The sequence below is a fragment of the Chelativorans sp. YIM 93263 genome, from assembly GCF_028767125.1.
Lineage (GTDB): Bacteria > Pseudomonadota > Alphaproteobacteria > Rhizobiales > Rhizobiaceae > Chelativorans.
Map to the genome: position 1 here is coordinate 55566 of NZ_JAKCWP010000008.1, position 169888 is coordinate 225453.

The 169888-nt window shown below is 60.3% G+C and carries 181 protein-coding genes, 1 tRNA gene and 1 pseudogene (1 of these 183 running past the window's edge); 100 read left to right on the forward strand and 83 right to left on the reverse strand.

What is annotated here, in order from left to right; all coding sequences use genetic code 11:
- Nucleotides 1-34, reverse strand: the 5' portion of a protein-coding gene (locus LY631_RS15755; RefSeq protein ID WP_274426542.1) for a hypothetical protein. It extends 227 nt beyond the left edge of the window; 34 of the gene's 261 nt are visible here — the first part of the coding sequence; it begins with the start codon at nucleotides 32-34; its stop codon lies beyond the left edge, outside the window.
- 103 nt (nucleotides 35-137) lie between these two features.
- On the opposite strand from LY631_RS15755, the gene hemF reads away from it, so the two are divergent.
- The gene (gene hemF, locus LY631_RS15760) at nucleotides 138-1052 is read left to right on the forward strand and encodes an oxygen-dependent coproporphyrinogen oxidase (protein WP_274426543.1); all 915 of its coding nucleotides are present in this window, start codon (nucleotides 138-140) and stop codon (nucleotides 1050-1052) included.
- A 31-nt stretch (nucleotides 1053-1083) separates the two neighbouring features.
- Here hemF and LY631_RS15765 read toward each other — a convergent pair whose 3' ends face one another.
- On the reverse strand, nucleotides 1084-1716 hold the full coding sequence (locus tag LY631_RS15765) for a LysE family translocator (protein ID WP_274426544.1): 633 nt from the start codon (nucleotides 1714-1716) through the stop codon (nucleotides 1084-1086).
- 107 nt (nucleotides 1717-1823) lie between these two features.
- Between LY631_RS15765 and LY631_RS15770 the strand changes: the two genes are divergently transcribed.
- The 5 genes from LY631_RS15770 (at nucleotide 1824) to LY631_RS15790 (ending at nucleotide 5945) form a co-directional block, all read left to right on the forward strand.
- Nucleotides 1824-2144 carry a DUF6665 family protein gene (locus tag LY631_RS15770; protein ID WP_274426545.1) on the forward strand — a complete coding sequence of 107 codons (321 nt, stop codon included), beginning with the start codon at nucleotides 1824-1826 and terminating at the stop codon, nucleotides 2142-2144.
- A 425-nt stretch (nucleotides 2145-2569) separates the two neighbouring features.
- Nucleotides 2570-3142 (forward strand): ubiquinol-cytochrome c reductase iron-sulfur subunit, encoded by a 573-nt coding sequence (gene petA, locus LY631_RS15775; RefSeq protein WP_445082900.1) that lies wholly within the window; start codon nucleotides 2570-2572, stop codon nucleotides 3140-3142.
- Nucleotides 3143-3163: 21 nt separating this feature from the next.
- A complete protein-coding gene (locus LY631_RS15780) occupies nucleotides 3164-4450 on the forward strand; it encodes a cytochrome b (protein ID WP_274426546.1) in 1287 nt (428 codons plus the stop codon).
- A 24-nt stretch (nucleotides 4451-4474) separates the two neighbouring features.
- A complete protein-coding gene (locus LY631_RS15785; protein WP_274426547.1) occupies nucleotides 4475-5299 on the forward strand; it encodes a cytochrome c1 in 825 nt (274 codons plus the stop codon).
- A gap of 100 nt (nucleotides 5300-5399) precedes the next feature.
- A complete protein-coding gene (locus LY631_RS15790) occupies nucleotides 5400-5945 on the forward strand; it encodes an adenine phosphoribosyltransferase (RefSeq protein ID WP_274426548.1) in 546 nt (181 codons plus the stop codon).
- A 5-nt stretch (nucleotides 5946-5950) separates the two neighbouring features.
- Here the strand turns inward: LY631_RS15790 and LY631_RS15795 are convergent, their stop codons facing one another.
- The 12 genes from LY631_RS15795 to lgt form a co-directional block, all read right to left on the reverse strand.
- Nucleotides 5951-6421, reverse strand: coding sequence for a MaoC family dehydratase (locus LY631_RS15795; RefSeq protein WP_274426549.1), 471 nt, complete (start codon nucleotides 6419-6421; stop codon nucleotides 5951-5953).
- Nucleotides 6418-6885, reverse strand: a complete 468-nt coding sequence (locus LY631_RS15800; protein WP_274426550.1) for a MaoC family dehydratase — start codon at nucleotides 6883-6885, stop codon at nucleotides 6418-6420. The genes LY631_RS15795 and LY631_RS15800 overlap by 4 nt, the downstream gene beginning before the upstream one ends.
- A gap of 123 nt (nucleotides 6886-7008) precedes the next feature.
- On the reverse strand, nucleotides 7009-8112 hold the full coding sequence (gene ychF, locus LY631_RS15805) for a redox-regulated ATPase YchF (RefSeq protein WP_274426551.1): 1104 nt from the start codon (nucleotides 8110-8112) through the stop codon (nucleotides 7009-7011).
- Between the two features lie 235 nt (nucleotides 8113-8347).
- Nucleotides 8348-8935, reverse strand: a complete 588-nt coding sequence (locus tag LY631_RS15810) for an exopolysaccharide biosynthesis protein (protein WP_274426552.1) — start codon at nucleotides 8933-8935, stop codon at nucleotides 8348-8350.
- A 139-nt stretch (nucleotides 8936-9074) separates the two neighbouring features.
- Entirely contained in the window at nucleotides 9075-9791 is a 717-nt protein-coding gene (gene pth / locus LY631_RS15815) for an aminoacyl-tRNA hydrolase (protein WP_274426553.1), read from the reverse strand.
- 27 nt (nucleotides 9792-9818) lie between these two features.
- Nucleotides 9819-10475: a 50S ribosomal protein L25/general stress protein Ctc gene (locus tag LY631_RS15820; RefSeq protein ID WP_274426554.1), complete on the reverse strand. Its 657-nt coding sequence runs from the start codon at nucleotides 10473-10475 to the stop codon at nucleotides 9819-9821.
- A 197-nt stretch (nucleotides 10476-10672) separates the two neighbouring features.
- Nucleotides 10673-11605 carry a ribose-phosphate pyrophosphokinase gene (locus LY631_RS15825; protein WP_274426555.1) on the reverse strand — a complete coding sequence of 311 codons (933 nt, stop codon included), beginning with the start codon at nucleotides 11603-11605 and terminating at the stop codon, nucleotides 10673-10675.
- 151 nt (nucleotides 11606-11756) lie between these two features.
- Nucleotides 11757-12257, reverse strand: a complete 501-nt coding sequence (locus LY631_RS15830) for a hypothetical protein (protein WP_274426556.1) — start codon at nucleotides 12255-12257, stop codon at nucleotides 11757-11759.
- A 49-nt stretch (nucleotides 12258-12306) separates the two neighbouring features.
- Nucleotides 12307-13458: a M24 family metallopeptidase gene (locus LY631_RS15835; protein ID WP_274426557.1), complete on the reverse strand. Its 1152-nt coding sequence runs from the start codon at nucleotides 13456-13458 to the stop codon at nucleotides 12307-12309.
- The gene (pgeF, locus tag LY631_RS15840) at nucleotides 13458-14252 is read right to left on the reverse strand and encodes a peptidoglycan editing factor PgeF (protein ID WP_274426558.1); all 795 of its coding nucleotides are present in this window, start codon (nucleotides 14250-14252) and stop codon (nucleotides 13458-13460) included. The genes LY631_RS15835 and pgeF overlap by 1 nt, the downstream gene beginning before the upstream one ends.
- Before the next feature lie 58 nt (nucleotides 14253-14310).
- Nucleotides 14311-15396 (reverse strand): class I SAM-dependent methyltransferase, encoded by a 1086-nt coding sequence (locus tag LY631_RS15845; protein WP_274426559.1) that lies wholly within the window; start codon nucleotides 15394-15396, stop codon nucleotides 14311-14313.
- The gene (gene lgt, locus LY631_RS15850; protein ID WP_274426560.1) at nucleotides 15393-16247 is read right to left on the reverse strand and encodes a prolipoprotein diacylglyceryl transferase; all 855 of its coding nucleotides are present in this window, start codon (nucleotides 16245-16247) and stop codon (nucleotides 15393-15395) included. The genes LY631_RS15845 and lgt overlap by 4 nt, the downstream gene beginning before the upstream one ends.
- Nucleotides 16248-16380: 133 nt before the next feature.
- Between lgt and LY631_RS15855 the strand changes: the two genes are divergently transcribed.
- The 3 genes from LY631_RS15855 (at nucleotide 16381) to LY631_RS15865 (ending at nucleotide 17872) form a co-directional block, all read left to right on the forward strand.
- Nucleotides 16381-16689, forward strand: coding sequence for an accessory factor UbiK family protein (locus tag LY631_RS15855; RefSeq protein ID WP_274426561.1), 309 nt, complete (start codon nucleotides 16381-16383; stop codon nucleotides 16687-16689).
- Nucleotides 16690-17009: 320 nt separating this feature from the next.
- On the forward strand, nucleotides 17010-17510 hold the full coding sequence (locus tag LY631_RS15860; protein ID WP_274426562.1) for a YbjN domain-containing protein: 501 nt from the start codon (nucleotides 17010-17012) through the stop codon (nucleotides 17508-17510).
- Between the two features lie 8 nt (nucleotides 17511-17518).
- Nucleotides 17519-17872: a tRNA-binding protein gene (locus LY631_RS15865; RefSeq protein WP_274426563.1), complete on the forward strand. Its 354-nt coding sequence runs from the start codon at nucleotides 17519-17521 to the stop codon at nucleotides 17870-17872.
- A gap of 10 nt (nucleotides 17873-17882) precedes the next feature.
- Here the strand turns inward: LY631_RS15865 and LY631_RS20520 are convergent, their stop codons facing one another.
- Entirely contained in the window at nucleotides 17883-18155 is a 273-nt protein-coding gene (locus tag LY631_RS20520) for a GFA family protein (RefSeq protein WP_445082901.1), read from the reverse strand.
- A 5-nt stretch (nucleotides 18156-18160) separates the two neighbouring features.
- The gene (locus tag LY631_RS15870) at nucleotides 18161-18655 is read right to left on the reverse strand and encodes a DUF2165 family protein (RefSeq protein ID WP_274426564.1); all 495 of its coding nucleotides are present in this window, start codon (nucleotides 18653-18655) and stop codon (nucleotides 18161-18163) included.
- A gap of 100 nt (nucleotides 18656-18755) precedes the next feature.
- Here LY631_RS15870 and LY631_RS15875 point away from each other — a divergent pair, with 100 nt between their 5' ends.
- Nucleotides 18756-18998, forward strand: a complete 243-nt coding sequence (locus LY631_RS15875) for a hypothetical protein (protein ID WP_274426565.1) — start codon at nucleotides 18756-18758, stop codon at nucleotides 18996-18998.
- Nucleotides 18999-19004: 6 nt separating this feature from the next.
- Here LY631_RS15875 and LY631_RS15880 read toward each other — a convergent pair whose 3' ends face one another.
- The 3 genes from LY631_RS15880 to LY631_RS15890 all read right to left on the reverse strand — a co-directional run bounded on the left by LY631_RS15880 (nucleotide 19005) and on the right by LY631_RS15890 (nucleotide 21723).
- Nucleotides 19005-20399, reverse strand: a complete 1395-nt coding sequence (locus tag LY631_RS15880) for an ATP-binding protein (RefSeq protein ID WP_274426566.1) — start codon at nucleotides 20397-20399, stop codon at nucleotides 19005-19007.
- 83 nt (nucleotides 20400-20482) lie between these two features.
- Nucleotides 20483-21205 carry a response regulator gene (locus LY631_RS15885; RefSeq protein ID WP_274426567.1) on the reverse strand — a complete coding sequence of 241 codons (723 nt, stop codon included), beginning with the start codon at nucleotides 21203-21205 and terminating at the stop codon, nucleotides 20483-20485.
- The gene (locus LY631_RS15890) at nucleotides 21202-21723 is read right to left on the reverse strand and encodes a MarR family winged helix-turn-helix transcriptional regulator (RefSeq protein WP_274426568.1); all 522 of its coding nucleotides are present in this window, start codon (nucleotides 21721-21723) and stop codon (nucleotides 21202-21204) included. The genes LY631_RS15885 and LY631_RS15890 overlap by 4 nt, the downstream gene beginning before the upstream one ends.
- Nucleotides 21724-21957: 234 nt before the next feature.
- On the opposite strand from LY631_RS15890, the gene LY631_RS15895 reads away from it, so the two are divergent.
- The 3 genes from LY631_RS15895 to LY631_RS15905 all read left to right on the forward strand — a co-directional run bounded on the left by LY631_RS15895 (nucleotide 21958) and on the right by LY631_RS15905 (nucleotide 23998).
- Entirely contained in the window at nucleotides 21958-22851 is an 894-nt protein-coding gene (locus tag LY631_RS15895; RefSeq protein WP_274426569.1) for a branched-chain amino acid aminotransferase, read from the forward strand.
- A gap of 119 nt (nucleotides 22852-22970) precedes the next feature.
- A complete protein-coding gene (locus LY631_RS15900; protein WP_274426570.1) occupies nucleotides 22971-23255 on the forward strand; it encodes a hypothetical protein in 285 nt (94 codons plus the stop codon).
- 89 nt (nucleotides 23256-23344) lie between these two features.
- The gene (locus LY631_RS15905; protein WP_274426571.1) at nucleotides 23345-23998 is read left to right on the forward strand and encodes an MBL fold metallo-hydrolase; all 654 of its coding nucleotides are present in this window, start codon (nucleotides 23345-23347) and stop codon (nucleotides 23996-23998) included.
- 78 nt (nucleotides 23999-24076) lie between these two features.
- On the opposite strand, the gene LY631_RS15910 is transcribed toward LY631_RS15905, so the two are convergent.
- The 7 genes from LY631_RS15910 to nhaC all read right to left on the reverse strand — a co-directional run bounded on the left by LY631_RS15910 (nucleotide 24077) and on the right by nhaC (nucleotide 29258).
- Nucleotides 24077-24487 (reverse strand): BA14K family protein, encoded by a 411-nt coding sequence (locus tag LY631_RS15910; RefSeq protein ID WP_274426572.1) that lies wholly within the window; start codon nucleotides 24485-24487, stop codon nucleotides 24077-24079.
- Between the two features lie 191 nt (nucleotides 24488-24678).
- Nucleotides 24679-24891: a cold-shock protein gene (locus LY631_RS15915; RefSeq protein ID WP_274426573.1), complete on the reverse strand. Its 213-nt coding sequence runs from the start codon at nucleotides 24889-24891 to the stop codon at nucleotides 24679-24681.
- Between the two features lie 249 nt (nucleotides 24892-25140).
- On the reverse strand, nucleotides 25141-26061 hold the full coding sequence (locus LY631_RS15920; RefSeq protein ID WP_274426574.1) for a cation diffusion facilitator family transporter: 921 nt from the start codon (nucleotides 26059-26061) through the stop codon (nucleotides 25141-25143).
- Between the two features lie 90 nt (nucleotides 26062-26151).
- Nucleotides 26152-26364: a cold-shock protein gene (locus LY631_RS15925; protein ID WP_274426575.1), complete on the reverse strand. Its 213-nt coding sequence runs from the start codon at nucleotides 26362-26364 to the stop codon at nucleotides 26152-26154.
- Nucleotides 26365-26545: 181 nt separating this feature from the next.
- A complete protein-coding gene (locus LY631_RS15930; protein WP_274426576.1) occupies nucleotides 26546-26980 on the reverse strand; it encodes a LysR substrate-binding domain-containing protein in 435 nt (144 codons plus the stop codon).
- 59 nt (nucleotides 26981-27039) lie between these two features.
- Complete coding sequence (locus LY631_RS15935; protein WP_274426577.1) at nucleotides 27040-27597, reverse strand: DUF2239 family protein; 558 nt, start codon at nucleotides 27595-27597, stop codon at nucleotides 27040-27042.
- A 143-nt stretch (nucleotides 27598-27740) separates the two neighbouring features.
- Nucleotides 27741-29258: a Na+/H+ antiporter NhaC gene (gene nhaC / locus LY631_RS15940; protein ID WP_274426578.1), complete on the reverse strand. Its 1518-nt coding sequence runs from the start codon at nucleotides 29256-29258 to the stop codon at nucleotides 27741-27743.
- 153 nt (nucleotides 29259-29411) lie between these two features.
- On the opposite strand from nhaC, the gene LY631_RS15945 reads away from it, so the two are divergent.
- Complete coding sequence (locus LY631_RS15945; protein ID WP_274426579.1) at nucleotides 29412-29894, forward strand: Lrp/AsnC ligand binding domain-containing protein; 483 nt, start codon at nucleotides 29412-29414, stop codon at nucleotides 29892-29894.
- A 43-nt stretch (nucleotides 29895-29937) separates the two neighbouring features.
- Here LY631_RS15945 and LY631_RS15950 read toward each other — a convergent pair whose 3' ends face one another.
- Entirely contained in the window at nucleotides 29938-30441 is a 504-nt protein-coding gene (locus tag LY631_RS15950) for a MarR family winged helix-turn-helix transcriptional regulator (protein WP_274426580.1), read from the reverse strand.
- Between the two features lie 88 nt (nucleotides 30442-30529).
- Here LY631_RS15950 and LY631_RS15955 point away from each other — a divergent pair, with 88 nt between their 5' ends.
- The 10 genes from LY631_RS15955 to LY631_RS16000 all read left to right on the forward strand — a co-directional run bounded on the left by LY631_RS15955 (nucleotide 30530) and on the right by LY631_RS16000 (nucleotide 43004).
- The gene (locus LY631_RS15955; protein ID WP_274426581.1) at nucleotides 30530-30925 is read left to right on the forward strand and encodes an ester cyclase; all 396 of its coding nucleotides are present in this window, start codon (nucleotides 30530-30532) and stop codon (nucleotides 30923-30925) included.
- Between the two features lie 216 nt (nucleotides 30926-31141).
- Complete coding sequence (locus LY631_RS15960) at nucleotides 31142-31660, forward strand: SixA phosphatase family protein (RefSeq protein WP_274426582.1); 519 nt, start codon at nucleotides 31142-31144, stop codon at nucleotides 31658-31660.
- A gap of 305 nt (nucleotides 31661-31965) precedes the next feature.
- Nucleotides 31966-33114, forward strand: coding sequence for a class C beta-lactamase (gene ampC / locus LY631_RS15965; protein WP_274426583.1), 1149 nt, complete (start codon nucleotides 31966-31968; stop codon nucleotides 33112-33114).
- A gap of 100 nt (nucleotides 33115-33214) precedes the next feature.
- Nucleotides 33215-34150 (forward strand): LysR family transcriptional regulator, encoded by a 936-nt coding sequence (locus LY631_RS15970; RefSeq protein ID WP_274426584.1) that lies wholly within the window; start codon nucleotides 33215-33217, stop codon nucleotides 34148-34150.
- A 479-nt stretch (nucleotides 34151-34629) separates the two neighbouring features.
- On the forward strand, nucleotides 34630-36471 hold the full coding sequence (locus LY631_RS15975) for a PAS domain S-box protein (RefSeq protein ID WP_274426585.1): 1842 nt from the start codon (nucleotides 34630-34632) through the stop codon (nucleotides 36469-36471).
- A 292-nt stretch (nucleotides 36472-36763) separates the two neighbouring features.
- Complete coding sequence (locus tag LY631_RS15980) at nucleotides 36764-37261, forward strand: Csu type fimbrial protein (protein ID WP_274426586.1); 498 nt, start codon at nucleotides 36764-36766, stop codon at nucleotides 37259-37261.
- A gap of 19 nt (nucleotides 37262-37280) precedes the next feature.
- Nucleotides 37281-38006, forward strand: coding sequence for a fimbrial biogenesis chaperone (locus LY631_RS15985; RefSeq protein WP_274426587.1), 726 nt, complete (start codon nucleotides 37281-37283; stop codon nucleotides 38004-38006).
- Nucleotides 37978-40416, forward strand: a complete 2439-nt coding sequence (locus LY631_RS15990) for a fimbria/pilus outer membrane usher protein (protein WP_274426588.1) — start codon at nucleotides 37978-37980, stop codon at nucleotides 40414-40416. Before LY631_RS15985 ends, LY631_RS15990 begins: the two co-directional genes overlap by 29 nt.
- Nucleotides 40413-41378: a Csu type fimbrial protein gene (locus tag LY631_RS15995; RefSeq protein WP_274426589.1), complete on the forward strand. Its 966-nt coding sequence runs from the start codon at nucleotides 40413-40415 to the stop codon at nucleotides 41376-41378. Before LY631_RS15990 ends, LY631_RS15995 begins: the two co-directional genes overlap by 4 nt.
- Nucleotides 41379-42383: 1005 nt before the next feature.
- The gene (locus tag LY631_RS16000) at nucleotides 42384-43004 is read left to right on the forward strand and encodes a class I SAM-dependent DNA methyltransferase (protein WP_274426590.1); all 621 of its coding nucleotides are present in this window, start codon (nucleotides 42384-42386) and stop codon (nucleotides 43002-43004) included.
- Between the two features lie 410 nt (nucleotides 43005-43414).
- On the opposite strand, the gene LY631_RS16005 is transcribed toward LY631_RS16000, so the two are convergent.
- The gene (locus LY631_RS16005; protein ID WP_274426591.1) at nucleotides 43415-44077 is read right to left on the reverse strand and encodes a dihydrofolate reductase family protein; all 663 of its coding nucleotides are present in this window, start codon (nucleotides 44075-44077) and stop codon (nucleotides 43415-43417) included.
- 190 nt (nucleotides 44078-44267) lie between these two features.
- On the opposite strand from LY631_RS16005, the gene uvrB reads away from it, so the two are divergent.
- Together uvrB and LY631_RS16015 are read left to right on the forward strand one after the other, a co-directional pair.
- Nucleotides 44268-47144 (forward strand): excinuclease ABC subunit UvrB, encoded by a 2877-nt coding sequence (uvrB, locus tag LY631_RS16010; protein ID WP_274426592.1) that lies wholly within the window; start codon nucleotides 44268-44270, stop codon nucleotides 47142-47144.
- 17 nt (nucleotides 47145-47161) lie between these two features.
- Nucleotides 47162-47667: pseudogene (locus LY631_RS16015) on the forward strand (GNAT family N-acetyltransferase).
- A gap of 20 nt (nucleotides 47668-47687) precedes the next feature.
- Here the strand turns inward: LY631_RS16015 and LY631_RS16020 are convergent.
- On the reverse strand, nucleotides 47688-48512 hold the full coding sequence (locus LY631_RS16020; RefSeq protein ID WP_274426593.1) for an SIR2 family NAD-dependent protein deacylase: 825 nt from the start codon (nucleotides 48510-48512) through the stop codon (nucleotides 47688-47690).
- A gap of 182 nt (nucleotides 48513-48694) precedes the next feature.
- Here LY631_RS16020 and LY631_RS16025 point away from each other — a divergent pair, with 182 nt between their 5' ends.
- Together LY631_RS16025 and LY631_RS16030 are read left to right on the forward strand one after the other, a co-directional pair.
- Nucleotides 48695-49855, forward strand: coding sequence for a DUF262 domain-containing protein (locus tag LY631_RS16025; RefSeq protein WP_274426594.1), 1161 nt, complete (start codon nucleotides 48695-48697; stop codon nucleotides 49853-49855).
- A gap of 98 nt (nucleotides 49856-49953) precedes the next feature.
- Nucleotides 49954-50484, forward strand: coding sequence for a hypothetical protein (locus LY631_RS16030; protein ID WP_274426595.1), 531 nt, complete (start codon nucleotides 49954-49956; stop codon nucleotides 50482-50484).
- A gap of 7 nt (nucleotides 50485-50491) precedes the next feature.
- Here the strand turns inward: LY631_RS16030 and clpS are convergent, their stop codons facing one another.
- Nucleotides 50492-50797 (reverse strand): ATP-dependent Clp protease adapter ClpS, encoded by a 306-nt coding sequence (gene clpS / locus LY631_RS16035; protein WP_274426596.1) that lies wholly within the window; start codon nucleotides 50795-50797, stop codon nucleotides 50492-50494.
- Nucleotides 50798-50981: 184 nt separating this feature from the next.
- Here clpS and LY631_RS16040 point away from each other — a divergent pair, with 184 nt between their 5' ends.
- The 5 genes from LY631_RS16040 (at nucleotide 50982) to LY631_RS16060 (ending at nucleotide 54051) form a co-directional block, all read left to right on the forward strand.
- A complete protein-coding gene (locus LY631_RS16040) occupies nucleotides 50982-51269 on the forward strand; it encodes a GIY-YIG nuclease family protein (protein WP_274426597.1) in 288 nt (95 codons plus the stop codon).
- An 806-nt stretch (nucleotides 51270-52075) separates the two neighbouring features.
- Nucleotides 52076-52489 carry a hypothetical protein gene (locus LY631_RS16045; protein ID WP_274426598.1) on the forward strand — a complete coding sequence of 138 codons (414 nt, stop codon included), beginning with the start codon at nucleotides 52076-52078 and terminating at the stop codon, nucleotides 52487-52489.
- Between the two features lie 242 nt (nucleotides 52490-52731).
- A complete protein-coding gene (locus tag LY631_RS16050) occupies nucleotides 52732-53166 on the forward strand; it encodes a curlin (protein WP_274426599.1) in 435 nt (144 codons plus the stop codon).
- A gap of 76 nt (nucleotides 53167-53242) precedes the next feature.
- Entirely contained in the window at nucleotides 53243-53635 is a 393-nt protein-coding gene (csgH, locus tag LY631_RS16055; RefSeq protein WP_274426600.1) for a curli-like amyloid fiber formation chaperone CsgH, read from the forward strand.
- 23 nt (nucleotides 53636-53658) lie between these two features.
- On the forward strand, nucleotides 53659-54051 hold the full coding sequence (locus LY631_RS16060) for a curlin (RefSeq protein ID WP_274426601.1): 393 nt from the start codon (nucleotides 53659-53661) through the stop codon (nucleotides 54049-54051).
- A gap of 43 nt (nucleotides 54052-54094) precedes the next feature.
- Here the strand turns inward: LY631_RS16060 and LY631_RS16065 are convergent, their stop codons facing one another.
- Complete coding sequence (locus LY631_RS16065; protein WP_274426602.1) at nucleotides 54095-54310, reverse strand: hypothetical protein; 216 nt, start codon at nucleotides 54308-54310, stop codon at nucleotides 54095-54097.
- Nucleotides 54311-54632: 322 nt separating this feature from the next.
- Between LY631_RS16065 and LY631_RS16070 the strand changes: the two genes are divergently transcribed.
- From LY631_RS16070 to LY631_RS16085, 4 genes are all read left to right on the forward strand, one after another.
- Nucleotides 54633-55853, forward strand: coding sequence for an NAD-dependent epimerase/dehydratase family protein (locus LY631_RS16070; RefSeq protein WP_274426603.1), 1221 nt, complete (start codon nucleotides 54633-54635; stop codon nucleotides 55851-55853).
- A gap of 7 nt (nucleotides 55854-55860) precedes the next feature.
- Nucleotides 55861-56682 carry a glycosyltransferase gene (locus LY631_RS16075; RefSeq protein ID WP_274426604.1) on the forward strand — a complete coding sequence of 274 codons (822 nt, stop codon included), beginning with the start codon at nucleotides 55861-55863 and terminating at the stop codon, nucleotides 56680-56682.
- The gene (locus LY631_RS16080) at nucleotides 56679-57575 is read left to right on the forward strand and encodes an NAD-dependent epimerase/dehydratase family protein (RefSeq protein WP_274426605.1); all 897 of its coding nucleotides are present in this window, start codon (nucleotides 56679-56681) and stop codon (nucleotides 57573-57575) included. Before LY631_RS16075 ends, LY631_RS16080 begins: the two co-directional genes overlap by 4 nt.
- A gap of 157 nt (nucleotides 57576-57732) precedes the next feature.
- On the forward strand, nucleotides 57733-58125 hold the full coding sequence (locus LY631_RS16085) for an acyl-CoA thioesterase (protein WP_274426606.1): 393 nt from the start codon (nucleotides 57733-57735) through the stop codon (nucleotides 58123-58125).
- Between the two features lie 2 nt (nucleotides 58126-58127).
- Here LY631_RS16085 and LY631_RS16090 read toward each other — a convergent pair whose 3' ends face one another.
- Nucleotides 58128-58514: a winged helix-turn-helix transcriptional regulator gene (locus LY631_RS16090; RefSeq protein WP_274426607.1), complete on the reverse strand. Its 387-nt coding sequence runs from the start codon at nucleotides 58512-58514 to the stop codon at nucleotides 58128-58130.
- Nucleotides 58515-58590: 76 nt separating this feature from the next.
- Here LY631_RS16090 and LY631_RS16095 point away from each other — a divergent pair, with 76 nt between their 5' ends.
- Nucleotides 58591-59190 carry an NADPH-dependent FMN reductase gene (locus LY631_RS16095; protein WP_274426608.1) on the forward strand — a complete coding sequence of 200 codons (600 nt, stop codon included), beginning with the start codon at nucleotides 58591-58593 and terminating at the stop codon, nucleotides 59188-59190.
- 106 nt (nucleotides 59191-59296) lie between these two features.
- Here LY631_RS16095 and LY631_RS16100 read toward each other — a convergent pair whose 3' ends face one another.
- A complete protein-coding gene (locus LY631_RS16100; RefSeq protein ID WP_274426609.1) occupies nucleotides 59297-60001 on the reverse strand; it encodes an FMN-dependent NADH-azoreductase in 705 nt (234 codons plus the stop codon).
- A 106-nt stretch (nucleotides 60002-60107) separates the two neighbouring features.
- On the opposite strand from LY631_RS16100, the gene LY631_RS16105 reads away from it, so the two are divergent.
- Nucleotides 60108-60998 carry a LysR substrate-binding domain-containing protein gene (locus LY631_RS16105; protein ID WP_274426610.1) on the forward strand — a complete coding sequence of 297 codons (891 nt, stop codon included), beginning with the start codon at nucleotides 60108-60110 and terminating at the stop codon, nucleotides 60996-60998.
- A 48-nt stretch (nucleotides 60999-61046) separates the two neighbouring features.
- On the opposite strand, the gene LY631_RS16110 is transcribed toward LY631_RS16105, so the two are convergent.
- Together LY631_RS16110 and LY631_RS16115 are read right to left on the reverse strand one after the other, a co-directional pair.
- Nucleotides 61047-61823: an extensin-like domain-containing protein gene (locus LY631_RS16110; protein WP_274426611.1), complete on the reverse strand. Its 777-nt coding sequence runs from the start codon at nucleotides 61821-61823 to the stop codon at nucleotides 61047-61049.
- Between the two features lie 112 nt (nucleotides 61824-61935).
- Nucleotides 61936-62829: a DMT family transporter gene (locus tag LY631_RS16115; RefSeq protein WP_274426612.1), complete on the reverse strand. Its 894-nt coding sequence runs from the start codon at nucleotides 62827-62829 to the stop codon at nucleotides 61936-61938.
- A gap of 368 nt (nucleotides 62830-63197) precedes the next feature.
- Here LY631_RS16115 and greA point away from each other — a divergent pair, with 368 nt between their 5' ends.
- Complete coding sequence (gene greA, locus LY631_RS16120) at nucleotides 63198-63671, forward strand: transcription elongation factor GreA (protein WP_274426613.1); 474 nt, start codon at nucleotides 63198-63200, stop codon at nucleotides 63669-63671.
- A gap of 35 nt (nucleotides 63672-63706) precedes the next feature.
- A complete protein-coding gene (locus tag LY631_RS16125; protein WP_274426614.1) occupies nucleotides 63707-64645 on the forward strand; it encodes a hypothetical protein in 939 nt (312 codons plus the stop codon).
- Here the strand turns inward: LY631_RS16125 and LY631_RS16130 are convergent.
- Entirely contained in the window at nucleotides 64642-65457 is an 816-nt protein-coding gene (locus LY631_RS16130) for a hypothetical protein (RefSeq protein ID WP_274426615.1), read from the reverse strand. The genes LY631_RS16125 and LY631_RS16130 overlap by 4 nt on opposite strands.
- 28 nt (nucleotides 65458-65485) lie before the next feature.
- Nucleotides 65486-65959, reverse strand: a complete 474-nt coding sequence (locus tag LY631_RS16135) for an Lrp/AsnC family transcriptional regulator (protein WP_274426616.1) — start codon at nucleotides 65957-65959, stop codon at nucleotides 65486-65488.
- A 262-nt stretch (nucleotides 65960-66221) separates the two neighbouring features.
- On the opposite strand from LY631_RS16135, the gene trxB reads away from it, so the two are divergent.
- Both trxB and LY631_RS16145 read left to right on the forward strand, forming a co-directional pair.
- The gene (gene trxB, locus LY631_RS16140; RefSeq protein ID WP_274426617.1) at nucleotides 66222-67196 is read left to right on the forward strand and encodes a thioredoxin-disulfide reductase; all 975 of its coding nucleotides are present in this window, start codon (nucleotides 66222-66224) and stop codon (nucleotides 67194-67196) included.
- A gap of 64 nt (nucleotides 67197-67260) precedes the next feature.
- Nucleotides 67261-68151, forward strand: a complete 891-nt coding sequence (locus LY631_RS16145) for a LysR family transcriptional regulator (RefSeq protein WP_274426618.1) — start codon at nucleotides 67261-67263, stop codon at nucleotides 68149-68151.
- A gap of 541 nt (nucleotides 68152-68692) precedes the next feature.
- On the opposite strand, the gene LY631_RS16150 is transcribed toward LY631_RS16145, so the two are convergent.
- The 3 genes from LY631_RS16150 to LY631_RS16160 all read right to left on the reverse strand — a co-directional run bounded on the left by LY631_RS16150 (nucleotide 68693) and on the right by LY631_RS16160 (nucleotide 73119).
- Complete coding sequence (locus tag LY631_RS16150) at nucleotides 68693-70702, reverse strand: elongation factor G (protein WP_274426619.1); 2010 nt, start codon at nucleotides 70700-70702, stop codon at nucleotides 68693-68695.
- A gap of 148 nt (nucleotides 70703-70850) precedes the next feature.
- The gene (locus tag LY631_RS16155) at nucleotides 70851-71786 is read right to left on the reverse strand and encodes a bifunctional helix-turn-helix transcriptional regulator/GNAT family N-acetyltransferase (RefSeq protein WP_274426620.1); all 936 of its coding nucleotides are present in this window, start codon (nucleotides 71784-71786) and stop codon (nucleotides 70851-70853) included.
- 130 nt (nucleotides 71787-71916) lie between these two features.
- Nucleotides 71917-73119 carry a pyridoxal phosphate-dependent aminotransferase gene (locus LY631_RS16160; protein ID WP_274426621.1) on the reverse strand — a complete coding sequence of 401 codons (1203 nt, stop codon included), beginning with the start codon at nucleotides 73117-73119 and terminating at the stop codon, nucleotides 71917-71919.
- A 180-nt stretch (nucleotides 73120-73299) separates the two neighbouring features.
- On the opposite strand from LY631_RS16160, the gene LY631_RS16165 reads away from it, so the two are divergent.
- From LY631_RS16165 to LY631_RS16195, 7 genes are all read left to right on the forward strand, one after another.
- Entirely contained in the window at nucleotides 73300-74112 is an 813-nt protein-coding gene (locus LY631_RS16165; RefSeq protein WP_274426622.1) for an EAL domain-containing protein, read from the forward strand.
- Nucleotide 74113: 1 nt separating this feature from the next.
- The gene (locus LY631_RS16170) at nucleotides 74114-74980 is read left to right on the forward strand and encodes an EAL domain-containing protein (protein ID WP_274426623.1); all 867 of its coding nucleotides are present in this window, start codon (nucleotides 74114-74116) and stop codon (nucleotides 74978-74980) included.
- 110 nt (nucleotides 74981-75090) lie between these two features.
- Nucleotides 75091-75690 carry a glutathione S-transferase family protein gene (locus LY631_RS16175; RefSeq protein WP_274426624.1) on the forward strand — a complete coding sequence of 200 codons (600 nt, stop codon included), beginning with the start codon at nucleotides 75091-75093 and terminating at the stop codon, nucleotides 75688-75690.
- Between the two features lie 209 nt (nucleotides 75691-75899).
- Nucleotides 75900-77222, forward strand: a complete 1323-nt coding sequence (gene ugpB, locus LY631_RS16180; RefSeq protein ID WP_274426625.1) for a sn-glycerol-3-phosphate ABC transporter substrate-binding protein UgpB — start codon at nucleotides 75900-75902, stop codon at nucleotides 77220-77222.
- 57 nt (nucleotides 77223-77279) lie between these two features.
- Complete coding sequence (ugpA, locus tag LY631_RS16185) at nucleotides 77280-78161, forward strand: sn-glycerol-3-phosphate ABC transporter permease UgpA (protein ID WP_274426626.1); 882 nt, start codon at nucleotides 77280-77282, stop codon at nucleotides 78159-78161.
- Nucleotides 78162-78170: 9 nt separating this feature from the next.
- Nucleotides 78171-79007, forward strand: coding sequence for a sn-glycerol-3-phosphate ABC transporter permease UgpE (gene ugpE / locus LY631_RS16190; protein ID WP_274426627.1), 837 nt, complete (start codon nucleotides 78171-78173; stop codon nucleotides 79005-79007).
- Between the two features lie 2 nt (nucleotides 79008-79009).
- A complete protein-coding gene (locus LY631_RS16195; protein ID WP_274426628.1) occupies nucleotides 79010-80149 on the forward strand; it encodes a sn-glycerol-3-phosphate import ATP-binding protein UgpC in 1140 nt (379 codons plus the stop codon).
- A 116-nt stretch (nucleotides 80150-80265) separates the two neighbouring features.
- On the opposite strand, the gene LY631_RS16200 is transcribed toward LY631_RS16195, so the two are convergent.
- Together LY631_RS16200 and LY631_RS16205 are read right to left on the reverse strand one after the other, a co-directional pair.
- Nucleotides 80266-80538 carry a hypothetical protein gene (locus LY631_RS16200; protein ID WP_274426629.1) on the reverse strand — a complete coding sequence of 91 codons (273 nt, stop codon included), beginning with the start codon at nucleotides 80536-80538 and terminating at the stop codon, nucleotides 80266-80268.
- A gap of 130 nt (nucleotides 80539-80668) precedes the next feature.
- Complete coding sequence (locus tag LY631_RS16205) at nucleotides 80669-81217, reverse strand: methylated-DNA--[protein]-cysteine S-methyltransferase (protein WP_274426630.1); 549 nt, start codon at nucleotides 81215-81217, stop codon at nucleotides 80669-80671.
- 239 nt (nucleotides 81218-81456) lie between these two features.
- Between LY631_RS16205 and LY631_RS16210 the strand changes: the two genes are divergently transcribed.
- Nucleotides 81457-81936, forward strand: a complete 480-nt coding sequence (locus LY631_RS16210) for a lytic transglycosylase domain-containing protein (RefSeq protein WP_274426631.1) — start codon at nucleotides 81457-81459, stop codon at nucleotides 81934-81936.
- 18 nt (nucleotides 81937-81954) lie between these two features.
- Here the strand turns inward: LY631_RS16210 and LY631_RS16215 are convergent, their stop codons facing one another.
- The gene (locus LY631_RS16215) at nucleotides 81955-82719 is read right to left on the reverse strand and encodes a hypothetical protein (RefSeq protein ID WP_274426632.1); all 765 of its coding nucleotides are present in this window, start codon (nucleotides 82717-82719) and stop codon (nucleotides 81955-81957) included.
- A gap of 829 nt (nucleotides 82720-83548) precedes the next feature.
- Here LY631_RS16215 and LY631_RS16220 point away from each other — a divergent pair.
- Both LY631_RS16220 and LY631_RS16225 read left to right on the forward strand, forming a co-directional pair.
- On the forward strand, nucleotides 83549-84499 hold the full coding sequence (locus LY631_RS16220; RefSeq protein ID WP_274426633.1) for a LysM peptidoglycan-binding domain-containing protein: 951 nt from the start codon (nucleotides 83549-83551) through the stop codon (nucleotides 84497-84499).
- 186 nt (nucleotides 84500-84685) lie between these two features.
- Entirely contained in the window at nucleotides 84686-85144 is a 459-nt protein-coding gene (locus tag LY631_RS16225) for a GFA family protein (RefSeq protein ID WP_274426634.1), read from the forward strand.
- 282 nt (nucleotides 85145-85426) lie between these two features.
- On the opposite strand, the gene LY631_RS16230 is transcribed toward LY631_RS16225, so the two are convergent.
- The 5 genes from LY631_RS16230 to LY631_RS16250 all read right to left on the reverse strand — a co-directional run bounded on the left by LY631_RS16230 (nucleotide 85427) and on the right by LY631_RS16250 (nucleotide 91415).
- On the reverse strand, nucleotides 85427-85837 hold the full coding sequence (locus LY631_RS16230; RefSeq protein ID WP_338000443.1) for an endonuclease domain-containing protein: 411 nt from the start codon (nucleotides 85835-85837) through the stop codon (nucleotides 85427-85429).
- Between the two features lie 235 nt (nucleotides 85838-86072).
- Nucleotides 86073-87047 carry a DUF2806 domain-containing protein gene (locus LY631_RS16235; protein WP_274426635.1) on the reverse strand — a complete coding sequence of 325 codons (975 nt, stop codon included), beginning with the start codon at nucleotides 87045-87047 and terminating at the stop codon, nucleotides 86073-86075.
- A gap of 103 nt (nucleotides 87048-87150) precedes the next feature.
- The gene (locus tag LY631_RS16240; RefSeq protein WP_274426636.1) at nucleotides 87151-87291 is read right to left on the reverse strand and encodes a hypothetical protein; all 141 of its coding nucleotides are present in this window, start codon (nucleotides 87289-87291) and stop codon (nucleotides 87151-87153) included.
- Between the two features lie 82 nt (nucleotides 87292-87373).
- Nucleotides 87374-90868, reverse strand: coding sequence for a carbamoyl-phosphate synthase large subunit (gene carB, locus LY631_RS16245; RefSeq protein WP_274426637.1), 3495 nt, complete (start codon nucleotides 90866-90868; stop codon nucleotides 87374-87376).
- A 190-nt stretch (nucleotides 90869-91058) separates the two neighbouring features.
- On the reverse strand, nucleotides 91059-91415 hold the full coding sequence (locus LY631_RS16250; protein WP_274426638.1) for an ArsR/SmtB family transcription factor: 357 nt from the start codon (nucleotides 91413-91415) through the stop codon (nucleotides 91059-91061).
- A 939-nt stretch (nucleotides 91416-92354) separates the two neighbouring features.
- Between LY631_RS16250 and LY631_RS16255 the strand changes: the two genes are divergently transcribed.
- The 4 genes from LY631_RS16255 (at nucleotide 92355) to LY631_RS16270 (ending at nucleotide 95399) form a co-directional block, all read left to right on the forward strand.
- On the forward strand, nucleotides 92355-93266 hold the full coding sequence (locus tag LY631_RS16255; RefSeq protein ID WP_274426639.1) for a LysR family transcriptional regulator: 912 nt from the start codon (nucleotides 92355-92357) through the stop codon (nucleotides 93264-93266).
- Nucleotides 93267-93454: 188 nt separating this feature from the next.
- On the forward strand, nucleotides 93455-94126 hold the full coding sequence (locus LY631_RS16260) for a hypothetical protein (protein WP_274426640.1): 672 nt from the start codon (nucleotides 93455-93457) through the stop codon (nucleotides 94124-94126).
- Nucleotides 94127-94196: 70 nt separating this feature from the next.
- Entirely contained in the window at nucleotides 94197-94652 is a 456-nt protein-coding gene (locus LY631_RS16265; protein WP_274426641.1) for a GNAT family N-acetyltransferase, read from the forward strand.
- A 135-nt stretch (nucleotides 94653-94787) separates the two neighbouring features.
- On the forward strand, nucleotides 94788-95399 hold the full coding sequence (locus LY631_RS16270; protein ID WP_274426642.1) for a LysE family translocator: 612 nt from the start codon (nucleotides 94788-94790) through the stop codon (nucleotides 95397-95399).
- A gap of 13 nt (nucleotides 95400-95412) precedes the next feature.
- Here the strand turns inward: LY631_RS16270 and LY631_RS16275 are convergent, their stop codons facing one another.
- On the reverse strand, nucleotides 95413-96369 hold the full coding sequence (locus LY631_RS16275; RefSeq protein ID WP_274426643.1) for a nucleoside recognition protein: 957 nt from the start codon (nucleotides 96367-96369) through the stop codon (nucleotides 95413-95415).
- 120 nt (nucleotides 96370-96489) lie between these two features.
- Here LY631_RS16275 and LY631_RS16280 point away from each other — a divergent pair, with 120 nt between their 5' ends.
- On the forward strand, nucleotides 96490-96942 hold the full coding sequence (locus LY631_RS16280; protein WP_274426644.1) for an Lrp/AsnC family transcriptional regulator: 453 nt from the start codon (nucleotides 96490-96492) through the stop codon (nucleotides 96940-96942).
- A 112-nt stretch (nucleotides 96943-97054) separates the two neighbouring features.
- The gene (locus LY631_RS16285) at nucleotides 97055-97804 is read left to right on the forward strand and encodes a DUF4336 domain-containing protein (protein ID WP_274426645.1); all 750 of its coding nucleotides are present in this window, start codon (nucleotides 97055-97057) and stop codon (nucleotides 97802-97804) included.
- A gap of 15 nt (nucleotides 97805-97819) precedes the next feature.
- On the opposite strand, the gene ampH is transcribed toward LY631_RS16285, so the two are convergent.
- The 3 genes from ampH to carA all read right to left on the reverse strand — a co-directional run bounded on the left by ampH (nucleotide 97820) and on the right by carA (nucleotide 101577).
- Nucleotides 97820-98950: a D-alanyl-D-alanine-carboxypeptidase/endopeptidase AmpH gene (gene ampH, locus LY631_RS16290; RefSeq protein ID WP_274426646.1), complete on the reverse strand. Its 1131-nt coding sequence runs from the start codon at nucleotides 98948-98950 to the stop codon at nucleotides 97820-97822.
- Nucleotides 98947-100167 carry an alpha/beta hydrolase family protein gene (locus LY631_RS16295; protein WP_274426647.1) on the reverse strand — a complete coding sequence of 407 codons (1221 nt, stop codon included), beginning with the start codon at nucleotides 100165-100167 and terminating at the stop codon, nucleotides 98947-98949. The genes ampH and LY631_RS16295 overlap by 4 nt, the downstream gene beginning before the upstream one ends.
- Nucleotides 100168-100377: 210 nt before the next feature.
- Nucleotides 100378-101577 carry a glutamine-hydrolyzing carbamoyl-phosphate synthase small subunit gene (gene carA / locus LY631_RS16300; RefSeq protein WP_274426648.1) on the reverse strand — a complete coding sequence of 400 codons (1200 nt, stop codon included), beginning with the start codon at nucleotides 101575-101577 and terminating at the stop codon, nucleotides 100378-100380.
- 289 nt (nucleotides 101578-101866) lie between these two features.
- Between carA and LY631_RS16305 the strand changes: the two genes are divergently transcribed.
- The 4 genes from LY631_RS16305 (at nucleotide 101867) to rpoD (ending at nucleotide 109261) form a co-directional block, all read left to right on the forward strand.
- Nucleotides 101867-102316, forward strand: a complete 450-nt coding sequence (locus LY631_RS16305; protein ID WP_274426649.1) for a GatB/YqeY domain-containing protein — start codon at nucleotides 101867-101869, stop codon at nucleotides 102314-102316.
- Between the two features lie 389 nt (nucleotides 102317-102705).
- Nucleotides 102706-104931, forward strand: a complete 2226-nt coding sequence (locus LY631_RS16310; RefSeq protein WP_274426650.1) for a putative bifunctional diguanylate cyclase/phosphodiesterase — start codon at nucleotides 102706-102708, stop codon at nucleotides 104929-104931.
- A gap of 127 nt (nucleotides 104932-105058) precedes the next feature.
- Entirely contained in the window at nucleotides 105059-106972 is a 1914-nt protein-coding gene (dnaG, locus tag LY631_RS16315) for a DNA primase (protein WP_274426651.1), read from the forward strand.
- Nucleotides 106973-107263: 291 nt separating this feature from the next.
- Nucleotides 107264-109261, forward strand: a complete 1998-nt coding sequence (rpoD, locus tag LY631_RS16320; protein ID WP_274426652.1) for an RNA polymerase sigma factor RpoD — start codon at nucleotides 107264-107266, stop codon at nucleotides 109259-109261.
- Between the two features lie 167 nt (nucleotides 109262-109428).
- On the opposite strand, the gene LY631_RS16325 is transcribed toward rpoD, so the two are convergent.
- Entirely contained in the window at nucleotides 109429-109776 is a 348-nt protein-coding gene (locus tag LY631_RS16325; protein WP_274426653.1) for a DUF1428 domain-containing protein, read from the reverse strand.
- A 57-nt stretch (nucleotides 109777-109833) separates the two neighbouring features.
- On the opposite strand from LY631_RS16325, the gene LY631_RS16330 reads away from it, so the two are divergent.
- Together LY631_RS16330 and LY631_RS16335 are read left to right on the forward strand one after the other, a co-directional pair.
- Complete coding sequence (locus tag LY631_RS16330; RefSeq protein ID WP_274426654.1) at nucleotides 109834-110520, forward strand: winged helix-turn-helix transcriptional regulator; 687 nt, start codon at nucleotides 109834-109836, stop codon at nucleotides 110518-110520.
- Between the two features lie 31 nt (nucleotides 110521-110551).
- A complete protein-coding gene (locus LY631_RS16335; RefSeq protein WP_274426655.1) occupies nucleotides 110552-110971 on the forward strand; it encodes a secondary thiamine-phosphate synthase enzyme YjbQ in 420 nt (139 codons plus the stop codon).
- Between the two features lie 43 nt (nucleotides 110972-111014).
- Here the strand turns inward: LY631_RS16335 and LY631_RS16340 are convergent, their stop codons facing one another.
- Nucleotides 111015-111749 carry an SIMPL domain-containing protein gene (locus LY631_RS16340; RefSeq protein ID WP_274426721.1) on the reverse strand — a complete coding sequence of 245 codons (735 nt, stop codon included), beginning with the start codon at nucleotides 111747-111749 and terminating at the stop codon, nucleotides 111015-111017.
- Nucleotides 111750-111859: 110 nt separating this feature from the next.
- On the opposite strand from LY631_RS16340, the gene LY631_RS16345 reads away from it, so the two are divergent.
- From LY631_RS16345 to LY631_RS16355, 3 genes are all read left to right on the forward strand, one after another.
- Nucleotides 111860-111936, forward strand: a tRNA-Ile gene (locus tag LY631_RS16345).
- 301 nt (nucleotides 111937-112237) lie between these two features.
- Entirely contained in the window at nucleotides 112238-112540 is a 303-nt protein-coding gene (locus LY631_RS16350; RefSeq protein WP_274426656.1) for a putative quinol monooxygenase, read from the forward strand.
- Nucleotides 112541-112762: 222 nt separating this feature from the next.
- Nucleotides 112763-113635, forward strand: a complete 873-nt coding sequence (locus LY631_RS16355; protein ID WP_274426657.1) for a lytic transglycosylase domain-containing protein — start codon at nucleotides 112763-112765, stop codon at nucleotides 113633-113635.
- Between the two features lie 6 nt (nucleotides 113636-113641).
- Here the strand turns inward: LY631_RS16355 and LY631_RS16360 are convergent, their stop codons facing one another.
- Together LY631_RS16360 and pyrC are read right to left on the reverse strand one after the other, a co-directional pair.
- Complete coding sequence (locus LY631_RS16360) at nucleotides 113642-114343, reverse strand: orotate phosphoribosyltransferase (protein WP_274426658.1); 702 nt, start codon at nucleotides 114341-114343, stop codon at nucleotides 113642-113644.
- Nucleotides 114344-114393: 50 nt separating this feature from the next.
- Complete coding sequence (gene pyrC / locus LY631_RS16365) at nucleotides 114394-115443, reverse strand: dihydroorotase (protein WP_274426659.1); 1050 nt, start codon at nucleotides 115441-115443, stop codon at nucleotides 114394-114396.
- 193 nt (nucleotides 115444-115636) lie between these two features.
- On the opposite strand from pyrC, the gene LY631_RS16370 reads away from it, so the two are divergent.
- The 4 genes from LY631_RS16370 to LY631_RS16385 all read left to right on the forward strand — a co-directional run bounded on the left by LY631_RS16370 (nucleotide 115637) and on the right by LY631_RS16385 (nucleotide 118584).
- Nucleotides 115637-116122 carry a cupin domain-containing protein gene (locus LY631_RS16370; RefSeq protein WP_274426660.1) on the forward strand — a complete coding sequence of 162 codons (486 nt, stop codon included), beginning with the start codon at nucleotides 115637-115639 and terminating at the stop codon, nucleotides 116120-116122.
- Nucleotides 116123-116273: 151 nt separating this feature from the next.
- Nucleotides 116274-116858, forward strand: a complete 585-nt coding sequence (locus LY631_RS16375) for a TetR/AcrR family transcriptional regulator (RefSeq protein WP_274426661.1) — start codon at nucleotides 116274-116276, stop codon at nucleotides 116856-116858.
- 101 nt (nucleotides 116859-116959) lie between these two features.
- Nucleotides 116960-117346 carry a YciI family protein gene (locus LY631_RS16380; RefSeq protein WP_274426662.1) on the forward strand — a complete coding sequence of 129 codons (387 nt, stop codon included), beginning with the start codon at nucleotides 116960-116962 and terminating at the stop codon, nucleotides 117344-117346.
- Nucleotides 117343-118584 (forward strand): RNA polymerase sigma factor, encoded by a 1242-nt coding sequence (locus LY631_RS16385; RefSeq protein ID WP_274426663.1) that lies wholly within the window; start codon nucleotides 117343-117345, stop codon nucleotides 118582-118584. Before LY631_RS16380 ends, LY631_RS16385 begins: the two co-directional genes overlap by 4 nt.
- 255 nt (nucleotides 118585-118839) lie before the next feature.
- Here the strand turns inward: LY631_RS16385 and LY631_RS16390 are convergent, their stop codons facing one another.
- Nucleotides 118840-120585, reverse strand: a complete 1746-nt coding sequence (locus tag LY631_RS16390) for a hypothetical protein (protein WP_274426664.1) — start codon at nucleotides 120583-120585, stop codon at nucleotides 118840-118842.
- A gap of 132 nt (nucleotides 120586-120717) precedes the next feature.
- Between LY631_RS16390 and LY631_RS16395 the strand changes: the two genes are divergently transcribed.
- From LY631_RS16395 to LY631_RS16405, 3 genes are all read left to right on the forward strand, one after another.
- Complete coding sequence (locus LY631_RS16395) at nucleotides 120718-121134, forward strand: VOC family protein (protein WP_274426665.1); 417 nt, start codon at nucleotides 120718-120720, stop codon at nucleotides 121132-121134.
- 13 nt (nucleotides 121135-121147) lie between these two features.
- Nucleotides 121148-122080 carry an alpha/beta fold hydrolase gene (locus LY631_RS16400; protein WP_274426666.1) on the forward strand — a complete coding sequence of 311 codons (933 nt, stop codon included), beginning with the start codon at nucleotides 121148-121150 and terminating at the stop codon, nucleotides 122078-122080.
- Nucleotides 122081-122244: 164 nt separating this feature from the next.
- Complete coding sequence (locus tag LY631_RS16405; RefSeq protein ID WP_274426667.1) at nucleotides 122245-122703, forward strand: FKBP-type peptidyl-prolyl cis-trans isomerase; 459 nt, start codon at nucleotides 122245-122247, stop codon at nucleotides 122701-122703.
- 44 nt (nucleotides 122704-122747) lie between these two features.
- On the opposite strand, the gene LY631_RS16410 is transcribed toward LY631_RS16405, so the two are convergent.
- On the reverse strand, nucleotides 122748-123173 hold the full coding sequence (locus tag LY631_RS16410; RefSeq protein ID WP_274426668.1) for a VOC family protein: 426 nt from the start codon (nucleotides 123171-123173) through the stop codon (nucleotides 122748-122750).
- 68 nt (nucleotides 123174-123241) lie between these two features.
- Here LY631_RS16410 and LY631_RS16415 point away from each other — a divergent pair, with 68 nt between their 5' ends.
- Entirely contained in the window at nucleotides 123242-123850 is a 609-nt protein-coding gene (locus LY631_RS16415; RefSeq protein WP_274426669.1) for a TetR/AcrR family transcriptional regulator, read from the forward strand.
- On the opposite strand, the gene LY631_RS16420 is transcribed toward LY631_RS16415, so the two are convergent.
- The 4 genes from LY631_RS16420 to LY631_RS16435 all read right to left on the reverse strand — a co-directional run bounded on the left by LY631_RS16420 (nucleotide 123843) and on the right by LY631_RS16435 (nucleotide 125536).
- Nucleotides 123843-124130: an HlyU family transcriptional regulator gene (locus LY631_RS16420; RefSeq protein ID WP_274426670.1), complete on the reverse strand. Its 288-nt coding sequence runs from the start codon at nucleotides 124128-124130 to the stop codon at nucleotides 123843-123845. The two genes, LY631_RS16415 and LY631_RS16420, sit on opposite strands and share 8 nt — an antisense overlap.
- A 91-nt stretch (nucleotides 124131-124221) precedes the next feature.
- On the reverse strand, nucleotides 124222-124608 hold the full coding sequence (locus LY631_RS16425) for a hypothetical protein (protein ID WP_274426671.1): 387 nt from the start codon (nucleotides 124606-124608) through the stop codon (nucleotides 124222-124224).
- Between the two features lie 71 nt (nucleotides 124609-124679).
- Entirely contained in the window at nucleotides 124680-125096 is a 417-nt protein-coding gene (locus tag LY631_RS16430) for a nuclear transport factor 2 family protein (protein ID WP_274426672.1), read from the reverse strand.
- Complete coding sequence (locus LY631_RS16435) at nucleotides 125093-125536, reverse strand: YcgN family cysteine cluster protein (protein WP_274426722.1); 444 nt, start codon at nucleotides 125534-125536, stop codon at nucleotides 125093-125095. Before LY631_RS16435 ends, LY631_RS16430 begins: the two co-directional genes overlap by 4 nt.
- A 121-nt stretch (nucleotides 125537-125657) precedes the next feature.
- On the opposite strand from LY631_RS16435, the gene LY631_RS16440 reads away from it, so the two are divergent.
- The 7 genes from LY631_RS16440 to LY631_RS16470 all read left to right on the forward strand — a co-directional run bounded on the left by LY631_RS16440 (nucleotide 125658) and on the right by LY631_RS16470 (nucleotide 135077).
- Complete coding sequence (locus LY631_RS16440; protein WP_274426673.1) at nucleotides 125658-127751, forward strand: OmpA family protein; 2094 nt, start codon at nucleotides 125658-125660, stop codon at nucleotides 127749-127751.
- Nucleotides 127752-128240: 489 nt separating this feature from the next.
- On the forward strand, nucleotides 128241-128495 hold the full coding sequence (locus LY631_RS16445; protein WP_274426674.1) for a hypothetical protein: 255 nt from the start codon (nucleotides 128241-128243) through the stop codon (nucleotides 128493-128495).
- An 89-nt stretch (nucleotides 128496-128584) separates the two neighbouring features.
- The gene (locus LY631_RS16450) at nucleotides 128585-130234 is read left to right on the forward strand and encodes an ABC transporter substrate-binding protein (RefSeq protein ID WP_274426675.1); all 1650 of its coding nucleotides are present in this window, start codon (nucleotides 128585-128587) and stop codon (nucleotides 130232-130234) included.
- A gap of 74 nt (nucleotides 130235-130308) precedes the next feature.
- A complete protein-coding gene (locus LY631_RS16455) occupies nucleotides 130309-131346 on the forward strand; it encodes an ABC transporter permease (RefSeq protein WP_274426676.1) in 1038 nt (345 codons plus the stop codon).
- Nucleotides 131347-131358: 12 nt separating this feature from the next.
- A complete protein-coding gene (locus LY631_RS16460; RefSeq protein ID WP_274426677.1) occupies nucleotides 131359-132516 on the forward strand; it encodes an ABC transporter permease in 1158 nt (385 codons plus the stop codon).
- Nucleotides 132517-132526: 10 nt separating this feature from the next.
- Nucleotides 132527-134656, forward strand: a complete 2130-nt coding sequence (locus tag LY631_RS16465; protein WP_274426678.1) for a dipeptide ABC transporter ATP-binding protein — start codon at nucleotides 132527-132529, stop codon at nucleotides 134654-134656.
- Nucleotides 134657-134732: 76 nt separating this feature from the next.
- Complete coding sequence (locus LY631_RS16470) at nucleotides 134733-135077, forward strand: VOC family protein (protein WP_338000444.1); 345 nt, start codon at nucleotides 134733-134735, stop codon at nucleotides 135075-135077.
- A 37-nt stretch (nucleotides 135078-135114) separates the two neighbouring features.
- Here the strand turns inward: LY631_RS16470 and LY631_RS16475 are convergent, their stop codons facing one another.
- Nucleotides 135115-135786: a glutathione S-transferase family protein gene (locus LY631_RS16475; protein WP_274426680.1), complete on the reverse strand. Its 672-nt coding sequence runs from the start codon at nucleotides 135784-135786 to the stop codon at nucleotides 135115-135117.
- 109 nt (nucleotides 135787-135895) lie between these two features.
- On the opposite strand from LY631_RS16475, the gene LY631_RS16480 reads away from it, so the two are divergent.
- The 4 genes from LY631_RS16480 (at nucleotide 135896) to LY631_RS16495 (ending at nucleotide 137906) form a co-directional block, all read left to right on the forward strand.
- Nucleotides 135896-136330: a MarR family winged helix-turn-helix transcriptional regulator gene (locus LY631_RS16480; protein WP_274426681.1), complete on the forward strand. Its 435-nt coding sequence runs from the start codon at nucleotides 135896-135898 to the stop codon at nucleotides 136328-136330.
- Nucleotides 136331-136462: 132 nt separating this feature from the next.
- Complete coding sequence (locus tag LY631_RS16485; protein ID WP_274426682.1) at nucleotides 136463-136981, forward strand: RrF2 family transcriptional regulator; 519 nt, start codon at nucleotides 136463-136465, stop codon at nucleotides 136979-136981.
- A 12-nt stretch (nucleotides 136982-136993) separates the two neighbouring features.
- Nucleotides 136994-137458, forward strand: coding sequence for a carboxymuconolactone decarboxylase family protein (locus tag LY631_RS16490; RefSeq protein ID WP_274426683.1), 465 nt, complete (start codon nucleotides 136994-136996; stop codon nucleotides 137456-137458).
- A gap of 70 nt (nucleotides 137459-137528) precedes the next feature.
- Entirely contained in the window at nucleotides 137529-137906 is a 378-nt protein-coding gene (locus LY631_RS16495; protein WP_274426684.1) for a DoxX family protein, read from the forward strand.
- A gap of 16 nt (nucleotides 137907-137922) precedes the next feature.
- On the opposite strand, the gene LY631_RS16500 is transcribed toward LY631_RS16495, so the two are convergent.
- The 5 genes from LY631_RS16500 to pobA are packed head-to-tail and all read right to left on the reverse strand — an operon-like array spanning nucleotide 137923 to nucleotide 141974.
- The gene (locus LY631_RS16500; protein WP_274426685.1) at nucleotides 137923-138990 is read right to left on the reverse strand and encodes a 3-carboxy-cis,cis-muconate cycloisomerase; all 1068 of its coding nucleotides are present in this window, start codon (nucleotides 138988-138990) and stop codon (nucleotides 137923-137925) included.
- 45 nt (nucleotides 138991-139035) lie between these two features.
- Complete coding sequence (pcaG, locus tag LY631_RS16505) at nucleotides 139036-139650, reverse strand: protocatechuate 3,4-dioxygenase subunit alpha (protein ID WP_274426686.1); 615 nt, start codon at nucleotides 139648-139650, stop codon at nucleotides 139036-139038.
- 2 nt (nucleotides 139651-139652) lie between these two features.
- Entirely contained in the window at nucleotides 139653-140393 is a 741-nt protein-coding gene (gene pcaH, locus LY631_RS16510; protein WP_274426687.1) for a protocatechuate 3,4-dioxygenase subunit beta, read from the reverse strand.
- Nucleotides 140390-140785 carry a 4-carboxymuconolactone decarboxylase gene (pcaC, locus tag LY631_RS16515; RefSeq protein ID WP_274426688.1) on the reverse strand — a complete coding sequence of 132 codons (396 nt, stop codon included), beginning with the start codon at nucleotides 140783-140785 and terminating at the stop codon, nucleotides 140390-140392. Before pcaC ends, pcaH begins: the two co-directional genes overlap by 4 nt.
- Before the next feature lie 19 nt (nucleotides 140786-140804).
- Nucleotides 140805-141974: a 4-hydroxybenzoate 3-monooxygenase gene (gene pobA / locus LY631_RS16520; RefSeq protein WP_274426689.1), complete on the reverse strand. Its 1170-nt coding sequence runs from the start codon at nucleotides 141972-141974 to the stop codon at nucleotides 140805-140807.
- Nucleotides 141975-142078: 104 nt separating this feature from the next.
- Here pobA and LY631_RS16525 point away from each other — a divergent pair, with 104 nt between their 5' ends.
- Both LY631_RS16525 and LY631_RS16530 read left to right on the forward strand, forming a co-directional pair.
- The gene (locus LY631_RS16525) at nucleotides 142079-142978 is read left to right on the forward strand and encodes a helix-turn-helix domain-containing protein (protein WP_274426690.1); all 900 of its coding nucleotides are present in this window, start codon (nucleotides 142079-142081) and stop codon (nucleotides 142976-142978) included.
- A gap of 157 nt (nucleotides 142979-143135) precedes the next feature.
- Nucleotides 143136-144287, forward strand: coding sequence for an AI-2E family transporter (locus tag LY631_RS16530; RefSeq protein WP_274426691.1), 1152 nt, complete (start codon nucleotides 143136-143138; stop codon nucleotides 144285-144287).
- Here LY631_RS16530 and LY631_RS16535 read toward each other — a convergent pair.
- From LY631_RS16535 to LY631_RS16550, 4 genes are all read right to left on the reverse strand, one after another.
- A complete protein-coding gene (locus tag LY631_RS16535; protein ID WP_274426692.1) occupies nucleotides 144277-145527 on the reverse strand; it encodes a Zn-dependent hydrolase in 1251 nt (416 codons plus the stop codon). The genes LY631_RS16530 and LY631_RS16535 overlap by 11 nt on opposite strands.
- 9 nt (nucleotides 145528-145536) lie before the next feature.
- On the reverse strand, nucleotides 145537-145827 hold the full coding sequence (locus LY631_RS16540; RefSeq protein WP_274426693.1) for a cupin domain-containing protein: 291 nt from the start codon (nucleotides 145825-145827) through the stop codon (nucleotides 145537-145539).
- 3 nt (nucleotides 145828-145830) lie between these two features.
- Nucleotides 145831-147159 carry an aspartate aminotransferase family protein gene (locus LY631_RS16545; protein ID WP_274426694.1) on the reverse strand — a complete coding sequence of 443 codons (1329 nt, stop codon included), beginning with the start codon at nucleotides 147157-147159 and terminating at the stop codon, nucleotides 145831-145833.
- Between the two features lie 178 nt (nucleotides 147160-147337).
- The gene (locus LY631_RS16550) at nucleotides 147338-148132 is read right to left on the reverse strand and encodes an NAD(P)H-dependent oxidoreductase (RefSeq protein ID WP_274426695.1); all 795 of its coding nucleotides are present in this window, start codon (nucleotides 148130-148132) and stop codon (nucleotides 147338-147340) included.
- Between the two features lie 94 nt (nucleotides 148133-148226).
- Here LY631_RS16550 and LY631_RS16555 point away from each other — a divergent pair, with 94 nt between their 5' ends.
- Nucleotides 148227-149111 carry a LysR family transcriptional regulator gene (locus tag LY631_RS16555; RefSeq protein WP_274426696.1) on the forward strand — a complete coding sequence of 295 codons (885 nt, stop codon included), beginning with the start codon at nucleotides 148227-148229 and terminating at the stop codon, nucleotides 149109-149111.
- A gap of 14 nt (nucleotides 149112-149125) precedes the next feature.
- On the opposite strand, the gene LY631_RS16560 is transcribed toward LY631_RS16555, so the two are convergent.
- From LY631_RS16560 to LY631_RS16580, 5 genes are all read right to left on the reverse strand, one after another.
- Complete coding sequence (locus LY631_RS16560; RefSeq protein WP_274426697.1) at nucleotides 149126-149602, reverse strand: SRPBCC family protein; 477 nt, start codon at nucleotides 149600-149602, stop codon at nucleotides 149126-149128.
- Nucleotides 149599-149916, reverse strand: coding sequence for an ArsR/SmtB family transcription factor (locus tag LY631_RS16565; RefSeq protein WP_274426723.1), 318 nt, complete (start codon nucleotides 149914-149916; stop codon nucleotides 149599-149601). The genes LY631_RS16560 and LY631_RS16565 overlap by 4 nt, the downstream gene beginning before the upstream one ends.
- A gap of 40 nt (nucleotides 149917-149956) precedes the next feature.
- Nucleotides 149957-150646, reverse strand: a complete 690-nt coding sequence (locus tag LY631_RS16570) for a glutathione S-transferase family protein (RefSeq protein WP_274426698.1) — start codon at nucleotides 150644-150646, stop codon at nucleotides 149957-149959.
- A 95-nt stretch (nucleotides 150647-150741) separates the two neighbouring features.
- Entirely contained in the window at nucleotides 150742-151164 is a 423-nt protein-coding gene (locus LY631_RS16575; RefSeq protein WP_274426699.1) for a GFA family protein, read from the reverse strand.
- A 126-nt stretch (nucleotides 151165-151290) separates the two neighbouring features.
- Nucleotides 151291-152313, reverse strand: a complete 1023-nt coding sequence (locus LY631_RS16580; protein WP_274426700.1) for an aminoglycoside phosphotransferase family protein — start codon at nucleotides 152311-152313, stop codon at nucleotides 151291-151293.
- Between the two features lie 221 nt (nucleotides 152314-152534).
- On the opposite strand from LY631_RS16580, the gene LY631_RS16585 reads away from it, so the two are divergent.
- The gene (locus LY631_RS16585) at nucleotides 152535-152696 is read left to right on the forward strand and encodes a hypothetical protein (protein ID WP_274426701.1); all 162 of its coding nucleotides are present in this window, start codon (nucleotides 152535-152537) and stop codon (nucleotides 152694-152696) included.
- 26 nt (nucleotides 152697-152722) lie between these two features.
- Here the strand turns inward: LY631_RS16585 and LY631_RS16590 are convergent, their stop codons facing one another.
- The 3 genes from LY631_RS16590 to LY631_RS16600 form a co-directional block, all read right to left on the reverse strand.
- Nucleotides 152723-154372: a thiamine pyrophosphate-binding protein gene (locus LY631_RS16590; protein WP_274426702.1), complete on the reverse strand. Its 1650-nt coding sequence runs from the start codon at nucleotides 154370-154372 to the stop codon at nucleotides 152723-152725.
- Complete coding sequence (locus LY631_RS16595) at nucleotides 154369-155541, reverse strand: CaiB/BaiF CoA transferase family protein (RefSeq protein WP_274426703.1); 1173 nt, start codon at nucleotides 155539-155541, stop codon at nucleotides 154369-154371. The genes LY631_RS16590 and LY631_RS16595 overlap by 4 nt, the downstream gene beginning before the upstream one ends.
- A gap of 94 nt (nucleotides 155542-155635) precedes the next feature.
- Nucleotides 155636-156565, reverse strand: a complete 930-nt coding sequence (locus LY631_RS16600; protein ID WP_274426704.1) for an alpha/beta fold hydrolase — start codon at nucleotides 156563-156565, stop codon at nucleotides 155636-155638.
- Nucleotides 156566-156741: 176 nt separating this feature from the next.
- On the opposite strand from LY631_RS16600, the gene ettA reads away from it, so the two are divergent.
- From ettA to LY631_RS16625, 5 genes are all read left to right on the forward strand, one after another.
- Nucleotides 156742-158391, forward strand: a complete 1650-nt coding sequence (gene ettA, locus LY631_RS16605; protein ID WP_274426705.1) for an energy-dependent translational throttle protein EttA — start codon at nucleotides 156742-156744, stop codon at nucleotides 158389-158391.
- Between the two features lie 85 nt (nucleotides 158392-158476).
- Nucleotides 158477-159940 carry a sensor histidine kinase gene (locus tag LY631_RS16610; protein WP_274426706.1) on the forward strand — a complete coding sequence of 488 codons (1464 nt, stop codon included), beginning with the start codon at nucleotides 158477-158479 and terminating at the stop codon, nucleotides 159938-159940.
- Complete coding sequence (locus LY631_RS16615) at nucleotides 159931-160323, forward strand: response regulator (protein WP_274426707.1); 393 nt, start codon at nucleotides 159931-159933, stop codon at nucleotides 160321-160323. Before LY631_RS16610 ends, LY631_RS16615 begins: the two co-directional genes overlap by 10 nt.
- Nucleotides 160324-160493: 170 nt before the next feature.
- A complete protein-coding gene (locus LY631_RS16620) occupies nucleotides 160494-161633 on the forward strand; it encodes a beta-ketoacyl-ACP synthase III (RefSeq protein ID WP_274426724.1) in 1140 nt (379 codons plus the stop codon).
- Between the two features lie 7 nt (nucleotides 161634-161640).
- The gene (locus LY631_RS16625; protein WP_274426708.1) at nucleotides 161641-162252 is read left to right on the forward strand and encodes an MOSC domain-containing protein; all 612 of its coding nucleotides are present in this window, start codon (nucleotides 161641-161643) and stop codon (nucleotides 162250-162252) included.
- Nucleotides 162253-162264: 12 nt separating this feature from the next.
- On the opposite strand, the gene LY631_RS16630 is transcribed toward LY631_RS16625, so the two are convergent.
- Nucleotides 162265-162585, reverse strand: a complete 321-nt coding sequence (locus LY631_RS16630; protein WP_274426709.1) for a DUF2293 domain-containing protein — start codon at nucleotides 162583-162585, stop codon at nucleotides 162265-162267.
- Between the two features lie 110 nt (nucleotides 162586-162695).
- Here LY631_RS16630 and LY631_RS16635 point away from each other — a divergent pair, with 110 nt between their 5' ends.
- Together LY631_RS16635 and metF are read left to right on the forward strand one after the other, a co-directional pair.
- Nucleotides 162696-163709 (forward strand): ArsR/SmtB family transcription factor, encoded by a 1014-nt coding sequence (locus tag LY631_RS16635; protein ID WP_274426710.1) that lies wholly within the window; start codon nucleotides 162696-162698, stop codon nucleotides 163707-163709.
- The gene (gene metF / locus LY631_RS16640; protein WP_274426711.1) at nucleotides 163709-164623 is read left to right on the forward strand and encodes a methylenetetrahydrofolate reductase [NAD(P)H]; all 915 of its coding nucleotides are present in this window, start codon (nucleotides 163709-163711) and stop codon (nucleotides 164621-164623) included. The genes LY631_RS16635 and metF overlap by 1 nt, the downstream gene beginning before the upstream one ends.
- A 359-nt stretch (nucleotides 164624-164982) precedes the next feature.
- Here metF and LY631_RS16645 read toward each other — a convergent pair whose 3' ends face one another.
- Entirely contained in the window at nucleotides 164983-165864 is an 882-nt protein-coding gene (locus LY631_RS16645) for a DMT family transporter (RefSeq protein ID WP_445082902.1), read from the reverse strand.
- A gap of 202 nt (nucleotides 165865-166066) precedes the next feature.
- Between LY631_RS16645 and LY631_RS16650 the strand changes: the two genes are divergently transcribed.
- Complete coding sequence (locus LY631_RS16650) at nucleotides 166067-167287, forward strand: alanine racemase (protein WP_274426713.1); 1221 nt, start codon at nucleotides 166067-166069, stop codon at nucleotides 167285-167287.
- A 5-nt stretch (nucleotides 167288-167292) separates the two neighbouring features.
- Here the strand turns inward: LY631_RS16650 and LY631_RS16655 are convergent, their stop codons facing one another.
- Complete coding sequence (locus LY631_RS16655) at nucleotides 167293-168288, reverse strand: AraC family transcriptional regulator (protein ID WP_274426714.1); 996 nt, start codon at nucleotides 168286-168288, stop codon at nucleotides 167293-167295.
- An 84-nt stretch (nucleotides 168289-168372) separates the two neighbouring features.
- Here LY631_RS16655 and LY631_RS16660 point away from each other — a divergent pair, with 84 nt between their 5' ends.
- A complete protein-coding gene (locus LY631_RS16660) occupies nucleotides 168373-169575 on the forward strand; it encodes an MFS transporter (protein WP_274426715.1) in 1203 nt (400 codons plus the stop codon).
- Nucleotides 169576-169888: the final 313 nt, after the last annotated feature.

The window sequence follows — 169888 nt, forward strand, 5'->3', positions numbered from 1 at the left end:
GGCTTTCGAACGGCGGCTTGGCGGGTGTACGCACGCAATGACTCCTTGACCCGACACCTGTAAAGTTAGGCAATGAAACGGGAAATTGCGAGTCGAATGTTCGTCACCCTACGTGGGGAATGCTGGAAGGATTTGGCATGGAACGTCCTGAACTGGAACCGGGGCTGCCCGAGGACATCGAAGACAAGAAGCAGACGGCGCGGGTGTGGTTCGAGGAACTGCGCGACTGGATTTGCACCGCGTTCGAGGAACTCGAGGATGAACTGGCCGGACCGCTTTCCGCCGAGCCCGCGGGGCGTTTCGAGCGCACGCCCTGGCAGCGCGACAAAGGTGCCGGTGGCGGCGGGATCATGTCGATGCTGCATGGCCGCGTTTTCGAGAAGGCGGGTGTGCATACCTCGACGGTTCACGGTGAGTTTTCGCCCGAGTTCCGAAAACAGATCCCGGGCGCCGAAGACGATCCGGGTTTCTGGGCGTCCGGCATATCGCTCATCGCCCATCCGCGAAATCCGAATGTTCCGGCCGTGCACATGAATACGCGCATGGTGGTCACGACGCGGCAATGGTTCGGCGGTGGTGCCGACCTGACCCCGGTGCTCGACCGCCGCCGCACACAGGAAGATCCCGACACGATCGCTTTCCACGACGCCATGCGGCGGGCCTGCGAGGCGCATGAAGCCGTTGCGGACTATGGCAAGTTCAAGGAGTGGTGCGACGCGTATTTCTTCCTGCCGCATCGAAACGAGTCGCGTGGCATCGGCGGCATCTTTTATGATTGGCTCAAGACACCCGAGGAAAAGGGCGGATGGCAGGCCGATTTCGACTTCACTCAGGATGTCGGACGGGCATTCATCAAGGTTTACGAGACGCTCGTGCGCCGAAACTTCAACACTGAGTGGTCGGATGCGGACCGCGAGGAGCAGCTTGTCCGGCGTGGACGCTATGCCGAGTTCAATCTGCTCTACGACCGCGGCACGATCTTCGGGCTGAAGACCGGCGGCAATGTCGATTCCATCCTTTCCAGCCTGCCTCCGGTGGCCAAGTGGCCGTGATAAGCTGCCAACAGCGCCGATTGCCCGTATCCTACGGCCTGAGCGTCGCCAGCTTCAGGCCGAAACCCAGGAAAACAGTGCCGGTGGCCGCTTTCAGCCAACGTTGCACATTCCCATTGCTTCCAAGTCTTTTCAGAAGCGCGAAAAGCAGTACGAGGCTGGAAAACCATACGACGTTCGCGAGAGCGTGGATCGTAACCATCACGAACCCCCACTTCATCGCATTCGCTTCCATGGGAATGAATTGCGGGAAGGCCGCGAGATAAAACATCGAGACCTTCGGATTCAGCGCATTGGTGAGGAAGCCTTCAACGACGGCTCGCGCAAGCGTCCGCCGCCTCTTGGCTGGTGTCGTCTGAGCCGGCGCGGCAACGCCTTTCCAAGCCTGCCACAGCGCTTTCAGGCCGATATAGCAAAGATAGCTCGCGCCCAGCATCTTGACGATGAAGAAAAGCTGCGCCGACTGCACGAGAATGAGCGAGATGCCGAGAATCGAGAGTGCCCCATGTATGTAAAACGAGGCGAAGAAGCCGGCTATGTTGGCGAAGCCCGCAGCCTTTCCGGACGTCGGTACCGTTTTCGCGATGAGAACGCCATTTGGCCCCGGCGAAATGACGAGCAACACGGCCACGAGGGCGAAGGCGGAAAGTTCAACAGGGGTCATCCGAGTTTCTCAGAAGGGCGGGCCCGGCATTGATGTGAAATGCGGCGACATGCACACTATCTTAGCGGGAACGCGCGTGTCGAGCTGAATCAGCCAGGGAGCCTTGCATGCTTCGCCCACCAGCCAAATCGGGATCATCTGCAGCGCCGCACACCGGAGTTGCCGAGCTCGACTACGAACTCGCCGGGGAAATGGCGGGTGCACTCGGCCGTGCGGGGCGCCGGGCGGAGGTGAGCCTCGCGCGCCTTGCCGCTTGTGATGATGTGGCAAGCGAACGAGAACGCCGGAAAGAGCTGCTTCAAGAAGCCGCCGAAGCCGTCCATGCTTATTTCATCCAACGAGAGCTTTGCGGCCTCAGACGTCATGACGATGTCATTCGTGGCCTTGCCATACCGCGCGCCGTGCTGGCTCGTCTTGGGGCCCGATAGTCATTCTGCTTCCCCCATTGTCTTTCCTGTTGAGCGCGGCTCTGCTGGTTCCCGCCTCTCTCTACCTCTTCCGGAAAGCGGAAGCCGGCGCGTTCGATGCGGGTTCACGCTCGTTCAGATGTGGACTTTGCGGCAGGCAGCGCGGATCTTTTGCATATCGCCCTAAACCTCCGTGTTAGCCTCGCAAAGAGCAGGCAGTGCAAAGGTCAGACGCTCGCGCCCCGTCACATGTGAGGGATTTAGCGAAGTTTTCCCCGCGACAATGTGCCCTGTCGGGTCGAGGGCGTCTGGACAAGTTTGACCGGTGCGCATAGAAACCATCGCCAATTGCTGGGGGAGTGTCGACCCGTTACAGGGGAATCGGCGGGCCGGTTTCGTTAGACTGCTCCCTTTTCGGCAGGCACAGGTAAAAGGACCGTAGTCCCGTGAGCGATATCGATTCGACCAAAACCCCGGAACCCAGTCGTCGCGACTTTCTCTATGTGGCAACCGGCATGGCCGGCGCCGTGGGGGCAGCCGGCGCCCTTTGGCCGTTTATCGACCAGTTCCGCCCCGACGCTTCGACGCGCGCGCTTGCCTCCATCCAGGTGGATGTCTCGGCGGTCGAGCCGGGCATGTCGATAACGGTGAAGTGGCGTGGCCAGCCCGTGTTCATCCGCAATCGGACCGAGGCGGAGATCGAGGCTGCGCAGGAAGTTCCGTTGGATGAACTGAAGGATCCGGTCGCACGTAACGATAATCTGCCGCCCGATTCACCGGCGAGCGATGTCGACCGTTCGGCCGGTGAGGGCCGGGAGAACTGGCTCGTCATGATCGGCATTTGCACGCATCTGGGCTGCGTGCCGCTCGGTACGGCGGGCGATTTCGGCGGCTGGTTCTGCCCCTGCCATGGCTCGCATTATGATACAGCGGGGCGCATCCGCACGGGACCCGCGCCGGAGAACATGGCCATTCCGGCCTATGAATTTATTTCCGACACGGTCATCCAGATCGGGTAGGGCAAGGGAGCGTATTATTCCATGAGCGGTGGACACTCGACCTACACACCCAAGAGCGGCATCGGGCGCTGGATGGATGCGCGCCTGCCTCTGCCGCGTCTTGTTTATGATTCCTTTGTTGCCTATCCGGTTCCGCGCAACCTGAATTATGCCTACACCTTTGGCGGCATTCTGACGTTGATGCTGGCGGTGCAGATCCTGACCGGCATTGTGCTGGCCATGCACTATGCGCCGAACACCGAGCTGGCGTTCGCGTCGGTCGAAAAGATCATGCGCGACGTCAATTCGGGCTGGTTGCTACGCTATCTCCATGCGAACGGCGCGTCCTTCTTCTTCGTGGCCGTGTATATCCATATTTTCCGTGGCCTCTATTACGGCTCCTACAAGGCGCCGCGCGAGCTTCTGTGGATCCTCGGCTGCATCATTTACCTGTTGATGATGGCGACCGCCTTCATGGGCTACGTTCTGCCCTGGGGACAGATGAGCTTCTGGGGCGCGACGGTTATCACCGGCTTCTTTACGGCGATCCCGCTGGTCGGCGAATGGGTCCAGCAGCTTCTGCTCGGTGGTTTCGCGGTCGACAACCCGACGCTTAACCGCTTCTTCTCGCTGCATTACCTTCTGCCCTTCATGATCGCGGGCGTGGTCGTGCTGCACATCTGGGCGCTGCATGTCACGGGCCAGACGAATCCGACGGGAATCGAGGTCAAACAGAAGACGGATACGGTGAATTTCACGCCCTACGCGACCATCAAGGATAGCTTCGCGATGGTGGTGTTCCTCTTCGTGTTCCTTTATTTTGTCTTCTACATTCCGGGATATCTCGGGCATGCGGATAACTCGATCGAGGCCAATCCGCTGCAGACTCCGGCGCACATCGTGCCCGAATGGTATTTCCTGCCGTTCTACGCGATCCTGCGTGCCATCACATTCAACATCGGACCGATCGACTCCAAACTCGGTGGCGTGCTGGCCATGTTCGGCTCGATCGCGGTGCTGTTCGTGGTGCCGTGGCTCGATACTTCGAAGGTGCGTTCGGCGGTTTACCGCCCCTGGTATAAGCTGTTCTTCTGGCTTTTCGTGGTCGACGCCATCTTCCTCGGCTGGCTCGGCTCCAAGCCGGCGGAGGGTGTCTACGTCATGTTGGCGCAGGCCTCGACGTTCTATTATTTCGCATTCTTCCTGATCATCATGCCGGTTCTCGGCCTCATCGAGACGCCGCGCCGACTGCCCAACTCGATTACCGAGGCGGTTCTGGAAAAGAACAAGGGTGAGGCTCCGGCCAGCGCCCAGGCCCGTGAAGGTTGAGCGATGCGCAAAGGGATTTCGGAAATGAAGATGTTTCTCCATGGTCTGGCAGCGCTCGGCCTCGGGTTCAGTCTGGCCACGTCCGCCAGCGCCGCGGAATATCCGCTGCACGAGCCCGAGGAACTGAGTTGGAGCTTTTCCGGGCCGTTCGGCACCTATGACAAGGGGCAGCTTCAGCGCGGCTTCAAGGTTTATCGCCAGGTGTGTTCGTCCTGCCATGGGCTCAATCTGGTGGCCTTCCGCACGCTGGAGGACCTCGGCTACTCGGAAGAGCAGGTGCGCGCGATCGCCGAGGAGTACGACATCGAGGACGGCCCGGACGAGGCGGGTGATATGTTCTTGCGGTCCGGCACGCCGTCCGACTACTTCCCTGCGCCGTTCGACAATCCAGAGCAGGCCGCCGCTTCGAACAATGGCGCGGTGCCGCCCGATTTCTCACTGCTGGCAAAAGCCCGTGCGGTCGAGCGTGGCTTTCCCACTTTTGTTTTTGATATCTTCACGCAGTACGCAGAAAGCGGTGTCGACTACATTCATGCGCTGCTGACCGGCTATGAGGACCCGCCCGAAGGGGTGGAGGTGCCGGAGGGCACCTACTACAACCCGTATTTCATCAACGGCATATCGCTGGCCATGGCGCCACCGCTGTCCGACGGGATGGTTCCTTATGAGGACGGCAGCCCGGAAACGGTGGAACAATACTCACGTGACGTTTCCGCTTTCATGATGTGGGCGGCAGAGCCCCATCTGGAACAGCGCAAGGCGACGGGCTTTACCGTAATGCTCTTTCTCATCCTGTTCGGTGGGTTGGTGTACCTGACCAAGCGCAAGGTCTGGTCGGAACTGCACTGAAAAGTGTTGAAACGGACGCTGTGAACTCAAGGGCGCTGGTAAGGCGCCCTTTTCATTGCACAGGATACCCGGCACAAGGAAGAAAACAGGACGATTGGAAATGAAACCGTCGCTCGAAGATACGCTCCGCGCCGCCATCCGCACCATTCCCGATTATCCGAAACCGGGAATTCTGTTTCGCGACATCACGACTCTTCTGGGAGATGCGGGAGCGTTCCGCCGCGCGGTGGACGAACTCGTCCATCCCCACGCCGGCAACAAGGTCGACAAGATCGCCGGGATAGAGGCGCGGGGGTTCATCCTCGGCGGTGCGATAGCGCATCAGCTTTCGGCGGGCTTCATTCCGATCCGCAAGAAAGGCAAGCTACCGCACAAGACGGTTCGCATCGCCTATAGCCTGGAGTACGGGCTGGACGAGATGGAAATACACAGCGACGCCGTCACGCCCGGAGAAGAGGTCATCCTTGTCGACGATCTGATTGCAACCGGCGGGACGGCCGAGGGGGCGGTGAAGCTTCTGCGGCAAATGGGTGCCGAGATCGTCTCCGCCTGCTTCGTGATCGACCTGCCGGATCTCGGCGGCCGTGCGAAGCTGGAGGCGCTGGGTGTCGATGTACGGACGCTGATCGCTTTCGAGGGCGACTGACGCCGTTATTCGGTTTTCACCAGCACCGCGTTATCGAATGTGAGCACGACCTGCTCATCCTGGTTGAATGCGCCAGCGTTCAGTGACAGCAGCCGCCAGCCCGGCCGCGATGTGAGGGCGCGGTGGGAGATGGTCTTGCGGGTAAAGGTAATGGTGTCTCCAGCGTAGACGGGCTTTGTCCACTTCAGGTTGGAGAACCCGGGTGACGGGCCGAATTCCGGTCGCGGGCCAGGGCCATCCCACACAGAAGGTGTGGCTCGCTCCATCTCTGCCTGATTGTATCTCATCCACATGGCGCAGGTATGCCAGCCGGAGGCGCAAAGCCGGCCGAACACGCTGTTCTCGGCAGCAGTTTCGTCGGTGTGAAAAGGCTGCGGATCGTATTTTTGCGCAAAACGCTTGATCTCGTCCGCCGTGAAGGCGTGACTGCCAAGCGTAACTGTCTCGCCGATGCGGAAAAAAGTGTCCAGAGTCACGCCGGGGCTCCGTTCTCGCGCAGGCGGAAGAGGATCGGGTTTTCGATATCCATCACCGCCTCTCCACGCTGGTTGCTTACTCGATGGCGGAAGGTCACGAGCCCCATGCCAGGTCTCGATTTCAATGGCCGGCGCGCCAGTACGGTCGAGCGCCCCGACAGCGTATCGCCGGCCAGAACAGGCCGTTTCCAGCGCAACTCGTTGATGCCAGGCGACCCTTGGGAGGTGGAGTCGAGAATGAAGGCCTCGCACATCATACGCATGAAGACTGCGGCCGTGTGCCAGCCCGACGCCGCCAGTCCGCCGAGCAGGCTCGCGCCTCCTGCCTCTTCGTCCAGATGCATGGGCTGGGGATCGAAGGCCGAAGCGAATTCGACGATCTCCTCCTTCGTAACCGTGTGCAATCCGAGATCGATGACCGTGCCTTCGGTCAGATCCTCATAGGCCCAGCGCTTTTCCGTCATGGATGCAAACTATCCCAAGTTTCACCTGCTGATTTCGTTACATGAAACCGCGCCATAAAAAAGCACCGGATGCGGCGCGCGCCCCGGGGCGGGCGGTCTTAGCTCTACCGCTACGTTCGACGTTCAGACGTTGAACTTGAACAGCACCACGTCGCCGTCCGCGACGACGTATTCCTTGCCCTCGTCGCGTGCCTTACCCGCATCGCGGGCGGCAGTCTCACCGCCCAGCTCCACGAAATCCTCATACGCGATTGTCTGCGCGCGTATAAAACCGCGTTCGAAATCCGTATGGATGACACCTGCGGCCTGTGGAGCTTTTGAACCTTTTTTCACGGTCCAGGCTCGCGTCTCCTTCGGCCCGGCTGTAAAGAAGGTGATGAGGTTGAGCAGCTCGTATCCGGCACGGATCAGCCGATCCAGGCCCGGTTCGGTCAACCCCATGGCCTCCAGATACTCCTCCGCTTCCTCATCGGCGAGCTGCGCCACCTCTGCCTCGATCGCCGCCGAGATTGTGACGGTGACCGCACCTTGTTCCCGGGCCATTTCTTCCACGGCCTTGCTGTGCGCATTGCCCTCGGCCGCGTCGCTCTCGGCGACGTTACAGACATAAAGAACGGGCTTCGATGTGATCAGGTTGAGAGAATGGAGGATGCGCTGCTGTTCGGCATCGAGCTCGTCGCGGATCAGGCGCACCGGCTTGCCTTCCTGCAGAAGCGCCAGCGCCTTTTCCATTACCGGCAGAATGGCAACGGCCTCCTTGTCCTTGCCCGTGGCGCGCTTTCGCGTCTGCACGGCGCGCCGGTCAAGGCTCTCCAGGTCAGCGAGCATCAGCTCCGTGTCGACTGTCTCCGCGTCGGCAACGGGGTCGATCCGCCCCTCGACATGCGTGATATCGCCGTCCTCGAAGCAACGCAGGACATGCACGATCGCATCCACCTCCCGTATATTGGCCAGAAACTGGTTGCCCAGCCCTTCGCCCTTCGATGCGCCGCGTACCAGCCCGGCGATGTCCACGAAGGAAATGCGCGTGGGAATGATCTCCTTGGACTTGGCGATTTCGGCAATCCTGTCCAACCGCGGGTCCGGCACGGCGACTTCGCCCGTATTCGGCTCTATCGTGCAGAAGGGGTAATTTGCAGCCTGTGCGGCGGCCGTTTTCGTCAGCGCGTTGAAAAGCGTCGACTTGCCGACGTTGGGCAGGCCGACAATCCCGCATTTAAAACCCATTTATGCTTGTCCTGCGATCCTGAAAATCTTGGTTGGTGGGGCTATGCGTGAAGGCGTGGTGATCGTCAAGCCCTGCAGCCATGGCTGGCGTAATACCCAAGGGGGTAACGATTAAACGGTCCTGTTCCACCCGCAGGGCCGGGCTCTTGCGCGCCGTTGCGGCGTTGCGCCGCGCTTATGAAAAGGCATTAAGGGGCGCGGGGCGTGCCTTGCCACAACACGCGGTACCTCCCAGTCACGACAGGGCCATCCAGCAAAGATAGATCGCCGCACCGATGAAAGCCAGGCCGATCAGGACCAGCAAACCATCCTCGGTGACCATAGCCAGGCCGAAGAGCGAAACCGCCGCCGCGGCGACGCTTACGGAGAAAGGCACCATCTCGAAAGCAGGCGCGAACAACACCATGACACTGCTGATCAGGGCCGGCACGATGCGGAATGGCCACCCGACGAGAAAGACGAGCCTGCGGTGCGTCACCCGGTCTATCAGGCGTGCGGGCTTATGCAGATACGCCATGGCGTTGTCGAGCCGTTCCTTGCTGACAGTGCGGTTGCGAAGGAAAGCCGGGAGCCAGAGACTTTTCCGGCGCAAGACGATCTGGATCGCGATCAGGGAGATCAGAAGTGAGCCGATACTCGGCATCCCCGGTATGCCACTTAACGGCGATACAAGAATGAGGGCAGGGACCAGAAGAAGGGGCCCGAAGGCACCCGTGCCGATCTCATCCATGACATCGGCGATCGCAACCCTGCCGTCCTCTCCCGCGTGTTCCACGCGGTCTATGACAGAGCGTACATCTTTCGGTCCAGTGCGATTGTTCATGACGCCATCCTCTCGCGAGCAGAACGCCGATCGGCGGAAATGGCTCCCGGAAATGTGCGTGACGGTTAACCGCTTTAAAGTCGGGTTTTACCGGCGCCGGGGGCGCAACAATCTTGAATGCTAGCTCGCATTTCGGGCGTTAGTCTTTGTTGCCGAAGAGCTTCTTCAGCATGGCGGCCATAGGCCCGCTCGCCTGGGGTGGCGCAGCGTGTTTCGAGCGTGCCTGGCGGATGTGGCTCTGGCCCTTGGCGGCTGGCTTGTCCGGCTTTGGCTGTACGCCTTCGGCCTTGCCTTTCGTTGCAAGGCTCACGCGGTTCATGAAACCAGCGTCGTCCGCCTCGGCGAGCATGGGCATGTTGTCTGCAATCACGTCCAAGAGCGGCTCCAGCCATTGCTGGTCAGCTTTGGCGAAATCACCGAGTACATGGGCGGTCACGCGGGCTTTATCTCCCGGATGGCCGATCCCGATGCGCACGCGGCGATAGTCGGTTCCGCAATGGGCGTTGATGGACTTGATCCCGTTGTGCCCGCCATGGCCGCCGCCCCGCTTTATGCGCAGCTTGCCCGGTGCCAGGTCCAGCTCGTCATAGAGCACGATGAGATCGTTGGGCGTGAGCTTGTAAAAGCGCATGGCCTCCCCGACCGCCTGGCCGGAGTTGTTCATAAAGGTCTGCGGCTTGATCAGCAGGGCCTTGTCGCTGCCCAGCCGGCCCTCGGAGACGAGGGCGCTGAACTTCTTCGTCCAGGGTGAAAAGGAATGGCGGCGAGCGATCGCGTCCGCCGCCATGAAACCGACGTTGTGCCGGTGGCTTGCATATTGCCGGCCGGGATTGCCGAGCCCTGCAATGAGCAGCATGAATATTCGCCTTTCGGGCGGGCGGGACTACTCCTCGTCGCCGCCTTTCGCCTCTTCTTCTCCGGCCTCTTCCGCCTCGGCCGCTTCCGCTCCTTCTTCCTCCTCGGCCTTCAGGCCGGCAGGTGCGGCAACGGTGGCGATCGTGAAGTCACGGTCGGTGATGGTCGGCTTCACGCCCTCGGGCAGCTTGACCGCCGAGATGTGCACCGAGTCGCCAATCTCGAGGCCGGCGAGTTCCACTTCGATGTACTCGGGGATCGCCGTTGCCGGGCACTCGAACTCCACCTCGTGGCGCACGACGTTCAGGACGCCGCCACGCTTGATGCCCGGCGATTCCTCTTCGTTGATGAAGTGAACCGGCACGTTCACCGTCACCACCGAACCCTTGCCGATGCGCAGGAAATCGACATGCATGAGGAAGTCACGCACGGGATCGAGTTGATAATCCCTTGGCAGGACCTGGATCTTCTCCCCGTTCACGTCGATCGTGGCCAGCGTGGTCATGAAGCCACCGCTGTGGATACGATGGAACACCTCCTTGTAGGGAAGTGTGATGGACAGGGGCTCTTTCTTGTCGCCATAAATGATGGCGGGAATCTTGCCGTTGCGCCGAATTGCCCGGGCGGACCCCTTACCGACCCGTTCGCGCGCCTCGGCCTTCAGAACATCGGTCTGCTGGCTCATGGGCTTTCCTTTCGCGTTTTGGAGCGTTTCCAGGCGGCAGTGCCTTCTCCGGAAACGTGAAAGCCGCCCGCCGGTAGCGTGCGACCCTCATCCGCGCTGCCTCCAAGGGTGTCCGCGCGGACGCGCGTCTATAGCCGATGGTGCTCGCGAGTGCAAGACGGGCGGGACGCTGAGCCCGCCTCCCGCCAAGATTGGGGCTAGTTGAAAAGGCTGGAGACGGATTTCTCCGACGCTGTGCGTGAAATCGCCTCGCCGATCAGGTCCGCGATGCCGATGACGCGCACGTTCGGTGCGGCTTCGACCGCCGAGGTGGCCTGGATGGAATCGGTGATGACGAGTTCTTTCAGCTTGGAGCTGGTGATCCGCGCCACCGCTCCGCCGGAGAGAACCCCGTGGGTAATGTAGGCGGTCACGCTGGTCGCGCCGTTTTCCAGCAGCGCATCTGCGGCGTTGCACAACGTCCCGCCCGAATCGACGATGTCGTCGATCAGAAGGCAGTTGCGGCCCTTCACGTCGCCGATGATGTTCATCACCTCCGACTCTCCAGGGCGGTCGCGGCGCTTGTCAACGATAGCGAGCGGCGCGTCGATGCGTTTCGCGAGTGAGCGCGCGCGGACCACGCCGCCGACATCCGGCGAGACGACCATTACGTTTGAAAGCTTATAATGGGCCTTCACATCCCGCGCCATGACGGGCGCGGCATAGAGGTTATCCGTCGGGATATCGAAAAAGCCCTGGATCTGGCCGGCGTGCAGATCCAGCGTCAGAACACGGTCGGCGCCCGCCTGCGTGATCAGGTTGGCGACCAGCTTGGCCGAGATCGGGGTGCGGCCCGAGGTGCGCCGGTCTTGCCGTGCATAGCCGAAATACGGAAGAACCGCCGTGATGCGCCGCGCCGAGGAGCGGCGGAAGGCGTCGATCATGATGAGCAGTTCCATCAGGTGATCGTTGGCCGGATAGGAGGTCGATTGCAGAATGAAAACGTCCTCACCGCGGACATTTTCCTGGATTTCGGCAAAAATCTCCTGATCGGCGAATCGTCGGACCGTGGCCTTTCCAAGTGGAATGTTCAGGTATCCGGTGATGGACTCTGCCAACACCCGGTTCGAATTCCCCGCGAAGAGCTTCATGGAGTGACCCCGGCAACCGCCTCGACATCTGCTCGGGCTTTTAGCCCTGTAGAAAATGAATGCAAGGGAGGCTGGCGAAAAAGTCGCATATTGGTGAACGGAGTTGTGAAAATATGACGGAAACCGCGAGGCACACTGCTTCCTCTAACCGTCATGCCTGATTTTGAGAGAGCCAGGTGGTCAATTCCTCTAGCGTTTGGTCGGCGATGGTTTCCATGGTCTCGGCCGAAACCGAGGACCAGCCTTCGGCCGCGCCCGCCGGTGTGTTCTCGCGGCCCTGGATACGGTGCAGGCGGTTACCGGAAGTGTCCTGCACGTCCCACACATAGATCACCGACGTGTTTCCACCATCGGTAAAGGCGGAAAAATATCCGGTCAGATTGTAGGAGTCGCTTTCCTTCTGCGGGACCACGGTCAGACCGTATCGCGTCGCGGTCTGTTGCAACCTGCTCGAGAGGGGAGTGACCGCATTTTCCGGCGCGCCGATAATCGGAGCGAAATGGATACGCGCATCAGCGGTCAAGTTCGCGGTCGCCGGCGTGTTCGCGCCTGCCGTGCCGGAGGCACCATTGCGCCCGTCCGTTCCGGTTGCGCATCCGCCGAGTGTCATGGCCAGAACGACAACGCCGATTGCTGTGGTTATGCGCCCCATTCTCTCATTCTCCCACGGTCGTTGTCCGCAGCTTGTCCCGCCTTGCGGCTCATTTAACGATCAAATCGAGGCCGTGGCGAGACAGCGGTTCCGGATCCGATTCGGTGGTCAGATATGTGCGGCCAAGGCACATGGCATTGCCCGTTTCCGAATCCATGATGATCATGTGCGCGAACAGCGTCATGTCCGGTGCGATCGGCTCCGGATTACCGGTGTAGAACATCGGCGGGTCCATCCACGATGGTGCGAAACGGGCGCCCAGGGAGTAGCCGCACGCATTCAGGCGGTGCTTGGTGAGCCCATGTGTCTCCATCACGCGCGCATGGGCATCGAACACATCACCGAAGGTGTTGCCGGGCACCATTGCCTTTTCACAGGCGGTAAGCGCCGCGCGGGCTGCGTCGAACAGTTCCTGGTGCCTCTTGGACACTTTGCCTGTCAGCACGGTCTGCATCATGGCCACGTGATAGCGGTGGTAGACGCCTGCCCATTCCAGCGTGAGTTGATCGTTTTTCGTCAGCTTTCGGCGTCCTGCCTTGTAGCGGCACAGAAGGGCGTCGGCGCCCGAGCCGATGACGAATTCATTGGCGGGATAATCACCGCCTCCTGCAAGAACGGCGCTCTGCATTGCCGCCAGAATCTTGGCCTCGTCGCCCCCCTGCTTGATCAGGGGCAGGGCGGCGTCGAACGCCTCGTCCGCCAGCTTTGCCGCTCTTCTCACTTTCTGGATCTCGGCCGGGCTCTTGAAAAGCCGCAGGTGCGGCACGAGATCGGAAGTGTCCTCTATTTTCCCGAATGTCTGGAGTTGCTCGTCCAGCATACGGCCGCTCTTAGCGGTCAGACCGTGCGTGTCGTACTCGACACCGATGCGCATGCCCAGAAGATCGAGATCGTTCAGTAGATTGCGCAGGTCCGCGGCCGGGTTCGCATTGTGCCTGTCGCTCCACAGGACAATATTCTCTATGACCGAGGTATGGCGCGCCTGGCGCATATCGGCCGAGCGCGTAAGCAGCACCATGCTTCCGTCTGCCTTCACCACCAGGCATTGGAAGAAGCAGAAGCCGAACGTATCGAATCCGGTCAGCCAGTACATGCTCTCCTGCGCGAAGAGCAGCAGTGCGTCCAGTTTACGTTCCGACATCTCGATGAGCAGCCGGTCGCGTCGGGCGTCGAATTCCGCACGGTCGAAGTGAAGCGCCATTACCTCTCCTCCAGGCAGATCGCCGAAATCTGGCGTCCATAGTCTTTTTCGCCGCGATGTGTGGAACGGCGGTAGGAAAAAAAGCTCGCATCATCCGCATAGGTGCAGCGATCGAGCGCCTCAGCTCTCACCCCGGCGCGAAGCAGCCGGTCAAGCGTATACAATCTCAGATCAAAAAACGCATGCCCTTGTTTTCCGGAAGGCCGAAAATAACGTGAATTATCGGCGTCGGCTTTTTCGAAACGCTCAACGAATTCCGGCCCGACCTCATAGTTTTGCTGGCTTATTGAAGGGCCTAGCACGGCCAGGATCCGCTCACGGCGGGCGTCGAGGCGCTCCATCGCCGCAATCGTGTTTTCCAGCACGCCGGTCAGCGCACCCTTCCAGCCCGCGTGGGCCGCGCCGACCACCTGGGCCTGCGGATCGGCAAAGAGGATCGGACCGCAATCGGCGGCCAGAACACCAAGCGCAAGGCCGGGTTTCCGGGTCACCAACGCGTCAGCCTTGGGGCGCTTGTCTCCAAAAGGCACTTCCACAACCAGCACGTCGGCCGAGTGATGCTGATGGAGGGTGACGAGGTGGTCTTCGGGAACGCCCATCCACATCGTGACACGGTGGCGATTCTCCCGCACGGCATCAGCAGAATCGTCGGAACCGAGTCCCACATTCAGCCCAGCATAGATGCCCTTCGAAACGCCGCCCGCCCGCGTGAAAAAACCGTGCCGGATGCCGCTTGCGCGCGCCTGATCGAGAAGGGGGGACCGGAGCGGATCCGGCCTGGTCTTATCCAGCATGCGCTGCCTTCTGCTCTGCCCAAGTGGTGGCGGATCGTGATGCAGTGCCCACTGCAAGTCAATCCGCAAGGGTGAAGGGTGGCACCGTAACTGTGGAAGGCGTGACGGCCAGGGCCTTGAAAAGCGTGCCCATTTCTTCCGGCCCGGCGAGCCGCTCCACCTCGCCGCTGATGCGTTCCTGCTCGTTCGGAGTTTTGCCGGCGCCCAGCCGGCCCGCCCGCTCCAGCAGGCCGAGACCCAGCAGGAAATCGCCCTGCGGCATTACCCGCGCGGCGAGGCCGTGGCCGCGGGCTGTCTTGCCGAGCGCGGAAAAATCCACATGCGCCGTCAGGTCCGCCTCGCCGGGATGCGCCAGCACGTCGTCGGAGGTGTGGCGGCGCAGCGCCTGGAGCGTATCGCCGAGTGCCGGCGTTGCGTAACCGTAATCGATGAAGAGGCCGGCACCGTCCGTCCGTGCCAAGCGTTCGGCGATGATGTCCATGAGTGCCGTACGCGCGGGGGAGAGCTCGACGATCGCGCCAACCGGCGCATTGTCCGTATTGGCCGGCAACAGCGCCGGGTCCGGCGCGCCTGCGCCGGCCAAGAAGGTCAGTTCCCCGCCGCTTTCGCCCACCACCCGTTCCCGCCATCCGCTCCCGGTCTTCACGTATTGGCGGATGGGAAGAGCATCGAAAAGCTCGTTGCCGATTATGAAGAGCGCCCCTTCCGGCAGGTCCTTCACATCCGAATACCACTCGAGCGAAGCTTCCGTGCCCGCCAGTGTTTTTCTTTGCACGTCCACCAGGCGGCTGCTCGTCTCGATCAGAGCAAAGCGCTGCCCTGAAAGGAAGCCCGCGTCGAAGCGGCCAAGCGTGCGCAACATGTCCTTCATCAGAGTGCCGCGGCCGGGGCCGATCTCGGCGATGACGGCGCGCCTTGGCGCCCCGCAGGCTCGCCAGGCGGCGTAGATCCAGGCCGCTACAAGCTCGCCGAACATCTGGCTGATCTCCGGCGCGGTCGTGAAATCGCCGCCGCGGCCGAAAGGTTCGCGCGTCGTGTAGTAACCGTGCTCGGGATCGAACAGGCAGATCGCCATATAGTCGGCCACGCTCATGGGACCGGCGGCCTCGACCAGCCTGAGAATCTTGTCTTTGAGCGCAGTCATGAGGTCTGTTGCGCGACCGCCGGTTTTTGTGCGGTCGCCATGGCCCAGATGCCAATCAGCACCATGGGCAGGGAGAGCACCATGCCCATCGTCAGCCAGCCGCCGAAGAGATAGCCGATATGCGCGTCCGGCTCGCGGAAGAACTCGACGAAGATGCGCGCCAGCCCGTAACCACAGATAAAGGCACCGCCGATGAAGCGGGGAGTCTTCAGTTTCAGGCGGCGATGAACAAGGAACATCAGGACGATGAAAAGCACGAGCCCTTCCAACGCGGCTTCGTAAAGCTGGCTCGGGTGGCGCGGCAGCGGCCCGCCATTGGGAAAGATCATGGCCCATGGCACGTCCGACGTCCGGCCCCACAGCTCGGAATTGACGAAGTTGGCGATTCGCACAAGCCCGATTCCCACCGGAGCGGTGACGGCGATCGTGTCGATCATGCTCCAGGCATTGATGCCGCGCGAGCGGGCGAAAAGGATCATGGCAACAACGGTGCCCAGCATGCCGCCGTGAAACGACATGCCGCCCTGCCAGACGGCGAGAATGTCCAGCGGGTTCTCCAGATAGCGCGGGAGGTCGTAAAAAAGTATGTAACCGAGCCGGCCGCCCAGAATGACGCCGACTGCGGCCCAGACCACGAAATCATCAAGATCCGTCGGCTTCATGGGCGGCGTGTTGTGTGCCCACAGCCGTTCGTTGCCGACCAGCCGCTTGGCGTACCACCAGGCGAACAGGATACCGACGATATAGCCCAGCCCGTACCAGTGGATTGCCAGCGGGCCGATCTGAAAAATGACCGGATCGATTTGGGGGAAGGGAATGGCTGACAGGGGCAGGAGAAGATAGTCGCTCATTCTTGCCTTCCGTCTCTCAGAAAATTGGCCGCAGGATATGCGCGAGCATTGCGGCACGGTCAAGACAGTGGGATATTGCTTGCATTCGCCAGTAGCCGGACCTACCTCCGGGATTGCAATGTGAGGCAGCGAGATGACTAACGGCACTAACCGGATTCTTGACGAATTTGCCAAGGTAATGACCGATGCGGCGGGCGCCGCTCAGGGCGTAAGGCGGGAATTCGAGACGCTGTTCCGCTCTCAGGCGGAGCGGATGCTCAATTCGATGGACTTGGTCCAGCGGGAAGACTTCGAAGCCGTGCGCGATATGGCGGTGAAGGCGCGCGAGGAAAATGCCGCTCTCCAGGCGCGAATCGCATCCCTCGAAGAGAAGCTCGCCGGCACTGCGGGCAAGAGCGGGGCCGCCAGCAAGACCAAGACGGCCGCGAGCGAGAAAAAATAATTTCAACGCGGCTTGGCCGTGGATATCTGGAAAAATCCTGCGCCGAGAGTCGGTTAGACATTTCGGCTGTAGTTGCCGGGCGGCGACTATCCACATGAGGAGTGCCCTTTTGGAAAAAAAGGGTGGCCACGCGTTCGCTGATCAATAGACTGAATTTACTGCATGATTCGAAGGCGGGTCGTGCTTCGGGCTGGGGCGGGCCCGTTCTGGTTTCGCGTCTTCCTCGCTCCGCTCAGTTTCAAAAAGCGGTTGAAGTAGTCGTGCCACGTGTACCAGGGGTAAGAGCGCGGTGCGCTCTGGAAAACGGGATAACGGATTTTATGAGCCTTCTTGAACTCGACATATCACGCGATGCGCATCCGGTGGATGTCATCGAGCATGTCGCACATTCGAATGACTGGACATTCGAGCGCAGCAGCGATGACGAGATTGCGGTCTCGGTCGCCGGCGGATGGACGGACTACAACGTCTCCTTCTCCTGGATGGAGGAGTTCGAGGCGCTGCATGTCGCCTGCGCATTCAACCTCAAAGTGCCCGAAAAGCGGGCGATGGAGGTCATGCGCCTTCTTTCGCTCGTGAACGAGCAGATGCTGTTCGGCCACTTCGATTTTTGGGACCGCGAGGGCGTCGTCATGTTCCGCCAGTCTCTGGTGCTCGCTGGCGGCCTCGAGCCGACGGGCCAGCAGGTGGAGGTAATGCTCCACAGCGCGCTTGAGGCCTGCGAGTGCTATTATCAGGCCTTCCAGTACGTCATCTGGTCGGGCACCTCGGCGCAGGACGCGCTGAATGCGGTCCTTTTCGAGACGTTCGGAACCGCCTGAGGCCGCCGATGTCGCAGGATATTTCGCCTGAAACCTCCTTTGCGGACTTCCAGAAGGTCGATATCCGCGTGGGAACCGTCGTCGAGGCCGAGCCCTATCCGGAGGCGCGCAAGCCCTCGATCAAGCTGAAAATCGATTTCGGCCCCGAGGTGGGCATCAAGAAATCCTCGGCGCAGATCACCGAGCACTATACAACCGAAGGGCTGGTTGGCCGGCAGGTTATGGCCGTGGTCAACTTTCCGCCGCGTCAGATCGGCAAGTTCCTTTCGGAAGTGCTGACGCTTGGCTTTGCCGACGAATCGGGCGCCGTTGTCTTGGCGGCGGTGGACAAGAAAGTCCCCGACGGCAGCCGGTTGCACTGAGCACTTACGTTTAGATCGAGAGGCCCCGCCAGGGCGGGGAGGTCGTTCTCTTTAAATCACTGCGTCCGCAGGTGGGGCAGTGGTGGAACTCCAGCGTGCCGTCGCCCCAAACATATGCAATCGTCTTTCCCGCCCCCTCGACAAAGGAAACCTGTCTCGGGTGGTAATAAATCCACCGGGTCCCCAGCCGCCGGCAGACCGAACAGTTGCACGAGGTCTGCCAGCGCGGCTCTTCGGGGAGGGCGATCTCGACGGCTCCGCAATGGCAACTGGCTCTGAGCATCGCTTTTAGTACACCTCCCGCTCGTCCTGGTTGACGAATATCAGCACACCCAGGATGGCCGTGTAAAACATGAACGCAGCGTCTTGCCCATTCCAGGTATCGGACTGCCACATCAGAAACCACTCGCCGCCTACCACCATAAACCCGAAGAACCAGACGAGAAAGCCGACCGTCGCGCCCGCAATCGTCCAGCTTTTCGCGTCATCGAAGTCGGCTGCGGAATGCTTGCGTGCGGCGAACATCCTCAATCCGCCGACCAGGAGCAGGATGAAGGTCAGGCCTTCACCGGCAATGATAATCCAGTACGCTCCGTGCCATAGGGACGGCGTCGTGATCGCTCGGTACATGGCCTTATTGCTAGGAAAGGTTGTATCCATGCTCAGCACGTGTTTGACGAACTCGAAATTCGACCCGTAATCGGTGATATTGTTGAACGTGACCATGAAGGCGAAAGCCGCCAGCGCGAGCGTCATGAGGACTTTTGCGTAGCGTGCGGTCATCGTTTCTCTCCGTTCGGCAGTCGGCTAATTTGCCTGCCAACAATGCAAGTATATGCGACTCAGGGTTGTATAGGTTATAGCAAAGGTTGGAGGAATTGACATGGACACCGTTGCGGAGTTCACGCAAAGCGCACGGGACCATGCCGCCAGGACCGGCATTCTGGAGCGGCTGCGGACCTTCAGCCCCGATGCGCGCATTGTCACGGGTGATCTGATCGAGTTCGCCGGAGATGGCGGAACCGAAACCTTTGTGGTCTATGCGCGCCGGCTTCGGGTGCGGCCGGATGGCCGGCAAACGCTCGCCTTCGTGCTCGACTATCCGCCGCGGCATCCGCGGCCATGAGCCTGATTACGCGGGGATGCGGATGATGACGCGCAGGCCTCCCAACGGGCTGTCGTCGAGGACGATATCGCCGCCGTGCCCTCGGGCGATGTCACGTGCGATGGAGAGGCCAAGCCCGGTGCCGCTTTCGTCCTGATTGCGGGCCTGGTCCAGACGCACAAAGGGCTTGAAAACATCCTCCCGCTGCTCCGCGGGAACTCCGGACCCATTGTCGTCAACGGTGATAATCAGAACGCCCCCGCCATGCCGTGCCTCGATGATGATGCGCGAGGCATAGCGGAAGCTGTTCCCGACGATATTGCTGATCATACGCGAAAACGCATTCGGACGGACCAGGATTTTAGGGTCGCCGTTCAGCGACGCCTTGAAGTTGCAGCCGCGGAGTTCGGCCTCTTCTTCGAGCTTCTCAAAACAGGCGGCGAGGTCGAGCTCGCCCTGTTCCTCCGTGGCTTCACCGCGTGCAAAGGCCAGATAGTCCTCCAGCATCGAGCGCATTTCCTCGATGTCCTGGTCCAATGCCTCCCTGTCTTCCTTGGTGCTGGCTACGGCCAATTGCAGCTTGAAGCGCGTGATGATGGTCCGCAGATCGTGGCTGATGCCGGTCAGCATGGCGGTGCGCTGCTCGATCTGGCGCTCGATTCGCGCGCGCATCTGCAAGAACGCTGTGCCGGCGCGGCGCACTTCTTCCGCGCCGCGCGGGCGGAAGTCGCTTGGTGTCGGTTGTCCCTTGCCGAAGCTCTCCGCTGCCTCGGCCAACTGCAGGATAGGCCGGATCTGGTTGCGCAGAAACGCGACGGCAATTGTAATCAGCACCAGGGAGGTGCCCACCATCCACAGAAGGAATATGTGTGTGTTCGAAGCATAGGCCTGGCTCCGTCGGGCAAAAACGCGAAGAACACCATTGTCGATCTGTATGCGGATTTCGATGATGTTGGAGTTTCCGACCGTGTCCAGCCAGAAGGGGCGGCTGATCTGTCGCGTGATTTCTTCGCCGAGCGTCTGGTCCAGAATCGAGAAGAATGGCTTCGGCCCCGGCGGTGGCAGCGGCTCCGCCGGCTCGATGCTGATCCTGAGAGCAAGCCGCTCCTGCGCGATCCGTATGATCTCCTCCTGCGAGACATCGGTTGTCTCGATCAGGTCGATGATGGCCGAGATGTCGCGCGTCAGGGCTTCGGAGAGCCGCTGTGTCACCGTCTGCCAGTGGCGTTCCATGAAGACGAAGGCGACAACGGATTGCAGCAGGATCATCGGAGCGATGACGATGATGAGAGAACGCGCGTAAAGCCGCTTGGGCATGTAGTGAGAGACAATACGCCCGAAGCGGCGCCAGCCACGGCGAAGCGCCGGCGTCGCCCGTTGCAGCTTCTCGCTTCCGCCGATCCGGATATCGTATTTCGTCATGCGCCTTCCGCCCGTTCGCACCGCTCTAAAGCGACGGTTACTGTAGAGGGTCGGGCGTCTTACTGAAACCGTCCGCCGTGGCGCTATTCAACGCTCAGCTTGTAGCCGATACCGCGGACCGTTTGAAGCCAGAGCGGATTCGATGGATCGCGCTCTATCTTGCGCCGCAATCGGTTGATCTGCACGTCGATCGTGCGTTCGCCCACATCCGAATCCGTGCCCACCAGTTCGTGGCGAGCGATGGTTTCGCCGGCGCGCTCGGCGAAAATCGCCATGATCTCGCGTTCACGGTCGGTCAGCTTGAGCAACTTGCCGCCTTGCTTCAGCTCTCGCCTGGGGATCTGGAATGTGTAGGGGCCGAAAACCACCTGCTCCAGCTTCGGAGTGGTCTGTTGCCCGCCACGGCGCAGAATGTTGTTCACCCGCAAAAGCAGTTCGCGCGGATCGAACGGCTTGGGCAGGTAGTCGTCGGCGCCGGCTTCGAGTCCGGTCACCCGGCTTTCCGTTTCGGAAAGCGCCGTGAGGAGGAGAATCGGGGTTTCTTTCGTTTTGCGCAAACTTTGCGTCAGCGTCACGCCGTCTTCCCCCGGCATCATGATATCCAGGATGAGAAGATCGAAATCCAGTCCGCGCAATTTGCGCCGGGCTTCCTCCGCATCGCCGGCGATGCTGACCCTGAAGCCGTTTTCGCGCAGATAGCGGTCCAGCAATGTGCGGATACGCGTGTCGTCGTCTACGACAAGAAGATGGGGGGCGTCGTCAGGCAGAACGGTCCCGCCGATCGCGGCAACCTGGCTTTCGTTCATTCGTCGCGTCCTCCGTCGAACGAGTGGCCGTACTTCGAGCGTGACCGGTCAAACTGGGTCCGCAGTTCCGCGTTCACCATGCTCTTCAGAAAGCGCTCGATCACTCTACGATCGTCAATATCAGCTTCCTCAAGTGCCGCATGGATGCGGCGGGACTGTGGCATGGCCAGCGCCAGCGCCAGCTCGTGGCCCTTGTTTGTAGCATACAATTCACGCTGTCGTCTGTCTCGCGGTCCCTGAACCTGCATGATATAGCCGCCGTCCACGAGCTGCTTGAGCACGCGGGCAAGGCTCTGCTTGGTGATGCGCAACACTTCCAGAAGCTCGGCCACCGTCAAGCCGGGTCGGCGATTGACGAAGTGAAGCACCCGGTGATGTGCCCGGCCAAAGCCGTAGCGCCCCAGAATCTCATCCGGATCCGAGGTGAAGTCGCGATAGGCGAAAAACAGCAGCTCTATCAACGCGAAGTCGATGTCTTCCGCATCGCGATGTGCTTCGGGCTGCCCGCTCGGCGTCATGGGGCTTCTTGTCCTTCTTTCTACGTGCGCAAATTTATGTCAGCTTTATTGACATAATTAGGCGAGGCTGATAATTTTTGACAAGCTTTCAGTTATCTGGCGAACAAAAAAGCATCCTGGAAGCCTTTTTCGGGAACTTCCGATAAGCTATTTGCATAGGTCGGGGTACACCGGTTTCATTGATGTGTGCTTAGTACGGGATGTTCGGGTATCGAGCCCGCAGGAGAAATTACGATGGCATCTGTTCCTTTTGACCAGCTTGATGGCGTTATCTGGTTCAACGGTGAATTCGTCAAATGGGCGGATGCGAAAATCCACGTACTGACCCACGGTCTGCACTATGCCAGCGCGGTATTCGAGGGCGAGCGGGCCTATGGCGGCGAGATCTTCAAGCTCACGGAGCATACGGAGCGGCTGCACGAATCAGCGCGCATCCTGGGGTTCGAGATTCCGTGGTCGGTCGGGGAGATCGATGAGGCCTGCCGGCAGCTCCTTTCGAAGCAGGGTTTCGAAGATGCCTATATTCGTCCCATCGCGTGGCGCGGCAGCGAGATGATGGGTGTTTCGGCGCAGCAGAACCGGATCAATCTCTCCATCGCCTGCTGGCAATGGCCGAGCTATTTCGATCCGGAGCAGCGGCTGAAGGGTATTCGCCTCGACATGGCCGAGTATCGCCGACCCGACCCGAAGACGGCTCCGTCGAAGTCCAAGGCCGCGGGCCTTTACATGATCTGCACGCTCTCCAAGCACGCCGCCGAAGCCAAAGGCTACAGCGACGCCATGATGCTGGACTGGCGCGGCCAGGTCGCCGAAGCCACTGGCGCGAACATTTTCTTCGTGAAGGGCGGTGTCATTCACACGCCGGTTCCTGACTGTTTTCTCGATGGAATCACCCGCCGCACGGTCATAGATCTTGCGCGGCGGCGCGGCATCGAGGTGGTCGAGCGGGCCATCATGCCCGATGAGCTGGAAGGCTTTGAGCAATGCTTCCTCGCGGGCACCGCGGCGGAGGTCACGCCGGTCTCCGAGATTGGCCCCTATCGCTTCCAGGTGGGGGAAATTACCCGGCTTTTGATGAACGACTATGCCGACGAGGTGCGCCCTCGGCAGAGACTTGCCGCCGAGTAAGTAGAGGCAAGGTATACACACTTTGAAAATTTAATAATCCCTCCGCGTTTGACTTTGGTCAAAAACGGTATCTTTATAGACTTGTCGGCTAACGATGCTGGCATGATTAGGAGGGATTAATGATGCAATCGATTATTCTGCCGATCATCGTTCAAGCGGTGGCAGGTATCGTCGGCGGACAGGCAGTCGGAGCCGCGTTCAAGGGCGCGGCGATGGGGCAAATAACGAAAATTCTAGCCGGCGCCGTAGGGGGAGTGGGCGGCGGTGCCTTGCTCACCAGCCTGGGCGGCGACACTGGCGCGCTGAGCGGGCTGCTCGGCCATGCCGTTGGCGGCGTCGCAGGCGGCGGCGTTCTGTCCGGGATTGTCGGTGCGGTTTTGAGTGCGACGAAGAAGACCTCGTAAATTTTTTCGGAAGAGTGTGAACGGGCGGCTGGTGCCGCCCGTTTTGTTTTGTCACAACGCGACAGACAATTACGCAGGAGGCAGTCGGTATGGGCACGCTCAAAGCCGGGATCATTCCGGTCACCCCGTTTCAGCAGAATTGCGCGATTCTCTACGATGAAGAAACAATGCGCGGGGTCGTCGTCGATCCAGGCGGGGAGGTCGAGCGCATTCGCGAGGCGATCGACAAAACCGGCGTAACCATTGACGCGATCTGGCTCACCCACGGGCATATCGATCACGCCGGCGGGGCGATGGATCTCAAGGAGGCGCTCGGGGTGGACATCATTGGTCCCCACGAGGACGACCGAGAAATGCTTCTCAATCTTGAAACGCAAGCCCAGATGTTCGGACTGTCTGAGCCGGTGCGCAATGTCACGCCGGACCGCTTTCTGGCCGAAGGTGAAACGGTCGCGTTCGGAGACCATTCATTCCAGGTCTTTCACTGTCCAGGACATGCGCCGGGACACGTGGTCTTTTATAATCCGGATGCCAAGTTCGCTCATGTCGGCGATGTGCTGTTCAATGGCTCCATCGGCCGCACGGACCTGCCGGGCGGCGACCATGACGCGCTGATCCGCTCGATCAAGGACAAGCTGCTGCCGCTTGGCGACGATATAGGTTTTCTCTGCGGCCACGGGCCGGGCGGACGTTTCGGCGACGAGCGGCGCGACAATCCGTTTTTGGTAGGGCAGAGCGGGTAGGGCAGTAAGAAAAACAGGGAGTAAGCTGTAGCCTATCTCGCTGTGTCCCTACTGCCTTGCTCCCCTAAGCCTGTTATCTCACCTGATCACGCAGAAATGGCGCTGTCCGTCATAGCCGAGGAAGGTGCCGGATGCGGGATCGAAGCTGCGGTAGCGCGCGTCACAGGCGCGATACCATTCCCGCGTCCATGGCTCATAACTCCGGTAGTAGGTCACGGGTGCGCGATAGGTGGGCGCGCGGTAAACGGGCGCCGGTCGATAATACCGCTGCGGCGGACGGTCGATATATACGCGGCCGGAGGGCTGTGAAAGGGCGCCGCCGACAATCGTGCCGATTGCAAGGCCGGCGATTCCTGCGGCAAGTGCGTTGCCGCTGTCGCTACGATGATGATGCCGCCGCCAGTGGTCATGGGCCTCCGCCGGAACGGCCGCGAGGGTCGTCGCCGCAACTGCCATGCCGAGAACGGTACTTTTGAAGATCTTTTTCATCCTGACAGTCTCCATACTATGCGCCATCGCGCATGATGATGGCGGAATTTACGCCCCCGTAGCTGAACGGTATATGAATGGTTAAACGCGGCCATATCGCGGCGTCCGGAACGTACCGCGCATGAAAAACGCCGGCTCGTGGCCGGCGTGGGAAAATCTGCCGCCGCCCCCGGACGGCGTATGACGAGGGCCTAGCCGAGGGCCAGATTGACGGCCTTTGGCCCTTTGCCGCGCCGGTCGGGCTCAGTGTCGTAGGTCACCTTCTGCCCATCCTCGAGGCCCGGCAGGCCCGAAGCTTGAACCGCCGAGATATGGACGAAGACGTCCTTCTCCCCGTCATCCGGCGTGATGAAGCCGAAGCCTTTGTCTTGGTTGAAAAATTTAACGATTCCGCTCTGCGACATGGGAAGGATTCCTTTCTCCCGATAGTCAATGTTGCGGACCAGACTCTGGTCCAGTTCCTCGGTCCTTTACTGGGGGAGAAGAAACAGTCAGCTTCGCGCCCGATCCTGCGGACTTCTTCTATGCGCGACTTCCCGGGCGCTTTTGTCGTATACCGGGGCATGCTATTCCAGTCTCCGGGCCCGCAAATGCCCGAACGAGCGAAATTGTCCCTCATTTTCCCAAAACGGGCAAGCGAAAGTTTTGTGTCGCTATTCTTTCCAGATCAACTGCCCATCATGCGTGATGCTTCCCGCGTATTCTACTTCGATGGTCGCATGAGAAATGCCGTAACGCTGGCGGAGCATGGTCTTCAACTCTTCTTTCACCGCGGTTACGCGGGCGAGGTCCGTCTCGTTGAACGCTATATGCATCTCGATGGCCTTCATCTCCGGCGCAGGACGCCAGGCGTGAAGATGGTGAACATCGGCAACGCCGGGCGCGGCCTTCAGGTCCTTGAGCATCGCGTCATAGTCGAGGTCGTCGTCGGGAGCGCGCTCCATAAGCATGGATACGGCTTCGCGCATTTCGATCGTGCCGTGGATGAGGATGTAGAGTGCGATCAGCGCCGTAATGGCCGGGTCGATCCAGCTCACGCCGGAGCCCCAGGCCATGATCGCCAGCGCTGCGACAATCACGCCAAGGGTCGAAAGGGCATCCGCCGCCATGTGCAAGAATGTGCTCCGCACATTGAGATTGTGTAGCTCCTTACGCAGAATCCACGCGGCCGCCGCATTCTCCATGAGTGCGAGCAGACCCACGACCAGCATCGTTCCGCCGGCAAGTTCCCCCGGCGCCTGCAGCCGGTTTGCCGCTTCGTAAAGAAGATAGAGCCCGATGACGACCAGGACGGTCAGGTTGACGAGGGCACCCACGGTTTCGGCGCGTGCATAGCCGAAGGTGTGGCGCCTGTCGGCCTTGCGCAGTGAAATGCGCCAGGCGAAATATGAAACGAGAACCGCGGCGGCATCGGAAAGATTGTGCGCCGCATCGGCGAGCAGGGCGAGCGAGCCGGAAACCACGCCACCGATAAGCTCGGCGGCAGTGATGCCGAGATTGAGGACGAGAACAATGAGCAGGCGACGACCCCGGCCGGAGCTTGTGACCGCCCTGTGATGCGTATGCGAGTGCATGTGCTCCATCATGCCTGCCAATAAAGAAAAGGCGCGAGGGAAACCCTCGCGCCTTCATAAACTCGTTCAGGCCGCGTCGCAGCCCACGGCTCATGCCTCCGAAAGGTTCACCGCCTTCGGGCCTTTACCCATGCGATCCGGCTCGACGTCGAAGGAAACCTTCTGACCGTCGGTGAGGGAGCGCATGCCTGAATTCTCGACTGCGGAGATGTGTACGAACACATCCTTCGCGCCGTCGTCAGGCGTGATGAAGCCAAAGCCTTTGCTGGCGTTGAAGAACTTTACGGTGCCGGTCTGTGGCATGGGAAACTCCTTTTCCCTTTTAGTGAATTGCGTCTGTGCAACGTGCACAGTTTCGCCGTCGTCGAGAGCTTACTATGTCGGGGAAAGGGTCGTTCAATAAGACGCGTCCAGTCTCCGGGGCTGCAACCACCCGAGCGCTTCCATTATATGGCACGAATCGGTGGCTGAAACAAGATAACGTTCAAAGCTTTTCGGGCGGCGAGGAGCCTGCCGGGGGTCGACGCAGAATCCCCGTCACATGTCGTGTGCCCCGGTCGCCATCCGCACGCTCATGCCAGGCAAGATGCAGCAGAAAGCCATCCACCGGAAGCGTTGCATCGAAGACCTCCAGGGAGGCTTGCTCCTCGGCCGGAATGCATCGGCTCGACAGTATCGCGACGAGATCAGAGCTTTCCAGGAGCTTCGGCACGATGGAGAAAGCCGGCACGACCATGCCGATCCTGCGTTCCCGTCCGCTTCCCGCAAGCGCCTCATGCAGGGGGCCTGCTCTGTGGCCGCAGCCTGGAAAAAGCACGTGCGGATGGGCTAGCCAGTGATCGAGATCGAAACGCTCGGCTGCCGGATGCCCTTTGCGCATCGCAACGACGTAGTGCTCGCGAAGGTCGAGCTCAGCCATAGAGGCGGCCGAAGAGAACGCGGGTGCGCGTGTTCCGTCGCACCCGCTTCCTATTCGGCTTACGCAAAGGCCGGCTCTGCCAGCCGCTCCACATGCGCCTTCAGGTCGGCGGGCCACTTTGCGATCAGCCGGGAAAACCGCGTGCTGTCGCCAGCATAGAGCGCGCGTGCGGCCTCTTCATAGCCCGGCTGGTCGCCCAACATCGCCATCATGAAGCGGTCCGCGGCGGCCTGCGCCTGCCGTTTTTCCTCGCCGCCGGCATCGGTCTTGCGCGCGGCGTCCACCAGCTTGCGTAGCGTCGCCGAGGCGCCGCCGGGCTGGCTGTTCAGCCAGTCCCAGTGCCGGGGCAGGAGGGTTACCTCGCGCGCCACGACGCCGAGTTTCGGCCGTCCGCGCGAGCGCGCCCTGTTTTCCGTCCCCGCGCTCAGCCGCGCGACCACGTCTTCGAGGCTGCCGCTCAGGTCGAAATCGGACTGCCGTCCTGTACGGTCGTCGAAGATCAGGACGTTTTCCGTGCGCCCGGCCTGTTTCAGCGCCAGAACCACGTCCAGCTTCGATCCCGAAGCCACCATCCTCTCGCCCTCGAAGGCGGTCCAGGTCGCGCTTTCACTCTGCATCGGTCTCTCCTGTCATGAATGCAGGGTGCGTATCACCCGGGTTTTAGTTAGTCAATATATCCCGGGTAAAAATGGAGAGGCGATCAAAAAAAGAACCCCGCTCGTGGTCCGAGCGGGGCTTCCTTCCGAGAAACATTGTCCCGTCAGGCCGTCGCCACCGGAGTGGGGACTTCTTCTTCCTCTTCGTCCCAGCCATGGTCGGTCAGGTTGGCGACTGCTTCGCCGCTTTCCTTCCAGCCTTGGATTTCCTCCTCGCTGGCTTTTGGCGAGAAGAGCCCGGTGAAGGCGTAGATGATGCCGAATACGGGTGACAGCCAGCAGGCGAAGGCGAGCGGGATGTAGAGCAGGTTCTCCATATTGCCGCTCGCCACGCCCAGCGCCAGCGCGCTGATGACAAATGCGCCGCCGGCATTCCACGGGATGAGCGGCGAAATGAGCGTCCCGCCTTCCTCGATCGCGCGTGACAGGTTGAGCGTGGAGTATCCCATGCCGCGATAGACCGGGGCATACATGCGGCCGGGCAGTGCGATCGACAGATATGGATCTCCGGCCACCAGGTTGGTCGCCATGGAAGTGCCGATCGCCGCGGTCTGGATGCCGGCAAAACTGCGGATCTTCGACATGATGACCGTGATGATCGTCTCCAGACAGCCGGTCCGCTCAAGCGCGCCGCCGAAGCCGAGCGCGATCAGCACCAGCGAGATCGTCCACATCATCGACTGGATGCCGCCGCGATTGAGTAGGCTGTCCATCGCCTCGATTCCGGTGTCGATCGAATAGCCGCTGTTGGCATAGGTGAAGATGGCGTGCAGCCCTTCGCCCTGCGCCAGCATGGCCGTAACGCCGCCGGCCAACACGCCGGCAAACAGCGAAGGGATGGGCGGCATTCTCTTCACGGCCAGAACGATGACCAGAAGCGCGGGCAGGAGCAGCCAGGGCGATATGTGGAAATTCGCCTGGAGCGCTTCGGTGATCGCATTGATCCGGGCAAAGGACACGTCTCCGCCCTCGATGACGGCGAAGCCGGCGAAGAGATAAATCGCCAACGCAATCAGCATGGCCGGAACCGTCGTGGGCATCATGTTCCTGATGTGCGAGAACACGTCCGTTCCGGTGACTGCTGGCGCAAGATTGGTGGTATCGGAGAGCGGCGAGATCTTGTCACCAAAAAAGGCGCCCGAGACCACCGCGCCGGCCGTCCAGTACATGGGAATGTCGAAACCGGCGCCGATACCCATAAGCGCGAGGCCGACTGTGCCGACCGTGCCCCAGGACGTACCCAGCGATACCGAGACGATCGCGCACAGGATCATTGCGGCGGCCAGGAAGATCTGCGGTGAAAGGATCGTCAAACCGTAGTAGATCAGAGTCGGCACCGTTCCACTGGCAATCCACACGCCAATGATCATGCCCACCGTGATCAGCACGGAGACCGATGGCAGCGACACGTGAATGACGTGGAAGACGCCCTTTTCGATGTTGCTCCAGTTGTAGCCTAGCCTCAGACCGACAAGCCCGGTGATGGCCAGGCCGATCGCCAGCGGCACATGGGGCGTGAAATCGCCGAAGTAGAAAAGCTGCAGCGCCAGGACGACGAGCGTCAGCAGCACAGGCGTGAGTGCCAGCGGAAGGCTGGGCAGGGGCTTGCCAGTTGAAGCCATCGGTCTCTCCCATTTTTTAGATGTATTGAATTCCCGTAAGACGTTTTCGCCTTTATCCTGGAGATTAACCGGAATAAAGTAGGTTTTGGCCCTGAATTTCCGGATAAATCAGGCGAAAGTCCTATTATCTTCGGTTGTTGTAGGAATATATACATGATCGCAGGTGGATTGAATCGCACGGATTTGCGAATTCTCGAAGAAGTTCAGAGGGACGGGCGAATCTCCGTGGTGGAGTTGTCACGCCGCGTCAGCCTGACAAAAACGCCTTGTGCGGAAAGGTTACGCCGGCTCGAACGGTCCGGGGTCATCTCCGGCTATTTCGCCAAGCTCGATCCTGTGGTGATGGAGGCCGCCCACATCGTCATGGTGCAGGTGCAGCTCAAGGGAACGACGGCCGATGATCTTGACGCGTTTAATCAGGCGGTCAGGCGCGTGCCGGAGGTCCAGTCATGCCACATGATCGCTGGCGGGTATGACTATCTCCTGAAGGTGAGGACGCGGAGCATCGAGGCATATCGCCGTGTGCTGGGGGACGTGATCTCCAAGCTGCCCGGCGTCCTGCAAACCCAGACCTATGTGGTCATGGAAACGGTCAAGGACGAGGTGACCCTGCCCGTTCCGCGGGCCGGAGCGTGAACGCCGGACGTGGCAAGATGTGTCTGCCGTGTTCGCGACATGTCTACCGCGACGCCGCCGGCGGGTTCGGCTCCGCAAAGCTCGGGCCATTCTCGTCGCTAAATGACAGGGCTTGGGCTTTCAGTGCCGCGCTGAGTGTTGCCAGCAGCCCCCGGGCGGCGGCGATGTCTTCAACCCGCATACTGGCGGAAAGAGCGTTCACCCACTTGGCCTGATCCGCCATTAGTTTTCGGTAGCTCTCAATTCCCTGAGGCGTGGGGGCGAGCAGTTTGGCGCGGACGTGCCGCGGATTCGGGCTGTAACCCGCCAGTCCGTCGCGCACTAGTTCGTCAGCCAATCGCTGGACACCCTGACGCGTCTGCGAGAGCTGGCGGGCGATATCTGCTACAGTTACGGTCTGCTCAACAATGACGCCCATGACCTGCCAACGCGCGGCGGTCAATCCGAAGGGCGCGCTCAGCCGGTTGCCGGCCTCGGTCAGGCGGTTGGCGGCTTCCAATATGTGCCAGATGAGACGGCTCAATTCTTCACCCTGAGGGGTACGCATGGTGATCTCCAATGTCTACTTTGTTAGCATATTGACAACATATTGTCGAACTGTAAAATGACAACGTGCTGTCAAAATGAGGTATACCATGATCCCGTCTGAACTCGTCAGAGGCCTATATGAGGACTGTCTCAATACGCGCGCACTCGATCGGCTGCCGGATTATCTGTCGGAGGATTTCGTCGGCGCCAGCGGCGAGCAGGGACCGCAAGGCTTTCGGCAAACTGTCGAACGGATAGTCACGGCCTTTCCCGATCTGCGGTTCGAATTGGAGGATCTGTTCGCGGCCGGGGACAAGGTGTGCGTGCGCTGGCGCTTCGAGGCGGCGCATCTTGGGCCGCTGTCCGGGATTGCCCCAACGGGGAAGGTCGCAGTTCAGCAAGGGATCGCTATCTATCATGCGCGTGGTGGCAAGCTCACCCGGGCGTGGCTGCAGGTTGATCGGCTGGGCGTCCTGCAGCAGCTAGGGGCGGTGACGCTCTGACGGCAGGGCATCGCGCCAAAGGTCGAGCGCGATATGCGAAACCGTGGAGCGATATCGTGACGGCGATGGTGTTCCGGTGAAGACAAATCTCACGATGGCACGCTGCTAATCGCAGCGCGTATCATATTATCCTGCTTCCGGGTCAAATGTGCGGCTTACGCAGCGCCCGCCTTCGTGCTACCCCGCATCTGACTCCGGAATCGGAAAGAGAGGCGGATGCGCGAGCTCATTCTTCTGCGTCATGCCAAATCGGGCTGGGACGATCCCAAGCTGGACGACTTCGACCGGCCGCTGGCGCCGCGCGGGCGTGAGGCCGCGCCGCTGATCGGGCAGGCCATGGCCGCGCGCGGTTGGGTTCCCGATGCCGTTCTGGTCTCCGCGGCCTTGCGTACACGCCAGACCTGGCGGCTCGTCGCCGGCGAGTTGGGGCAGGGGATGCCGGAGGCGGAGCGCAACAAGGGGCTCTATATGGCGCCGGCCGGCCGCATCCTGTCCTTCATTAACAATGTGCCCGAGGAAGCACAGCGCGTTCTGGTCATAGGCCACAATCCTGGTATCGGCGATCTGGCGCTTTTGCTTTGCACACCGGAGTCCGATGCCGCCGCGCTGAGACGGATGGGCGGGAAGTTTCCCACCGCGGCGCTGGCGCATTTCGAAGTCGCGCAGAAGTGGTCGGAGCTGGAGGTCCGCTCAGCCCGGCTGACGGAATTCCTGCGGCCAAAGGATATTTCCTGAGAATTGGCACCGCCATACAGCGTCCGCCAGCTATGCTTTGCTGCCACGTGCCTTTGCTCCCCTCTATCCTGCCGGACACCCCCACAATGGGGAGCGCCCTTCCATCAAGCACACGATTGCAGAACGAAAGCGGCAGCTAAGGCCCTTTCGCGCCATTCGCGAGCGATGCACCTGTGACGCTTGCGATCAGGACTCTTGCAAGGACATGACATTATTTCACCTTATGTCTCCGAGCAGTTTTTCTCGTTTGAAGTGGTTAAACGACAAAGCTAATCCCCAGCTCGAAACAAAATGCGAGCTTCACCATGAAACTTATGAATACCTTGATGTTAGCGGCTTTCGCTTTCGCCGTGCCTAACAGCTCTTTCGCCCAAGCCTCCGATACGATCCAGGAAGCGGCGAGTTCTGCCTTCAGAGGGGCTGTCGAAGAATACCGAATCCCCGGACTGATCGTTGGCGTCACGATGAAGGGCGAGCACAGTTACTACGCGACAGGGCTCGCCTCGCGCAGCGATGTCCGGCCCGTGACGCCGAACACGTTGTTCGAGCTCGGCTCGCTCAGCAAGCTCTTCAACGTGACCCTCGCCTCATTGGCAGAGCAGCGTGGGATCCTGTCCCTCAACGACAGTGTTTCACAACACGTTTGCGCCGATGTCTGTTCGATTGGCGACAACATGACACTTATGGATCTCGCGACGCATCATTCCGGCGGATTGCCGTTGCAGGTCCCCGGGGAAATCGATTCAACCGATGCGTTGGTGGATTGGTTGAAGGACTGGCAGCCAGCCGCACCGGGCCAGCGCAGCTATTCCAACATCAGTATCGGGCTGCTCGGACATATCACGGCCTCGGCCCTGGGAATGTCCTACACACAGGCTGTTCAGAACGTTCTCTTGCCGGAACTCGGCCTCGAAAATACTTGGATCGAGGTGCCTGCGGCAAAGATGGATCAATATGCCTTCGGCTACGACCGCAAAACTGATGCGCCCATCCGCGTCAACCCGGGCGTTCTGGATGCCGAGGCCTACGGGGTGAAGTCCAGTGCGCACGACATGCTGAAGTTTCTTGATATCGAGCTTGGGCGGGGCGAGGTCAGCCCGGAGCTGCGCGCGGCAGTGGACCGGACGCGGCAGGGGCAGTTCGCTTCGGAATTCTTCACTCAGAACATGATCTGGGAGCAATATCCCTGGCCCATCGATGTCGAGGCCATGGTCAATGGTAACGGCTACGATTTCATCCTACAACCGCAGCCGATGACCCGCATCGAACCGCCGCTGGCCCCGCAGGACAACGTGATCCTGAACAAGACCGGTTCGACCAACGGCTTCGGCGGCTATGTTGCGATGGTGCCGGGTGAGGAGCTTGGTATCGTGGTTCTGGCCAACCGGAACTTCCCGAACGAGGCGCGGGTTCGCGCGACCTATGACCTGATCGAGGCCTTGCTCCACGATTGACCTGATCGGGCTCTACTGTCGTGGTCGGGCCGGATGATCTCGCAAGACATCCGTCCCTTCCTGCGCCAGGATCAGGGGAGGTGCCGCTTGGAATATCTGTATGGATCGCTCTCACTTACCTCTCAATGCCCTTCGCGCCTTCGAAGTCGCTGCCCGCCAGGGAAGTTTTACCAGCGCTGCCATCGAGCTCCGCGTCAGCCAGGCTGCGATCAGCCACCAGATCCTCGGCCTCGAGGACCTGCTTGGGGTGCAATTGTTCCTCCGCACCCCGCGCGGTCTGCTGCTGACGGACGAAGCCAAGGCACTCTTTCCCATCCTGACGGAGAGTTTCGACAGGATCGGGCAGATTCTCGATCGCTTTGGCGACGGGCGCTATCGCGAGACATTGCATCTCGGCGTCGTGAATACCTTTGCTGTTGGCTGGCTGTTGCCGAGGCTTGGGTCGTTCCATGCCCAACATCCCGGCATCGAAGTTCGTGTAGCAACCAACAATAACCGGGTCGACCTGCCGAAGGAGGGGCTCGACATGGCGATACGCTTCGGAGATGGACGTTGGCCGGGCCTCGACGCACAACCTTTAATGGATGCGCCCCTCAGTCCGCTCTGTGCGCCAGATATTGCATCGGACCTTACCAGCCCGGCCGATCTGGCGCGTCACACCCTGTTGCGGTCCTATCGGGCCGATGAATGGGCGTTGTGGTTCCGTGCCGCTGGAGGGAAGACACCCGTTCTGGATGGGCCGATCTTCGACAGTTCTGTTGTCATGGCTGACGTTGCCGAGATGGGGCAAGGCATCGCACTGTTGCCCGTTCCGATGTTCTCTGCGAGGCTTGCCGCACACCGCCTTTTCCGGCCTTTTGCGGTAGAGGTCGCGACCGGACGTTATTGGCTGACCATGTTGTCGAGCCGATCAGAAAGTCCGGCAATGAGGATTTTCAGAGATTGGCTGCGAACCGAGATAGCCGAGCCTCAGCACAAGGCCTCCGCTCACGGATCAACAGCGTGGCGACAAGGCTCGCGATCCCGGCCAGCATGATCGCGGGAGCCGTATTCCTCGTGCTTGCCGACATTATCTCCCGGTTACATCTTCGGAAGGGTGCTGCCGATCGTGTGGTGACGGCGCTCGTCGCGCCCGTCTTCGCATTGATGTTCTGATCGGCGCTATTCTGGGGCGGCCGGGGGCGCTTGGAGACGGCGCAGCCGATATCCTAAGCCGGGCTGCCAAAAGACCGCTCAGAAGCATTCCTCTCCGCACTATCTTGTAAAATTTGGCGCACCCCGATCGCCATGGCATCCGCGATGAGATAGAGGAAATCCGAAAGGTTTCTGCTGGCCCTATTGCCCTGCGTGCAACCTTGTACGCAAAAGAGGACATAGGCTAAGAGATGTCGAGACTGTCCGGCGATTCCACCGGAAACTGCGGCCCGCGAACAGGTCGGAACGACGGATACATCATGATACAATCCCATCCTAGAGGCGGTTCATTGCGTACGACAAGGGGGAGGGGCCACGCTGGTGAGTATCGAGTTTCCAGGTAAGGGCGGCGAGATGGGAGCTCTCATCCGCTCCTACGACTGGGCAAGCACCAGCTTGGGGCCAATTTCTCGGTGGCCGCACTCCTTGCGGTTTGCCGTCAGTCTCATCTTGCCCGCGCAGGCACAGATAGTCATCTTCTGGGGCCCGGAGTTCGTGGCGCTCTACAATGATGCCTATGCATCCGTTATCGGCGAGAAGCATCCTCGAGCATTCGGCCGTCCTGCTCGCGAGAACTGGGCTGAGCTTTGGCAGGACCTGGAGCCATTGCTTCAGCGCGTGTACCGCGATGGCGAAACCGTCTTCGCCAACGACCGCCCTTTTTTGATCGAGCGGCGCGGTTATCCTGAAGAGGTGTACTTCGACATTTCCTCCTCTCCGGTTCGCGACGAAGGTGGTCGCGTCCAAGGAGTAATCTGCATTGTAAATGAGACCACCGAGCGCGTGTTGGCGCAACGGGCATTGGCCAAGTCGCAAGAACGTCTGTCCTATGCACTGGGCGCATCCGAAATGGTTGGAACGTTCGATTGGCACGTACAATCGGACGAGTTCTATTCCGATGCCCGGTTCGCGGCGATGTTCTCGGTCGATCCCGCGAAGGGAGCGAAAGGCACGTCGATTTCGGAGTACATGGCCGGCATTCATCCCGACGATCGTGATCGGATCGCCGCCGCAATCGATGACGCGATTCAAACGGGCGAGAAGTACAGCCAGGAATATCGCCTCCTCCAGCTTGACGGGACGGTTCGATGGATCGAGGTCCGCGGCGAATGCCTCTATGATGCTGATGGGAGGCCTGAGCGGTTCCCCGGTGCAGCCGTCGATATCACAGAGCGGAAGGAAAAAGAGGAGACGCTGCATCAGCTTGCCGCCATTGTCGCCTCGTCGGAAGATGCCATTTTAAGCACCGATCTCGACACAAAGATAACGAGCTGGAACAGGGGTGCGGAGCAGCTGTACGGCTATACCGCCGAGGAAGTGGCCGGTAAATCCGTTACGATCCTGGTGCCGGAGGACCGGCCGGACGAAGAGCCGATGATCATCGAGCGTATCAGCCGGGGGGAGCGAATCGAGACGTATGAGACCAAGCGTCGGCGCAAGGACGGCGTGCTGGTCGACGTGTCTCTCACGGTGTCCCCGGTACGCGATTCATCAGGCAAAATCGTCGGAGCATCGAAGATCGCGCGCGACATTACCCAACGAAAGGAGGCCGAGCGGCTGGAGCGCTTCCTTATCGGCGAAATGAAGCATCGCGTGAAGAATACGATAGCCACAGTCCGTGCAATCGCCGGGCAGACCCTGGGGAAAGAAAGCAGTAAAGAAGCGCGTGATGCTTTTGATGCGCGCTTGCTCTCCCTGTCGAGGGCACACGATCTGTTGACGGCCCGAGACTGGAGCGGAGCCGAACTGTCGGCCCTCATTGCCGAAGTGCTCTCGCCCTATGAGAGGGACCATTTCGAGGTTAGGGGGCCGGAGGTGCGGCTACCTTCGAAGGCGGTGCTGGCCTTTTCACTGGCACTGCACGAGTTGGCGACAAATGCTGTCAAACACGGCGCTCTCGCCCGTTCTTCGGGCCAGGTCACCATCACCTGGGCGGTAACGCCCGGTGACCAACCGCGCCTCACCCTGCAATGGGAGGAACGCGGCGGACCTCCCGTCAAACCGCCGCTTCAGAAGGGGTTCGGGTCGCGGCTGATTGAGGAGCTTTTGTCCGCGGAGCTCGATGGTGAGGTCAACATAACCTATGAAGCAGCAGGCATAACCTGCGAAGTGGATGCGCCGTTGCAGGTCCAATGGGAGGAAGCGGCAACGCTGGCATCCTAACAATACACCGCGGAAGATAGCCGGCCACGATCGTGTTTGTTTGCCGAAGTCGCCTTTGGGTCGCCTCATCAGTTGGGGTCCGCCCTGCAGACCATCTGAACGGCCGCAACTGAGACATTCTCTCCCAGTAGCACAGTGCCGCCAGCGCAAGATGAATTAAGTGTTGGATGGTGACGACTTGTTGCTTGGCTAAGCAGTGCTGTGTGTTATTTTTGAGTTCCGGTTGGGGATTCCCGTTGAGACGAACCGCTTTGCGACGTTCGCCCTCGTCGGTTGCCGTGAAGGAGGATGAATGCGGAACCGTCTCGTAGCCCTTGTTGGGCTGCTCGCCATGTCGGCCGTGATGTCAGAAACGGCTTTCTCCCAGACTGCTACCACGCAATTCAACGTTCAGATCACCATCAACGCTGAATGTCAGATTAACTCGGCAAACGACCTGAACTTTGGCGCATCCGGCATGCTTGATACGGCAGTTGCGGCGACAACCGCAATCGCCGTCCAATGCACCAGCGGGACCACATACGATGTCGGCCTGAATGAAGGCACAGGCGCCGGTGCGACAGTCGCTACGCGCGTTATGACGGGCCCCGGCGCCGAGACCGTGACTTATTCACTCTACACGGACCCGGCACATACAGATGTCTGGGGTAATACGACCGGGACTGACACCGTCACAGGGACCGGGACGGGTTCCGAGCAGATATACACGGTCTACGGCCAAGTGCCGGCGCAACCCACTCCAACACCTGGGACCTACAGCGACGTGATAACAGTGACGGTGACGTACTGACGAACGTCTGGAGGATAGCATGAAGCGATTGTTCATCTCCGCGATCGTCGGTATTTTCTGCAACCTGTTTACCAGTCTGGTGCTCGCGGCATCCTTAAGGGTTGCTCCGGTAGTCCTCGATCTCAAGGCTCCAACAGCAGCGTCCACGATTCGCGTCTGGAACGAAGGAAGCCGTTCCACAAATGTGCAGGTCCGGGCGTTCCGTTGGTCGCAGCGAGACGGCGAGGATGTTTATGAGGCGACGAATGATGTCGTGGCCAGCCCGCCAATAACTAGCCTCCCACCCGGCGGCGAGAACCTTATTCGGATCGTCAGGACCACAAAACGGCCGGTTCAGGCGGAAGAAAGCTATCGGATCGTTGTCGATGAGTTGCCTGACCCATCTCGACGTCAAAATGGTACCGTCGTAATGGTCGTGCGCCATTCGATCCCCGTATTCTTCGGCCCAGCCGAGACCACGGGCCCCAATCCGTTATGGTCCGTCAGACGTGTTCAAGGCGGCTATCAGGTCGTCGTCAGGAACACAGGAACGCAGCGGCTCAAGGTGTCCAATCTCGCTCTGAGCGACAACGGAAGAGTCCTGGCCAGAAAAGACGGGCTTGTGGGCTATGTCCTTGGCAATGCGACTGCAAGTTGGGACGTACCTGGTAACAGTTCAGGTAGCCCATCCGGGGGGACGATAACAATCAGTGCTGATAGCGAAGCAGGACGTTTCGATGCGACCGCGCGTACTGGCGGCGGGTAGTCTACTGGCATCAATGTCTATCGGATTGCTGCCTTCGCCGGACAGTTCCCTCGCCTTTGCGCACTCGCTCCCGCCGGTGGAAATGCCCGAGAGCACGGCCCAACAACAAGTGGGCACTGCTCGCAGCCTCCAGCTTGAGGTCTTTATCAATGGCAGACCGACTGATCTCATTGCGCAATTCCGGCAAGAACCGGATGGAAGTCTTGCGATCGCACCGGATCAATTGCGCAATGTCGGAATTGATCCCGCCGAACAGGCGGTGACATCGGAAGGCCTCGTCGCGATCTCCCGCCTTTCGGACGTTTCCTACAAGTTCGACGAAACCGCACAGGAAATCCATTTCACGGTGGGGTATGACGCTATTTCCACCCGCGTCATAGAGGCTCACAAGACGGACTCTGAAGTGCCAAGCGCCCAAAGCGGAGTGGGAGGCCTCGTCAACTACACGATATATGCGAGTACCGGCGGTGACGGGATCGACGATATGTGGGGCTTCGAGGGTGTGTCGGGGTGGTTCGAGGGGCGCGTGTTCAGCCCGCTTGGTGTGTTGAGCCATTCCCAGATCGTCAGCAGTTCGCCCGACGAAGCCTACGATTCCACGCGGCTTGATACAACGTGGTCGTATTCCAACCCTGGATCGATGATTACCTATCGCGCCGGCGATATCATCACCGGTGGTCTGAGTTGGACCCGTCCGACGCGGCTTGGCGGCGTTCAGGTCCAACGCAATTTCGGATTGCGGCCGGATCTGGTGACAATGCCGTTGCCCGAGCTTTCCGGGTCTGCCGCCGTCCCCTCAACTGTGGACGTCTATGTCAACAATGCCCGCCGCCTGTCGCAGCAGGTTTCGCCCGGTCCGTTCGAGATCACGAACCTCCCGGTCGTTACAGGCAGCGGCACGGCTCGAGTGGTGGTGCGGGACGCGCTTGGGCGGGAAATCGTTACCGAGACGCCGTACTTTGCCTCATCCGCTCTTCTTGCTCCCGGACTTTGGGACTTCTCTGCGGAGGGGGGCTTTGCACGCCGGTTCTATGGTCTCGAATCGAACGATTACGACAGCCGCTTCATGGCTTCGGGCACAGTGCGCTACGGTCTCGGCGACTGGCTTACGCTTGAAGCGCACGCCGAAGGTGGGGGCGGCCTCCTGAACGGTGGCGCAGGAGCGGTATTCGGCATCGGGGACTACGGCGTCGGATCGTTCGCAGCGGCGGCGAGCGCTTATGATGGACGGACCGGACATCAAATCGCTGGCAGCGTCGAACTGCAGCTGTGGGATTTGAATCTTTATGGACGGATGCAGCGCACCTTTGGCGATTATCTGGACATTGCCGCTGTAACAGCCGCACCCCTGTCGTCGTCGTGGCCTGATTTCGACATCTTCAGTGCCGCGCCACCTCGATCGCTGGATCAAGTCTCGCTCTCGGTTCCCCTGAAGTTCGATCCGTTAACGTTCAACATCAGCTATACGCAGTTCGAGTCGTTTGATGGTGACGAATCGCGCATTCTCGGGCTTTCATTCAGCCGTCCTATTGGCAGTAGAGCGTCGCTGTTCGCTACCGCCTACAAGGATTTCGAGAATGATGACTCTTTCGGTGCATTTGCTGGCCTGTCGATGACCTTCGGGGGCGACATCCATGCTTCGGTCGGAACTTCCTCCGATTCAGAGGGAACAACGGTGACGACGGACTTGATCAAATCTGATGGTAATGAGATCGGTAGTGTTGGCTGGCGTATTCGAGATGCCGAAGGTGCTCGGACGAACCGGCTCGCATCGGTCAGATATCGTGCACCGATTGCCCAATTCGAGGTCGGGGTCGAACAATACGAGGATTTGTACCGAGCAATGGCCCAGGTCGATGGGGCCGTGGTGCTTGCCGGTGGTGGCGTGTTCCTGTCGAACCGTGTCAACGACGCCTTTGCTGTTGTCGATACCGGGGCTCCCGGCGTCGAGGTCGAATATGAGAACAGGCCTGTCGGACGGACCAATAGAAGCGGCAAGCTCCTGCTGTCCGACCTGCGCTCCCACGAGCCAAACAAAATCACAATTGACCCGACAAACCTTCCTGTCGATGCGACCGTCAATGGCACAAAAGAGACCACAGTACCGGCCGATCGAAGCGGCACGGTCGTAAAGTTTGACGTCGATTCCAGCCCTCAGGCGGCTCTTGTAACACTACGCGACGAGGAAGGCCGCTTTGCCGAGACGGGAGCGACCGGCCATCTCTCTGGCAGTTCCGAAAGCTTTGTCGTCGGCTATGACGGGCAGGCCTACGTGACCGGGCTTGGGCAGCAGAACACGGTCATCATCGATCAGCCGTCGCGCGGCCGGTGCGAGGCGACGTTTACGTTCCAGCCGCGGCAGGGAGAGCAGGTCGCCATTCCCGGTGCGGTCTGCCGGAAAGTTCAATGATGCGCAGGCTGCTGCTGCCGTTTCTGGTATTCCTTGGCGCCGTTCTCATGGCAGGCATGGCGCGGGCGCAAACCTGCTCATTCAGCGTAACGGACGTGAATTTTGGCAATGTGGACACATTGTCCGGCGCGGCGGTGGACGCTACCGGAAGCGTGAGCGTTACATGCAGGGCTCTGCTCGCCCCGGTTCTTCCGGTCCGCGTCTGCCTCAACCTGAATGCAGGCTCAGGTGGCGCGACATCAGGAACGCGCCAGATGCGGAATGCCGCCAATGCCCCCCTGAACTACAATTTTTTTCAGGATGCCGCGCGCCAGACGCCGTGGGGGTCACGCGAGCAGCCGGCGCTTGGAAACCCCGTTGCCCTTATTTTCAACACCCTTCTGCTCGGAATCCCCCAGACGCAAACCGCAACCATCTATGGGCGGGTCCTGCCCAGTCAGCAGAGTACCGCGACGGGGTTCTACACGTCGGCCTTCTCGGGCGCCCAGGTCACCTTCAACTATGTCGCAAGCCTGCTCCTGCCAGCCAACTGCTCGAATGTCACCCAAAACACGATCCGCCCCCCTTTCATGGTACAGGCCAATGTTGTGCCGAACTGCAGCGTAACGGCGCAGAATATCGATTTCGGTTCTCACGGAGTTTTGGACACGGCGGCCGATGCTGCCGGTCGCCTCGACGTCACCTGCACACCAGGAACAGCTTATACGGTTGCTCTTGACAATGGACTGACCGGCACCGGCCCCACCGCGAGGCGCATGACTCTTGGTGGGCAGGCAGTGGTCTATGGCCTTTACAAAGACACTGCCCGCAGTCAGCCTTGGGGGAGTTCCGGTAGCCAATTGCTTTCCGGCAGCGGCACCGGGGCCACGCAGAGCGTCTCGGTCTACGGCAGGGTGCCGGCACAACCGACACCGGGACCAGGTACCTACACCGACACCGTGGTCGTTACGGTGACCTATTGAGAGCGCGCCGCATCTTTACCGGCTACGCTGCGCCCGATTTCAGGTGTCAATTTGTAGAGCTATAGAGTAGACGTAGTTTTCTGTTTCGTGTTCGCTACCCGCCACAAACCGTCGATTGCCGCACAAATTGATCCATTATTTCCCACCCAAACGAATTCCGCATGCCGCTGTGATCGTCATCATTGCGGAAGCTCTGCTGGCAGGGTGTTCGTCATCGGACCAAGCTACCACGGCTGAACCGCCTGTGTTGGAAGATACCGCCACGCCGACCGTCGGCGGGGACGGCTCGGAATCCAGCTGGATGAACTGACAAAAAGCGACCTTGAGGGTGCCGGATTATCCGGCGAGCTCGCTTGCAGCTTCTCGACAGGTGATACCCCGCCGGTCCTCTTTGCCACGGGCATTGTCGCATCGGACGAACCAGCCCAGGGTGTCGCCAAGGTCTCCGGCTATGTGGAGCGCGTCGGCGCGCCCGGTGGATTTAGCGGAATGATCGATAACCCGACCTTCACCGGTCGGGGCAAGACGATCAAGGTCTCCATCACCGGACCTGCGAGCGGAGGCGGCGAGGCCCCGGTCCGACCAGCGACACTTGTTTATGAGCGGGCGGACGGAGCGAGCCGTACCTTTGATGGGCGCTGGCAGTGCGGCCCATAGGCCAGGGAAAGATGGGAAGGGGATCGTCAGCGGAACGACTCAGCCATTCTTGCGGCCATACTTGGTGGCATCAAGGCACGGCACACGGCTCCTCATCTCTGTCCACCTCCGTCTGAGGCTCTATCAAGAGACGGTGTGCTGTTTCCGACACTCAACATGACCTCGGCACGCTCCGGCGGCACCGGGCGGCGGTGAACCGCCGCCCTTCAAAACAAAATCGCTTTCCGCCCGCAGATACCGTCTCAAGGCGGAAGCTCATGCGTGTCGCTTTTTGAGTATGAAGTGTCGTTTATTGAATATCCGTGTCGGCGGTGATACCGAGGTTCTCCCAAGAACACGGAGACAGAAATGGCGACTGCAAGCGCATTCCTGGACAACGTTTACGAGGCGGATGGCGGTGAGAGCATGCGCCGGTACTATGATCGTTGGGCCGACAGCTACGACGCAGACCTACGCGAGAACGATTACCGCACGCCCAGTCGCTGTGCTGCTGCTCTTTCAGATCATCTCGCCGACAAGAATGCTCCGATTCTGGATTTCGCATGTGGCACCGGCATCTCAGGTGTGGCGCTGAAAGAGGCAGGTTTTGAGACGATCGACGGCACGGATATCTCGGAAGGCATGCTGGAGAAGGCGCGCGCCAAGGGGATCTATCGCGATCTCCTGCGTGCGGATCCCGATGCAGTTCTCGATATTGGCGACCGGCAGTATATGGCCATTACGGCCGTGGGCGCGATCGGCGCAGGGGCGGCTCCAGCGGAAAATATCGACGCTGCCATCGCGAGCCTGGCGCCTGGAGGGATTTTCGTCGTCTCGCTCAACGATCACACGCTTGAAGACAAACAGTACGAAGCGAAGTTGAACCAGGCCATCGCCGACGGTCGAGTCGAGAAGATCATGGCCGAAGACGGCCCGCATCTGCCCGCGATCGGGCTGGGTGCCCGCGTTTGGGCCGTGCGCAGGCTCTAAAGTCGGCGCGGACAGCAACGTGTGAGGCGCCTTCCGAAACGTCGGTGCGTTTCGTGACCGCTCAGGCATGGATCCCAAGATCAAGTCTTGGGATGACGCGGTGGAGAAAGTTTCGGCCAATCGCCGACGTCAGAGATTAGCGCCACCATCTATGCCTTCGTCATACCAAGGCTGACCTTGGTATCTATGCCTGAGCTTTGGTGCCGGATATCACGATCACGGAGAAGAACTCCCGACACACGCGCCGCCCTAGCGGCGTGTTTCGCGACCCCGAAGCGATCTACTGAAGCATCGGCGCTTGCGTAGGCCATCCGGTTAGGCTGCGTCGAAGCACTTCGCCCAGGGAACGGAGAGCGGTATGCCAGCGTCCCGCCCTCCACTTGGGGCAACGGCGACGCTGCCACGCCCGCTCAGGTCAGGTTCCTGCGGCGTTCCAGCTCCGCCTCTGTCGGCTCTTCCATCCCGAAAGAGCCGGTCTCGACCGCGCCGGCTCGCTCATACTTGGTCATGATGATGCCCGTGTCCGAAACCTTCGAGCTGACAAGCTTGAAGCCCATGGGCATGGCGCCGGCGCCGAAGAGCTTCTTGCCCTTTCCCAGTACGATCGGGAAGATCGTGAGGTAGAGCTCATCGATCAGATCATTCCGCAACAGGCTCTGCAGGAGATCGGTCGAGCCCTGCGTGACCAGGTTCGGTCCATTCTCTGCCTTCAGTTTTCGCACGGCTTCGACTGCGTCGGGTGCGAGCGAACGGCTTTCCGGCCAAGTCAATTCCAGATCCGGGTTGTGGGTGGCGACGTATTTGAGGACGCTGTTGAACACCGAGCCGATCGGGTGGCCGGCCTCCACATAGGGCCAGTACGCGGCGAAGATGTCATAGGTTTTCCGGCCGAGCAGCAGATCGAAGGGCTCGCCGAAAATGCGATTTATGATGAACTCTCCAAACTGCTCGTCGGAATGCGGGTACACCCATCCGCCGTAGCGGAAGCCGCCGGTCGGGTCCTCGTCCGGCCCGCCGGGTGCCTGCATAACCCCGTCAAGGCTCATCATTGCCCCCGTTACGATCTTTCTCATGACGCTCCACCTTCTTTGCTATTGCATGATAATGGACCAAGGACGGGCGAGGGTGGAGCGATCCGACAGGGGAATCGAGGAGGCCTGTTTCCGTCCTCCTGACAGCCTCCTGTCAGGAGCCTGCGTCGGCCTGTCATAGCCGCTATGTGGCCCCTTTCATTCTCGCGCGCGATTCTCCATATTCAGCCCCATGGCCAAGTCCTCCAAGAAGTCACAAGGCGGCTTTTCCGAGTCGCCCCAGCCGCCGCTTTCGGGCACGCCGCTTTCCGGCTCGGTTGCCGATTGGGCCGACCAGATCACGCGCGAAGCCGATCAGGAACAGAAGGCGAAGCCCAAGCTCAAGCCGAAGAAGAAGATTCCCGAACGCTCCACCGCACCCGGCAAGACGGCGCGCGGGACGTCCATGGGTGGGGCGGCGAGCGCCAGGGAACGTACGGCCGCCGGCCTCAACCCCGTCGCCGGTCTCGATGTCTCGCTGGAGGAGGCGGAAGGACTTTCCGCCAGCGGCGTGACGGCCACGGTCGCCGCGCTGTCGAAGCTCATCGAAGGCGGCGATCCGAATGTGCAGTCGAGCTGGGTGCCGCATCGCCCCGCGCGGCCGGAAAAATCCGAAGGCGGCATTCCTTTCCGCATGGCCTCGGAATACCAGCCAGCCGGCGATCAGCCGACGGCCATCGCCGATCTCGTGCAGGGCGCGAACGAGAACGAGCGCACGCAGGTCCTCCTCGGCGTCACCGGTTCGGGCAAAACCTTCACCATGGCAAAGGTGATCGAGGAGACGCAGCGCCCGGCGCTCATCCTCGCCCCCAACAAGACGCTGGCCGCCCAGCTCTATGGTGAGTTCAAGTCCTTCTTCCCGGATAACGCGGTCGAGTATTTCGTCTCCTATTACGATTATTACCAGCCGGAGGCGTATGTCCCGCGTTCGGACACCTTCATTGAGAAGGAGTCCTCCATCAACGAGCAGATCGACCGCATGCGCCATTCGGCCACGCGAGCGCTCATCGAGCGCGACGACGTGATCATCGTCGCTTCGGTCTCCTGCATTTACGGTATCGGCTCGGTCGAGACCTACACGGCCATGACCTTTCAGATGCAGATCGGCGACCGGCTTGACCAGCGCCAGCTTCTGGCCGACCTCGTGGAGCAGCAATACAAGCGCCGCGATGCCGACTTCCAGCGCGGCTCCTTCCGCGTGCGCGGCGACACGATCGAGATCTTTCCGGCCCACCTTGAGGACCGCGCCTGGCGCGTCTCGCTGTTCGGCGACGAGATCGACTCCATCACCGAGTTCGACCCGCTGACGGGCAAGAAGACCGACGACCTGAAGTCGGTCAAGATCTACGCCAACTCGCACTATGTCACCCCGCGCCCGACGCTGAACCAGGCGATCAGGAGCATCAAGGCCGAGCTCAAGGAGCGCCTCGGCGAGCTGGAGCGCGCCGGCCGCCTGCTGGAAGCGCAGCGGCTGGAACAGCGCTGCCGCTTCGATATCGAGATGCTGGAGGCCACCGGCTCCTGCAACGGCATCGAGAACTATTCGCGCTATCTCACCGGCCGCGCCCCCGGGGAGCCACCGCCCACGCTGTTTGAATACGTGCCGGACAATGCGCTGGTCTTCGTCGACGAGTCGCACGTCACCATCCCGCAGATCGGCGGCATGTATCGCGGCGACTTCCGCCGTAAGGCCACGCTCGCCGAATACGGCTTCCGCTTGCCCTCCTGCATGGACAACCGCCCGCTGCGCTTCGAGGAGTGGGACGCCATGCGTCCGGCTTCCATCGCCGTTTCAGCGACGCCGGGCAATTGGGAGATGGAGCAGTCGGGCGGCGTCTTCGCCGAACAGGTCATCCGCCCCACCGGTCTGATCGACCCGCCGGTCGAGGTGCGCCCGGCCAAGTCCCAGGTGGACGACGTGCTGGGCGAGATCCGCGAGACCACCAAGGCCGGCTACCGCACGCTGGTCACGGTGCTCACCAAGCGCATGGCCGAGGACCTGACCGAATATCTGCACGAGCAGGGCATCCGCGTGCGCTACATGCACTCGGATATCGACACGCTGGAGCGCATCGAGATTATCCGCGACCTGCGTCTCGGCGCTTTCGACGTCCTTATCGGCATCAACCTCCTGCGCGAGGGCCTCGACATCCCCGAATGCGGCCTGGTCGCCATTCTCGACGCCGACAAGGAGGGCTTCCTGCGTTCCGAGACGTCGCTGGTGCAGACGATCGGCCGCGCGGCGCGCAATGTCGACGGCCGCGTCGTGCTTTACGCCGACAGGATCACCGGCTCGATGGAACGCGCCATGGCGGAGACCAACCGCCGCCGCGAAAAGCAGCTCGAATACAACGAGGCCCACGGCATCACGCCCGAGTCGATCAAGAAGAACATCGGCGACATCCTCGGCTCCGTCTACGAACGCGATCATGTGCGCGCCGATGTCGGTGGCGCCAAGGGCGAGGACCTCAACAACCTGGTGGGCGACAATCTGCAGGCCCATCTCGATCATCTGGAAAAGTCCATGCGCGACGCCGCCGCCGATCTCGACTTCGAGGAGGCTGCCCGCCTGCGCGACCAGATCAAGCGCCTGAAGGAAACCGAGCTCGCCATCATGGACGACCCGCTCGCCCGCGATGTCGGCGTGGAGAACACGAAAAAGAGCCGGCGCGAGAAGGCGAAGAAGGGCCGGGGCTCCTCCGCTTCGTCATCCTCGGGCTCGACCCGAGGATCCATGCCTGAGCCCTCCGGCCCGCGCGCCGACGCCTCCGGCAAATCGCTCTTCGCAAAGCCGGAGCTGGACGATATGGGCCGCTCCGGCTCCTATGCCGTGCCGGCGGGCAAGGACAAGTCGCTCTTCCGCAAAAACACGCTCGACGAGATGACCGTCGGCCGCACGGAAAAGCCGCTGGGCAAGACGCCGCCGGCTAAGCCTAAGCCCGAAGGCGGCCCCGACGACAACGCCAAGCCGGTCAGGCGCCACAAACCCGGCCTCGGCTCCTATGAAGACCCGGCGGACGAGCGCCAACGCCGCCGCCGCCCGAAGAAGAGCGGCCGGCCGGGGCAGTAGGCATTGGAGATCGAGATTTGCTGATCCGGCACGAGCGTCCTGGCGACGAAGAGGCTATTCACAGGCTGACTACGGCCGCTTTCGCGCCGATGCCGTTCAGCAATGGATCGGAAGCCCCGATCATCAGGGCCCTGCGGGAATCCGGCGATCTGACCCTGTCCCTGGTGGCTGAGGAGGATGGGACGGTGATTGGGCACGTCGCGTTCTCTCCCGTCACCATAGCTGGAATCCACGAAGGTTGGTTCGGTCTGGGGCCGGTGTCGGTGTGGCCGGAACGGCAGCGGCAGGGTATTGGAAAGGCTCTGATCCTGAAAGGTCTGGAATCGCTCAAGGAGAGGTCCGCGCGTGGGTGCGCATTGATCGGCAATCCTGAAATCTACAGGCGCGCGTGGGCTTCGATAGCGACGGTTTGTTGAGGTACGGAAATCTGGACAGGATCTACGTCCAGAGGATTGTCTTTTCCGGCCCTGCGCCGCGCGGTGAACTCAAATTTGCCTCAGCCTTCGAAGCCGAAGCTTCGTAGGAGACAAGCCGGAATCCGCATCACTCGCGCCGCCCCGCCATCTCCTTCAGCCGCTCCAGAAAGGTCCGCAGCGCCTGCTGCGGGTCGTCGCCTTCTTCGCTCAGCATGGTGATGTCCCATCGCGCCAGCACGGCCTCTTCCACCGGGTCGCGGTGCGGCATGAACACGAAGGAGGGTGGCCGGTCCTCCTCATAGCCGGAGTCGCGCCAGGTCTGCCAAAGCCGGTGTAAAAGCAGCCTGATGTTCATGTCGGAGAGGCTGTAGCCGATGAACAGGATCGTGCGGCCCAGCGCGTCGGCGCGAAACTTCACGTCCAGCGGGGAGTCGAAGGAGAGCCGGTTGAAATAGTCCGTCTCCGTCAGCACCATCGAGGCGTCCTCGTCGAAATCGCCATGAAACTTGACGATCTGCGACGCCTCCGGCCGCACGCGGCTCACGTCGCGGGCGTTCGCCACCTTCACGAAATCGCGCCCGTAGATCTCGAACGCCACCTCCAGATTGCGGTCGTAATTGGTGGTGTAGATGATCGGGAAATCCATCCCCACGATCAGCCGGTGCAGCGCGGATGCCTCCACCTTCTCCCGCGAAACGCTCCAGTTCCGGTCCATCCAGCTGCGCAGCGGCCCCAGGCTGCCCTGCTGCAGCCGGTAGTATTCGGCCAGCGTCTGATAGCTGTAGCGCCCGTTCCCGCCGCTCTCATGCGCGATGCCGAGCTCGTCCTCCATGTGGCGGATCAGCTTGTCCCAGGAGGGCAGGCCGACGCTCATGGAAACCCCCGCGCCGACAAAAAGGATCGCGCTCCTGTGCCGAACCGCCTCGGCAAGCTTTTCCATCGCATCGGGCATACGCACACTCCTGATCGCCGCCGGTAAACGGCGGGGTCAGGAGGAGGGTTCCGGGAACTATCCTGACTCCTTAGGCGATAGGAGTGCTGAGGCTCGCAAACTCCGTCAGCTATCGTCGTTGCCTTTGATTAACTTCCGGCCATGTTGTACTGATTGCATTCGTCCAACAATAGAGAGCGCAGATGGATCCCAACGATTTTGCACCTGAGGATCAGCAGGAAGATATAAATGACATCGAGCCAGAGGGGACCTGGTTCGAGGACGCGGTGCTGTGGAGCGCGGATTGGACAACGGAAACGATCATTTCGCAACTGCGTAGAGGCAACATCAATCTAAATCCGATTTTCCAACGTCGTAGTGCTTGGAACCAAGTGAGAAAGAGTCTCTTCATAGAGTCACTGATCTTGGGCTTGCCAATACCTCAGATCATACTGGCCGAAGATAAATCACATAAGGGTAGGTTCGTTGTTATTGACGGTAAGCAGAGACTTCTAACTATCAGGCAGTTTGCAGCAGATGACCAGGATGAATTCGATAAATTAACCCTCAAGGGCTTGGAAGACAGGCCTGATCTTAACGGAAAAGATTATGGCGCGCTCAAGTCGGATCTCGATCTGCAACGAGATTTAGATAGGTTCGAAAATCAGACGATACGTACAGTTATAATAAGGGGATGGGAGAAAGAGGACTACCTTTACTCTGTTTTTTTAAGAATAAACCAAGGTAGCGTTACGCTTTCACCGCAGGAATTGCGGCAGGCTCTTCATCCTGGTAAATTTTCAGTATTCGTAGATGATCGATCTGCGACCTCTGAGCCACTATTGAATGCTCTCGGTTTAAGTGAGCCAGATTTTCGAATGCGAGACGCCGAGCTTCTTCTTAGATACTTGGCATATTCTTTCTTTGCTTCATCATATGGTGGAAATTTAAAAAAATTCCTCGACGATGCGCACACTTACTTCAATAAGAATTGGGATTCAAAGAAATCAGAGGTTGAGCAACGCTTTGAGCAGTTTGAAATTGCTATAGAGTTTCTGAGGAAAGGTTTTGGTGAAAAGGAATATCTCCGTAAATGGAACGGTAAAAACTTCGAGCCAAGAATAAATAGAGCTGTATTTGATATAATGCTATATTACTTTTCAGAAGAGAGTGTTAGGCATTCGGCTGAGAATAAAATGGAAGATGTTGTAGATTCATTTAAGAAATTATGTGAAACAACTAAGTTCTTATCTTCGATCGAGACTACGACAAAATCAAAAGATGCCAACAGCACGAGATTTAACATGTTTAGCGATATGCTAAATAATCTGTTGCAAATTGAGACTGTTTCTCCGTTTTCCTGATGCCTTCTCCTAGATACGAGAGGATGGTCGCTCGGCAAGATATGCTTCGGCGGCTCCTCATACCGAACACTAGCCCTCCCACGGGCAATTATAAAAGAGTGACAAAGGAAAAGACATTTGCATATTCTCTTTTAATGCATGCAGAACTTGAATCCTATATCGAAGATATGGTTTCAGAAATTGCGGATGCTGCATTTGCATTATGGAGGAAAAATTCTTCTGTTACATTTCCACTTGCATGTATGGTAATTTATAAAGAGGGGGGAGAGGTTGGGTTTTCAGAAAATATATTTAACATAGGTAAAGAACGGAAAGCAGAATCTATCGTTGCAGTATCTAAACGGCATTTCGATTATCGCGTCAAAAATAATCATGGGGTTCGGCATAAAAACATTTGCAAGCTTTTTATGAGCATTGGTTTTATTCCTGATCCTTCAGAAGAAGCGCTCTTGAATTCGCTGGATGGTTTTGGGGCAAAGCGAGGCGAATATGCGCATACTTCCCCAGATGGCAAGCTGTTAAGCGAAACTGATCCCATAACGGAAGCTAATGAGATTAACGTGCTCATCGAGAATATGAAGGGCCTTGATGAGGCATTTGTCCTCTATAGGGAAAAGTGCGGACTCTAGTCTCGACTCACTCCTCCGGCTCCGTCTCAAACCGTAGCGGATACCCCTGCGCCCGCCCGGCATCGGTCGCGCGCGTTGCTTTCGTCTCGGCCACGTCCTTGGGAAACACGGCGACCACGCAGGCGCCGCGGCGGTGGGCGGTGATCATCACGCGATGGGCCTGATCCTCGGAAAGCTTGAACTCCGCCTTCAGCACCTTCACGACGAACTCGCGCGGCGTGAAATCGTCATTGATCAGAATGACTTTGTGCAGGCGCGGGCGCTCGACCTTCGTCCTGGTTTTCACGCGCGGTTTGGTGTCGCTGTCGCTCATCGGGAAATTCCTTCTCCCTGCCGGCGGACGGCTGATGCGCGGGCCTCATATTCGCATGATGCGCGCCGGGCGTAAACATTGCGCGGCAAGCGGGCCAGCGTCGCTGGAGGGGTGCCTCGGCTAGTCACCAACGTTCGAGATTAGCGCCGCTTGCGCCAACGGCAACCGCCGGTAGGTTATCTCCATGACGGGCTACGTATACATGACCGCGAGCCAGAAACGCGGCACGATCTATACCGGCGTTACGAACGACCTCAGCCGCCGCGTGTTCGAGCACAAGTCGGGGAGCGGTTCCCGGTTCACCGGCCGCTACGGCGTCCAGCGGCTCGTCTGGTACGAGGAGCACTTCGACATGCGCGAGGCGATCCAGCGCGAAAAGGCGCTCAAGGGATGGCCGCGCCAGTGGAAGATCGCGCTGATCGAGGCGATCAATCCGGAATGGAACGAGCTTATGCGCGGGATCGGGTGGTGAGCTTCCGGAAGCGCTGCCGCGTATCGTCACCGCTCAGGCATGGATCCCAGGATCAAGTCCTGGGATGACGAGGTAGAGGCGTTTCGGCCAGTCGCCGACACTCGAGATTAGCGCCGCCACCTCCGCCTTCGTCATACCAAGGCTTGACCTTGGTATCCATGCCAGAGCGGCGACGCAACGCGCCAGTGCTTCCGGAAAATCATCTCCGAGCGGGGACAAAAACCGCGTCTACGGAATTTTTCTACGGCCCAACCCATTGTTTTCCCTCACTCTCACAAATTTTCTCGAACTTTTTTCAAGCCAATTTATCCCCGCGCTCGCCACCGCTCTTATCATCCAACCCATCGCCCTCACGGGAACCGGGTCCGGACCGGGGATCCGGGAGGGCGGCGGCAGCCTCCCCCTGTGGTGCTCCGGTAGCCACAGGCATGTGAGGGCCCGCAACAGGCCGGCGGCGCCGGGGGGATGGGGGACAGACAGCAACGCCGGAAAAACGGGGCACCGGGACAGAGACGGTGTCGGGCAGCCGCGGAGAAGCCGCTAGCGCTTCTTCTTCGGCCCGGCCAAGACCACCCCCTAATTGGGTGCAGCCGGGAAGGAGAGAGAAACCCGAGTGACCGGCCAACCGCGGGACAGCGGCCGGCGGGGCGCGTGGAACGCGCCACCTAAGCTAACAGAGAGGCACGGACCACGCGCCCCGTTTCCCGATTAACCAAAGGCCAGACGGTGAAGAAACCGGGCGTGGCGACGATGCCGCGCGCCCTTATCCGCCGCCCAGGCAGAACCCAATGACAAGGAGAAGCAAAGTGACTGACGGAGAACAGCTCCTGGACGAACTTGTGCAGTCGGTCGGCGAGGCCATGAAGACCATCCCGGATTCAATGCGTGAGGAGACCGGACCCTTTGCGCCGCCGCCATGGCCGCGCGAGCAGATGACGGTCATGTACCGCTTTCTCAATACCGACGCGGGCCTGCCGCAGCGCTGTTCCGAGTCGCGTTGCCGGCGCACGGGGCAGTGCCACGGCGGGCTCGGCACGGAGGATTGCAGTTCCTGCGCGGAGTTGGGGGACGATGCCCTGGCGGGAAGGGTGATGGCCGCCGTGCTCGCGCTCAAGATTGCCTGGGTCTACGAGGCGCAGCGCAAGCACGCGCTGACAAACTGGCTGACGGGCAGGCCTTTCTCGGAAGGCGACCCCTTCGAGGAAACCGCGCGGCTGTGAACGGAGACCGGCGGGCGGGCGCTTAAGGCTGCCCGCCTCGCCCTCACGCCCGGTTTGAGGTGTGAGGTGCGCCGGTGCTGCGGGTTAAGGAGAGCGCATCACGGGCGGTGAAGCACCGGGCGAAATCCGCAGCAAGCGTGAACGGCGTCTGAACGGGCGGTTCAGCGCCGGTTCCGACTCGGGTGGATAGAACGGGATCGTTGACAACCAGCGGGACAGGCCCGCGATCAGGAGGAAGTCTAATGATCCGCAAGTTCATCCTTACCGCCACCACCGCAGTCTTCGCCGGCTTCATTGCCCTGCCGGCTTCCGCGAACAGCATTTCCATCGAGCAGTATGGCTGGGGCAATTCGGCCGGCGGAGACCAGATCGGCGCCCGCAACCGCATCGGCGTCTATCAGGACGGCAAGCGCAACGGTACCGTCATCCAGCAGCGGGGCCGGGGCAACACCGCCGCCACAGGCCAGGAAGGCCGCCGCAACGCCGCCGACATCTGGCAGCACGGCAAGGGCAATTCCGCTGGTGTCGGCCAGTTTGGCCGCGATCATAACGCCATCATGACCCAGGACGGCAACGGCAATGTCGCCGCCGGGGTCCAGGTCGGCAAGGGGTGCGACGGCGAAGTCACCCAGTCCGGCAGCGGCAACGTCGCCGCCTTCGTCCAGACCTGCAAATAGGCCGATGTTTCGCTCAGGGGTGCCGGGCGGCGCTTGTCGCCTCGGCCCGCTCCCCAAGGCAACACAGGAGGATCCCATGTTACGCAAAACAAGACATATCGCTCCCGCCGCCGCCGGCATTGCTTTGGCGGTTTCGGCCACCGCGCTGATGGCCGGTTCCGGCTCGGCGCATTCCGACACGGCCCGCTGCGAGGTGCTGGTCACGTCCGCGGGCGGCAGCACGACGCTGGAAGGCGTGGTCCACGCCGAACGGCCGATGTCGGGCTCCTACACCTTCCGCGTGGAGTCCTCCGGCGCTTCCGGCAGCTCCAACATCAAGCAGGGCGGTGATTTCTCCGCCAGCCCCGGCCACCCGGCGAAACTTGGCCGCGTCATGCTGGGCGGTTCCGGCTCGGTTTTCGACGCCACGCTGGAGATCGAGACACCCGGCGGCCGCCTGGAATGCACCAAGCGCGCCGGCGCGATCTGAACCCGCAGCTTATGGAGATGACAATGATCCGCACGCTTCTTTCCGCCGCCGTTCTTTCCGCCGGCCTTATCGCCACCCCCGCCATGGCCGGCGGCTCGGTCTCGCTCAGCCTGCATCCCAGTGGCGGCGACGAGGCCCGCATCCTGCAGACCGGAATGCGTCTCTACGCGCTGTCGCAAAACATAAAGGATGGCCGCATCAAACAGAAAGGCCGCAACAACAGCGCCGGCCTCCAACAGAACGGGCGTGGCAATCTCGGCATCGTGCATCAGGAGGGCAGGGGCCACGAGGGCACCGTCAGGCAAAACGGGAACGGAAACGCCTATGGCCTTTTCCAGTTCGGCAAGAACACCTCCGCCCATGTCGAACAGAACGGCCACAACCAGTCCGGCGCGACTTTCCAGTTCGGCTGGTGAGACCGTGGTTCGGGTAAAAAGGGGCGGTGCCGTGCTCGCTGTTCTACCGCGTGCCGTCGAGCCCGGCCGTGACCAGCCACAGCGGCGCGCGTCGCCCCTGCGCCCAGCAGTATATGATCCGGTTTGCAATCCGCTCCCGGTTCACCTGGTCGGCGGGTCCGATGCCAAGCTCCCCGCAAACGGCATCCACCGCTTCGCGAATTTCCGCCATTTCCCTGGGGTCATAGACACCAGTTCCATCCAATCCGGACGCCTGCATGCCCGGCCTCCTTCCTGCTGGACGATGCTTTTCATCGGGGCTCAATTGCATCATACGCCTGCCTTGGCGTGCCAGCATCTTAACGAGCAATTATAACCATTCGATGAAGTTCCCGATTCGTCTGCCGGGAGTGTCAAACTTTATTTCATGGCCACTTCATTTGTGCACAGTTTTCTATGGCCGTCCAGCCCCCAGTTTGCGCCTGTGAGCTTGGAGAAGATGAATCGCCACTTTCCTTTTCACCCCCCGCTGGGGCATAAGAATCCTGTCACAAATCGCGTGTAGCAGTTCGTTCCCACTTGGCCAAAAGGGGATTGATTCTATGAAAATTGCTGTTCTGGGCGGCGACGGTTTCGTCGGCTGGCCGACTTCCCTTCACCTGTCCGCGCGCGGCCACGAGGTACACATACTCGACAATCTCTCGCGCCGGTGGATCGACACGGAGTTGGGCGTTCAATCTTTGACGCCGATGGACTCCATTCAGGAGCGCACCCGCATCTGGCATCAGGAGACGGGTCGACGGATCCATTTCCACCTGGTCGACCTGGCCCGGGATTATGATGTGCTGAAGGCCTGGCTGGCGGAGCATCGGCCGGACGCAGTCGTCCACTTCGCCGAGCAGCGCGCCGCGCCTTATTCCATGAAGAGCGACCGACACAAGAACTACACTGTCACCAACAACGTCAACGCCACGCACAACCTGCTCAACGCTATGGTCGAGATCGACCTGGACGCGCATCTGGTGCATCTGGGCACGATGGGCGTCTATGGCTATTCCTCCGTGGGGGCTGCCATCCCGGAGGGGTATCTGCCGGTTGGCGTGGAGACGCTTTCGGGCGAGACGGCGACACAGGAGATTCTCTACCCGGCCAATCCCGGCTCCATCTATCACATGACCAAGTGCCTGGATCAGCTCATCTTCCAATTCTACGCCAAGAATGACAGGCTCAGGATCACTGATCTGCACCAGGGCATTGTCTGGGGCACGCATACGGAAGAGACAAAGCTGCATACGCAGCTTATCAACCGGTTCGACTATGACGGAGATTACGGCACGGTCTTGAACCGCTTTCTCATCCAGGCGGCGATCGGCTATCCACTCACCGTCCACGGCACGGGCGGGCAGACGCGCGCCTTTATTCACATCCAGGACTCGGTGCGATGCATCGAGCTGGCGCTTAAGAGCCCGCCCGCCCGCGGCGATCGGGTCGAAATATTCAATCAGATGACGGAAACGCATCGCGTGCGCGATCTGGCGGAGTTGATTTCGCGCATGACCGGCGCGGAGGTTGCCTATCTGCCCAACCCGCGCAAGGAGGCAGCCGAGAACGACCTGGTGGTGAAGAACGAGAAGTTCCTAGAGCTCGGGCTCAATCCGACCACGCTGGAGGAGGGGCTCCTGGCCGAGGTCGTGGATGTGGCGAAAAAGTTCGCATACCGCGTCGACCGCAGCCGTATCCCGTCGGTCTCGGCCTGGACCAAGGACATCGCGCCGACCGTCGAGCGCGATCCGGAGGGCAAGCGGCTCAAAAGCGTGAGCTGAGCCGCGCATGTCAGACACCCGCCACGCCTATGTGACGCTCGTCACGAACGGCGATTACGCGATGGGCGCCGTGGCGCTGGTGCGCTCGTTGAGACTCACCGGTACAGCGGCGGATATCGTGGTGCTGCATACCGGCGGGGTGGAGGCGGAGGTCCTGCGGCCTCTATCGGAGCTTGGAGCGCGCCTGGTAGAGGCCGAACTTTTGCCTACCTCCGCCGAATTCAATGAGCGCCACCAGAGGGCGAAACTGCATGCGGACGCTCCCTTTACCAAGGGCGAGAAGCCGGCCTTTCACACGCCGCTCGACAATTTCGCGAAACTGCGGCTATGGCAGCTCTCGGATTACGAGCGTGTCGTGTTCATCGACGCCGATGCGCTTGTCATCCGCAATATCGACCGGTTGTTTTCCTATCCGGAGTTTTCCGCCGCGCCCAATGTCTATGAAAGTCTTGCCGACTTCCACCGCATGAATTCCGGCGTTTTCGTTGCCCGGCCCTCACAGAAAACCTTCGAGGACATGCTGGCGCGGCTCGACCGGCCGGATGCCTTCTGGCGGCGGACCGATCAGACGTTCCTGCAGACGTTCTTCCCGGAGTGGCACGGCCTGCCGGTCTTCTACAACACGCTGCAATACGTCTGGTTCAACCTGCCCGGTTTATGGGACTGGAACTCGATCAAGGTCGTGCACTACCAGTATGAGAAACCCTGGCAGAAAGATCATCCCAAGACCCGGCAATTGCGGCCGCTGATCGATCTGTGGCAGGCCTACTATACAGGCGAGGGTATTCCCGACTCCGACATGCTGGAGAACCCGCCGGACTTCGCATGAGCAAGCCGAGAACCATTGTCTCCGGCGGCACCGGCTATGTCGGCCGCTTTATCGTCGAGGAGTTGCTTGCCGCCGGTCACGCGGTGACAGTGTTGGGTCGTAAGACGCCGCCTCCGGGCTTCTTCTCGGAGGGGGTGGGCTTTCACCCGCTCACACTGGATCCGGAGACCGCTTCGAAAGTGCCGTTCGCCGGCGCGGATTTCCTGGTGCATGCAGCATTCGACCATGTACAGGGGAAATACCGCGGCGGGGAGGGGGATGACCCGGACGGCTTTCGCCGGCGCAATCTGGATGGCACCACTGCTCTGTTCGAGGCGGCGAAGGCGGCGGGGGTGAGGCGTTCGGTTTTCCTTTCGAGTAGAGCTGTCTATGGCCCACGCCCGCGGGGCCTAGAACTGCATGAAGATGATGAACCAAAGCCGGATACGCTCTATGGCGAGGTGAAGCTGATGGGGGAGCGGGCGCTGGAAAGGATTGCCGGAGCTGGCTTTGAGGGGGTTAACCTGCGGGTGACCGGGGTTTACGGGCCGGCGGGGCCGGGCAGGGCGCACAAGTGGGCCGAGCTTTTCGCCGACTATCTCGCCGGACGGAAGATCGCCCCTCGCGCGGCGACCGAAGTGCAGGGGGAGGACGTAGCCTCGGCGGTGCGGCTTGTTCTTGAGACTGAACTGCTGGGCGAGACCGTTTTCAATCTGTCAGACCTGATCATAGATCGACGCGATCTTCTGGCGATCGTCAAGCGTTTAACCGGCGCTGCTCATGGTCTGCCCGAAGCGGGGGACAAGAAAGCCCTCAACGTGATGAATACGGAGAGACTGCGGGGGCTGGGGTGGCAACCGGGCGGCTTGGAATTATTCGAGAAGACGATCTCTCGTCTGTTATCCCATCCTTAACAGCCAGGTGCTTCAAAGATTTTGAAAAACCCAGGTTGAGGAGATGATTTTAGTTCTTGATCTAACTCTTAAACCGGTGCGGGATTGTCTTTCCATATTGATTCCAAATGCACGCACAGGTTGTTGAAATGCAAGTGAGTTCTGAAGGAGTCTGCACATGAGCGAAACCCATCCCGCACCCGATGGTGAACTGACGCTACGCACACCAGCCATGCCGCGCGATGCCAATGCAGCAGGCGATATCTTTGGCGGTTGGGTGATGGCGCAGATGGATTCGGCCAGCGGCATCCGCGCGGCGGAACGTGCACGCGGGCGCGTCGTGACAGCCGGCGTCAAGGAGATGGCGTTCGAGAAGGCGGTGAAGATCGGAGACACGCTGTGCGTGTATACGCGGATCACGAAGATCGGGCGTACTTCCGTTACTCTGCAGGTCGATGCCTGGGCGCAGCGTTACCTGTCCGATGTTATGGAGAAAGTCACCAGCGCGGAGTTCGTCATGGTTGCGCTAGATCCCACCGGTCGGCCAACCCCGGTGCCGCCCGAAGCCTGACATCAGGACCGCTCGTCGAAGCGCGTTCGCGCCGCGTCAATTCGCTCACGATTTACGTCAACCCACTCGGCCAGCGCCTTGACCGGGCCGAGGAGCTCGCTCCCCAGGTCTGTCAGACTGTATTCGACACGCGGCGGAATGGTCGGATAGATCTTGCGGCTGACAAAACCGTCCCGCTCGAGATTGCGCAGGGTAGTGGTCAGCATTTTCTGCGAGATACCGTCGATCGCGCGACGTAGCTCGTTGAATCGCATCGTACCGTGGCCGAGAAGCTGAACCACGAGCACGGACCATTTGTCGCCGACGCGACCCAGTATCTCGTGTATGGGCCGGCATGCGTCCTCCACTCCTGACCTCGTGTGGGTTTCCTTGAGGTGACCGGGTTTCAAAAAAGTGCCTCCTTGTTCGCGTTCCGGTTTCCAATATATCCCCGGTATCTCATCGATACCACAGCGAGGACACCCAATGGCAGACCTGAAGATCGGCATTATAATCGGATCGACCCGTGAGGGGCGCTTTTCCGAGCAGGCGGCGGACTGGATCGAGGAACTTGCCCGGAAACGCCCTGAATTGGAGGTTGAGCGCATAGACCTGCGTGACTATCCGATGCCCTTTTTCGATGAGACGGCTTCACCGCTTTTCGCGCCGTCGAAGAATGAGCACGCACAACGCTGGCAGAAGAAGATTGCCAGTTTGGACGCGTATATCTTCACAGCCGCGGAGTACAATCACGGACCGACTGCGGTGCTGAAGAACGCACTCGACTACGCGTATGAGGAGTGGAACAACAAGCCTGCCGCTTTTGTCGGCTATGGCGGTGTCGGCGGCGCGCGTTCCGTGGAGCAGTTGCGACTGCACGCGGTCGAACTTCAGATGGCACCGATCCGCAATGCAGTGCACGTCCTGCTTCCCGATTTTATGGCCGTCAACAGCGGCGAGAAGTCTCTTGCAGAGATCCCGCACCTCAACGAAGGCGCTGGTGGAATGCTTGACCAACTCATCTGGTGGGCAAAGGCGCTGAAGAACGCGCGTCGGAAGGACGAGCGCGCTACCGAAGCCGCCTGAGTCACCCTCCAAAGCTCTCGGTCGCGTGTTGGTGTCTGATAGCGGACAAAGTCTCTGCCATGCCTCGGGCATGGCAGAGCGCCGGATTTCAATACCTTGCCTTGCCTTACACCAAAGCATCGGCATTGATCCGCATCTCCGATTGGGTGGTCAGCCCGGCTACCAACGCGTCCACCGCATTTTCGGCTGCCTGGATCGATTGTGTTAGTCGCTCGTCGGCAAACTCGTCATACTCGATCGCGATTGATTGGACGTCCGTAATGCCGATATAGGCGAACGCAGTGCGAATGCTGGCTTCCACGTGATTTTGATCGGCAACTCTTCCGGAGGGATCGTATCCAAAGTCGCCGCGTGAGGAGAGGATGATCAGCTTCTTGTTCATTTCGCTCAGCAAAGGCCAGTACGGCTCCCCTGATCGAGCCCGATCGAACCCAAAGGTTCGGCCGACGCGAACAACGTTGTCGATGTAGGCCTTGAACTGGGCGGGAACACTGAAATTGTACATTGGGACTCCCGCCACGATGATGTCCGCGCTGATCAGTTCGTCTACCAACATGTCGCTCTCGTGGAGGACTGCTTCCATCCATAGTGTGCGATCTGTCGGAGGGGTGAACGCGGCGTGAATCCACTGAGCGCTGACAGGCGTGGGCGGATTCAGCCCGACATCACGGCATAGTACGCGGTCGTCTTGCCGGCGCTCACGCCATTTTCGCATGAAGCGCCCGCTGAGCCTTCGCGTATGGGATCCGTAAGTCGCGACCTCCGAACCTCCCGGTCGGGCACTGGAGTCAATATGCAGAACTGTCTTCATGATTAAATATGCCTCATCTGCGTTTCTTGGATGAACTTGTTTGACACCACGCACTCATGCGTGACAAACCCAAATTCAGCATCCAATAGATGAGTTTAATTGATCCATGAGTACGCGTCGCCTTCCGCCATTAACCAGTCTTCGCGCCTTCGAGGCGGCTGCCAGAAATCTGAGCTTCAAGAAGGCAGCGGACGAACTTGCGGTGACGCCGACTGCAATCAGTCACCAGATCAAACTGCTTGAGGATGTGCTTGGGATACAGCTTTTCGTTCGGCACACACGCCGGATCGAACTCACCGAGGCGGGGCGGCAGATTTTTCCGGTCCTACAGGACGGGTTTGACCGCTTTGCAGCGGCAATCGACCGGATTACGGCTGACGCAACCACCGGTGTCACAGTCACGGGAACGACAGCTTTTTGCGCGCACTGGCTCATGCCCCGTCTGTCTGAGTTTCGCCAAGCACATCCGCATATCCAGCTTTCCGTTTGGGCAACGGAAGAGGCGATTGACCTGCACCGTAGCAACGCGACCATAGCGATACGCTGGGGCGGAGAGTCCAGTCCGGAACATGAGGAGGTTCCGCTGTTTCCTGACCGTTTCGGGGTGGTGGCCAGTCCTTCGCTGGGAGTCAGCGACTATTCCGATCTGAGCGGAGCCACCCTGATTCACCTCGATTGGTATAGAACGGACGCAGAAACCCCGGACTGGCCGAAATGGCTCCACGCGGTGGGTGCTGCCGGTCAGCTGAATGCTGCATCCTCACTACGCTTCAAAGATGAAAGCCAAGCGCTTCATGCAGCCATTGCCGGGCAGGGCATTGCGTTGGTCAGTCTTGCCATCGCTGACCAAGCATTGAAACAAGGCTTGCTGGTCCAGTGTTTTCAAGAAACTCTTCCTGGCAGGCATTATCGCCTTTTGCGAAGCAGCAGGCGCAATCCCACGCCCGATGCTGAAGCGGTTTGGGATTGGCTGAAGAAGAGTATTGCCCATCCCTGACAGCGCGGTTTCAGCGGTTATCGACGGTGACCGGCAAAGTCCCGCCCGCTATCGGCAGGCGCGATAGCCGTTGCTGCGGTTCTTGATGTCAAAGTGGAAATGGTCCGCGTGGTCGGCGTCGTAGCCCGGCCCGAGCACGGTCGTGAAGTAGCGGCAGCCGTTCGAACGCACCTTGTTGAGCAGACTCTTCTGGCGGAAGGCGAAGAAGCCCGGCCGGCGAACGTCGATCTCGCGTCCGTTGTTCAGCTTGATCGCCATGATGTCCAGCGCGTTGCCCTTCGCGTGTTCCGAGGCAACGCCGGTGCCGCGGATACGCCTGCAGGAATAGCTGGAGCCTTGGCGGATCGTGTTGATTCCGGAAAGATACCGCGTACGCGCGGTGGGTGCGAGTTCGTTCTTCGTCCAACTCGCGAAGGAAAGCGCCATCTGGCAGGTCAGGGTGGCTGCCGGTTGCACGCGAATGCCGCCGGACAGGCCGCTCACCTGGATCGGGTGATCGATGCGGCAGGCGCCGCCGTCGTTGATCGGTGCAAGGTCGCGGAATTCTACCCCGATCCGCTTGAGCTGTTTGCGGCAGGAAACCTCATGTGCCGGCATGACCGCGGAAGAATCGCGCGGCGACACGGCCCGCGGCGGGGCGGTCATCATGGGGTTGGAGGGGACGAGGTTCTGAAAGCCTACGGTTGAGACGGCCGAGGTTGTCGTGCCGACATCCACCTCCGGCCGCAAGACGGAATCCACGGTGCAGGCCGAGATCGCGCCCAGTGCTGCAATCGCAATGCCCACTTGTTTCCATTTACGCGCTAAAAGAGGTCTGGTGTCCACGTCAGGCTCCCCGTCACGGGAGGGACACTAGCGGGCAATGGTAAATGAAAGCTCAGCGCATCTCTTTACATCTACGGCGAAAATGGGGCGGACAGGCTGGCTACCGGGGTGTCTATGCTCTTTCGGGCGTGCGCTGGCGACGCAGGGCAGGGACCACTTCAACGAGCAGGATGGCCATGAATATCAGCCCGCATCCGGCCAGTCCGGTCGGCGGCAGGCGCTCTCCAAGGAAGATCGCGCCGAAAATGGCCGCGAAGACCGCTTCGGTCGAGAGAAAGATGGCTGCCTGAGAGGCGGTGGTATAGCGCTGCCCGATGACCTGAAGTGTAAAGGCGATGCCGCCGGAGAATATGCCGGCATAAAGGATTTCCGGCAGGGCGGCCCTGATCGCCGTGAGATCGATCGGCTCCAGCATGAAAGCGATGGCAAGGCCCGCGACCGCCGTCACGGAGAACTGAGCGACGGCCAGTGTTATGGGCCGACCGGAATGTCCGACGGCGCGGGCTATATAGATAACCTGAAGGGCCCAGAAGCCGGCACATAGTATGGTGAGCCAATCACCCGCGCGCAGGGCCATCGCGTTGCCACCGGAAAGCAACCAGATGCCGGCAAGCGCGCTCGCCGCAGCCGGCCACACCACCCGGTGTGGCCATTGGCGGAAAAGCAGGACGCCGAGAAACGGCACCATGACCACATAAAGCCCGGTGAGGAAACCGGCGTTCGACACGGTGGTCGTGAGCAGACCCACCTGCTGGGAAGCCATACCGCCAAAAAGAAGCAGGCCGATGATGGCGAAGGAACGCCAGTCCTCCGGTCGGAGGCCGTGTTCCGCGTGGCGGCTTTCACGCAGGGCGAAGGGCAGCATGGAAAGACTGGCAATCGCAAAGCGCAGGCCGATGAAGAGGAACGGACCGATCGCCGACATGGCCGTGGACTGGGCGACGAAACCCATGCCCCACATGGCGCCGGAAAGGAGCAGTAGACTGTTTGCCTGGCGACGGGTCATCGAGAGTTGCCTGAGTCACGCAAGCCGGCTTCTTAGCAGTCGCGGCTGCCGGCACAAGGTGCGCAATTTGGCCAAATGGGCAGCAAGGGTTGTACCAGCGTGACGGATGACAGCATCCGGCATCTCCTGCCGCGCACCGTGAGCACGCGCCTCGGATGATCCACGAGGAAGATTGCTTGTGTTGCTCGAGACGTCGCTAAATGTGAGGGGAACGGTAAAATTTTACGTGAAAAAGCCGCGATTACTGCTATATTTCGCGTGAGTCAGATGAAGCGGTTCCGTTGGCCACGGCTGCCGGACCGTTTCTTTTTGTGTGCCGCACGCGGTGTTCCGCCGTGCGGTGAACTAGCCCAGGAAGGTAGTTTGGAATGAACAAGGTCCCGATGACCGTACCAGGGTTTTCCTCGTTGAAAGAGGAACTTCGTTGGCGCCAGCAGGAAGAGCGGCCGCGGATCATCGAAGCGATCTCCGAGGCGCGCGCTCATGGCGACCTGTCGGAAAACGCCGAGTATCACGCGGCCAAGGAGGCGCAGAGCCTTAACGAGGGCCGCATCAGCGAGCTTGAAGACCTGATTGCGCGCGCCGAGGTTATCGACGTCTCCAAGCTCTCCGGCGAGACGGTCAAGTTCGGCGCCACCGTGGTTCTCGTCGACGAGGATACGGAAGAAGAGAAGACTTATCAGATCGTCGGCGACCAGGAAGCCGATGTGAAGGCCGGTCGCATTTCCATTTCCTCGCCGATCGCACGGGCGCTGATCGGAAAGGGCGTCGGCGACTCCGTCGAGGTCAATGCGCCCGGGGGCGCACGCGGCTACGAGCTCGTCCGGGTTCAGTATGGTTAGGCACTGCGCGGCGTGAGCTAAAGGACCGGCGGGCGATGGAAGAACATGCTGTTTCGGGATACAGCTTCAGGCCCGATGCGCTGAACGTCGACAAGCGCCCGCCCGGCCTCAGCGCCTTCATGCGCATCCGCAATGGCGAGGATTTTCTCGAGGCAGCCATTCGCAGCCATATTCCGTTTTTCGACGAGGTTGTCGCGGTCTATAACCAGTGCACCGACGCTACGCCGGACATTCTGGCGCGGTTGGCGCAGGAGTACGGACCGAAGTTGCGGGTGATCCACTATCTCGATCGGGTTCACCCGCCCGGCAGCAGCGAGCATGCGAGCGAACCACCCAATTCGCCGCACAGTCTCGTCAATTATTACAATTTCGCGTTGGCGCAGACGCGTTTCCAGATCGCGACCAAGCTCGACGACGATCACCTGGCGATCCCCGATGCCTTTCAGGCGCTTTGCAAGCAACTGCGCGCGGAGGGGATGGACGGATCCGTAATGCACTGCTTCTCCGGCATCAACCTCATGCGCGATGGTGACAGCGGGATGGCCATTGCCGGACACGACACGATTGCGGGCAATGGCGACCACGGCTTTTTCCGTGTGACGTCCAATACCTATTTCACCCACGATAAGCGGTTCGAGCGTCTGGAGCGGGACGGGGCGAAACGCGTCTTCTGGGGCTTCCTCTATTGGCACCTGAAATATCTCAAGCCGTCGCTGGGCTTTGCCAATTATGAGCTTAAAGCCAACCCGGAGAGCCGGTACGGCAAGAAACTGGATGCGGCCAGGCGTGCGGCAACGCTGGATCCGGATGCTTTTCTGAGTCGTATCGGGCGCTACGATCCGATGCTTGCCTTAGAGGCCGTCTTTTCGTCCAAGCAGCGTATTCGCCTCGCGCAGAGACATGCCCTGCGGGAGGGCGGGCTTCCGGAGCCGCTTTCGGCAGTGGAACAGCGCCTTGCGGCCTGCGTATATTAAAGGCCGAAGCGGGATATGAGTTGGCCCACGGCGGAGTTAGCGGGCGGCCGCGAGCGTTTCAACTCGCCAACTTTTTCGTTCCAGAGATGAACCGTTTGGGAGCGCTCGGTTAAAAAAGCTTCGATGGTCGAACCCGGTTCAAAGACGGAGCGCGCCTGCTTCGGCGGTACCGGATAGAAGACATCCGTCGGGCTGGCGTGGCCGACGAGGTCGAAGTCGCGGGCGAGGGCGGTCAGGCCTTTCGGGCCGAAAGTTCCGCGTGGCATGTCGGCCGGCTTAAGCGTCGTTCCCAAAGCCTTGCGCAGGCGCAGCGGCAGCGCCTTTCTCATCCGAACCCAGTGAGGGATCGTGTTCGTTTCAAATGCCGCCAGGGCGGCGTTGACGATCGAATGATCTGCACGAAAGTGGAGGATAGCTCCATTGATGTACTGTTTGCTTTCCCAACCAAACGTCGCCGTCTGTCCTAATTGGACGGGCTGAAGGCAAACCACGTCCATATCCGCCCACAGTCCTGCATTCTGCTTCTGCAATCGGTAGCGAAAAAGGTTGGAACCCAAAGCAAACGAGCCCGTCTTTGGGTATCTGAGTGTTTGTGCCTCATCCAAAGACATTGTTGCTGCAGCATCCTGCAAGACGACCCCCTCCGGCACGCCTTCGATGGCGTCGTCGTAGACGTGCAGGTGAACCGGGTGGCCAACCTCGAGGAATGACGCCGCAGACAATCGCTCGATCCAGCCGAGGCGAGGACCGATCCAAAGCATGTTGACCGTGGGCAGCGCGGCACCGGCATCTGCCGGGGGAGTTGTGGACAAGCCGGATTTCCCTTGTTTCTGCGGGCGTTTAATCAATCGCCACCAGACCTTCGTCCTTCATCTGGCGGATGGTCAGCGCGGTGCGGACCGTATCGACGTTTGGCGCAGAGGTGACTTCTTCGATGACGAAGGTCTGGAACGTGGCGAGGTCGGTGGCGACACAGTGCAGCAGGAAATCCGAATCACCGGACACCATCCATGCGCGCCGGACAATGGGCCATTTCTGCGCGCGGTCGGCAAAGATGCGCAGCTCCGCCTCCGACTGATGGTGCAGGCCAATGAGACAGAATGCCACGACGTCGAAACCCAGCATCGGACTGTTCAAGAGGGCGCGATAGCCCTTGATGATGCCGTTCTCCTCCAGCCGTTTCATACGCCTGAGGCAGGGCGGGGCGGAGATGCCGACGCGCCGCGCCAACTCTACGTTGGTTATCCGCCCATCTTTTTGCAACTCGCGCAGGATTTTCCAATCAATGGCGTCAAGTTCGGCCTTCAACGGCATGGTTGCCTCTGTCCTTCGGCATTTTGCGCACGAATCTGTCGCACATACGAAATAAAACTTTAAGACAATCGGACGGCAGAGCCAACCAGGTTGGCCCGCGAAGCGTATTTTGTTCAAAACGCAGATTCGGGTTAGAGATACTGCGACATCGTATGCTGTTGGAAATGCCTTCTTCGCCTTGCGCAGTCGGCTATGGAATACTTAGATCAATGCCGCGGTCGAGATCGTGCGGCTCCGCATGCAGCGAAAGGACATTGATACCATGACCACGCGCCACGCACCCGTCATCATCATCGGGTCGGGACCGGCAGGATACACGGCGGCGGTGTATGCCGCGCGCGCCATGCTGAAGCCTCTGCTGATCGCCGGTCTGGAGCAGGGCGGTCAGCTTATGATCACCACCGATGTCGAGAACTATCCCGGCTTTGCCGATCCCATCCAGGGTCCGTGGCTGATGGAGCAGATGCGAGCGCAGGCTGAAAACGTCGGCACGGAAATCTCGGCCGATCTCATTGTCGAGGCCGATGTCCAATCACGGCCATTCCGACTCGTCGGTGATTCCGGTACGGTCTATACGTGCGACGCGCTGGTGATCGCCACCGGCGCCAAGGCCAAGTGGCTGGGTCTGCCCTCAGAGCAGGCGTTCATGGGGTTCGGCGTGTCGGCCTGCGCCACCTGCGACGGCTTCTTTTACAAGGGCAAGGATGTGGTGGTGGTAGGCGGCGGAAATACCGCGGCCGAGGAGGCACTCTACCTCTCCAACCTCGCCCGGCGCGTCACCATTCTTCATCGCCGCGATTCGCTTCGCGCCGAGCGGATCCTTCAGGAGCGGGTATTCCAGAAAGACAACATCGACGTGATGTGGGATACGGTGGTGGATGAGATTCTCGGTGAGGCGCCAAAGCTGCCGCTGCCGCCGTCGGTGAACGGCATCCGGGTGCAGAACATAAAGACAGGTGAGCGCCGCGAAATGCCGATCGACGGTGTTTTCGTGGCGATCGGCCATGCACCCGCAGTCGAGTTGTTCGAAGGTCAGGTGAAGCAGAAATCGAACGGCTATCTCTGGACCGAGCCGGATTCGACACGCACCAATGTTCCGGGTGTCTTTGCCGCCGGCGATGTGACAGACGATGTTTACCGGCAGGCGGTCACCGCGGCCGGACTCGGCTGCATGGCGGCGCTCGAAGCGGAGAAGTTTCTGGCTGAAATGGAGATGCACCGCGAAGCGGCAGAATAACGCAATCGGTTACTCACCACATAATCGGTTATACGCCACATAATAATACGAGGGGAATTCGGCGTTGGACTGGGATAAACTGAGGGTTTTTCACGCTGCCGCTTCGGCTGGCTCGTTTACGCACGCGGCGGAGACACTGCATCTTTCGCAATCCGCGATCTCCCGTCAGGTGAGCGCGCTTGAGCAGGAGGTCGGCGTGCCGCTGTTCCACCGTCATGCGCGGGGGCTCGTGCTGACGGAGCAGGGGGACATTCTTTTCCGGGCCGCGCACGACGTGCTCATGAAGCTCGAGACGGTGCGCGTGCGGCTTTCCGAGACAAAGGACCGTCCCTCCGGTCTTCTCAAGGTGTCGACCACGGTGGGCCTCGGCACGGGTTGGCTCACCGAGCGTGTGCCCGAATTCGCCGACCTTTACCCCGATATTCACCTGCAGCTAATTCTCGATAATGCTGAGCTGGATCTTACCACCCGGCAGGCCGATTGCGCGATTCGGATGCGCCAGCCGCAGCAACCGGATCTTATCCAACGCAAGCTGTTCACCGTGCATTTTCATCTTTATGCCTCGCCGGCCTACCTCAACCGACACGGGAAACCGTCCTCGATCGCCGATCTCGACCGGCATCGCATCGTGACTTTCGGCGAGTCGGTGCCACCGCATCTCAGCGACATGAACTGGCTGGAGACCGCCGGGCGACCGGAGGGGTCAAAACGGCCGGTTGCATTGGAAATAAATAATATCCTGTCGATCAAACTCGCGGTGCAACGTGGCGCCGGCATTGCAATGTTGCCCGACTATGTCATCGGGAATGAAAGCGGATTGGTGCAGTTGCTTCCGGAGACGGCCGTTCCATCTTTCGATACTTACTTTTGTTATCCTGATACCATGAAAAATCAAGCAAAATTGCAGGTATTTAGGGACTTCCTCATCTCGAAATCCCGCGGCTGGTCATACTGAACTTCAGAAATTCTTAAGCATTGCAAAAATGCATGTCTGGGATGCAAAAATAAGTGGTTGTTATTTGGGCAATATGCGCCCATATATTAGTCACTCCCGGGGCGCGTTCTCCTCCCATTAGCCCCCGGCGAGTGTTCCCCTCTGGAGGTTTCGCCTTTATGGCACTTCCAACAATTAGCCGGATCTCCTTGATCCGGCTTTTTTTTTTGCCCTGTGGGGTAATCTTCTTCGGCTGAAGCCCGTTTCGCGTTATGCGCGAATCACGAGCGTTGTGGGAGGGGAAATGCGCGAATCAAATCCTTCTTCTTCGGTCAGGAACTATAGTTTTCCACAAGCTGTAGTTTCATATGGCTGCTAAATGCATCGAATGCGGGTTCTGGTTTTACTTTGACGAGGCACTTTGTCTCTCCGGCAGAACGATCCGAATTTGCTTTGCAGTTATGTTTTGCCGCTGCTTATCTTGAATGTCAGCACAACTGTAAGCTTAAACCTGATCCGTTATGGCGCGATCGGCACCCGACGTGCGGATGCCGCGATGCCTTCAGGCAGCTTTCCCCTTGCGGTTCAGGACCTCATCGGCCAAGCGGCCGGTGAGCTCTGCCATATGATCGAACCGGGTTCGGTATGTCGCAGCCCCGGCGGTTGCCGAGCGCAGCTCTATGATGAGGTCACCGATCCCGGCCTGGGGCAGCATAGCATCGACGCGGTCCCATCCGGGCCAATCCGTGCGCGTGTCGAAGCCGAGGATCTGGCCCCGTCGCTGTGACAGGATTGCTGTTATACGCGCCGTTGCATCAGAGGGGGTGTCGATTTCCACCTTCAGGATCGGTTCGAGCAGGACGGGGTCCGCGCTTGCCAAGCCCTCTCTCATGGCGAGGCGGGCAGCGGCCTGGAACGCCATGTCGGAGGAATCGACGGTGTGGTATGAGCCATCGGCCAAATTTACGGCAATATCGACGACTGGAAAGCCGAGTGGGCCGGCATGCAGCGCGTCACGCACGCCGGTTTCGACCGAAGGAATGAATTGCTTCGGTACGACCCCGCCGGTAATCGTATCGGTGAATTCAAAGCCGCCGCCGCGTGGCAGGGGCCGGATCTCCAACACGACATCGCCGAACTGTCCGTGCCCACCGGATTGCTTCTTGTGGCGGCCGCGCTGTTGTACCTGTTTGCGGATTGTTTCACGATAAGGGACGAGGGGGCGGTTTGCCTCCACTGTGATCTGAAAACGGCTTTCCAGCCGTTCGCGGGCGTTGCGCAGATGCATTTCGCCCTGGCCACGCAGGATGGTTTCGCTTGTGTCCTGGTTCTGCTCCAGGATCAGTGACGGGTCTTCCTCGGCCAGCTTTTGAAGCGCGGAGGAGAGCCTCACCTCGTCCTTGCGCTCGCGCGGGTTCACGGCCATGGCGAAAACCGGTTGCGGCGGCACGGCCTTTGCGAGGGTCGGTGCAGCGGTCTTGCCGGTCGAGAGGGTATCACCCGTCTGGACGTTTTCGAGCTTGCCGAGCGCTGCCGTTTCTCCTTCGCCAACGGACGAGCCCTTCGCATGGTCACGGCCGTTGAAGGTGTAAAGGCCGGAAACCCGGCCCGTACCGGGGATTTCGGCTCCATCACTGATGCTGCCGGCCAGAATGCGCGCGACGGAGATCTTTCCGCCATGGCCCGTGTGGACTGTCTTCATAACCTGAACCACGGTCTCGCCGTTCGCGTCGAGCCCGAGGCGCTGGCGAACGCGGGTAACATCCGGCACATCGTGGCGGATGGCCTTCAAGAGCCGCAGCACGCCGTGGCCCTTCTGCGCCGTCCCGATCAGGACCGGCGTGACCGACCCTTCCCGCAGGTCCGCCGTCAGATCATCGAACACCGCGTCGCGGGGCGGCTCGACGTCATCCAGCAATTGCTCGAGCAGAAGATCGTCGTGATCTGCCAGTGTTTCGAGCATGGAGAAACGTGCTTCGAGCTCGCGCGCCTTCTCGTCATCGGGAATGGCGGCTATTTCGCTCGGCGCATGTTCGCGATAAATATAAGCGCGTTCCAGTGCCAGATCGATCGAACCGACCACCGTGCCATCCTGGCGCATCGGGATTTGCCGCAGGAGAAGAGGCGTACTGCTGATCGGTTGAAGCTCCTTCAGGAGATCGCGGACGCCGACGCTCGTCTTGTCAATCTTGTTGACGAAGACCATGCGCGGCAACCCCAGCGCGTCCAAGCGGCGCAGGATGAGCTGTAGCATCGGTAGTTTCATGTCATCGGCATCGATGACGACGACCGCTGCATCGCAGGCGGCGAGTACAGCCTCCGCCTCGAAGGAAAATTCCACCGAACCGGGACAATCGACGAACGTGATGTTTTCGTCCATGAATTGCGTCGAGGCGAAGCCGGCCTCGACGCTCATCGTGTACCCGGCGGCGTCACCGTGGGCCGCACGGTCCGACCTCGTGCCGGTGCGTGCCAATATGGCGTCAAAAAGCGTTGTCTTTCCGCTTTCCAGGGGGCCGAGAATGGCGATGCATTTCGGCCCCTTATGTCTCTCTCCTGCGCGGTTTCCCATGACTGCCGGCCTCCTCTCACGTGTCTCCCAGTGAGCGGCGGCCGGCCTTTGCCGGCCGTCGCGCGCGGCGAAGCCCCTCCTGCATCCGCCGTCGGGTTATGGTCACACGGGTTTGGCTTTCCGGCAAGAGGGAAGGCGGGGCTAGCGGCTACAATTTGAGCGTCCAGACCTGTCCGACAAGATCCTTGCCGAAGGAGTGGTGGCTTTCCTCCTCCTGAAGTTCGAAACCGGCATTCTGATAAATCCGGCGTGCAGAGACGAGGACGTCGTTCGTCCAAAGTGTGATCGTTCGATACCCCTTTGCACGAGCGAACCGCAGGCATTCATCGACGAGACGCCGGCCAATGCCGAGACCGCGCGCCGAAGGTTCTACATAGAGCAATCTGAGCTTGGCGGTCTCGTTCGTTTCCTTGGCGATAAAAACGCTTCCAACGATTGCGCCATGGCGTTCTGCAACCCACGATGCCTCATACCTGGGATCGAAGTTGCGCACGAAAGTGCTCAGGATCTCCGCAACCAACGCCTCGAACGTTTCGCCCCAACCGTATTCCTCGCTGTAGAGGACCGCTTGACGGTGCGTGATCCAGCCAATGTCTCCCACCTGCAACGGGCGCAGGATATACGGCACCTTGTGGTCCGCGTCCTTTCCAAGCAGGCGTTGGATCGTCCCCATTGCGGAGATCAGCTTTTCCCGCTGGTCCTGGGCCAGGGGAGCCAGCATGGCGGTTACTTCACTGCGTGAAGCCTCATCGAGCGGCTTGAAGGCCGTGTGGCCCTTCGTCGTGAGCGCCAGGATCGCCCGCCGGCCGTCATCGGCCGAACGTTCGCGCCGCAACAATCCCTCTTGCTCGAATTTCATCAATATGCGGCTCAGATAGCCTGGGTCCAAGCCCAGGTGTTCCCCGAGTTCACTCGCAGTCTGCCCTTCCCGGCGCGCAAGCTCGAAAAGAATACGTGCTTCGGTCAGTGGGAACTTGGATTTGTGAAGGCCCTCTTCAAGAAGGCCGATCTGGCGCGTGTAAAACCGGGTGAACTCTCGAACGACGCCGATTTGTTCGTCGCTCGGTGATCGTTGATGCTGCATCGCCGGCTCTCCTCTTTTTGCTTAAAGTCAAGCATTTGATTGACTGAGTCAAGTGACGACGCGAGCAAAAAAGAACCCCGGAAAACCGGGGCTAAAACGCTGCTGGTGAAACTTGTGGTATGTTGAAGCGCTATCGCAGCGCCGCCGTGAAGCGCTGGATTCGGCGGCAGGCCTCCTCCAGAAGATCTTCGGAGGTGGCGTAGGAGATACGGAAGTTCGGTCCCAGGCCGAAGGCCGAGCCATGGACGACGGCCACGCCTTCGGTCTCCAGAAGTTCGGTCACGAAGTCCTCGTCGCTCTCGATGACCTTCCCGGACGGTGCCGTCTTGCCGATCGTACCGGCGCAGGAGGGATAAACGTAGAAAGCACCCTCGGGGACGGGGCATTCAATGCCGTTTGCCTGATTGAGCATGGAGACGACGAGATCGCGCCGGCCCTTGAAGATCTCCTGGTTGCGCGGGATAAAGTCCTGCGGACCGTTCAGCGCTTCCAGCGCGGCCCATTGTGAAATGGACGAGGCGCCGGAGGTCTGCTGACCCTGGATCATGTCCATGGCCTTGATGAGTTCGATCGGACCGGCCGCGTAGCCGATGCGCCAACCCGTCATCGCGTAAGCCTTGGAAACGCCATTCATGGTGAGCGTACGCTCGTAGAGGCGTGGTTCGATCTCCGCGATGGTGTGGAAGGTGAAATTGTCATAGGTGAGATGCTCATACATGTCGTCGGTGAGCACCCACACGTGCGGATGCTTCAGGAGCACCTCGGCCAAGGCCTTCAACTCTTCGCCGGTATAGGCGGCGCCGGAGGGATTGGACGGGGAATTCATGATGAGCCACTTGGTTTTCGGCGTAATCGCCTTTTCCAGCGCCTCGGGCTTAAGCTTGAAGCTGTCTTCCAGCTTCGTCTCGGCGTAGACCACTTCACCGCCGCAGATGGCCACCATCTCGGGGTAGCTCACCCAGTAGGGGGTGGGGATGACGACCTCGTCGCCGGCGTTGAGCGTTGCCATGAAGGCATTGAAGAGGATCTGCTTTCCGCCGGTGCCGACAATGGTCTGCTTCCAATCGTAGTCGAGATTGTTCTCGCGCTTGAACTTGGCGGCGATAGCCTCGCGCAGGGGCTGGATGCCGGACACCGGCGTGTATTTGGTCTCGCCGCGATTGATCGCGTCAATGGCCGCCTGCTTAACATTGTCCGGCGTGTCGAAATCCGGCTCGCCGGCACCAAGCCCGATGACATCGCGGCCCTGCGCTTTCAGATCGCGCGCTTTCTGCGTGACGGCGATTGTGGCTGAAGGCTTTACGCGTGAGAGGGCATCGGCAAGAAAGGCCATGATCCAATATCTCCGGTGGGATTTTCTCTTGCCCCCGCATGGACAGGGCAGGGACAGCCCCTTTTTGTCCCATCGCGCCCCGAATCTCAAGGCCATCGCCGGATAATCGGCATTAACCGCCACTCAATTGTTCGGGTGCAATGTTTTGCCGGTTTTCAGGTGCTTGCAGAAAGGCATCCCGTGGCGGGCAGAACGGACTTGGAGCAGATCACACGCGAGGGGGATGGGTCCTTCGTCGCCATCTGGGGCGTGCACAGGCTTTGCAGCGCCTTCCAGCCGCTGTTCGTCTTCCAGGGTGGCCGATTGAAGATCATCGGTTACGAGGGCCTTCTGCGCCCGTTTCGCGGTGCACAGACGATTGGCCCGGGGCTGTTCTTCTCCAGCCTCCCGGAGGAAGACCGCTTTCAAGTAGAGAACCTGACACGGAACCTGCATCTGATGAATGCTGGACGCAGTCTCGACGACAAGGGCGATGTTTTCGTCAATTTCGATCCGAGTCTGTTCGTCGATTGCGCGCTGGTCGATCCGGCGCTGGTAAGAATGCGCGCCGTGCTGGCTGAAGCGGGCATCGATCCGGAACGGGTGGTCTGTGAAATCACAGAACAGAAGGCCCGATCGGAACCGATGCTGGGGTGGTTTGTCGAGGCGCTGCGTCAGAATGGCTATCGGGTGGCAGTGGATGACTACGGCGTCGAGGACTCCGATATGCATCGGATCCTCTCTCTGCGGCCGGATATCGTGAAGTTCGACGCGCAATGGCTGAGAGCGCTCATGTGCTCGAAGTCTGGGTCGGACCTGCTTTTCGAGATGGTTCGCCGGTTTACCGGAATGGGCATTCACACCGTGTTTGAAGGCCTGGAGGAAAGCTGGCAGGTGGAAGTGGCCGAACGCGCCGGCGTCTCGATGGTGCAAGGGTTTGCATTGGCGCGGCCGGCGTTGGCACCCGCCGATTTCAGCGCCTTCGGCCAGCGCTATGAAGGGCACGGAGGGTAAGATGACGCGGGGTAAGACACTTGCCGAGAAGATCGACGCGGCCATTCTGGTCGATGAAGTCGGCATTGAGACCGGTCGCCATGGCCCTTTCCGTCTGAAGACGCTTTATCAGCCGGTGTTTCGCAACATACCGGCGGGTCTGGCGCCATGCGGCGTGACGGGAACGACACAGGCGCAGCATGAAGGCCAACCGATCTCGATGCAGACGTTTCTGGCCGAACTGTCAGCCGAAGACTGTGATTTCGTCGACTGCCTGTGCCGAGCGCTCCACCTGCGCAATCACGCCAATATCGGCGTGGACGGGCTGACACTCTTTCTGGATTGCAACCAGCAGATCTACGGAACGGGCCAGGTTCCGCCCGGTGCGTTCGACTATCTGATGAGTTGCCTGGACGAGATCGACTTTGATCCAGCACTACTTGTCTGCGAGTTCGCTAACGGCGATGAGGCGGGACAGGAAGACATTGTCCAGGGTCTGCGCCATCGCGGAATTCGCCTGGCCATCGGCGACTTCGGTATGAGCCAGACGTCGCTTTCGCGGATCAGTCTGCTCGATCCGGAAGTCATCAAGATCGAGCGAGCGTTTTTTCACCGGATCGCGGATATACCAACGGCGGCCAGACTACTGGCGCTGCTGATCGACGCCCTGCGGCGCGAGGGGAGGCATGTTTTCATCACGGGGATCGAAAAGCAGGAGCATCTGCGCGTGGCGCTCGAAAGCGGTGCGGATTTTCTCCAGGGGCAACTTCTCGGTGGTGCCAGGATCGCCGGGGCCATTTTCGACACCACTCCGTTTCAGCCGTCCACACTGCTCAGCTCGGACGAAAAGGTCATCCCGCTTTTCGGGAATCATTCCAGGGAACCGTGAGGGAGGAGCGGTTACGCTCGGCTTCAACTTTCTTGAATTAAGTCGCAAATATTTTCATTGGTCGGCGGCGTTGTGAACGGCCCATATCAAGCTCGAAACGGGAGGTTTCGATGAAGCTCTATGGAATGACCGACAGCGGCAACTGCTATAAGCCGCGCCTTCTTCTCGCCAAGCTGGGTACCGCCTATACGAATGTTGAGACAAGTTCGCGTGACGGCACGACGCGGCAATCCGACTTTCTGAACAAGAACCCGATTGGCAAGGTGCCCGTGCTGGAACTGGATGACGGGCGGTTTCTGGCTGAATCCAATGCCATTCTTCTTTATCTCGCAGAGGGCACACGCTTCCTGCCTGACGATCGGTATGAGCGGGCGTTGGTTTATCAGTGGCTCTTTTTTGAGCAGTACAGCCACGAGCCCAATATCGCCGTGCGGCGAGCATTACGAACCTATCCCGAGCGGGCCGAACTGGCCACACCGGAAAAGCTCGCCGCCACCTTTGAGGGCGGCAATGCAGCGCTCAGCGTTATGGACCGGCAGCTTTCACAGACACCTTTTCTCGTGGGCGATACGCTCACCGTCGCTGATATCGCGCTTTATGCCTATACGCACGATGCGGATTTGGGCGGCTTCGATCTGACGGGATATCCGTCCATTCTGGCCTGGCTTGGGCGGGTCGAGGCCGATCCCGGCCATGTGCCCATGCTTTAGATTTCACACAAGCAAAGTCTGATGACCGACCGCTGGCCTGGCTGTGGCCAGCGGTCGGTTTGTTTGATGCTGTGGGAACTGCTTCAGAACCTGACAGAAACTTGGATGTTTCCACAGAGGTTGCCTCTCTCTGTCATCCGTACGTCATGGTCCGCGTTGCATAGGCTACGCACGCAGCTATCCTTCACCCAATCATAAAGGGGGCAATAATGTCTTTACGAAGCATCACTATGGCGGCCGCAGTCGCGACGGCATTCGTTCCGATTTCCGGCGCGATGGCTCAGGATAAGACCGAAATACAATGGTGGCACGCCATGAGTGGCCGCTTGGGTGATCTTTTGCAGCAGCAGGTGGAGCAATTCAACGAGTCTCAGGATGAATATGAGGTAGTTGCCACATATAAGGGCACTTATTCCGAGACGCTGAATGCGGGTATTGCCGGCTTCCGTGCCGGTGAGCAGCCGCACATCATGCAGGTTTACGAGGTCGGCACCGCCACGATGATGGCAGCCAAGGGCGCTATCAAGCCGGTTTACCAGTTGATGGAAGAGGCAAACGAGCCTTTCGACCCGAACGCCTATCTTGCGGCCGTCGCCGGCTATTATACCACGACCGACGGCGAGATGCTGTCGCTTCCCTATAACTCGTCTACGCCCGTGCTTTACATCAATCAGCAGGCGTTGGAAGAGGCCGGGGTCGACCCCGATACGAAGCCCGAGACCTGGCCCGAGGTGGAGGAGCTGCTCGTCGAGCTCAAGGAAAACGGTGTCGAATGTCCCTTCACGACCGCCTGGCAATCGTGGATACATCTCGAAAATCTGAGCTCCTACCACAATCAGCCTTTTGCGACCGAAGAAAACGGTTTCGCCGGTGTCGATACGGAGCTGGTCTTCAACGGCGAGCTGCAGAACAAGCATATAGCGATGCTGGCAGACTGGGCGGATCGCGGGTTGTTCACCTATGGCGGCCGCGGCAGTGATGCCGGTCCGCTGTTTCGCTCCGGTGAGTGCGCCCTCTATACGGAATCTTCCGCGGGTTATGCGGGTGTGAAAGCCGAGGCCGAGTTCCCGTTCTCCGTGTCCAGCCTGCCTTACTGGCCGGATGTGGAAGGTGCGCCTTACAACACCATCATTGGCGGTGCGTCGCTGTGGGTGATGTCGGGCCACGATGACGCTGAATATGTCGGCGTTGCGAAGCTTCTTTCCTTCCTGTCCAGCCCGGAAATCCAGGCGCAATGGCATCAGGACACGGGATACCTGCCGATCACCAACGCAGCTTACGAGCTGACCAAGGAATCGGGTTTCTATGAAGAAAACCCCGGGACCGACATTGCGATCATTCAGATGACCGGCAAGGAGCCGACGCCGAACTCGAAAGGGCTGCGTCTCGGCAGTTTCGATCAGATCCGTGCCGTCATCAATGAGGAACTGGAGATGGTCTGGCAGGGTGATAAAGATCCCTCGGCTGGCCTCGATGAGGCGATTTCGCGCGGCAACCAACTGCTGCGCCGCTTCGAGCAGTCCGTCGAGTAAAACACCATCCATGCGCGGCCGGTTCGCCGGCCGCGCTTTTTTCTGATTGTTCCTCGTATGGAAAAACGCGTCAGCTTCAATAATAGGGCGCTGCCCTATCTTTTGCTGTTCCCACAGCTTGCCGTCACGGCTGTATTCTTCTTCTGGCCTGCAGGACAGGCGCTCTACCAGTCGTTTCTGCGCCCTGATCCATTCGGGCTGAGTGCCCGTTTCGTGGGACTTGAGAATTTCCGGTACATCCTGACCGACCCGCTGTATCTGCAATCCTTTGCGACTACGGCGATCTTCACCAGTCTCGTCACATTCGTGGCCATGGCCGTGGCGCTGTTCCTGGCGGCCATGGCGGATCAGGTGATCAAGGGGTCGGGGGTCTACCGGACTCTTATCGTCTGGCCGTATGCCGTCGCCCCGGCAGTGGCGGGTGTCATGTGGATGTTCATGCTGCAGCCCTCCATTGGCGTCATCGCATTTTACATGAAGCAACTGGGAATCACCTGGAATCCGTTGCTTGACGGTCAAGACGCCATGCTTCTGGTTGTGCTGGCTTCGGCCTGGAAGCAGGTGAGCTACAACTTCCTGTTCTTTCTCGCGGGGATGCAGGCGGTTCCGCGGAGCCTGATCGAGGCGGCGGCTATTGACGGGGCAGGGCGCTGGCGGCGCTTTTGGACGATTATCTTTCCGTTGCTTTCGCCGACCACCTTCTTCCTGCTGGTCATCAATATTGTCTACGCCTTCTTCGAGACGTTTGGCGTCATTCATACCATGACCTCGGGTGGTCCCGGGCGAGCGACGACGACGCTCGTCTACAAGGTTTATGCAGATGGCTTCGTGGGACAGGATCTCGGCTCGTCGGCCGCGCAATCAGTCATCCTGATGGTCGTGGTCAGCGTGCTTACCGTAATTCAGTTCCGCTATATCGAGCGGCGCGTTCACTACTGAGGCATCGTCATGGTCGAGAAACGGGGAGTCGGGACGGTTTTGACACATGTTGCCCTGATCCTGGGGATAGGGCTTCTGTGTTTCCCGCTATACCTGACCTTTGTCGGTTCCACGCATACCAGCCGTGACGTTCTGAGCGTGCCCATGCCGTTGTTGCCGGGGGACCAGATGGTGCGCAACTATACGGTGGCGCTGACATCGGGGGTCGGCGTCGGCGTGGCGAAGATGCTGGCGAACTCCATGGTGATGGCCCTGGGCATCGCGGTGGGGAAGATCGCGATTTCCATGCTGTCGGCCTATGCCATCGTGTATTTCCGCTTCCCCTTCCGAATGGCGGCATTCTGGGCGATCTTCATGACGCTCATGCTCCCGGTGGAAGTGCGCATCGTACCTACATTCGAGGTGGTCGCCTCGCTTAACATGCTCAACTCCTACACCGGCCTGATTTTGCCGCTGATAGCCTCGGCAACCGCCACCTTCCTGTTCCGCCAGTTTTTTCTGACGGTTCCCGACGAACTGGTGGAGGCAGCTCGCGTGGACGGGGCAGGGCCTATGCGCTTCTTCAAGGACATCCTCCTGCCGCTCTCGCGCACGAACATGGCCGCGCTCTTCGTCATCCTCTTCATCTATGGCTGGAACCAGTATCTCTGGCCGCTGCTGATCACCACAAGGGGGGACATGAACACCATTGTCATGGGCCTCGGCCAGATGATCCCGTCCGCGGACGACTATGGCGACTGGCCGGTGACCATGGCTGCGGCCACCCTTGCCATTGTCCCGCCGGTAGCTGTCGTCATTTTCATGCAGCGCCTTTTCATCAAAGGCCTGGTCGAAAGCGAGAAGTAGTCATGAGTGCAATCGCAATTCGCGATGTGAGGAAGACCTACGGCAAGACCGAGGTTATCCACGGAGTAAGTCTGGATATCGAGGATGGTGAATTCATCGTCATCGTCGGGCCGTCCGGATGTGGAAAATCGACCCTGCTGCGCATGGTTGCTGGATTGGAGACCATTACCGCCGGCACGATCGATATCGGCGGGCGCGTGGTGAACCAACTGGAGCCGCGCGAGCGCGACATCGCCATGGTCTTCCAGAACTATGCGCTCTACCCGCACATGAGCGTCTACAACAACATGGCGTATGGGCTGAAGATCGCCGGCTTTTCCAAGGCGGATATCCAGGCCCGCGTCGAAAAGGCGGCGGCCATGCTGCAACTGCAAGATTTTCTGGATCGCAAGCCGCGCCAACTCTCCGGCGGTCAGCGTCAGCGTGTTGCCATGGGGCGTGCGGTGGTGCGCGACCCGGCGGTCTTCCTGTTCGACGAGCCGTTATCGAATCTCGATGCCAAGCTGCGTGTGCAGATGCGCCTCGAGATCAAGCGGCTGCAGCAGTCGGTGGGCACGACCGCGCTCTACGTGACGCACGATCAGGTGGAAGCGATGACATTGGCCGACAGGCTTGTGGTCATGCATGATGGTATCGCCGAGCAGATCGACACGCCGCTTGCCGTCTACGAGCGGCCTGCCACTACATTCGTGGCGGGGTTCATCGGTTCACCGGCCATGAACATGCTTCCTGCAGAGGCGTGCGGGGCGGATGGGCTAAAGCTTGCCAATGGCGAAATCGTCAAGCCATCCGAAGCACCTCTGCCGGAAGCCGGGCGGCAGGTTACGCTCGGCGTGCGGCCGGAGCATCTGGAGCCGGCCTCGGAGAGCGCGGCGGAGCTGATGCTGGAAGTCTCTGCGGTGGAAACGCTGGGTGCCGATACACTGGCGCACGGTCATCTCATCGGCGTGAGCAATGGCGACGGCGAACTCGTCGCGCGTTTGCCGGGAAATGCGAAGGTGAATGCGGGAGACCGGCTGCCGCTGGCGATCGAACCGGGCATGGCACATCTCTTCGATGCCGAGAGCGGTAAGCGGCTGGGAAAGGACGCTTCGGGAGCGCGGCCTTTCCGTTCGAAAGCAAGCGCGTCGGCGGAGGCGTAAGAGCCTGACCTAGGCTCGGTTCGACGGGCTGTTGCTGGCGATTTTCTATGCTTCCGGTGCTCATGCACCACCATGTGCACCGCGTTCGCCGCCTACAAAAGTTCAGGCGCCAGGGCTCAGGCGACCGCCGAAAGGTCTTCGCTCCTGGGGGCCTCGGACTGCCGTTTTGCGCGCAGTACGATATCGAGGGCGGCGTTCAATTCATCGAGATCCACGTAGAAGATGCGGGCGAGGCGAACGGGGATGAGATCCTCGGCCACGCCCTGTTCCAGAAGTTTCTCGACAGCGATCCTGAGCTGGAACCTGTTCGTCAGGCGCGTCTTGATATTGTCTTCATGCGTATAGCGCATCACGTCCTCGGCCCTACCGATGGCAATCACTCGCGGCACAAACGGAAACACCTGGATTCCAGGTTGCGGGTAAAACTCAGCATCCCGAATCGCTTTTTGAAGGTTAGGCCGAAGATTGATTCGGGCGCAAGGATGATTTCTTATAGTTGTATAATCGCAGATTGACAGATCAGAAGGCAAAGCTCGCCTGATCTGGATGCGCATCAGGCGAAATGGCGCCTTCCAATCCCAGCATCTTCTGCTTGGTTGCGGTGCCGCCAGGCGCAGAGAAGCCGCCGAGCTTGCCGCCGGCAGCCAGGATGCGATGGCACGGGATGATGAGAGGAATGGGATTGCGCCCGAGCGCGACGCCCGTCTCTTGCGCGGACTTCGGAAAGCCTGCCTCAGTCGCCAGCGCGCCGTAGGTGGTGGTTTCGCCATAGGCAAGGCGGCGCGCGGCGCGATAAATCGCCTGGTGAAATGGCGGGGTGCCATCGAGGTCGACCGGGGTTTGCGCAAAATCCTCGCGCTCGCCCTCGAAGTAGCGGACCACGGCGGCGACCGTCTTCGCTATCTCGCCGGAAGGCGTGGCCGCACTGGAAGCGGACCGCCGCTTCGTCAACTCCTCTTCAGCCGGGGCAGGGGCATCCACCGGGAGCATAAAACGGCAGACGCCGCGCTCGCTCCAGACGATGCCGCAAAAACCAAAGGCGGTTTCGAAGACATGATGGAAAGACATCCCACGCCCCAAGATGATGAATGCGGATCATTCTAGTCTCGAGAGTGGCACAAATCAAGAACGAACTAAGGCGGTTCCGATGGATTGAACGGGCACCCCCGATGGGGTATTCAAAAGGCGGGCGGAGGTTGGAAAACGTGGGATTGTGAGCCTTGCCCGATATTCTCCGAACCTTCAGTCTTTGCATATTCCTCAGTCTTCCGATGACGGCTGCCTGCAGCACGGCCGGGAACGCTGAATTGACCGAGGACACGTCCGACGGTGATGAGGCAGTTGCGGCGGAAGCTTATGCCGCGGGGCAGGCGAGGCCGGCGGCACTGACGGCGTTCGAGGCAAGCGGCAAGGTGCGCCCGGTGGAAGCGCGCAGCGAGGAACTCGATGCGCTGATCGCCAAATATGCCAGGCACTACGAGGTGCCGGAGCGGCTTGTCCGCCGCGTGGTCGACCGGGAGAGCGACTTCAATCCCGCCGCGCGTAACAAGATCTACTGGGGGCTCATGCAGATCCGCCACGATACGGCGCAGATCATGGGCTATCGCGGGCCGGCAAGCGGGCTGCTCGATGCCGAGACCAATCTGAAATACGCGGTCAAATATCTGCGCGGCGCCTATATCACGGCTGGCGGCAACGAGGACCGCGCGGTGCGCCACTATGCGAGCGGGTATTATTACGACGCCAAGCGCAAGGGGCTGCTCAAGGAAACCGGACTGCGGAACTGAGGCGCTTCCTCCTGCCCCTCACGCCCAGCCGCCCTCGAAGAGCGGCTTCACCGGGTGGCGGGAGCGGACCATGCGCAGGCGGCGGATGGCTTCGGCGTGTTCGTAGTCCTCGTGCTCGGTTTCGAGATCGAGCCCGTATTCGCCTTCGGGGTTCGTGCGCGCGCCGACCAGGATGAACTCCGCGCCCTCGAAGTCGAGCAGATGCGCATCCTCGCGGGCGAAGCGGCGGTCGCGGAATTCCTCCTGCAGCTTGTCCGGATATTCGGCGTCGTCCTCCCCGCCGAGGCCGGCATTGGCAGGGCTGCCTTTCTCAGGGTTCTTGATCGATAGCGCGAAGCTCGCCTCCGGCACGATGCGAAAGGCCTTTTGCACCTCACCCGGCTTTTCCGGCAGTTCCAGCTTGTAGGACAGGTGCATCTGCCCGTCCTCCAGCGACAGCACGTAGACGCCCTCGCCAGCGGGGCGGGCGGCGGGCTGCTCCTGGCGCCCACGCGTCTTGGTGCGGTATTCCTCGCCGCGCAGCTCCGGCTCGATCTTCTTGGCGGAGTCGGCCACCATCTCGACAAAGCCCCAGAAGCGCTCGTGGCGCTCGGCATCGGGCAGGCGCTTGCGGCCGACGATCATCAGGCGCACATGCTCGCCGCCGACGGGCCGCAGCACCATCTCGAAGCGCTGTACGTCGCCGGTGCCGTGCGGCTCGTCCTCGTTCACCTTGGGCCGGTACAGGAAGAAGATGTCGCCTTCCTCCAGGATTTCGGTGTTTCGGTCGTCGGAGCGGGCCATGGTGCTTCTCCATTTCGTTTCGGTTTCGAACGAGGGCAGGGGTGAGGGTGTTCCTTGTTTGCGCTCACAATGCGCGACGGCCCCATGAGCACAGTTGGATTGGGGTCTTGCGAGCTTCACCCGGTGTAATGGCGCGCGGCATCGTCGCCACGCCCGGATTCTTCGCCGTCTGGCCTTTGGTAAATCGGGAAACGGGGCGCGTGGTCCGTGCCTCTCTATTAATTTAAGTGGCGCGTTCCACGCGCCCCGCCGGCTGCTGTCCCACGGTTGGCCGGTCACTCGGGCCTCCGCTCCTGCCCGGCTGCACCCAATTAGGGGGTGGTCTCGGCCGGGCCGAAGAAGAAGCTCTAGCGGCTTCTCCGCGGCTTCCGCGATGCTGTCTGGAACCCAGCATCCGTTTTTCCGAAACACTGTCTCTGACCCAGTGTCCCGGTGCCGCCGGCCTGTTGCGGGCCCTCACATGCCTGTGGCTACCGGAGCACCGCAGGGGGAGGCTGCCGCCGCCCTCCCTGATCCCCGGTCCGGACCCGGTTCCCGCGAGAGCGATGGGTGCAGAATAAGGGTGGCCGAGAGGGCGGGGATAAAATTCCTAGAAAAAATTTTGGGCTGCTGACACCTGGTGACATTTGGTGGCCAGCGCAGCGGCTACGGAACACGGTCGGGAGGGCCNGCAGAATAAGGGTGGCCGAGAGGGCGGGGATAAAATTCCTAGAAAAAATTTTGGGCTGCTGACACCTGGTGACATTTGGTGGCCAGCGCAGCGGCTACGGAACACGGTCGGGAGGGCCATCGTTGCGGGCGCTCAGGCGATAACCAAAGGAGAAAGACCATGGCCAAACGCATTTCAGCGCTGACGGGCGCGGCTATGGCCGTCGGCTTGATGATGAGCGGGGGCGCTGCGGCGCAGACGCAATGCGGCGCCTCCTACGCGGTCAAGCCGGGTGACACGCTCTACCAGATAACGCAGCAGTGCCGCGTAACGATGAGCCGCATCATGAACCTTAACCCGAGCCTCGGTAATCCGCGCGATATCGAGGTGGGCACCGAAATCCGCCTCGCCGCCACGGAAGGCCAGCAACGTGAGCCATCGCCGCGCGGGCCCCAGGGCGACACCTACCGTGTCGAACAGGGCGACACGATGTATTCGATCGCACAGGCGTTCGGCCTGTCGGTGATCGAAATGCTGGAGGCGAATTCCCAACTCGATCCGTTCGATATCGAGGTCGGTCAGGTCATCGAGCTTCCCGGCGACCAGCCCGCGGCGAGCGTGCAGGTACGCCCGACAAGCGGTGAGCCCGGCCAGCCCGTAACCGTTCGCGCGGACGGCCTGCGCCCCAACGACTGGGTGACAATCGGCGCCGGTCCGCAGGCGTCGGAATGGGAGGAGATCGAGTCGGTCCAGGTCTCCGATGACGGCGAGATCGCCGCGGAGGTGCGCGTGCCGAGCTGGGCGGAGCCCGGGGACAATCTCATCTTCGTGGTCGATACCGATCGCGGCATGACCTTCAAGTCGGGCGTCTTCAACGTCGCCGCGCGCGATGGCGGCGGGGAAGGCGGTGACGGCCGCACGCTCGAAGGCCGGGTAAGCCAGGGCACGGAATGCCATACGCTCGAAACACCCGATGGCGATGTCTGGTCGCTGGTCAGCGACCAGGTCGAATTCACGTCCGGTGAATATGTCGAGGTCACGGGCCAGAGGGCCGAAGCCTCCTTCTGCATGCAGGGCGTGGGGACGCTTCAGGTCAGCTCAATCGAGGAGGTGAGCCCGCCGGATGAGTAGCTTCCGGAAAACTCCGGTATCCGGCATCATAGGCGACGGGCTGGTCCCGTCGCCTTTTTTGTTGGCGCCGCAGGGGCGATGGGAGCATGAAAAGATCGGTGGCGGAGCTCCAGCTGGCGGAACGGACGTGACGTGCCCGCTTTGGCGTGAGATGTTCGCCTTGGACGCAACAGGATGGAGGCTCAAATGGGCGATTGGAAACTCCCGCGGGAAGGCGGGTGCCGCTGCGGGCAGGTGCGGATCAGGGTGAGTGCTGCGCCGCTGGTTACAATGGCTTGCCACTGCACCGGCTGCCAGCGCATGAGCTCCTCGGCCTTTTCGCTATCGGCCGCCATTCCCGCCGACGGATTCGAGGTGGTGCGGGGCGAGCCTACGATCGGCGGCCTGCATGGCGCCTCTCGGCACTATTTCTGCCCGCACTGCATGACGTGGATGTTCACGCGGCCGGAAGGGATGGATTGGATGGTCAATCTGCGGCCTACCATGCTGGACGACTCGTCAGGCTTCGCTCCCTTCATCGAGACCTGGACCAGCGAGAAGCTGCCCTTCGCGCAGACCGGGGCGGTACACGCCTACGAGGCGCTGCCGCCGATGGACGCGTATGAGGGGCTGATGAAGGAGTTTGTGGAGTGGGCGGGGAGGTGAGGCACGGGCTTCGCCTCATGCACCGTGCGCGGCTCTGGCGATTTCGCCCCTCTCTTGCGATTTCTAACACTTAGCCTCCGCTGCGCTCCAGCTAAGGTGTTGAAATCGCTTTCTCTCCCACAAGGGGAGAGATACGGTCGGCTTCGGCCTTACCGCTTATCGCAAAGTCGGGAGATTTGCTGAAGCGACTGCGCCGCCTGTATCTCGCCCCTTGTGGGAGAGAAAGCAAATTCTTGGGTTTGGCGCAGCCAAGCCCTTAGAATTTGCAAGAGAGGGGCACTTTCACCGTTCCTTCACTCGCGCCTTCGCCTCCTGGAGGATCGTGAGGCAGACGCCATTCAGATTTTCCTCCACCTCGTCGTTCCAGACGCGCAGGGTTTTGAGGCCGCGATTTTCCAAGTGTCGGTCGCGCACTGCATCGCGGGGCGATTGCGAATGCTGACTGCCATCCACTTCGATGATCAGCCGGGCTTCGAAGCAGACGAAGTCGAGAATGTAGCCGTCGAGCGGCACCTGGCGCTTGAACTTCAGGCCTTCGAGCCGCTTGGCTCGCAGAGCCTGCCAGAGCAGGTTTTCGGCCTTCGTCGCGTCGGCGCGCATTGTGCGGGCGAAGGTGCGGTGAGGTGGTGGGACGGATTGGTGCGGCATGGTGTGGCTCTGGCGGTTTTGCCCCTCTCTTGCGATTTCTAACACTTAGCCTCCGCTTCGCTCCAGCTAAGATGTTGAAATCGCTTTCTCTCCCACAAGGGGAGAGATTCCGCTGCCATCTTCTTTGCAGTTAATCGCAAAAGTTGGAGATTGCTGAAGCGATTGCTCCGCCTTTATCTCTCCCTTGTGGGAGAGAAATCAAATTCTTGGGTTTGGCGCAGCCAAGCTCTTAGAATTTGCGCGGTGCCTTTCCTGTCCGCGCCCGCACGGAGCCAAGCGGCTAGGCATTCGAGGGTTCGCCCGGCCTTGGGATCTGGCGTGAATTAGTTATCACCATTTTACCGGCGCCGGCCTCGAATACGACATCACCCACATGGACTTCTTCCGCTTGCTGGCTCCAAAACCACTCTGCAACGGCAGAGACTTGAAAACTCGTGGAAACGGCACTTGCTAATTCTCCGCCTGCTTTGGTCAGCTTAATCGCGTTGAGATTTCGAGACTCATTATCCGGAAAGAGAACGCCGATAACTTGTTTCCCCATTCGAAAATGCGCGATCTGATTCTGATTCGGAGTAATTGTTCGCCTAAGCTTTCCTCCTCCGAATGTGACAAAGCCCGCTTCTTCAAGAACGAGCCATTCGCCGTAATGGACTGCCGTGCCGACCGGTCCTTTGAGTATAAAGGAATCGTCAATGCACCAAGGAAGAACGGCATCAATCATCTGGGCCGTTTGTAGGTCAAGCATCGATGCAAAGTGCAATGTGGCAGGAGAGAACTTGCCAGGTTTCCTGATTTCCCCCGCAAGTATCTTACCAAAGAGGCTGCGCAGGTTTTCGGAAGATGCCCGCGATGCATAGCTCTCGAAGAGGTCAAGCCAATCGTCCCTTGGACCTTCGGAAGTCTCCGGGGCGGGATTGCTCTCCAACTCCTCAACTACCTGTCGAGCGATAGCATCACGATTTCTCTGCTCACGATAAACTCGACCCAGCAGGTTGTCGAGGCCCCGCTCAAGAAGCTGTCTGTCTTCAAGGCCGAGCTCTACTGATTTAGCCGCAAGCTCTTCCATAACAGTTCTTCGAGCGTCCGTCTCATCTCGGATCGCCTGCGCCTTCTGCTCCAACCATGCGGCAGGGATTTCGACACCCGCTCCTAAAAGGCGGCTAATTGCTTTCCCCGCTGGCCCTAGCAACAACTGGGGTAAGCCTCCGTCAGTGATTTTGTCTAGCCAACGTTGTTCTTCAGATTCTTCGGGCACGGCAGCGGGCCTCGGCGCGATAAATTAGCTATCCATAGTCTCGAGCACGAATGTCATCCAAGTTCCCCGATTCTACAAGCGACATAGGGCTTTTCTGCCCGTCTCACGTTTTGCCGTCGTCAGGTGCCTGCAATTCGATGGTGGTGAGATAGGTTTCGTAAAAGACGCGATCGACGCTGGCGCAGCGCCACAGGCCGTTGGCTTCCCGACGCAAGCCGGTGATCTCGTTCGGCTGGTCGGCCATGATCTCTGGTCGGCTGGCATGGGTGACCGCCCCCGAGCCGGTCGACTGCGTCAGTCGTTCCCCTTCGGAGTTAGCTGCATCCTCAAAAATACCCCTGCAACGGCCTGACCTCCAAGCTCCCCGCCTTCAACGCAGCAATCGCCTCGGCCACGGCTGCTGCCCCCGACATGGTGGTGTAATACGGCACCTTCTGCATCAGCGTGGCGCGGCGTAGGGACTTCGAGTCCGAGACCGCTTTCTGGCCGTCGGTCGTGTTGAAGACGATCTGGACCTGGCGGTTGCGGATGGCGTCCTCGATGTGGGGGCGGCCTTCGAGGACCTTGTTGATCTTTTCGGCGGGCACGTCGTTTTCGCGTAAGAAACGGGCCGTGCCGCCGGTGGCCAGCACCTTAAAGCCGATGTCGGACAGGCGCTTGACGGCGGGCAGGACGCGCGCCTTGTCCTCGTCGCGCACGGAGACGAAGAGCGTGCCGGAGCGGGGCAGGTCGACGCCGGCGCCGAGCTGCGACTTGGCGAAGGCCAGAGCGTAGTCGTGGTCGAGGCCCATGACCTCGCCGGTGGATTTCATCTCCGGGCCGAGCAGCGTGTCGACGCCGGGGAAGCGGGCGAAGGGGAAGACGGCTTCCTTGACCGCGATGTGGCCGGGATTGTGCACATCCGGCCGCGTGCCATAGGGGGCGAAGGCGGCCTCCAGGCTCTCGCCGGCCATGATGCGCGCGGCGATCTTGGCGATCGGGCGGCCAATGGTCTTGGCCACGAAGGGCACGGTGCGCGAGGCGCGCGGATTGACCTCCAGCACGTAGACCTCGCCGTCCTTGACGGCGAACTGCACGTTCATCAGGCCGCCGACATTGAGCGCGCGAGCGAGTGCTGCGGTCTGGCGCTCGAGCTCTTCCACCAGATCCGGCGCGAGCGAGTGGACCGGAAGGGAGCAGGCGCTGTCGCCCGAGTGGATGCCGGCCTCCTCGATGTGCTCCATGATGCCGGAAACGAAGACGTTCTCGCCGTCGCACAGGCAGTCGACATCGACCTCGATGGCCTCGGTCAGATAGGTGTCGAAGAGGAGCGGGTTCTTCGACAGGAGCGTGTTGATCTGGCCGGTCTTGTCGGCCGGGTATTTCTGGCGGATTTCCTCGGGCACGAGGCCGGGGACCGTGTCGAGCAGATAGGACTGGAGGCGCGTCTCGTCCGGGATGATCTGCATGGCGCGGCCGCCCAGGACATAGGACGGGCGCACGACCAGCGGGTAACCCAGCTCGCCGGCGACGAGGCGGGCCTGCTCGACGGAGAAGGCGATGCCGTTGTTGGGCTGCTTGAGGCCGAGTTTGGTGAGCAGCTTCTGGAAGCGGTCGCGGTCTTCGGCCAGATCCAGCATGTCCGGCGTGGTGCCGAGGATGGGGATGCCGGCCTTTTCCAGCGCGTCGGCAAGCTTCAGCGGTGTCTGGCCGCCATACTGGACGATGACGCCGACAAGCTCGCCCTTGGCCTGCTCGGCGCGCATGATCTCCAGAACGTCCTCGGGGGTGAGGGGCTCGAAGTAAAGGCGGTCGGAGGTGTCGTAGTCGGTCGAGACGGTCTCGGGATTGCAGTTGACCATGATCGACTCGTAGCCGGCATCGGCCAGCGCGAAGGCGGCGTGGCAGCAGCAATAGTCGAACTCGATGCCCTGGCCGATGCGGTTCGGCCCGCCGCCGAGGATGACGACCTTCTTGCGGTCGGAGACCTGCGCCTCGTCGACTGGGGCGCCGGCGAAGGGTGTCTCATAAGTAGAGTACATGTAGGCGGTGGGGGCGGCGAACTCGGCAGCACAGGTGTCGATGCGCTTGTAGACGGGGTGGACGCCGAGGGATTCGCGAGTCTTTCTGACCTCTTCCGTCTCTTTCCTCAACAAGGAGGCGAGGCGCGAGTCGGAAAAGCCCATGGCCTTGAGCATGCGCAGATTGGCGGCGTCGGCTGGCAGGCCGTGCTCGCGCACGCGCTCTTCCATAGCGACGATTGCCGCGATCTGCTCCAGGAACCAGGGGTCGATGCGGCAGATCTGGTGCACTTCGTCGAGCGAAGTGCCCATGCGGATGGCTTGGGCGACCATGCGCAGGCGATCGGGCGTGGGCGTGCCGAGGGCGGCGCGGATGGCGTTCTTGTTCTCCGAAGGATCGCCCTCGGAATCGTAGCCGGGGATCTCGATCTCATCCAGGCCGGTGAGGCCGGTTTCCAGGCCGCGCAGGGCCTTCTGCAGCGACTCGGCGAAGGTGCGGCCGATGGCCATGACCTCGCCGACGGACTTCATGGCCGTGGAAAGGACGGGCTCCGAGCCGGGGAACTTCTCGAAGGCGAAGCGCGGGATCTTGGTGACGACGTAATCGATGGAGGGCTCGAAGGAGGCGGGGGTGGCGCCGCCGGTGATGTCGTTTTCGAGCTCGTCCAGCGTGTAGCCGACGGCGAGCTTTGCCGCGACCTTGGCGATGGGGAAGCCGGTGGCCTTGGAGGCGAGCGCGGAGGAGCGGGAGACGCGCGGGTTCATCTCGATGACGACGATGCGCCCGTTCTCCGGATTGACGGCGAACTGCACGTTGGAGCCGCCGGTCTCGACGCCGATCTCGCGCAGGACGGCGAGGGAGGCGTTGCGCATCAGCTGATATTCCTTGTCGGTCAAGGTCAGCGCCGGGGCAACGGTGATGGAATCGCCGGTGTGCACGCCCATCGGGTCGATGTTCTCGATGGAGCAGATGATGATGCAATTGTCCGCGTGGTCGCGGACGACCTCCATCTCATACTCCTTCCAGCCGAGCACCGATTCCTCGATGAGGACTTCGGTCGTGGGGGAGGCGTCGAGGCCAGAGGAGACGATGTCGAAGAATTCCTCCCGGTTATAGGCGACGCCGCCGCCCGTGCCACCGAGCGTGAAGGAAGGGCGGATGATGGCCGGAAGGCCTACCGTGTCGAGCGCCTGGGCAGCCACGGCCATGGCGTGGCTCATGTAGCGCTGCTTGCGATCGGCCTCGCCCAGTTGCCAGTCTGTCTCAAGCGCATCGAAGGCGGCGTCCAGCTCCTCGCCGGAATATTTCTCACGCAGCTCGGCGCGTTTCGCCTCGTGCTTCTTGCGGTCCTCCTCCTTGGCGTCGGTCGCGTTGGCAAGCATGGAGGCCGGCGTCTCGAGGCCGATCCTGGCCATGGCCTCGCGGAAGAGAGCGCGATCTTCGGCCATGTCGATGGCCTCGGCGTTGGCACCGATCATCTCGACATCGTAGCGCTCCAGGACGCCCATGCGGCGGAGCGACAGGGCCGTGTTGAGCGCGGTCTGTCCGCCCATGGTTGGCAGCAGCGCGTCGGGCTTTTCCTTGGCGATGATCTTGGCCACCACTTCCGGGGTGATCGGCTCGATGTAGGTGGCGTCCGCCAGCTCCGGGTCGGTCATGATGGTGGCCGGGTTGGAGTTGACCAGGATGACGCGATAGCCCTCAGCCTTCAGCGCCTTAACGGCCTGGGTGCCGGAATAGTCGAATTCGCAGGCCTGGCCGATGATGATGGGACCGGCCCCGATGATCAGGATCGACTTTATGTCTGTGCGTTTGGGCATGGAAAATCCGTTCGTGGTGCGGCTGCGCGAGCGCCATGGTGTGGCACGTCGCACAGAGAAGGATCAAACTGTCAGGCTAGGCGGGCCTTATAGGCAAGGATGGCCGGCGACGGAACCCCGAAAATGTGAACGGGAATGCGGCGTTATGACCGGGTGCGGAGTTCGGGGCGAAAAAGATGGGGAAGACGCGTCAAACCTTCGCCGGCTCGCCTCGAAATAATGGCTTTGCGGAGGGGGACTGCACGAGCGTAGCCAGGATGCTGTCGAGCAGGCCGGGGAAGCGCGCGTCGACATCAGCCCTGCGCAGCGAGACAAGGCGGGAGGTGCCGCGCGGCTCCACATGGACAATGCCGGCCTCGCGCATCTTGGAGAGGTGATAGGTCAGGTTCGACTTTGACGTCGTTGTGTTGGCAAAGTGCGAGCAGGGAAGGGGCTGCCCCTCCTTGCGCGCGAGCTCTCGCAGAATGGCCAAGCGCGTAGGATCGCCCAGCACAGCAAGCACGCTGGCGAGGTTGATGTCTTCCGCGGGCGGGTGATGCAGTACCATACCGGGAAAGTAATCCATCTTACCCGGGATGCAAGTGAGAGCCGGGCGATGCGAGCGTGGCGGACGAGCCTGTTCGCAGCGCCGAGTAACCTGGGGCTCGTCGCTGCCGGGCTGGTGATCATCGCTCTCGTGGTGCTTGCGGTTAGTGCCAGGCAACGAGTCCGCGGAACGGCGGCAGCGCGGGTATAATCACCTCTACAGCCGCTGCGTGAATACTCCGCTCGTGGGGCGCAGCCATGACATGACTCCCTCGCGGAGGAGGATCAGCTGTCCGGCTATGTGCCCGAAGATGCGAATGAGAGCCTTGTAACCGATCCACCGCTTCGTGGGAAATCGCCACTTCTCCAGCAGGGCGGCGCTGATAGATGCGCTGGTCATGAGTTGGGTGGGACAGGATGCGGAGCGGCTGCGCAGCCGCTCTTTCTGGCGATGTCACGCTTTTTCACCCGCATTTATGTGTCCAAACAAAAGTCCCCGCCACAGGACGAAGCCGAACGCGTGCTGGCTCTCCTCGTGGCGGGGCTCAAGGCTGGGCCGTGATCTCGGCGATTAAAGTGCGGTTCGGTGAGGCCTGCCCACCTGTGCCAAACCGTGTGAAACGGCCCTGCCCACGGTCACCAGTGCATATTTCAGCGCTGCTGAACGCTTCCTGTTCGCGCGGTCGGCGATACCGCGTACGCCTGGGGTGGAGCGCATTCCGATTGTATAGTGCGACATTAGAACCTCCTGTGGAAGCAATGCCGCGGGTGCCGCCGTCCGGCAAAGCCGGCCGGGACCGCGCGCATTGGGCGTCGTCATCGGTCAGATGATCGGTTTTCGGGTTACCTGGGTGGCTTGGTTCGCTTTCGCGTCCCTAGCCTATCACTAAAGTAGTAAAACGGATTTCTCACACAAGAGGAAATATCTTTCCCGTTGTGTGCGTTATGTTAACATGAGGCCATGAATCGCCGCCTGCCCAACCTGAATGCTGTGAGAGCTTTCGATGCTGCGGCCCGGCATCAGAGCTTCTCCCGCGCTGCCGACGAGCTTGGCGTCACGCACGCTTCTGTCAGCCGGTACGTGAAGAATCTCGAGGAGGATCTCGGCGTCACACTGTTCGAGCGCAGGCATCGGCAGGTCGCGCTGACGGCGGCGGGATCGCGCTATGCGGAAATTGTCGCCGACGCGTTGATGCTGATTTCTCTGGACACGGGCACGAAGGTGACGCGCAAGGCGAAGGGGAGGGTGGTTGTCGAGGCCGATTCGGACCTCGCGTTCCTGTGGCTTATGCCGCTGCTGAATAAGGCCGCGCTTGATGCACTTGGCGTCGAGCTTGAATTGCGCCCCTATTCCGAGCCGCCACGCACGATTGCGCCCGACTCCGATCTGGCGCTCACCTGGGGCCCCATGGACGTGCCCGGTTTTTCCCGTGAGCTCTTGCTGAACTTCACGTCATTTCCGGTCTGCGCGCCGGAAAAGGCGGGTGAGGTGGTCGCCAAGGGGCTGGCCGCGCAGGCGCTCATCCACGACCGGGGGCTGAACGATTGGGATGAGGTGTTGAAGCGCAAGGGAGGCAACCTAGACACAGCACGCGGTTATCTCATGTTTCATCGGACCTATTTCTCCCTTGAAGCCGCCGCGAAAGGAATGGGGGTCGCGATCGGGGATGATGTTACGGCCGGCGCAATGCTGCGTGACGGCAGGCTGGTGCGGCCCTGCGGACCCAACCTTCCCGGCCGGAAGTCGTTTTATCTTTCGTCGAGTTCACGCCGGCCGATACGGCCCGCCGTCGAGGCGATGCGCTCGTGGCTGCTCGAACGCGCGGCCGAGCATACCGAATGGGCGCGGGAGGCGGGGTTTTCGAGCCTTTGACTGCTGCTTCTTCAGGCTGGCGAACGCGCTGACAGGAGAGACTGTCAGGAGCCTCTATAGGGCGTTCGAAGTTTGTCATGGAAAGCCGCCTCGGCACCGCGCACATTCCATCACAAGTACGTAACAGCCTATAGACAGCGGCTGCATGCTCATTTAGCCAAGACGGCAAACCTTTGGGATAATTCGAGATGGTGGCATTGGCTGAGCACGAAAGGAGGGATGACGGACGCCGTTACTTCATCCAGATGGGGATCGCTTTCCTTTTCCTCCTCGGACTGGCAAGCGTGCCGCTCGTCCTTAGCGACGCGGAAAAACAATTCTTTCTTAGCGAAGGTGGCCCGATCCAGGTCTTTTCGGCGGCGGGTTATCTGATCGCGATGGCGACGGTTGCCCGTGAGATACCATCCTCGAAGCTGTTCAGGCTCTCATACCTTCTCATCATTCCGATGGCGATGTGCCTGCGCGAGCTGGACTTTCATGCACATTTCACAACCGACAACATCACTAAGACCACGCTCTACCTTTCACCGGACGTGCCGCTTTTGGAAAAGCTGTTCGGCGTCTCTGTCTTGGCCGTCCTCGGACTCTCATTCTATGCGCTCCTGAAGGATCAGTATCGTCCCTTTGTCGCCGGCCTTCGCCGCGGGGAGCCCGTTTCCGTCGCGGTCGCTGCCGCGATCGGCTGTGCTGTCGTTTCCAAGGTCCTCGACGGAGCGGAGTCGAACCTTGAACCTCTCGGTATTCACATTTCCACGACTTACACCTCGACGCTTTTCGAAGAGGTTCTAGAACTCGGAATTCCGATCTTCTTGTGTATTGCGGTATTCGCGGCCTTCCCGCGTAACAGCAGCAACAGGTGAAGGCGCCGCCTTTGTTCCGCATTTGAGGTGATGCGTTCCGATGCTTTGCGCATCCGGGTAATGGGTCGCTATGGTATCTAAAATTTTCATCCGTTCCGCATGCCACGACGACTGGGCCAAACTCGGACCGCTCAAGCTGGAGTCATCGCTCGGCTGGGGAGATCATGTCGATGAGTTGCTGGCGCTTCCTGAAGCGAGACAGATTCCGGCTGCACATATGCCTTTCGTCATCGTCGCCGAGCTTCATGGAGACATCGTCGACTTTGCAACGGTCCTTCCGGGCGAGAATGCCCTCCAAGCCGAGTTGGAAGACCTGTTTGTCGCTCCCCAAGTATGGCGCAGGGGTGTGGGTGCAAAGCTGCTTGCGGAAGCCGAGCGCCGCGCTGTGGCACTCGGCGCACACGCATTACATGTCATCGCCAGCGAGCGGGCTCGTGCCTTCTACGAAGCGTCCGGGTTCCGGATGGTCGGAACAATAGCGACAGATTTCGCTCCTGCACCCGAAATGCGTAAGGATCTACGGTAGGCCCGCGTCGGGTTGTAAATACGCCCTCGCGGTCATTATGATGGCCTTCGCCGCGAGCCGTAGGCGACTCTGCGGCTTGTTTCCGGCCGATGCGCTTCGTAGGATGCCGGCGCACAACAGGCCGGTGGAAACCCCATGAGCATCGAATTTCTTTTGACATCGCTGATCGTTGTCGCGTCGCCGGGCACGGGCGTGCTTTACACGCTGGCAGCCGGGCTTTCGCGTGGCGCGCGGGCAAGTGTCATCGCTGCCTTCGGCTGCACGCTCGGGATTATCCCGCATATGGCGGCGGCGATTACCGGGCTCGCCGCACTGCTGCATACAAGTGCGGTGGCGTTTCAGATCCTGAAATATCTCGGTGTCGCATACCTTCTCTACATGGCGTGGATGACGCTGAAGGAGCATGGGGCGTTGAAGGTCGACAAGGAAATGGCACCGCGCACGGCCGGAAAGGTCATTCTGGCGGGTATTCTCGTCAATATTCTCAACCCGAAGCTTTCGATCTTTTTCTTTGCGTTTCTTCCGCAATTCGTCAGCGCGGGCGAACCGAGCGCGTTTGCGCGCATGCTGGAGATGAGCGGCGTGTTCATGGCACTCACTTTCGTGGTGTTCGTGGGCTATGGGATGTTTGCCGCGGCCATCCGCAACCATGTTATTTCGCGGCCGGGGGTGCTTGCCTGGATGCGGCGAGCCTTTGCCGGAGCGTTCGTGGCGCTCGGGGCGAAGCTCGCGCTGGCGGAGCGGTAGGCGACCGGCCCCCTCAAGCCGCCTTGAACAGGTAGCGGAAAAAGGTGTGCTCTGGAACAAACCGGATGAGCCGCGCAATGAGCGCCACAATGGCGATGGAAAATATAACGCGGCCGAATAGAACACTGGTAAGGTCGGCGCCCAGAGCCACGGCCACCAGCGTATCCTCGATGAGGCTGTGAGCGAGCCCCATCAAGGCGGCGGCGAGGAACACATCACGCGCGCCCAGATGGCCCTGCCTGGCTTCCCGGATAATCAGCCCGCCGCCATAGGATAGCCCAAGCAGCAGCCCCACCATGGTGAGCGGCGCGGCGGCGGGGCCGATGCCGGCCAGGCGCAATACGGGTGCAAGAAGTGTTCTCAGCCAATTCATCATCCCTACGACTTCCATAAGCCGCATCGTGATGACGAGGGCCAGCAGAATGACAAACATCCAGAAGAGCGCCTCCGCTGTCTCGTAGATGAAGCCAAGCCAGCCGGAATCGGAGCCGGCCGGGACCATGAGGGGGGAAGCGGGCTCCGACAGCCAGCCAGTGTACTGAAACAGGAGGTGGAGAAGGAGGCCGTAGACCAACCCGCCGAGGAGGCGCAAGGCGGAGGTCACCACGAAGCCCGGCCCCGCTTTCTGGACGATGCGCTGCTCGATCGGCAGGGCGTGCGCGAACAGGATCAGTGTCCAGAAGACGGTTACCTGAGCGGTGGTGAGGGTTTCAACAGGCACGACGGCGAACATCGCTACGGCGCCGCCCCATATCCCGACAAGAAGACCAGTGACCCAGGCGAAGCCGAGTTCGGGCGGCAGTCCGAGCAGTGTCATCAATGGGGCGAAGAGGGGTGAAAGCAGCTCGATCGCACCAAATTCGACGGCTATGCGGGTCAGCACCATGACCGGTAGAACGATCCGGACAAGAACCCAATAAAGTGAGAATGCCTCGCGCAGAAGCGCCCAGGCAGGCTGAAAAATCCGCATGTCACAAGCCTCGTCGGCAGGAAAAGTTTTCCAGTCTGGTAGCGCAGGTGCTTTCGAATTTGGGGTCAAAATTTGCGTGTAAATGCAATAATATTGCAAAGGTGCGCAGAGGGATTGCCGATGGACCGTCTTGATTTGAAGCTTCTGGCTGCCTTGCAGAAGGACGCTTCACGCACCAATGCCGCGCTTGCGGAGGAGGTGAACCTGTCGCCTTCAAGCTGCCTGCGCCGAATCCAGCGGCTGAAGGCGAATGGCGTTATCAAAAGGACCGTAGCGCTGATCGATCCGGCTGCCGTTGGGCGGGTGCTTAAGGCCATTGTCGAAGTGGAACTCGAACGGCACGGCGCGCACCATATGCGTACTTTCCTGGCCCATGCGAAGAGCGAGCCGGCGGTGACCCACGCCTACGCGGTGAGCGGCGAGGTCGACGTTGTCCTGATGCTGCGTCTCCACGATATGGAGGAGTTTCACGATCTTTGCGAACGCCTGTTCCGCGACGACAACAACGTCGCCCGGTTCAGGACATTATTCGTGATGCAGACGGCAAAGGAGGAGACAGGCGTTCCCTTCTAGGGTGTATTGATATTCAAGCCGCGGCGTTTCCGGTGCTCATCTATCGGTGTGTACGCTGCGTCCGGCCGCGCATGTAACCATTCTTACATCCACAGGTAGTAGAGCGGGAAGCATGACCGATGTGCATGACAGGGTGACATACCCGCCGCTCAATACGCTGAAGCCTGTGGCGGAGAACGTCTGGATCGTGGACGGTCCGATGATCCGCTTCGGCATGCCGTGGCCGAAAATGCCGTTCTCGACGCGGATGACTGTTATCCGGCTGGAAGGAAGGGCACTGTTCATCCACTCGCCGACGCTGCTGACGGACGGGCTGCGGGCTGAAGTTGAGAAAATTGGCGAAGTACGTCACATCGTTGGGCCGAACAGGATCCATTACTGGTGGATTCCCGAATGGCGCGCGGCCTTTCCAGAGGCGGATGTCTGGCTCGCACCGCGCATCCGAGAGCAAGCCAAGGACAGGATCGATTTTGACGCGCCGGAGCTCACAAAAAAGACCGGCTATCCGTGGGACGAGGAGATAAAGACGCTGCCCGTCGCGGGCAGCTTCATGACCGAGGTGGAGTTCTTCCATCCCACCAGCCGAACGCTGATCCTGACGGACTTCATCGAGAATTTCGAGCCGAAGAAGCTTGGCTGGCCGTGGACATGGCTGGCCAGGGCGGGCGGTGTGCTCGACCCGAATGGTTCGATGCCGCGCGATATGCGTTTGACCTTTTCCAGGCAGAGGCCGCAACTGAAAGGGGCGATCGAGAAGATGATCGCCTGGGGTCCCGAGCGCGTGATCATGGCCCATGGCCGCTGGTACGAGCGCAATGGCGCAGCCGAGTTGAAGCGATCTTTTCGCTGGCTGCTGGACTGACCGGAAGCCGGCGCGCTACCGCGGTGCGAGCTGCGCGATCAGCTCGTTGACCATGGGTGCCATCTCCATCGCGGCGGCAAAGTTGAACTGGTTGATGGCAACGAACACGCCCACATCGCGGGTCGGGGCGAAGGCGGCGTAGGAGAGAATGCCCTGCATTCCGCCCGCCTTCTGGAGGATCAGCGGCCGGTCTCCCTCGGGATGCATGATGACCCAGCCTAGTCCCATTGCGTCCATATGACCGGATTCATCCATGCCCAAAACGGGATCGAGGCCGTCGCGAGAGACGTATGCCGCGTGGTCCAGTAGCCGCATCTCGGCATTGGTGGGCGAGAAGCGGTCCATATGCCAGGACAGCCAGTGGAGCATGTCATTGGCCGAGGAATAGAGCCCGCCCGACCCATAGATGCCGGGATGGGTGGGAATGGAGGGCAGGGGACTTCCATCGGGCGCATGGCCCTGAAACAGGGTGTCTGCCGTTTCGTCAACGGCGTAGTTCGTTGCCGACAACCCGGCGGGTTTGAGCACACGCTCCGAGAGCAGATCGGGGAACGTTTGCCCTGAGACATCCTCAAGGGCCCAAGAGATCAGGTTGAACGCGAAGTTGGAGTAGAGAGCACCGTCTCCGGGTGCAAAATACAGGTCAGCATTGTCGAGATTTCGCTCGTAAGCCTCACGTGTATGTGGCTTGAATGGATCGTCCGGCGGACCAAAATCGACGTCGATCTCGCGCGGAAGCCCGCTCGTATGGGTGACGAGATCGATGAGCTTGATGGGCCTGCCGTCCTTCTGCGGGAAGGCGACATCCCATTCCAGGTGCTGCTCCAGCCTGTCGGAGAAGCCGAGCTGGCCGTCTGCCACCATGCTCGCCAGCGCCGCCCCGGTGAAGACCTTGGTGATGGAACCGATGCGCATGAGCGTGTCGCCGTCGGGTGCCTGGCCGCTGTCATCCGAGACGCTTCCAAATCCGGCAATGGCGGTTTCGCCGTTGCGTGTGGCGCCGATGACGAGGCCGGGGACGTCAATCGATGAAAAGAGGATGGCGCCGGTGAACTCGACGGTTTCCTTCAGCAGACGCTCGTCGGCGGCTGTTGGCCGGGTGAGTGCACACACGGCCAAGACAGACAGGAGAAGGAACTTCTTCATGCGGACAGTCCGTCGAGCCAGTCATAAATGACCGCGTTGGACAGGGGCAGGTTGCCGAGCTGGCAGTGCATGTCCGCGCCCTCGGCCTGGGTGAAGCGGCGGGACGTGACCGGCCCCGAGGCGGACTTGGCGAACTCGTCGAACTGGCGTATTGCCTCGCCACCTTCGGCTTCACCCACCATGGCGAGGGCAGGGCAGCGAATCTCTCCGAGATTGTCGACACGGTAGTCTTGCAGCGCCTTCAGCCATTCCGAAAAGCTTTGCACGCCATAGCGGCGGCAGGCCGATTTGAAGCTCAGCTTGACCGCCGGCGGCATGTACTGGTCGGGAACTTCGTCGACCTCATCAAGACGGACATCTTCGGCCGCCTGTTCCGGATCGTCGCCGACGCCTTCGGCGAAGGCGCCCATATAGGCGCCGAGGTCGATAATCGGCGAGTTGGCGATGACCGCCTTGATGCGGCTGTCGTGGCTTGCGCCGCGAAGGGCGAAATAGCCGCCGAAGCTGATGCCGTAGAGGGCGAGGCGCTCCGGGTCGATCTCTTCGCGGCCGAGCGCGAAGTCGATCATGGCGGCGATGGACGTTTCGTAATCGGGCCGGAACAGCAGGTCGGGATGGTGACGCAAGGTGCTGACCTGGCCCGGACCCTGGGCGGCGAGCACGGTGTAGCCGCGCTTGAGGGCGTCGAAGCCCGTCTGGAAATAAAGCTCCTCGCCCGTGCCGTCGAAGCCCGACAGGACAATGACCGTCTTGTTGCGGTTCGGCGCGTCCTGGGGGTGCATGAGATAGCCGGGGAGGTTCTTGCCTTCGAACGGAATCTGAACGGGCACTACACGCTCGGGAAGCTGCTCGATGGCTTTGACGAAAGCATCCTCGCTGGCCTTGCCATGGGCGCCCACCTCGGAGCCGAATGGGTCGGAGAAGTATTCGGCCGACCGGAAGTAGCTCGAGGCGCGCAGAAGGTGCTCGCGCGCCGTGACTTTGTGGCCATTCACGAGCGCTTCGTCAGCCTTTTCGACGAGCATAGCTGCCGTATTGGCGAAGGCGGGCGGCCACTGCGTTGCGTCATCACCTTCGATCTTCGCTCTGGCATCCATGATTTCGCCGGGCGCCCCGCCGCCCGCGGTGCACACACCCAGCATGCGCATGAGCTGGAAATCCATCTCGCCGGATGAAAAGCCCAGGACCTTTGTCGCGGTCCGCTCGACCTTAGCCATGTTTCCCCCTTTGCAATGTGAGGGCACGTCTGCCCTCGTTTACAAGCACGTACGCGCCGTATTGCGCACCATATTAGCGCATGGATTGTTTGCTGCTCAAATCTCGAGCGGACACGCTAAATTTCTGGTTACCGAAAGCGAAAAAAAGAGCCACCCGGCGGACCCGGATGGCTCTACGTGCTCTGAGGTCGCTGTCCTGCAGGCTGCGAGTTACCGTTCGGCGAGCGCCGGCTCGCCCTTACGCTCGCGAATGAGGTTCACGAAACGGCGGAAGAGATAGTGCGAGTCCTGCGGGCCCGGAGAGGCCTCCGGGTGGTGCTGGACCGAGAAGACCGGTTTGCCGGCGAGGCTGATGCCGCAGTTCGAGTCATCGAAGAGGGAAACGTGAGTCTCTTCAACGCCTTCCGGCAGGCTCTTGCCGTCCACCGAGAAGCCGTGATTCATGGAGACGATCTCTACCTTGCCGGTGGTGTGGTCCTTCACGGGATGGTTGGCACCATGGTGGCCCTGGTGCATCTTCACCGTCTTTGCGCCCAGCGCGAGCGCCAGCAACTGGTGGCCAAGGCAGATGCCGAAGATGGGAATATCGCTCTTCAGCAGCTCACGGATCATTGGAACGGCGTATTCGCCGGTGGCTTCAGGGTCGCCCGGGCCGTTGGACAGGAATATGCCGTCCGGCTCCATCGCCAGAATATCCTCAGCGGCAGTTGTGGCCGGAACCACCGTAACCCTTGCGCCGAGGCTGGAGAGCAAGCGCAGGATGTTGCGCTTCACCCCGTAGTCCACAGCGACAATGTGAAACGGGCTTTCTGTTGCCGAGCCATATCCTTCATCCCAGACCCAGGGCGTCTCGGTCCAACTGGAGGATTGACCGGAGGTAACCTCCTTGGCGAGGTCGAGCCCGACCAGGCCACCCCAGTCACGCGCCTCGGCTTTCAATGTCTCGATATCGAAGCGGCCGTCCGGCGCGTGGGCGATCACGGCGTTGGCCGCGCCCTTCTCGCGCAGGAGAGAGGTCAAAGCGCGCGTATCCACGCCCGAAAGCGCGACGATGCCGCGGCGTTTCAGCCATTGGTCCAGATGTTCGGCCGCGCGGAAGTTCGACGGGTCCGTGATATCGGCGCGGAAGATGGCGCCAACCGCGCCGGCTCGCGCGGCAGGGGTCAGGTCCTCGATATCTTCCTCATTGGCACCGACGTTGCCGATATGCGGGAAAGTAAAGGTGACGACCTGGCCCGCGTAGGAAGGGTCGGTCAGAATTTCCTGATATCCGGTCAGTGCCGTATTGAAGCAGACTTCACCGACGGCTTTGCCGGTGGCCCCAAGGCCTTTTCCTTCTATCACAGTGCCATCCGCCAGCACGAGAAGGGCCGTGGGCCGAACTTCATTCCAGGGCGCGGATTTTACCATGCGCCATCTCCATTATTGTAGCGGGGCTTGAAAAGGAGCCCCTCTTGGGCCATATCGCGCGTCTCTTGCGAGGGCTGGGCCTGCAGATTGCCGGTCCGCCTCGCCACTCGTAGATAATGTCCATGCAGGGTGCGATCAATAAACGACGGCCGATGCCGGGTCAATCACCGCTTAAGCGTTGGGTTGAACCCGATTATTTCAGTATTTCCAGAAAGTTAGCTGACCAGAAACGGTTTGCTTTGCACGCCGGCCGGCGTTATGCTCGCTCTTGCGACGGGAGATGAAAGCCATGCGCGAGGAAATCGCCCAGGCGCTAAAAGACGCCGTCAAGGATAAGGACAAGCGTCGCATATCGACGCTTCGCCTGATTCAAACGGCGATCAAAGACCGCGATGTCGCCAATCGTGGTGCGGGGAAGGACCCCGTCAGTGACGAGGAAATCACCTCAATCCTCATCCGGATGGTGAAGCAGCGCAAAGAATCGGCGAAGCGGTTCGAAGAGGGAAGCCGCCTCGAACTGGCCGAGCAGGAGCGCGAGGAAATCGGCGTCATCTCGGAATTCTTGCCCAAACCGCTGGGTGAGGAAGACATTAAGAAAGCCTGCGCCGAGGTGGTGGAAGAGGTCGGCGCGGACGGGCTGCGGGACATGCGGCGCTGCATGAACGCGCTGAAGGAGAAATTTCCCGACCGGGTCGATATAGGAAAAGCCAGCGGCATCGTGAAGGATATGCTGCAGTAGACGCTGCTTTTTCCGGACGGCTCCATTCCGATCCGGCGCGTTTGCGCGAAGTGGCGCGTCTCGTGTGAGCCAATTCCGGGCTGCTGGCGTAGGGCCGTATATCGCCACTCGCAGGATTCTTGCCGGGCAGGGTACCGTAGCCTGGCCATTTCCGCTGCCCGCGAGAGCCGTCGCTATATCATCCGCGCTGTCGTGTTCACGAAAATCGTCTGTTCAGACTTTGCCGCGTCCGGAAGTTATGCGACCGCTTGTGGCGCGGCTTGGTGGTTGGGGAAAAGTCGCCGTATGTGGATAACTGAACCTGGAAATGTGGGATTTTCCAGAATGTTGCAACGTGAAATTAATCGTTTCTCAGCCACGAGAGCTATATAACCGGGAAAACCTAGGCAATGCGCCTCCTCAAACTAGTTCGCTTCAGCTCATTCACATCCAGGTTCGTTATTCCGGTCGTCGTATGCGTGGTGGCAGTAAGCGTTGCTATTGCAGCGCTTGTGCTTTGGGCCAGCCGGGAGGCGGACAGCGTGGCCATGGAGAGGCAAAGCCGGCTCGTGCGCCTGGTGGTTTCTCAGCTTCGAACCACCATCGCCCACAACCAGGAAAGCGTGACGGTCTGGGATGATGCCGTCTTGGCCGTGCAGGAGGACAGAGGCGAGGAGTGGCTGGATTATAACGTCGGAAGCTGGATGTACGACTATTTCGGGCACAATGGCGCCTATGTGCTCGGCCCCGACGACAAGCTGATCTTCGGTTTCGCCACTGACGCGGGAGCGGGGGAAGGTGAGAGTTCATTTGCCGCTATTTCGGGACAGGTTGCGCCGCTGGTGGAGCGTCTGCGGCAGACAATGCGGGCCGGGGATACGGACGATCTCGAAGACCGGATGCTCTCGCCGGGCGAAGCGGATCTCACCGTCGTCCGGGGGCATCCTGCCGTTGTCAGCGTAAAGCCGTTCGTTTCGGATACAGGCAACCTCGAACAGACGCCCGGCGAGGAGTTTCTCCACGTGGCCGTTCGATATCTCGACGGTGAATTCGTCAGGGAGTTGGAACGGGACTACCTTTTCGAGGGAATGCGGTTCGCCTGGAGCGACAATTCGCGCGAGGGCGAAGCGAGCCTGCCACTGCTCGCCGGTTCCGGCAATATTATCGGTTATTTCATCTGGCAGCCCTACAGACCGGGATTGGCTATGCTTTCGAAGCTGGTACCGGTCTTGCTGGGGGCGCTCGGCCTCGTTCTCGTGGCGCTCTCGATTCTATTGACCGTCCTCCACCGCCGGTCGAAAAAGCTTCACCAGAGCGAGGCCAGGATGAAATATCTGGCGCATCACGATCCGCTGACCGGGCTCCCCAATCGCGCGCTTTTCAATGAGAGGCTCGACCGTTCATTCCTTTCACGCCGGTCACGGGAAATGATCGCGGTCCTTTATCTCGACCTCGACCGTTTCAAGCAGGTCAACGATACGCTCGGGCATCCTGCCGGCGATCTGCTCATCATGGAAATCGGCAACAGGTTGCGCGAATTGTTGCGATCGGTCGATACCGTTGCGCGCATCGGCGGCGACGAATTCATCATTACGCTTCCCCGGTTGAGAGAAGTGAAAGAGGTGGAGGCGATCTGTGAGCGGATCATCGAGGCTGTACGCAAGCCGTTCGTCATTCACGAGCAGCAGGTTTTCGCGAGCGTGAGCATTGGGGTCGCGCTGGCGCCCCAGCATAGTTCCGAGAGGACGGAGCTTACCCGAAAGGCCGACATCGCCCTCTATCATGCCAAGAATCACGGCCGAAACGGCTATGCGATCTTCTGCACGGATATGGACACGATCGTTCAGGAGCGGCGCAGAATCGAGCATGATCTTCGCAAAGCCTTGACGCGCTCGAACGAGATACAGGTTCATTATCAACCCCTCTACAACGCCTCCGACATGCGGATTACCGGTGCAGAGGCGCTGGTGCGGTGGAAACATCCCACCAAGGGATGGATAGCGCCCAACGGGTTCATACCGGTCGCCGAGGAAGCGGGTCTCATCGAAACATTGGGGCAGCGCGTGTTGCGCGAGGTCTGTGCCGCGGCAAGCGCATGGCCCGACCAGATGGTGGCCGTCAACATATCCGCACTCGAGCTGCGCAACCCGTCCTTCGTCAGACGCGTTCTGGATACACTCGATTCCTATGGTATCGAGCCCGGCCGGCTTGAGGTTGAAGTGACCGAAAGCGCCCTTTCCGGCAACGCTGACCAATGCGAAAAGAACGTCAATGCCTTGCGCGAGGAGGGTATACGGGTTGTGCTGGATGATTTCGGCACCGGCTTTTCCTCCTTCAGCCGCCTGCAGAAGCTGGAGGTGGACCGGATCAAGATCGATCGATGCTTCGTGAGCGGGATCGGCCGTGTTGCGGGCGACGAGGCAATCGTCCAGGCGATTGTCGACCTCGCGCACGCCAAGGGGCTGAAAACGACCGCGGAGGGCGTCGAGACGGAGGAGCAAGGCGACTACCTGAAGCGGATCGGTTGTGACGATTTGCAGGGCTTTCTGTATTCCCGTCCGGTAACGCTTAAACAATTCGACGGACTGTTAGGCGTCGAGAGGCCAGCGAATTCTTCGGAAGTCAGTGCTGCGTAGCGTCATGTGCCGACAGGAAATGCAGACGCCCTTTGAGCTTCCCTGTGAACAGTGGGTATAGGCGTAGTCTCCGGTCGCAGTGTTCTGACGATTGGGCTATAGGATCGCTACGAGAGAGCCCGAACCCATGCGCTTTTCCACCAGCTTCCTGGACGAGATTCGTGACCGTGTACCCATCTCACAGGTGGTGGGGAGTCGCGTTACGTTCGAAAAGCGCAAGACCAATCCGGGGCGGGGCGACTACTGGGCCTGCTGTCCTTTCCACGGCGAGAAGACGCCGAGCTTTCACTGCGAGGATCGGAAAGGCCGCTATCACTGCTTCGGCTGTGGGGTTTCGGGGGATCATTTTAGGTTCCTGACGGAGCTTGACGGGATGAGTTTTCCCGAGGCGGTGGAGCGCGTGGCGGAGATGGCCGGTGTGCCGATGCCGGCGCCCGACCCCGAGGCGCAGAAGAAGGAGAAGGAGCGCACCAGCCTCACGGAAGTGATGGATATGGCGACGCAGTATTTTCAGGAGTGCCTGCATGGGCAGGAAGGGGCGGAAGCACGGGCCTATCTGCGTGGGCGCGGCATTTCTTCGGCCACGCAGCAGGCGTTCCGCCTGGGTTTCGCTCCGGACAGGCGCAATGCGCTTAAAGAGTATCTTGCCGGAAAAGGCGTTCACAAGGAGCAGATCGAGGCCTGCGGGCTGGTCGTCAGCGGCCCGGATATCCCGGTGTCGTATGACCGGTTTCGCGGGCGTATCATGTTTCCGATCGAGGATACGCGCGGCCGGGTGATCGCGTTTGGCGGCCGGGCGCTTTCCTCCGACATACCGGCGAAATATCTCAACTCGCCCGATACAGAACTCTTCCACAAGGGCAATGTGCTCTACAATCATGCGCGGGCGCGCCGGGCAGCCAAGGGCGGCGCGGTGATCGCCGTCGAGGGCTATATGGATGTCATCGCCCTGGCGCAGGCGGGCATCGAGGCGGCGGTGGCTCCGCTTGGCACGGCACTCACCGACAACCAGCTTGAGCTTTTGTGGCGCATGACGGGCGAACCCGTTCTGTGTTTCGATGGTGATGGCGCGGGGTTGAGGGCGGCGTGGCGCGCGGCTGATCTGGCATTGCCAATGGTCAAGGCGGGGCGGAGCCTGCGGTTTGCGCTTTTGCCGGCGGACATGGATCCGGACGATCTCGTGCGCGAGGAGGGCAGGGGTGCCTTCGACACGTTGGTTACGGAGGCCCGGCCCCTGGCGGATCTTATATGGACGCGGGAGACTTCCGGGCGCACTTTCGATACGCCGGAACGCCGGGCCGAGCTGGAAAAGAACTTGCGGGAGCTGGCCGGGCGCATCCGCGACGAGAGTGTGCGCCGGCACTATTCGCAGGATTTTCGCGAAAGAGTGCGAAGCTTCTTTGGCACTGCCTATCCGCGCGGCAGCCGCGAACGCGGTGGCTTTTCCGGCGGACGCCAGTCGGGAAGGGGCGCTGCCGGAGGGCGCCTTGCCATGTCAGAAAACCTCGCGCGCTCTGCCATGGTCAAAGCGCCGAGCGGCGCCATGAGCTTGCGCGCGGCGGCCATCCTGGTGGCTCTCGTCAACCATCCGGCATTGCTGGACGAGTACTTCGATGCTGTGGAAAAACTTGCGTTCGACAATGCCGACCTGAAGAAGCTTCATGGCGCGCTCATGGATACACTTGCCAACGAGGTTACGCCGGAGCGGCAGGCCACGCGTGAGGCGATCACCGCCGCGGGCGCAGGGGATGCACTTGAAAAGGCAGAATTGCTGGTGCGACGTGCCAACCAGTGGACGGCCCTGGGCGACGCGGCGTTAGAGGATGCGCGGGAAGCCTTTCTGCAGGCCCTGCACTTGCACAGAAGTTCCGGCACTCTACATAGGGAGCTTAAAGCAGCCGAGCGGGCACTTGCAGAAGATCCAACAGAAGAAAATTATCGGCATTTGGTGGAAATCCAAGCAGAGCTACGTAATATCCAAGCAACCGAGGCCCTTATCGAGGGATTTGGTGTACTCTCAGGGCGTGTTGAGCGGTCCTAGCCGGTTGACGGCTTTTTTCGCAGGCGATTCGCTTTTTTAGTGCGAATCAGGCACAGCGGCTTGACCTTGGCGTAGAATGCGGGAATCAGGGTTCGATTCGGAACTAACCGCGCAAGGATGGTTTCTCGGCAAGCAGATTGATGGCATGGACGGTCGGCAAATCCGCCATAGATGTCATGGTTAATCAGGTAGTAACGCGACCGCGGATAAGCCGATGAACGCGGAGCGTACAGCGCAGCCGGACGGAATGCCATCCAGTTTGCTGCGATGAGCCGGTGGAGAAGGCAGAGCATGGCGACAAAGACAAAAGAAAAAGAAGAGGTCGAAACGGAGCGCGAGGGCGGTGACGGCCCGTTGCTCGATCTCTCCGACGACGCAGTCAAGAAGATGATCAAGGCCGCAAAGAAGCGCGGCTATGTAACCATGGACGCCCTGAACTCGGTGCTGCCGTCGGGCGAGGTGACCTCCGAGCAGGTCGAGGACACCATGGCGATGCTCTCGGACATGGGCATTAACGTCGTCGAGGATGACGAAGCGGCCGAGGAAACCGAGGAAGAAAGCACCGAGCTAACCGAGCAGGCCAGCACCACCGTCGCGACGACGACCACCAAGAAGGAGCCGACCGATCGCACCGACGATCCGGTGCGCATGTATCTGCGCGAGATGGGCTCCGTGGAGCTTCTGTCGCGTGAAGGCGAGATCGCTATCGCAAAGCGCATCGAGGCCGGGCGCGAGACCATGATCGCCGGGCTGTGCGAGAGCCCGCTAACTTTTCAGGCGCTCATTATCTGGCGCGACGAATTGAACGAAGCTAAAATTCTCCTGCGCGAGATCATTGACCTCGAGGCGACCTATGCCGGCCCCGAGGCCAAGCAGGCGCCGGTGGTGACGCGTCCCCTGGATGAAGAAAGCAAGAAGCCTGAGGAGAAGGCGAAGCCCACGCGTGACGACGACGTCACGAATGTCGGCGGCGAAGGAAGTGCCGAGGACGAGGACGAGGACGAGGACGACGAGGCCAGCCTCTCTCTCGCGGCCATGGAAGCCGAGCTGAAGCCCGGCGTTATGGAAAAGCTCGATTTCATCGCCGATACCTACGCGGAGTTGCGCAAGCTGCAGGACCAGAAGGTTGAGAGCCGGCTGGGCGATCGCGACACGCTTTCGGACGATCAGGAGAGCCGCTACAAAAAGCTTAAGAACAAGCTCATCAATGCGGTCAAGTCACTCTCGCTCAACAATGCCCGTATCGAGACGCTGGTCGAGCAACTCTATGACATCAACAAGCGGCTTGTGCAGAACGAAATCCGTCTTCTCCGTCTTGCCGAGAGCTATGGCGTGAAGCGCGAGGATTTTCTCAAGTCCTATCAGGGATCGGAACTCGATCCGAACTGGACGGGGAACGTCTCGAAGCTATCTCAGCCGGGCTGGAAGGAGTTCACCAAGCAAGAGGCCGATACGATTGACGCGCTGCGTGCGGAGATTCAGAATCTTGCGCAGGAAACGGCAATCTCGATCGGTGAATTCCGCCGGATCGTCAATCAGGTGCAGAAGGGCGAGCGCGAGGCTGCCGTTGCCAAGAAGGAGATGGTGGAAGCTAATCTGCGTCTCGTTATCTCCATCGCCAAGAAGTATACCAACCGCGGGCTTCAGTTCCTGGATCTGATCCAGGAGGGCAATATCGGCCTGATGAAGGCGGTGGACAAATTCGAGTACCGCCGCGGCTACAAGTTTTCCACCTATGCGACGTGGTGGATCCGGCAGGCGATCACGCGGTCGATCGCCGACCAGGCTCGCACCATCCGCATTCCGGTGCATATGATCGAGACGATCAACAAGATCGTCCGCACCTCGCGCCAGATGCTGCACGAGATCGGCCGCGAGCCGACGCCGGAAGAACTGGCGGAAAAGCTCTCAATGCCGCTCGAAAAAGTGCGCAAGGTGCTGAAGATCGCCAAGGAGCCGATCAGCCTCGAGACGCCCGTGGGCGACGAGGAGGATTCACATCTTGGCGACTTCATCGAGGACAAGATGGCCGTGTTGCCGATCGACGCGGCGATCCAGGCAAACCTGCGCGAGACGACGACGCGGGTGCTCGCCTCGCTAACGCCGCGTGAAGAGCGTGTGCTTCGCATGCGCTTCGGGATCGGTATGAACACCGACCACACGCTGGAAGAAGTCGGCCAGCAGTTCTCGGTGACGCGCGAGCGCATCCGCCAGATCGAGGCAAAGGCGCTGAGAAAGTTGAAGCACCCCAGCCGCTCCCGCAAGCTCAGGAGCTTTCTGGACAGCTAGAGCGCCATTCCAAGTTCAAACATTCCGAAGCCGGGCCTCGTGCCCGGCTTTTTTTGGTAGAGCGCGTGGATGCACCACTGAGGCGTCCTGCAGACGATCATCACGGTTGCCACGCCCGGTCCGGTGGGCCGCCTTTATTCCATCGGCTAGCCGGCCCTATGTGCGTCTCACGATTCCAGCAGGGTTTCGAAGCCGCCGTAGACCATGCGCTGCCCGTCGAACGGCATTTTCATATCGGTCATGCGGGGGTCCTGCATGATCTTTTCCCAGGCTGCATCGTGTGTGGCCTTGTCCGGCCAGGTGATCCACGAAAAGACCACGGTTTCGTCAGCGGTCGCCTGAACGGCGCGATGAAAATCAGTGACCTTGCCGTGAGGAACGTCGTCACCCCAGGCATCCACGCATTGTGTCGCACCGTACTCCTTGAAAATCGCGCCGGCCGAACGGACGTGCGCAAGATAAGCATCCTTGTTTTCGCTGGGTACGGCTGCCACCATCCCATTGATGTAGCTCATGGCAATCTCCTTTGTTTGGCTTGAGGAGTATGTTCATTTTGGTTATAATAAGCAACCATGAAGTTAGAAAAAATAACCACTAAAACGAAGCGGCGTTACGAAGATTCTTGTGGCACTGCGCATGCGCTCGATCTGGTGGGGGAGCGGTGGGCATTGCTTGTCATGCGTGAACTGATGCTTGGACCCCGCCGCTTCAGCGATCTGCGCGCGAACCTTCCCGGCGTCAGCGCAAACGTGCTGACGCAGCGGCTTGAAAGCCTCGAGGGAAGCGGTGTCCTGCGCCGGCGCAAATTGCCGCCGCCGGCGTCGGTGCAGGTTTACGAATTGACGGAGTGGGGACTCGAGGCCGAGCCGATTATTCTCAGCCTCGGCCGGTGGGGCGCGCGTTCACCTCTGCAGGACGATTCGCTTCCGATCAGTGCCATGTCAGCCATTCTCTCGATGCGCGCGATGTTTGATCCGGCGCGTACGGAAGAGAAGCTTGATATGACGCTTGCCTTTCACTTTGATCAAGATGCCTACACGGTGAACGTGCGCGAGGGGCGGCTGACGGCGGAGCGGGGCGAGGCGGATGAGGTTGATGTCGAGATTCGGGGATCGCCGAGCGATGTACTGGGCGTGGTCTACGGCCTGTCGTCGCTGGAGGAGGCGGAACGAGCGGGAATGCTGACAGTCACTGGCGACCGCGCTGGGTTCCTCCGTTTTGCAAGCGCTTTTGAGCTGCCGCCGAAGGCGTGTGCTTGAAAGGGCGGCTTCGGCAACACACTTGCAGTGTATGTCCTTGACGCGCTTAAGCATAAACACGACTGGGCCCGGCCTCTACGAGTTTACCGAGAAGGTCGCGGCATTTGTGCGCGATAGCGGCACGGATGAGGGGCTTTTGACCCTCTTCGTCCGCCATACGTCCTGTTCACTGCTGATTCAGGAGAACGCGGACCCGGATGTCAGGCGCGATCTCGATATGTTTTTCCGCAGGCTCGTGCCGCCGTCGGACGATCAATCGATGCGTTGGATCAGTCACACGACCGAAGGGCCGGACGATATGCCGGCGCATATCAAGGCCGCGCTGACGCAGACCTCAATAGGGATTCCTGTCGCCGGTGGCCGGATGATGCTGGGGACGTGGCAGGGGATTTATCTTTTCGAACACCGGGACCGGGCGCATCGGCGCGAGGTGGTGCTGCATCTGGCTTGAGGGGCCGCGCTTTCCGCAGCCCCTCCGCGCATTTACGGGAAGATTACTCGGCGCTCTGGTTTAGACCGAACGTGACGTTCACCCGGACCTGATATTCGTTCTCGCCGGCTTCCACCGGTACGGACGAAGCGGTGGCCGCTTCCATGCGCATCATCTGCGGGAGGGGGCGCGGCGGCTGGCCGATATTCGACTGCTCGGAAATCTCTAGAATATCGCCCAGCGAGACGCCGGCCGCCTCGGCAAGTGTCTGCGCCTTCGCTATCGCATCCTGAACGGCGTCCTTGCGCGCTTCGTTCAGCGCTTCGGACGGATCGTCGTTGGTGAAGGTGATCTGGCCACCCTGGTTAACCCCGAGCGAGACGACGCGGTCCAGGATCGCGCCGGCATTGTCCAGATCCCGTATGCGAACGGTGAGGCCGTTGGTGACCTGATATCCGACAATACGCGGGCTTTCCTCACCATTGTTGTCGTTGGGATAAACGTAGCGGGGGTCAATCGACAGGCCGCTGGTCTGGAGATCGCGCGACTCGATGCCCTCCTCGCGGAGGGCCGCGATGACGTCGTTCATGGCCTCGTTGTTCGCGTCCATGGCCTCGCGCGCGGTCTCCGCCTCGCGGACCACGGCTATGCTGATCAACGCCATATCGGGGCTGACCGAGGCTTCGCCCTCTCCGGTGACCATGATCTTCGGCTCAGGCACCATAGCTTCCTGGGCTGCGGCCGGTGAAAGTGCAAGAACCGAAGCCGCAGCGGCCATCGGAATGAAGGAACGAATCATGGCAATCTCCTTGTTCATCAATGCTTCTCCCGAATAGGAGGCGATTGTGCGCTGATTGCGGCACCTTTGCCTTGTGTACGGGTAAAAAACCGACTAAGTGAGCCGCTACCGGGCCTGTAGCTCAACTGGTTAGAGCCGGCGGCTCATAACCGCTTGGTTGGGGGTTCGAGTCCCTCCGGGCCCACCAGTATCCCTAGATTCCAACAACTTGTATGCGGGTTAGCCATTCTGGCTAGCCTGTTGGCTGGCGCAGAGAATCATCGGAAGGCGCTGATCTCCGATTTGATGCTTCAGTCGTCGTTGCCTCACTTGTCCTTACAACCTTGGTTGCGGCCAAGCAGCTTTCCTAGCCTGTGCAGCACTAGAGAAGACAAAGAAGTGCCTTCACCTGCATTCGGTTTGGAATTTGAATTTCGCGTCATGCTGCCGTCGGGACGAGCATTCGCCGATCGTCCTTGCAAAGGATATTGCAGGTGAGGAGAGAGCCTATGGAAGAAAACGCTATGATTATGATTGCCGGTCATCTCAAAGTTCCGGCTGCTCAACGTAGCGCATTCGTCAATGCGCATGCCGATCTGGTCGATCGTGCCCGCGCCTATTCAGGCTGCCTCGATCTCTCCATCAGCGAGGATCCTTTTGATCCGTCTCGTGTAAACCTGATGGAACTTTGGGAATCCGAAACCGTGCTTCAGGAGTGGAGAAAGGTCGCAAACCCGCCCAAGATGGATGTTCAGATCGAGGACGGAAATGTTCAGAAACACCATATCAGTCGATCCGGCCCGCCTTTTTGACGGGGGCCGCCGCGCCCACTCTCTTACTTGCAAAGAGTTCGACCGCCGATTCACAGAACTGATAAAATTCTTGAACCGAACGTCGTCACTTGTTTTCAATAATGCACCACCGCGGTGGCTTTTGATCGATGGACGGGATAAATTATCCTGGAGCAGGGTGGCCGAGCTTTTCCGACTTAGCACCCGCTGAATAGGAGTTGTATTTCAGCGCGACGGAGTGACATGACAGGCCGCACCGATTTTCGAGACGCTGCAGGTTTTCTGTTCCTTCTTCTTGCCTTCCTGTTTGCGGGCGGGTTTTCATCTGACGCACGGGCCCAATCGTCAGAGCAATCCGAGATCGTCGGCACGGTCTGTACGCTGATTGAGTCTCATGCCAAGAAGAACGGTCTGCCGGCGGATTTCTTTGCGCGGCTGATCTGGACGGAAAGCCGTTTCAATCCTAATGCGGTCAGCCCGAAAGGGGCTGAAGGCATTGCGCAGTTCATGCCCACCACCGCTGCGATGCGCGGGCTGAAGGATGCTTTCGATATCGAGCAGGCCATTCCGGCTTCTGCCGTCTATCTGGGGGAGCTGACGCGGGCGTTCGGCAATCTCGGCCTGGCGGCGGCGGCCTACAATGCAGGCGAAGCACGCGTCGAGCGGTGGCTCGCAAATGGCGGGTTCCTGCCGCTGGAAACGGAAAACTATGTGCTGCAAATCCTGGGAGAACCCGCGGAGCGCTTTAGCGAACAGAGCTACAGCGGCACTGTCCAACCGCTCAGTCCAGATGAGCCTTTCGGCAAGGCGTGCCGGGAACTTCCTGTCTCGCGCACGAGCCTCACTGTGGCGAGCGTACCGATCAAACCATGGGGGGTCCAAATCGCCGGGCACTTCCGCCGCGATGTCGCCATGCGTCAATGGGAGCGGGCTCGGCGGGAGCATGCGAGCTTGCTCGATGGCCACAAGCCGGCGATCACCCGTGTCCGTTCACACCGGGGAAAGAATGGCATTCACGCCGTTCGGATCGGCGCGGACAATCGGGCTGAGGCAGACCAGATATGCAGTCGGTTGCGGAGCGCCGGCGGCTCCTGTGTGGTGGTGCGCAACCGGTAGGCTCGTTCATTTCTTCTTGGGTAACTCGGCGATACCGCCATTGGCGGCTGACCATTCCAGCGGCCTCTTCAGGAATTTCTCGGCCTGATCCAGCGCCTCCTTGCCGAAGAGGTTTTGTTGGCGGCAGGCCTCCAGAATGTCCCACCAGGTGGTGAGATGGTGAAGACGCATTCCGGCTGCTTTCAACCGGTCCGGCGTGTCGGGAAAAATATCATAGTAGAAGACGGCAAAGGTATCCGAGACGGAGGCTCCGGCATTGCGGATCGCCTCGGCGAATTTGATTTTGCTGCCGCCGTCCGTGGTCAAATCCTCTACCAGGAGGACGCGCGCGCCTTCGGGAAGGTTGCCCTCGATTTGTGCGTTGCGGCCGAACCCCTTGGGCTTCTTGCGGATATAGACCATGGGAAGTCCGAGCCGGTCCGCCAGCCAGGCGGCGAAGGGGATGCCCGCCGTCTCCCCGCCCGCTACGGCGTCGAACTGCTCGAAGCCTGCATCCCGCAGCACCACCGAGGCGCCGAAATCACTCACTGCGGCGCGGATGCGCGGATAGGAGATCAGCTTGCGGCAGTCGATATAAACCGGGCTGGCAAGCCCCGAGGTGAAGGTGAAGGGCTCGTCGGCACGAATATGAACCGCCTCGATTTCCAGCAGCATTTTCGCCACGGTTTCGGCAATCAGCGCCTTTTCGGGGAAGGTGTTGGCGAACATGGGCGGCTCTCCTGATGGGCGTTTCTCGTGGCTAGCAAGCCGGCTTTCGCTTAGGAAGTCTCGCCATCCACTTTCCAGTGGATGGGAAACATCGGGTCGAAAACGGTGATTGTTTCATCGCCGGCGGTCACTTTGGTCTCGGTTTCGACCGGACTGTCGCTTCGCACGAGTGTGATGCGTTTTTCGTTGGGCGGCAGGCGATAGAAGGTCGGGCCGTTAAGCGAGGTGAAGGCTTCCAGCCGGTCCAGAGCGTTGTCCTCCTCGAAAACATGGGCGAGGCAGGCCATCGTATTCGGTGCGTTGAAAACGCCGGCGCAGCCGCAGGCGCTTTCCTTCAGGGGATCGATGTGGGGCGCGGAGTCGGTCCCGAGAAAGAAACGCCCGCTTCCGGAGGCCGCGGCCGCGCGTAAGGCGAGGCGATGTGTCTCGCGCTTGGCGACGGGGAGGCAGTAGTAATGCGGGCGGATGCCGCCGGCGAGGATGGCGTTGCGGTTGATTATGAGGTGGTGTGGGGTGATTGTCGCGCCGACATTTTCGTCCTGCGCCTGCACAAACTCGACGCCATCCCTCGTCGTCACGTGCTCCATGACGATCCGGAGCTCGGGCAGGCGGCGGCGCAGCGGCGCCAGAACGCGCTCGATGAAGACCGCCTCGCGGTCGAAAATGTCGATCTCGGGATCCGTCACCTCGCCATGCACGCAAAGCGGCATGCCAATTTCCGCCATGCGCTCCAGTATCGGGTAAACCGCCTCGATGTCGCGCACACCGCTTTGGGAGTTCGTCGTCGCGCCGGCGGGATAAAGCTTTACGGCCGTGATAAGGCCATCGCGAAAGCCGGCTTCGATGTCATCCGCGCTGCTTTCTTCGGTCAGGTAGAGCGTCATGAGCGGCGTGAAGGCGCTGCCCTTCGGCAGGGAGGCCTGAATGCGCTCGCGATAAGCTGCGGCGTCGGCCGTGGTGACGACGGGTGGCACCAGATTGGGCATGATGATGGCGCGGGCGAAGTGCGTGGCCGAATAGCGCGTTACAGCTTCAAGCACTTGGCCGTCGCGTAGGTGAAGGTGCCAGTCGTCGGGCTGGCGGATGGTGAGCTTTTTCATGGCAGGGCTCACTCAATAACCGGATTCGATGCGCATTCAATAGAAAATCGCCTTCGCGGGAAACTGCGGTCCAGCCGGTGCAGTGGGCGCGGTAACAGCACCGCAGCGAAGATCTTGACCGGATCATCAGGATGTGTTGTTTTTTGAACAGACCGGTCTGTCTAATTCAATGCAACGTTGAGGAGGATACAGCATGACGAAAAATCAACCGAACAGGCGGGCTTTTAAAGCCCGGCTTGTTGGGGGCGGGCTGGCCGCGGCTACCTTCGCCGCAATGCTTGGGGTGATGCCGGTTCAATCGGCGGAGCAGGCATTTATCTGGAATGGCGAAGACGAGAATCTGGAATGGGGTCCCTGTCCCGAATTCATGCCCGAGGGTTGCGGCATTGCCGTTTTGCAGGGTGATCCCGCGGAGCCTCCCGTCGACATCTTTTTTCGCCTGCCGGGCAACGCCACTGCCGAGCGTCACTGGCACAATTCGTCGGAGAGAATAGTCCTGGTTTCAGGCGAAATGGAAGTCGACTATGACGGGCAGGAACCGGTGATCCTGCAGCCTGGCACCTACGCCTACGGCCCGCCGGAGCTGCCTCACACGGCCGTGTGCCTTTCGAGCGAACCTTGCGTTTTGTTTATCGCGTTCGAGAAGCCGCTCGATGCGATGGCAGGGGCGCCGGAATAGCGCTACGACGACTTTAATGCTTCGGGGCCGTTGCGGTGCGCTTCGGCCCCGATGTTGCTTAGCGCGAGGAGACTATCTTCATAGTGGTGTGGCGGGTTGACGCCCGTGATATTATCTCCCGACGGTGGAGATAATGGCGGGCAGGAGAACGATGCAAAAGACGACGAAGGAACGCTTGCTGGAGACGGGGCTGACTCTGCTGCTCCGGCACGGCTACAACGATCTGGGCGTTCATTCCATCCTGGAAGCGACCGGGGTACCGAAGGGATCCTTCTATCACCACTTTCGCAGCAAGGAGGATTTCGCGCTCCAGGTCATCGACAGCTATATGGCCGAGGTCCATGGGGGCTTGGATGCTTCGTTGGGTGACCGCACCCTGCCGCCGCTCGACCGGGTGCGCCGGTTTTTCGAACTGACGCGCGAGAAATACCGGCACGAGGGCTATCTCGGCTGCATGCTGGGTGGACTGGGGCAGGAGTTGGCGGGCGTCAACGAGACTTTCCAATCAAAGATCGAGACATGCTTCTCCCAGATGGCCGACCGCATCGCAGCCTGTTTTGAAGAGGCGCGCGAAGACGGTTCTCTGTCGCCGCAGGCCGATCCGCTAACCCTCGCGGAGCTGGTGCTGAACTGCTGGGAGGGGGCGGCCCTGCGCAGCCGGTTGCGGCGCGAACGCTCGCCGCTGGATTCCATGCTGGACTTCTATTTCTCTTCCGTAGCGGCGACTACTGCCTGACTTTCGCGTTCACGCGTCGGCAGATTCTCGCTGTAAATTTCTCGACCGAGCGTGTCGGCTTGAGGCATTGTCATACGTCTTTCAACCAAATGAGGACTTCAATGCTCTATGCCCTTCTGTGCTATCACGACGAAGATGTCGTCAACTCCTGGTCGAAGGAGGAGGACGACGCGGTTCTGGCGAAGCGCGGGCGCGTAATCCAAGAGAAGATCGACGCTGGCGAGATGGGCCCGGCCATCCGGCTCGTGCCGACCTCCGCGGCGACCACGATCCGCGCGTCCGGCGACGAGCAGATTGTGCTCGACGGTCCCTTTGCCGAAACGAAGGAGCAGCTTCTCGGGTTTTACATCATCGATTGCGAGAACCTGGAAGAGGCGATCGCTTTCGCCAAGCGCCTGAAAGAAGGCGAAGCCACCACTTTTGAAATCCGCCCTCTGCGCATCTTTAAGAAGGGTGTGCTGCCCGAGAAGATAGAAGCGACCCCATGAGCGAAATTGCTTGGATCGAGACAACGCTAACCAGTGCGCGCCCACAGGTTATGGGCGCGCTCCTGCGCTATTTTCGCGATCTCGACCGAGCGGAAGAGGCCTTTCAGGAGGCTTGCCTGCGGGCGATGAAAAGCTGGCCGGTGAAGGGACCACCACGTGATCCAGCTGCGTGGCTCATCTTCGTCGGCCGCAATGCTGCGCTCGATAGTGTGCGCCGTGACAGCCGCAACACCGCGCTTCCGGAAGAGGCGGCACTCTCCGATCTTGAGGATGTCGAGGCCGACATGGCCGAGCGGCTGGACGACGCGCATTATCGTGACGATATCCTGCGGCTCATGTTCATCTGCTGCCATCCGGATTTGCCGGCCACACAGCAGGTCGCCTTGGCGCTCAGGATCGTCTCCGGGCTTTCCGTGCGCGAGATCGCCAGCGCCTTCCTTGTCAACGAGAAGGCGATGGAACAGCGCATTACGCGTGCAAAGCGGCGGGTGACGGGCGCGAATGTGCCGTTTGCGGCGCCCGGCGCGGTCGAGCGAGCCGAGCGCCTGGCCGCGGTTGCCGCGATGATCTATCTCATCTTCAACGAAGGCTACTCGGCAAGCGGCGGCGAAACGCCCGTGCGTGCGCCGCTTTGCGAAGAGGCGATCCGGCTGGCGCGCCTGCTGCTTCGGCTCTTTCCCGCCGAGCCGGAGATCATGGGACTGCTTGCTCTCATGCTGTTGCAGCATGCCCGCACGGCCGCGCGGCTCGATGCCGAAGGCAACATCGTACTGCTGGAAGACCAGGACCGAACCCTCTGGAACCGCAGTAAGATCACCGAGGGGCTTGCCCTTGTGGACAAGGCCATGCGCCACCGCGAGCCCGGTCCCTACCAGGTGCAGGCGGCGATTGCCGCGCTCCACGCCCGGGCTGCGAAACCTGAGGAGACGGACTGGCACGAAATCTCATTGCTTTACCGGACCTTGGAGCGAATGCAGCCTTCGCCCGTCATCACGCTTAACCGGGCCGTCGCCGTCTTTAAATCGGAAGGTGCCGACGCCGCCCTGGAACTGATCGAACCTCTTGCCGATCGTCTTTCGGGCTACTTCTATTTCCACGGCGTGCGCGGCGCTCTCTTGAAGGAACTCGGGCGCGAGGCGGAAGCACGTATCTCCTTCGACAAGGCGATATCGCTTGCGCGGACGCCAGCCGAGGCCTCCCATATACGCGAGCACATCGACCGGCTGGCGGCAGGGTAGCATTATCCCGCCAACGAAAAATGTCGACGTGTGATCTTCGAATCGCCCTGCGACCGCACGAGCCCCCGCATAAGCAGAGCCATCGATACGTGTGCCTGTCCACGGAGGCGAAGCAGAGCTGCAGGCGCTATCCGACCAGAAAACCCCTGAACTTACCCGGGGTTCCCTCGACTATGAAGGTCCGGAGCAAGACGCTTGAGGTCGAGTAGCGTCCAGTCAGATCCCCACTGCTACCTTGGCACTGAAATCCAGTCTTTAGGTGCCGAGATCCATTTCGAAGCGCGGGTGCACGAAAGCGTCGTAGCAATCATCCAGTTCAATCTTGCGGTGACCGGCGAGCGCCGGGCTGTAAATCGCGTGGAGAGCGCTATTGTCCGGCGTCAGCGGGCAGGTGGGATAGAGCACGAGATCTGTTTGCCTAACGGCCTCCAGTACTTCCATGTCCGGGTCGGGCACCGCGCGCGTCGGATCCGCCCCAATCGCAATGTACTTCGGTGCTGTACGGTCCAGCAGATACGGAAACGGATTAACGAAATTGAGGTTCATCAGCGTTTCGAAACGTTTGCCGCTTTCAGCCTCGAGTGCGCGGATGGCGGCAACAGCCCGGTCGAATGCCATCAGGTGCGTGAGCTGAAAGCCGAAATCGGAATAATACCCGTAGGTGGGAAGCTCTCCAGCCCGGACGAAATCACGATAGGCATCGCGGTGCACGGTATAGTTTCGCAACAGATCGCCAGCCAGCTTGATCATTTCGGGTCGCGCGTTGACACTGCCGATCGTCTTCAGGTTTTCGTTTGGCAGCGGTTCGTTGCGCACGGCGCTTATATATGCCGCAGCAGCCCGGTGAAGCACGTCGGTCAGCGGCAGGAAAACGGCGATCCCTGCGAGGATTGCGATTGCGCCGAATGCCTTCGGCGTTTCTGTGGCAGCCTGCAGTCGTGACGACACGATCCAGATTGCCACGGGCCAGAGGAAAATCAGCGCCTGGCTGCCGCTGTTTTGTGTTTCAAAGAATAGACCGGCAAAGAGAAGCACGCCCAGCCACATGCCCTCATGATCGAGGAATGCCGTCAGTCGTTGCCATGAGCGCTCCTGACGTAAGCTGCGCCAGGACGAGGCGATCCGATCTCGCGTGGTCCAGAACAATACAAGTACCAGGAGTCCGGCAGGAGCCATGACGCTGAAATACTCGGCCCCGGCCCGCAGGAAGCGCGGTAGCAGCTTGCCGGAGTTCATTATCGCGAGCGTCCAAATGTCGGCCATGTAACGGACCGTAAGGCCGTTCCAGAGCTGAAAGACACCGAGAATAGCGAAAAAGATCAGTGCGGCGGCAACGGCATGCCTGAAGGTCAATCTGCCAGCGAAAAAGGCGAAGGCGCAGATAAGAAGGCCCGCGATGAAGCCGGTAATCTTGATGAAGAAGAGGGCGGTCATTGCAAGCACCACCACTGATGCGAGCAGGCGCTGGTGCCGAATGAAGATCAACGCGGCGGCGAGAACATAAAGCAATTGCGTGACCTGACGGTTGTAGATGCCGTAGCCGTCCGATCCGGGATAAAGAAACGACGATTCGGTGTTGAAGGGCAAAAAGGTGAAAGCGAGGAAGGGCAGAAGCACGGCAAAGGCCATGCCGCGTCGCTGTCGGACCTCGATTTCCCGGCTGACGATCGCCATCAACGGCCCGGTAACGACAAACACGGACCAACTCACGAGCAGAAGCGGTTGCGCGTTGGGGAACAGCTTCAGACCGGCGGCGAACAGGTAGTATCCAAGAGGACCGACCGGCGTGAAGAAATCTACCACCGGGATCTGGGCATTAAAGATGCGGTTTGCCGCGTCGAGATAAACGACGAGATCCCAATACATACGGCCGATCGGAACGGTGCATGGCGAGAGCAGTATCACGACCATGAGCAGCGCTGAAGCTGCCACGATTGCAACCGACCAGCGACCTTTTCTGAGGCTGCTTCCCCTGGTGTCCTGCCCGATAGTTACCGACATGGTACGCCCCCGCTCCCCTAACTCAGAGTTGCATGCCAGATACGATTTTACATCCGGTAAAGGTGCCATGTCGGATTGGAGGCATCCCCTTCGTCCTTGGGAAAGACGATCGACAGATAAACGGAGGAAGACGTGTCATCAGTCGAGTTGAACGCTGGAGAAAGTGGGGACCCGCGGGGCGGTGTTATTCCCTATCTGATGGTGGATGGGGCGGTTACGGCCGCGGCATTCTATGGAAAAGCCTTCGGCGCGCGCGAGGTCGGCCGTGTTCCGGAGGATGAAAAAGGCCGCACCATGCACGTCCACCTTTATATCAACGAAGGATCCGTCATGCTGTGTGATCCCTATCCCGAGTACGGGCGCCCTTTGGAGGGGCACAAAGGATTCACGCTGACCCTGACGGTGGATGACGTCGATTTCTGGTGGAAGCGCGCGTCCGAGACGGAAGGCATGGAAACCACAGTGCCACTGGAGAAGATGTCCTGGGGTGATCGCTATGGCGAACTGAAAGACCCCTTTGGCGTGTGCTGGGCCATAGTCGGGAAATAGAAGGAAACTTGAAATGCTGCTACGTCGAGTGGTCCCGTTTGCGCTTTGCGCTCTCATCCTGGCGCCGGTGACGGCCGGAGCACAGGATGCGGCAGCTGCGCAGGACAATTTGAACCTCGTGCAATCCTACGAGGATCTGACCCCGGATAGCACCGGGTATGCGCCGGTCAATGGCCTTGAGATGTATTACGAAGTCTATGGAGAGGGGGAGCCCCTACTCCTGCTGCACGGGGCCTATGGCACGATTGGAAACAACTTCGGTGCTTTCATCCCGGCGCTCTCGGAAATCCGACAGGTCATCGGCGTCGAGCTTCAGGGGCACGGGCGGACCGCGGATAGCGACCGTCCGCTGAGCTACAAGGCCATGGCCTCTGATGTCGCGGGGCTGATCGAGGAGCTGGGGCTCGAGAAGGCAGATATCTTCGGCTATTCGATGGGCGGCAGCGTCGCGCTTCGTGTGGCGATCGACCGGCCGGATCTCGTAGATCGGCTTGTCGTCGCGGCAGGCGGCACCAGCACGGACTCGATGTACGAGGAAGTCTACGACGCAATCCAGACGATGACCGCCGAAGATTTCGCCGGGACTCCCATGGAGCAGGATTATCTGAGGTTGGCGCCCAATCCCGAGGACTGGCCGGTGCTTGTGAAGAAGCTCAAAGCGCTGGATGAAGAGGTCTTTTCGTGGCCGGAGAGCGAGGTCAGCAGTATCGAGGCACCCGCGCTCGTCATCGTTGGCGATGGCGATGTCGTGCGCCCTGAACACGCGGTCGAACTGTTCCGCCTCCTCGGCGGCGGTGTGCCAGCTGATCTTGTCGGCCCGACGGCTTCTCAACTGGCCATTGTACCGGGGGCAACGCATATCACGCTGATGCTCAAGTCTGATATGCTTTTGCCAATGATCCTGCCGTTCCTTGAACCGGAGAAAACGGGGCAGGGGGCGGAATAAGGCCAAAAAAACGCCGAGGGCGGGGTTTACATATGAGACATATGACCTACCCTCGTATGGAGGCTGCGGAGAACTATTGGCGCGGCCCTTTCGTCGGTGCGGTCGGAGTCCGGAAAGAACGTGTCCCGCACCAGAATGCCCACGCAGAATATTGAGAGCGCCATATGAGCCAGGCCAAGACGGGAGATGTCGTCCGCGTCCATTACAAGGGAAAGCTGGAGGACGGCACCGAGTTCGATTCCTCCGAAGGTCGTGACCCGCTGGAGTTTCAACTTGGCGGCGGCCAGATTATCCCCGGGCTTGAAAAGCGCGTTGAAGGGATGGAGACCGGTGAAAAATCGACCGTGACCATCCCCGCTGACGAAGCCTATGGAGACCGCGACGAGCGGCAGGTCCAGACGGTGCCGCGCGACGCTTTCCCCGAAGATCTCGATCTGAAGGTCGGTGCCAGCCTGCAGGCGACCACTCAGGATGGACGTCAGATTCCGCTTACCGTTGTCGAAGTCGCCGATAGCGAAGTGACGGTGGACGCCAACCATCCGTTGGCTGGGCGGGATCTGGTGTTCGATCTCGAACTGGTGGAAATCGTCGGCTCACAGCCCGGAGAGAAGTTCGGGCAGTAAAATCTGCCCGAGTTCTGGCGCGCGGGGTGCATGGTCGCGTGAGGCTATTGCGGCAGCGCGTCTGCTTCGTATTGCGCGGCGAATTCCGCTGACGGCGGGATAGGCTTGATCACGTCGATGAGTACACCGTTCGGATCGGCTGTGATGAAGTGGCGCTGACCGAAGTCCTCGTCGCGCAACTCCTGAAGGATAGGCAGGCCGGCTGTTTTGGCGCGTTCGTATTCCTCGTCAGGGTTTTCCACCTCGAAATTCAGGATCAAGCCCGAAATACGGCCGCGCATGGTCTCGGGCACCGTCTCATGGTTGCCCGAAAGGATCGCGAGATTGACGGTCTCGTCCTCGCTCGATTGCAGATGCACGTACCAGTGACTCTCGAAGAGCGGTTGGAAGCGGAAATGCGTGCAGTAAAAGGCGGTGGTCTTTTCCACGTCATCGGTCATGATGACGGGGTAATAGCTGGTGCATTTCATGGGTTTTCTCCTTGCTGCAACTAACATACAGTGTGTATGTTTTATTCAATAACATACAGGCTGCATGTATGCAACAGGAAAGACCACGCCGCTCCAACAGGGAACGTTCGCAGGAAACACGCGAAAAGCTGATCGAGGCCGCGCGACGGCTGTTCGTGGAAAAGACCTATGCAGAGACGGGAACCCCTGAGATCGTCAGGGCGGCCGGGTTGACGCGCGGTGCGCTTTATCACCATTTCGAGGACAAGCAAGCATTGTTCCGCGCCGTGGCGGAGCAGGAGGCGGCGGATGTGGCCGCGGAGATCGAGCTCCATGGCACAACAGAAGATCCACTTGAAGCGCTGATCGAAGGCGGGGACGCCTTTCTGGAAGCGATGGGGAGGTCCGGCCGCACCCGCCTTCTCTTGTTGGATGGGCCGGCCGTTCTCGGGCGCGCGGCGATGGACGAGATTTATGACCGTCATGGCAATCGTACGTTACGCGACGGGCTCGCAGAGGCGACGCAGGCGGGAACCATTCGCCAGGTCCCGCTCGAACCGCTAACCTCGCTTCTTGCCGCTGCGTTTGACCGCGCGGCACTTGCCATCGAAGCCGGTGCTGATGCGGATGCCTATCGCCTCGGCCTTTCAGCGTTGATCAGGGGGCTTGCCGCAGGAGAGGGAAAGAACGTCAGTTAAAGATCGTCTCGCCCTGCTCATCGACAATCTGCCGCCCTTTGCGAATGGCCTGCTCGGCCGCGAGATCTGCGCTTGGAAAGCGGTCGGCGCGAATGAATTTGTGTTCCTTCGTCGCGCCGTCGATTTCCTTCGAGATGATACCGCAGGTCTGATACTGGCCGTCCTGCGGAAAAGGCGTGGCACGGATCGTGAAGCCTTTGTGCTCGGCAGGCTCGCCGACAACTTCCGCTGTTCCGCCGCTCTTTTCTCCGCCGCCGAAAAGCTTTTTCAGAAGTGACATTCCGCTTCTCCCTTTGTTCGCTCTTATCTAGCGCGAACGGATAATCGGGACCAGTCGCTTATGAGCTTGCAATTCCAAGCGGCGGAAGAAATCAGCGGTAGCGGATGACCGGGCAGTCGCGGGTGCGGGCGAAGACAATGCTTCCGTAGTTGCGGCCCTTACGGCCGGAGACACGGAGGATCCTGTGGTTTGCCTGCGCTACACGAGCGTGGCGCAGCCCCATCCGGGAAGCTTTTCGCACTGCCTGCTGTGTCGAGCAAGAGCGCTCGTAGCGGGGCGCGTGGCGATGATACCGGCCGGAGCGGTGGCGAGGTGGACGTTGATAGCGGGGTTCATGGCCGGCATGGACCCCCGCGCGCGCACCGTTCCCGCCGAAGCTGAAGTAAATGCCATCTGCGTGAGCGCCGGCGGGGAGGGCGGTCAACGTGCCGAAGCCAATGACAGCCGAAAGAAAGACGAGCTTGATTTTATTGAACATCATCTGTTCCCGTTGAGGTGGAATATGCCCACACTCGCATGGGTCACCTGAACCGGGAGCGAACCGGCCATTCAGGTCTCATTCATGTTTCGGGCAAGAATTTTCGGATCGAAACAGATGGACAGCCGGGAAATCAGGCCGTCGTCATCGATGTCGAGAAATATCCCCGCCGGGAGCTGCAGGCTCTGCTCGTGTGCTTCGGGGAAACCCTCGAGAGTGGAAAGATAGGTTCCGCGCGCGGTGAACTCCGCAGCCGCACGAACCCCGCCCGGGGTGGTCATGATGGCAGCATCGGCGATTTGCATACGAAAATGGCGGGTGATTTCGGCCAGGCGCCAGCGGAAACTGTCGTGTCCGATCTGTCGTTCCGTGCCGGGAGAATCATGAGCGACATCTTCCGAAAGGCAGTTCAGCATCCCCTCATGATCGCTTGCGTTGAAAGCCTGGAGAAGACGCTCGACCAGGGCGCGCGTGTCGTTCTCGTTCATGGCTCTTCCTCCAGAATATAAGGGATATATTGCGCAGGCTCATCCAATTCATCTTCCTGAGCGGCGATGCGCCCGCGCATGGAAACTCCGGCTTCGTGCACGCTCTCAGGGCGACCGGAAACCAGCGGATGCCAGGACGGTAGGTCTTCTTCCGCTGCGACCAGGCGGTAGGCGCATGTGGCGGGAAGCCACGAGAGGTTTTGTACGTTTTGGGGCGTCAGGCGCACACAGTCGCGCACGCGATCAAGACGATGTGCATAATCGGAGCATCGGCAGGTGCCCGCATCGAAAAGGCGGCAGGCGACACTGGTCCAATGGATTTCGCCGGTGTCTTCGTCCTCGAGTTTGGCCATGCAGCATTTGCCGCAGCCATCGCAGAGCGACTCCCACTCGGCCTCGCTCATCTGCTCGAGGGACTTGGTTTTCCAGAACTGTTCCATGGAGACGATGTGGCGCGCCGGACAGTCAAGGTCAAGCACGCCCGATCTGCTGATACGGAACCAACAAGCGTTTCGCAGATTAGTTCCGCCGAAGGGACGCTCACCGAGGGAGCAATAGAGCATGACAACTTACAACCGACTGCTGGTCGGAACCGCGCTGTGTCTGTTTATGGCCGCGCCCAATGCTGCGCGCGCGGAGGCCGGTGGAGCCTCGGCTGCCGAGCTGATCGAGGAACCGTTCACCATTCTGGCGCAGGCGGACGATCCGGAAGGAGAGCCCGCCGCAACTGATTGCCCGGCGGGATCCGTGTTGGAAGGCGGGGAATGCGTTCCCGTAGAAGAGGAAGAGCCTACCGCAGAGTCTCCGGGTGAGGAGACGTCTCCTGAAGAAGCGCCGCCGGCAACGGAGGAGCCTGAAGCTGAACCCGCTGAAGAGCCAGTTGACGAAGCGCCTCCCGAGGAGGAAGAAGCCGCACCTGTCGAGACAGAAGAAACCCCTCCCGCCGAGCCGGAGGAGACCCCCTCCGAACCGTCAGATACCGAGGATGCGAGCGAACCCGAAGCCGAGACACCGGCCGAAACGGAGCCTGAAGCCGAGGTCGAAACGGAGATGGATGAGCCGACTGCGGCTGACGAATCGGCCGAAGAGCCGGCCGCGGCGGAAGAGGACGCGCCTGTGGAAGCGCAGGAGGCACCTGAGAACGATCCCGTGGCGGATGGATGCCCGGCGGGTATGACCATGTCGGCCACCGACGGTGAATGCGTTCCCGCCGAGGAGGAAACCACCGACGAACAGCCCACAGATGAAGTACCAGCCGAGGAAGAGCCCGCCCAACCCGCCCAAGACCCGGCTGAAGAAGAGCCTGCGCAGGTGGAGGACGCGGGGGAAGATGAGGCTGAGGCCGAGAGCACCGCTGACGAGCAGCCGGTCGACGAACAAGAGCCAACCGCGGAACCGGATGAATCTGCTGATGAACCGGCGGCCGACGCGCCGGTTTCCGACGAAGATACGGCGGCTGAAGAGGAATTGGACGGCGAGCCCGCCGATGACGCCACGCCGGAAGATGGCGAGCCGGTAACGGAAGACGAAGAGGGTGCTGCCGAGTCCGACGAAGCAGCGCCTGAGGCCGATTCCACCGAGGAAGGACTTCCGGAAGACACGGACGAAGAGCAGCCGGCAGACGCCGAGGAAGCGCCCGATAGCGATGAGGAGGCCCAGGAGGGGCTTCTGAATCCGGAACAGGTGCGCCAAGAGATCCGCGAGATCGTGGAGGAAGAAGGTGAAGCTATCGAGCTCGGCCAGACACCGGAAGATCAGCGGGTGCGGCGCGGGCAGTTTTACCAGCAGCGCGAGAACGCGCGGGTCGTCGAGGAATACAACGACAATCGTACGATCGTGGAAATCAACAACAACGTCTATGTTGAACACCCCGACTACGATCGCCTCGTCCTTCAGGACGACCACGTCTACTATGAGAGACTGCCCGGAGAGCGCGTGCGCGAGGTCATCGAGCGCCGGGACGGAACGCGTGTCATCACCATCCGTAATCGCTATGGCGATGTGGTGCGGCGCGTACGGGTGACGCCTGACGGTCGCGAATATGTCCTCGCCTATGTTCCGGATGACCGGTTCGACTCTGTGGTGCGCTTTGAGGATCCGGCGCGCGATCTGCCGCCGTTCAGGCTGACGATTCCGGAAAGCGATTACATTCTCGAGGCGCAAGCCGTTGAAGAACCGGATCGCTATTACACATTTCTCGATCAGCCCCCGGTTGAGCCGGTGCCGCGTCTCTATTCTCTGGAAGAGGTGCAGTATTCGGCGCGGGTGCGCGACATGATGGGGCGGATCGACCTCACCACGATCGAGTTCGAATTTGGCTCCGCCCAGATTGACGAGCGCGAAATCGCGGAACTTGAAGCGCTGGCCGATGCCATGCTGCGGCTGCTGGATGAAGACCCGGCGGAAACTTTCCTCATCGAGGGTCACACGGACGCCGTCGGGTCGGAACTTGCGAACCTGGCCTTGTCGGATCGCCGTGCGGAGTCGGTGGCGAGAGCACTGACGAATGTCTTCGGGCTGCCGCCTGAAAACCTCGTGACGCAGGGTTATGGCGAGCAGTTCCTGAAGGTCGACACGGAGGATCGCGAGCGGAGCAACCGGCGTGTGGCCATTCGGCGGATTACGCCTCTGGTCTCGCCTGTAGCAAGTCGATAACAGGCTTTCCTGCGTTCGCCCGAGACGGGGATTGCAGGTAAGAGCCCGGCCGGTTTCCCCTCCGCCGGTCGGGTTACTTTTGGGACCTAGGTCAAGTCCAGAATGCGAGGCTCAGGCGGCTGCTGCGGCTGGAGCCCGGGCGCATCCAGCGGCGGAGGACGCTTTAACGTCGGCCGGCAACTTGGGTAGATTCCGGTAGTGCCGGGCGGACACAGGGAGCGCACGATTGGTCGGCAGTTCGGGTGCTGCCCTGCTGTCCCTGGAGGGCATTGCGGCCCTGTTTGAGGCCTGACGCATTGCCCGCCGGCGAAAACCGATCCTATGGGGCAGCGGGGACCGATGGAGCGTTCTGGCGGGTTCCCCAGCGGACCCGCTTGGGCAAAGACCGCCGCAGAGCCGGCAAGACCGAACGTGGCCGCCAAAAAAAGGACGGCGACAAGATAGCGGGCGCGGTCTGACATTTGCGCCGACTGACCGGAAAAACATTCCATGAGACTATTTCCTGCTTTGATCGCCAATATGGGGATGCGCCGGCGCTTCTGGCAAGAGCTTAAAAAATGCGCGTGCAACTGCCTGAACTGGAAGAACGGAGAACGAACTCCAAAGATGCCGCAGCGTCAGGGGACCACACGCGTGCTATTGTCTGTCACCAACGGTAGTCCCGTTTCCAATTCGTCGTTCAGTTTGCGGCGTGAAAACGGCGCTATTGAAAGGTTCTTCAGAAAAGCTGCTATGGCTCTTTGACAAGCGTTGAGGAATGTTAAATGCTAAACGCTCGGTGAATTCTGAAAACCAATGAAAAATGGGCCAACCGATCACTGGGAGGGCGTCGAATGAAATTTTTTAAGAGCGGTAGCGGCCGAGTTCCCGCGCGTATAGAGGCGCTGGGCGAGAAAGCCCGGAAAGGCAAGATGGATCGGCGCGAGTTCCTTGCGCTGGCGAGTGCTTTCGGTGCGACAACCGCAGGTGCCTATGCGATGGCCGGGCTCGCGGCGCCGCAGGCGGCAATGGCACAGGACCCGAAGCAGGGCGGCGTGTTGAAGGTGGCCATGTGGGTCAAAGAGCCAAAGGACCCGATGACGGCCGACTGGTCTGAAATCGCCAATGCCATGCGCCAGACGCTCGAGCCGCTGGTGAAATACACGCGCGAGTTCACCTTCGAGGGCAAGCTGCTGGACAGCTGGGAAGTCAACGAGGACGCTACCGAGTACATTCTGCATGTCCGTCAGGGCGCGACCTGGAACAATGGCGATCCGTTCAGCGCGGATGACGTCATGTACAACCTCAATCGCTGGTGTGATCAGACGGTGGCCGGCAACTCGATGGCAACGCGCCTGTCTTCGCTGATCGATCCTGACACGGAGAAGGCACGCGAAGGGGCTATCGAAAAGGTCGACGAGTATACCGTCCGGCTTTCTCTTGAAAAACCTGACGTTTCGATCATCCCGGGCCTGGCGGATTATCCGGGCCTGCTGGTTCATCCCAGTTTCGACGAGACCGGCCGTAACTTCGTCGCCAATCCGATCGGCACGGGGCCGTTTGAACTGGTCTCCTACGAAGTCGGCGACCGTGTGGTACTGAAGCGCCGCGAGGATGGCGGCTGGTGGGGCGGCGAGGCCTATCTCGATGGCATCGAGTTCATCGATTACGGCCCCGATCCTTCCGCGATGCTGGCTATGTTCGAGGCTGGCGAGGTGCAGGGGAACTACGAGACGACGGCGGACTACGTTTCGATTCTCGATTCTCTTGGCCTTGATAGGTCCGAGGTCATGACGGCCACGACGCTGGTTGCGCGCACCAATGTCGAGAATAAGCCCTACGACGACCAGCGGGTGCGGCGGGCGTTGCAGCTTGCGGTGAATAATGAAACCGTACTGACGCTGGGCTACAACAATGCGGGCGAGGTCGCAGAGAACCACCACGTATCCCCGATTCAGCCGGACTATGCGGAAATACCGCCTTTCGAGCACGACCCCGAGGCGTCAAAGGCCCTTATGGAAGAGGCGGGCCAGATGGATTTCGAGCATACGCTCATCACAGCGGACGAGGATTGGCACAAGAATACCGGCGATGCCATCGCTGCACAGCTTCGCAAGGCCGGTTTCAAGGTGAGCCGTGAAGTGCTTCCCGGGTCGACCTTCTGGAACGACTGGACCAAGTATCCTTATTCAATGACCAACTGGAATATGCGTCCGCTCGGCATCCAGGTGGTTGCGCTCGCCTACCGCTCTGGCCAATCCTGGAACGAGACTGCCTATTCCAATCCAGATCTGGACGCTCTCATTGACGAGGCGCTGACGATTCCGGACTCGGAAGATCGGCAGTCGGTGATGAAAGACATCGAGCAGCACATCCAGGATTCCGGAATCATTATCCAACCTTACTGGCGAAAGCTCTTCAACCACTCCACCCCGGAAGTGAAGAATTTCGAGATGCATCCTACTTTCGAGATTGATCTCGCGGGGGTATGGCTGGACCAGTAACGATTCTTCGGGAGAAGCCGTCCCGGCTTCTCCCGCAACAAGAAAAATAAACCTCCGCGAAGAGGGGGAAGGTCGTGCTGAGCTTTATTTTTCGTCGCCTCGGTGTCATGGCGCTGGCGATGGCGTGCCTGTCGCTCGTGGTGTTCTTTCTGATCAACCTCGAGCCGAACCTGAAGAAGCTGGCTATCGGTCAGCTTACCCAGCGCGCGTCGGGCGCGGAGATCGAAAGCTGGTTGCAGGATAACGGCTATCGCCAGAACTTCTTCGTCCGCTACGGCCAGTGGCTCGGTGTGCTCCAAAAGCAGCCCAACATCGACCGGGAGACCGGCGAGGCGACATCTCGGTTCTCCTATTGCAACGAGCCGGCAGTGCCTCGCTATTCGGGAATCCTGCAGGGGGATTTTGGCTGTTCGACCAAGTTCAGGCAGCCGGTTACCGCGCAACTTCTGCCGGCGCTTGCCGCCACCGGCAAGCTGATGTTCTGGGTGATGGCGGTGATGGTGCCGGTGTCGCTGGTCATCGGCGTGCTTGCCGGCATGCGGGAGGGAAGCCGCATAGACCGCGGCCTTTCGGTCGCGTCTATCACAACTACAGCCACGCCTGAATACATCTCAGGCGTTATCTTTGCCGTCGTATTCGCTTCCTGGCTCGGCTGGCTCAATGCCTCGGCGGCTTCGGCAACGAATAGCGGCATCACCTTCTACAATTTTGCGCTGCCGGTGATGACCATGGCCGTCTACGGGACCGGCTATATCGCACGTATGACGCGGGCCTCTATGGTCGAGGTCATGACCCAGCAGTATATCCGCACTGCCCGGCTCAAGGGGCTCGGATTCAATGCCGTGGTTTTGAAGCATGCGTTACGCAACGCGCTGATCGCTCCCTTTACGGTGATCATGCTGCAGTTTCCCTGGCTGCTCACCGGTGTCGTGATCGTCGAAGTGATGTTCCGCTATCAGGGTTTCGGCTATACGCTCGTGGAAGCAGCGGCCAACAACGACATCGACCTGCTGCTGGCCTGCTCGCTGGTTTCGGTGTTCGTGGTGCTTTCCACACAGCTTATATCCGATATCGGCTATGCGCTGCTCAATCCGCGCATCCGAGTGCAATAGGAGGGTCGGGCTATGGAGTTCGACACGCTCGGTTTTTTCGGCATCCTTTTCGGAACGCTCGCGCGGTTCTGGCCTGTGTGGATTGCGCTGGCCACTATTCTCGTTCTCAGCCTGCGCTACAGGAAATACCTCGGCCTTTACGGTCATCTGTTCGACTCCAACGTTGGAATTGCGGGCCTGATGATCTGCCTCTTCTGGCTCTTCACCGCGGTCTTTGCCGATGTGATTACGCCATTCGGTGCTTTGGAGCAGGTGCCGGTTCTGAGGAATTCCATGCCCGGAACGATCGACCCCGAGAGCGGGTTGCCCTTCCTGTTCGGTGGTGACCGGCTGGGGCGGGACGTGTTCTCGCGCATGGTGTTCGGCAGCCAAATCGTGCTGGTCATCGCGCCGGCTGCGACCCTGTTCGCGCTGATGGTGGGAACTACTCTGGGCCTTCCGGCGGGCTATTATGGCGGGCGGATCGACAATATTCTGTCCTTCCTCGCCAATCTGGTTCTGGCGTTTCCCGTCATCCTGCTCTTTTATCTCCTGGTCACGCCCGGCATTCGCGAGACCGCCATTCCGCAATGGATGGCAGGGGTATTCTTCATCTTCCCCATGATCTTTTTCTCGACATTGTTCTACACGCGCTTCAGCAGGCGTCCGGGTCTCCTGGCTGTATTGCTCGCGGCCACGTTTGTGTTGGGTGGTTGGATCTATGCCGGTCTGGTTTTCAATGCTGATCCGCTCGGGCTCGTTTCGATCCGGCCGAACGAGCTCAATATCTTTGTGGCGGTCGTCTTCGCTTCCAGCCCCGGCGTTTTCCGCATCGTGCGCGGTCTCGTCATGGACATCAAGACACGGGACTATGTGTCGGCTGCGCAGACGCGCGGTGAGAATCCCTGGTACATCATGCTCTGGGAGGTTCTGCCCAATGCGCGCGGGCCACTGATCGTCGATGTATGCCTGAGGATCGGCTATACGACCATCCTGCTTGGTACGCTCGGCTATTTTGGCCTGGGCCTGGCGCCGGAAAGCCCCGACTGGGGGACGGGCATCAAGGAGTCGAGCCGGCTGCTGCGTGCCTACGTCCATCCCGCGCTGCCGCCGGTTTTCGCGCTCATGTCTTTCGTGCTTGGGCTGAACCTCCTTGCCGACGCTCTGCGCGAGCAATCCTTGAAAGACTGAGGGCAGTGTGATGAACGAAGCCATCAGCGATACCACCGTTCAGGCGAATGCCGAGCCCATCCTGGAAATCGAGAACCTTTCGATTTCCTTCTACACGCGGGCGGGGGAAATCCCGGCGGTGATGGATTTTTCCTGCAAGGTCATGCCGGGCGAAGCGATGGGAATCGTGGGCGAATCCGGCTGCGGCAAGTCCACCGTGGCGCTCGGCATCATGCGCGACCTTTCCAATGTCGGCGAGATCGTCGGCGGGCGGATCAAGTTCAAAGGTCGCGATATGGGCGAGATGAGCGAGGAGGAACTTCGCAATCTGCGCGGCAATGAGATTTCCATGGTCTATCAGGAGCCGATGGCGAGCCTGAATCCGGCGATGAAAATCGGCAAGCAGCTCATGGAAGTGCCGCTGATCCACGAGAAAGTGTCCAAAGAAGAGGCCTGGAACCGCTCAGTAGAGATGGTGCGCGCGGTTCGGCTTCCGGATCCGGAGCGCATCATGCGGGCCTATCCGCACCAACTTTCCGGTGGTCAGCAGCAGCGTATCGTGATTGCCATGGCTTTGCTTTCCAAGCCGTCGCTGCTTTTGCTGGATGAGCCGACGACCGCTCTCGATGTGACGGTTGAGGCCGGTATTGTCGAACTGGTGAAGGGGCTCGGCAAGGAATTCGGCACGTCGATGATTTTCGTGTCGCACAATCTGGGGCTGATCCTGGAGACCTGCGACAGGATCACGGTGATGTATTCGGGAGAGGCGGTGGAGACGGGCAGCGTCAGGGACGTATTCGACCGCATGCGCCATCCCTACACGCAGGGGCTTTTCCGCTCCATCCCCCTGCCGGGCGCGGATAAGAATGCGCGGCCGCTGATCGCCATTCCCGGCCAGTTGCCTTTGCCCCACGAGCGGCCGAAGGGCTGCAACTTCGGCCCGCGTTGTCAGCACTTTGTGGAGGGGCGCTGCGACGCGGCCGAGATCCCCATGATAGAGGTGAAAGGGCAGGAAAGCCACGAGTCGCGGTGTATCCGCTTTGACGAGATCGACTGGGCTGCGCTTCCTGAGGGTGCCAAGGTCGAGCGGGAGCCGGTTTCGCCCGGCGCTCCCATGCTCAAGATCGAAAACCTGAAGAAGTATTATCAGGTATCCACCAACGCGCTTTTCGGCGGCTCGGAGGCGCGTACAGTCAAGGCGAACGAGGCGATCAGTTTCGAGGCGCGCGAGGCTGAAACCGTCGCCATTGTCGGCGAGTCGGGATGTGGCAAGTCCACGCTTGCCAAGGTTCTGCTCGGCCTGGAAACCGCGACCGAAGGTACGGTCGTGCTCGACAATGCCGAGATCCAGGACACGGCGGTTGAGGATCGCGATGCCCAGACCGTCGGCGGCATTCAGATGGTGTTTCAGAACCCGTTCGACACCCTCAATCCCAGCCATTCGGTGGGTGGGCAGATCATGCGCTCGCTTGAGAAATTCAAGGTCGGGCGTACCGTGGCCGAGCGGAAGAACCGAATGCTGGAACTGCTCGATCTGGTGAAGCTTCCGCGCGCCTTCGCCAGCCGCATGCCGCGCCAGCTTTCCGGCGGTCAGAAGCAGCGCATCGGCGTGGCGCGGGCCTTTGCCGGAAATGCCAAGGTCGTGGTGGCGGACGAGCCGGTCTCCGCGCTCGACGTCTCCGTTCAAGCCGCCGTGACCGAGCTCCTGATGGACATTCAGCGCAAGAACAAAACGACCATGCTGTTCATCAGCCATGATCTTTCTGTCGTGCGCTATCTCGCCGACCGCGTGGTCGTCATGTATCTCGGCCATATCGTCGAGCAGGGCACGACCGAGCAGATCTTTTCGCCGCCCTATCATCCCTATACGGAGGCGCTTCTATCGGCGATCCCAATCGCCGATACCTCAGTGCGTAAGAAGCACATCGTGCTCGAAGGCGATATTCCCTCGGCCATGGATCCGCCTTCCGGTTGTCCCTTTCAGACGCGCTGCCCCTACAAGCACCTGGTGCCGGAGAATCGCTGCGAGCGTGAGCTGCCGCCTCTCAGGGACCTCGGGGGCGGGCACAGGAGCCTCTGCTGGCTGGAAAACGAAGTCCTGAGCAAGATGGAGCCCGTCATAAGTTTTGACGAGGGGAAAGAGGCCGAGCCGCAGAGTTGAGAGTTGCGGGAACGCAGATTGGCGGTACACTTCAGGCTTGGCGAATGGAGCCTCTCATGTATCTCAATTTGCTGAATTGCCCGTCTTCGACCAAGATCGGGCGATAGCCTTCTATACCGAGAAACTGTCCTGGACCGTCGCGGTGGATAGCGCTTATGGCCAGGGTGGATGGCGCTGGGTCGAACTGGCGCTTCCGGGCGCGCGTACGCATCTGCATTTCAGCTCGCGCAGTGATGATACGCCATCCGACAAGCCTATGCTTGTTCTCGTGACGGAGAACCTTCACGAAACGATCGACCAGCTGAAGGCGGAAGGTGTCGAAATCATCACCGAGCCTCGGGAGGCGCCCTGGACCAAGGGTGTTGTCTTCGCGGAGTTCCGTGACAGCGAAGGCAACCGAATCGTTATTAATCAGGAGTGAGTGAAGTGGGCGGCGCTGACCGCCGCCCCTTCTACAGTCAGGCGGCGGCTTTATCCATCTGCGCGAGCACACCGTCGTGCTTGTGCAGGAAACGGCGGAGCCGCTCATTGTAATCCGGCACCACGGCCGTCTTCACCGATGGACGCTCCGCCAGCGCCTTGCGCCATTTCTGCACCTTTGTCAGACCATCGAAGACGCCGAGATCGGTGATCTGGTCGATCACGTCGAAGTAGCGGAAGGCGGGAGCGAAAACAGCGTCAACGACTGAGAAGTTCTCGCCGGCGAAGTATGGCCCATCGCCGAGCTCATCTTCCAGACGGGTGAGTTTCTCCTTGAGCGCGGCAGTGGCCGCATGGAACTTCTCGCGCTCGGGCGTGGTCTCCAACGTCCAGATGTCGCCGAGCGCCGCCGAGCCGATCTCCATCCACGCCCGGTGGCGGGCACGCCTGATAGGGTCTTCCGGGTGGAGACGCGGTGGATAGGTTTCATCCAGGTATTCGACAATCGGAGAGCTCTCGAACAGCACATGTTCGCCGACTTTCAACACGGGGACCTTGCCACGTGGAGAGATGGCGAGGAACCAGTCCGGCTTGTTCTGAAGGTCGATGTCGATGCGCTCGAACGGCACGTCCTTCTCCTTGAGAACAATGGCCGAGCGCTGGACAAAGGGGCATAGGTCGAAGGAGACGAGGGTAAGTTTCTCTTGCATCCGAATTCTCCTGGGTGCTGGAACTTTAATGCAGTTGCATCTATATTGGCCTTGAGAGATCCTGAGTCAAGGTAGATGCATGTGCATCTAATAAATAAATGGTGAGGGCATGGCAGAGGACAAGCATGAAGCGGCCGTCGACGCCTGGATCGCTCTTGCGCGCGCTCAGCGCGTGGCGATGGCCCGTGTCGAGGCGCGGCTGAAAGAGGCGGGATTGCCGTCGCTGTCTTGGTACGACGCGCTGTGGGAGTTGGAGAAAGCGGGGGAGGCTGGACTACGACCCTATGCGTTGGAGGAGGCGCTGCTGTTCGAACAGTACAACCTTTCGCGGCTGGCCGAGCGCATGTGCAAGGCCGGTCTGATCGAGCGTCGTGCCTGTCCGGAAGATCGGCGCGGGCAAATTCTGCATATCAGTGCTGAAGGCCGCGCCTTGAGGCAGCGCATGTGGGCTGTTTACGAGCAGGCGATCGAGGAAGCCGTCGGCTGCCGGTTGACCGCGGAGGAAGCTGAGACGCTGAGCGGGCTCTTGAAAAAGCTGACGTGAGCGCCCTCGACCGGTCGCCTCTTCCCAGTTTCTCAGAACGCATTCCAGCGATGACACCAGAGGGTGGGAGCTCTTTTCTTATTGTGGACAATAAATATCCATGATAGATAATATCCAGGATTGGAGAAGGCGATGAAACTTAGCGACGGAGTTGAAGCGGCTATTCATTGCGCGACCCTTCTGGCCGGGCTGGAAGAGGGGCGCACCCTGCCGGCCAGCGCGCTGGCGGAGTATCACGGCGTTTCGCAAAGCTATCTCTTGAAGCACTTGCAAGCGCTTTCGGCGGCGAAGGTGCTTGAATCAGTGCCGGGTCCCAATGGCGGTTACCGGCTAGCGCGCGGGCCGTCGCGTATCAGCCTCCTCGATATCGTTTTGGCTGTGGAGGGGCGACAACCGGCGTTTCGGTGCGCCGAAATCCGGCAGCGCGGGCCGGGCGCGCTGGAGCCGGAGGTCTATGTGAAACCTTGCGGTATCAATGCCGCCATGTTGAAGGCCGAGCAGGCCTATCGGGCCGTGCTCGCCGAGACGAAGCTTACCGACGTGATCGCGGGATATCAGGCAGATGCCGATCCGCGGGCGATTGCGTTCGGTTGCGCCTTTCTGGCGCGTCACCAGCGGCCGCGAGCCGCATCCTCCCCAGAGTCAGAATGAAAGGACATATAGATGGAAGCACGTCTCGATTTTTTTCAGTCTTCGCCGGAGCTTATGAAGAACGTTCGGGCCCTTGAGATGGCAATACGGGAAGCTAGCGTGGACAAAGGCCTCCTGCATCTCATCAAGCTCAGGGCATCACAGATTAACGGCTGCTCCTATTGCGTCGAGATGCACAGCCGTGAGGCGCGCGAGGACGGAGAGAGCGAGCCGCGCGTGCATTTGGTTGCCGCGTGGCGGGAGTCGCCGCTTTTTTCCGAGCGTGAGCGCGCCGCTTTCGCCTGGACTGAGAAGCTCACAAAGCTGTCCGACGGGCCGGTGGAGGATGAACTATACGAGGAGATGCTCAAGCATTTCAGCGAGAAAGAGCTGGTCGATCTCTCCGTCGCCATCTCGATGATCAATACGTGGAACCGGCTCTGTGTCGCTTTCCACGCCATTCATCCGGTCTCCGAGAAACACACTCTCGCCGCATAGGACTGCGGACCGGCGGAAGCGCCGTCTAATGGCGGCGCATCCGACACCTGACCATCTAAGGAGTCTTTCAGTGCCTGCTGAAACCTTGAACCTGACTATCGCCCTCGGCCACCTGCTCCTCGGCGGGGCTTTTGTTTATGCGGGGGTTCGCAACGTGCGGAGCATCCCCGTTCTTACGCAAGTGATTGGCGCACGCGGCGTGCCGCAAGCCCGGCTCGTACTGATTGCTGGTATTGCTTTGCAGATTGTTTGCGGCGCACTTTTAGTTGCTGGCTTGTGGACATCTGCCGCAGCAATGGGGTTGATCGCGTTCCTCCTTGCCGCGACGCTTCTGTTTCACAATTTCTGGGACCATGCGGGGCTGGATCGGAGCAATCGTATAAACGGAGTCATCAGCAATATCGCCTTGGCTGGCGCCTTTATTCTGGTGATCGCGGCAGCGCGGTAGCCCCTATATAACAGTCCTAACGGGATGCGGAGGGTTTGAAGGAAATGCCTTGAGCCAGCTCCGTGGCGCGGAGCAGGGCCGCGCCCGTCGCCATCACCATCTGCGGCAGCAGCATCCATTCCAGCGTCCATGCGGAGCCGGACCGCTCATTTTCATGCACCAGCGCGTGGTGCAGGCCGGGAAAGAGCGTGGCGTTGAACCGGGCGAGCGTGACGAGCGCCTCCGCCTTCACGGGGTTCTTTTTATGCGGCATGGCGGATGAGCCGCCGCCGCCGGAAAGTTCAACCTCGCCCATTTTGTTTTGCGCCATTAATGCAACGTCTTGGCCCATTTTTCCCAGGCTTCCGGTGGTCAGCGACAGCACGGAAGCGAAATCGGCAAGTCCGTCGCGTTCGGAGTGGCGGGGATGATCAACGCGGTTGAGGTCCAGCGCTTTCGCCAGGCGATCTGCCACCGCCGGACCCTTGTCGCCCAGCTTGTCGAGCGTACCGGCGGCACCTCCGAAGTGAAGGATTTCGACTTCCGACCGCACCCTTTCCAGCCGTGTGCGATGACGCTCCAACGGCTCCCGCCAGGAGCGGATCTTTCGACGGGCGGTCACGGGAATGGCCGCCTGCATACGCGTATGCGCCATCACCTCGATGTGGCCGTCGCGTTCTTCGAGCGCCGCGAGCGCCTCGATCACTCCCTCGAAACGGGAGAGAAGCGACTCGCAGGCTTGCTTCAGGCGCAGCGCAAGACTGGTGTCGATGACATCCTGGCTCGTGGCGCCGAAGTGCAGGTTTTTCCTGTGCTCCTCGTCAAGAAGTGCGCGGAGCTCTGTAAGAAGTGCCGGCACGACGACGCCGTCGCGCGCAACACCAGCCGCTAGGGCACCCATATCGGGGGCGAACACATCCGTGGCGCGTTTGATGGCTGCGACGGCATCTTTCGGGATGATGTCTTCGGCCGCTTCCGCCTCGGCGAGCGCGATCTCGAAGCGCAGCATCTGCAGAATGTCCGTGCTCGCGGAGAAGCACTCGAGCAGTGCCGGATCGCCGAGCAGGTTGCCGAGAAACGGGTGGTCGAAAGCGGATGTGGTCATCGTCGATGCACTGCGGCAGCCATATGCAAACTCGCGCCCATTGTATCACACGTCGAAGAACACCGTCTCCTGATCACCCTGTAGATGGATGTCGAAGGTATAGGTGTTGCCATTGCGCGGCGCGACAAGGGTAGGCACGCGCTTTTGGTGTTCAAGGCGCGTCAGCACCGGGTCTTCGGCGTTCGCCTCTTCCTCGTCGCCGAAATACATGCGCGTCTGCAGGCCGATATTAATGCCGCGCGCGACGATCCACAGCGAGATGTGCGGCGCTTGCAGGCGGCCGTCGGTGAAGGGAACACGGCCGGGTTTGATGGTCTCGAAGGTGAAGACGCCCGTTTCCATGTCCGAAGCCTGGCGCCCCCATCCGGTAAAGTTGGGATCCGCCTTGCCGCGCGGCTCCGACGGTGAATTGTATAAGCCATCGGTATCCGCTTGCCAGACTTCGATCAGCGCATCCTTGATGATGGAGCCAGTGCCGTCGAAAATCCGCATCTCGACCGTGATCCGCTCGCCCCTGGTCTTCTCATTGACCATGTGCACGCCGAGATCCTCAGGGTAGATGCCATTGATATCGCACACATTCGGGGTCATGCCGATATGGACATAAGGCCCGCCGGTCTGGGACGCCGTCTCTTTGAGCCTTGTCAGTGTCTGCGCCATGATCAATTGCCCTCCAGCTTGTTCTCAAACATTGTCGAGCGGCGCCCGCGAAGCACGATATCGAATTTATAGGCGCGCGCGTCCATCGGCACCGTCGAATCCATGTCGAGTGCGGCGATCAGCCCCTCGATCGCCTCCGTATCGGGGATGGTGCGCACGATCGGGCATTGCCAGATCATCGGATCGCCTTCGAAATACATCTGTGTGATCAGGCGCTGCACGAAGCCGTGCCCGAACACGGAAAAGTGAATGTGCGCCGGCCGCCAGTCGTTGATGCCGTTGGGCCAGGGATAGGCGCCGGGCTGGATGGTGCGGAACCAATAATTGCCGTCCTCGTCGGTAATCGCGCGGCCGCAGCCTCCGAAATTGGGATCGAGCGGAGCGAGATAGCCGTCTTTCTTGTGGCGGTAGCGCCCGCCGGCATTGGCCTGCCAGAACTCGACCAGCACATTCGGCACCGGCCTGGTGTTCTCGTCCAGAATCCGTCCGTAGACGATGATACGCGGACCAATGGCGCTTTCACCGGATTTGGCGTAGTTCACCGTCAAATCGTTATCCAGCTCGCCCAGCATTTCACGGCCGAAGACCGGACCGGTTATTTCGGACGGCGTTTGCGGGAAAGCGATCGGCGCCTTTTGCGGCGCGCGCATAACGGTGCTTTTGTAGCCCGGCGCAAAGGCCGGCGGATGCCATTGGCGGACCCGCTGAAAAAAACCGCCTGCCTCGGGCTTCATGTTCTTCATTCATTCTCTCCCGATTCCATTTCGGCAAGTATCTCCTTGATTATCTTGATGGCGTGGTTGGCCGCCGGCACGCCGGCATAAATGGCGACATGGAGCATGGCCTCGCGCAGATCCTCCGCGCTCGCTCCGGTGTTCGCGGTAGCGCGGACATGCAGGACCAGTTCCTCGTAGCGGCCGAGCGCAGCAAGAATCGCGACGGTCACGATCGAGCGCTCCCGCTTTGACCAGTTCGGCCGCGACCAGACATGCCCCCAGGCGGCTTCCGTTATGAGTTCCTGAAAGGGCGCGTCAAACTCCGTCTTGTTCTGTTGCGCCTTGTCGACCCAAGCGTCACCCAGCACAGAGCGGCGTGTGGCCAGCCCTTCTTCAAAGCGTTTTGTTTTTTCGTTCATGTTCCGTTTCTCCGTGGCTTCAGTACGGCAGGCCGACATAATTCTCCGCGAGCATGGTAAGCGCGGCGCGTGACTGGAAAAGGTAGTCGAGTTCAGCGTGCTGGATCTTCTGTCCGAAGGTCCCCTGGTCGGGGAAGCGATGCAGGGTGGTCGTCATCCACCAGGAGAAGCGCTCGGCCTTCCAGACGCGGGCAAGCGCTTTTTGCGAGTAGGCTTCAATGCCGTCGCTGGAATTCTCCAAATAGAATTCATGAAACGCGTCAAAGAGATAGTTCACGTCGCTCGCAGCGAGATTCAAGCCCTTCGCGCCGGTCGGTGGCACAATGTGGCCGGCGTCGCCAGCCAGGAACAGGCGGCCGAAGCGCAGCGGTTCCGCCACGAATGAGCGGATCGGCGCAATTGACTTCTCCACCGAGGGACCGGTGATCATGGCCTCCGCGGTTCCTTCCGGGAGGCGGCGGCGTATCTCGTCCCAGAAGCGTTCGTCGGACCAGTTCTCGATTTTCTCATCCGCGGGCACCTGCACATAGTAGCGGCTGCGGGTCGGTGTGCGCATCGAGCAGAGGGCGAAGCCGCGGGGATGGTTGGCGTAGACCAATTCATCACCGACCGGCGGAACATCGGCAATAATGCCGAGCCATCCGAAGGGATAGGCGCGCTCGAAGGTTTCGATGGCCTTCTCCGGCACGGCTTTCCTCGAGATGCCGTGATATCCGTCGCACCCGGCGATGAAATCGCAGTCGATCCGGTGGACCTTTCCGTCCTTTTCGTAGGTCACGTGGGGACGGCCGGACTCGAAGTCATGCGGTTGTACGTTTGCCGCTTCATAGACGGAGAGTGCCTCGGAAGCCTCGCGCTTGTCCATCAGGTCGTGCGTCAGTTCCGTCTGTCCGTAGATGATGACGCGCTTACCGGTGAGTTCGAACAGGTCAACACGATGCCGGCGGCCGTCGAAAGTGATGTCGAACCCGTCATGCGGCAGGCTTTCCGAATGCATGCGCCCGCCGGCGCCGGTTGTATCCAGCATGGCGGCCGTGCCCTCTTCCAGAACGCCGGCGCGGATGCGCGAGAGCACGTGCTCCTTCGTCGTTCGCTCGAGGATGATATTGTCGATGCCGGCATTCGTCAGCAACTGGCCCAGCAAAAGGCCGGCTGGTCCTGATCCGATAATGGCGATCTGCGTCCGCATTCGCTTGAGCCTCCCGGTTCCTGAGATTGAAACCTCCGCGATGCGTTCACAATGGACTTTTGCAGCGTTCTATTGCACTTTCCGATCATCCTAGGGAGACGCAGATGGCAGCGCGAAGCATCCCCAACTACCGGCTTTATCGTGCAAAATCAGATGAATCCGATGACTTTTGGCTGCATAGCGAGACGCTTCCACTGCGTAGCCGGCTGCACAATTGGGAGATATCGCTGCACCGGCACGATGCGCTTTTCCAGATATTCATGCTGGAAACTGGTGAGGGGGAACTGCTCAGCCGTACTGAGCGGACAGTTTTTGCCGCGCCCTGCGCTATCTACATCGCGCCGGGAGCCGTCCACGGCTTTCGCTACTCGCACAATGCCGACGGACTGGTGCTGACAGTGCTGGGCGAACGGCTTTCGTCCGTACGCGATTGCGACCTTGGTATTGCGGCCTATCTGTCGCAATCCAGGGTCACTCCGCTCGGCGATGAGGACCATGAAGGCAGGGGGCTGGCTGCGATTGCCGCGCGCCTTCATGAAGAGATCCATGCTCCCGGCGCCGGCAGTGAAGTTCTGCTCGATGCGATGGTCACGGAAATCGTCCTGCGGCTTGCACGTGCGGGGGCAGAGGCACTGCAGGACCTTGAAAATCCCGCCCGGCCGCAACACGACCGTCATCGTATGAATGCCTTGGCAGCCTTGCTTGCCGCTCACTGCCGGGAACACCGGCCGGTGAGTTTTTATGCCGCGAAACTGGGGCTTTCACCCGCCCACCTTAACCGCATCGCACGGCGCGAGGCCGGCACCAGCGTGCGCGAGTTGGCCGCGCAGCATCTTTTGCGTGCTGCTCGGCGTGACCTGATCTTCACACCGACACCCGTTCAGACGATCGCCTATTCTCTGGGATTTCAGGACCCTGCCTACTTCAACCGCTTTTTCAAACGCGAAACGGGAATGACGCCAGGAGCATTCCGCGAGTCGGAGCGGCAGAAGATGGCTGCTTGACCTTTGTTAGCCGCGCGCATTCGGAACAATCCTGCTTGGTGAACTGTTTTGCTGTTGGGCGAGGCTAAAGGGTTGTAAAAGGGACGCGGGCCGTGCGTGATGCTCAGGACGGGAAAAGAAAAAGAACAATGGGCCTGCCTGCGCTTTTCACCCGGCGATGAGTAAGCTTGATCCGCAACGGAGTGATGGTCCTCCAAGTGCTGCGCGTGCCAGCGAGGATGGTCCGCATTGGACGATTGTCGGGCTTCTTCTGATCGCGGTGTTTGCGGCTCTGTCCTACGCGCAGGCATTTGTCTTGCCCGTGCTTCTCGCTTTCCTCGTCGCTCTTACGCTGAGCCCCGTCGTACGCTTCTTCGGCCGGCGCCGTGTTCCACCGTTTCTGACCGCAGCAGGGCTGGTGCTCGCAGTTCTGGCGAGTCTCGCGGTGGGGTTCTACTATCTCAGCAGCCCGGTAGCCGCGCTTCTGGATGATCTGCCGCGAATAGGGATCGAGATCGAGCGAAAGCTCAATCAGTTTCGCGCGCCGGTAGAGGAAGTCCAGCAAGCCACCGAGCAGATCGAAGGATTGGCTGCGACCGATACGGAACAGAGCCCGTCCGATCCAGAGGAAGTGGTGGTGAGGGAGCCTGGGCTTCTGACAGTGGCAGCGGCCAATGCGCCCGAAGCTGCGGCGCGCGGGTTCTTTGCCGTTGTTCTCCTGTTGTTTCTGTTATCCTCCGGCGATCTCTTCTACATCAAGATCGTCAGAGCCATGCCTACTCTGACCGACAAGAAGAAAGCACTGAAAATAGCGCGTGATATCGAGCGCGAACTCTCCCACTATCTCTCCACAATAGCGCTCATAAACGGTTCTCTGGGATTGGCGGTAGGGATTGGGCTATGGGCGATCGGGATGCCGAACCCGGCCCTCTGGGGGACGCTGGCGGCGGTTCTGAACTTCATACCGTATGTCGGGGCGGTTATCGGTATCGGGCTGGTGACCGCCGTTGCGCTGGGAACTTTCCCAACGCTCTCTCATGCCGCGCTGGTTCCGGCCTACTATCTTTTCCTCACGACCCTCGAAGGACAGTTCGTAACCCCGACCGTGCTCGGGCGCAGGCTCGCAATGAATCCGGTCGCCGTCTTCCTCGCCATTGCCTTCTGGGGATGGCTGTGGGGCATCATTGGTATGCTGGTCGCTGTACCGCTGATGGTCGCCATCAAGATTTTTTGCAGCCACATCGAGCCGTTGCGGACCTTCGCGGATTTCTTCTCTGCAGAGCAGGAGACTGAGCCGGGACAGCCGGAGGAAGAATCGCCTAGGGCATGATCTCCGCCGTCTCCACAACTGCGTGGAACAGCACATCCGCGCCGGCTTGCGCCCATTCGGGATCTATCTCTTCCGCCTCGTTGTGCGACAGGCCATCAACGCAAGGGCACATGACCATCGCCGTGGGTGCCACGCGGTTTATCCAGCAGGCATCGTGTCCCGCCCCGGAGACGATGTTGCGGTGCGAGTAACCAAGGCGGTCCGCCGCGTCTCGAACTGCTTTCACGCAGCCTTCGTCGAAGGTGACGGGATCGAAATGGCCGACCTGCTCGATTTCATGGCCGACATCCAATGCCTCGCAAATTGCGGCGGCGCCTTCGCGGATGCGCGCGTCCATCATGTCCAGGATCTTCTTGTCCGGTGAGCGGATGTCGACCGTGAACACCGTCTTGCCGGGAATAATGTTACGCGAGTTCGGATACACTTCTACATGACCGACAGCGCCGACTGCGTTGGGCTGGTAGTCCATTGCAACTTCGTGCACCAGCTCGGTCACGCGTGCCATGCCAAGGCCGGCGTTGCGGCGCTTGTACATAGGCGTAGAGCCGGTGTGGCTTTCGCGGCCGGTGATGGTCACCTGCAGCCATTTCTGCCCCTGACCATGGGTGACGACACCGATGTCGATATCCTCGTCCTCCAGGATTGGCCCCTGTTCGATATGCAGCTCGAAAAAGGCCTTCATCTTGCGCTGGCCGACGGGCTCGTCTCCCTTCCAGCCGATGCGTTGCAGTTCGTCGCCGAAGCGTTTGCCGTCCCTGTCGGTGCGGTCATAAGCCCAGTCGCGCTCATGCAATCCGGCAAAGACGCCGGAGGCGAGCATGGCCGGCGCGAAGCGCGTGCCTTCCTCGTTCGTCCAGTTGGTGACGACGATGGGATGCTTCGTCCTGATGCCGAGATCGTTGAGGCTGCGGACGATCTCAAGCCCGCCGAGTACACCCAGCACGCCGTCATATTTGCCGCCGGTCGGCTGGGTATCGAGATGGGAGCCGACATAGACGGGCAGGGCATCCGGGTCGGTCCCCTCGCGGCGCGCGAACATGGTGCCCATCTCATCGACGGAGACGGTCATGCCGGCATCCTCGCACCAGCGCTTGAAGAGCGCGCGGGCTTCACCGTCCTCGTCGGTCAATGTCTGGCGGTTGTTGCCGCCGGCAATACCGGGACCGATCTTCGCCATTTCCATGAGCGAATCCCACAGGCGGTCCGCGTTGATCCTCAAGTTTTCACCCGGTTGCGCCATCAGTTCCCCTCAATGCTTCAACTCGACCTCGACGAATGACATGGGCTCGGGCCCTCCATTCACCACATTGTGCTCGACGCCTTCGTCGCGACGATAGCTTTCGCCGGCCGGCATGTCGACGCGCCGGCTCTCGCCCCCGGGCTCCTCCATCAGAAACGTGCAAGGCGTCAAGGTGGTGATCACATAATCCATGCCGTGGCGATGCCAGCCGGTCTCCGCACCCGGCGCAAAATCCCACCGGGTGACCCGCACCTTCGCATCATCAACGAGTAGGGAATGTGTCGCCTGCGGTCGGGCCATCGTTCACTCCACCTCGTTAAGTACATCGCGCAGACAATCGACGATCTCGTCGATCTGGCCTTTCTCGATGATGAGCGGCGGCGAGAGCGCGATGATGTCGCCCGTGGTGCGGATGAGTACGCCTTTCTCGTAGGCTTTCAGGAAAGCGGAGAAGGCGCGCTTCGTCGGTTCTCCTGCAATGGACTCCAGCTCGATGGCGCCCACCAGCCCGATGTTGCGGATGTCCTTCACATTCGGCGCGTCTTTGAGAGAATGCAGCGCGTCCTCCCAGTAGGGCGCAAGCTCCGCTCCGCGCGTCAGCAGGCCTTCCTCATTGTACGTTTCGAGCGTCGCGAGGCCGGCCGCACAGGCGATTGGGTTGCCCGAGTAGGTATAGCCGTGGAAGAACTCGATGAGATGCTCCGGCCCGTTCATGAAAGCGTCGTGGATCTCTTTCTTTGCGAACACCGCACCCATCGGGATCACGCCGTTGGTGACGCCCTTGGCCGTGGTCATGATGTCCGGCACCACGTCGAAATAATCCGCGCCGAAGGGCGTGCCGAGGCGGCCGAAGCCGGTGATTACTTCATCGAAGATGAGCAGGATGCCGTGCTTGTCGCAGATTTCGCGCAGGCGCTTCAGATAGCCTTTCGGCGGGATGAGCACGCCCGTGGAGCCAGCCACCGGCTCGACGATCACCGCCGCTACGGTCGAGGCGTCGTGCAGGGTCACGATGCGCCCAAGCTCATCCGCCAGATCGGCGCCGTGCTCGGGTTCGCCACGTGTAAAGCTGTTCTGTTCGGGCAGGTGCGTGTGCGGCAGGTGGTCGACGCCGGTCAGGAGTGTGCCGAACATCTTGCGGTTGGCCACGATGCCGCCGACGGAGATGCCGCCGAAATTCACGCCGTGATAGCCGCGCTCGCGGCCGATCAGGCGGAAGCGCGAGCCGTCGCCCTTGGCCCGGTGATAGGCAAGCGCGATCTTAAGCGCCGTTTCGACGGATTCGGAGCCGGAATTGGTGAAGAAGACATGATCCATGCCCTCCGGCGCCATGTCGACCAGACGGTTGGCGAATTCGAACGCTATTGGGTGGCCCATCTGGAAGGCGGGCGCATAGTCGAGCTCGGCCGCCTGCTGCTGGATCGCCTCGGTGATTTTTGGCCGGCAGTGACCGGCGTTCACGCACCACAGGCCGGAGGTACCATCCAGAACCTGACGGCCGTCCTCGGTCGTGTAGTGCATATCCTTGGCGCCGACGAACATGCGCGGCGCCTGCTTGAACTGCCGGTTCGCCGTGAACGGCATCCAGAATGCGCTAAGATCGTTCGGCCGCTTGTTCAGACGGTCCGGCATCATGAGCCTCCTTCGTGTTCCCCGTGTCCCCGGCTTTGTCGGTGTCCACGATAGGTGGGTTCCGGCCGTTTGGACAAACAACAATCGCGATTACGCTAGTGGGGCGATTGTAGCGATTAGGACAAGCGGCCGCGCGAACCAGCGAGATCATTGGAGTGGGCCAGGAGGCGTACCGCTATCAGCAGTTCAACGCGTCTATCGCAGCAGGCTTGTGCTTGCGAAACCGCAGGGCCGTTTCCGGTGTTCGCTCAGGCTTCAGCCGGCCCGCATCGTCCCAGTCGGCCCAGCCGGGGAACGCAAGCGGGGTTTCGTCCTGAATGCCCGAGAGGCGGGCTATCCAGGCGTCTTGATAACCTTCGAGGCGTTCAATCTTCTCGCGGTCATCTTCATAGCTGTAGCCGTGTCCCGCGACGCTGAAGGAGAGGAAGGGCTCGAGCACGGAAAAGCCCACATAGTGCAGCGAATACTGGATGGGCCAAAGCAGCAGTTCGATATCGCCGCCGCGCCCACCCGGCCCAAACGCGGCCTCTGGCGCTCCGGTCGTGACGGAAAGGACAGCGCGCTTGCCGCGAAATATGCCGCGATCATAGCGCATCGAGCTGGTGTAGAGTTTTCCACTGACGAAGACGCGGTCGAACCAGCCCTTCAGAATCGCGGGCTGCGCGTGCCACCACAGCGGAAACTGGAACAGGACGAGGTCGGCACGCTCGATACGGTCGATCTCGCGTTGGACATCGTCGGGCAATGTGCCGTTGCGCCCAGCATGACGCTGTTCGGCGAGCGGCGTGAAAAGCGCCGGGTTGACCCGGTCAATATAGTGCGCGGCTTTTTCCGCCGGATCGAAACCCTCGGCATAGAGATCGGAAATCTCGACCGTGTGCCCGAGCGTGCGGAGGTGTTTGGCGGCGGCAGTTTTCATCGCGCCATTGAAGGAATTCGGCTCGGGGTGGGTATAGACGATCAGGACGTGCATGGCTTTCTGCCTCCATTGCGGCTGCTTCAGGTCTGATCTATGCTGTCCGAATTCGATAATCTATTCGCAAAATTCGCTAATCAAATTTGCAAAAATGAACAACTCGCTCGATTGGGACGATCTGAAAGTCATTCTCGCCATCGCTCAGACCGGCTCGCTGTCCGGGGCGGCGCGGGCGCTGGCGGTCAGCCATGCGACGGTGTTCCGCCGTCTGGGGGAGATTGAGCGGCGATGGGGCGTTGAACTGTTCGAGCGCTCGCGCACGGGCTATGCGCGAACTGTGGCGGGGGAGGAGGCGGCTGCAACCGCCCGACGCATCGAGGGTGAGGTGCACGGGCTTGAGCGGCAGATCGTCGGGCGCGACCTTCGTCCCTCGGGCACTGTCAGCGTGACGACGACGGACACGTTGCTGCATTTTCATTTCTCAAAAATCTTTGCGCGTTTCCGCGGCGTCTATCCCGAAATCGAACTTGAGATTGCCGTGTCCAACGACCTTTTCAATCTGTCGTATCGAGAGGCCGACATCGCATTGCGCCCCACATCGTCACCGCCGGAACACCTCGTGGGGCGAAAGCTGGGCACCATCACGCAGGCGGTCTATGCGCATGAAAGCATCATTGATGGTAACGTGGAGGCCTGGTCCGATGCGTCCTCGTGGGTGGGGCCAGATGAGCGCCTGCCTTACCCGGCTCTTGAAAAATGGATGGCGGAGCAGGGCGTCAATGCGCGCTGCGGCGTTCGCGTCAATGCGATCCTCGCCATGTATGCGGCGATCCGGGACGGGGCCGGTATCGGCATTCTCCCGTGCTATGTGGGAGAGTCCGATCCAGGCCTCGTGCGCATCGGAGAGGCGATCCCCGAACTCGAAGTCGCTCTCTGGCTCCTGACGCACCAATCCCTTCGCCGGACCGCCCGCATCCGTGCGTTCATGGAATATATGGCCGAGGCGGCGAAGGATTTGTTCCCCGGCAGTGCGTAGAACCGAACGGTTCCTCACTGTATGACTGCGAGATCCCGCTCGATTTCCAGCTTCAGCCGTTCAAAGCCCATTTCCGTGCCTTCCTCGCGGCCTTCGGCGCTGGCGAGACCATCCAGGAAAACCGCCTGCTCGGTAAAAATCATCAGCGATCCCGTGTCGGACGGGGTGAATTCCACCGTCGCAAGCGAGGTCGAAATGCGGTTGTCATCGGCGGTGATTTCATAAGCATAGATGATCCGGTGACCCTCGATGATATCGAGGAAATAGGAGCGCACGGCATGAACGGTGCCGTCGGGCGCTTTCAGGCGGCTTACCTCGGATCCGCCGATGCGGAAATCGAAGCGGTATTCGAGCTCCTGCCAGTCTGAATGACAAGAGGCCCAGCGGCGTTTCATCTCCGGTTCCGACCAGAAACGGTAGGCGTGTTGCGGCCGGCCCGGCAGGCTGCGCTCGATGACGAAGGTGGCGTGTTCGGCAGAGTGTTGGATCAAGGCTTCTGCTCCGCTTGTTCGGGATAAGCGATCATCGCTTCTTCCAGCCGGTCGAAGGCGCGGTTCCAGTTGCCTTTTCTCTCGGCGACCCACTGTTCGATTGCGCCGAGGGCTTCGGGCTGCATCCGGTATGTTCGCACGCGGCCGGACTTTTCGGACATGACGATGCCGCCGGCTTCCAGCACCTTGAGATGCTTGAGCACCGAAGGCAGGGCCATGTTGCCGGGTGCGGCGAGTTCCTTCACGGATGCCGGTCCCTGGCTCAGCCGTTCAACCATGCTGCGCCGATAGGGATCGGCCAGCGCGTGAAACATTCGGTCCAGACTTTGGCTGTGCTCTGGCAAGACTTCGATCCTATCTCTCGTTCTCCGCAAGAAAGCGCGGCGGAATCGCCTCACTATAAGGGAACATCGGGAAGAAGGGGCGAGCCTCCGCGATCACCCGCTCGACCGAGGGGCGGCCCATCAGGCGGTCGAAATAAGCAGCAAGGTTCGTGTGCTTCTCATCGAAGGGATGCACGATCGAAGCGAAAAAGAGAGCGGGTGCCGCAGAGCAGTCGGCCATGCTGAAGGATTTGTCGGCTGCCCAGCCGTCTGCAGAGACCTGCTTCTCGATCATGCCATAGGCCGTATCCAGCGTCGCACACGCGCTGTCTACACCCCGCGGATCCTTGTGGCCCTCCGGGCGCAGGCGGTCGCCGACGATCGTCTGCATTGGGGTGCTGACATAGAGATCGAAAAAGCGATCCCACAGACGCACCTGAAGACATGTGTCAGGGTCTTGTGGAAGCATGGGAGAGGGACCGGGATAATGCCGATCCAAGTATTCGATGATAATGCTGGTTTCGGGGATGGTCGTGTCGTTCGCGGAGGCATGCAAAACCGGCATCTTGCCCACCGGCCAGCGTTCCAGATGCGCCGCCGTGGAGCCTGTATCTCCGAGATCGACCGTTTCGGCAATAAAACGCGTATCGTTCTCGAAAAGCGCGATCAGCACCTTATGACAGAACGAGGCGAGGGGATGCATGTAAAGCGTCAGGGTCATGGCGGGCTCCCTAATAGTTTCCTATTTGGATAACTATTAGGGAGAGCTGTCGAGCGCAAGTAAAAAGTTTCCCATATGGGAAACTTTTGGCGCCCCTACTTGGCCGGTATGAACTTCAGCACGCCCACCAGATCGTTCTTCCCGACATCGCTTGGATGGTTCACGCCGTCCGTGACGGGAATCTCCTCGAAGTCGAACGGGCTGATGCCTTCGAGGCAAGCGACATTGATGCCGTACTGATTTGGATCGGAGCGGCGCTGGTGGTGGGTGTAGACGCCGCACTTCGAGCAGAAATAGTGCTTCGCGGTGTTCGTGTTGAACTGGTAAAGCGTGAGCACATCTTCGCCCTGCAGGATTTCGAGATCCGGCAGCTTGGCCGAAACCCCCACGACGCCTCGCATGCGGCAGTAGGAGCAGGTGCATCTGCTGGCGCTGTGCAGGCCGTCCGAGAGTTTTACGCGGAAGCGAACCGATCCACAGTGGCAGGCGCCCTTCACTTCTTCTACGTCAAAGTTCATCCGTCTCTCCCGTGGTGGACATGATTCGCCGAAGCCTTGTCGGGGCAAAACGTACCTGTACGGCGGAACGCTCCGACTTCCGACTGCACGATTTTTATCCCATTTTATCAGCGATTTGGATGTGGTCTACATCGTCCAGGCATGCGCGCGGCGGATGATGCGCAGCCAATCAAGGGCAACGTAGTATGATGTCTTTCGGTTTGCCCGTGGCTGCTTCGGGTCCAGGATCACCGAGAGGTGATAGATCAGGGCGCCGGCCAATGCGTTTGACGCGCCTGCGATCCAATAGGCGGCGCGAACGTCGTCTGTCAGCTTTCGTGGCATGCCGAAAGCCGAAAGGTAGCGCCGAAAATACGTGTCGTGCAGGCGCTGGGCCTCAAATTCCCAGAAACGCAGGGTCTGAAGCCACGAACTTACGTCCTCCAGCGGCGAGCCCATGCGTGCGCGCCCCCAGTCGATTAGAACGGGGTGGTCCTGCCCCCTTCTTCGGCGCACCAGGGCGTTACCGGGATGCACGTCGCCGTGGATCGGTCGGCAGCCGAAGGGCTGTTCGTTCAACAACTGTCGGCGAAGCCCCGGCAGTGCTTCGATCACGCGGCGGATGACGCGCAGGTTACGCGCAAGACTGCCTATTTCGGGATTATAGCGGTTCTGGTCGAGCACGGTATAGGCGCTGTTGCCCATCGTCACCAGTTCATGTTCGAAATCCCATTCGGGAAGCCTGACCTCGTTCGACCGGACCGAGGTATGAAAACGGCCCAGTTGCGTCAGCATGCCGCTGGTGACAGCGGCGTCTCCCCATGGCCACGCACGTGTCTTGCGGACGGCCTCGAGCAGGATGATCGCGCCGTCCGGTCCCTGCCTTCGAGTCGCCAGCAGTTCCGGCGCGATCTCCGGCGCATGGTTGGCAACGAGCGTTTCATAAACGGCGGCTTCGCGGGCAGGACGCCCTTCAAGCCGTTTCACTACGGTACGCATTGTCGCCGCACGGTCACGCGGGTCCCGATACCGTGCCGTTACGAGTGATGTCTCAACCGCTTCCGTCCCTCCAAAGACCTTCCTTTCGAGTTCCAGATTTCTAGGCCGAATGCCACTGCGGGCGGCGATGACATCACCGACCACCTGGCGTATTTTTCCCTCGATTTCCATGACCCCAGTCTGGGATCGAACTTAAATCCATTCAACCCTGCGCCTGCTTTTCGCGGTGCCGGTTCCATACACCAACGCTTGCCGACGCTAAGGAGTGGCTCAAACACCTGGCGGAACATGACTTTAGCGGTTATGCGTTCGGCTGGAAGGGCTGCTTCATTTGAGGCACTCGATGACGGAGCAATGCGCACGAAGGGCGTGGCAATGCCACGCAGGATGAGATGGATGACAAGTATTCCTCAATAACCGTGGGAATGGCGATCGGCGCTGCTATCGGCACAGCAATCGGTCTGTCGCTCGATAAACTGCCGGTCGGAATTGCAATCGGTGTTGCAATCGGCGCAGCCGTCGGCATGGCCTCCAATTCTGGCAGAGGAAAGTAGGCGCAGCAAAGCCTTGGCTATCGCCTCTAACTCCCCTCGCGGATCTGTGTAAGCGTGCGCGTCGGCGTCAGGGCTTCCGCATCGAGCTTGATTTCGATGATCGCAGGCTTGCCGCTTCGGCGCGCGCGCTCGAAGGCTGCCGCGAATTCATCCGTCTTCTCCACGGTTTCGCCATGTCCGCCATAGGCACGGGCGAGTGCTGCGAAGTCCGGGTTTTGCAAATCCGTGCCAGAGACGCGGCCAGGGTAATGACGCTCCTGGTGCATGCGGATCGTGCCATAGGTACCGTTGTTCACCACAAGCACGATGATCGGCAGGTCGTGCTGGATGGCGGTGGCGAATTCCTGGCCGTTCATGAGGAAGCAGCCGTCGCCGGCAAAGGCGATCACTTCGCGCTCCGGAAACAGGTCTTTCGCCGCCACCGCTGCCGGCGTGCCGTAGCCCATGGAGCCTGAGGTGGGAGCCGCCTGGCTGTTGAAGCGGCGGAAACGGTGGAAGCGGTGCAGCCAAGTGGCGTAGTTGCCCGCACCGTTGGTGAGGATTGCATCTTCGGGCAGGTTTTCCTCCAGCCATGCCATGATGGGCCCCATCTTCACCGGACCAGGACCAGTGGAAGGCGGGGTCGACCATTCCAGGTAGGACTGATGCAATTCCTCCGTTAGAGGCGCCCAAGCCGGCTGGTTGGCCGGGGAGAGCTCGGCAAAAGCCGAGGCGAAGGAAGCTGGAGTGGCGTTGATGGCGAGCGTCGGTCGGTAAACCCGTCCGAGCTCGTGCGGGTCGGGATAGATATGGACCAGCTTCTGGTCGGGGTAGGGGCTCTTTACCAGCGTGTAGTCGGAGGAGGGCATCTCGCCGAAACGGCAGCCGACGAGGAGCACAAGGTCGGCCTCCTTGATGTACTGGCCGAGCTTGGGATTGACGCCGATGCCGATGTCCCCGGCATAGCAGGAATGCAACTGGTCGCAGAGCGCCTGGCGGCGGAAGGAACAGCCCGCGGGAAGCGCCCAGCGCTTTAGCGCCGCGCACATCTGTCTCACCGCGTCTTCGCTCCAACGTGTGCCGCCCAGAATGACGAAGGGCCGCTCCGCGTCGGCCAGAAGTGCAGCCAGCTTTTCCATCTCTTCCGCGCCTGGCCGGGTTTCGACCGGCGTATAGGGCAGGGCGGCGGGTGCGTCCACCGCTTCAGTCAGCATGTCCTCGGGAAGCGAGACGACCACCGGGCCGGGGCGTCCGGAGGTGGCCACCGCGAACGCGCGCGTGACAAGCTCCGGGATTCGGGCGGCATCGTCGATCTCGACCACCCACTTCGCCATTGAGCCGTAGAAGGCCTTGTAGTCCACTTCCTGGAAAGCTTCGCGCTCCTTGATCCCGCGCGCCACCTGGCCGATGAAGAGGATCATCGGGTTGGAATCCTGCGCGGCGATGTGGACGCCGGCGGACGCGTTCGTCGCGCCGGGGCCGCGGGTGACGAAGCAGATGCCGGGGCGGCCGGTGAGCCGTCCATGGCAGTCTGCCATCATGGCCGCACCCCCTTCCTGGCGGCAGACAATGGTGCGGATATCCGAATCGTGGAGCGCGTCGAGCACGGCGAGATAGCTTTCTCCCGGCACGCAATAGAGCCGGTCGACGCCGTTGGTCTCCAGCGCCTCGACGATAAGCTGTCCACCCGTCTTCATGAATCTTCTCCCAGTTCGCGCAGGATTTCTTTCGTGTGTTCGCCCAGCCGCGGCGACGGCCGCTCATAGGACAACGGCGTTTGCGACATAACCATCGGCGCGCGGACGGAGGGCAAGGCATTGCCGGCGTCGTCCTTGAGCTTCAGTTGCATGCCGCGAGCGATTGTCTGGGGGTCGGCAAACATCTCGGCGATAGTGTTGATGGGACTTGCCGGTACCGAAGCCTCTTCCAGCCTTTTCAGAAGTTCGTCGCGGGTAAAAGTCTTCAGCACCGGATCGATCTCGGCGCGCAGCGCATCGCGATTGGCCACGCGCACGGCGTTGGTCGCGAAATCAGGATTGTCGGCGAGCACCTTCCGTCCGATGACTTCGCAGAAGCGGGCAAACTGCCCGTCATTGCCCACGGCCAGAATGAAATGTCCGTCCTTCACCTCGAACACCTCATAGGGCGCGATGTTCGGATGGGCATTGCCCATCCGCTGCGGCGCGTTGCCCGAAACGAGATAGTTCAGGTTCTGGTTGGCAAGAACCGAGACCTGTGTGTCGAATAATGCCATATCGATGTGCTGGCCCTGGCCGGTCTTCTCGGCATGGCGTAGCGCGGCCTGAATCGCGATGACGGAGTAAAGTCCAGTGAAGATATCGCTGACGGCCACGCCCACCTTCTGCGGCTCGCCTTCGGCCGGACCGGTGACCGACATCAGGCCGGACATGCCCTGAATGATGAAGTCGTAGCCCGCGCGTGGCGCATAGGGCCCGTCCTGGCCGAAGCCGGTGATGGAACAATAGACGAGGCGCGGATTGATCTGTTTCACGCTCTCGTAGTCCAGGCCGTATTTCTTCAAGCCGCCAAGCTTGAAATTCTCGATCAGGATGTCGGCCGATCGGATCAGTTTCAAGAGTCTTTCCCGGTCTCGCTCTTGGGCGAAGTCCAGCGCGACCGAGCGCTTGCCGCGATTGGTGGCATGGTAATAAGCGGCCGAAAGGTTCTCGCCCTCCTCGCCCATGATGAAAGGCGGGCCCCACCGGCGCGTATCGTCGCCGCCATCGGGATTTTCCACCTTAATGACATCGGCGCCGAGATCGGCCAGGAGCTGGCCGGCCCAGGGACCGGCGAGAATGCGCGCAAGCTCGATGACGCGGATGCCTTTCAGCGGCGATTCTGCCATGGATCGGGATGCCTCTCGGGTGGTCGTTTTGCCGGTTTGCCTAGCAGATGCGCGCGCACGCCGCCAGCCGGACGGCCATATCTCGAATTGAGCCTCAGCCAACCATACGTTTGGCCCAGTGTGTAAAATCCCGCATTGCCGTGCGGCTGTCCTTCTCGTTTAGAGATTCGTGGCGGAAATTCGGATAAATCGTTGTTTGCAGATTCGAAAAGCCGCCTGCCCGCAGGGTCTTTTCGAGGCGATACACCGCCTTTCCGAAGTCGGTGGAGGGGTCATCTCCGCCGCCCACGAGCTGTATCGGCAAGGGCCTCGGGACGGCGTCCATCGCGTCCCGGCTCGTGATCATCAGGTTGAATTCGAAGATGTCGCGCCACATGCCGATCGCAGGGGACCAGCCGCATAGCGGGTCATTGAGGTAGTCTTCGATCGCCTTCGGGTCCGTGGAAAGCCAGTCAAACGGTGTGCGGGCGTCGGGCACTGCTCTTGCCCATGGCTCGAACGTCAAGCGTGGCAGTAGCCGCGAGGGCACGTCGGAGCCCAGGCGAAAACGCTCCCAGGCAAGAACGAGCTGTGCCGCGCGGGCAAGCAACCCGTTGGCGTAAGGCATATTCCAGAGCGCGGCGCCCGCTATGCCGTCGGCTTGCCGCATCACGGAAACGAGGCCCACCATCGCGCCCATGGAATGGCCGAAGACGATCATCGGCAGGTCGCCATCCATCTTGCGGATGCGCCTGTGAACGGCGGCAACGTCCTCGACCACCTTTTCCACCGCCGGCCCCGCCCCGAAGGCGCCAAGCGGCGCGTCCGGCGCCTCGGTGTGGCCATGGCCGCGATGGTCATGCGCATAGACATGAAATCCGCGCTCAGCCAGATATGAGGCGAACAGCGCATAGCGGCCGGCGTGTTCGGCCAGCCCATGGTTTATCTGCACGACGCCGCGCGGCTTGCCCCGCGCCTTACAAACGTAAAGGCGCAGTTTGGCCTCGGTGGGTGTCTTCAATGTGGTTGCGATATCGAATGCCACGTTGCTCCTTGAGCGCGTTTGGCCTACATACGCGGTGGTTTCAAACGGTGAATAGTGAAATGGCCGATGGTGAGTAGTTTCGGCGTCTGCCGGACGAAGGCGGGTTCGCCAACTGTTTTCCATTCACCATTTACGAGTTCACCATTCACTTCCAATCCACGGAGCAGATCCGCCCCATGGCACGACAGTTCATCTATCATATGGCCGACCTCAGCAAGGCCTACGGGGCCAAGAAGGTCCTGGAAAACGTCAACCTGTCTTTTTACCCCGACGCGAAGATCGGCATTCTCGGCCCGAATGGCGCGGGTAAGTCGACCGTGCTCAGGATCATGGCCGGCCTCGATAAGGAATTCACGGGCGAGGCCTGGCTGGCCGAGGGCGCCACGTCCGGCTATCTGCCTCAGGAGCCGGAACTCGACCCCACGCTCGACGTCATGGGTAACGTGATGGAAGGGGTGGCCGGGAAGAAAGCCATTCTCGACCGCTACAACGAACTCATGATGAATTACTCGGATGAGACGGCCGAGGAAGCGTCGGAACTGCAGGACAAGATCGACAGCCAAAACCTTTGGGATCTCGACAGCCAGGTTGAGATGGCCATGGAGGCCTTGCGCTGCCCGGCGCCGGATGCCGACGTGACGAAGCTCTCCGGCGGCGAAAAGCGCCGTGTGGCGCTCTGCAAGCTTCTCCTGCGCCAGCCGGACCTGCTGCTGCTCGACGAGCCGACGAACCATCTGGACGCCGAGACGACCGCGTGGCTCGAAAAGCACCTGCGCGAGTATCCCGGCGCCGTGATGATCATCACCCACGACCGCTACTTCCTCGACAACGTGACGGGCTGGATTCTCGAACTCGATCGCGGGCGCGGCATTCCCTACGAGGGAAATTACACGGCGTATCTGGAAAAGAAGGCCAAGCGCCTGCAACAGGAGGGCCGCGAGGAAGCCGCCCGACAGAAGGCGCTTTCGCGCGAGCGCGAGTGGATTTCTGCCAGCCCCAAGGCACGGCAGGCAAAATCGAAGGCGCGTATCCGCGCTTATGACGAGCTTGTCCAGTCGGCGGACGACCGCCGTCCCGGTGATGCGCAGATCGTTATCCCTTCGGGAGAGCGGCTCGGCAATCAGGTGATCGATGTCGAAGACCTGACCAAGGGGTACGGCGACCAGCTTTTGATCGACAATCTCTCCTTCAAGCTGCCGCCCGGCGGTATCGTCGGCGTGATCGGTCCGAACGGCGCCGGCAAAACCACGCTTTTCCGCATGCTCACAGGGCAGGAGCAGCCGGACAGCGGCGAAATCCGTATCGGCGAGACGGTGAAGCTCGGCTACGTCGATCAGAGCCGCGATGCGCTCAACCCGGAAAAGACGGTTTGGGAAGAAGTTTCCGGCGGCAGTGACATTCTCAAGCTCGGCAAACATGAAATTAATTCCCGGGCCTACTGCTCTTCCTTCAATTTCAAGGGCGGCGACCAGCAGCAGAAAGTCGGCACGCTTTCCGGCGGACAGCGTAACCGGGTGCACATGGCCAAACTCCTGAAGGACGGCGGCAATGTTCTCCTGCTCGATGAGCCTACCAACGATCTCGACACAGAGACACTATCCGCGCTGGAGGATGCGCTCGAAAACTTCGCCGGCTGCGCCGTCATCATCAGCCATGACCGCATGTTCCTCGATCGCCTGGCCACGCATATTCTCGCCTTCGAAGGTGACAGCCATGTCGAGTGGTTTGAAGGAAACTTCGAGGACTACGAGGCTGACAAAATTCGGCGTCTGGGACCGGACAGCGTAAATCCTAGGCGGGTAACCTATAAGCGGCTAACGAGATAAGGTCATCCGTCGGTCGGCGCAGTCGTTGAAACTATTGCTGTCGTAGCGCGTTTGTGTCCGATCAAGTCGGGGAACCGCGGGGCTAATGATACCAACAATAAACCACCAGCATTTGTTCGAGGTGTTGCCGAGCCCTCACATGGTGCTCGACCGACACTTCAACATTGTTGCGGTGAATAACGCGTATGAGCGCGCGACGATGCGTGCGCGCGATGAACTCATAGGCCGGTATCTGTTCGATGTGTTTCCGAATGAGGAGGAAAGCGGGCGTCGTCTGCGGGCTTCGTTCGAACGTGTATTCAGGACGGGCAAGCCAGATTCGCTGGCATACATCCCATATGACATTCCCAAACCGGCCGATCAGGGTGGTGGTATGGAGCAGCGGTTCTGGACCGCTGTTCATACCCCTTTGCAGGACGAGCAAGGAAGGGTCGCCCATCTGCTCCAGAATACGGTCGATGTGACGGAGATCGTGCGTCTGCGGCAAGCGGTCAATCTACCGTTCCGTTTTCGCGAAACACACCTTCTCGAACGGGCGCGTGAAGCCGAGCGCCAGCGTAGTACACTGATGGCAGAGGGCGAGGATTTCAGGCGCCTTTTTCAGCAGGCCCCCGGCTTTTTTGCGGTTGTCTCCGGTCCGGAGCACGTTTTCACTTTCGCTAATGACTCTTACCTGCGTGTTATAGGCGGGCGGAATGTTCTGGGTATGAAAGTGCGAGATGCCCTTCCGGAAATCGAGGGCCAAGGTTTCTTCGAATTGCTCGATGGCGTTTATCGCACGGGAACGCCTGCCAGGGGCGAGGCGGTCCGCGTGATGGTGCAGCCCGAAGAGGGTGGGGAATTGCGAGAGACATTCCTTGATTTCTCTTATGATGCAATTCGCGATGACGAAGACACCATAATTGGCGTCTTCGTTCAGGGGATGGATCGAACGGAATCAGTGAGGGCGCATCGCCAGCAGCGCCTTCTACTCGACGAATTGAACCACCGGGTGAAGAATACGCTTTCAGCGGTGCAGTCCATCGCGGCACAAACGATGCGCTCTGCCCGTGACCTGAAGAGCGCGAACAAGGATCTTGAGGCGCGGATCGTCGCACTCTCGAAGGCCCATAATCTTCTCAGTGCGAAGGAGTGGACCGATGCGGAGTTGGCAAACGTCGTTGATCAGGAACTCTCCGCCTATGACCAAAGCCGTATCGAGACAGGCGGATCGAAAGTGGCGCTGGATCCCAAAACAGCGATCGCTCTCGCTCTGGTTCTGCACGAATTGACTACCAACGCGGCGAAGTATGGTGCGCTTTCATCGTCGCAGGGACATTTGAGCGTGACATGGCAAGCGTTGCCAGATCGGACACTGTCTCTCGCCTGGATGGAGCGGACCGACAACCCTGTCGCTCCGCCTGAAAGGCATGGTTTCGGTTCTCGCATGATCGAGCGGGTCATTTCCGGCGAACTCGGTGGTACTTATGAAAACCGCTATGCTCGTGAGGGTTTTTCCTGCCGAATTTCGGTGCCCCTCCGTACGAGGGAGTTGAACGAATGTCATTAAATACGACAACTACAAACTATGACGGCCTGCGTGTCTACGTGGTCGAGGACGAGGCCTTGGTGGCCATGAATCTTGAAATGATTCTGGAAGAGCTCGGCTGCGTCATCGCCGCTACCGCGATGCGATTCGACCAGGCCGAGCAAATGATCAATGAGGGTATCGAGGCGGACGTGGCTATTTTGGACGTTAATCTCGGCGGCCTGAACGTGTTTCCCCTTGCCGAGCGTCTCATCGAAAGAGGCATTCCGGTGGTATTCGCCACCGGTTATGACGAGTCAGGCATCGATGATGCGTGGCACGGGACGCCGACCTTGCAAAAGCCCTATACGGCCGAGGATGTTGACCGCGGGCTCGCGATGGTGCTCGCGGCAAGGCAATCGTAAATTTCTCACGAGGAAGTTGCAGTATTCGCATTCCCTTAGGCATTTGAAAGTAGTATCGGTCTGCAAGGGGGAGAGGGGCCAACTCGGGCCCCGATCCGGGCACGCAATAGAACGGCAGGTCGAGCATGCTACGCCGGACGAGCGAGCGCGACGCGCAGGAATTCGCGCTGATGAAGGAGCCGAAACCGCTTAGCCGGGTGTCCCTGAGCGGAATGGGAGTGGAAATTCCCCCGGACGTCATCACCAACGAAGAACTGGTCGAATCCTATAACCGCTGGGTAGAAACAGAAAACCCACGCCGTGCCCGGCGCGGCGAGGACCCGTTGGCGCCGTCGGATGCCGATTTCATTTTGCATGCCTCGGGCATACGCCAGCGGCACGTTTATGAGCGCGCCGGCATCCTCGACCCAGAGCGTATGGCGCCGTTCATTCCGGCGCGGGACGATGCCTCCCTCTCGGTCATGGCTGAGTTCGGCGCCAAGGCGGCGGAGAAAGCTTTGGCCGATGCGGAGCTTTCCGGCAGGGACATCGATCTCGTCATCTGTTCTGCGGCGCATCACCAGCGCCCGTATCCTGCGCTCGGCATCGAAATCCAGCAGGCGCTTGGAGCGCAAGGTGCCGCCTTCGACATGAATCTCGGATGCTCGTCGGCGCTGGGAGGACTCCACACGGCGGTCAATCTGTTGCGCGCGGGCGCGCACCAACGCGCGCTCGTCATTACTCCGGAGCTGATCACCGGGCATCTGAACTTCCGGGACCGGCAGACCCACTTCATTTTCGGCGACGCTTCGGTTGCCGTCGTTGTCGAAGCCATGGACGAGGGGGCGGAGCGCCCCGGCGCCTTCGAGATCGTCGATACGCGGTTGTGGACCAAGTTTTCCAGCAACATCCGAACCAATTTCGGTTTTCTCAGCCGACTCGCGCAGGAAGACCCCTCCGCCCTCGATATGGCAGGCAATCTGATCAAGCAGTCCGGCAACAAGGTCTTCAAGGAAGTCACTGTGGCCGGGCATCGTTTCATCGTCGATTTCCTGGCCGAACACGGGCACACGCCGCACACGATGCGTCGTTTCTGGCTGCATCAGGCAAACAAGCGCATGAATGCAATGATTCTGAAGCTGGCTTTCGGAGAAGAAGTGGGGCAGGACCGCGCACCCACCGTGCTCGAAGAGCTGGGCAACACGGCCGCCGCCGGAGCGATCATCGCACTGGAAAAGAACCACCGGGACATGCAGTCCGGCGATTTCGGCCTTTTGTGCGCCTTCGGCGCCGGATATTCGATTGGCGGTGCGCTGCTCAGGATGATGTAGGAGCGCTATGGTGGCGGCGGGAGAAAATGTGGAAAAAATCGTCCCCGCGGCAAAGCTTAAGGGCCGTGTCGGCGGCTTGTATATTGCTTCACACGGAAACTTTCAGACCAGTGCCGTTGACGCACTTCCCCTGACGTTCGAGGGGATCGACGGCGACCTGCATTCCGGCACCACGCGCCGCTCGGGCGGACGGGAGCCCTGGTACAAGCGCGGCACGGAAATTCGCAATGAACGCCAGCTTTCGATTGTCGCACCCGATGAACTGACTGAGGCCGCCGCACGCATGGGAATTGCGGAAATCCGGCCGGAGTGGATCGGTGCCAATCTCGTGATCGAGGATGTGCCGAGACTTTCCATGTTGCCAGCCGGGACGCTTCTGTTCTTCGAGGGCGGCGTGACACTGAAGGTCGATGCACAAAACGGCCCGTGCCGCATTGCCGGACGTGCGATCGCTGAAAATGTGGGGATGCCCGATATACAGGAGGGTGCCCTTCTCTTTCCCAAGATGGCGCGGCGGCTGCGCGGTATCGTCGCCTGGGTGGAAAAGCCCGGGACGATCACACCGGGCGAGGGCATTACATTACGTATTCCTGAGCAGTGGATTTACAGGACTGATTGAACTGGCTGGAGCCTATTGCTCCTCATCCTCCTCTGGTTCAAGCAGCCGCGTCGCGCGCCAGCGGGTGAGCACTTCGTTGATCTGGTCCACGACGAAGAACCGCGCGGCATCCCGATCGTACCCCTCGTTGAGCAGATCGTCATAGTCGCTGTGCTCGTGGCGCACATGGGTGACGGTGGCGAGCCATACCGCGACGGAGGGCGGTAGGCTGCGCAGTTTGCGATCGTTGGCGAGCGCACGAATCTTCTCCGTGTCGGAATAGGGCGCCTGTGAAAGAAGCATTGTCAGCGCCTTGTTCACCGCGCGTTGTCTCCCGGTTGACACTTTTGACATGTCCGTCCTCCGCGCGTGTTTGAGCGACCTTCAGAATTTCACAGGGCACAAGGCTTGCCAAGCCTTCCTTTATTATATAAACATATCTTTATATCTTTCTGGAGAGGTGAATGCTGACGCGCCCGACAGTGCAGCTTGAAGAGATGGTGGAGCGGCTGAAGGCGGCCGCGGAGTCCAGCCGGCTGCGTATTCTCGTGCTTCTGTCGGAAGCGGACCTGACCGTCTCCGATCTGACCGAAATCCTCAACCAGTCACAGCCGCGTGTCTCGCGTCACCTCAAGCTGCTGCTCGATGCCGACCTGATCGCGCGCTATCAGGAGGGTTCCTGGGCGTTTTTCCGGCTTTCGGAGTCGGATGCCGCACGCGAGTTCATCAAAGGCGTTGTCGGGCGGATCGACCGTACGGATCCGATGACCGACCGCGATCTGGAGCGGTTGGAGGCCATCAAGCTGCGGCGGCAGGAGCGGGCAGCCGAATATTTTCGCAAGAATGCCGCGAGCTGGGATGAGATCCGCTCCCTCCATGCGCCGGATGCCGCCGTGGAAGCGGGAATGAAGGCGCTGATCGGTGACAAACCCTTTCAGACCATGGTCGATCTGGGCACCGGCACGGGCCGGTTGCTCGAGCTCTTCTCGCCGCTTTACCGGCGCGGCGTCGGCGTTGATCTTTCGCGCGAGATGCTGGCCGTGGCGCGCGCCAATCTGGAGCGGGCCGGGGTCACTCATGCGCAGGTGCGGCTTGGCGATGTCTACGCGCCCCCGGTGGAGCGCGACGCGCACGATCTCGTGACCATCCATCAGGTCCTCCATTATCTGGAAGCGCCGTCGACCGCCATTCGCGAGGCTGCCCGTCTGCTGCGGCCGGGCGGGCGGCTGGTGATCGTGGACTTCGCGCCGCACAGCCACGAGTTCCTGCGCGAAGACCATGCACATCTGCGCCTCGGCTTTACCGACCGGCAGATAGCGGACTGGCTCGATACGGCGGAACTGGATCTTGAGGGAACCCGCGCCTTCGCTCCCGATGGGAAGGCCGCCGAAGGTCTTACGGTCAAGCTGTGGCTGGCGCGCGACCGGCGCATGGCGATTGCAACAGATGAAATCTCCACGCAAACGGAGATGGCGTGATGTCCTCTTATGCTTTTTCCCGCCGCCTCGACGCGGGCGGCAAGATCCGTGTTTCCTTCGAGTTTTTTCCGCCGAAGACGGACGATATGGAACGCCGTTTGCGGGATACGCTGCGGCGGCTCGCACCGCTGGAGCCGTCGTTCGTATCGGTCACTTACGGCGCCGGTGGCTCGACGCGCGAGAGATCGCTGCACACGGTCCGCCACATTGTAGAGGAAACGCATCTGGATGCGGCCGCCCACTTGACCTGCGTCGATGCGGACCGGTCATCCGTCGATGCCGTCATTCGCGAGTATGCGGCAATGGGCGTGAAGCGCTTCGTAGCGTTGCGTGGTGATCCGACGGAAGGTGTCGGCGCGGCCTATCGCCCTCATCCCGATGGCTATACCAATGGGGCGGAATTGACCGCTGCCCTGTCGCGACATGGCGATTTCGATATTTCGGTGTCGGCCTATCCGGAGAAGCATCCCGAGAGCCCCGATTTTGCTACCGAGATCGAGATGCTGAAGCGCAAGGTGGACAATGGCGCCACCCGGGCTATCACACAGTTCTTCTTCGACAATGATGTCTATGAGCGCTACGTCGAGCGGGTACGCCGCGCCGGCATCTATATCCCCATCGTGCCGGGAATCCTGCCGGTGCAGAATTTTCGGCAGATGGTGCGCTTTGCGGGCAGTTGCGGTGCCCATGTGCCGGCCTGGCTTGCCGAGCGTTTCCATGGGCTGGAGGACGACCCCGAAACGCATCGGCTGGTCGCCGCCGCGGTTGCGGCCGAGCAGGTGCTCGACCTGATGGAGCGCGGTGTCTACGACTTCCATTTCTACACGATGAACCGGGCCGATCTGGTTTTCGCGATCTGCCATATGATTGGCATCCGGCCCGTGCGGGCAAGCATGCAGTCGGCGGCGGCCTGACTTTGATCGCATGAATCAAAAAAGGCCGGGTGGTCCCGGCCTTCTCATTTTCTCTCAGCTTTGCGCTGTTTTTGTCTGTTTGGCCGCTTAGGGCAGGACACCCGTGATAACTGCGCCCACAAATGCAAAGGCAGCGCATATCATCAGTACGTTGAGTGGCCGCGTCAGTCCCATAGCCTAGCCTCCTCTACAGACCGAAGCCCCGGATTTTATAAGTTAAGCAGCGCTTGCCAAGCATTTTCTATGCTGCACTGCGGGCAAACTGTGAAAATTCCATCCAGAGCGTGCTCTTTGTCTCTGTCTTTATTGGGAGAATCGGCGCGTTTACAAACAGTTAACGGTAGAAATCTCAAGAGCTGTTAGCGCCTGCGAAAAATCCGCCCATCGATGGTGACGAGACCAAGGGCGATCAGGCCGACCCCCACGATTTCAGACGATTCAAGGCGCTCGCTCAAAAACACCGTGCCGAGAAGGATTGCGCTTGCCGGCACAATGAGCGTCACCAGGGACGTATTGGTCGCGCCGGCCGATGCCAGAATGTGGAAATAGATGATGTAGGCGAAGGCGGTCGCCAGCACCGCCAGCGCAAACACGGCGGCCCAAACATCCAGACTTGCCTCGAAAAGCCCGTGTGGGCCATGAATTATGAGCACGAGCGGGATCATGATCACCGTCGATGCGGTCAGTTGCCCGGTAGCGACGATCGGGGCGGGAACCTTCTTGAAGCGCCGGGCGAAGATGAAGGCCAGCGCATAGGAGACCGCCGCGCCGACCAGCGCCAGTTTCGCCCAGATCGGGCCACCCAGGCCGGCCAGGAGGCCGGGGCCGATCATCACCGCCGTGCCGGCGATGCCGAGCCCGATGCCGGCAAACTTCGTCCAGGTGAGCTTTTCGTCTGCGGTCAGCATATTCGCCAGAATGACCGTCCAGAACGGCGTCGTCGCGTTGAGAACGGAGGCGAGACCGGCGCCGATTTCCGTCTGGCCGGTGAAGATGAGCGAGAAGGGGATGACGTTGTTGAGGATGGCGAGGGCGAAAAAGCTGCCGGCCATGGGAAATGCCAGGCGGAAGCTCGGCCCCCTCCATGCGAGCCAGAGCTGGAGCACCGCCGCGGCGATCCCGACGCGGAACATGACCAGCGCGAGCGGCGTGATTTCGGCCACGGCAATGCGGGCGAAGAAGAACGAGCCGCCCCATATCGCACCCAGAAACACGAGCAATGCCCAATTCCTGAGCGACATTTGCCCGGCTGGGATTTTGGATTCGATCTCGGCCGCCATTCGCGTTCTCCGTTTAATCCCCACGTCATTATCACCGCCGATGTATGCCTCCACCCGATTTTCACTTCTGGCGTAAAAAGACCGGGTAAGCTGGCATGTTTGAGAACAGCGGTTTGATCCCGCGGCTTCGCGCACTACGCTCTCGCCGACCGGAGGATGATTCATGCAACGATTCGAAACCGCCCGGGACGTGGCGCTTAAAATGCGGCCCGACGATTCCATCTATTGTTTCCGGCCGGAGGTGCTGAAAGCCGACGCCAGGGACTTTATGGCGATGTTTCCCGGCAAGACCGCCTATGCGGTGAAGACGAACGGCGAGCCGATGGTGCTTAAAGCGCTTTCTGAAGCCGGGGTTACCGCCTTCGATGTGGCCTCGCCGGCGGAGTTCGCGGCCGTCAGGGCGGTCGCCCCAGGGGCCGAGATGCTCTACATGCATCCGGTCAAGGCGCAGTCGGACATCCGTCTCGCGCTGGAGGCCTACGGCATCAGGGTCATCGCCGTCGACCATGAGGACGAGGTCACGAAGCTGACGCGCGTGGTGCGCGCACTCGATATCGATCCCGGCTCGCTTACCGTCTTCGTCCGTATTCAGACCAAGGGCCACGCCGCCTATGAGCTGTCAAAGAAGTTCGGCGCGGGGCCGGCAAACGCGGTGGAGCTTTTGAAGCGGCTTCACCGCAATGGTTACCGGGTCGGCATCTGTTTCCATGTCGGCAGCCAGATCGAGGATCCAGACGTCTATGAGCGCGCGCTGGCTTCGGCGGACTGGGTGCGCGGACGTGCCGGCCTGCCGCTGTCCGCGCTCGACGTCGGCGGCGGCTTTCCCGCCGAATACGGCCACGACCCACGCCGCAAGAAACGCGAGATGCCGTCATTGGAAGATCTCATGGCGCGCCTGCGCGACGACGTCACGGAGTGGGGGTTTGACGATATTCCGCTGGTGGCCGAGCCCGGCCGCGTGATCGTCGCGCGCGCCTTTTCCCTCATCGTGCGGGTTCTCCTGCGCAAGGGCAGGCGCCTTTATATTAATGACGGTATCTGGGCCTCCCTGTCGGATTCCTGGACCGGCAAGATCACCCTGCCGGCGCGCTTCATCCCCGATCCGGCCATTCGCAGCCGCAATGGAGATCCCGAGCGCATCGTGCCGTTTCGCGTTTGCGGGGCCACCTGCGATTCCGTCGACATCCTCTCGCGGCCTTTCTTTCTGCCGCAGACGGTGGACACCGGCGACTGGATCGAGATCGGCCACATCGGCGCCTATTCCATGGCGCTCAGGACCCGCTTCAACGGCTTTTATCCGGATTCATTCGTGGAGGTTACCACCCCCTTCCACGAGGGCACCGCGCCTGAAAGCTTCGCCAGCCTGGAGACCATGGCGGATTAGGGCTGTTAGCGATTTTCCAGGGAGGATGCATTGGTGCGGGCAGCACCCGGAGGATGGCCTACCACTCGTTTGAAGGCGCGGCTGAAAGCTGCCTGCGAGCCATAGCCCAAACGATGCGCGGCAATCTCGATCGGCACCTGGTCACGCCCGATCCATTGCGCGGCCAGCCGCATTCGCATTTCCGTGAGATATCGGACCGGGGTCAAGCCAGTGACTGCCGCAAAGCGCTCGGCAAATACAGAGCGTGAGCTGCCCATCTCTGCGGCCAATTCGTCCAGAGTCCAGTTTTTGCCCGGGTCGCGGTGGATCGCGAGGATCACGCGGCCGAGGCGCGGGTCGCGCAACGCGGCCACCCAGCCATTGGCTTCGCTACAGCCGCATTCAACCCAGGCTCTGACGATCAAAGCTGAAACAACGTCGGCAAGGCGCGCCAAAATCCCGGCAAAACCCGCGCGTCTATCATGCGCTTCGCGCTCCATCGCCTCCAGCATCGGCGGAATTTCCGGGTAGCGGTCGAGAAGGGTGTGGACGAACATCACCTCCGGCATGAGTAATACGAGCGGATGCATGCTCCCAAGATCGAGCTCCATGCAGCCGCTGAAAATCACGGCGTCGGAAGTTTTGGATCCGGCATCGGCACGATCATCGATCGCGCAAACGCTCGTACAGAGTGGTGCGGTCTGGTAACCGGCGACATCCCGGCTGGGCATGTCCGGCTGAGAAACAAGGTCGTGCGTGCCGCCGTGTGGCAGAAGCACGGCATCGCCTGTTTCCATTTTGCAAGCTTCTCCGTCCGCCCTTCGCAGATACACCGGCCCTTGGGCAACGAAATGAAACTGTGCCCGCCCTTCCGCGACCTCAAACCGGATGCCGAAGGGCGGGGTCACTTGGATGCGGCGATAGTGGAGGCCAAACAGGCGCATTCCCATCAGGAGCTCGCTGACGAGATCCGCAGGAAGGGGGGCTCTTTGCCGCTGTGTTTCGGACTTATGATCAAGCATTCCGGATTTTCTGGCATAGTTAGTCCGACTTGTCCATTCTATTTCTGCTCGCGGCAAAGATCTCTTCACGGAAGGATAAAACGGATGAGCGATTCATTGCAGTCTGCAGATGCTGCCCACGTGCGGACTGACCCAGCTTGGGCCGCCGTCTTTTCGATGGCGCTTGGTGTATTCGGTCTCGTGACGGCCGAATTCCTGCCGGCCAGCCTTTTGACCCCGATGGCGGGAGACTTGAACATCACCGAGGGCATGGCGGGACAGGCGGTTACTGCAACCGCGGTGGTGGCGCTGGTAACCAGCCTTGTAATCTCGGCAGCGACAAGACGTATTGACCGCCGGCTCGTGCTTTTGACCTTTTCGCTTTTCCTTATCGTCTCGAATGTCTTGGTCGCCTTTGCACCAAATCTGCCTCTTCTCCTGCTCGGGCGCGTGCTTCTGGGTATTGGGCTTGGCGGGTTTTGGACGATGTCGGCTGCGGTAGCCATGCGGCTCGTCCCTGAAGCATTCGTGCCTCGCGCGCTGTCGATGATCTTTAGCGGCGTTGCCGCTGCAACGATTTCGGCGGCTCCCGTCGGCAGCTATCTTGGTGGCGTTGTGGGCTGGCGTAATGTCTTTCTTATCGCGGCCGGTTTGGGTCTCGTCACCTTCATCGTGCAGTTTGCAACCCTACCCAAGATGGCGCCGAGCGGGCTAACGCGGATGCGTACACTGGTTGACGTTCTGGCGCGCCCCGGCGTCGGGCTCGGTATGCTGGCCGCGATGCTTGTTTTCACCGGGCACTTTGCTTTCTTCACCTACATTCGTCCTTTCCTTGAGACGGTCACCGGCGTCGAGATCACTGCGATAGCCGCCATCCTCTTCGGTTTCGGAATCGCCAACTTCCTCGGAACACTCATGGCTGGATTGCTCCTGGAGCGCAGCCTCAGGTTCACGTTGATGTCGATGCCCCTGCTGATGGCCGCTTTAGGCTTTGGTCTCGTTGCCTTGGGCAGCGTTCCGGTGGCGAGTGCGGTCATGATAGCGCTGTGGGGGCTCGCTTTTGGCGCTGTGCCCGTTGCTTGGTCGACCTGGCTCACCCGCACAACCCCAGATCAGGCGGAAACGGCTGGAGGGTTGCTCGTGGCTGCCATCAATTTGGCGATTGCCATGGGCGCGGCAGTCGGCGGCGTCATTTACGACGCAAGTGGCGCGACAGCTGTTTTCACTGCAAGCGGTACCGTACTCCTCGTGGCCGGGATCATGATTCTCGCAGGCGTACGTCCCAGGGTGGTGCCCGCTGCAGCCTGAACCTGTGGCAGGTGCCTCGTTCGATCCTACCGGACGTTTGTCAGACAAAAAGCCAACCAATGGCTTTTTGTCTCCTGCGCGGACCATGCCTCATCCCCGCAAAGGGAGAGATAGAGGTTCGCACCAACGTCTCGCTAGTCGCCTGTGTATGCGATTGACGGGAAGGCCATCCCGCCTTCGTCATACCAGGGTGCTGAGCACAGCCGAAGCAACCCTGGTATTCATGCCAGAGCATTGACGACACAAGCCGGCGTTTCCGGAAAACATCCTCCCGCGCGGGGATAAAAGTTGGCGCCTCAGACATTTTCTCGGC

Coding starts and splice junctions, on each gene's coding strand:
- hemF (WP_274426543.1), top strand. CDS start 138: ATGGAACGTCCTGAACTGGAACCGGGGCTGCCCGAGGACATCGAAGAC.
- LY631_RS15765 (WP_274426544.1), bottom strand. CDS start 1,716: ATGACCCCTGTTGAACTTTCCGCCTTCGCCCTCGTGGCCGTGTTGCTC.
- LY631_RS15770 (WP_274426545.1), top strand. CDS start 1,824: ATGCTTCGCCCACCAGCCAAATCGGGATCATCTGCAGCGCCGCACACC.
- LY631_RS15780 (WP_274426546.1), top strand. CDS start 3,164: ATGAGCGGTGGACACTCGACCTACACACCCAAGAGCGGCATCGGGCGC.
- LY631_RS15785 (WP_274426547.1), top strand. CDS start 4,475: ATGAAGATGTTTCTCCATGGTCTGGCAGCGCTCGGCCTCGGGTTCAGT.
- LY631_RS15790 (WP_274426548.1), top strand. CDS start 5,400: ATGAAACCGTCGCTCGAAGATACGCTCCGCGCCGCCATCCGCACCATT.
- LY631_RS15800 (WP_274426550.1), bottom strand. CDS start 6,885: ATGACGGAAAAGCGCTGGGCCTATGAGGATCTGACCGAAGGCACGGTC.
- ychF (WP_274426551.1), bottom strand. CDS start 8,112: ATGGGTTTTAAATGCGGGATTGTCGGCCTGCCCAACGTCGGCAAGTCG.
- LY631_RS15810 (WP_274426552.1), bottom strand. CDS start 8,935: ATGAACAATCGCACTGGACCGAAAGATGTACGCTCTGTCATAGACCGC.
- pth (WP_274426553.1), bottom strand. CDS start 9,791: ATGCTGCTCATTGCAGGGCTCGGCAATCCCGGCCGGCAATATGCAAGC.
- LY631_RS15820 (WP_274426554.1), bottom strand. CDS start 10,475: ATGAGCCAGCAGACCGATGTTCTGAAGGCCGAGGCGCGCGAACGGGTC.
- LY631_RS15825 (WP_274426555.1), bottom strand. CDS start 11,605: ATGAAGCTCTTCGCGGGGAATTCGAACCGGGTGTTGGCAGAGTCCATC.
- LY631_RS15830 (WP_274426556.1), bottom strand. CDS start 12,257: ATGGGGCGCATAACCACAGCAATCGGCGTTGTCGTTCTGGCCATGACA.
- LY631_RS15835 (WP_274426557.1), bottom strand. CDS start 13,458: ATGGCGCTTCACTTCGACCGTGCGGAATTCGACGCCCGACGCGACCGG.
- pgeF (WP_274426558.1), bottom strand. CDS start 14,252: ATGCTGGATAAGACCAGGCCGGATCCGCTCCGGTCCCCCCTTCTCGAT.
- LY631_RS15845 (WP_274426559.1), bottom strand. CDS start 15,396: ATGACTGCGCTCAAAGACAAGATTCTCAGGCTGGTCGAGGCCGCCGGT.
- lgt (WP_274426560.1), bottom strand. CDS start 16,247: ATGAGCGACTATCTTCTCCTGCCCCTGTCAGCCATTCCCTTCCCCCAA.
- LY631_RS15855 (WP_274426561.1), top strand. CDS start 16,381: ATGACTAACGGCACTAACCGGATTCTTGACGAATTTGCCAAGGTAATG.
- LY631_RS15860 (WP_274426562.1), top strand. CDS start 17,010: ATGAGCCTTCTTGAACTCGACATATCACGCGATGCGCATCCGGTGGAT.
- LY631_RS15865 (WP_274426563.1), top strand. CDS start 17,519: ATGTCGCAGGATATTTCGCCTGAAACCTCCTTTGCGGACTTCCAGAAG.
- LY631_RS20520 (WP_445082901.1), bottom strand. CDS start 18,155: ATGCTCAGAGCCAGTTGCCATTGCGGAGCCGTCGAGATCGCCCTCCCC.
- LY631_RS15870 (WP_274426564.1), bottom strand. CDS start 18,655: ATGACCGCACGCTACGCAAAAGTCCTCATGACGCTCGCGCTGGCGGCT.
- LY631_RS15875 (WP_274426565.1), top strand. CDS start 18,756: ATGGACACCGTTGCGGAGTTCACGCAAAGCGCACGGGACCATGCCGCC.
- LY631_RS15880 (WP_274426566.1), bottom strand. CDS start 20,399: ATGACGAAATACGATATCCGGATCGGCGGAAGCGAGAAGCTGCAACGG.
- LY631_RS15885 (WP_274426567.1), bottom strand. CDS start 21,205: ATGAACGAAAGCCAGGTTGCCGCGATCGGCGGGACCGTTCTGCCTGAC.
- LY631_RS15890 (WP_274426568.1), bottom strand. CDS start 21,723: ATGACGCCGAGCGGGCAGCCCGAAGCACATCGCGATGCGGAAGACATC.
- LY631_RS15895 (WP_274426569.1), top strand. CDS start 21,958: ATGGCATCTGTTCCTTTTGACCAGCTTGATGGCGTTATCTGGTTCAAC.
- LY631_RS15900 (WP_274426570.1), top strand. CDS start 22,971: ATGATGCAATCGATTATTCTGCCGATCATCGTTCAAGCGGTGGCAGGT.
- LY631_RS15905 (WP_274426571.1), top strand. CDS start 23,345: ATGGGCACGCTCAAAGCCGGGATCATTCCGGTCACCCCGTTTCAGCAG.
- LY631_RS15910 (WP_274426572.1), bottom strand. CDS start 24,487: ATGAAAAAGATCTTCAAAAGTACCGTTCTCGGCATGGCAGTTGCGGCG.
- LY631_RS15915 (WP_274426573.1), bottom strand. CDS start 24,891: ATGTCGCAGAGCGGAATCGTTAAATTTTTCAACCAAGACAAAGGCTTC.
- LY631_RS15920 (WP_274426574.1), bottom strand. CDS start 26,061: ATGCACTCGCATACGCATCACAGGGCGGTCACAAGCTCCGGCCGGGGT.
- LY631_RS15925 (WP_274426575.1), bottom strand. CDS start 26,364: ATGCCACAGACCGGCACCGTAAAGTTCTTCAACGCCAGCAAAGGCTTT.
- LY631_RS15930 (WP_274426576.1), bottom strand. CDS start 26,980: ATGGCTGAGCTCGACCTTCGCGAGCACTACGTCGTTGCGATGCGCAAA.
- LY631_RS15935 (WP_274426577.1), bottom strand. CDS start 27,597: ATGCAGAGTGAAAGCGCGACCTGGACCGCCTTCGAGGGCGAGAGGATG.
- nhaC (WP_274426578.1), bottom strand. CDS start 29,258: ATGGCTTCAACTGGCAAGCCCCTGCCCAGCCTTCCGCTGGCACTCACG.
- LY631_RS15945 (WP_274426579.1), top strand. CDS start 29,412: ATGATCGCAGGTGGATTGAATCGCACGGATTTGCGAATTCTCGAAGAA.
- LY631_RS15950 (WP_274426580.1), bottom strand. CDS start 30,441: ATGCGTACCCCTCAGGGTGAAGAATTGAGCCGTCTCATCTGGCACATA.
- LY631_RS15955 (WP_274426581.1), top strand. CDS start 30,530: ATGATCCCGTCTGAACTCGTCAGAGGCCTATATGAGGACTGTCTCAAT.
- LY631_RS15960 (WP_274426582.1), top strand. CDS start 31,142: ATGCGCGAGCTCATTCTTCTGCGTCATGCCAAATCGGGCTGGGACGAT.
- ampC (WP_274426583.1), top strand. CDS start 31,966: ATGAAACTTATGAATACCTTGATGTTAGCGGCTTTCGCTTTCGCCGTG.
- LY631_RS15970 (WP_274426584.1), top strand. CDS start 33,215: ATGGATCGCTCTCACTTACCTCTCAATGCCCTTCGCGCCTTCGAAGTC.
- LY631_RS15980 (WP_274426586.1), top strand. CDS start 36,764: ATGCGGAACCGTCTCGTAGCCCTTGTTGGGCTGCTCGCCATGTCGGCC.
- LY631_RS15985 (WP_274426587.1), top strand. CDS start 37,281: ATGAAGCGATTGTTCATCTCCGCGATCGTCGGTATTTTCTGCAACCTG.
- LY631_RS15990 (WP_274426588.1), top strand. CDS start 37,978: ATGCGACCGCGCGTACTGGCGGCGGGTAGTCTACTGGCATCAATGTCT.
- LY631_RS15995 (WP_274426589.1), top strand. CDS start 40,413: ATGATGCGCAGGCTGCTGCTGCCGTTTCTGGTATTCCTTGGCGCCGTT.
- LY631_RS16000 (WP_274426590.1), top strand. CDS start 42,384: ATGGCGACTGCAAGCGCATTCCTGGACAACGTTTACGAGGCGGATGGC.
- LY631_RS16005 (WP_274426591.1), bottom strand. CDS start 44,077: ATGAGAAAGATCGTAACGGGGGCAATGATGAGCCTTGACGGGGTTATG.
- uvrB (WP_274426592.1), top strand. CDS start 44,268: ATGGCCAAGTCCTCCAAGAAGTCACAAGGCGGCTTTTCCGAGTCGCCC.
- LY631_RS16020 (WP_274426593.1), bottom strand. CDS start 48,512: ATGCCCGATGCGATGGAAAAGCTTGCCGAGGCGGTTCGGCACAGGAGC.
- LY631_RS16025 (WP_274426594.1), top strand. CDS start 48,695: ATGGATCCCAACGATTTTGCACCTGAGGATCAGCAGGAAGATATAAAT.
- clpS (WP_274426596.1), bottom strand. CDS start 50,797: ATGAGCGACAGCGACACCAAACCGCGCGTGAAAACCAGGACGAAGGTC.
- LY631_RS16040 (WP_274426597.1), top strand. CDS start 50,982: ATGACGGGCTACGTATACATGACCGCGAGCCAGAAACGCGGCACGATC.
- LY631_RS16050 (WP_274426599.1), top strand. CDS start 52,732: ATGATCCGCAAGTTCATCCTTACCGCCACCACCGCAGTCTTCGCCGGC.
- csgH (WP_274426600.1), top strand. CDS start 53,243: ATGTTACGCAAAACAAGACATATCGCTCCCGCCGCCGCCGGCATTGCT.
- LY631_RS16060 (WP_274426601.1), top strand. CDS start 53,659: ATGATCCGCACGCTTCTTTCCGCCGCCGTTCTTTCCGCCGGCCTTATC.
- LY631_RS16065 (WP_274426602.1), bottom strand. CDS start 54,310: ATGCAGGCGTCCGGATTGGATGGAACTGGTGTCTATGACCCCAGGGAA.
- LY631_RS16070 (WP_274426603.1), top strand. CDS start 54,633: ATGAAAATTGCTGTTCTGGGCGGCGACGGTTTCGTCGGCTGGCCGACT.
- LY631_RS16075 (WP_274426604.1), top strand. CDS start 55,861: ATGTCAGACACCCGCCACGCCTATGTGACGCTCGTCACGAACGGCGAT.
- LY631_RS16080 (WP_274426605.1), top strand. CDS start 56,679: ATGAGCAAGCCGAGAACCATTGTCTCCGGCGGCACCGGCTATGTCGGC.
- LY631_RS16085 (WP_274426606.1), top strand. CDS start 57,733: ATGAGCGAAACCCATCCCGCACCCGATGGTGAACTGACGCTACGCACA.
- LY631_RS16095 (WP_274426608.1), top strand. CDS start 58,591: ATGGCAGACCTGAAGATCGGCATTATAATCGGATCGACCCGTGAGGGG.
- LY631_RS16100 (WP_274426609.1), bottom strand. CDS start 60,001: ATGAAGACAGTTCTGCATATTGACTCCAGTGCCCGACCGGGAGGTTCG.
- LY631_RS16105 (WP_274426610.1), top strand. CDS start 60,108: ATGAGTACGCGTCGCCTTCCGCCATTAACCAGTCTTCGCGCCTTCGAG.
- LY631_RS16115 (WP_274426612.1), bottom strand. CDS start 62,829: ATGACCCGTCGCCAGGCAAACAGTCTACTGCTCCTTTCCGGCGCCATG.
- greA (WP_274426613.1), top strand. CDS start 63,198: ATGAACAAGGTCCCGATGACCGTACCAGGGTTTTCCTCGTTGAAAGAG.
- LY631_RS16125 (WP_274426614.1), top strand. CDS start 63,707: ATGGAAGAACATGCTGTTTCGGGATACAGCTTCAGGCCCGATGCGCTG.
- LY631_RS16135 (WP_274426616.1), bottom strand. CDS start 65,959: ATGCCGTTGAAGGCCGAACTTGACGCCATTGATTGGAAAATCCTGCGC.
- trxB (WP_274426617.1), top strand. CDS start 66,222: ATGACCACGCGCCACGCACCCGTCATCATCATCGGGTCGGGACCGGCA.
- LY631_RS16150 (WP_274426619.1), bottom strand. CDS start 70,702: ATGGGAAACCGCGCAGGAGAGAGACATAAGGGGCCGAAATGCATCGCC.
- LY631_RS16155 (WP_274426620.1), bottom strand. CDS start 71,786: ATGCAGCATCAACGATCACCGAGCGACGAACAAATCGGCGTCGTTCGA.
- LY631_RS16160 (WP_274426621.1), bottom strand. CDS start 73,119: ATGGCCTTTCTTGCCGATGCCCTCTCACGCGTAAAGCCTTCAGCCACA.
- LY631_RS16170 (WP_274426623.1), top strand. CDS start 74,114: ATGACGCGGGGTAAGACACTTGCCGAGAAGATCGACGCGGCCATTCTG.
- LY631_RS16175 (WP_274426624.1), top strand. CDS start 75,091: ATGAAGCTCTATGGAATGACCGACAGCGGCAACTGCTATAAGCCGCGC.
- ugpB (WP_274426625.1), top strand. CDS start 75,900: ATGTCTTTACGAAGCATCACTATGGCGGCCGCAGTCGCGACGGCATTC.
- ugpA (WP_274426626.1), top strand. CDS start 77,280: ATGGAAAAACGCGTCAGCTTCAATAATAGGGCGCTGCCCTATCTTTTG.
- ugpE (WP_274426627.1), top strand. CDS start 78,171: ATGGTCGAGAAACGGGGAGTCGGGACGGTTTTGACACATGTTGCCCTG.
- LY631_RS16195 (WP_274426628.1), top strand. CDS start 79,010: ATGAGTGCAATCGCAATTCGCGATGTGAGGAAGACCTACGGCAAGACC.
- LY631_RS16205 (WP_274426630.1), bottom strand. CDS start 81,217: ATGTCTTTCCATCATGTCTTCGAAACCGCCTTTGGTTTTTGCGGCATC.
- LY631_RS16215 (WP_274426632.1), bottom strand. CDS start 82,719: ATGGCCCGCTCCGACGACCGAAACACCGAAATCCTGGAGGAAGGCGAC.
- LY631_RS16220 (WP_274426633.1), top strand. CDS start 83,549: ATGGCCAAACGCATTTCAGCGCTGACGGGCGCGGCTATGGCCGTCGGC.
- LY631_RS16225 (WP_274426634.1), top strand. CDS start 84,686: ATGGGCGATTGGAAACTCCCGCGGGAAGGCGGGTGCCGCTGCGGGCAG.
- LY631_RS16240 (WP_274426636.1), bottom strand. CDS start 87,291: ATGGCCGACCAGCCGAACGAGATCACCGGCTTGCGTCGGGAAGCCAAC.
- carB (WP_274426637.1), bottom strand. CDS start 90,868: ATGCCCAAACGCACAGACATAAAGTCGATCCTGATCATCGGGGCCGGT.
- LY631_RS16250 (WP_274426638.1), bottom strand. CDS start 91,415: ATGGTACTGCATCACCCGCCCGCGGAAGACATCAACCTCGCCAGCGTG.
- LY631_RS16255 (WP_274426639.1), top strand. CDS start 92,355: ATGAATCGCCGCCTGCCCAACCTGAATGCTGTGAGAGCTTTCGATGCT.
- LY631_RS16260 (WP_274426640.1), top strand. CDS start 93,455: ATGGTGGCATTGGCTGAGCACGAAAGGAGGGATGACGGACGCCGTTAC.
- LY631_RS16265 (WP_274426641.1), top strand. CDS start 94,197: ATGGTATCTAAAATTTTCATCCGTTCCGCATGCCACGACGACTGGGCC.
- LY631_RS16270 (WP_274426642.1), top strand. CDS start 94,788: ATGAGCATCGAATTTCTTTTGACATCGCTGATCGTTGTCGCGTCGCCG.
- LY631_RS16275 (WP_274426643.1), bottom strand. CDS start 96,369: ATGCGGATTTTTCAGCCTGCCTGGGCGCTTCTGCGCGAGGCATTCTCA.
- LY631_RS16280 (WP_274426644.1), top strand. CDS start 96,490: ATGGACCGTCTTGATTTGAAGCTTCTGGCTGCCTTGCAGAAGGACGCT.
- LY631_RS16285 (WP_274426645.1), top strand. CDS start 97,055: ATGACCGATGTGCATGACAGGGTGACATACCCGCCGCTCAATACGCTG.
- ampH (WP_274426646.1), bottom strand. CDS start 98,950: ATGAAGAAGTTCCTTCTCCTGTCTGTCTTGGCCGTGTGTGCACTCACC.
- LY631_RS16295 (WP_274426647.1), bottom strand. CDS start 100,167: ATGGCTAAGGTCGAGCGGACCGCGACAAAGGTCCTGGGCTTTTCATCC.
- carA (WP_274426648.1), bottom strand. CDS start 101,577: ATGGTAAAATCCGCGCCCTGGAATGAAGTTCGGCCCACGGCCCTTCTC.
- LY631_RS16305 (WP_274426649.1), top strand. CDS start 101,867: ATGCGCGAGGAAATCGCCCAGGCGCTAAAAGACGCCGTCAAGGATAAG.
- LY631_RS16310 (WP_274426650.1), top strand. CDS start 102,706: ATGCGCCTCCTCAAACTAGTTCGCTTCAGCTCATTCACATCCAGGTTC.
- dnaG (WP_274426651.1), top strand. CDS start 105,059: ATGCGCTTTTCCACCAGCTTCCTGGACGAGATTCGTGACCGTGTACCC.
- rpoD (WP_274426652.1), top strand. CDS start 107,264: ATGGCGACAAAGACAAAAGAAAAAGAAGAGGTCGAAACGGAGCGCGAG.
- LY631_RS16325 (WP_274426653.1), bottom strand. CDS start 109,776: ATGAGCTACATCAATGGGATGGTGGCAGCCGTACCCAGCGAAAACAAG.
- LY631_RS16330 (WP_274426654.1), top strand. CDS start 109,834: ATGAAGTTAGAAAAAATAACCACTAAAACGAAGCGGCGTTACGAAGAT.
- LY631_RS16335 (WP_274426655.1), top strand. CDS start 110,552: ATGTCCTTGACGCGCTTAAGCATAAACACGACTGGGCCCGGCCTCTAC.
- LY631_RS16340 (WP_274426721.1), bottom strand. CDS start 111,749: ATGATTCGTTCCTTCATTCCGATGGCCGCTGCGGCTTCGGTTCTTGCA.
- LY631_RS16350 (WP_274426656.1), top strand. CDS start 112,238: ATGGAAGAAAACGCTATGATTATGATTGCCGGTCATCTCAAAGTTCCG.
- LY631_RS16355 (WP_274426657.1), top strand. CDS start 112,763: ATGACAGGCCGCACCGATTTTCGAGACGCTGCAGGTTTTCTGTTCCTT.
- LY631_RS16360 (WP_274426658.1), bottom strand. CDS start 114,343: ATGTTCGCCAACACCTTCCCCGAAAAGGCGCTGATTGCCGAAACCGTG.
- pyrC (WP_274426659.1), bottom strand. CDS start 115,443: ATGAAAAAGCTCACCATCCGCCAGCCCGACGACTGGCACCTTCACCTA.
- LY631_RS16370 (WP_274426660.1), top strand. CDS start 115,637: ATGACGAAAAATCAACCGAACAGGCGGGCTTTTAAAGCCCGGCTTGTT.
- LY631_RS16375 (WP_274426661.1), top strand. CDS start 116,274: ATGCAAAAGACGACGAAGGAACGCTTGCTGGAGACGGGGCTGACTCTG.
- LY631_RS16380 (WP_274426662.1), top strand. CDS start 116,960: ATGCTCTATGCCCTTCTGTGCTATCACGACGAAGATGTCGTCAACTCC.
- LY631_RS16385 (WP_274426663.1), top strand. CDS start 117,343: ATGAGCGAAATTGCTTGGATCGAGACAACGCTAACCAGTGCGCGCCCA.
- LY631_RS16390 (WP_274426664.1), bottom strand. CDS start 120,585: ATGTCGGTAACTATCGGGCAGGACACCAGGGGAAGCAGCCTCAGAAAA.
- LY631_RS16400 (WP_274426666.1), top strand. CDS start 121,148: ATGCTGCTACGTCGAGTGGTCCCGTTTGCGCTTTGCGCTCTCATCCTG.
- LY631_RS16405 (WP_274426667.1), top strand. CDS start 122,245: ATGAGCCAGGCCAAGACGGGAGATGTCGTCCGCGTCCATTACAAGGGA.
- LY631_RS16410 (WP_274426668.1), bottom strand. CDS start 123,173: ATGAAATGCACCAGCTATTACCCCGTCATCATGACCGATGACGTGGAA.
- LY631_RS16415 (WP_274426669.1), top strand. CDS start 123,242: ATGCAACAGGAAAGACCACGCCGCTCCAACAGGGAACGTTCGCAGGAA.
- LY631_RS16420 (WP_274426670.1), bottom strand. CDS start 124,130: ATGTCACTTCTGAAAAAGCTTTTCGGCGGCGGAGAAAAGAGCGGCGGA.
- LY631_RS16425 (WP_274426671.1), bottom strand. CDS start 124,608: ATGTTCAATAAAATCAAGCTCGTCTTTCTTTCGGCTGTCATTGGCTTC.
- LY631_RS16430 (WP_274426672.1), bottom strand. CDS start 125,096: ATGAACGAGAACGACACGCGCGCCCTGGTCGAGCGTCTTCTCCAGGCT.
- LY631_RS16435 (WP_274426722.1), bottom strand. CDS start 125,536: ATGGAACAGTTCTGGAAAACCAAGTCCCTCGAGCAGATGAGCGAGGCC.
- LY631_RS16440 (WP_274426673.1), top strand. CDS start 125,658: ATGACAACTTACAACCGACTGCTGGTCGGAACCGCGCTGTGTCTGTTT.
- LY631_RS16445 (WP_274426674.1), top strand. CDS start 128,241: ATGAGACTATTTCCTGCTTTGATCGCCAATATGGGGATGCGCCGGCGC.
- LY631_RS16450 (WP_274426675.1), top strand. CDS start 128,585: ATGAAATTTTTTAAGAGCGGTAGCGGCCGAGTTCCCGCGCGTATAGAG.
- LY631_RS16460 (WP_274426677.1), top strand. CDS start 131,359: ATGGAGTTCGACACGCTCGGTTTTTTCGGCATCCTTTTCGGAACGCTC.
- LY631_RS16465 (WP_274426678.1), top strand. CDS start 132,527: ATGAACGAAGCCATCAGCGATACCACCGTTCAGGCGAATGCCGAGCCC.
- LY631_RS16475 (WP_274426680.1), bottom strand. CDS start 135,786: ATGCAAGAGAAACTTACCCTCGTCTCCTTCGACCTATGCCCCTTTGTC.
- LY631_RS16480 (WP_274426681.1), top strand. CDS start 135,896: ATGGCAGAGGACAAGCATGAAGCGGCCGTCGACGCCTGGATCGCTCTT.
- LY631_RS16485 (WP_274426682.1), top strand. CDS start 136,463: ATGAAACTTAGCGACGGAGTTGAAGCGGCTATTCATTGCGCGACCCTT.
- LY631_RS16490 (WP_274426683.1), top strand. CDS start 136,994: ATGGAAGCACGTCTCGATTTTTTTCAGTCTTCGCCGGAGCTTATGAAG.
- LY631_RS16500 (WP_274426685.1), bottom strand. CDS start 138,990: ATGACCACATCCGCTTTCGACCACCCGTTTCTCGGCAACCTGCTCGGC.
- pcaG (WP_274426686.1), bottom strand. CDS start 139,650: ATGGCGCAGACACTGACAAGGCTCAAAGAGACGGCGTCCCAGACCGGC.
- pcaH (WP_274426687.1), bottom strand. CDS start 140,393: ATGAAGAACATGAAGCCCGAGGCAGGCGGTTTTTTTCAGCGGGTCCGC.
- pcaC (WP_274426688.1), bottom strand. CDS start 140,785: ATGAACGAAAAAACAAAACGCTTTGAAGAAGGGCTGGCCACACGCCGC.
- pobA (WP_274426689.1), bottom strand. CDS start 141,974: ATGCGGACGCAGATCGCCATTATCGGATCAGGACCAGCCGGCCTTTTG.
- LY631_RS16525 (WP_274426690.1), top strand. CDS start 142,079: ATGGCAGCGCGAAGCATCCCCAACTACCGGCTTTATCGTGCAAAATCA.
- LY631_RS16530 (WP_274426691.1), top strand. CDS start 143,136: ATGAGTAAGCTTGATCCGCAACGGAGTGATGGTCCTCCAAGTGCTGCG.
- LY631_RS16535 (WP_274426692.1), bottom strand. CDS start 145,527: ATGGCGCAACCGGGTGAAAACTTGAGGATCAACGCGGACCGCCTGTGG.
- LY631_RS16540 (WP_274426693.1), bottom strand. CDS start 145,827: ATGGCCCGACCGCAGGCGACACATTCCCTACTCGTTGATGATGCGAAG.
- LY631_RS16545 (WP_274426694.1), bottom strand. CDS start 147,159: ATGCCGGACCGTCTGAACAAGCGGCCGAACGATCTTAGCGCATTCTGG.
- LY631_RS16550 (WP_274426695.1), bottom strand. CDS start 148,132: ATGCACGTCCTGATCGTCTATACCCACCCCGAGCCGAATTCCTTCAAT.
- LY631_RS16555 (WP_274426696.1), top strand. CDS start 148,227: ATGAACAACTCGCTCGATTGGGACGATCTGAAAGTCATTCTCGCCATC.
- LY631_RS16565 (WP_274426723.1), bottom strand. CDS start 149,916: ATGTTTCACGCGCTGGCCGATCCCTATCGGCGCAGCATGGTTGAACGG.
- LY631_RS16570 (WP_274426698.1), bottom strand. CDS start 150,646: ATGACCCTGACGCTTTACATGCATCCCCTCGCCTCGTTCTGTCATAAG.
- LY631_RS16575 (WP_274426699.1), bottom strand. CDS start 151,164: ATGAACTTTGACGTAGAAGAAGTGAAGGGCGCCTGCCACTGTGGATCG.
- LY631_RS16580 (WP_274426700.1), bottom strand. CDS start 152,313: ATGGAAATCGAGGGAAAAATACGCCAGGTGGTCGGTGATGTCATCGCC.
- LY631_RS16585 (WP_274426701.1), top strand. CDS start 152,535: ATGGATGACAAGTATTCCTCAATAACCGTGGGAATGGCGATCGGCGCT.
- LY631_RS16590 (WP_274426702.1), bottom strand. CDS start 154,372: ATGAAGACGGGTGGACAGCTTATCGTCGAGGCGCTGGAGACCAACGGC.
- LY631_RS16595 (WP_274426703.1), bottom strand. CDS start 155,541: ATGGCAGAATCGCCGCTGAAAGGCATCCGCGTCATCGAGCTTGCGCGC.
- ettA (WP_274426705.1), top strand. CDS start 156,742: ATGGCACGACAGTTCATCTATCATATGGCCGACCTCAGCAAGGCCTAC.
- LY631_RS16610 (WP_274426706.1), top strand. CDS start 158,477: ATGATACCAACAATAAACCACCAGCATTTGTTCGAGGTGTTGCCGAGC.
- LY631_RS16615 (WP_274426707.1), top strand. CDS start 159,931: ATGTCATTAAATACGACAACTACAAACTATGACGGCCTGCGTGTCTAC.
- LY631_RS16620 (WP_274426724.1), top strand. CDS start 160,494: ATGAAGGAGCCGAAACCGCTTAGCCGGGTGTCCCTGAGCGGAATGGGA.
- LY631_RS16625 (WP_274426708.1), top strand. CDS start 161,641: ATGGTGGCGGCGGGAGAAAATGTGGAAAAAATCGTCCCCGCGGCAAAG.
- LY631_RS16630 (WP_274426709.1), bottom strand. CDS start 162,585: ATGTCAAAAGTGTCAACCGGGAGACAACGCGCGGTGAACAAGGCGCTG.
- LY631_RS16635 (WP_274426710.1), top strand. CDS start 162,696: ATGCTGACGCGCCCGACAGTGCAGCTTGAAGAGATGGTGGAGCGGCTG.
- metF (WP_274426711.1), top strand. CDS start 163,709: ATGTCCTCTTATGCTTTTTCCCGCCGCCTCGACGCGGGCGGCAAGATC.
- LY631_RS16645 (WP_445082902.1), bottom strand. CDS start 165,864: ATGTCGCTCAGGAATTGGGCATTGCTCGTGTTTCTGGGTGCGATATGG.
- LY631_RS16650 (WP_274426713.1), top strand. CDS start 166,067: ATGCAACGATTCGAAACCGCCCGGGACGTGGCGCTTAAAATGCGGCCC.
- LY631_RS16655 (WP_274426714.1), bottom strand. CDS start 168,288: ATGCTTGATCATAAGTCCGAAACACAGCGGCAAAGAGCCCCCCTTCCT.
- LY631_RS16660 (WP_274426715.1), top strand. CDS start 168,373: ATGAGCGATTCATTGCAGTCTGCAGATGCTGCCCACGTGCGGACTGAC.